Source organism: Pseudomonas sp. GW821-FHT09C10 (genome assembly GCF_059418085.1).
This window is the reverse complement of sequence record NZ_JBWKPE010000008.1, coordinates 1-228,109: the sequence shown is the minus strand read 5'-3', so window position 1 is coordinate 228,109 and position 228,109 is coordinate 1. Positions and strand designations below refer to the sequence as shown.

The following is a 228,109-nucleotide window of genomic DNA, read 5'->3' as shown; positions in this document are numbered from 1 at the left end:
GAGGTGTACAAAGCCACGCCGCACAAGAACATCCGCATGCACGGCGATTGCCACCCCGGCAACATGATGTGCCGCGATGAGATGTTCCACATCGTCGACCTCGACGATTGCCGCATGGGCCCGGCGGTGCAGGACTTATGGATGATGCTCGCCGGTGATCGCCAGGAATGCCTGGGCCAGCTGTCGGAACTGATGGACGGCTACCAGGAATTCCACGACTTCGACCCGCGTGAACTGGCGCTGATCGAGCCGCTGCGCGCGTTGCGCCTGATGCACTACAGCGCGTGGCTGGCACGGCGCTGGGATGATCCGGCTTTCCCCCACAGCTTCCCGTGGTTCGGCAGCGAGCGGTATTGGGGCGACCAGGTGCTGGCGCTGCGCGAGCAACTCTCAGCCCTCAACGAAGAGCCGCTGAAACTCTTCTGATTGCTTCTAATGTGGGAGGGAGTTCCCTCCCACACAAAGCAGACCTCACTACCAAGCCAGTCCCATTGGTAGACAAATATCCTTACAATCGCCCTTTGTTAGCTGCCTAAGCAAGGATTCCGCATGCAAGCCGCCAACCCCCGCAAGGGGTACATCCTGGGCCTGAGCGCCTATGTCATCTGGGGTCTGTTCCCGCTCTACTTCAAAGCCATCGCCAGTGTGCCCGCCGCCGAAATCATCGTGCACCGGGTGCTGTGGTCCGCGCTGTTCGGTGGTTTGCTGCTGATGGTGTGGAAGCACCCGGGCTGGTTCCGCGAACTGCGCGACAACCCCAGGCGCCTGGCAATCCTGGCACTCAGCGGTTCGTTGATTGCCGGTAACTGGCTGACCTATGTGTGGTCGGTAAACAGCGGGCGCATGCTCGAAGCCAGCCTGGGTTACTACATCAACCCACTGGTGAATGTGCTGCTGGGCATGCTGTTGCTCGGCGAGCGCCTGCGTCGCCTGCAATGGGTGGCCGTGGGGCTGGCCGCAGTGGGTGTGGCACAACAGGTCTGGCAGGTGGGCAGCTTGCCGTGGGTATCGTTGGTACTGGCGCTGACTTTCGGTTTCTACGGCCTGATCCGCAAGCAGGCGCCGGTCAAGGCGCTGCCGGGGCTGGTGGTGGAGACCTGGATGCTGGTGCCGATTGCGGTGGCCTGGTTGCTGTTCAACCCGTCGGCCCACAGTGCACAACTGGCGTTCTGGAGCACATCCGAAGCCTGGTGGCTGGTGGCGGCCGGCCCGGTGACGTTGATCCCGCTGGTGTGCTTCAACGCCGCCGCACGGCATTTGCCCTACACCGCCTTGGGCTTTTTGCAGTATGTGGCACCGACCCTGGTGTTACTGGAAGCGGTGCTGCTGTTCGGTGAGCACCTGGCGTCAAGCACGCTGATCGCGTTTGCCTTTATCTGGGCCGGACTGGTGGTCTACAGCGTCGATGCCTGGTTGAGCGTGCGCAAACGCTGATCAAATAACGTACAAACCTCTGCAAGCCCCAGCCAGCCTGGCTTGCAGAGATCCACCCCAAGGTTATCCACAACCTGATCCCCGCCATTTGTGCACAAGCCCTTGAAACTGCTCGTTTTTTGCTCAGCTGGCGCAGAAGCCCGGTGGACGTGGCCTGGCGCCGGGTCTCTACAGGTTATCCACAGGCCCATGCAAGATTTCCATGCATAACCTTGTGGGTGGTTATTCCTCACTGTGCAGTTCCACCATCAGATCATCCGCCAGGGTTTCCAGGGATTCCTGCAACGCCTCCAAGGACAAGCTCGACGGCACCTGCAACAGCGCCTCGGCGCTGAACAGCGGATCACCGCTCATCGGTGCAGGGCGTACATCGGTGCTCAAGCGCTCCAGGTTGACGCCCTGCTTGCTCAACAGCGCCGTGATCTCGCGCACGATGCCCGAGCGGTCGTTGCCCAGCAGCGTCATCACGATCGACTTGGACGCCGATGCCTGGCCACTGCTGCCCTCTCCCACCAGCACGCGAATACCGTGTGTGGATAAATCCTCCAAAGCCCCCACCAAGGTCTGACGACTCTCGGCAGGCACGCTGACCCGCAGGATCCCGGCAAACTGCCCGGCCATATGCGCCATTCGGCTTTCCAGCCAATTGCCGCCGTGGGCCGCGATGTTCTGCGCGATGCGTTCCACCAGGCCGGGTTTGTCGGCGGCAATAATAGTGAGTACAAGATGGTCCATGGCGAAGCCCTCTGAATTCAATCTACAAGGTGGACCCGGAGGCCCGCGAAAACAAATCGTGTACCATTTTTATATTTATCTGGAACAATCCAATAGTTTTTTGAGAACATCCGGTTCTCCGCTGTGACCGTACGACCAAAGTGGGTCGCTAAACGACGTATTTAGTCTAATTTTCACAACCGCAAGTCATCATGTAGTATGCCCTCCCGTGCACTACATAATGAAAATCCGAAACAGCGCATTAGCTCCGCAGAGTGAGGCAAGCAATGACTGAACACGTTCAAGTCGGTGGCCTGCAGGTCGCCAAAGTCCTGTTCGACTTCGTGAACAACGAAGCCATTCCCGGTACCGGCATCACTGCCGACCAGTTCTGGGCCGGTGCCGACAAGGTCATCCATGACCTGGCACCGAAGAACAAAGCCCTGCTCGCCAAACGCGACGATTTCCAGGCGCGGATCGATACCTGGCATCAGACTCACGCCGGCCAGGCCCACGACCCGGTGGCCTACAAAGCCTTCCTGCAAGACATCGGATACCTGCTGCCAGAAGCCGCAGACTTCCAGGCCTCGACCCAAAACGTCGATGACGAAATCGCCCGCATGGCCGGCCCGCAACTGGTGGTGCCGGTGATGAACGCCCGCTTCGCCCTCAACGCGTCCAATGCGCGTTGGGGCTCGCTGTACGACGCGCTGTATGGCACCGACGCCATCAGCGAAGCCGACGGCGCCGAAAAGGGCAAGGGCTACAACAAAGTGCGTGGCGACAAGGTGATCGCCTTCGCCCGTGCCTTCCTCGACGAAGCCGCGCCGCTGAGCGCCGGCAGCCATGTCGACTCCACCGGCTACAAGATCGTCGACGGCAAGCTGATCGTCAGCCTCAAGGGCGGCAGCAACAGCGGCCTGCGTGACGACGCCCAGTTGATCGGTTTCCAGGGCCCAGCGGCCGAGCCGATCGCAATCCTGCTGAAACACAACGGCCTGCACTTCGAAATCCAGATCGACGCCAGCACCCCGGTTGGCCAGACCGATGCCGCCGGCGTCAAAGACGTGCTGATGGAAGCCGCACTCACCACCATCATGGACTGTGAAGACTCCGTCGCCGCCGTCGATGCCGATGACAAAGTGGTGATCTACCGCAACTGGCTCGGCCTGATGAAGGGCGACCTGGCCGAAGAAGTGGCCAAGGGCGGCAAGACCTTCACCCGCACCATGAACGCCGACCGCGTCTACACCGGCGTCGACGGCCAGGACGTGACGCTGCACGGCCGTTCGCTGCTGTTTGTGCGTAACGTTGGCCACTTGATGACCATCGACGCGATCCTCGACAAAGACGGCAACGAAGTACCGGAAGGCATCCTCGACGGCCTGCTCACCAGCCTGGCCGCGATCCACAGCCTCAACGGCAACAACACACGCAAGAACAGCCGCACCGGCTCGGTGTACATCGTCAAGCCGAAGATGCACGGTCCGGAAGAAGCCGCGTTCACCAACGAGCTGTTCGGCCGCATCGAAGACGTGCTGAACCTGCCGCGCAACACCCTCAAGGTCGGGATCATGGACGAGGAGCGCCGCACCACGGTCAACCTCAAGGCCTGCATCAAGGCGGCCAGCGAGCGCGTGGTGTTTATCAACACCGGCTTCCTCGACCGCACCGGCGACGAGATCCACACCTCCATGGAAGCCGGCGCGATGGTGCGCAAGGCGGCGATGAAGGCGGAAAAATGGATCGGCGCCTACGAGAACTGGAACGTCGATATTGGCTTGAGCACCGGCCTGCAAGGCCGTGCGCAGATCGGTAAAGGCATGTGGGCGATGCCCGACCTGATGGCGGCGATGCTCGAACAAAAAATCGCCCACCCACTGGCCGGCGCCAACACCGCCTGGGTGCCATCGCCGACAGCCGCCGCACTGCACGCGCTGCACTACCACAAGGTCGACGTATTCGCACGCCAGGCCGAACTGGCCAAGCGCGAACGCGCGTCGGTAGACGACATCCTGACCATTCCCCTGGCCAGCAACACCGACTGGTCCGAGGAAGAAATCCGCAACGAACTGGACAACAACGCCCAGGGCATCCTCGGCTATGTGGTGCGCTGGATCGACCAGGGTGTGGGCTGCTCGAAAGTGCCGGACATCAACGACGTCGGCCTGATGGAAGACCGCGCCACCCTGCGCATCTCCAGCCAGCACATTGCCAACTGGCTGCGCCACGGCATCGTCAACGAAGCCCAGGTGATGGAAAGCCTCAAGCGCATGGCGCCGGTGGTGGACCGTCAGAATGCCGGGGATGCGCTGTACCGTCCGCTGGCGCCGGATTTCGACAGCAACATTGCGTTCCAGGCAGCGGTGGAGTTGGTGATTGAAGGGACTAAACAGCCGAATGGCTATACCGAGCCGGTGTTGCACCGTCGGCGCAGGGAGTTCAAGGCCAGGAATGGCCTTTGAGTAAAAGCTAGCAACGCCGAAGCCCTGATCATTCGATCAGGGCCTCGGTCTTGATATCCACCATTATTTAATCGCGGCACTCAATCAGAATTGTCTATTATCAAGACCAGCTTGAATCAGAGACCGCAGGTCAATTAGAAACTTTGCAACCCCAGCAACTGACTTGCTTAATCCAAAACCTCATAAATAACTGCTGAATATAAAGAGCCCTGAAGATAAGGACTCTTTATTTACATTGAAAAAACTAATAACTAGACCGTCATATCATATTTACCATAGAACGTCGCAGTTCCACCCGACCCGGTAACGGTCACATTTTTCAGCTCACCGTTAAAGGTTCCACCTGAAACAGTCACGCTGATTGTTCCACCGGTTACATTGTCAAAATCTTCGCCTGCCGGACTCTTGTACTCGAGACCAAAAGACCCCGCTGGCAGTTCATTCAGTCCATCCGACAAGCGCTTGCCGTACTGAATGCGCAGCTCCACTCTATTCACTTCCATATGAATATAAAATCGGTCTCCGAAAAAGTGATTCGCGTGAAAGCCTTCAGAGTGCCCACCCGTTACGACGGTGATGGTTGATGACCCGGAGCCACGATGGGACTTCTCAATCTTGCTAACCGTTTGTTTTTCAGTACTCATGATAAACTCCTGTTTAACTCATCAAGTAGGGGCATCGATTCCAACCAGCCCCTCGCAACGATTAAACAGGCCACGCTTAAAACGCCGATACTGTGAAATCTGACAGTCCCGACCAACGGTATCAGCCGTCTACTGTGCCATCCCCAACTCCCGCTTGACCAGCTTCGCCAACTTCACGCTGTCGATCGGCTTGAGCAAAAAATCCACCACACTCAAATGCATCGCATCAATCACATCCGGCGCTTCGGCATCCCCCGACATGATGATGATCGGCAGCGCCGCGCGGGTGGATTCGCGCACTTGCTTGATCAACTCCAGACCATTGCTGGGTTTCATGCGCAGATCGGTGATCAGCAAACCGATGGAACTGCTGGACTTCAATAAATCCCACGCGGCCTCGCCACTGTCGGCCGTCATGCAGCGAATACCGTCCAAGCCCAGGATCTCCGCCAGCAGTTCACGCGCGTCCTTGTCGTCATCAACAATCAACACGCGTTGTGGCGGTAGATCAGGCTCCAGCATCACGGCGCTGAGCGCCTCGCGCTCGGCATCACTTAAAATATCGTGGTCGGACATACGTTTCTCAGCGGTTTTCGACAATCTTCCAGCACACTCGTCAGACATCTGCGGAAGGGCGTTCAATGTGCACTTCGTCGGAAAGTTTGCCTAGTGGGTGTTCTACGGGGTTTGGACGATAGTCGTGTAAGGTTTTTCCCTAGTTCTGCGGCGTTTTCATCGACCTAGACTTACGTCCAATGGGCACCCGCCGCTCAGGAGTCGACCATGCAGGACGATAACGACAAAAAAATTGCGGTCATGGTTATGAGTAAAGCTGATGCCTTCGCCCAGGCGGGAAAAACTGCTGTATTGCAGAACATCCACGGCACCCTGCAGTTCCTGCAACGCTTCCCACCGTTCAACCAGATGGAAAACGCGCACCTGGCGTTTCTGGTGGAACAGTGCCAACTGCGCTTCTTCGGTCCCGGCGAGAGCATCCTCAAGCCATCGGGCGGGCCGGTGGAACACTTTTACATCGTCAAGCAGGGCCGCGTCGTGGGTGAACGGCCGGACGCCACGCAAGCCACCTTCGAAATCACCACCGGCGAGTGTTTCCCCCTCGCTGCATTGTTAGGTGAACGCGCCACCCGCACCGAACACAAGGCCGCTGAAGACACCTTCTGCCTGCAACTGAACAAGCCGGCCTTTATCAAGCTGTTCGCGCTGTCCAGCCCGTTCCGCGACTTCGCCCTGCGCGGTGTCAGCAGCCTGCTCGACCAGGTCAACCAGCAAGTGCAGCAAAAAGCCGTGGAAACCCTCGGTACCCAATATTCCCTGAATACCCGCCTGGGCGAATTGGCCATGCGCCATCCGGTCACCTGCAGCCCGCAGACACCGTTGCGCGAAGCGGTAACGCTGATGCATGAGCAGCAGGTGGGCAGCATTGTGATTGTCGATGAACACAAGGCGCCCCTGGGCATTTTCACCCTGCGCGACCTGCGCCAGGTGGTGGCCGACGGCACCGGCGACTTCAGCCAGGGCATTGAAGGCCATATGACCCAGGCGCCGTTCTTTTTAACGCCGGACCACAGCGCCTTCGACGCCGCCATCGCCATGACCGAGCGACATATCGCCCACGTCTGCCTGGTCAAGGACCAGCGCCTGTGCGGCGTGGTGTCCGAGCGCGATCTGTTTTCCCTGCAACGGGTCGACCTGGTGCACCTGGCCCGTACCATCCGCAACGCGCCCCGGGTGGAGAACCTGGTGGCGCTGCGCGGCGAGATCGGCCAACTGGTGGAACGCATGCTCGCCCATGGCGCGTCGTCTACCCAGATCACCCACATCATTACCCTGCTCAACGATCACACGGTGTGCCGGGTGATCGAGCTGACCCTGGCCGAAAAAGGCGACCCTGGCGTGCCGTTCAGTTGGCTGTGTTTCGGCAGCGAAGGCCGGCGCGAGCAGACGCTGTACACCGACCAGGACAACGGCATCCTGTTCGAAGCCAGGGACGCGGTGGAGGCCGCCGAGATTCGCGAGCGGTTGCTGCCCCTGGCACAGCAGATCAACCAGAGCCTGGCGCTGTGCGGGTTCAGCCTGTGCAAGGGCAACATCATGGCCGGCAACCCCGAGTTGTGCCTGTCGCGGGCGGAATGGGCGCGGCGGTTTGCGGCGTTTATTCGCGAGGCGACGCCGGAGAACCTGCTGGGCTCGAGTATCTATTTCGACCTGCGCGTGGTGTGGGGCGATGAACGCGGCTGCGAGCAACTGCGCCAGGGCATTCTCGACCAAGTCGGGGATAACCGGCTGTTCCAACGCATGCTGGCCGAGAATGCCTTGCGCCAGCGCCCGCCCGTAGGGCGTTTCCGCGATTTTGTGCTGACCCGCAAAGGCGCGGAAAAGGCCACCCTCGACCTCAAGGTGCAGGGCCTGACCCCCTTTGTCGACGGCGCACGCCTGCTGGCCCTGGCCAACGGCATCCACGCCAATAACACCCTGGAGCGCCTGCGCCAGCTGGTGGTCAAGGAGGTGATCGAGCCCCTGGACGGCGCCGCCTATGAAGAGGCCTATCACTTTATCCAGCAAACCCGCATGCAGCAGCATCAGTTGCAGACCCGCGAGAACCAGCCGTATTCCAACCGCGTCGACCCCGACAGCCTCAACCACCTGGACCGCCGCATCCTGCGTGAATCCCTGCGCCAGGCCCAGCGCCTGCAAAGCAGCCTGACCTTGCGGTATCAACTGTGAGCTTGTTTGACTGGCTGCGCACGGCCAAGCCCAGACTCGATACCGCGCAACAACGGCGCCTGGAACAACTCCCCAAGCCCGCGGTGTTGGGCGACAACACGTTGCGCAGTCAGCGCTGGGTAGTGGTGGACCTGGAAACCAGCGGCCTGAATCTCAACCGCGACCAGGTGCTGTCCATCGGCGCGGTGGTGATCGAGGACGGCGCGGTGGATTTTTCCCAACTGTTCGAGCGCACCCTGCACCGCGCCGACACCAAACTCAGCCCCAGTGTGCTGATCCACGGCCTCGGCCCCAGCGCCATCGCGGCGGGCAGCGACCCGGCCGAGGCCCTGCTGGACTTCATGGAGTTCGTCGGCGACAGCCCGCTGCTCGCCTTCCACGCGCCATTCGATCAACACATGCTGGGCCGCGCCCTCAAGGACAGCCTGGGGTATCGACTGGCCCATACGTTTCTCGATGTAGCCGACATCGCCTCACTGTTGTGCCCCGAGGCGCATATCCGCGAGGCCGGCCTGGACGACTGGATCAACCACTTCAACCTGCACGTGGGCGAACGCCATCACGCCAGCGCCGATGCCCTGGCCACGGCGGAGCTGATGCTGATCCTGTTCAGCCGCGCGCGTCAGCAGCAGATCGACACGCCTCAGGTGCTGCAAGAGCGTTTGAGCCAATGGAAACGGCGCAGACACGCGCCATCATTTTAATGTCATCTCCCGACGGACGCCAATTGCACCCGCCCCACACCTCTGACACAATCGCGAATAATTCTCGTTAGTTTAAACCTTTTATTTATTCGGTGATGCCTTGTCGTCGGTCCAGAACCCACACAGTGAGCTTGTTGGTGCGTTGTATCGCGACCATCGTGGCTGGCTGTTGGCCTGGCTGCGGCGCAATGTGGCCTGCCCGAGCCGTGCCGAAGACCTGAGCCAGGACACCTTCATGCGCCTGCTCGGCCGTGACGAGTTGCGCGAGCCCCGCGAACCACGGGCGTTTCTGGTGGCCATCGCCAAGGGCTTGCTGTTCGACTACTTCCGCCGCGCGGCCCTCGAACAGGCCTACCTCAGCGAACTGATGCTGATCCCGGAAAGCGAACACCCATCGCCGGAAGAACAGCAACTGATCCTCGAAGACCTCAAGGCCATCGACCGCCTGCTCGGCAAGCTGTCTAGCAAGGCCCGCGCCGCCTTCCTGTATAACCGCCTCGACGGCCTGGGCCACGCTGAAATCGCCCAGCGCCTGGGGGTGTCGGTGCCGCGTGTGCGCCAGTACCTGGCCCAGGGCATTCGCCAGTGCTACATCGCCCTGTATGGCGAGCCGCTGTGAACGTGATCAGCTCCAAGCCCGTGTCGGCCCGTGTCCTGGATGCGGCGATTGCCTGGCAGTTGTCCCTCGATTCGGGTGATGACAGCGCGGTGGAGCGCGAAGAATTCAGCAAATGGCTGGCCAGCGATGAAGAGCACGCCCGTGCCTGGCGCCAACTGGGCATGCTCGACCAGCGTTTCAGCGTGGCGTCGGGCCCGGCGCGGGCGGCGTTGTTACAGTCGCGCAAGGGCATTCGCCAGCGCGTGCGCAAGCTCGGCAGCGGCCTGGCGAGCATTGCCCTGGTGTGCGGCCTGGCGTTGTTTGCCGGCGAACGCTACGTGCCGATCCACTATTGGCTGGCCGACCAGCGCACCGCCACCGGGGAGCAGCGCACGCTGAAACTGGCGGACGGTACGTTGATCAACCTCAACACCCACAGCGCCATCGACGTGCGCTTCGATGAGAAGCGCCGGCTGATCGTGTTGCAGGAAGGCGAAATCCTCGTCGAAACCGGCCACAACGATGCGCGCCCGTTTTATGTGCAAACCCGCGAGGGCAGCCTGCGCGCGCTGGGCACGCGGTTTATCGTCAAGCGCGAAGACGACGCGACGCGCCTGAGCGTGCTGCAATCGGCGGTGGGCGCCCAGCCCGAAGCGCTGCAGCACGAACAGGTGTTCAAGGCAGGCCAGCAGGTGCTGATGCGCAGCGACGGCCTTGGCCCCGCACTGGCCGTCACCCCCGCCAGCGATGCCTGGACCCGCGGCATGCTGGTGGTCGACAACGCCCGCCTGGGCGATGTGGTGCAGGAACTCAGCCGCTACCGCACCGGCCATCTGGGTGTGGATAAAGACGTGGCTGACCTGCGCATCACCGGCAGCTTCCCGCTGCACGACACCACTCTGGCGCTCAACGCGCTGCTGCCCACCCTGCCGGTGCAGATCGAACAGCACACGCCGTGGTGGGTGACAGTGGTCGCCAAGACACCTGAGGCCAAATAAAAAATATTTTCCACCGGCCCTATCACTTTTGAAATCTCGCTCGGCACATAGGCAATTGCGAATTACTTCCATTCAGGAGCCGCCCTATGTCCCGCACGCTAGACACCTTGTTGCGCCCCAGCCTGTTAGCCGTGGCCATTGCCCTCAGCGCCCCGCTGGCCAGCACTGCGCTGATTGCCGCCGAACAAGCCTCCAGCGTGCGCGCCTATAACCTGCCGGCCGCTTCATTGGCCAGCACCCTGAACCAGATCGCCAGCCAGGCCGGCCTGGCACTGACCCTCAACCCAGCGTTGGCCTCGGGCAAGACCTCGGCACCGGTCCAGGGCCAGTTCGATGCACCGGGCGCACTGCGTGAAGCCTTGCGTGGCACCGGCTTGCAGCTGGAGCAGAGCAGCGCGGGGACGTATACGCTGGTGGCGGTTCCGGATGGGGTGATGGCGCTGCCGGTGACCAATATCACAGGGCAAGGCGGCTATGAAAGTGCATGGGGTCCGGTGGACGGTTATGTCGCAACACGCACCGCAGCCGGCACCAAAACCGATACACCGATTGCCGAGCTGCCGCGCTCAGTCACAGTAATCACTCGCCAGCAGATGGAAGACCGCTCGGTTCTCAACCTCAACGACGCATTGCGCTACACCGCAGGTGTGCAAAGCAGCGGCTATGGCTCCGACTCGCGCAGTGACTGGCTGCTGGTACGCAGTTTTGTCCCGACCCAATTCCTTGACGGCCTGCCGTTACCCAAAGGCAACTACGCCACACCGAAGATCGACACGTGGAACCTGGAACGCATTGCCGTCCTGCGCGGACCTGCATCCTCGGTTTACGGCCAAACCCCACCCGGCGGTCTGCTGGACATGGTCAGCCGCCGCCCCCAGGCCGAAAGCTCGAATGAAATCGAAGTGCAGGCCGGCAGCAACAACCACAAACAGATCAACTTCGACAGCACCGGCAAGATCGACGACGAGGGTCAGTTCCTCTATCGCGTCAGCGGCGTGGTGCGCGACAGCAACACTGCCGTGGATCACATCCCGGACAAACGCTACAACATCGCCCCGAGCCTGACCTGGAATATCAACGACGACACCAAGCTGACGTTGCTCACCCAGTTCACCCGCGACGATACCGGTATCACCGGGCAGTTCCTGCCGCTGCAAGGCACCAAGCTGAGTTCGCCGGCCGGCAAGATCTCCCATCACAAGAACCTGGGTGATCCGGACTGGGAATTCTACGACCGCACCTACTACGCCCTCGGCTACGCCTTCGAAACGCGCCTGAACGATACCTGGCAGTTCCATCAGAACCTGCGCTATACCAAGAACGATCTGTCGTTCCAGGGCATCACTGCCGGTGGCGCATTCTTTCCGAATGGTCCTGAAGTGGCGGTCGACGCCGACGGCAACGTGAGTCGCTCCGCCGGCAAGGTCGATGAAAATATCGGTCAGTTCGCCGTCGACAACAACTTCCAGGCCGACTTCCAAACCGGTGCGCTCAACCACACGCTGTTGCTGGGCCTCGACCATCAGCGCTCCACCAGCGATGCCCGCTGGCTGTGGGGCTCTGCAGGAGTGCCGACGATCAATTTCAACCGTCCGGTGTACGGGCAGGACTTCTCCAAGGTCCAGTACTTCACCATGTACGACTACACCCAGAAGACCCAGCAGACCGGCCTGTACGTCCAGGACCAGATGGCACTCGACAACTGGCGCCTGACCCTCGGCGGCCGTGAAGACTGGGTGCATACCGGCACCACTTTCCACAACCTGAATGACGCAACCAACACTCAGCGTGACAAGCACTTCAGCGGCAACGCAGCACTGAGCTACGTCTTCGACAACGGCATCACCCCGTACCTGTCCTACGCCGAATCATTCCAGGCCGGCTCAGGCACCCAAGTGGGCAGCACCGGGGCATTCAAACCCACCGAAGGTAAACAGTACGAAGCCGGTATCAAGTACCAGCCTCCAGGCACCAAGGCACTGTTTACCGCTGCCGTGTTCGACCTGACCCAGCAAAACACCTCAGTCACCGAGGGCAGCATCACTCGCCAGGTGGGTGAAGTGCAGGTGCGCGGCCTGGAATTGGAAGCCAGTGCCGACGTCACCGAAAGCCTTAAGCTGGTGGGTTCCTACACCTATAACGACAGCGAAATCACTCAAGGCGTAGCCGCTGAAAAAGGCAACCGTCTCAACCAATTGCCTCGTAACCAGGCCACAGGCTGGGCTGACTACACATGGCGCAGCGGGCCACTCGACGGTTTTGGTGTGGGTGCGGGCGTACGTTACGTCGGCGACACCTACGGCAACGCTGCCAACACCGACTTGGGCCATGTAGGCTCCTACACCGTTTATGACGCCTCGGTGCATTACGATCTCGGCCGCTTGAACAGCACCATGAAGGGTGTGACCGTGGCCGTTGATGCCAAGAACATCTTCAACAAGGACTACCTGTCCACCTGTGATGGTTTCTACTGCTACTACGGCGACCAACGTAACGTGGTCGCCAGCGTGAACTACAAATTCTAAGACGGTGATAAACCGCTGATGAAGGGCCGCCTGAACTGCGGCCCTTTTGCCTTTGGAGCCGTGATGAAAAGCAAAACCATCCGCCGCTGGTCCTTCATCCACACCTGGACCAGCCTGATCTGCACGGTGTTCCTGCTGCTGCTCGCCCTCACCGGCCTGCCGCTGGTGTTTCACCACGAGATCGACCACCTGCTGGGCAACGAGCCCGAGCTGGCGCAGATGCCTGCCGATACGCCACAACTCAACCTCGAGCAACTGGTGAGCAAGGCCCAGGCCCATCGCCCGGGCGAGGCCATGCAATACCTGGCGTGGGATGAAGACGACAAGAACGGTGTGATCGCGATCATGGCCGCCACAGCGGGGACCGAGCCCAACTCATCCCACACCTTCATGCTTGACGCACGAACCGGTGAGGCGGTCGAGATGCCGTCGGCCAATGGCGGGTTCACCCTGTTCCTGCTGCGCCTGCATGTGGATATGTTCGCCGGCCTGCCGGGCAAGCTGCTGCTGGCGTTCATGGGCATTCTGTTTGTGCTCGCGATCGTCTCGGGCACGGTGCTGTACCTGCCGTTCATGCGCCGCTTGAAGTTCGCCACCGTGCGCCAGGACAAGTCCACGCGCCTGCGCTGGCTCGACCTGCATAACCTGATCGGCGTGGTCACCCTGACCTGGGCGCTGGTGGTGGGCGTGACCGGCGTGATCAGCGCCTGTGCCGATTTGATCATCGCCGCCTGGCGCACCGACAGCCTCAGCGCGATGATCGAACCCTACAAAAACGCCCCGCCCCTGACCCAACGCGCCCCCGCGAGCGAGCTGCTGAGCATCGCCGCCAAGGCCGCGCCCGGCATGCAGCCGGACTTTATCGCCTTCCCCGGCACACGCTTTTCCAGCGAGCACCATTACGCGGTGTTCATGAAGGGCAGCACACACCTGACCTCGCATCTGCTCACGCCGGTCCTGATCGACGCCAGCACCCTGGCCGTCACCGCCATCGCCGAACGGCCGTGGTACATGGACGCCATGGGCATGTCGCAGCCACTGCACTTCGGCGACTACGGCGGCATGCCGATGAAGATCCTCTGGGCGGCGCTGGATGTGCTGACCATCATCGTGCTGGTGAGTGGGATTTACTTGTGGATCGTGCGGCGCAAGGCGGGCAAGGCATGAAGCCAAGGCAATCGAGTTTCTGGAAGGTATTTGGCATTCCCCTGGGGATTGGCCTGCTCAGCGCCGCCGGGTTGTTTGCGGCGTTGCTGGGGGATGGGCTGTGGGATTCGTTGAGTTGGGTGGGGTTGGGCATACCGGCCGCCATTGGCATTTGGGCGTTGTTCAAGCGGCGTGGCTGAGGGCGCTATCGGGGGCAAGCTCCCTCCCACAGTTGACCGCGTGGTTATGACGAACGCGGGACACATGTGGGAGGGGGCTTGCCCCCGATGAGGCCCTCAAAAACACCCGCACTCCCCCTCGCCAGCCACCGCGCAACCCTCTAGGCTAGCCACAGTCCATTGTGAGGTTCGCCCATGTCCGCTCCCAGCATGACCTTGTTCCACAACCCCGCGTCACCGTTCGTGCGTAAAGTCCGCGTGCTGCTGGCCGAGACCGGCCAGCAGGACCGCGTCGCCCTGCACGGTTGCATGCCGACCCCGGTCAACCCGGATGCGCAGCTGGTGCAAGGCAACCCCGTGGGCAAGATCCCGGCCCTGCGCCTGGCCGACGGCAGCGTGCTGCACGACAGCCGGGTGATCCTCGATTACTTCGACCACCAGCACGTCGGCAACCCGCTGATCCCCCGCGATGGCTCGGCCCGCTGGCGGCGCCTGACCCTGGCCTCGATGGCCGACGGCATCATGGATGCCGCCGTGCTGGTGCGTTACGAGACCGCCCTGCGCCCGGTGGAAAAACACTGGGCGCCGTGGCTCGACGAACAGCGCAACAAGATCCACCGCGCCCTCGCCGAGCTGGAACAGGACGCCATCGCCGAGCTGGCCAGCCACTTCGATATCGCCTCGATCAGCGTAGCCTGCGCCCTGGGTTACCTCGACTTCCGCCATCCGGACATGCATTGGCGCTCGGACAACCCCAAGCTGGCCGCCTGGTACGCCGAGGTCAGCCAGCGGCCTTCGATGCTGGAGACCCAGCCGCCCGTGTGACGTTCACACCGACCCAATGTGGGAGCGGGCTTGCCCGCGATCGCGGTATGTCATTCAGCACAGCTGTTTCTGAACCACCGCTATCGCGGGCGAGCCCACTCCCACATTGGACAGTGGTGGTATTGAGGAATGTAACGATCCTTGCGGCTAACTGCGCCCCCACTTGCTGATCCTCACGCAACCCGATCATTGCACCGCCTCCAGGTCGAACTGCAGCGGCTCGGCCGCCTTGCGCTTGCCCACGCCGTACCAATCCAGCTTACGCGTCAGCACCATCACCGTCCCCAGCAGCCCGAACAGCAGCAGCGAGCCCATCAGCAGTGCGTAGTCCTCGGCACTCAACAGCCCGTACAGCAAGCCATACAGCGCCGCCAACCCCGCCGAAAACCCCAGGCCATGGGCAACGCTGCGCAGCACGTGGCACACGTAGAACCCGATCAACAGCACGCAGGCACTCGCCGAAATCAGGTAAGCCAAGGCAAAGCCCAAGTGCTCGGACAACGACAACAACAGCAGGTAGAAGAACGCCAAGGCAACACCCACCAATGCGTACTGGACGGGGTGCACCGCCAGGCTCTTGAGCACTTCGAACAGGAAGAAACCGGCAAAGGTCAGGGCGATGAACAGCAGCGCGTATTTGATCGCGCGGTCGCTCTTGAGGTACTGGTCCACCGGGTCGATGAAGTTCACGCCGAAGCTGCGGTTGTTGAAGTCGTTGCAGCCCTGGCCGTCCAGGCAGGTTTGCAGGGCCTGTTCGAGGTTGGTGGAAAAGAATGAGGTCTGCCAGTTGGCCGTGAAGCCGTTGTCAGTCACTTCGCGCTGGGCCGGCAGGAAGTTGCCGATAAAACTCGGGTGCGGCCAGTTGGAGGCCAGGGACACCTGACTGGTCTTGCCCACCGGCACCACTTGCAGTTGCTCGGTGCCTTGCAGGCGCAGATCAAAGGCGAAGTCCACTACAGCCGGTTTTTTGCTGTCCTGCTCTGGCAATGCCACATGCACGCCCTCCCCCAGCCAGTCCACTTGGGAGCCCGGTTCGAACTCCAGGCGCTGGCTGCCCAGCTCCAGCTTCAACGCATTTTCGATGCCGCGAATATCGCTGATCCCCACCGCCAGAAACGCCGGTTCGAAGCGGTAATCGGCAAAGTCTTCGGTGATGCCCAACTGCGCAGGCAGCTCGAAACGCCCACTGATTCGGTTATCGGCATGGAACAGCCGCGCCTGGTAAATCCCCCGTGCGCGCAGTTCGGTCTGCACCTTGCCGTCCAGCTCAAAACGGTCCGGCAGGAAATACAGGCGACCCCGCTCTTCACGGGTGACCTCGTAGCGCTTGTTGAGCTTTTCATTGAGCTTCCACTCGCGCACGGTCTTGCGATACGGCACCACCATCACCGGCCCGGTGAGGCGCTGGGCGTAGCTGGAACTGCGCGCGATGTCCATCAGGACGCCGTCGCGCAGTTGCTGGCGGTCACTGATGATGCCGTTGATCATCAGCAATGGAATCAGCAACAGCAGGATCAGCAGCGCAATCGCGCCAAGTTTGAAAAGCAGGCTGCGGTTCATGGGTCTCTCCCTGTTTTGATGGGGAGAGTCTGGGCAGCCTGTGTGGGGGATTTATGTGGGCAATGTGGAGACTGTGTGGAGATGCAGCACCACGTGCACACCGCCCGGCACATTACCGATCTGCAAGGTGCCGCCGTGCAGCTTCATGACTTCCTCGACAAAGTTGAGGCCCAGGCCGGTGCTCTTGCGCCCGCTGCCGGGACGCGGCAAGGAATAGAAACGCTCGCTGAGGCGCGGCAGGGCGTAGTCGGGGATCGGTGCGGCCTGGTTGAACAGGCTCACCTGCACGTCGTTGTGCAGCGTCTGTGCGCTGAATCTCAACACGCCACCGGGCGGTGTGAAGTCCAGCGCGTTGTCGAGCAAGTTGCCCAGTGCCTGACGCAACAGGAAGGGCTCGCCAAACACCCTCACATCCGCCGCAATCCCTTGCTCGACGTGCAGCCCGGCGCTTTCGATTCGCGCACACTGGGCGTTGAGTACATCGTCGACCAAGGCCGCCAGCGGGATACTCACCTGCGCCTCCAACCCCTGGCGCTGCTCCACCTGCGCCAGGTTCAGCAGACGTTCGATCAACTGCTGCAGGCGCGCGCTTTCGCTGTCGATATTGCCGACGAAGCGCTGCTGCTGTTCGCGGCTCATATCGCCCTGCAACAGCTCGGCCGCGCCGCGAATCGCTGCCAGCGGGCTTTTCAATTCATGGGTCAGGGTGTGCACGTAATGTTCGACGTAGGCCTTGCCCTCCAGTTGCGTGCGCATGTGCTCAACGGCGGTGGACAACTGCTTCAGCTCGCCGCCGCGATAATGCGGCAGCTCCGCCCTTCGGCCTTCACTGACGGCTTCGGCGTAGGCGGTCAGGCGACGCAGTGCAACGCTCAGCCACCACGACAACAGCGCGCCGAGCAACAGGCCGAGGATAACCAGGCCCGCGCCGTACCACAGCAGGCGGCGCTCAGTGCGGTCGACATACGGCTGCAACGAGCTGTTGGGCTTGGCCACGGTGACCACGCCGATGATCTGCCCGTTATCGCGGATCGGCGCGCCGACGTGCATCACCGATGAGGTGGGGTCATCCGATGCACTGCGAGTGGAGCGCGCGCCGTATTCGCCGCGCAGGGTCAGGTAGACGTCGTTCCACTTCGAGTAGTCCTGGCCCACGGCTTCGCCCGTGGAGTCGAGCAGCACGGTGCCTTTGGCGTCGGTCACGTAGATACGGTGGTTAACCTGGTTTTTCGCCAGGCCCCAGATGGTCGCGCCGGGCTGGCGGTTGCCGTAGGCCTTGAGCAATTCGGGCCAGTGGCTCTGGCCGAGGGTGCCGTGCTTCACGTCTTCGCGCAGGATTTCGGCCAGCAGGTTGGCGGTGTCCACCAGGGTTTCTTCGGTGGACTGGCGCACGCCGGGACGGATTTCCTTCATCACCGTGCTGAGCACGAAATAGCCGGTGAGGCCGATAAACAGCGCATACACCAGGAAAATCCGCAGCCCCAGGCGCATCAGCTGTTGCCCGGGCTGTAGCTGTAGCCGAGGCCGCGATGGGTCTGGATCGGCTCGGCATCGGCGGCCACGCTGCGTAACTTGCTGCGCAGGCTCTTGATGTGGCTGTCGATATTGCGCTCGTAACCGGCGTCGGCCGCCACGCCCACCGCGTCCAGCAACTGCTCGCGGCTGAACACCCGCTCGGGTTGCTCCAGCAGGCTTTGCAGCAGGCGGAATTCATGCCGGGTCAGGCTCAGGGGTTGGCCGCGATAGCTGATTTGCATGCGCTCCAGATCCACCTGGAACAGCGCCGGCGCCACAGCGGGGCCGACGCGCTTGAGGATCGCCCGCACCCGCGCCGCCACTTCCCGTGGGCTGAACGGCTTGACCACGTAATCGTCGGCGCCGATCTCCAGCCCGACCACGCGGTCGATCTCACCATCCCGGGCGCTGAGGAACATCACCGGCACTTCGCTGAAACGGCGCAATTGCTTGCAGGTTTCAAAACCGCTGATGTCCGGCAGGCCGATGTCGAGGATGATCAGGTCGGCGGGGGTCTGGCGCTGATGGGCCAACGCCTCCTGGCCGAGGCTCAGCCAGGTGGTGGTAAAGCCCTCGCCTTGCAGGGCGAATATCAGCGTGTCGGCTATCGCCGCTTCGTCTTCGACAATCAGGATGTGGGGCATGGGTTCAAATCAGCAGTCCGGTTTGTCGGCAGTGTAGCGACGGGCCGGGTTTACTGCTGCGCCAAATTCACGCAAGGCCTTGGCGCCGATCAGCAACGGGTAATTGAAGCTGCTGCGGTCGGTGAGGTTGACCTCGACGGTACGCTTGACGTTGCCCAGGCACATTTCCAGGTCGATCACCGGGCGTTTGGCCACGGTGGCTTCGTCCTTGTCGTCGTCTTCATCGGCGCGGCTCTTGATCTTGCTGATGCGCGAGACCTTGTGCTCGTAGACCTTGTTGGTGGCGTCCTTGCCGCCGAGGCGGAAGCGCACCCAGTCGTCACCGTCACGGGTGAAGGTTTCGATGTCACGGGCCGACAGCGAGGCGGTCAGCGCGCCGGTATCCATCTTGGCCTTGAAGGTTTCACCGATCTCCGGCAACTGGATGTATTCGTAGCGACCGTAAAGGGTCGGCTCGGCGGCCATGACAGGCAGGGCAACCAACGCGAGGGAGGCAAGAAGCAGTTTCACGAAGTGATTTCCTCGGAAAGAAGTAGGCGGATTCTAGACCGCAAAGACGGCACTTAGTTAGTCACGCCCACCATAACCGGCACATTGTGAAACATTCGTACGGCCATTTGCGATTTGGCCTCTAGACTCAGCTTGCTTATGATGGCCCGCCCACACGATTCCAAGAGTTACTTATGCGCCGCCTGCTCACCGGCTGTTTGGTTTCACTGCTGCTGTTGCTCAACACCCTGGTCCTGATCGGGCCGCTGCTGGTGTTTGCCCTGCTCAAACTGGTGGTGCCCGGTCGCTATCGGGACTACGCCTCATGGGCGGTAATGTGGATCGCCGAGACCTGGGCCGAGATCGACAAGCTTATTTTCGCCTTGTGCATCCCCACCCAATGGGACATTCGCGGCGGTGATGAGCTGCGCGGCGACACCAGCTACCTGGTGATCAGCAACCACCAATCCTGGGTGGACATCCCGGCGCTGATCCAGGCCCTCAACCGCCGCACACCGTTCTTCAAATTCTTCCTGAAAAAAGAACTGATCTGGGTGCCCTTCCTGGGCCTGGCCTGGTGGGCCCTGGATTACCCGTTCATGAAGCGCTACACCAAGGCGTTCCTGGCCAAACACCCGGAGCTGGCAGGGCAGGATTTAAAGATCACCAAGGAGGCGTGCGAGCTGTTCAAGCGCCAGCCGGTGACCGTGGTCAATTACCTCGAAGGCACGCGGTTCAGCGAGGCCAAGCGCAAGCAGCAGGCTTCGCCGTTCACACGTCTGCTCAAGCCCAAGGCGGGCGGCGTGGCGTTTGTGCTGGCGGCAATGGGCGAACAGCTGGACGCCGTGCTCGATGTGACCGTGGTGTATCCGCAGCAAAAGATTCCGGGGTTCTGGGAGTTGATCAGCGGCGCGGTGCCCAAGGTGATCATCGACATCCAGACCCGTGAGCTGGACCCGGCGTTGTGGCAGGGGGATTACGAGAATGATCCGGCGTTTCGCCAGACCGTCCAGAACTGGGTCAACCAGCTCTGGACGCAGAAGGATGCGCGCATCGAACAACTGCGCGCGGAGCGTATTTAGCTACCGGTGCCCCAGGCCTGGGCCAGCTTACCCAGCAGCGAGCTGTTGGCACCCTGCCCGCCCAGGTATTGCAGGATCACCGGGGCAAACTGGCTGACCATCCCACTGTCCATGCCCAGTGCGCTGAACGCGGTGTTCAGGTCATTGGTGTTCTTCACATTACCCAGCAAGCCATCCAGGCCGCTGGTCTTGCTGCCGCCGGCCTGGCCGAGCATCCCGCTCAAGGCCCCGAGGCTGCCCAATGCATTGTTACCCGAGAGTTGGTCGAGGCCGGGCACGCTGTTGCCCAGTTGCGAATAGTCGTTGCCGCTCAGTTTGTTCTTGGCCAGGCCCAGCATGGCACCGGTACCGCCAACGGCCTGCTCGGGGGTGATGTTCAGTTGTGAGGTCAGGGCGCTGAGGAGGCCAGCGGTTTCAGACGACGGTGCGGCAGCTGCGGCCTTGTTGTTGCCCCCTTGCATGCCCGCGATGGCATTGGCCGCATCGCCAAGGCTGAACCCTGCGGCAAACACCGGGGTGGCGGCCAGGCTCATCAGGCAGGAAAGGGCGAAACCGCGTGAAATCTTCATTGGAGCAACCTCTGGATGTCGGGGTGAACGCAGGCGTTGGACTGGGTATCCCGTCGGTTGTTCCAGGCACCTCTGCAACCCCATCGGAATAAGCCGGCCTGAATCCGCGTCAGCAGCAATCGATCAGCAACCCCGGGGAACTGATAGTGAGCTCGGAAAGCAAAGGAGGATCAGTGAGTAAGCGGCCAACGGGCCCGACCGCATACCAAGTGCGTTGGCCAATCGTAGATATCCCAAACACGAAAACCCAAATGTGGGAGGGAGCAAGCCCCTTCCCACATTTGGGTTTCGTGTACCCGGGATTTATGCCGCGCTGAACAACTTATGCGGATCAATCACAAACTTCTTCGGTACGCCCGCATCGAACTCGCCATACCCACGTGGCGCGTCATCCAGGCTGATCACCTGCACGCCGACGATCTCGGCGATGTTGATGCGGTCCCACATGATCGCCTGCATCAGTTGGCGGTTGTACTTCATCACAGGCGTTTGCCCAGTGTGGAAGCTGTGGGATTTGGCCCAGCCCAGGCCGAAGCGAATGCTCAGGCTGCCCATTTTTGCGGCGGCATCCACGGCACCCGGATCTTCGGTGACGTACAGGCCAGGGATACCGATCTTGCCGGCCACGCGCACCACGCCCATCAGTGAGTTGAGCACCGTGGCCGGGGCTTCGGCCTTGACGCCGTCGTGGCCATGACCGCGTGCTTCAAAGCCCACGCAGTCGACGGCGCAATCCACTTCCGGCTCGCCGAGCAGCGCGGCGATCTGTTCATGCAGCGGCGTATCGGTGGACAGGTCGACGGTTTCAAAACCCTGGGCCTTGGCGTGGGCCAGGCGGATGGAGTTGACGTCGCCGATGATCACCACCGCCGCGCCGAGCAGGCGTGCAGACGCCGCCGCTGCCAGGCCGACAGGACCGGCACCGGCGATGTAGACGGTGCTGCCAGGGCCAACGCCGGCAGTGACGGCGCCGTGGTAGCCGGTGGGGAGAATGTCGGAGAGGCAGGTCAGGTCACGGATTTTCTCCATGGCCTTGTCACGGTCCGGCAGTTTCAGCAGGTTGAAGTCGGCGTACGGCACCAGCACGTACTCGGCCTGGCCGCCGGTCCAATCGCCCATGTCGACGTAGCCGTAGGCACCACCGGCACGCGCCGGGTTGACGGTCAGGCACACGCCGGTGTGTTGCTCTTTGCACGAGCGGCAGCGCCCGCAGGCGACGTTGAAGGGTACGGAAACCAGGTCGCCGATCTTCAGGTTTTCGACGTCGCTGCCCTTCTCGATCACTTCACCGGTGATCTCGTGACCGAGCACCAGGCCGGTCTGGGCAGTGGTGCGGCCGCGCACCATGTGTTGGTCGGAGCCGCAGATGTTGGTGGAGACCACGCGCAGGATGACGCCGTGCTCAATCTTCCTGCCACGGGGGTCCTGCATTTTGGGATAGTCGATTTTCTGTACTTCGACCTTGCCGTTGCCGAGATACACGACGCCACGATTACCAGACATGCTTTCACCTCGCTGTTGTTTTTATGGAACTGCGTTGCCCTTTTGGGTGGGCAGCGCGTTGAGTGCTCGGGTACAGATGCTGTTGCTTGTGTTGTTTGTCAGGGCCTCATCAGGGGCAGTCAGAGCACCACAGTTCTATTGGCGTTCAAGAACACCCGCCGCTCAATGTGATACCCCACCGCCCGAGCCAATGTCAGCCCTTCGATGTCCCGCCCCTTGGCAATCAAATCTTCGGGATAGTGACTGTGATCCACCACCTCCACGCCCTGGGCGATGATCGGGCCTTCGTCCAGGTCGTTGTTGATGTAATGCGCCGTGGCACCGACCAGTTTCACCCCCTTGTTGTAGGCCTGGTGATACGGCTTGGCGCCCTTGAACCCCGGCAGCAACGAGTGGTGGATATTGATGGCCTTGCCGTCCAGCTTGCGGCACAGCTCCGGCGACAGCACTTGCATGTAGCGCGCAAGGATCACCAGTTCGGCGCCGGTCTCTTCCACCACTTGCCACACCTGACGCTCCTGGGACGGTTTGTCGTTAGGGTCGAGGGGGAAATGGTAGTAGGGAATTTGATGCCAGTCGGCCAAAGGTTTGAGATCGGGATGGTTGGACACCACCGCGACCACGTCCATCGACAGTTGCCCGATACGCTGGCGGTAGAGCAAGTCGTTGAGGCAGTGATCGGCCTTGGAGACCATGATCACCACTTTTGGCCGGTAGTTCGGCGCCGTCAGCTCGAAGATCATGCCAAAGGCTTCACCCCGCGAGGCCAGGCCATCGCGGAACGCCTGCTCATCGAAGCCATCCGGCTGACGGAATTCCACGCGAATAAAAAACCGGCCCGAGAGGCGGTCATCGAACGAATGGTGCTCGGTGACGTAGCAGCCCTGCTCGAACAGATAGCGGGTAACCGCGTCCACCGTGCCGAGCACGCTGGGGCAGTCGGCGGTCAAAATCCATGTATCGGGTGCGCGGCTCATGGGTCATTCCTCAGGCTTGAACGCTCAGGCCAAATTCGGCCGAGGCATCCTGCAACCACAACCACCAGTAATCCGAGAAGCTGCGACGAATCACCAGCTCCCAGGTGTCTTCAGCGGTATGGCGAATCACCAGCTGCGACTTGGCGAACACCGTGCCCACCGCCTTGCCCACCGGAAAGTTGTTGGGGTGCACGTCGTAGCTGGTGGATTTCATCAGCACATCGCGCACATTCGGGCCGCTGAGTTCGAGGATCTGCTGGCCGCCGCTGACGTTGACGACCTGGATATGCAGGTCACCCAGGGCGGCGCGCAGGTTTTGTTCGGCGGCGAATTCCTCACCGCCTGGCACGATCAGCAACCACTCATCCGGGCCGAGCCATTGCAGGCTGGTTTCGCCTTTGACGATGACCTGCAGGGCGCCGGGCAGTTCGATGTCCAGGGCCTTGTGCACACCGGCGGCGAAGGTCGCGTCATGGCCGTCGCCACGGATCGTGAGATGACCAAGCAATTTCTTTTCGCGCACGGTCACGCCGGCGTTCTTGCGGCTCTTGCCGACCAGGCTGGCGAGGTCGGCATGGTGCAGCGACGACTCGGCCTTGGCACCGGAGGTGGGGCGTTGCTGGTAAACATTGGCTGCTGTCATAAAGCACCTGTCTTGAATTCTGTGGTGACTGTTCTGGCCTCATCGGGGGCAAGCCCCCTCCCACATTTGGAATGCATTCCCCTGTGGGAGGGGGCTTGCCCCCGATGCAGGCGACTGGGTCTATCAGATGTTCTGCCGATCACCCTTAGGGTCGAAGAACACCGAAGACACAATCTCCGCCTCGATCACGCTGCCATCCGCCTGGGGCGAGAACACCCGTTCGCCGATGCGCTTCAAGCCGCCCTTGACCACGCCCATGGCAAACGAATAACCCAGGGAGTTGTGCGCGTAGCTGGAGGTGACGTGACCGACCATCTTCATCGGGATCGTCTGCTTCGGATCGAACACCAGTTGCGCGCCTTCCGGCAGCCACACGTTCGGGTCGATCGGCTTCAAGCCCACCAGTTGCTTGCGCTCTTCACGCACACAGTCTTCCCGGTTCATGCCGCGCCAGCCGATCCACGAGAACGGCTTGGTGCGACCGACACACCAGCCCATATTCAAGTCGTCCGGGGTCATCGAGCCGTCAGTGTCCTGGCCGACGATGATGAAGCCCTTCTCGGCCCGCAGTACGTGCATGGTTTCGGTGCCGTACGGGGTCAGGTTGTACTTCTTGCCGGCCGCGACGATCTGTTCCAGCACGCCCATGGCGTAGTCGGCCTGCACGTTGACTTCGTACGACAGCTCACCGGTAAACGAGATACGGAACACCCGCGCCGGAACACCGCCCACCAAACCTTCTTTCCAGGTCATGAACGGGAAGCCGTCCTTGTCCAGGTCGATGTCGGTGACTTCCGCCAGCAGCTTGCGGCTGTTGGGGCCGGACAGGGTCATGGTCGCCCAATGGTCGGTGACCGAGGTGAAGTACACCTTGAGGTCCGGCCATTCGGTCTGTTGGTAGATTTCCAGCCACTGCAGCACACGGGCGGCGCCGCCGGTGGTGGTGGTCATCAGGAAGTGGTTGTCGGCGAGACAGGCGGTGACGCCGTCGTCGAAGACCATGCCGTCTTCCTTACACATCAGGCCGTAGCGCGCCTTGCCCACGTCGAGTTTGGTCCAGGCGTTGGTGTAGATGCGGTTGAGGAACTCACGGGCATCCGGGCCCTGGATATCGATCTTGCCGAGGGTGGACGCATCCAGCAGGCCGACGCTGTCGCGCACGGCCAGGCATTCGCGTTTCACCGCAGCGTGCAGGTCTTCACCGTTGCGCGGGAAGTACCACGGGCGTTTCCATTGGCCGACGTCTTCGAACTCGGCGCCGTTTTTCACGTGCCAGGCTTGCAGGGCGGTGTAGCGCACCGGCTCGAAGATGTGCCCACAGTGCCGGCCCGCTACCGCGCCGAAGGTCACCGGCGTGTAGTTGGGGCGGAACATGGTGGTGCCCATCTGCGGGATGGTCACGTTCAGCGAGCGCGCGGCAATCGCCAGGCCGTTGACGTTACCGAGCTTGCCCTGGTCGGTGCCGAAGCCCAGCGCGGTGTAGCGCTTGACGTGTTCCACCGACTCGAAACCTTCGCGGGTGGCCAGTTCGATGGCAGCGGCGGTGACGTCGTTTTGCAGGTCGACAAATTGCTTCGGCGCCCGTGCGGTCGCTTTCTCGTGAGGCACCTGGAACAGCGCCAGGGTCGGCTCTTCCAGACGGCTCAAGGCTTTTGGCAGCGTACCTTCCACCGGGGCAAAACCGGCGTCGCTGGCGGCGCGCACGCCGCCTTCAAAGCCATCGGCCAGGGAATCGCCAAGGCCGTAGACGCCGTTGATGCCACCGACGCACACACGTTTCTGCGGGGCTTCGCCCGGTACAAAACCGAGGATGTCTTCGCGCCAGGTCGGCTTGCCGCCCAGGTGCGAGGCCAGGTGAACCACCGGGCTGTAGCCGCCGGAGCTGGCCACCAGGTCGCAGTCCAGCCATTCGCCGGGGCTGGTGACTTTATGCGCCTTGACGTCGATCGCGGCGATACGCGCAGCGGTCACGCGCTTGGTGCCACGGGCCTCGATCACGGCGCTGCCGGTGAGGATCCGAATACCTTTGGCGCGGGCTTCTTCAACCAGTGCACCGCGTGGGTTGTGGCGCACATCGGCCACTGCCACCACTTGCAGGCCCGCGTCCAGCCAGTCCAATGCAACGCGGTAGGCGTGGTCGTTGTTGGTCGACAGCACCAGTTTCTTGCCCGGCGCCACACCGTAGCGGCGCACGTAGGTGGACACTGCACCGGCAAGCATATTGCCCGGCACATCGTTGTTGCCGTACACCAGCGGACGCTCGCAAGCACCGGTCGCCAGGACCACACGCTTGGCACGCACACGGTGGATACGCTGACGCACCACGCCAATCGGCGCACGGTCACCGAGGTGGTCGGTCAGGCGCTCGTGGATGGTCAGGAAGTTATGGTCGTGGTAGCCGTTGACGGTGGCGCGGGGCAGCAGCACCACGTCCGGCAGGGCTTTCAATTCGGCGATAACGCTGGCAACCCATTCAGTGGCCGGCTTGCCGTCGAGGCTTTCGCGGGAGTCGAGCAGCGAACCGCCGAACTCCTCCTGCTCATCGGCGATGATCACGCGCGCGCCGCTGCGGGCGGCGGCCAATGCGGCAGCCAGGCCGGCAGGGCCGGCGCCGACCACCAGCACGTCGCAGTGACGGTTGAAGTTGTCGTAGGTGTCCGGATCGTTCTCGGTCGGCGAGCGACCCAGGCCGGCGGCCTTGCGGATGTACTTTTCGTAGGTCATCCAGAACGATTGCGGGTACATGAAGGTTTTGTAGTAGAAGCCCGGTGGCATCAGCTTGCCGCCGACCTTGCCGAGGATGCCCATCATGTCGTTGTTGACGCTCGGCCAGCCGTTGGTGCTGGTGGCGACCAGGCCCTGGTACAGCGCCTGTTGCGTGGCGCGTACGTTAGGGATTTGCGTGGCTTCGGTAGCGCCGATCTGCAGCACGGCGTTCGGCTCTTCGGCACCGGCGGCAAAGATGCCCCGTGGGCGCGAGTACTTGAAGCTGCGGCCGATAATGTCGACGCCGTTGGCCAGCAAAGCAGCGGCCAGGGTGTCGCCCTCGAAGCCTTTGTAGCTCTGGCCGTTGAAGCTGAAGGTCAGGACTTTGTTACGGTCGATCCGGCCACCGTTGGACAGGCGATTGATCTGGCTCATACCTTCTCTCCAGAGGCCTTGGCGGTGAACTGAGGCTTCTCACCGATCTTGTAGGTTTCAAGAATTTCGTAGGTCACGGTGTCGCGGGTCGCGTTGAAGTACTGGCGGCAACCGGCAGCGTGAATCCACAGTTCGTGGTGCAGGCCACGGGGGTTGTCGCGGAAGAACATGTAGTCGCCCCACTCTTCATCGGTGCAGGCATTCGGGTCCAGCGGGCGCGGGATGTGCGCTTGGCCGGACGCGTGGAATTCCTCTTCGGAGCGCAGTTCGCCACAGTGAGGACAGAAGATATGCAACATAGGGAATTTCTCCTGTTAGTGGGCGACGGCCGCAGCGCCGTGTTCGTCGATCAACGCACCGTTGTGGAAACGGTCGATGGAAAAAGGCGCCGCCAATGGGTGCATTTCACCCTTCGCGAGGCTGGCGGCAAATACGTTGCCTGAGCCCGGCGTGGCCTTGAAGCCACCGGTGCCCCAACCGCAGTTGAAGAACATGTTCGGCACCGGGGTCTTGGAGATGATCGGGCACGCATCCGGCGTGGTGTCGACGATGCCGCCCCACTGGCGGTTCATGCGCACCCGCGACAGCACCGGGAACATCTCGACGATGGCCTGGATAGTGTGTTCGATCACCGGGTACGAGCCGCGCTGGCCGTAGCCGTTGTAGCCGTCGATACCGGCGCCGATCACCAGGTCGCCCTTGTCGGACTGGCTGATGTAACCGTGCACGGCGTTGGACATGATCACGCTGTCGATAATCGGCTTGATCGGCTCCGACACCAACGCTTGCAGCGGGTGGGATTCGATCGGCAGGCGGAAGCCCGCCAGCGAGGCCATGTGCCCGGAGTTACCGGCGGTCACCACGCCGACGCGCTTGGCGCCGATAAAGCCCTTGTTGGTTTCCACACCGATGCACACGCCGTTTTCCTTGCGGAAGCCGATCACTTCGGTCTGCTGGATCAGGTCCACGCCGAGTGCGTCGGCGGCGCGGGCGAAGCCCCAGGCCACGGCATCGTGACGGGCCACGCCGCCGCGACGTTGCACGGTGGCACCGAGTACCGGGTAGCGGGTGTTTTTCGAGCAATCCAGGTACGGAATCTCGTCGGCTACTTGCTTGGCATTCAGCAGCTCGCCATCCACGCCATTCAGGCGGTTGGCGCTGACACGACGCTCGGAATCACGGATGTCCTGCAGGGTGTGGCACAGGTTGTAGACGCCACGCTGGGAGAACATCACGTTGTAGTTCAGGTCCTGGGACAGGCCTTCCCATAGTTTCATCGCGTGTTCGTACAGGTGCGCCGACTCGTCCCACAGGTAGTTGGAACGCACGATAGTGGTGTTGCGCGCGGTGTTACCGCCGCCCAGCCAGCCTTTCTCGACCACGGCCACGTTGGTGATGCCGTGCTCTTTCGCCAGGTAGTAGGCCGTCGCCAGACCATGCCCGCCGCCGCCGACGATGACCACGTCGTAGACCTTCTTGGGGGTCGGCGTGCGCCACATCTTCTGCCAGTTTTCGTGGTGGCTGAGGGAGTGCTTGAAGAGGCCGAAGCCCGAATAGCGTTGCATAGTCATTACTCCAAAACCGCGCTCAGCGATAAACCGGGAAATCAGCGCACAGGGCAGACACGTGCTTGGCCACGTTGGCCTCGACGTCGGCGTCGCCGAGGTTGTCGAGGATGTCGCAGATCCAACCGGCCAGCTCGATGCACTGCGGCACCTTGAAACCACGCGTGGTCACCGCCGGGGTGCCGATGCGCAGGCCCGAGGTCACGAACGGCGACTGCGGGTCGTTCGGCACGGCGTTCTTGTTGACGGTGATGTGGGCGCGACCGAGGGCGGCATCCGCCTCTTTGCCGGTGAGGCCCTGACGGATCAGGCTGACCAGAAACAGGTGGTTATCGGTGCCGCCGGACACTACATCGTAGCCGCGTTTGATAAACACGCTGGCCATGGCCTGGGCGTTATCGATCACTTGCTGCTGGTACGCCTTAAAGCCAGGCTCCAGCGCTTCCTTGAAGCACACCGCCTTGCCGGCGATCACATGCATCAGCGGGCCGCCCTGGGCGCCGGGGAAGACGGCGGCGTTGAGTTTCTTTTCAATTTCTTCGTTGGCCTTGGCCAGGATCAGACCGCCACGGGGACCGCGCAGGGTCTTGTGGGTGGTGGTGGTGACCACATCGGCGTACGGCAGCGGGTTCGGGTACAGACCGGCGGCGACCAGGCCGGCGACGTGGGCCATGTCGACGAACAGCAGCGCGCCTACTTTGTCAGCGATAGCGCGGAAGCGTGGGAAATCCAGGGTCTTGGAGTAGGCGGAGAAACCGGCCACGACCATTTTCGGCTTGTGCTCCACCGCCAGGCGCTCGACTTCGTCGTAGTCGATCAGGCCGGTGTCGGTGTTGATGCCGTACTGCACCGCGTTGTACAGCTTGCCCGAGGACGACACCTTGGCGCCGTGGGTCAAGTGACCGCCGTGGGCCAGGCTCATGCCCAGGATGGTGTCGCCCGCATTGATCAGCGCCAGGTACACGGCGCTGTTGGCGGACGAACCGGAGTGTGGCTGCACGTTGGCGTAATCGGCGCCGAACAGCTGCTTGGCGCGTTCGATGGCCAGGGCTTCGACCTTGTCCACGTGCTCGCAGCCACCGTAGTAGCGCTTGCCCGGGTAGCCTTCGGCGTATTTGTTGGTGAGGCCGCTGCCCTGGGCTTCCATCACACGCTTGCTGGTGTAGTTCTCCGACGCGATCAGCTCGATATGATCTTCCTGGCGCTGCTCCTCGGCGTTCATGGCCGCCAGCAGTGCGTCGTCATATCCCTGGATCTGGTCTTGTTTGCTGAACATCGCGTCTCTCCCAGCCTTTCGTATTGTTGAGGCCCGTGCAGGGCCCTTTGATGCGATGGTAGGGCTGGCGCAGACAGGCCAAATGCCTGCGCACGCCACGCAAAGGTGCGTTTACGACATTGCCGGAACAACACGAAACAAATGTGGGAGAGGGCTTGCTCCCGACAGTGGTGGGTCAGGCGATGATGTGGCGCAGAAGCAGCAGCAGGAGGAAGTGCAGCGGATAAAGGGCGTAGGCCCAGCGGCGCATTGCTGGCGGTGAGGTGCGATGGGCATGTCGCAATAAGACCAGGCCCGCCAATGGCGCAATCAGGCAGGTCGCCAACCCCAACAGCGCCACCGGCGTACCGCTATTGAGCAGGATCTGCCATTGGTTAGCGGCCACGCAGACACATCCTGGCAACACACTGAAATACCAAGGCCGGCGAAACACCAGCAACATCGCCAGTGGCAGCAACACACCAAAGAAACCGAACATTAAGTGCGACGAAAATACCGCCGCTATCGTGACGGCGATCAACGCCAATCCTCGATCAAAAAACGCCTTCTGCTGCCATCCTCGGGCAACCAGCAGCCCCAACGCCAGGGTGGGCAGCACGTTCAACGTATCGGCGTCCTCGATAAACAGCCGATACGGCACTTCGCTGATCACGCTGAACAGCAGCAGCCAGCCCAGATAGCGCCACTGGCCGGTCACCGGTGCGTTGCGGGCCCGGTGCAGGTTCGCCGCAATCGCCAGGCAAAACCACGGAAACGCCAGGCGCCCCGGCACATACAGGCCATCGAGGCTCAGACCGACATAACGTAGGTGGTCCAGCACCATGCTCAGCAGCGCCAGCCACTTGAGCAAATCCAAAGCGCCATCACGGACGCGTCCGACAGGCATCGTTTCAGAACCGTGCATAATTCCCCAGTGACTTTGCATTTACAGTGCGTGCGCAGCGTCAACAATCTTGGTTACAGTGCGCACCAACATCGACCACAGGAATGGGCCATGACCGACAAGAGCCAACAATTCGCCAGTGACAACTATTCGGGCATTTGCCCCGAAGCCTGGGCCGCCATGGAACAAGCCAACCAGGGTCATCAACGTGCCTACGGTGATGATGAATGGACCCACCGCGCCGCCGACGGTTTCCGCAACCTGTTCGAAACCGACTGCGAAGTGTTCTTCGCCTTCAACGGTACGGCCGCCAACTCCCTGGCGCTGTCCTCCTTGTGCCAGAGCTACCATAGCGTGATTTGCTCGGAAACCGCCCACGTCGAAACCGACGAATGCGGCGCGCCGGAGTTTTTCTCCAACGGCTCCAAGCTGCTCACCGCCCGCACCGAAAACGGCAAGCTGACCCCGGAATCGATCCGCGAGATCGCCCTCAAGCGCCAGGACATCCACTACCCCAAACCCCGCGTAGTGACCCTGACCCAAGCCACCGAAGTCGGCAGCGTCTACACCCCGGAAGAAATCCGCGCCATCAGTGCTACCTGCAAGGAACTGGGGCTGAACCTGCACATGGACGGCGCACGCTTTTCCAACGCCTGTGCGTTCCTCGGCTGCTCACCCGCCGACCTGACCTGGAAAGCCGGAGTGGACGTGTTGTGCTTTGGCGGCACCAAGAACGGCATGGCCGTGGGTGAAGCCATCCTGTTCTTCAACCACAAACTGGCGGAAGACTTCGACTACCGCTGCAAACAGGCCGGCCAACTGGCCTCGAAAATGCGCTTCCTGTCCGCCCCTTGGGTGGGACTGCTGGAAAACGACGCCTGGCTCAAACATGCGCGCCACGCCAACCACTGCGCGCAATTGCTCAGTAGCCTGGTAGCGGATATTCCCGGTGTGGAGCTGATGTTCCCGGTGCAGGCCAACGGCGTGTTCCTGCAACTCTCGGAACCAGCGATTGCCGCGCTGACGGCCAAGGGCTGGCGCTTTTATACCTTCATCGGCAAAGGCGGGGCGCGGTTCATGTGCGCGTGGGATACCGACGAAGAGCGCGTACGAGAATTGGCGGCGGATATTCGGACAGTGATGGGCGCCTGACCGCAGCAGATGCTGGCGCAATGCCGAGTCTGTCAATTGATATTTCTGACAGCTGCGCACTGGCTTTTCATTGGCTAGCCTCTTGGAACCCGAAAGGAAAACGTCGCTGCAGAGACGCCCTTTCGGGCTAACTGCCTGCCGACCATTCGGCTGGAAACGGAAATCCAGAAGAGAGCCAAACCCATGGAATATCAAAGCAACGGCAACACCCTGCAAGGCGACGGCACCGTCAACACCACCGTGATTGATTGGGATGAGTTCAGGAAGTACGCAAAAGTCGGCGACACTATCCGAGAGTCATCGCGGACGCTGCGGATCTACGACAAAGTCTATGAACTGACAGCATCAGGCCAGCACTTTGTGGTCCACATCTACGCCCAGTAACCGTTAACCCCCACGTCGGAGATTCATGACCTCCGACGTCCCCTTGATCGTTCCCACGCTCGCGTGGGAACGAGCTGAGTGGATCAGAACTCGATGCGCACATCCCCCTTCGGCACGCTGCAGCACGACAGGATGTAACCCTCAGCTTCGTCTTCCTCGGTGATCCCGCCGTTGTGGTCCATCTCCACCTCACCGCCCAGCTTCATCACCTTGCACGTCCCGCAAATCCCCATGCCGCAGGCCTTTGGAATCAACAGCCCAAGCTTGGCCGCCGCCGCGTGGACGGTCTCGCCAGGGGCGACGCGAATGCTCTTGCCCGAGGCGATGAACTCCACTTGATGCAGATCCGCCAGATCGATTTCCGGGGCATCCGCCGCTTGCTCGGCCTGCTCCACCGCGTCGGCGCGGGCTTCCGGCGGCGTGGCGCCGAAGGATTCCTCGTGGTAGCGCACCATGTCGAAACCGGCGACTTCCAACAGGCGTTTCACCGCATTCATGTAGGGCGTCGGGCCGCAGCAGAACACTTCGCGCTCAAGGAAGTCGGGCACCATCAGTTCGAGCATCTTGTGGTTCAGGTAACCGCGATAACCGGCCCAGGGCTCGCCCAGGCCGTGTTTTTCGCAGATCAGGTGCAGGCTGAAGTTGTCGATCCGCGACGCCATATGCTCCAGCTCGCGGTGGTAGATGATGTCTTTGGGCGAACGGGCACTGTGGATAAACGTCATGTCGACGTTGGCGTTGGTGTCGTAGAACCAGCGGGCCATGGACATCACCGGCGTGATCCCCACGCCGCCACTGAGGTACAGCACTTTCGGGCTGGGGAAGTCGATGGCATTGAACAGCCCGACCGGCCCGTGCACCGCCAATTCCTGGCCTTCATGCAGGGTGTCGTGCAGCCAGTTGGACACCTTGCCGCCCGGCACGCGCTTGATGGTCACCGAGAAGCTGTAGGGCACCGACGGCGAACTGGAAATAGTGTACGAGCGCATGATCGGCTGGCCCTCGATTTCCAGCTCCAGGGTGACGAACTGCCCCGGCTTGAAAAAGAACAGGATCGGCTGGTCAGCCATAAAGCAGAAGGTGCGCACATCCCAGGTTTCCTGGATGACTTTGACGCAACGGACGATGTGCCGACCATTGGCCCAGGTCTGGGTGGTTACCGGATTCAGGAAATTATTGGACATGTTGTTCTCCACCGCCGACGTCGGCCTTATGGTGGCGATTCTGCGTAACGCGGGAACCGCCCATTTACCTATCTGCGACATTCACATACTTATCGCGACCAGCCCCCATACCACGGGGGTTGCGCGTCGGGAACAGAGTGGGCCATGTCGCTCATGGATAAGGTTCGGCGCATCAGCAGCCCCACACTCGCTCCCAACAACGACGCTTTCTTTACGCCTTGCTGCAAACCTGATCAGCCACTATTCGTCGGCCACACAGAATGGCCTTGAGGACACACACGATGGACGTCACCGCAACCTTAAGCTTGGGCGATCCGCTGGAACCCGCACGCAAGGCCACCGCGCAAATGCTGCAAGAGCGCGAGCGCACCTTTTCGCTGCCGCAGCCGTTCTACTCTGATGAGCGGTTGTTTGATATCGACATGCAGGAGATCTTCCAGAAAGAGTGGTTGATCGCCGGCATGACCTGCGAGATCCCCACCAAGGGCAACTACCTGACCCTGCAAGTGGGCAAGAACCCGATCATCGTGATCCGTGGCGCCGAAGGCGTGGTGCATGCGTTCCATAACGTGTGCCGCCACCGTGGCTCGCGCCTGTGCACCAGCGACAAGGGCAAGGTTGCCAAGCTGGTGTGCCACTACCACCAATGGACCTACGAGCTGGACGGGCGCCTGCTGTTCGCCGGCACCGAGATGGGCGCCGATTTCGACATGAAGCAATATGGCCTCAAGCCGGTGAATGTGAAGACCGCCGGCGGCTACATCTTCATCAGCCTGGCCGAGAACCCGCCGGCCATCGATGACTTCCTGTCGACGCTGAACCACTACATGGAACCCTACGACATGGAAAACACCAAGGTGGCGGTGCAAACCACCTTGATGGAAAAGGCCAACTGGAAGCTGGTGCTGGAAAACAACCGCGAGTGCTACCACTGCAACGCGTCGCACCCCGAGCTGTTGAAAACCCTGCTGGAATGGGACGACGTCACCGACCCGCGCGCCGATCAGGCCTTTAAAGACCACGTGGCAGCCTCCGCCGCCGCTTGGGATGCCGAGAAGATCCCTTACGCCCACGCCAGCTTCGGCCTGCGCAACCGTATCGTGCGCATGCCGCTGCTCAAGGGCACCGTGTCGATGACCCTGGACGGCAAGCAGGGCTGTGCCAAGCTGATGGGCCGTATCAAGAACCCCGACCTCGGCTCGATGCGCATCCTGCACCTGCCGCACTCCTGGAACCACTGCATGGGCGACCACATCATCGTGTTCACGGTGTGGCCGATCAGCGCCCAGGAAACCATGGTGACCACCAAGTGGCTGGTGCACAAGGACGCTGTGGAAGGCGTGGACTACGACGTGGAGCGCATGCGCCAGGTGTGGGACGCCACCAACGACCAGGACCGTCGCCTGGCCGAAGAGAACCAGCGCGGGATCAACTCCACCGCCTACCAGCCCGGCCCGTACTCCAAGACCTATGAGTTCGGCGTGGTGAACTTCGTGGACTGGTACAGCGAGCGCATGTTGAACAACCTCGGCGCAGCGCCGGCGCCTTACCTGAAAGGCGTGGCTGCACACGAATAACCGATACCCACAGCTCAAAACTGTGGGAGGGGGCTTACCCCCTCCCACACTTGAATCTCACACTGCTTAATATTTGATCAACTCTCTCGCAGACCACTGCCAGCCTGCCCTCCAGCCTTTACCCAACAACTTATCCACAAAGCCACCCACAGCAATTGTGGGCAACTGCGCTATCCCATCAAAATTAATTGAAGAAAATCCGTGACTTATTCAACTTGACGGCTCCAGCGGCACATTGATCATTTATTGATCAAAACCCTAAAAGCCACGTAGAACGTGACCTGTAGCGGTACGCAAACACCTTATCCACAGAACCGCCAACAGACTTTGGGGGCAACTTCGGCAGCGCTGTGGAAAACCGCGTCAAACCTTCATATACCAAGGGTTTCAGCTATATTCCTGGGGTTTAACGGCAATTTGATCAATAAACAACCAGACGACGGAAAGCCTCTATTCATAAGGCCTGTAGCGGATAGCAAACATCTTATCCACAGAAGCGCCAACAGACTTTGGGGGCAAGTCCGAACACCACTTCAACCTTATCCACACAAAAAAGCACCTAAAAACCGTGACTTAGCTTGGTTGTTTTTCGTACAACGGCTTGCAGGCGTTGATTTACGGGGGTTGTGGAGACCCACGAACATCTTATCCACAGCTACGCTCACAGCGTTTGTGGGTAAACCCATAACCTGTACAAAAAACACCCAGCATCTACACTCACTCTTGCAGTCAATTCCATGGCCTGGGTTAACGCGGAAGTCCTTGGCAGCCTGATCGGGAGGGAGAACGGTGATGTGGCAGGGCAAGCCCAGCCATCACTGCGCCAAAGGTTTTACGCTGATTGAATTACTACTGACGCTGGCCCTGCTGGCCACGCTTGCGACAGTGGCTTATCCGCTGACAGCATTGATGGGTAAACGTGATCGAGAACTGGACCTGCAACGCTCGCTGCGGGAAATCCGGCGTGCGATCGATGCCTACAAAGACGCCAGTGACGATGGCCGCATTGAAAAGAGCATCACCGACAGCGGTTATCCACCTTCCCTGCAGGTATTGGTCGAAGGCGTAACGGACAAAACCCATCTGCAAGGCAACAAACTCTATTTCCTGCGACGTATTCCCCGGGACCCATTCTGCGAATGTCCCGAGCTGGCGGCTGACAAAACCTGGCAATTGCGCAGTTACAAGAGCAGCGCCGACAACCCACAAGAGGGAGAAGATGTATTCGACGTTTCATCCCGAAGCACCCGGGAGAGCTTGAATGGAACGTCATACAGCCAATGGTGATCGAGGGTTTACCCTGATTGAGTTGCTGGTGGTCATGGCAATCATCGCCACCCTCATGACCCTGGTCACCCCGCAGTACTTCCGCCAGCACACCAAGGCCCAGGAAACCGTGCTGCGCCACAACCTGTCTTCCATTCGCCAGGCCCTTGACCAATACCGCGAGGACCACGGCGCCAATCCCGAGTCACTGCAAGCCCTGGTGGACCGTCGCTACCTGCGCGAGATCCCCATGGACCCGCTGACCGGCAGGCGTGACACCTGGCAACTGCAACCTTCGGACGAACAAGGCCTGGGCGATGTACGCAGCGGTGCCTCCGGAACCGACACGAACGGGAACGCCTATGCCGACTGGTAAGCACAGCCAGCAGGGCTCGGTGTTCATGGGCATGTTGGTGACAGTGGCGGTGGTGGCCGTGATGCTGATGGAAGTCGGCACCCTGTGGTCCAGCGTGCTGCAGCGCGAACGCGAGCTGGAACTGCTGGCGCGGGGCAATGAGATTCGCCGGGCAATCGGCCTGTACTACGCCGCCGGCAATACCTTTCCCAAGTCACTCGAAGATTTGGTCCTCGACCGTCGCCAACCCACCATCAAGCGTTACCTGCGCCGGATCTACAGCGACCCGCTGACCGGCACCACCGATTGGGGCGTCGTGCCAGGACCGGGCGAAACCGTCATGGGCGTGTTCAGCCAGGCCAAGGGTACGCCGTTCAAGCAAGGCAACTTTGCGGTTATCAATCAGAGTTTTACAGGGCAAGGCAGTTATCAAGGGTGGGTGTTTCTGTATGGCTCTGTACAGAGTAACCCTGCAACCCGCGTCACTCCTCTGGGAGATCAGCTGACTCAATGATTTCAACGATATGAACACACTGATCGTTCCAGCAGTTCGGAACTTGTTTATCTGGATTGAAGGTGGACTTGAGCATGAATCACTTAAAGAGATATATGAGCGTTTTATTCAAGTGCGTGCTAGCAGGGGTGTTATTGGCACCCGCCGCGGGATGGGGGCATGGAGCTGTCGAAACACCCCCATCCCGCGCGATGAACTGTTACGCAACAGGAGGGCAGTGGGGCTCTGCCAATGGCTCTTCTATTAGAGATGAAGGCTGTCGGGAGGCTTTTACAAAAACCTTCAGTTCACCTAGTGAATGGGCTACTGCCGCCGATCAATGGCATGAGGTTGCGAAGATTCCTCACATCAATCATCCGACCATGGATCAGATCAAGGCCACTATCCCGGACGGCCACATATGCGCAGCAAATGATCCTAAAAAGGCCAGTCTGGATTACCCCACTCCGTTATGGACCAAGACAGATATCGTCCCAGGTCAATCACTGACGATTCGCCTTGTTGGCACGATTCTTCATGTGCCCAGCACGTTTTATGCGTTTGTAACCAGGCCGGGTTTTAACAGTGCAACTGACGTATTGAAGTGGAGCGATTTGATCGCCTTGGGGGCATCCGAAAGACTCGAAAAAGCCTACACCAATTGGAACCCTCTCCCCTTGCTCAAGGGGCTTTCAGGCTTTTACCTCATAAATCGCCCCATCCCCAGCAACGCATCAGGTAATGGGTTAGTGGTAGGGGTATGGGTCAGGGATGATCCGAACGGCGAGTTCTTCATTTCTTGTTCAGATGTGAGGTTCCAAGCGGGCGGTGTTCCAGACCCTCTGACGAACATTGGCCCGTACATTGGTCCTGATATGCAATCGCTCAACGTCGGCGACGACGTACACTTCCGGATCTTTGGGGCCGATGTCAAAGGAACAGAATTGGTCGATATTACCCATAAAATCCGAACCGATAATTTGGCTCCAGGCAAATGGGGACAAGAGATAGCCAACCAAGTCCCACCGGCCATTGCCAGAATCGGCGTGAAGACCAATGGTACGGTTACGTTCGACTCGGCGAACCCATTGGCCAACTCAACCTATTCCACCCACCCGGATTACAAACAAGTGATGTCGATCATCGCCGGCGGCGGTGAAACCCCTATCGATCAACGCCCACCGGTAGCGGTCATCAAACCCCATGCAAACGTTAAATCAGGTGAGCGTTTCACCATGGATGGCACCGGCTCTACGGTATACAACCCAGGTGCTGCCGGATGGATGTGGACCAACAACTTCCAGGGCGGCAGCTTCCACGAGTCGACAGCCACGTTCACTGCTCCCTCGGTAAATCAGGACACGGAACTCAAGATTGCACTACGGGTGTATGACAATAAGAACAAAAAAAGTACAGCAGCGCCCCCCGTCATCGTTATCGTTAAACCAGCAGGTGGTGGCGAAGAGTACCCGGCCTACAAAGAAGGCACTGCGTACAAGGCCGGCGACATCGTGACCAACAACGGCAAAAACTATAAATGCAAACCTCTGCCCTTCACCCCATGGTGTGCAGGCGCCGCCTGGGCGTATGCCCCCGGCACGGGCACAGCGTGGGACCAGGCCTGGGACGAAGTTCGATGACCCGCTCGAACGCATATTCAGTTACTGGATAAGCATAAGAGCCAAACGTTATAGGGCGCCTCACGGCGCCTTATATCGAGCAACGCTACAGTTGAAGATGTACTTGAATTGAAAAGGTTCTAACGCAGTCCTACCGGCGGTGCCCGCTTCACAGCGGGCCGGGAGAGTTATACACAACCGCCGTACCTTGGCACTCCCAACAGGGTATTTCCATGCGTATTCACTCATTTATCCACAGCCCCCAGCGTGCCTTCACCTTGCTGGAACTGCTGGTCGTCCTGCTGATCATCGCCCTGCTCGCCGGCTACGTCGGCCCGAAGATGTTCGACCGCCTGGAACTGGCCAAGGTACAAACCGCCCAGGGCCAGATGAAAGCCCTTGCCGATGCCTTGAACCAGTACCGCCTGGACAACGGCAACTACCCCGACGAAACCCTCGGCCTCGACGCCCTCACCACCCGGCCCGCCACCGCCAGCCATTGGCAGGGCCCCTATGTGAAGACGTTGCCGCCAGACCCTTGGGGTAACCCGTATCTCTACAAGAACCCCGGCACACCACCCAACGATGCGGAGATCATCTGCCTGGGCCGCGACGGCAAGGCCGGCGGGGTGAATACCTACGCCGACATTGTGTACGGCCTGTGACATGCACACGCTGCGGCGGGTCCTGATACTGCTGTGCCTCACGGGTACCGCACAGGCCAACTGCTGGCAACTGGCAGCCAGCCGCTACCACGTCGACCCGCTGTTGCTGTACGCCATCGCCAAGGTCGAATCCGGCCTCAACCCCAGCGCACGCAACCTCAACAGCGATGGCAGCCAGGATATCGGCCTGATGCAAATCAACAGCCGCCACTTGCCCGCACTGGCCCGGTTCGGCATCACCGAGCAGCACTTGATCACCCAGCCCTGCACCAGCGTCATGGTGGGTGCGTGGATTCTTGCCGGGTTTATTCGCGAGCAGGGTTATGACTGGCAGGCCGTGGGCGCCTATAACGCCGGGGCCAAGCCGGACCGGGAAGCACGGCGTTCACGCTACGCCCTGGCAGTGTGGCGTTACTACGCAGTGTTGTTGCAACAGCGCCAACAACGGGCGGGGCAAATGCCATGATCGACGTTGACGTGCGCATCATCCGTGACGGCCATTTGCAGACCCTGCGCCTGCAAGCCGTTGACGTCGCCCAGGCGCGCCAGCAACTGCAGGCCGACGGCGCCCAGGTCATCTCGCTGAAAGCCCGCCGCCCACTCAAATTGCCCAGCCGTCGCAGTACGTTCGCCCTGGGCCTGTTTATCCAGGAGCTGGTAGTCCTGCTCGATGCCGGCCTGGTGCTGGTGGAAGCCGTGGAGACCCTGCGCGACAAGGCGCCCGCCGGCATCAACCGGCAGGTCATGAGCGAGCTGCTCGCCTCGATGTATGAGGGCAACTCGCTGTCCAGGGCAATGCAGCTCAAGCCGCAGACCTTCCCGCCGCTGTTGATTGCCACGGTGGCGTCCTCGGAACACAGCGGCCAATTGGCCGTGGCCCTGCGCCGTTACCATCATTTTGAAGCCCACCTGGCAACCGTGAAGAAGCGTGTCAGCGGCGCCCTGATGTACCCCTTGGTGGTACTCAGCGTGGGCGCATTGATCCTGCTGTTCCTGCTGTTCTTCGTGATCCCGCGCTTTGCCTCGGTGTTCGACGCCGTGGCCGACCTGCCGGCCACCGCACGCTTTATGGTGTGGTGGGGGGCACTGGTGGACGCGCGTGGAATGGAGTTGCTGCTTGGCCTGGTGCTGGCGATTGCCGCGCTGGTGCTGTTGTTGCGCAGCGCCGGGTTCAAGCGCCGCGTCGCCCAGCTGTTCTGGAAGATCCCCAGCCTGGGCGCCCAACGCACGCTGTTTATCCTCGCGCGCTTTTATCGCACCGCCGGCATGTTGCTGATGGGCGGCATGCCGGTGGTCACTGCGGTGGAGCTGTCCGGTGCGTTGCTGCCCGTGGAAAGCCAGGCGGACCTGCGCCAGGCCATGACCGACATCCAGGCCGGCCAGCCACTGTCCACTGCCCTCGCCCGCCATCGATTGACCACCGCCGTCGCCGAACGCCTGCTACGCGTGGGCGAACAAAGCGGCGAGCTGGCGGCGATGTGCGAGCGCATCGCGCAGTTCCACGATGAAGCGCTGGAGCGTGCCATCGAGCTGTTCAGCAAGGTCTTCGAGCCCTTGTTGATGCTGGTAGTGGGCGGGCTGATCGGCCTGATCGTATTCATGTTGTACATGCCGATTTTCGAACTGGCAGGCGCCATCCAGGGGTAGTGCGATGAGCGAACAGACACGGCAATGGCAGGCCCTTGCAGAGCAACGCGGGCTGAGCTTGTCCAATTACCTGCTGGAGGTGCTGGAGAAGGCGCCCGACCAATTAAGCACGATCGCCCAGCCCCTGGGCCTGCTTGCCATCGCCCCGGAAAACCTCAGTGAACACTGGCGCTTCGACCTGCTGGCACTGCCCCAGGCGCTGATCCATAACGTGCTGCCGGTGGATAACCACGGCCAGCCGTGCCTGGTACTGGGAGACCCTTTCACCCTGGCCAGCCGGCACTGGCTGCAATCCTCGAAAACCTTGCGTCAACTGCCCCTGGCCATGAGCCTGCCCGGCGCGGTCAAGGCCCAGTTGAGCCTGGCCGAAGCCAGCCAACGGGTGATGCAACCTTTCGGCGAGGACGACGAGAATGCCCGCGTCGGCCAGGCCGCCCAGGAAATTTCCCTGAGCAGCATCGCCCGCGACGACAACCCGGTGGTGCGCCTGGTCAACTCCATGCTGTTCGACGCCCTGCAAAGCCGTGCCAGCGACGTCCATGTGGAAACCACCCCCCAGGGCCTGGTGATCAAGTACCGCATCGACGGCGTGTTGCAGCAGATGGGCCAGGCCAGCGGCATGGACATGGCTGAGCAGGCACTGTCGCGGATCAAGGTGTTGTCGGAGCTGGATATCGGCGAGCGGCGGGTGCCCCAGGACGGGCGTTTCAAGATGAAGATCCAGGGTCGCGAAGTGGACTTTCGCGTGTCGATCATGCCCAGCATCCACGGTGAAGATGCGGTGCTGCGGATTCTCGACAAGTCCCAGCGCGGTGAGTCCCTGAACCTGGAAACTCTGGGGTTGAACGCCGAGACCATCGCGCGCATCCGTGTATTGGCCGGCGAACCCTATGGAATGTTGCTGGTGACCGGCCCCACCGGCAGCGGCAAATCCACCACGCTGTATGCCGCCCTGTCGGAGACCAATACCGGCGAGAAAAAGATCATCACCATCGAAGACCCGGTGGAATACGAACTGCCCGGGGTCCTGCAAATCCCGGTGAACGACAAGAAGGGCCTGACCTTCGCCCGTGGCCTGCGCTCGATCCTGCGCCACGACCCGGACACCATCCTGGTGGGGGAAATACGCGACGGTGAAACGGCCGGCATTGCGGTGCAAGCGGCGTTGACCGGGCACCTGGTGCTGTCGTCGGTACACGCCAACAGCGCGTTCAGTGTGCTGGAGCGCTTTACCTACATGGACGTGGACCCGGCCAGCTTTGTCGAAGCCCTTAACGGCGTGGTCGCCCAGCGCCTGGTGCGGCGCATCTGCCCGGATTGCGGTACGGATGCCGACCCCGACCCTGACATCACCCACCTCGCCCAACTCGCCGAGGCTCAACTCCAACAGGGTCACTACCGCGTGGGCAAAGGCTGCGAGGCCTGCCGTCACACCGGCTATCGCGGCCGACTCGCCCTGGCCGAAGTGCTGACACTGACCGACAGCATCAAGGAGGGCCTGCTCAACCGCAGTTCGGCCGCCACCCTGCGCGAACTGGCCCGTGAAGCCGGCCACGTGTTTATCCGCGACATCGCCCTGGCCCACGCCGCCCAGGGCGACACCACGCTCAAGGAGATCCACCGTGTCATTTCCCTTTATTGAGCATGTGGTGTGGCTGCACAGCGACGGCGCCGAATGGGCCGCACGACCGCGCTGGCGCGGTTCGGCAGTATGGCGTGCGCAACAGGCTGGCGAGCCATTGGCCGCCTGTGCCGAACTGCTGGAACAGGCGCCGCGCGGCCGCGTCGGGTTTCTGGACCGGGCCACGGTGCTGCTGGGCTTCCCCCATGTGCACTACCTGATGCTGGCGTGGCAAACCGGCGTGTACAGCCAGGCCGACTGGCAAGGCTTGGCCGAAGTGACCTTCAACCAACAGGCCGGCATCGACCCCGGACAGTGGCAAGTGCAAGTCGCCAACAGCACCTTTGGAGATGAACGCCTGGCGGTCGCAACGCCACGGAATTTGCTGCAAGACCTGCGGGAGTTGTTCAAGCAACAGCACCTGCCGCTGGTGACATGCGCGCCATTGTTGACGGCCGTGGCCCAACGGTACTGGCAGCAATTGCCTGACGATTGCGTGCTGGCGGTACCTGAGGCGCGAGGTCTCAGTTGCCTTTACCGGCAACAGGGTGTGGCTCAACAAGTCTGCGTGCTGCAAACCCCACCCGGCAGCCCCTTGAGCGACAACCTGTTCACCGCCGACCTGCTGGCGCAACGGCACGCGGCGGCCACATGGGTCGTCGCCAATCACCCCACTGAACATTGGCTGGGGCCACTGCATCCCTGGCTGGGGGAGCCGCTGGCATGATCGCTCAGCTGAAATCACAACTCGCCGGTGCCTGGCGACAGCGGCAGGCGCCGGACGTCGACTTCCTGCACCCCAACGCCGTCTATCGGCCGCTGGTGAGTGTGTTGTGGCTGGTAGCCGCCGGGCTTGTCTTCGTGACCTGGCAACACTGGCAGCGCATGGAGCATCAGCAACGACAGACCGACGCACTGGAGCAGCGCTTTATCGAATTGACACGCCGCCAGGAGCAACTGATCCAGGCCGCCATTCGCTTGTCACCCCAGCAGAAACAACAACTGGCCGCCTTTTCCCGACAGCAGGACACGCCCTTCGCGCTGATGGACGCCGTGGCCCGGGCCTGGTCCGCGGAAGTCGCGCTGACGCGCGTGGAGGTCGACACCCAGGCCCGGCTGATTCACTTGGAGTTGGAAGCCAAGGTGCTGGGCGATGCCTTTCGCTTTGTCGAACGGCTCAAGGCCCAGCCAGGGGTGCACGTGAACCTGCAACAAAGCGCACGCAAGGCCAATGACCCGCAACACCCGGTGCAGGTCAAACTTGCGGTTGGTGCAGGGTAGTCGCCCATGGACGCACTGACTCGCCACCTCCCGCGCGTGCGCTGGCACTTGATGCAATGGCAGCAGCGCCTGGGCTTTTGGGGGCTGCTGGCGCTGGGGCTGATGGCTGCAACGTTGCTGATCGAAGTCACAGTGATTCATCCGGCAGGCATTGCCGACAGCCTGCGGCGCCAGGAACTGGAGGCCGGTATCGCCGAGCAGCCCCAGGATGTGCAGGTGACCGAACCGGCCGTGGTCGAACGCCTGCCCAGTGCACAGGACTTCGCCCCACGCCTGGAAAAGCTGCTGGACGTTCTCACCCGGCGCGGCTTTATCATCGAACAGACCACCCTGGCCTACTCCGCGCCCGGCGACACCGGGCTGCAACGGCTGGACGTGGACATTCCCCTCGTCGGCCCCTACGCCTTGCTGCGCGATGCCCTGGTCGACGTCGCCAATGAGCCGGCCGTGCGCATCGAACGCCTGGCCCTGGAGCGCAAGGAAATCACCAGCGGCATGTTGAACATCAGCCTCAAGGTGAGTGTGCTGGGGGTGGTGGAATGACGCTGCCGCTGTATCTGCGCGTGCTGTTGCTGCTGACCTTGATCGGCTGCGGCTGGCTGTTCTGGCAGGACACTGCGGACACTCCCACGCCCTCGCCGGTGCCAGTGATCGCCCGCCCTGTACAGGTGCCCTCGGCACCGGTTGCCGCACCTGCACCGGCGGTGGCCGAAGCCATCGACCTGTTCCCCGCCCAGACCTGGACACCTGCACCGCCGCCCATACCGGTCGACACCTCAGCGCCCAAGCCACCGCCCCTGCCTTTCACCGTGAGCGCGCAATGGCGCTACGAGAACCAAGCGAAAATCGTCGTGCTCAGCGGCAATGGCAGCCAGTACACCCTGTGCAACCGTTGCTCGGTACCCGGGCGCATCGTGCCCGGCAGGATGCTCGACGCGCACTACCGGCTGGACAAACTCACCGACACCGCCGTGGTGCTGACCTACATGCCCCTCAAGCATGTCAGCACCTTGCGGCTGGACACTCACTGACCGGCGCAGGACACGATCATGGCCATACGCACGTGGATACCCTTGAGCCTCGCCGTGGCCCTGCTCAGCGCCTGTCAGACCCAGCGGGCGATCAAGGAGAGCGACGAGTTGCGCCAGAAGGGCGACATCATCCGTTCGGTCGAAGTGCTGCAAGCCGAAGCCAGACAGGCCCCCGACGATGTGCAACTGCGCACCGCCAACTTCAGCAAGCTGGAACTGCTGGTGGCCCAATACAGCCGCGAAGCCAGCACCGCGCTCATGCGTGGCGACGATGCCGCTGCCATCCGCGCCCTGGAAACCATCCTCAAATACGACCCCAGCAACCTCGGCGCGCGCCAGGAAATCCAGAGCATCCAGGCGATGAAACAACTGCGCCCGCAACTGGCCCAGGCCTACGAAATGAAGCGTTCCAACCCGGTGGAAGCCCTCAACCTGGTGCGCCGGATCATCGCGCAAAAGCCCAACTACCGAGAGGCCCTGGACTTTCGCAATGCCCTGACCCGTGAACTGGTGAGCGCCGATTACCTCAGTGCCGACCTCTCCGAGGCCATGCGCAAACCCCTGAGCCTGGAGTTCAGCGCCCAAAGCCTGACCACGATTTTCGAGACCATTGCGCGCCTGTCGGGGGTCAACTTCGTCATCGACAAGGACGTCAATCCCAGTGCCTCGGCGAGCATGACCGCGAGCCGAACCACCGCCGAAGATGCGCTGAACCTGCTGCTGACCACCCAGGGACTGGACAAGAAGGTCCTCAACGCCAACACCCTCCTGGTTTATCCCCGCCGCCCGGACAAGGAACGGGAATACCGCGAGTTGGCCGTGCGCACCTTCTACCTCAGCCATGGCGACCCCAAGGTCATCGCCGCCGAGATCAAACAGGTGCTCAAGCCCAAGGAGGTGCTGGTGGACGAACGCCTGAACGCGGTGATCGTGCGCGATGGCCTGGACACCCTGAGCGCCGTGGAAAAACTGGTGGAAGCCATTGATATCGCACAATCGGAAGTGACCATCGACATCCAGGTGCTGGAGGTCAGCCTGACCGACGAGTTGAACCTGGGCATCCAGTACCCGGAGAGCATCGGCCTGTCCGTGGGCAACCTGGCCAACGTGCCTGCCGGGCTGGCAGGCATCCCGCTCAGCGCATTGCGCGGGATCAATGGCGACAACATCCTGCTCGACGCGGGCAGTACCTCGGCGCGGATCAATATGCTGCAACGCAGCGGCAACACCGTGACCCTGGCCAATCCCAGGGTGCGGGTGCGCAACCGCGAAGAAGCCCAGGTGAACATCGGCGATAAGATCCCGGTGGTGACCACCACCACCGCCAACCAGATCACCACCTCGTCGGTGTCCTACCAGGACGTGGGGCTGCAGATCACGGTCAAGCCGAACATCAGCCTGAGCGATGAGGTGAACCTGGAGCTGAACGTGGAAATGAGCCATATCACCAAGCGTATTCCCGGCTCGGAAAACGTACCGGCCACCTTCGAACTCGGCTCACGGGCCACCAAGACCCTGCTGACCGCGCGCAACAATGAAACCCAGATCGTCTCGGGGCTGATCCGCACGGCGGACGTCGACGAGGGCTCGGGTTTGCCGTGGTTGAGCCAGATCCCGTGGATCGGCAAAAAGCTGTTCGGCACCAACCAGAATACCCAGCAGAAAACCGAGATCATCCTGCTGCTGACCCCGAGGATCGAGCGCAACCTGGACCTGCCGATTGCCCAGATCAGCACCTTCCACAGCGGCACCGAGGCGCGCAGTTCGACCCAGGGCATGATCCTGCGCGACACCACCGATAAAATGATCCTCAAGCCGATTGGCGGCGACCCCACGCCGGCGCTGCCACCGCCGATGCAACAGCCGGATGCCACCTGGCAACCCCTGCCGCCACCGCTGCCGGACCTGGTGCCCAAGCCTGCGCCCCAATGAAGATCCAATGTGGGAGGGGGCTTGCCCCCGATTGCAGTGTGTCAGTCTCAGTATCCTTGACTGGTCCACCGCTATCGGGGGCAAGCCCCCTCCCACAATTTGTTTTGCAGTGTTGGTGGGTTAGCGCACGACGCCTTCTTCGATCAGCAACTTGAGGATTGCCTGGGCACCTTCCTCGGCGCTCACACCCTTGAGCACCTGCCCACCGCCGCCACTGGCCTTGGCCGTAGCCGCCTTCATACGGTCGGCGCCGCTCTTGGCCTTGATTACCTTGAGACGCTTGGGCCGGGGCTTGGCCGGTTGCAACAACGCGCTGGCGAATAACTCATCGTCTTCAACCTCGACCTCATGGGCCGCCAGCTCACCGCGCTGTGCCGGGCCGTAGGCACTCTGCCGAGGCTTGGGCGCGGCGTTGTCCACCGTCGCCAGGAATGGCAGGCGCACCTTCAAGCGCCTGCGCTGCCCACGGGGCAAGGCTTGCAGCACATGGGCTACGCCGCCGTCGATAGACTCCACCTCGGCCAGCCCGACAATCAGCGGCCAGCCCAATTGCTCGGCCAACAGGAACGGCAACATGCCCGAGCCTTCACCGGTTTCGGCCTGGCTGCCGGCAAGCACCACCTGGGCACCGGCGTCCCGCAGGTACTCGCCGAGCACCGGCAACGCATCGCTGCCCTCCGATTGTTCCAGCACGTGCAACTGTGACAGGCCCATGCCCAGGTAGCTGCGCAAGGTCGGTTCGGCGATGTTGCCGGCGTGCAGCACCTGCAACTTATCCCCAGCCATCTGCAGACCCAGTTCGACGGCGCGCGCATCCTGTTCGGCGCGGCGTGGCCGGCCGGAGGTGGGGTGGGCGCCGATGGACACCAGGCTGATTACATTCGTGGTCATGGTCATGTCCTCAAGCCGCATCGCGCTTGGCGCCGTTGCGGTAGGCCTCGACCGCAGCGATCAAGGCTTGCAGAATCGCGGCACTTTCGCCGATCACCGACAGGTCGGCACGCTTGATCATGTCGCAGCCCGGGTCGAGGTTGATCGCCACCACCTTGTCGCAGGCGCCAATGCCTTGCAGGTGCTGGATCGCCCCGGAAATCCCCACGGCCACATACACCCGCGCCGTCACCCAGGTACCGCTGGCGCCGACCTGGCGATCACGGGCCATGAACCCATCGTCCACCGCCACCCGCGAGGCGCCTTCGGTGGCCCCCAATGCCGCGGCGGTCTGGTGGAACAGCGCCCAGTCCTTCACGCCGTTGCCGCCAGAGAAAATAAACTCGGCCTCGGCCATGGGAATCGCCGCCGGGTCCACCGCCACCGCGCCGAGGTCTTCGATACGCGGCAGGCTGCGCGCCAGGGTTGTGGATAACTCCACGGGCAGCACTTCATGGCGTGTGTCGCTGACCGGATCGGCGCATTCGGCGGCGGCCAGAATCAGGCGTGGCAGCGGCCGCGCCAAGTCTTCCCGGCCCGCACCGGCGCGGCCGATGCACTCATCGCCCTTGATCTGCCAGACGCGAGTGGCCGGGCGTTCCTTGAGGCTGGCGGCAAAGCGCCGACCCAACTCGCCGCCACCACTGCGGCTGTCGGGCAGCAACCAGTGGCGCGGGTTGAACTGGTTATCCACAGCGCGCAAACCCTGCACGCGTTGCTCCGGTGAATAACCGTCGAATTCGTGGCCGTCGAGCACCAGCAGGCGATCGACACCGGCCGTGGCAAACGCGCTTTCCTTGTGTTCGCCAAACACCACCGCCAGCACCGCGCCGTCGTTGCCGGCGAGTTGCCGCGCCAGGCCGAGCAGGTCGCGGTCGTGGCTGCTCAAGCGGCCGCCGACCATGTCCGGCACTACGTTGATGTAGAACGCAGGCGCAGGCACCTGATGCAGCGGCAACTGCACTTCAATCGCCGCCGTACGCTTGGCCGCACCGCCCTGCTGGGCACCGCTGCGGTCGATGCGCTTGATGCCGTTGGGGCCGATAAAACCGACACCATGCACGTTCTTGCGGATGACGCCGTTAGGCCCCATCCAACTGTGTTGCAGCGGCTGCATCGCCGCATGCAGCGGGTGCAGGCGGTTGCGGGCGATCCATTCGGCCCGTGGGTCGCGGCGGATAATGTCGCTCATCAGTGCACCTCCGCAGGTTCACGCTTGTTGGGAGCTTTGGCCGGTGCGACGTCTTCCAGCAAAGCATCGGCCACCAGCTCGGCGATGTCCTTGATCAACGGGCGCGGTTCAACCACACCTTCGAGCATCGCCGTGCATTGCGGGCAACCCACCGCCACCAGCTCGGCACCGGTCTCGCGGATGTCTTCCATGCGCATATCGGGGATACGTTGCTTGCCGGGAATGTCGGTAATCGGCGCGCCGCCACCGCCGCCGCAGCAGCGGGAACGGAAGCCCGAGCGCTGCATCTCCTTGACCTCGATGCCCAGCGCCCGCAGCACTTGGCGCGGCGCCTCGTATTCGCCGTTGTAGCGGCCCAGGTAGCACGGGTCGTGGTAGGTCACGCTGTTGCCTTTGTGCTGGCCCAGGTTCAGCGCGCCCTCGCCGATCAGCTCGGCCATGAAGGTGCTGTGGTGCTGCACGCGGTAGTTGCCGTTGAAGGCGCCGTACTCGTTTTTCAGCACATGGAAGCTGTGGGGGTCGCAGGTGACGATGCGCTTGAAGCTGTACTTGGCCAGCGTCTGGATATTGCGCGTAGCGAGCATCTGGAAGGTCGCTTCATCGCCCAGGCGCCGTGCGACGTCGCCGCTGTCGCGCTCTTCCAGGCCCAGTACGGCGAAGTCGACCTTGGCCGCCTTGAGCACTTTGACGAACGCCCGCAGGGTGCGCTGGTTGCGCATGTCAAAGGCGCCGTCGCCGACCCAGAACACCACGTCGACGCTGCCTTTGTCGCTGAGCAACGGCAGGTTCAAGTCCGCCGCCCAGTTCAGGCGACCGCCCGGGGCAAAGCCGCCGGGGTTGTCGGTGGCGATCAGGTTTTCCAGGACTTCAGCGCCCTTGTTCGGGGTCGCGCCTTTTTCCAGGGTGAGGTAGCGGCGCATGTCGACGATGGCGTCGACGTGCTCGATCATCATCGGGCACTCTTCCACGCAGGCGCGGCAGGTGGTGCACGACCACAGGGTCTCAGCGTCCACCAGGCCGTTGACGATCGGCTGGTGCGGGTTGCCGCTGTGCTCGCCAATCGGTTTACCTGGATAAGGGCTGCCGGCGAACTTGGCATCGGTGCCGCCGGCCAGGCCGACCACCATGTCCTGAATCAGCTTTTTCGGGTTCAGCGGCTGGCCGGCGGCGAAGGCCGGGCACGCCGCTTCGCATTTGCCGCACTGTACGCAGGCGTCAAAACCGAGCAGTTGGTTCCAGGTGAAATCCTTGGGTTTTTCCACGCCCAGGGGCGCGCTCTTGTCGCTCAGGTCCAGGGGTTTCAAACCCGTGGAACGACCACCGCCAAAGCGTTCGGCGCGACGGTGCCAGGCCAGGTGCAGGGCACCGGCGAAGGCGTGCTTCATCGGGCCGCCCCAGGTCATGCCGAAGAACATCTCGGACACACCCCACAGCACACCCACGCTCAGCAGCGCAGCCAGCAGCCAGCCGCCGAAGCCGGCGGGCAGGATCCCCGCCACCGGCAGCGTCACCAGGAAGAAACTCACCGAGAACGCCATCAGGCTTTTCGGCAGGCGCATCCACGGGCCTTTCGACAGGCGCGACGGCGGATTGCGCCGCCGCAGGTAAACGAACGTGGCGCCGACAAACATCAACACCGAGGCCAGCAGCAAGGCGTAGCCGAGGATACGGTTATGCAGGCCGAAGCCGTGCACCAGGATTGCCAGCAGCGCCGACAGCACAAAGCCCAGGGCCGTGGCGACGTGGGTGTTGGCGATGTATTTGTCGCGGGCGACCACGTGGTGCAGGTCGACCATGTAGCGCTTGGGCATGGCCAGCAGACCGCCCAGCAGGTCGACCTTGGAGGCACGGCCACGGCGCCACATGTTCACCCGGCGCAGGGCGCCGAGGACGGCGAGGCCCAGGGCGGTAAATAAGAGAATAGGCAGCAAGGTGTTCAACATGGTGAAGCTCCCACAGACCGCACAGGTCTACTGTGAAACTGGCCCGAATGTGGGAGGGGGCTTGCTCCCGATGGCGGACTGTCAGTTGGTACAGTTGTCGCTGAACCACCGCTATCGGGGGCAAGCCCCCTCCCACATTTGACCGAGTTCACCTCATCAAAAGTCTTTGCACAGGCGCAGGGCGTCATAGATGGCAGCGTGGGTATTACGCTGCGCCACACAGTCACCGATACGGAACAGCAAGTACCCCTCGCCCGCCTCGCTCAAGCATGGCTGCGGCTTGATCGCGAACAGGGCTTCGACGTCGATCTGGCCCTTGTTGCGTGAACCCTCCTTGAGCCCGTAGTAGATCGCTTCGTCCGGACGCACGCCGTTTTCCACCACCACCTGGTCCACCACCCGCTCCTCTTTGGCGCCGGTGTATTCGTTCTCCAGCACCGCCACCAGCTTGTCGCCCTCGCGGTAGACCTTTTCCAGCATCATGTCGCCGGTCATGATCACTTCCTTGGGGTACATGCTGCGGTAGTAGGTCGGGAACGACGTACCGCCGATGGCTACGCCCGGCTTGATGTCATCGGTGACGATTTCCACCTGGCAGCCTTTGTCGGCCAGGAAGTCCGCCACCGACATGCCGGTGAATTCGCAAATGGTGTCGTACACCAGCACGTTCTTGCCCGGTGCGACCTTGCCGTCGAGCACGTCCCAGCTGCTCACCACCAGGCCTTCGGCGGCGCCCCAGTGTTCGTTCTGTTCGATAAACGGATGCCCGCCGACCGCCAGCACTACCACGTCCGGACGCAGGTCCAGGATGGTCTCGGCATCGGCGGCCACGCCCAGGCGCAGGTCGACTTTCAAGCGCGCCAGCTCCAGCTGGAACCAGCGGGTGATACCGGCGATCTGATCGCGTTGCGGCGCTTTGGAGGCGGTGGTGATTTGCCCGCCGATAAATTCTTTCTTCTCGAACAGGGTCACGTCGTGGCCTCGTTCGGCGGCCACCCGCGCGGCTTCCATCCCGGCAGGGCCGGCGCCTACCACGACCACCTTGCGTTTCGGCCCGGTGGACTTCTCGATGATATGCGGCACGCCCATGTATTCACGGGAGGTCGCGGCATTCTGGATGCACAGCACGTCCAGGCCCTGGTACTGGCGGTCGATGCAATAGTTGGCGCCGACGCACTGTTTGATCTGGTCGATCTGGCCCATCTTGATCTTGGCGATCAGGTGCGGGTCGGCGATGTGCGCACGGGTCATGCCGACCATGTCCACATAGCCGCCTTCCAGGATGCGCGTGGCCTGGTTCGGGTCCTTGATGTTCTGTGCGTGCAGCACCGGAACCTTGACCACTTCCTTGATACCGGCCGCCAGGTGCAGGAACGGCTCCGGCGGATAGCTCATGTTGGGGATCACGTTGGCCAGGGTGTTGTGGGTGTCGCAACCCGAGCCCACCACGCCGATGAAATCGAGCATGCCGGTGTCGTCGTAGTACTTGGCGATCTGTTTCATGTCCTCGTGGGACAGGCCGTCCGGGTGGAACTCGTCACCGCACAGGCGCATGCCCACGCAGAAGTCTTCACCGACTTCGGCACGCACGGCTTTCAACACTTCCAGGCCGAACTTCATGCGGCCTTCGAAGGTGCCGCCCCACTCGTCGGTACGCTTGTTGACCCGTGGGCTCCAGAACTGGTCGATCATGTGCTGGTGCACGGCGGACAGTTCCACACCGTCCAGGCCACCGGCCTTGGCACGCCGCGCGGCCTGGGCATAGTTGCCGATCACGCGCCAGATTTCTTCCGGCTCGATGGTCTTGCAGGTGGCACGGTGCACCGGCTCACGCACGCCGGACGGCGACATCAGGGTCGGCCAGTTAAAGCCATCCCAACGGGAGCGACGGCCCATGTGGGTAATCTGGATCATGATCTTGGCGCCATGCTTGTGCATGGCATCCGCCAGGTTCTGGAAGTGCGGGATGATGCGGTCGGTGGACAGGTTCACCGAGCTCCACCATTCCTGGGGGCTGTCGATGGCGACCACCGAGGAACCGCCGCAGATCGCCAGGCCGATACCGCCCTTGGCTTTCTCTTCGTAGTACTTCACATAGCGGTCGGTGGTCATGCCGCCGTCGGTGGCATACACCTCGGCGTGGGCGGTACTGAGCACGCGGTTGCGGATGGTCAGTTTGCCGATCTGGATCGGCTGGAACATTGCTTCGAAAGCCATGGCACGGTCCTCGGCTTACAACGGCTTGACGGTGAACAAGCCGTCATCGTGGCCCTCTTCGGAGCCTCCGTAGACTTGTTCGGCCACGGTGCGGATCTGGCTGCCACGGGCTTGCAGAATCTGGTCCATGGCGCCGGCAAACCAGCCGGTGAACATGTAGTCGACTTTGCGCCCGACCTTGCCGTACACATAGACGAAGGCCGAGTGTTCGAGCTTGACGCTGGCGGTGCCTTTATCCAGGTCGATGTCCTGGATCTTGAACAGGCCCCAGCCGCGTTGCGACAGGCGCTTCATGTAGTGCTCGAACACCGCGACGCCTTCCAGGCCATGGCATTCAGCTTCTTTCTCGCACCAGTGCCAGGCGGATTTGTAGCCGGCCTTGTAGAGGATCTCGGCGTAGGCCTCGGCGCCCAGCACTTCTTCGATGCCTATGTGGTTGTTGACGAAGAAATGGCGCGGCACGTACAGCATCGGCAGGGCGTCGGACGTCCAGACACCGGTTTCGCTGTCGACTTCAATAGGCAATTGCGGGGCGATCTTGGCCATGGAAACTTAACTCCAGAAAAATTCGTTGTGGTGTAGCCCGTGGATAGTTGGCTTATTCGCCCCAAACGTCCTTCAAGACGTTGACCCAGTTCTCGCCCATGATCTTGCGCACTACACGCTCGGGGTGGCCGCGCTTGAGCAGGGTCTCTGTCAGGTTGGGGAACTCGCCGACGGTGCGGATGCCCAGCGGGTTGATGATCTTGCCGAAGCTGGTCAGGCGGCGGGCGTAGCCCTTGTCATGGGTCAGCATTTCAAAGAAATCCTGGCCATGGCCCTGTGTGAAGTCGGTGCCGATACCGATGGCGTCTTCGCCGACGATATTCATGGTGTATTCGATGGCTTCGGCGTAGTCGTCGATGGTCGAATCGATGCCCTTGGCCAGGAACGGCGCGAACATGGTCACGCCGACAAAGCCGCCGTGGTCGGCGATGAACTTCAGCTCTTCATCGGACTTGTTGCGCGGGTGTTCTTTAAGGCCGGACGGCAGGCAGTGGGAGTAGCACACCGGTTTTTTCGATTCGAGGATGACTTCTTCGCTGGTCTTGGAGCCGACGTGGGACAGGTCGCACATGATGCCGACGCGGTTCATCTCGGCGACGATCTCGCGCCCGAAGCCCGACAGGCCGCCATCGCGCTCGTAGCAACCGGTGCCGACCAGGTTCTGGGTGTTGTAGCACATCTGCACCACACCGACGCCGAGCTGCTTGAAGATCTCCACATAGCCGAGCTGGTCTTCAAATGCATGGGCGTTCTGGAAGCCGAAGATGATGCCGGTCTTGCCCTGTTCCTTGGCCTTGCGGATGTCGGCGGTGGTTTTCACCGGGATCACCAGGTCGCTGTTCTCGCGGATCAGGGTCTGGCTGGCGACGATGTTGTTGATCGTGGCCTGGAACCCTTCCCATACCGACACAGTGCAGTTCGCGGCGGTGAGGCCACCTTTGCGCATGTCCTCGAACAGGTCGCGGTTCCACTTGGCAATGATCAGCCCGTCGATAACGATGCTGTCGGCGTGCAATTCGGCTGGGCTCATCAGGCGTCCCCTTATTTTGGCGATTCATGCGCCGAATCGTCTGCCGGCGCTTTGGGGCCAGCATATGCCCAGGGGCCGACCGAGCCGGGTGCAAAAACGACAGGGGAATTGCCGAAAGCGTCAATCCACGACAAAGGCTGTTATGAGCGGTCTGACTGGCGGCTGTTATTTGTCTTACGCTTGAGCCAGAATTCCCGCATCACCTGATATGAGACGGCGCAATGAAATCGATTTTCCTGGCTTTGGCACTCATCGCAACCGGCGTCCACGCGGCCGAAGACACCGACAGCACGCCGTGCGATGGCATCGAAAACGACAAGCAAACCCTGGAATGCGCCACCTACAACAAAACCACTGCCGAGCAATTGCTCAAGGATAATTATCAGGGCCTGCTGGAACGCATGCATTCCACCTATGGCAGCGACAAGACCAAACTCGCCGACATTACCGCTCGTCTGAAGGATGCCCAGCAGAAATGGGAAAAACTGCGTGACGCCGATTGTGCGGTGGACACCTTTCCAGCGGTGACGGGCACCAAGGCCTATGCGATTGCGCAAAATGACTGCCTGGCGCGGATGAGTGATGAGCGGTCGGAGTTTTTGGAGTCGATTGGGCAGGAATAAGCGACAATCGCCGCCACTTTCTCTTTGAACCAAGGCCATTCATGACTATCTGCGGCATCGAAATCAAAGGCAGCGAAGCCATCATCGCCGTCGCCTCCCTGGACAACCAGGCGCTGGGCCACGTCGCCCTGGCCACCAAGAAAATCGCCCTTGATGACGACGATGAAGCTGGCAACGTCAAAGCCTTCGCCGCCCAGGTGAGGGCGTTCGTGCAGGAAAACGCCATCCAGCGCATCGCCATCAAGAAACGCAGCAAGAAAGGTGAATTCGCCGGTGGCCCGACCACGTTCAAGATTGAAGGGGTGTTTCAACTGCTGGAGGGGGTTGAGGTGACGCTGCTGTCGCCGCAGACCATCAATGCGCAGAACAAGAAGCACAACTTTGATCTGCCGGCGACGCTGAACAAGTATCAGCATGAGGCCTTCAAGGCGGCGTGTTCGGCACTGCTGAAGAAGTAAGCTACACCACAATCCAATGTGGGAGGGGGCTTGCCCCCGATAGCGGTGAGTCAGCCAAAGCTGTATCAACTGACAGTCCGTCATCGGGAGCAAGCCCCCTCCCACATTAGATGTGTGGTGTTTTCAGTGGGATGTATGGCGCTTGTGCCGCAGCCAGTCGCCGAACGTTTTGTCTTCCAGGGCATACCCACCCCGACTCGACTTCCACACCAGCTCCTTGTCACGCAACGCATCGATGCAGGCCTGGACGGTCTGGGTGCCCGGCACCACGTCGCTGCCCATGGCTTCCAGCGCCTTGCTGACAGCCGTGAGGGTGCTGTCGGTGAAGGGCGCGAAGGGTTCGTTGTTCTGGGAGCGCTCCACCATCACCTCCAACACCGCACGTTGCGGGATAGTCAGGGCGTTCCAGGCGCTTTCGAACTCGGTCCATACACCCGCGCGCAGCAGTTCGGCGCGACTGTGCAGCAATTGGCCCAGATTGCTCGCCTCGCCCAGTTCCAACGCGACTTCACCGATGATCGTGCGCAACATCTCGGGACGCCGGCCTACCAGCTCAAACGCCTCATCAATATCAGCCGCGCTGAACTGGTTGGTCTCGGCCAGGTGCGCGTTGAGGTGCACGGTGTAGGCTTGGGTGAACTCTTTACCCAGCAGCGGAAACGGCGTGATGCTGGAACCGAAGAACGGCTGGCTTTTACCCAATACCAAATGGGCGAGTTTGTCGCGATTGGAACCGGTAAACACCAGGCGCAAGCCGCTGCCCTCTTCGTCACGGCCCTGGTTGAGCTGATCCCGGGCAGCCTTCAACGCGAACATCGCATTGATACCCGACTCGGTGGTCAAGGCGTGCTGCGCTTCGTCAATCACCAGCACAACGGGTTTTTCTGCTGCACTGTGGAGCAATTCCAGGGCTTGGGTCAGCGTCGCACCGACAGGCAATTGTGGCTGGGTAAAGTCCCAGGAGAGCGTTCGCAGAAAGCTCAGTTTCTCGATGCCAATATTCTTGGCCAGTTTGCGGATGCCCTTTTCATAGGGAACCAGGGCAGCCGCAATAGCACTGGCAATCAACTCCGCAGGATCTTTCTCCTTGTCAGCCCAGAGATCCACATACACCGCCAGCCAGCCCCGGAGCTGACATTCCGGAATCAGGTCTTCGCGCAGGAAAGTGCTTTTGCCGGTGCGACGGGGCGCCGCGAGGAACAGGCCGGAGGTGAAATCCTGAATACCGGCGCCCACCAGGCCATCGGCAATACTGCTTGCCAGGGCGGGGCGGCGGAACACGAAGCCGCTGTGCTTGGACATGGATTTATACTCAATTATGAAAACAACTATAAATTATAGTGATGAGTATAATTCACTATAATTGCCCGTCAAACCACCTCCCGTCGCCGATCCTCCCTCGGACACTTGGCAAACCTCGCCCGATAACTCCGGGTGAAATACGACGGCGACTCGAACCCGCAGGCAATGCTCACCTCCAGCACGCTCATATCGCTCTGGCGCAGCAGCTGCCGGGCTTTTTCCAGGCGCAGGCCAAGGTAGAAGTTGCTCGGGGTATCGTTCAAATGCAGGCGAAACAGACGCTCCAACTGGCGCCGGGTAACTTTGATCGCGTCGGCCAACGCCAAGGTGCTCAGGGGCGGTTCGGTGTGCTGCTCCATCTCTCCGATCACTTGCACCAGCTTCTTGTTGTTGATGCCGTAGCGCGTGGCGATCTGCATGCGCTGGTGGTCCTTGCGCGGGCGGATGCGGCCGAGTACGAACTGTTCGGAGACCTGGATCGCCAGGTCGGCGCCGTGGGCCTGGGCGATCAGGTCGAGCATCAGGTCGATGGAGGCGGTGCCGCCGGCGCAGGTGATGCGGCGGCGGTCGATTTCGAACAGTTCCTGGGTCACGCTCAGGTGCGGGTACGACTCCTTGAAGGCATCGATGGCTTCCCAGTGCAGGGTCAGGCGATGACCGTCGAGCAGGCCGGCTTCGGCGAGCACGCAGGCGCCGGTGTCGATGGCGCCGAGGGTCACGCCGTCATGGTCCAGGCGGCGCAGCCAGTGCTCCAGCGACGGCGTGGCGAACTGCAGCGGTTCGAAGCCGGCCACCACCAACAGCGTCGCACCCTTTTTCAGCGGTTCCAGCGCGGCGTCGGCATTGACCGACATGCCATTGCTCGCCAGCACCGCGCCGCCATCGGCGCTCAGCACATGCCAGCGGTACAACTCGCCACGAAAGCGGTTGGCCACGCGTAAAGGTTCCAGTGCAGAAATAAAGCCAATGGCCGAGAACCCCGGCATCAGCAGAAAGTAGAAATCCTGGGACATGGTGGCGCTCTCGTAGGACGGGCAGCGTGGCACTGTGATACTCCCGTTCTCGGGTGGATTCAAGGGGGCAGGTCGCTGCAGTGCAAGAGCTGGTCGCCGCCGTGCGTTTTGTCGCCTCCAAAGCTACGTAACTTGGCCTCACGGCGCACAAAGACGCCGGCCCCCACAATAACGACCTGCCGAGGGATCCACCATGAACCGACTGATTCGCCGCTGCGTGCTTGCACTCAGCGCCAGCGCCATCTTGAGCACGAACGTATGGGCTGCCGACGCGGCATCCTGCCAGAACGTGCGCATGGGCGTGGTGAACTGGACCGACGTCATCGCCACCAGCGCCATGACCCAAGTGCTGCTCGACGGCCTCGGCTACAAGACCAAACAAACCAGCGCCTCCCAGCAAATCATCTTCGCCGGTATCCGTGACCAGCGCCTGGACCTGTTCCTCGGCTACTGGAACCCGCTGATGACCCAGACCATCACGCCGTTCGTCGACGCCAAGCAAATCAAAGTCCTCGACAAACCCAGCCTGGAAGACGCCCGCGCGACCCTCGCGGTGCCGACTTACCTGGCGGACAAAGGCCTGAAGACCTTTGCCGACATCGCCAAATTCGAGAAGGAGCTGGGCGGCAAGATCTACGGCATCGAGCCGGGCTCGGGGGCCAACACCCAGATCAAGGCGATGATCGCCAAGAACCAGTTCGGCCTGGGCAAGTTCCAACTGGTGGAATCCAGCGAGGCCGGCATGCTTGCCGCCGTGGACCGTGCGGTACGCCGCAAGGAAGCCGTAGTGTTCTTCGGCTGGGCGCCGCACCCGATGAACGTCAATATCGCGATGACCTACCTCACCGGCAGCGACGACGCCCTGGGCCCGAACGAAGGCATGGCCACCGTCTGGACCGTGACCGCGCCGACCTACGCCGAACAGTGCCCCAACGTACACAAGCTGCTGACCAACCTGACCTTCACCGCCGCCGACGAGAGCCGGATGATGCAGCCGTTGCTGGATCACAAGGATGCCCTCGAGTCCGCCAGGCAGTGGCTCAAGGATCACCCCCAGGACCAGGCGCGCTGGCTCGAAGGCGTGACCACCTTCGACGGCAAACCGGCTGCAGCCAACCTGCAACTCACCAGCAAATAACCTGATTTGAACCACCGTGTCGCAGCCGCTCCTGGCTGCGAACGGCACCACTACGCCCGTAAGGAACCGCCCCATGAACCACGACGTCATCATCACCTGCGCACTCACCGGTGCTGGCGACACGACCGCCAGAAGCCCACACGTGCCGGTCACCCCCAAGCAAATCGCCGCCGCCGCGGTGGAAGCCGCCAAGGCGGGCGCCACCGTGGTGCACTGCCATGTGCGCGACCCCGAGACCGGCAAGTTCAGCCGCGACGTCGCCCTGTACCGCGAGGTGATGGAGCGCATCCGTGAGGCCGACATCGACATCATCGTCAACCTCACCGCCGGCATGGGCGGCGATCTCGAGATCGGCGGCGGCGAGCACCCGATGGAGTTCGGTCCCAATACCGACCTGGTCGGCCCGCTGACCCGCCTGGCCCATGTGGAAGAGCTGCTGCCGGAAATCTGCACCCTGGACTGCGGCACCCTGAACTTCGGTGACGGCGACACGATTTACGTCTCCACGCCGGCGCAGTTGCGTGCGGGCGCCAAGCGCATCCAGGAACTGGGCGTGAAGGCCGAACTGGAGATCTTTGATACCGGCCACCTGTGGTTCGCCAAGCAGATGATCAAGGAAGGCCTGCTCGACAACCCGCTGTTCCAACTGTGCCTGGGCATTCCATGGGGCGCGCCGGCCGACACCACCACCATGAAGGCCATGGTCGACAACCTGCCCGCCGACGCGGTGTGGGCCGGGTTCGGGATCGGCCGCATGCAAATGCCCATGGCCGCGCAAGCGGTGCTGCTGGGCGGCAACGTACGGGTCGGCCTGGAGGACAACCTGTGGCTGGACAAAGGCGTACTTGCCACCAACGGCCAACTGGTGGAACGCGCCGGCGAAATCCTCAGCCGCCTGGGCGCGCGGGTCATGACCCCGGCGGAGGGTCGCATCAAGATGGGCCTTACCAAACGCGGCTAACCGAATCAAAAAATGTGGGAGGGACTTGCCCCCTCCCACAGGGAATCACCGAACGCTCTAGGAATTTGCCATGCGCTTTATCACTGAGATCAAAACCTTCGCCGCCCTGGGCAGCGGTGTCATCGGCAGCGGCTGGGTGTCCCGCGCGCTGGCCCACGGCCTGGATGTGGTGGCCTGGGACCCGGCGCCGGGTGCCGAAGCGGCGCTGCGCAAGCGCGTCGCCAATGCCTGGGGCGCCCTGGAAAAACAGGGCCTGGCACCCGGCGCAGCGCAAGACCGCCTGCGCTTTGTGGCCACCATCGAAGAATGCGTGAAAGAGGCCGACTTCATCCAGGAAAGCGCCCCGGAACGCCTGGAACTGAAACTGGAATTGCACAGCAGGATCAGCGCCGCGGCCAAGCCCGATGCATTGATCGGTTCAAGTACCTCGGGGCTGTTGCCGAGTGAGTTCTACGAGGGCTCGACCCACCCGGAACGCTGTATGGTCGGCCATCCGTTCAACCCGGTCTATCTGTTGCCGCTGGTGGAAGTGGTCGGCGGCAAGAATACCGCGCCGGAAGCGATCCAGGCCGCGATCAAGGTGTATGAATCCCTTGGTATGCGCCCGCTGCATGTGCGCAAGGAAGTCCCCGGGTTTATCGCCGACCGCTTGCTCGAAGCGCTGTGGCGCGAGGCATTGCACCTGGTGAATGACGGCGTGGCCACCACCGGCGAGATCGACGATGCCATCCGCTTTGGCGCCGGCTTGCGCTGGTCGTTCATGGGCACCTTCCTCACCTACACCCTGGCGGGCGGCGATGCGGGCATGCGCCACTTCATGGCGCAGTTCGGCCCGGCGTTGCAGTTGCCGTGGACCTACCTGCCGGCTCCGGAGCTGACCGACAAGTTGATCGACGATGTGGTCGATGGCACCAGCGACCAGTTGGGCAAACACAGCATTTCTGCGCTGGAACGCTATCGTGATGATTGCCTGCTGGCGGTGCTGGAAGCGGTGAAAACCACCAAAGCCAAGCACGGCATGACCTTCGCCGAATAACGGAACCCTCACCATGCCTGCACTGACCACCTACACCACCCCAGTCCTTGCCGACTGGGTGGACTACAACGGCCACCTGCGCGACGCGTTCTACCTGCTGATCTTCAGCTACGCCACCGACGCGCTGATGGACACCCTCGGCCTGGACAGCGAAAACCGCGAAGCCAGCGGCCATTCGCTGTTCACCCTGGAACTGCACCTGAACTACCTGCACGAGGTGAAACTAGGCGCCGAAGTGGAGGTGCGCACGCAACTGATCGCCCACGACGCCAAGCGCCTGCACCTTTATCACAGCCTGCATTTAGTGGGCGATGAGAAAGAACTGGCCGGCAACGAACAGATGCTGCTGCACGTCGACCTGGCGGGTCCGCATTCGGCCCCGTTTGCCGAGGCGACGTTGGAAAAACTCATTGCAATCAGCGCTGAGCAAGCCGACCTGCCAAGGCCCGCGCTCCTCGGCCGAGTGATTGGACTGCCCACGAAAAAATAAGGAGCCATCATGCAAACCGCCGCCGCTGTTGCCGACTTCCGTACTTACCCGAAACTCTGCGACCTCGCCGATGCACAGGTGCTGGACGATCAGGTTCGCGTGACATGGGCCGATGGCCGGGTGAGCCCGTTTCACCATCAGTGGCTGCGGGACAACTGCCCGTGCACGCAATGCGTGTACAGCGTGACCCGCGAGCAAGTGCTGGAAATTGTCGATGTGGATGAAAACCTCGGCGCCATCAGCGTGCGTATCGACCAGGGATTCCTCAGCGTGGAATGGCACGGCGGTCATCGCAGCCAGTACGATCCCGGCTGGCTGCGGGCCCATGCCTACGACGATGAATCCCGCGCCGAACGCCGGGCGGCGAAAGCAAAATCGCGGCTCTGGGACAACACCTTCGAACTGCCTATATTCGACTACGCGGCGGTCATGCAAGACCCTGCGGCGCTGCTGCAATGGCTGCTGGCCTTGCGTGACGCGGGCCTGACGCAAATGCGCGGCGTACCCACCGAACCCGGCTCCCTGGCGCGTGTTGCCCAGCGTATTTCATTTATCCGCGAGAGCAATTTCGGCGTGCTGTTCAACGTGCAATCCAAGGCCGATGCCGACAGCAATGCCTACACCGCTTTCAACCTGCCCTTGCACAGTGATTTGCCGACCCGGGAGCTGCAACCGGGGCTGCAATTCCTGCATTGCCTGGTCAACGATGCCGACGGGGGCGAAAGTATTTTTGTCGATGGGTTTGCCATCGCCAATGCCCTGCGCGAGGAGGATCCCGAAGCATTTCGGGCGTTGTGTGAAATACCCGTGGAGTTTCGCAACAAAGACCGTCACAGCGACTATCGTCGCCTCGCGCCGATCATCGCATTGGACGCCTTGGGGGATGTGGCAGAGATCCGCATGGCCAACTTTTTGCGTGGGCCGTTCGAGACGTCGGTGGCGCAGATGCCGTTGCTGTATCGGGCTTATCGACGCTTTATCGCGATGACGCGCGAGGCGCGCTTTCGGCTGGTCAAGCGCCTGAACCCGGGCGAGCTGTGGTGCTTCGATAACCGCCGCACGTTGCATGCGCGCAATGCGTTTGATCCCACCTCCGGGGCGCGGCACTTTCAGGGTTGCTATATCGACCGGGATGAACTGCTTTCACGAATCCTGGTGCTGCAGCGCTAAAAAAGCCCCGGTCCAGCCGTGACTGGATCGGGGCAGAGTGCCTTGTGTGAGCCGTGCATCCCGAGGGTGACCAAACCTTCAAGCTGCTTGCTGATGAACAGTGTGCCTATTACTTCAGTGGGTAAATGGCCCGAAAACGACACGCTCATAGCCATCTGAGCCATTCGTGCATTCTGCCCTTGCCGACCGGCCGGGGGCCTACCAGAATCCAAGTCGATCCCCGCTCCCTTCACCAGGATAAACGTCATGATGCATGCGGATTTGATTGACCAGGATGACCTGCTGAGCCAACTGCGCTCCCTGGGTTTCGAGGTGTCCAGCGGCGCCAGCGCCGAACAGGCTTGCGAGTGCGCGGTACGCGGTTTGAGCGAAGCGCGGGCCAAGGCGCTCAAGGGTATGGTTGAGCAGATGTACACCGGCAGTGCGACGATTTTGCCGGCGGTGCGCCAGGCGATCGACAAGCAGTTGTTGCCAGCGCTGATGCAGTTCAAGCAGAACTCCGGCGCCTGACAGACCGCTATCGGGGGCAAGCCCCCTCCCACATCTGGCCAGGTTCGTCATGACAACTCGGTCACGTGTGGGAGGGGGCTTGCCCCCGATGCAGTCAACTCGGTTTAAAGCCGTACACTCGCGAAAGTCGACTCATTGCGCGCCTGGCTCAACGCCGACATCGGCCCCGACAACGGTGACAATACCAGCGCCTGCGGAATCGGCATCATCGCCACCTGCTGGGTGGTGTTGGAGCCTACGCGCTCATCCCGTGGCGGAATGCCGAAGTATTCGCGGTAGCACTTGGAGAAGTGTGGCGTGGAGACAAACCCGCACACCGAGGCCACTTCGATGATCGACATCGGCGTTTGCTTGAGCAACTGCCGCGCGCGAATCAGGCGCAGCTTGAGGTAGTAGCGCGACGGCGAGCAGTGCAGGTATTTCTGGAACAGCCGCTCCAGCTGGCGACGCGACACGGCGACGTACACCGCCAGTTCGTCGAGGTCGATCGGCTCTTCGAGGTTGGCTTCCATCAGCGCGACGATTTCCTGCAGCTTCGGCTGGTTGGTGCCCAGCATGTGCTTGAGCGGCACACGCTGGTGATCCTGTTCGTTGCGGATGCGCTCGTACACGAACATCTCGGAGATCGCCGCCGACAGTTCGCGGCCGTGGTCGCGGCTGATCAGGTGCAGCATCATGTCCAGTGGCGCGGTGCCGCCCGAACTGGTGAAGCGGTTGCGGTCGAGGGTGAACAAACGGGTGCTCATCGACACGCGCGGGAAGGCTTCCTGCATCGACGCCAGGCATTCCCAGTGCACGCTGCAATCGAAGCCGTCGAGCAGACCGGCACAGGCCAGGGCCCAGCTGCCGGTGCACACCGCGCCAAGGCGACGGGACTGGCGCGCCTGGCTTTGCAGCCACGACACATGCTCACGGGTCACGGTGCGCTGGATACCCACGCCGCCGCACACAATCACAGTGTCCAAGGCCGGGGCTTTGTGCATGGAGGCATCTGGGGTGATTTGCAGACCGTCGCTGGCCCATACCTGATTGCCGTCGACACTCAGGGTTGTCCAGCGATACAGCTCGCGGCCGGACAGCTGGTTGGCCATGCGCAGCGGTTCCACGGCCGACGCCAGGGAAATCAGCGTGAAATTGTCCAGCAGCAAAAAGCCGATGGATTGAGGCGCACGGTTCTGGGGTTGGGCCCCGGAGTTGAACGACGTCATCGCGGTATCTCCTCACACAAAGCAGGTGATGGCCTCAGGCGAGGCTCTTGTTATTGCGCTCTTCATCCGGCAAGGCGAGAGGCTTTGAATTGGTAGAGCAAATGCCATGCCTAAATTTGAATGGCCATTCAACAAATCCTGAAAACGACCTGATGACGCGTCTAAATAAGCCCACGCGGTAAGTGCGGGATATGGCCGAAAATGGAGTGACAGCCGCCCTGCTCAAGGGGTGTGAGCAGTTCGGTATCACTTGTGGGAAGGCGCTTTCAGCGCGTAGGAAAAGTCTGTCACCGCACGCACAGGTGACGGGTGGTCGAGGGGAAAATCGTTTGGAAGCTACTTATCTGTTTGCGACGCGCTAAAAGGTGGCGATTTTGGTTGGAGTGTTCACTTGTAGTGAGCGGGCTCGCCCCGCGCTGGGTGGCGAAGCCGCCCCAAAATCACGCGACCGGGTTTTATCTGAAACTATGTGGTGCCTTTACCCAGCGCGGGGCAAGCCCGCTCACCACAAAGGCCCTGTTCATCACAACAAGCTAATCAGCACTCCACCGCACTGACCGCCAACCCGCCCCGGGACGTCTCTTTGTACTTGTCATGCATATCCGCCCCGGTATCGCGCATGGTGCGGATCACGCGGTCCAGGGAGATAAAGTGCTGGCCATCACCGCGCAGGGCCATCTGCGCCGCGTTGATCGCCTTCACCGCGGCAATCGCATTGCGCTCGATGCACGGCACTTGCACCAGCCCGCCCACCGGGTCGCAGGTCAGGCCGAGGTTGTGCTCCAGGCCGATTTCGGCGGCGTTGCACAGTTGCTCCGGGGTTGCGCCGAGGATCTCCGCCAGCCCGGCAGCGGCCATGGCGCAGGCCGAACCCACTTCACCCTGGCAACCGACTTCAGCCCCGGAGATCGAGGCGTTCTTCTTGCACAGGATCCCCACCGCCGCCGCACTGAGCAGGTAGTCGACCACGTTGGCTTCGGTGACTTCGTCGCTGAACTTCATGAAGTAGTGCAGCACCGCCGGAATGATCCCCGCCGCACCGTTGGTGGGCGCCGTGACCATGCGTCCACCGGCGGCATTTTCTTCGTTCACCGCCAGGGCGAACAGGTTGACCCACTCCATCGCACTCAAGGTCGAGCCGATCACATTGGGCTTGTTCAACTCCTGCAGGCTGCGGTGCAACTTGGCGGCACGACGGCGCACATTGAGGCCGCCGGGCAAGATGCCTTCGTGCTTGAGGCCCTCCTCCACGCACGCCTGCATGGCGCGCCAGAGTTTCATCAGGCCACTGCGGATTTCGTCTTCGGAGCGCCAGACTTTTTCATTGGCCAGCATCAACTCGGCAACGTGCAGGTTGTGGGTCTTGCACAGCTGCAACAACTCCACCGCGCTGGAGAAATCATAGGGCAACTCGGTGCGGTCCATGTCCGCCACGCCGCTCTGCGCCTGGGTTTCATCCACCACGAAACCACCGCCCACTGAGTAGTAGGTGTCGCGGTGCAGCTCGCCGTCATCACCAAACACCACCAGGGTCATGGCGTTGGGGTGGAACGGCAGGTTTTCGTCGAGCAGGCGCATGTCCCGGGCCCACACGAACGGCACGGGCAAACGCCCGTCGAGCAGCAATGTGTCGGTTTCGCGCAGGGTGTGGATGCGCAGGCCGATCTGCGACGGATCGATCGCGTCCGGCCACTCGCCCATCAAGCCCATGATGGTGGCGGTGTCGCTGCCGTGGCCGACGCCGGTGGCGGACAGCGAACCGTACAGCTGAACTTCGACACGCCTGACTTGTTCCAACAGTTCACGTTCACGTAACCCCTGGACGAACAACGCCGCGGCGCGCATGGGGCCGACGGTGTGAGAACTGGAAGGCCCGATGCCGATCTTGAACAGGTCGAAAACACTGATAGCCATTGCGGTAGAACTCCTCGATAAGCACGGCCAGGCTTGAACGAGGTGCTACGCTCAGATCGCCCAGATGGCGGCATCATCAAGCTTTTGCTGTCGCTCACGGCGTCTCACACCGACGCACCCATGCTCACCAGCGTCGCTCCCGTGCGATCGCCTGTTTCAGCCGTTTTTAGCGGTGCAGATGGGCAAAAACAGCGGTTTTACCTTGGGAAAAACCTGTAAGCGACGTCACCGACACTGGATACGACCCTCCCTGTACTGGATACGACGCCCCCTGTAGGCGTCAGATTTTCACTGGTACATGATCAGTCTCGACTCGTTTGCAAGGCACCGTGGCAGAGCTGTTGCCGCACGCTCCAACCGCAACACTTATAAAGCGCGGCGAATGCCGCCAGAAAAAACACAGGAGTCTACCCAGATGAAAGGTTCACCCTCGTTGTTGTTGGCCGCCATGCTGAGTCTGCCAGTCATGGCGCACGCCGCAGAACCGGAACAGTGCAAGACCGTCAACTTCTCCGATGTCGGCTGGACCGACATCACCGTCACCACCGCGACCACCAGCGAAATCCTCAAGGGCCTGGGCTACAAGACCAAGACCACGATGATTTCCGTTCCTGTGACCTACAAGTCCCTGGCCGACGGCAAGAACATGGACGTGTTCCTCGGCAACTGGATGCCGACCATGGAAAACGACATCAAGCAGTACCGTGATGCCGGCACCGTGGAAACCGTGCGCGCCAACCTGGAAAACGCCAAGTACACTCTGGCGGTACCCGAGGCGCTGTACAACAAGGGCCTGAAAGACTTCGCCGATATCGCCAAATTCAAGGATGAGCTGGGCGGCAAGATCTACGGCATCGAGCCGGGCAACGACGGCAACCGCACCATCCAGACGCTGATCGACAAAGACGCCTTCGGCCTCAAGACCGCCGGTTTCAAAGTGGTCGAATCCAGCGAAGCCGGGATGCTTTCCCAGGTGGAGCGCGCCACCAAGCGTGACCAGGCCATCGTGTTCCTCGGCTGGGAACCGCACCCGATGAACACCCGCTTCAAGATGAAGTACCTGACCGGGGGTGACGATTCGTTCGGCCCCAACTACGGCCAGGCCACCATCTACACCAACACCCGCAAGGGCTACACCGAGGAATGCAGCAACGTCGGTCAGTTGCTGAAGAACCTGGTGTTCACCTTGAACATGGAAAGCACCCTGATGGGCAACGTCCTGGACGACAAGATGAAGCCCGATGCCGCCGCCAAGGCCTGGCTGAAAAATAACCCGCAAGTCCTCGACACCTGGCTCGCCGGAGTCAATACCGTCGATGGCAAACCAGGCCTGGAGGCCGTCAAAGCGTATCTCGCCAAGTAATCCCGCTGACCCCGGGGCGGTGCGCTGCCCCGGGATGTTTTCCCTCTTCGCATGTGGACATTCACTACCATGCTGACTGAACAGAAAATCCCACTAGGCCAGTACATCGCTGCCTTCGTCGAATGGTTGACCCAACACGGCGCCAACTACTTCGACGCAATCGCATCGACACTGGAAACGATGATCCACGGCGTGACGTTCGCGCTGACCTGGTTCAATCCGCTGGCATTGATCGGTCTGATTGCGCTGCTGGCTCACTTTATTCAACGTAAATGGGGACTGACTGTTTTTGTCATCGCCTCCTTCCTGCTGATCCTCAACCTGGGGTACTGGCAGGAAACCATGGAGACCCTCGCGCAGGTGCTGTTCGCCACCCTGGTCTGCGTGGTCATCGGTGTGCCGCTGGGCATTGTTGCCGCGCACAAACCGCTGTTCTACACCATGATGCGGCCGGTGCTCGATCTGATGCAGACCGTACCGACCTTCGTCTACCTCATCCCTACCCTGACCCTCTTCGGGCTGGGTGTGGTGCCTGGGTTGATTTCCACGGTGGTGTTCGCGATTGCCGCGCCGATCCGCCTGACCTACCTGGGTATCCGTGATGTACCGCAAGAGTTGATGGACGCCGGCAAGGCCTTTGGCTGCTCGCGCCGTCAGTTGCTCTCGCGCATTGAACTGCCCCACGCCATGCCGAGCATCGCTGCCGGTATTACCCAATGCATCATGCTGTCGTTGTCGATGGTAGTGATCGCCGCCCTGGTGGGCGCCGACGGCCTCGGCAAGCCAGTGGTCAACGCGCTGAACACCGCCGATATCGCCCTGGGCTTCGAAGCCGGCCTGGCGATTGTGCTGCTGGCCATCATGCTCGACCGCATCTGCAAACAACCCGACGCCAAAGTAGGGGGTGATGCATGAGCATTATCCGATTCGACAATGTCGACGTGATCTTCTCCAAAGACCCACGCGAAGCGCTCAAGCTGCTGGACCAGGGCATGAGCCGTAACGAAATCCTGAAAAAGACCGGGCAGATTGTCGGCGTTGAAAAGGCCAGCCTGGATGTGGAAAAAGGCGAGATCTGCGTGCTGATGGGCCTGTCCGGCTCCGGCAAGTCGAGCCTGCTGCGCTGCATCAATGGCCTCAACACCGTCAGCCGTGGCCAGCTGTTCGTCGAGCATGAAGGTCGCCAGATCGACATCGCCTCCTGCAGCCCCGCCGAGCTGAAAATGATGCGCACCAAGCGCATCGCCATGGTGTTCCAGAAGTTCGCCCTGATGCCTTGGCTGACGGTGCGCGAGAACATCAGCTTTGGTCTGGAAATGCAGGGCCGCCCGGAAAAAGAACGGCGCAAGCTGGTGGACGACAAACTCGAGCTGGTGGGCCTGACCCAATGGCGTAACAAGAAGCCCGATGAGCTGTCCGGCGGCATGCAACAACGCGTCGGCCTGGCTCGCGCGTTGGCGATGGACGCCGACATCCTGCTGATGGACGAGCCCTTCTCCGCCCTCGACCCGCTGATCCGCCAGGGCCTGCAGGACGAGTTGCTGGAACTGCAAAGCAAGCTGAGCAAGACCATCGTGTTCGTCAGCCACGACCTCGACGAGGCGCTCAAGCTGGGCAGCCGCATCGCGATCATGAAAGACGGCAAGATCATCCAGTACAGCGTGCCGGAAGAGATCGTGCTGAACCCGGCGGACGACTATGTGCGCACCTTCGTCGCCCACACCAACCCGCTGAACGTGCTGTGCGGCCGCAGCCTGATGCGCACGCTGGACAATTGCAAACGCGTCAACGGCTCGGTGTGTCTCGACCCGGGCGGCGACTCATGGCTGGACCTGGCCGAAGGCAACACCATCCAGGGCGCACGGCAGAATGGCGTGGTGATGAACCTGCAGAACTGGGCGCCGGGGCAACCGGTGGAAGGCCTGGGTCGAGTCCCGACACTGGTGGATTCGAATATCGGCATGCGTGATGCGCTGCAGATTCGCTACCAGACGGGGAACAAGCTGGTGTTGCATGACAACAATCAGGTGGTGGGGATCCTCGGCGACAGTGAGCTCTACCACGCCCTGCTGGGCAAAAACCTGGGCTGACCACACTGCATAACAACTGTGGGAGGGGGCTTGCCCCCGATAGCGGTGGATCAGTAACAGATGGACTGACTGACACACTGCAATCGGGGGCAAGCCCCCTCCCACATTTAAAGCACCACCAGGCTCAACTATCAGCTATAGACACGGCCAAGGAGCTGCCGATGGCTTTCAAACTGATCGAGCACGTCCCGGGTGATCTGTTCCTGGGCGAAGCCCATCAGGTCGTATTCCTGAGGCCCGTTGTGCAGGTACACCTCGGCCCGGTAATAGCGGGTGCGTTCTTCTTCGGGCAGGTCGCTCGGTGCCGACGAGTAAGCATCCAGGCTCACTTCATAAACGAAGGGGTTGCCCTCTTCCATCTCGATGCGCACACCGATGCAGCGCTTGGATTTACCCAGCAGCGTCTGCACTTCCAAACCTTGTTCACGCAACGCCGTCGCCGCTTCTTCCAGCGCCGGCGTGACGTGCTTGTCCATAAAGCGCTGCACAGTGCCCTGGCTCGGCTGCAGGTCGAGTGCCGTCAAACGCTCGCTGAAGCCACGACGCCCGCGTTCAGCCAGTTGCGCCTGCTCCTGTTCGATCGCCACGTCCTGGCGCATCGCCTTGTGCAAACCGAACATAAAGAAAATCAGCACCACCGAGAACGGCAGCCCCGCCAGCACCACCATGGTTTGCATGGCTTCGAAGTTGCCGGCAAACAGCAGGCCGATGGTCACCAAGGTGATCACCGCCGACCAGAAGATGCGCAGCCAGTGCGGTGCGTCTTCATCCACATTGCCGCCTTTGCAGGAAAGGTTGGCCATCATCACCGCGCCGGAGTCCGCCGGGGTCAGGAACAGTACAAAGCCCACGAAGATCGACACGCCGATGACGATTTTCGACGCCGGGTAATGCTCCAGCAACTGGTAGATGGCCATGGACGGTTGTTCCAGCGCCGTCTTGCCCAACTCCACCGCACCATGGTTGAGCACCAGGTCCAGCGCCGAGTTACCGAAGATCGACAGCCACGCCAGGGTAAAGCCCAAGGGAATCAGCAACACGCCGGCCACCAGTTCACGCACCGTACGGCCACGGGAAATCCGCGCGATGAACATGCCTACGAATGGCGCCCAGGAAATCCACCAGGCCCAGTAGAACAGGGTCCACAGGCCCATCCAGCGTTCGGTCTTGTCACCGTCGCCTTCGTACACATAGAGGTCGAAGGTTTTCAGCACGATGCCGTTGAGGTAGTCGCCGGTGTTCTGCACCAGGCCGTTGAGCAGGTGCAGGGTCGGGCCGAACAGCAACACGAAAATCAGCAAGCCGCTGAACAGCACGATGTTGAGGTTGGACAGGCGGCGGATGCCGTTCTCCACGCCCGACACGGCGGCGATGGTCGCCACGGTACTCATCACAATGATCACGATCAGCAGGTTGGTGTTGCTGTGCGCCATGCCGAACAGGTTTTCCAGGCCGGACGACACCTGCATCGAACCGATGCCCAGGTTCGTTACCAGGCCCAGCAGGGTCACGAACATGCCGAAACCGTCCACCGCGTGACCGGCCGCGCCCTTCACCCAACGCTCACCCACCAGCGGGTACAACGCCGAACGCAAGGCCAGCGGCTGGTTATGCCGGTAGGCGAAGTACGCCACCGCCAGGCCGACCAGCGCATAGATCGCCCAGCCATGCAGGCCCCAGTGCAAAAAGGTCAACTGCAACGCCTGGCGTGCCGCGCCGTTGCTGGCGGCGGCGCCTTCGGGCGGGTTGAAGTAGTGATCCAGCGGCTCGGAGGCACCGAAGTACAGCAGCGAGATGCCGATACCCGACGAGAACAGCATGCCGGCCCAGGCGCCGTAGCTGAAGTCCGGGGTGTCGTCCTTGCTGCCCAGTTTCAACTTGCCATAGGACGAAAACGCCAGGCCGACCACAAACACCAGGTAAGCGGCGATGACCACCATGTAGTACCAGCCGAAGCTTTTGGAAAGCCAGGCCTGGGCTACGCCGAGCATGCGCCCGGCCTCCTGCGGGGCGATGATCAGAATGGCGGTCAACAACAGAATCAGTGCGGTGGAGGTGTAGAACACCCAACCGTTGACCCGTACCTTTTCCGGCGGGGTCTTTATAAGAGAGGCAGAACTCATGGCGCAGATGCTCCGGGCAGTGCGAGAGAGAAACACAAGGCAGCGGTTATCCCGACCTATCGATTTTTCGGCAGTCGACGGACGGGTGTTATAAAGACACCCCGAAAATCCTTGAGCCCCACCAGACAGTGGGCAGGCCTTGATACCGCCTGTTTCAAAGGTTTTTGCAGGTGCCGGATGTCGCCGCCCTCACGTAGGAAATACCCGTAGGCAGCGACCATTTGTCGCAGAGCTTATTCTTTGTTGATTGAACGTTCAATCAAAACAAAATAGACTGGCCTTCAAGTCGACGAACGTTCATCGCCCGTCGGCAGGCCTAAGGAGAGGTGCTACATGCCCAAGGTCGGTATGCAACCCATACGCCGCCAACAGTTGATCGAAGCCACGTTGACGGCCATCGACCAGGTCGGAATGGGAGATGCCAGCATTGCGCTGATCGCCCGTTTGGCCGGGGTCTCGAACGGCATCATCAGTCACTACTTTCAGGACAAGAACGGCCTGATCGCCGCGACGATGCGCTACCTGATGAACGTGCTGATCGAGAACGTCCACGAACGCAGGCTGGCGCTGAAGGACGACAGCCCACGGGCGCACCTTCGGGTGATCATCGAGGGCAACTTCGACGCCAGCCAGGTCAATGGCCCGGCAATGAAAACCTGGCTGGCCTTCTGGGCCACCAGCATGCATCACCCGTCATTGCACAGGTTGCAGCGGATCAACGATCAACGTCTGTATTCCAACCTGTGCTGCCAGTTCCGCCGAGTGCTGCCGCTGCCGCACGCACGCAAAGCAGCCAGAGGCCTGGCGGCCCTGATCGACGGTTTGTGGTTGCGCGGGGCCCTGTCGGGAGACGCTTTCGACACGGCGCAGGCGCAACGGATCGCTTACGAATACATGGATTTCCAATTGGCCAAGCAGGTGAGTTAGAGCCCTTATAAACGCTCAACCCCTGAACGTCCGCCGCCCAGTGTTGCCACACCCTCATGGCCCACTTTGCGGCGGGTAACGCCAACCACTTATGCACTTGCGAGGACTTTATGGCCCGTTTCGACCTGCAAAAACTCTACATTGACGGCGGCTACAGCGACGCTGGCAGCGATGCCACCTTCGACGCCATCAACCCGGCTAACGGTGAAGTTCTCGCCCAAGTGCAACGCGCCACGTTCGACGACGTTGAACGTGCCGTGGTCAGCGCGGAAAAAGGCCAGAAAATCTGGGCCGCCATGACCGCCATGGAGCGTTCGCGCATCCTGCGTCGTGCCGTCGACATCCTGCGCGAGCGCAACGACGAACTGGCCGCGCTGGAAACCCTGGACACCGGTAAAGCCTTTTCCGAAACCCAGTACGTCGACATCGTCACCGGCGCCGACGTGCTGGAATACTACGCAGGCCTGGTACCGGCCATCGAGGGCGAGCAGATCCCACTGCGCGACACCTCGTTCGTCTACACCCGCCGCGAGCCCCTGGGCGTGGTCGCCGGTATCGGCGCGTGGAACTACCCGATCCAGATCGCCCTGTGGAAATCCGCACCGGCCCTGGCCGCCGGTAACGCGATGATCTTCAAGCCAAGCGAAGTCACCTCGCTGACCACCCTGAAACTGGCCGAGATCTACACCGAAGCCGGCGTTCCAGCCGGCGTGTTCAACGTCTTGACCGGCAGCGGCCGTGAAGTCGGCACCTGGCTGACCGAGCACCCGCGCATCGAGAAAGTCTCGTTCACCGGCGGCACCGACACCGGCAAGAAAGTCATGGCCAGCGCTTCGAGCTCGTCGCTCAAGGAAGTGACCATGGAACTGGGCGGCAAGTCGCCGTTGATCGTGTTCGAAGACGCCGACCTGGATCGTGCGGCCGACATCGCGATGATGGCCAACTTCTACAGCTCCGGCCAGGTCTGCACCAACGGCACCCGCGTGTTCGTGCCCAAGCACCTGCAAGCGGCATTCGAAGCCAAGATCGTTGAGCGTGTTGCGCGCATCCGCGTTGGCGACCCGCAGGACGCCAACACCAACTTCGGTCCGCTGGTCAGCTTCGCCCACATGGAAAGCGTGCTGGGCTACATCGCCAAAGGCAAGGAAGAAGGCGCTCGCGTGCTGTGCGGCGGCGACCGCCTGACCGACGGCGACCTGGCCAAAGGCGCCTACGTGGCCCCGACCGTGTTCACCGACTGCACCGACGAGATGACCATCGTCCGTGAAGAAATCTTCGGCCCGGTGATGAGCATCCTCACCTATGAAACCGAAGAAGAAGTGATCCGCCGCGCCAACAACACCGACTTCGGCCTGGCTGCGGGCCTTGTGACCAAGGACCTGAACCGCGCCCACCGCGTGATTCACCAGCTGGAAGCGGGCATCTGCTGGATCAACGCCTGGGGCGAATCCGACGCGAAGATGCCGGTGGGTGGCTACAAGCAATCCGGTGTGGGCCGTGAAAACGGCATCAGCTCGCTGAACAACTTCACCCGCATCAAATCGGTACAGGTTGAGCTGGGCGACTACGCCTCGGTGTTCTAAGACCCGGGTTCTGTAGTGCCTTTGAGGCCGCCATCGGGGGCGAGCCCCCTCCCACCTTTGACTGTGTAAACCCGGTCAAGTGTGGGAGGGGGCGCGCCCCCGATGAGGCCCGACCTGACCACACATCAAAGAGGGTGCATTTATGTCCCAAGAATACGACTACATCATTGTGGGTGCCGGCTCCGCCGGTAACACCCTGGCGACCCGTCTGACCGAAGACGAAGGCGTCACCGTCCTGCTGCTGGAAGCCGGCGGCCCCGACTACCGCCTCGACTTCCGTACCCAGATGCCGGCCGCCCTGGCCTTCCCACTGCAAGGCCGGCGCTACAACTGGGCCTACGAAACCGATCCGGAGCCACACATGGACGGCCGCCGGATGGAATGCGGACGCGGCAAGGGCCTGGGTGGCTCTTCGCTGATCAACGGCATGTGCTACATCCGTGGCAACGCCATGGACTACGACAACTGGTCGAAACTGCCGGGCCTGGAAGACTGGAGCTACCTCGACTGCCTGCCGTATTTCCGCAAGGCCGAAACCCGCGACATCGGCCCGAACGACTGGCACGGCGGCGATGGCCCGGTCAGCGTGACCACGCCTAAAGCCGGCAACAACCCGCTGTTCCACGCCATGGTTGAAGCGGGCGTGCAGGCCGGTTACCCGCGTACCGAAGACTTGAACGGCTACCAGCAGGAAGGCTTCGGCCCGATGGACCGCACCGTCACGCCTAACGGTCGTCGCGCCAGCACCGCGCGCGGTTACCTGGACACGGCCAAGAAGCGCTCCACACTGACCATCGTCACCCACGCCCTCACCGACAAAGTGTTGTTCGAAGGCAAGCGTGCCGTTGGCGTGCGTTACCTGATCGGTGCCGCCGAAGAGCGCGTTGAAGCCCGTGCGCGTAAAGAAGTGCTGGTGTGCAGCGGTGCAATCGCTTCGCCGCAACTGCTGCAACGCTCCGGCGTCGGCCCGGCCAAACTGCTGGAAAGCCTCGACATCCCGGTGGTCCACGACCTGCCTGGCGTCGGCGAAAACCTGCAGGATCACCTTGAGCTGTACCTGCAATATGCATGCACCCAGCCGGTGTCGCTGTACCCATCGCTGCTCTGGTACAACCAGCCGGCCATCGGTGCCGAGTGGCTGTTCAACGGCACCGGCATCGGCGCCAGCAACCAGTTCGAAGCCGGCGGTTTCATCCGTACCCGTGAAGAATTCGAATGGCCGAACATCCAGTACCACTTCCTGCCGGTCGCGATTAACTACAACGGCAGCAACGGTGTGAAAGAGCACGGTTTCCAGGCGCACATGGGCTCCATGCGCTCGCCGAGCCGTGGCCGCGTGCAACTGAAGTCGAAGAACCCACGGGACTACCCGAGCATCCTCTTCAACTACATGGCCACCGAGCAGGACTGGCAGGAATTCCGCGACGGCATCCGCCTGACCCGTGAAATCATGCAGCAGCCGGCACTGGACCCGTACCGTGGCCGCGAAATCAGCCCGGGCATCGAGGTGCAAACCGATGAGCAGTTGGACAAGTTCATCCGCGAGCACGCCGAGACCGCGTTCCACCCGTCCTGCTCATGCAAGATGGGCGACGACGAGATGGCCGTGGTCGATGGCGAAGGCCGCGTGCATGGCATGCAGGGCCTGCGCGTAGTCGATGCGTCGATCATGCCGATCATCACCACCGGCAACCTGAATGCGCCGACGATCATGATCGCCGAGAAAATCGCCGACAAGATCCGTGGCCGCCAGCCGCTGCCGCGCAGCACTGCCGACTACTACGTGGCCGGCGACGCGCCAGTACGTGGCAAGCCGTTGCGTGAAGTGGGGCCATTGGCGCAATAACGCCAAACCCTGTGGTGAGCGGGCTTGCCCCGCGCTGGAGTGCGCAGCGCTCCCAAGATTTTGGGGGCCGCTGCGCAGCCCAACGCGGGGCAAGCCCGCTCGCCACAGGGGCACTCGCTACAAAGAATCACCTCTCCTTGATCGCTCCCCAGCCCAGGCCTACTCTGTGTGCCTGCCCGCGCTGAGCCGCCCACAAGGAAGGCCCCATGTTCGACCACCACGCCACACTCAAGCAGCACTTCAGTGCCCTGCGCACCACCGCCGAATTTTTCTCCCTGCGTTACGTGCGCGAGTCCGGCCAGTACCTGTCGGTGCGCAAGAACGTCGCCGAACCGCCGCACCTGAACCACGACGAAGGCGCCATGCTCACCGTGCGTTTGAACGGTGTGGAAACCTACGCCGCGACCCACGATATCTCCCTGCCTGGCCTGCAAGCCGCCCTCGAGCGCGCCGAACAGCAAGCCCGACTGATAAAACCGCACGCCCTGCTCGACCTGCGCAACCAACCGGTGTCCAGCGACGTCGCCGACTACCTGTCGCCAAACCTGGAGCACGCCTTCCCGTCCTTGAGCGACTGCTACCAACTGCTCGGCGATGAATCCTCTGCAGTGCCCCAGGACGAGCGCCTGGTGAACTGGGAAGTCAGCCTCGGCCTGACCCACGTCGAGCAGATCTACCTCAACAGTGCCGGCGCCGAACTGCGCCAGGCCCAGCGGTTTGTGTTCCCCGGCGTCAACGTCACGGCCTACGACGGCAACGACAGCCAGTCGCGCACCCTCGGCGGCAGTAACTTCGGCCAGCAAGGCGGGTTTGACGTGATCAGCCGTTTCGGCCTGGTCGGCGCCGCGCCGCGCATTGCCGACGAAGCCCTGCAACTGCTGCTGGCGCCCAACACGCCCCAGGGCCCGCGCGACCTGCTGCTGATGCCCGACCAGATGATCCTGCAGATCCACGAGTCCATCGGCCACCCCCTGGAACTCGACCGTATCCTCGGCGACGAGCGCAATTACGCCGGCACCAGTTTTGTGAAGGCCAGCGACTTCGGCCACCTGCAATACGGCTCCAAGCTGTTGAACGTGACGTTCGACCCGGACATTCCCGAGCAACTGGCCAGCTACGGCCATGACGACGACGGCACCGCCGCCAGCAAGCAATTCCTGATCCGCGAAGGGCTGCTGCTCAAGCCCCTGGGTGGGGCGTTGTCGCAGTTCCGCGCCGGCATGGGCGGCGTGGCCAACAGCCGCGCCAGCAGCTGGAACCGCGCGCCTATCGACCGCATGGCCAACCTGAATATCGAAGCCGGCGACAAGAGCCTGGCGCAACTGATTGGCGGCATCGAAAGCGGCATCCTGATGTCGACTAACCGTTCGTGGTCCATCGACGATGCGCGCAACAAGTTCCAGTTCGGCTGCGAGTGGGGCCAGTTGATTGAAAACGGCGAACTCAAGGGCGTGGTGAAAAACCCCAACTATCGCGCGATTTCCGCGCAGTTCTGGCGCAACCTCAGCGCCGTGGGCGACGCCAGTACCTTCAAGGTGCTGGGCACGCCGAACTGCGGCAAGGGCGAGCCTAACCAGGTCATCCGCGTCGGCCATGCGTCGCCGGCCTGTGTGTTCAGCAACGTTGACGTATTTGGAGGAGATGCCTGATGAACACCTTCAAGGCATTGGTGCAGTGGCTCAAGCAGGCCATCACCAACAAGGAACAATTTCACCTGGGCTACGCGGCAGAATCGTCCGAGTTCGTGCGCTTCAACCACGCCAAGGTGCGTCAGGCCGGGCACGTGCAGCAGGCCAGCCTCAACCTCAAGCTGATCAGCGATGGCCGCCATGCCGACCTCGGCATCACCCTGGCCGGCGAGCCCGAGCTGGATCGCCAGCGCCTCGCCGACGGCCTGCGCCAATTGCGCGAAACCCTGCCGCTGCTGCCCCATGACCCGTACCTGCTGCTCAACCACAACGCCTGGCAAAGCCACCACGAACAAGCCCGCCCCCTGCCCGATCTGGCCCAGGTGCTGGAAGAAATCAGCCAGGCGGCCGATGGCGTCGACCTGGTCGGCTTCTATGCCGCCGGCCCGATCAGCCGGGGCTTCGCCAGTTCGGACGGCGCGTTTGGCTGGCATCAGGCCAATAGCTTCAACTTCGATTTCAGCCTGTTCCACGCCAATGGCGAGGCGGTAAAAGCCAGCTACGCCGGCGACGCCTGGGACAGCGCCGAGTTCGCCCGGCGCTTCCAGCTCGCCCGCGAACAGCTGGAGTTCCTCGGCCGCCCGCTGCACCCGTTGGCGCCCGGGCAATACCGCGCCTACCTCGCCCCGGCGGCGCTGGAAGAAATCATCAGCATCATCACCTGGGGTGGTTTTTCCGCCCAGGCCATCGCCAGCAAAGGCAGCTCGTTGCAACGGCTGTATGCCGGCGAGCAGTCCTTGAGCCCGCTGGTGACGGTGAAAGAACACATCACGGACTCCCTGAGCCAGGCGTTCTCCAGCGAAGGCTACCCGCGCAGTGACGTCACCCTGATCAACGCCGGCCAGGCCGACGGCCAACTGGTGAACTCCCGCAGCGCCGCCGAATATGGCCTCAGCGCCAACGGCGCCAGCGGCGATGAGTCACCGAGCGCCTTGCAGATTGCGGCGGGCACCCTGGCCCAGGCCGATATCCTCAAGCAACTGGGCACCGGGCTCTACATCAGCAACCTGTGGTACCTGAATTACTCCGACCTGCCCGCCGCACGCCTGACCGGCATGACGCGCTTCGCCACGTTCTGGGTGGAAGACGGCAAGATCAAGGCGCCGGTCAGCACCATGCGTTTTGATGACAGTGTCTACCAGTTGCTCGGTTCGCAACTGGAAGCGCTGACCGCCGAGCGGGAACTGCTGCTGTCGGCCAGCACCTACGGCCAGCGCAATACCGCGTCCAACCTGTTACCGGGTGCCTTGGTTAAACGCCTGACCCTGACCCTGTAGATACCCCCCTGTGGGAGCGGGCTTGCCCTCTCCCACCTTGTCCTGTGCTGATTTCAGACATCCCGGTTTCAGCCATTCCTACCGTAAATTCTCTTCCTCCCAGTCTGCACGGGCAGCCTGTTGTCGCCTGCGAAAAACCTCGTTATAACGGTTAGTGGCACCCCGCCACCTCACCCACGAGAGCACGACCTTGCCCGGGAAGGGCAAGCTGGAGCGTTGACATGAACCATGGAAGTTTTGTCATAGAAAACCTGTTCAAGCACTACAACGTTCATGTTGAGCAGTTGGGAAACGATTCGGAAAAGAAGACCATCCTGATGGTCAATGGCGCACTGTCCACCACACGCTCATTCGCCCGTACCAGCAAATGCCTGGCCGAGCATTTCAATGTGTTGTTGTTCGACCTGCCCTTCTCGGGCTATTCCCGCGAACACAACACCGACCTGGACCTGGTGACCAAGGATGACGAGGTGCAAATCCTGCGCGCCCTGGTCGAGCGCTTCCAGGTCAACCACCTGGTCTCGGCCTCCTGGGGCGGTATTTCCACGCTGCTGACCCTGGCGCACAACCCGCCGTCGATCGAAAGCTCGGTGGTGATGGCCCTGGCGCCCAACCTCAACCAGGCCATGCTCGACTATGTGGAGCGCGTGCGGGTGCTGATCGAGGCCGATGACAAATCCGCCGTCGGCCACCTGCTGAACGAGACCGTCGGCAAATACCTGTCGCCGCGCCTCAAGCGCAACAACCATCGGCACCTGTCGAACATGGCCACCACCGAGTACCGTCAGGCGCGCTTTCATATCCACCAGGTGCTGGCCCTAGGCGATGGCAACTACTTGCCGGCACTGCGCCAGATCGAAACCCCGGTGCACTTTCTCAACGGCACGCTGGACGAATACACCCCCGCCGCTGATGCCCAACTGTTCAAGCACTACGTCGGCCGCAGCAGCTTTGCCGTGGCCGAACACACCGGGCATTTACTGGACCTGGAGTCCCGCGAGGCGGCTTTGGCGGTGCACCGCGCGTTGTTGGATTTCCTGGTGGGAGAGCACGCGAACTTGTCGGACTTAGACGAACCGCCAGTGGGAAAAGGAGCGACGAATGGCGCATAATCGCCGACACATAGCCGGCTAACAAACAGGTACCCCATGCCAGATCGTGCCCCTCTCGACGCCAAGACCGCCCGCTGGCTCCCCTGGGTGGTCGCGATTGCCTTCTTCATGCAATCGCTGGATGGGACGATTCTCAACACGGCACTGCCGGCCATGGCGCGGGACCTGGCGGAAAACCCGCTGCGCATGCAAGGGGTGGTGATCGCCTACATGCTCACCGTCGCCCTGCTGATCCCGGCCTCGGGCTGGATCGCCGACCGCTTCGGTACCAAGAAAATCTTCTTTGGCGCGATCATGCTGTTCAGCATCGGCTCCTTGCTGTGCGCCCTGTCCAGCAGCCTGACCATGCTGGTGGGCGCGCGGGTCATCCAGGGCCTCGGCGGTGCGCTGATGCTGCCGGTCGGGCGGCTCGTGGTGCTACGTGCCTACCCCCGCTCCGAACTGGTGCGGATCATGGGCTTCATCACCATCCCCGGTCTGCTCGGGCCCTTGCTCGGCCCGACCATGGGCGGCTGGATGGTGCAATACCTGACCTGGCACTGGATCTTCCTGATCAACCTGCCGGTGGGCATGATCGGTTGCTACGCCGTGTGGAAATTCATCCCCGACCTGCGCGGCAGCGAGCGCACACGCTTCGATGGCCTCGGCTTTCTATTGTTCGGCGCGGCGATGGTGCTGATCACCATTGCCATGGAAGGCCTGGGCGAGCTGCACCTGCCGCACCTGCGGGTGATGCTGCTGCTGTTCGGCGGGTTGGCGTGCCTGGCGGCATACTGGCTGCGCGCCGGGCATATCGATAACCCGCTGTTTTCACCGGCGCTGTTCAAGACCCGCACGTTTGCGGTGGGCATCCTCGGCAACCTGTTCGCGCGCCTGGGCAGCGGTGCCTTGCCGTTCCTGGTGCCGTTGCTGCTGCAAGTGGCCCTGGGGTACTCGCCGTCCCAGGCCGGCATGAGCATGCTGCCCCTGGCGGCGGCGGCGATGTTCGCCAAGTCGGTGGCGCGTCCGTTGATCGAGCGTCTGGGTTATCGCGTGGTGCTGACCGGCAACACCCTGGCCCTGGGCATCATGCTAGCGAGCATGGGCCTGGTCAGCGAGCAGACGCCCTACCCGCTGCTGCTGGCCATGCTGGCGGTGCTGGGGGCGATCAACTCGCTGCAATTTACCGCGATGAACACCGTCACCCTGATCGACCTCGATGACGCCCAGGCCAGCAGCGGCAACAGTCTGCTGTCGGTGGTGGCGCAACTGTCCCTGAGCCTGGGGGTGGCCTGTGCCGGTGCGTTGCTTGGCGGGTTTACCGCCGAATCGGGCAACGATGGCGTGAGCACGGTGCTCGGCGCGTTCCAGCTGACCTTCCTCACGGTGGGCATCATGGCGATGCTGGCGGCGGCGATCTTCCTGCAACTGTCGCCCCAAGACGGCAAACGGGCGGCCAGCCCGGAACAGCATATCGAGCATTAACCGGCGTCTCGTCTAGAACTTGCGGGGAAATCCTACGAGACTGGTACACTGCGCGACATTTTGTTTTGCAGAGCCAGTCCCGTGACTACCATCGCCACCGCTTTTAATACTTTGCCCCTGTCCGCCGCCATGCTGGCTAACCTCGACTCGCTGGGTTATGTCGAGATGACGCAGATCCAGGCGCAAAGCTTGCCGGTGATCCTCAAGGGGCTGGACCTGATCGCCCAGGCCAAGACCGGCAGCGGCAAGACCGCGGCGTTCGGCATTGGCCTGCTGAACCCGATCAACCCGCGCTACTTCGGCTGCCAGGCCCTGGTGATGTGCCCGACCCGTGAGCTGGCCGACCAGGTCGCCAAGGAAATCCGCCGCCTGGCCCGCGCCGAAGACAACATCAAGGTCCTGACCCTGTGCGGCGGCGTATCCCTCGGCCCGCAGATCGCCTCCCTGGAGCACGGCGCCCACGTGATCGTCGGCACCCCAGGCCGTATCCAGCAACACCTGCGCAAGGGTTCGCTGGTGCTGGACGGTTTGAACACCCTGATCCTCGACGAAGCCGACCGCATGCTCGACATGGGCTTCTACGACGCCATCGAAGACATCATCAGCAAGACCCCGCCGCGCCGCCAGACCCTGTTGTTCTCGGCCACCTACCCGGTGAGCATCAAGCAACTGGCCTCGAAATTCATGCGCGCGCCGCAGCAAGTGAAAGCCGAAGCGTTCCACTCCGACGACCAGATCGAGCAGCGTTTCTACGAGATCTCCCCGGAAGAACGCATGGACGCCGTGACCAAGGTGCTGGCGCATTTCCGCCCGGCCTCCTGCGTGGCGTTCTGCTTCACCAAGCAGCAAGTGCAGGAAACCGTCGACCACCTGACGGCCAAGGGCATTTCCGCCGTCGGCCTGCATGGCGACCTGGAACAGCGCGACCGTGACCAGGTATTGGCGATGTTCGCCAACCGCAGTACCTCGGTGCTGGTGGCCACCGACGTCGCCGCCCGCGGCCTGGACATCGACGCGCTGGACATGGTCATCAACGTCGAACTGGCCCGCGACTCGGAAATCCACATCCACCGCGTGGGCCGTACCGGTCGTGCCGGTGAGACCGGCATCGCCATCAGCCTGGTGGCGCCGTCCGAAGCGCACCGCGCCCAGGCCATCGAGCAACTGCAGAAGTCGCCGCTGAACTGGGACCAACTGGACAACCTCAAGCCGCAAAGCGGTGGTCCGCTGCTGCCGGTGATGAGCACCCTGTGCATCGCCGCCGGACGCAAAGACAAGGTGCGCCCGGGCGACATCCTCGGCGCATTGACCGGTGAAGCCGGCATCCCCGGTGCCCAGGTCGGCAAGATCGCGATCTTCGACTTCCAGGCCTTCGTGGCCGTAGAACGCGGCATCGCCAAGCAGGCGTTGCAGCGCTTGAACGACGGCAAGATCAAAGGCCGTTCGTTGCGCGTTCGGATCCTGTAACACGATCTCCGCACCAATGGAGATCCAATGTGGGAGGGGGCTTGCTGTGGTGAACGGGCTTGTTGTGGTGAGCGGGCTTGCCCCGCGCTGGGCTGCGAAGCAGCCCCATTGAATCGGTGGTGATCTCGTCGGGGAGCAAGCCCCCTCACCACAGCAAGCCCCCCTCCCACAATTTTGATTGCATTTCAGACCCGTATTTTTATGAGGACATTGCTGTGCGCTCGACCGAAGTTGTGATCATTGGCGCCGGCGCCGCAGGCTTGATGTGCGCACTGACCGCCGCCGGGCGTGGGCGCAAGGTGATGCTGCTCGACCATGCGAACAAGGCCGGCAAGAAGATCCTGATGTCCGGCGGTGGCCGCTGCAATTTCACCAATATGTACACCGAGCCGGCCAACTTCCTCTCGCACAACGCGCACTTCTGCAAGTCGGCCCTGGCCCGTTACACCCAGTGGGATTTCATCGGCCTGGTGGCCAAGCACGGCGTGCCGTACCACGAGAAGAAACTCGGCCAGCTGTTCTGCGATAACAAATCCAGCGACATCCTCGGCATGCTGTTGGACGAATGCATCCAGACCGGCGTGAGCCTGCACCTGGACACTTCGATTGAAGAAATCGTCAAGCTCGACAGCGGCTACCAGTTGCAGACCACCCTGGGTGAACTGCGCTGCGAATCCCTGGTGATCGCCACCGGCGGCCTGTCGATCCCGACCCTGGGCGCCAGCGGCTTTGGCTATCAAGTCGCCAGGCAGTTCGGCCATGAGCTGTTGCCGACCCGCGCCGGGCTGGTGCCGTTCACCATCACCGACCAGCTCAAGGACTTGTGCGGCGAGCTGTCCGGGACCTCGGTGGATTGCCTGGTCAGTTGCAACGGCCAGAGCTTTCGCGAGAACCTCCTGTTTACCCATCGCGGCCTCAGCGGCCCGGCGATTCTGCAGATCTCCTCCTACTGGGAGTCCGGCGACACGCTGGAGATCAACCTGCTGCCCGACCACGACGCCCACACCTGGCTGCAACAGCAGCAGGTGGAGCGCCCCAACAGCGAGCTGAAAACCCTGCTGGGTGAAATCTTCACCAAGAAGATGGCCAACCTGCTGGCGGACACCTGGTTCGCGTCCAAGCCGATGAAGCAGTACACCCACGCTGAAGTGGCCGATATCGCGCAAAAACTCTCGAGCTGGCAACTGGTGCCGGCGGGCACCGAGGGCTACCGCACCGCCGAGGTGACCCTGGGTGGCGTGGATACGCGGGAAGTCTCGTCCAAGACCATGGAATCGCTGAAAAGCCCGGGCTTGTACTTTATTGGGGAAGTGCTGGATGTGACCGGGCATCTGGGCGGATTTAACTTCCAGTGGGCCTGGGCCTCGGGTTACGCCGCAGCGCAGTACGCCTGATGAATGTGGGAGGGGGCTGGCTCCCTCCCACATTTGATTTGCGGTATGCCTGGGAATAATTTGCTGCCAGATGTGATCACCACCCTTGCCGTGGCGTCACTGATGGCTCAATTTAGCGGCATCGTCCCGGAAGACTCCAGACTTCATGTCATCGACCTCGTTCAAGCAGTCCATGCGGCGCCTGTGGGCGCTGGATAAATTCAGCTACAGCATCCGGGTGTTTATCGCCCTCACCGGCAGCATGGCGCTGTGCTGGTATCAGGATGAAATGACCCTGCTGATCCCGCTGTTCCTGGGGATTATCGCCAGCGCCCTGGCCGAGACCGACGACAGCTGGCAAGGCCGCCTCAACGCCCTGGCAGTGACGCTGGTGTGTTTCAGCATTGCCGCGCTGTCGGTGGAGCTGCTGTTCCCCTACCCCTGGATTTTCGCCATCTCCCTGGCCCTGGCCACATTCTGCCTGACCATGCTCGGCGCCTTGGGCGAACGCTATGGCGCGATTGCTTCGGCCACCTTGATCCTGTCGGTCTACACCATGATCGGTGTGGACCAGCGCGGCGGCGCCGTCAGTGATTTCTGGCATGAGCCGCTGCTGCTGGTGGCCGGTGCCGCCTGGTACGGCGCGTTATCGGTGCTGTGGCAGGCGCTGTTCTCCAACCAGCCGGTGCAGCAGAGCCTGGCGCGGTTGTTCCGCGAATTGGGGCGCTACCTCAAGCTCAAATCATCGTTGTTCGAACCGATTCGCCAACTGGACGTGGAAGCCCGCCGCCTGGAACTGGCCCAGCAAAACGGGCGGGTGGTGGCGGCGCTGAATGCGGCGAAGGAAATCATCCTGCACCGCGTCGGCAATGGCCGACCCGGCTCGAAGGTCAGTCGTTACCTCAAGCTGTACTTCCTGGCCCAGGACATCCACGAACGCGCCAGCTCCTCCCACTATCCTTACAACGCCCTGGCCGATGCGTTTTTCCACAGCGATGTGCTGTTCCGCTGCCAACGCCTGCTGCGCCAGCAAGGCAAGGCCTGCCAGTCCCTGGCCGAGTCGATCCAGTTGCGTCAGCCGTTCATCTATGACGACAGCTTCGCCGAAGCCCTCGGCGACCTGAACGCCTCCCTGGAACACCTGCGCATCCAGAGCAACCCGGCCTGGCGCGGCCTGCTGCGCTCCTTGCGCGCCCTGGCGGCCAACCTGTCCACCCTCGACCGCCTGCTCGGCGACGCCAGCAACCCCGACGCCCTGGCCGACGCCACCGACAGCAACCTGCTGGACCGCGCCCCACGCAACCTGAAGGAAATGTGGACGCGCCTGCGTACGCAACTGACGCCGACGTCGCTGCTGTTCCGCCACGCGCTGCGCCTGTCCCTGGCGCTGACCGTCGGCTACGGCATGCTGCATGCGATCCACGCCTCCCAGGGTTACTGGATCATCCTCACCACGCTGTTCGTTTGCCAACCGAACTACGGTGCCACGCGGCGCAAGCTCGGCCAGCGGATCATCGGCACCGCCATCGGCCTCACCGTGGCGTGGGCGCTGTTCGACCTGTTCCCGAGCCCGCTGGTGCAATCGATGTTCGCCATCGCCGCCGGCCTGGTGTTCTTTATCAACCGCACCACCCGCTACACCCTGGCCACGGCGGCGATCACCCTGATGGTGCTGTTCTGCTTCAACCAGGTGGGCGATGGCTACGGACTGTTCCTGCCACGCCTGTTCGATACCCTGCTCGGCAGCCTGATCGCGGGCCTGGCGGTGTTCCTCTTTCTCCCGGACTGGCAGGGCCGGCGCCTGAACAAAGTGCTGGCCAACACCCTGACCTGCAACAGCATTTACCTGCGCCAGATCATGCAGCAATACGCTGCTGGCAAGAGCGACGACCTGGCCTACCGCCTGGCCCGGCGCAATGCCCACAACGCCGATGCGGCGCTGTCCACCACCTTGGCCAATATGCTGATGGAACCTGGGCATTTCCGTAAGGAAGCGGACGTGGGCTTCCGCTTCCTGGTGCTGTCGCACACCTTGCTCAGCTACCTGTCGGGGCTCGGAGCACACCGCGAAACCCAACTGCCGGCCGAGGTGCGCGCGCACTTGATCGATGGCGCCGGCAATAGCCTGGCGGCGAGCATTGACGAAATCGCCACCGGGTTGGCGAACAAGCAGCCGATTGCGATTCAGAGCGATGCCGAGGAGGCCCTGGCGGCGGACCTGGAGCAGATGCCGGATGAGATTGATGAAGGGCAGCGGCTGGTGCAGACGCAGTTGGCGTTGATATGCCGGCAATTGGGGCCGCTGCGCACCTTGGCGGCGCATTTGATCAAAGATACCAGCGCGGCTTAGGTCGCTATCGGGGGCAAGCCCCCTCCCACATGTTGACTGTGTTCACAAATCAAAACTGTGGGAGGGGGCTTGCCCCCGATGAGGCCCGCACAGGCCCTACATGCCATGGGCCTTCATCAGCCGCTCATAACTGCCATCCGCCTTCATCCTGGCAATCTCGCGGTCAAAACCGGCAACGATCTGCGCATGCTCAGGGTTCTTCAGGCTGACCAGGATATGCAGGCTGTTTTCGCTCAGCGGCGTGGGCAGAAACTCCACCGCATTGCGCACCCGCACCGACTCGCGCGACAGGTAATAGCGTGCCACATACTCATCCTCCACGGTCAACCGCACCCGCTGCGCCGCCAGCATGCGCACCGCCATGGCGAAGTTATGCACCGGCACTTTCTGCAACTGCCCATCCCCATCGAACGCCGCCGAGTAGGCATAACCGCGCACCACGGCAATGGGATAGTCGTGCAACTGCTCCAGGTTCTGGAACTCGATGGGATCGTCACGGCGCTTGATGAAACGTACGCGATTGAGCAGGTATTCGCCGGAAAACTGCCCCAATTGTGTACGGGCCTCGTCGTACCAGGCGTTGACCAGCACGTCATAGCGCCCGTCGCCCACCCCCATCAGCGCCCGCGCCCAGGGCACTTGTTCGAAGTCACTGGCATAGCCCGCACGGGCCAAGGCCGTGGTGACTATATCGGTGGCCAGGCCACCGTTGATCAAGGTGGCATCGGTAAACGGTGGCCAGGCATCCGCGACCAGGCGCAGACGCTGTGCGAACACAGGTGTCGCCAGCAACAACACTCCAATCAAAGCAACGGCACGAGACAATCGCGGCATGCTCAAAATCCTTGGCGGCAGGCGGTGGCCTTGGCTCAGGCAGGGCCTGAGGTTCTAACATTAGCTCAGATTACACAAAGAAACGGACGTCGAGAGCACTCAATGATGGCAAATTGATTTCATTCACAAAAATAGTCGATTTAGACAGAGTCGCCCGCCGCGCTTACTATCCAGAACAGACATTCAAGTGAGAACACACCATGACAGTCGATTGGGTCTGTAAACATCACACCGACCTGGGCAAGGAGCAGCTGTACGCCATTTTGCGTTTGCGCGGCGAGGTCTTCGTTGTCGAGCAGAAGTGCGTCTACCAGGATATCGACGGGCAAGACCTGGCGGGCGATACCCATCACCTGATGGCCTGGAAAGACGACGAGCTGGTGGCCTACCTGCGCCTGCTGGACCCCGAGTCCCAGGGCGGCGACGTAGTGATCGGCCGCGTGATCGTGGCGCCGGTTGCACGGGGCACCGGGCTGGGGCACCAGATGATGGAAGAAACCCTCAGGCAGATTGACGAGATCTGGCCTGAGACGCCGATCTTCCTGTCAGCCCAGGCCCATCTGCAGGGGTATTACGGGCGGTATGGGTTTGTGGTGGCGGGTGAGGAATACCTGGAGGATGACATTCCACATATCGGGATGCGGCGTACTTGAGGCCGCCACCGCTGAACTCAGGGATAATCCAGAACCCGCTTGATCTGGCTGAGATTCACCTCGATCCACCTACGATCAATCGCGCCCCAATCGCGAATCCGATAATGCCCGGCATGGTTGCGGGCCCCATCCTCCTGCTCGAACTCACACACAATATCCAGGTCCGCCAGCGCCGCAATCGTGTCCTGCGCGGTACGCCGGGGCATGCCGGTGACGTCGGTCAGCGCCGGGACGCTGCTGGCCAGCCCACTGTCGATCAGGTACGCCACGTACAGCCGGCGGTAGAAGCTGCTTTTGGTCTTGCTCACATCCATGGTTGGTCGCCTTGTGCGGTCAGGGCTTGCCCTGCAGGTCGCGATACGTGAGGTACACCCGCAGGTCGAATTCCACCTGGTGGTAGCCGGGCATCATGTAGTCGCAGAGTTTGTAGAACGCTTTGTTGTGGTCCGATTCCTTGAAGTGCGCCAGCTCGTGAACCACGATCATGCGCAGGAACTGCGGCGCGGCATCTTTGAACAGCGAGGCAATGCGGATCTCTTTCTTGGATTTGAGGTTGCCGCCCTGCACCCGTGAAATCGTGGTGTGCAGGCCCAGGGCGCGGTGGGTCAGGTCCAGGCGGTTATCGAACAGCACTTTGTCGATGGCCGGCGCGTTGCGCAGGTGTTCCTGCTTCAAGGCCTGGGCATAGGCGTACAGGGCTTTGTCGCTCTGCACCCCATGGCGATCGGGGTAACGCTGCTCCAGGTAGGCGCCCAACTGGTCCTTGGCGATCAGTTGACGTACTTGCTCCTGGAGGGCAGCGGGGTAGGCCTGGAGGTATTTCAGCGCGGTCATTGGGGTCTGCAACAGAATTCGGATGGGCGCCAGTGTAGCGAATTCAGCGCACGCGGGCGCGTGACCAGTCGACCACTTCTTCAGCCATCAGGGGCTGCGCCGCCCACGGCCCCTGGATAAACGGGCAACCCTGGGCCTTGAGCCACTGGGCCTGCTCCTGGGTTTCCACGCCCTCGGCCACCACGACCACCTCAAAATGCCTGCACAGCTCGATAATGCTGCGCGCCATCGCCGCGTCCCGCACCGAGCCCGGCAGCCGCGCAACCAATTGCGGATCAAGCTTGAGCGTATCGAAGGCCAGGTCGCGCAAATGCGCCAGGGAACACTGTCCCGAACCGAAGTCATCCAGGGCGATACGCACGCCGATACGGCGCAGCAACTTGAGCTGCTTGGCGGCCTCTTCCAGGTTACTCATCAGGCAGTCCTCGCCGATTTCCACCTCCAACTGGTACCCCTCCAGCCCATAGCGCTCCAGCATCTGCTGCAGTTGATTGACCAGGTTGGGCATATTGAACTGGCTGCTGCTCAGGCTCACACTCAGCACCAACTCATCGTCGAACGCGGCCTGCCACGCCTGGCGCTGGGCGGCGATCTGCTGGTAAATCCATGCGCTCAGTTGGCTGATCAGCCGTGCTTCTTCCAGCAACGGTAAAAACAGCCCCGGCGGCACATCGCCGACGCTGGGGTGCTGCCAGCGCAACAACACCTCAACGCCGCGCAAGCGCCCATCCACCAGCGAAACCTGGGGCTGATAGACCAAGGTGAAATCCTTGTTTTGAATCGCCGTACGCACGCTGTCTTCGAGCATCAGCCGCGAGCGGGCGCGGCCGTTCATTTCCTGGTCGTAATAGCGATATTGCTGACGGCCGGCGCGCTTGGCTTCGTACATGGCGATGTCGGCCGCACGTAGCAAACCACTCAAATCCGCGCCGCAATCCGGGAAGGTGGCAATGCCGATGCTGACGCCGAGCATGACATCCAAACCGTCGACCTGCTGGCACACCGACACTCGTTCGATCAGTTTTTCCGAAACCTTTGCCGCCTGCTCCGGAAAGTCCAGCTCCAGCAACGCCGTGAATTCATCGCCGCCCATGCGGCCGATAATGTCGTAGGAACGCAGGCAGCCCTGCAATTGCTCCGAGACCCAGCGCAATACACGGTCGCCGGCATCATGGCCCAGGGAATCGTTGACCCGCTTGAAACCGTCGAGGTCCAGGTACAGCAACACCAGGGACTGCTCTGTCCGCTCACTGCGCGATAAGGTGTTTTCCACCGCCTGGTAAAAACCGCGCCGGTTCAGCAGACCGGTCAGCGGGTCGGTCACGGCCTGGAACTCCAGCTGCTGGTGCAAGTGACGCACTTCGGACATATCCAGCACCGTCACCACCATAGCCTTCTGTTCAGCGGGCAGCGGCGCAGAGGACAAGGCCACCGGCACCTGCTGGCCGCGGCCGGTGCGCAGGAGCGCATCATGCAGGCGCCAGGTTTCACCGCGGCGGTAGCCGGCGTACATCTGCGATTCCAGCCAGACGGGCACATGGGGCTTTTGCAGGAAACGCAGGAAATCCTGGCCTTGCAGCTCCTGGATCGTAGCATTGAGCAGGCGCGAAATCGCCGGGTTGGCGTATTCGACCACGCCCTCTTCACTCACCACCAGGATGCCCTCGGCGGCGTTATCCAACACCGACGCATTGAACGCCCGGGCGGACTCCAAGTCATGGCTCAGGCGCTGCAAGGCCCGGCGGTTGCGCTGGTGCTCCAGCAACGCCTGGACCTTAGGCTTGAGGACGTGCGGGTCGAAGGGCTTGAACAGGTAGTCGATGGCGCCGCTGGCGTAGCCTTCCAGCACGGCGGCGGGGGATTGAGCGTTGGCGCTCAGAAATATGATCGGGGTCATGCGCGTGCGCTGGCTGCCGCGCATCAAGCGGGCGACTTCGAAACCGTCCATGCCGGGCATCATCACATCCAGCAGCACCAGGTCGACCTCATGCTGCAGCAGCAACTCCAGGGCTTCCACCCCGGACGCGGCCGTTACCACCACCCAATCATCACGTTGCAGAAGTGCACGCATGCTGATCAGATTTTCCGGGTAGTCATCGACCACCAGAAGAACCGAACTGCCATCGCCATGAGGTGGAACGCATTCCATGCTAGGTCTCTTCCTTGGGTCTACTCCGGTCACTTCTGAGAGAAAACCCGGACAAACATTGAGGCCTCACTCTAGCCCCGGATCCTGAAAATCAGAAGTGACGTGGATGCCATCATTGCGCCAAAGTTCAGTCAGCCGACTAACGGTCAACCTCTACAGCCCACGATTCATGGGAAACATGGCTTTTTGGCATTCCCTTGGCGCCAATAAATTGCCAGCAAGTGTTTAACAACTGGCCGACCACCGCCTATAAAGAACCTGTCAGGCCCCCGGGCCAAAGCCTTCACCCCCTGTAAAAGGCCAACGCCATGATCGACCTCTCCACTTGGAACCTGAGCATTCCGGTCGGCTCTCCCCCCGCGACCATCGACACACCCAGGCTGCTCAGCGGCTTCAACGACCAATACTTCCAGGCCGAAGGCAGCAACGTGCAATTCTGGACACCCGTCACCGGCACCCGCACCGAAAACGCCGTGTACCCGCGCAGCGAACTGCGCGAAACCTACGCCGACGGCCGCCTGCGCAACTGGACCTACCCCGAAGCCGACAACTTCCTGCGCGCCACCCTGGCGGTCAACCAGGTGCCCTCCAGCGGCAAGATCGTCATCGGCCAGATCCACGCCTACGACAGCCAGAAGCCGCTGATCAAGCTCGAATATCAGTTCAAGGAAAAGACCCAGACCGGCAACATCGTCGCCAAGGTGCGCATGCGCCCGGATGAAGATGAAAGCCGCGTGATCATCGTCGCGTCCAATGTGCCGCTGGAGAAAAGCTTCACCTACGTGATCAACCTCAACAAGGCCGGGCTGCTCAGCGTGTACGCCGCCGACAGCGAGTGGAACGAGCGCATTGGTGCGGCGTGGGCCGCCAAGCCCTTGTACTTCAAGGCGGGCGCATATGTGCAGGACAACAGCGGGGACAGCAAGGAAGGCGCCAAGGTGACGTTTGCGAAGTTGGATATTGATCACGAGTGAACGGATCGGCCTCGATTCGAGCAGGCATTGTCCGATGGCGTCAGAGACTATTCCCACCTCTTGAACACCGACGAACCCTGTAGGAGCCGGGCTTGCCCGCGATGGCGGAGTGTAGCCAGTACTTCCCGCGACTGACACTCCGCCATCCCGCTAAACGACGAGCGCTGTTGCGCCCAGCGTTTATTTTATGATGGCTGTGTATGGGAGACCTTCGGGCCTGCCGGGTTCCTCGTATCCTCGGTCTGCGAACCCGCACACAACTGCCACCCCGTCATTTCACCCCCTGCACCGAAACTGCCACCGATTACCCGGTGCTGTTAATCGACAGCGACCTCCACGCCTGCCTGCGTGAACGCCTCAACGCCGCCCTTGAATACCTCAATCTGATCGCCTGCTCCAGCCTGCCGGACTTCGCCGAGCGTGATCTTAATAACGTTGCCAATACCGCAAGCATTCTGGTACAGGACGTGAGCGATGTCTTTCATGTGATTGAGCGGCGAGGCTTTGCTACCCACCCGCGGGGTAATCAAATCCTAACAACAAGCCTGCAGTAACGCGCAATGCTGTTCACTTAAGGATTGTTGACTAATCCTCAAGCAGCCGGAAAATCCGGAGTCTGATAAGAACTCCGGATTTTTTATGCCTGTTGCTCAGGATTTAAGCGCTGTACTAGATTTTGCTGAGAGCTGGTACAGCCCTCCCTGAAAAATCGGCTGGATCTTCGAGGAGTTACCCCCAGTACGGCGTTCACGGCAACTAGGGTAAACCCCAGATAAAGGCCAATATCAACGTAGACATTACATACGCCGCACTTGGTGCCCCCGACTGAACGCTCTAAATTGAGCACCCGCGAATAAAAACATGTGAACCACAACGACAACCGAATCTTCGGCATATGTGCAACTGGATGTTACCACCTTGTGTATTAATCAGTATTTTTAGATATCCGCGATGGAGCGAGATGTAGGAAATACTAATCAGAACTATCCGACAACTCCCTACAAAAACACACAAAGACTCAGCTGAAAAACAATACAATTCAAAAAACAGAAATTGACATTCATAATAAGTCCTCATACGGTTTAAGTGCATCGCAAAACTGCGAAGGCACCAACACAGAGGAACTATATATGAAACGTGTAATTATAGAACCGACGCTCAACAACCAGTCAAACGACGCGTACCAGACCCCTCACTTCTCAATTAAGACGGTGACTATACCTCACTACAAATTTATTCCCAACGATGGGGGTAACGTTATCGAAGCTTCTAATAGCAGAAAGCTAGCGATTAAATAATGATGTACCGCCTGGGCTTCGGCCCAGGCAGCCACTAAAAATGAACCTCACTCATGGGTGGTCAGGCGGCTATGTGTACTGCGAAAAAAAAATGGCTCTCGAACGACATATTTTTAGTGCTTAAAGATGGCGCAGCTTATTTGTGGGACTATAGAAATCACGTCCAATACCAAATAAGCACAAGAGAATTTGAGCGGTTAGTGAGTTTTTCCGCAGGCGATTTCGTATCGGATACAGCTGATGACATATCCATAGACTCCTCCGGGGTACTGTATGAAGTGAAACCAGCCGATGAATGGGGCTGGGACGTGCTATCAAAAATATTCCATATTGGGACATCTCACCCGAATTCGCCAACCCCAGACAAGCCTGAAATGTACATTGAATATGCCAAAAGCTACTTAAACTTTTGCAAGTCAATTCATAAAAACGAACCAAATATTTCTTTAATAAAAGGAGGAGAAAAGACATTACTACCACCTCCAAACCTTTCGGCTATTAAAGAAGCGAGTCTTTGGGAGACGCTTTTGGCGCGTCATACCTGCCGAGATTTTTTTGACACATCAGTATCAATATTATCACTGGCAACCATACTGTATGGAACTTTAGCGGATAAGGAAGAGACCGATTACGACGCTCCGATTGGCGCTCAAAAATTCGGTTTCAGAAGAACATCACCTTCGGCCGGAGGCTTACAAGCGACGGAGGGTTATGTATGGGTGCGAAATGTCGAGGATCTTGCCCCCGGCATTTATCATTATATAAGTGAACAGCATACTCTGGAGAAGGTACGCGACCTTCCGCCTGAAGTAATATCTACTTATTTATGCGGCCAGCACTGGGCAAACAACTTAGCATTCGCAATTTTTTTTACTTCTCGCTTTGACAAGCTTTGGTGGAAATACCCCCACTCCCGCGCCTATCGCCCAATGCTGCTGGACGTTGGACATTTATCACAAACAGCAAATTTATTAATTACGGCGCTTGGCTTACATCCTTGGCTGACCGGTTACTTTCATGACAAAGAAATAAATGAACTTTTAGAGGTCAACCTTCCTTCAGAGCAAGTCATTTTTTTGGTGGGTGCGGGGAATGGAACGGGTAGTTCGTACACCACAGAAGTTAGAGAACTACTCGACGGAATCTAATGAGGGGACTGAGCATGGTCAATGTAGAAAATAATGACATTGCAATACTTGGCCTTAAAGATGGACATGACGGGGCGGTAGCCCTAATTGTTGGGAACCACTTAGAGTTTTCTGTAGAAGCAGAAAAAGATAACGGCCTTCGATTTTCAAGCGTGACACCTGACGCACTACTGAAAGTTTCTCACATGATTAACAAACCCGTAGATATAGTAGCTCAGAGCGGTTGGAGTAGAGGGGTGAACTCAGAAAGTGACATCATTGGTGCAGGCTATTCAGGACTAAAGAAGATTATTCATCAAGAACGTTCAATATTTGGTCATAATGTTACTTATTTTTCATCCTCACATGAGCGCTCACACCTTTTATGCGGATACGGGCTTTCACCCTTTCCACAAGGACAGCCTTGCTATGCATTGCTCTGGGAGGGCTATTTCGGTGCATTCTATCGAATTGATGAAAACGTAAACATTACCAAATTAGGTAGTGCACTTGAAAACCCTGGGGACAGATTTGCTTTTTTATACGCGCTCGCAGATCCTACTTTTAATCTTGGAGCGGGACAAATTCGTTTAAGTGATGCAGGCAAACTCATGGCACTTGCCGCTTATGGAGAAAATGGCAATCTTGACGAGGACGCCAGACACATAATAACCACCCTAGTCGACAAGAACATAGACTTTAGAAAGCTTCACAAGCACCATTTCCGTAAAAGTGCATATTACAATATTGGACTCAACAACCCTCGATTTGCATCACTTGCATATCATCTTTCAAACGCAATTTTCAATCTGTTTCGTGATTTTGCACAGCTACTGGTATTTGATGACGCACCTTTATTAATTGTTGGCGGATGCGGATTAAATTGTGACTGGAACTCAAAATGGAAAGAGACACAACTATTCTCTGATGTATTTATTCCTCCGTGCACAAACGACAGCGGGTCTGCAATTGGAACTGCGATTGATGCATTACTGCATACCAAAGGACTTGCCAAAGTAACTTGGTCACCCTATGCAGGGGAGCTATCACATTCTGACACAGATAACACAGGCACCTTCATTAGTGAACCCTATGATACGAGACGTGTAGCGCGATTACTTCATGAAGGCTGCATATTAGGTTGGGTGCAGGGCAGATATGAAATGGGTCCTAGAGCACTAGGAAATCGCTCAATATTAGCGGCGCCCTATCCTAGAGAGAATCTCATTAAGTTGAACAAAATCAAGAGGCGCGAAGGATTCCGCCCTATAGCACCGATATGTTTAGAAGAATGTATGGCTGAATACTTCTGCCCGTCTAACCCCTCACCCTACATGCTGGAGTTTCGTAAAGTTATTTCAGCCAGCATTCCGGCGGTGACGCACGTTGATAACTCAGCGCGTCCTCAATCAGTCAATGAATTGCAAAATTTTCGTATACATCAACTGCTAAGCGCCTATCGTGCTATATCAGGAGTCGGCGTACTTTGTAACACATCCTTAAATTTTAACGGGCGCGGCTTTATAAATAGACTTAGCGACTTGTATCGATTCGCCAGTGAACATGAACTCGACGGCTTCGTATTTGAAGACACACTTTTCCTGCATTCAGATCGACCTGATGAAAACGTCAAGTAAGCTTATTTGCGTGCAAGCGCTATCCAGCTTCTCACTATGGCTTGATATTTTTTTAATCTTCACGGTTCCCGTTTATCTATGGCATGCCTCTCCTTCATCAATAGCGTTCTTGGCTTTTTGCCTGGGCGCCCCTATGTTGTTTCTAGGTCCTATCGTAGGAACGCTGATAGATCGACATGACGTAAGGAAAACACTAGTATCCGGCGTCTTACTCCGCACACTGTCTACCGTAGGGCTAGCAGTGTCTCCAGATCTTCAGAGCTTTTTGCTTTTCGTCATTTTCAAAGGTGTGTCAAATTTATTTTACTTTCCTTCGATAACCATTATAGTTCGGCAACTGATACATGCCGAGGAGCGCAAATCTTTTTTCAGCCACGTAAGTGTATTTGATCAATCTTCCAAAATTTTTGCGCCGTTACTTGCAGGCTTGTTAACGGCAGTATTAGCACCTAAGAATTTATTCTTTTTTTCGGCAGTCACCGTTTTATTAACCTTCCCACTCCTAAGGCCTATTTGCCTAGCATTCCGAACGCAAATGAATGGTACCGCTACCAACGCCCTGCCACTTTATCGCGACATTACAAGAGGACTCTCTATATTCAATGCCTTGCCCTTTCAACTACGCATAGGCTTTTTGTACTCCCTGCTTACATCGCTGGCTTTAGGAATTTACGACCCGCATTTGGCGTCCTTTCTAGCCTATGAAGGTTTACCTCCAGTTAATTTTTCAATAATCGTCTCAGCAACAGCCGGAGGTGCAATATGTGCCGCATTGCTGATGAAATTCAAATTGAGCAATTTCGATGAGATTCTTCTTCGGTCCAGCGCATTAGTTGTTTTCTCTACCGCATTAATCCTGACCGCAGTTTTAGTATTTTTCCAATTACCTGGAAGAGCCTATCTCTATCCATTGGTTTGGTTTTTGAATGGCTTCGGTTATGAAACGCTAATAATATCTTCAAATATAATCCTTCAGCAATTATGCCCTACTGACAATATCGGAAGAGTATCCATGTCTTTCAGAAGCATCCAAATACTATGCGTCATAACGGGACCTTCTTTAGGAACAATGCTAATAATCGCAGGTGGTCGCCCAGCACCTTTTGTTGTGGCTGCGGGCATGGCATTTTTAACTGCATTGCTGTCCATTGCGGTCTATTTATATTTGTACAGAAAACAATCGCATGCACCTGTCAGCTAATGCAGAATTAAACGATTATCCCGCGAATCTTCTGCCTCTTAAACTTACCTAATCAAAAACAAAAAAAGCCCGCATCGCTGCGGGCTTCTTTTTTAACGCCTAAGGCTCAATTCACCTTAGCGTTCAACTCACCTTTCAGGTAACGCTGGTACATCGCTTCCAACGAGATCGGCTTGATCTTCGAAGCGTTGCCCGCAGTGCCGAAGGCTTCGTAACGAGCGATACACACATCACGCATCGCGGTCACGGTCGCGCCGAAGAACTTGCGCGGGTCGAACTCACTCGGGTTGGTGGCCATCAGGCGACGCATTGCGCCGGTGGACGCCAGGCGCAGGTCGGTGTCGATATTGACCTTGCGCACGCCGTACTTGATGCCTTCGACGATTTCTTCAACCGGCACGCCGTAGGTTTCTTTGATGTCGCCGCCGTACTGGTTGATGATCGCCAGCCATTCCTGCGGGACCGAGGAAGAACCGTGCATCACCAGGTGGGTGTTAGGGATGCGCTTGTGGATTTCCTTGATGCGGTCGATGGCCAGCACGTCGCCGGTCGGCGGCTTGGTGAACTTGTAGGCGCCGTGGCTGGTGCCGATGGCAATGGCCAGGGCGTCGACCTGGGTCTTCTTGACGAAGTCGGCGGCTTCTTCCGGGTCGGTCAGCATCTGGCTGTGATCCAGCACGCCTTCGGCGCCGATGCCGTCTTCTTCACCGGCCATGCCGGTTTCCAGGGAGCCCAGGCAACCCAGTTCACCTTCAACCGAAACGCCGCAGGCGTGGGCCATGGCCACGGTTTGTTGGGTGACGCGTACGTTGTACTCGTAGTCGGTCGGGGTCTTGCCGTCTTCGCCGAGGGAGCCGTCCATCATCACCGAGCTGAAGCCCAGTTGGATGGAGCGCTGGCACACGTCAGGGCTGGTGCCGTGGTCCTGGTGCATGCACACCGGGATGTGCGGGAATTCTTCGATCGCGGCGAGGATCAGGTGACGCAGGAACGGGGCACCGGCATATTTGCGCGCACCGGCCGAAGCCTGGACGATCACTGGGGAGTCGGTCTTGTCAGCGGCTTCCATGATGGCGCGCATCTGCTCAAGGTTGTTGACGTTAAAGGCTGGGACGCCGTAGCCGAACTCGGCTGCGTGGTCCAGCATTTGACGCATGCTGATAAGTGCCATTGTGTTGTCTCTCCCGGTCGAGGGTCGTTAATCGTGCAAGCCTGCCGTAGCGGCGGCTGCTATTCAAGTTATTGCAGGTCAGGCTTTGCATGCCTGGCGTGCTGAATCGTTATTGCTGATGTGGGAGGGAGTTTGCCCCCGATGACAGTGGCTCAGTCAGCACATGGGGGTGCTGACAAACCGCTATCGGGGGCAAGCCCCCTCCCACATTTGGATCTCATCAAATTTGAAATCTTATTGGGCCTTGCAGCCGCGCCCGATCAAATCGTCGGTGGCGACCCAGTAAACCAGGCCTTCCTCACCTTTTGTGTGAAACGCCAACTGGTCGTTGCTGTACAGCACGCCCGAGGCGGCAACGTCCTGTTTCAGGCGATAAACCTGGTCGGAACCGCCGAGGCGTACATCCACCTCACTGCGGGCCTGGTTGGCGAAGCGCCAGTTGACCTCGGCCTTGCTGTCGCAGGTCCAGGTGGTCCACTTATCGGCAGGCTCTGCCTTGTTGAACATGTTCATGCTGCTGCAGCCGGCCAGTAGAGCCAGGGCTGCCAGGGCGAAAACGCCTTTCATTGCCAATCCTCGCAGCAGGGCCAAAGGCCGCCGATGCCGTCGGTTAGTTGATCAGACCCGTCAAGGGCAACCCTGTTCCTGACCGTTGGGCGCGGAGTCGTATTTCTCCAGCCGTTCGTTGCCGATGCGCTTGTTGATCACCGGCATGGTCTCGGCTTGCCAGTCAGCCTGGTAGCAGCTTTTTTTCTGCTCCGTGGCAGGTTTGCCTGCCGCCGGCGCTGCGCTTGGCGTGCTGCCGCAGCCGGCCAACAGGCCCGCTGCGATCACCATTGCCAACGACTTGATCATGGGAATACTCCTTTTCCGGATCACGAGCCTTAGCCTTTGGCCCGGGTTTCCAGCACTTCAACGGCGGGCAGGACTTTGCCTTCGACGAATTCGAGGAATGCACCGCCACCGGTAGAAATGTAGGAGATCTGGTCGGCAACGCCATATTTATCGATGGCCGCCAGGGTGTCGCCGCCGCCGGCGATGGAGAATGCCGAGCTGTCTGCGATGGCCTTGGCCAGCACTTTGGTGCCATTGCCGAACTGATCGAACTCGAACACGCCGACCGGACCGTTCCACAGGATGGTCTGGGAGGCTTTCAGCAGCTCTGCGAAGTTGGCTGCCGTTTGCGGGCCGATGTCCAGAATCATGTCGTCGGCAGCCACGTCGGCGATGAGCTTGACGGTGGCTTCGGCGGTTTCAGCGAACTCCTTGGCAACCACCACGTCCACCGGCAACGGCACGCTGACCTTGGCGGCGATGGCACGGGCGGTGTCGAGCAGGTCCGGCTCATACAGGGACTTGCCCACCGGGTGGCCTGCTGCCGCCAGGAAGGTATTGGCAATGCCGCCGCCAACGATCAACTGGTTGCAGATCTGGCTCAGGCTGTTGAGCACGTCCAACTTGGTGGACACCTTGGAGCCGGCAACGATGGCCGCCATCGGCTGGGCCGGAGCGCCCAGGGCCTTGCCCAGTGCCTCCAGTTCAGCCGCCAGCAGTGGGCCGGCAGCCGCCACCTTGGCGAACTTGGCCACGCCGTGGGTCGAACCCTCGGCACGGTGGGCGGTGCCGAACGCGTCCATCACGAACACGTCGCACAGGGCGGCGTATTGCTGGGCCAGTTCGTCGCTGTTCTTTTTCTCGCCTTTGTTGAAGCGCACGTTTTCGAACAGCACGATGTCGCCAGGCTTAACGTCGACACCGCCCAGGTAGTCAGCCACCAGCGGCACCTCACGGCCCAGGGCCTTGCTCAAATAGTCGGCTACCGGCTTGAGGCTGTTTTCGGCGGAGAACTCACCTTCGGTCGGGCGACCCAGGTGGGAGCAGACCATCACGGCCGCGCCTTTTTCCAGGGCCAGCTTGATGGTCGGCAGCGAGGCCAGGATTCGCGCATCGCTGGTGACAACACCGTCCTTGACGGGGACGTTGAGGTCTTCGCGAATCAGTACGCGCTTACCTTGCAGATCGAGGTCGGTCATCTTCAACACGGTCATGGGTGGCAGTTCCTGAATTACTGTTGAGGTTGTTTAGAGGCGATATGCAGATAATGTTCCGCAACATCCAGCATTCGGTTGGCAAAGCCCCATTCGTTGTCGAACCAGGCCAGGATGTTCACCAGCCTCGGGCCGGAAACGCGGGTCTGGCTGGCATCGACAATCGCCGAATGCGGGTCATGGTTGAAATCACAACTGGCGTGAGGCAACTCGGTGTAGGCCAGCAAGCCTTTGAGCGGGCCGCTGGTGGCGGCGTCGCGCAGGATCCGGTTGACCTCCGTCGCATCCGTGTCGCTGACGGTTTGCATGGTGATGTCCAGGCAGGACACGTTCACCGTCGGCACCCGTACGGCTTTGGCCTGGATTCGCCCGGCAAGTTCCGGCAGCAGGCGTTCGATGCCGCGCGCCAGACCGGTGGATACCGGAATCACCGACTGGAACGCCGAGCGCGTGCGGCGCAGGTCTTCATGATGATAGGCGTCGATCACCGGCTGGTCGTTCATCGCCGAGTGGATGGTGGTGATCGACACGTAATCCAGGCCGATCGCCTGATCCAGCAGGCGCAACAGCGGCACGCTGCAGTTGGTGGTGCAGGAGGCATTGGACACCAGCAGCTCACTGCCGGTCAGGCAATCCTGGTTGATGCCGTAGACGATGGTGGCGTCGACATCCGCCTCGCTGGCCATCGGCTGGGAAAACAGCACACGCGGTGCGCCAGCGTCGAGAAAACGCTGGCCATCTGCGCGGGTGTTGTAGGCACCGGAGCATTCCAACACCAGGTCGACGCCCAGCGCCGCCCAGTCGATGCCCTCGGGGGTGGCGCTGCGCAACACTTTCACGCAGTCGCCGTTGATATGCAGACAATCGCCTTCGACCCGCACTTCGCCGGGGAAACGGCCATGGGTGGAGTCAAAGCGTGTCAGGTATTCGATGCTGGCCATGTCGGCCAGGTCGTTGATCGCGACAATTTCAAACCCGGCTGCCGCCCCTCGCTCGAACAGAGCACGCAAGACGCAACGACCAATGCGGCCGTAGCCGTTGAGTGCAACTTTGTAAGGACGCGGTTGGGGCATGGGGTTCTCGATCAAGGTTAGTTCGGTGTTGAATGTTCTGACGCTATCGCGGGCAAGCCCGCTCCCACATCAGACCGCGATCCAAATGTGGGAGCGGGCTTGCCCGCGATAGCGCCAGTACAGACAACGCAGACTGACTTAGTCTTCCAGCAGCTCTTCAGCCTGACCCAGGATGTTTTCCAAGGTGAAACCGAACTCTTCGAACAACGCTGGCGCCGGCGCCGACTCACCGTAGGTGGTCATGCCGATCACGCGGCCTTCCAGGCCCACGTACTTGTACCAGTAGTCGGCGTGCGCCGCTTCGATGGCGATACGCGCGCTGACCTGCAACGGCAATACCGATTGCTTGTAGCCGGCGTCCTGGGCTTCGAACACGCTGGTGCACGGCATGGACACAACGCGCACGTTGCGGCCTTGGGCAGTCAGCTTGTCGTACGCCTGAACGGTCAGGCCCACTTCGGAACCGGTGGAGATCAGGATCAGCTCCGGCTCGCCGATGCAGTCCTTGAGCACGTAGCCGCCACGGCTGATGTCGGCGATCTGCGCGTCGGTGCGCACCTGGTGTTGCAGGTTCTGACGGGAGAAGATCAGCGCCGAAGGGCCGTCCTTGCGCTCGATCGCGTGCTTCCAGGCCACCGCGGATTCCACCGCGTCGGCTGGGCGCCAGCAATCCAGGTTCGGCGTGGTACGCAGGCTGGTCAGTTGTTCGACCGGCTGGTGCGTCGGGCCGTCTTCGCCGAGGCCGATGGAGTCGTGAGTGTAGACATGGATCACGCGCTTCTTCATCAGCGCGGCCATACGTACGGCATTGCGCGCGTACTCCATGAACATCAGGAAGGTCGCGCCGTAAGGCACCAGGCCGCCGTGCAGGGACACGCCGTTCATGATGGCGCTCATGCCGAACTCGCGCACGCCGTAGTACATGTAGTTGCCGCTGGCGTCTTCGGCCGAGACACCTTTGCAGCCTTTCCACAGGGTCAGGTTGGAACCGGCCAGGTCGGCCGAACCGCCGAGGAACTCAGGCAGCAGCGGGCCAAAGGCATTCAGGGTGTTCTGGCTGGCTTTACGGCTGGCGATGGTTTCGCCCTTGGCCGCGACTTCGGCGATGTAGGCCGAGGCTTTTTCCGAGAAATCGGCAGGCAGGTCACCGGCCAGGCGGCGTACCAGCTCATTGGCCAGCTCAGGGAATTCGGCGGAGTAGGCAGCGAAACGCTGGTCCCACTCGGCTTCGGTGGCCAGGCCTTTTTCCTTGGCATCCCATTCGGCGTAGATGTCGGCCGGGATTTCGAACGGGCCGTGGTTCCACTTCAGCGCTTCGCGGGTCAGGGCGATCTCCGCGTCACCCAGTGGGGCGCCGTGGCAGTCTTCCTTGCCTTGCTTGTTCGGCGAACCGAAGCCGATGGTGGTCTTGCAGCAGATCAGGGTCGGCTGCGCGCTCTTGCGGGCGGTGTCGATGGCAGTCTTGATCTCTTCCGGATCGTGGCCGTCGACATTGCGGATTACCTGCCAGTTGTAGGCTTCGAAACGCTTGGGGGTGTCATCGGTGAACCAGCCTTCGACTTCGCCGTCGATGGAGATGCCGTTGTCATCGTAGAAGGCGATCAGCTTGCCCAGGCCCAGGGTACCGGCCAGGGACGCGACTTCGTGGGAAATGCCTTCCATCATGCAGCCATCACCCAGGAACACATAGGTGTGGTGATCGACGATGTCGTGGCCAGGACGGTTGAACTGCGCGCCCAGGACTTTTTCAGCCAGCGCGAAGCCCACGGCATTGGCCAGGCCTTGGCCCAGGGGACCGGTGGTGGTCTCGACGCCTGGGGTGTAGCCGAATTCCGGGTGACCCGGGGTGCGGCTGTGCAGCTGGCGGAAGCTCTTGAGGTCATCGATGGTGACGTCGTAGCCGGTCAGGTGCAGCAGCGAGTAGATCAGCATCGAGCCGTGGCCGTTGGACAGTACGAAGCGGTCACGGTCGGCGAACGACGGGTTGCTCGGGTTGTGCTTCAGGTAATCACGCCAAAGTACCTCGGCGATATCCGCCATGCCCATCGGGGCACCGGGATGGCCGCTGTTGGCTTTTTGCACGGCATCCATGCTGAGGGCACGAATGGCGTTGGCACGCTCACGACGGCTGGGCATCGCTGTTCTCCTGAGGATTTTGAAGAGTGAATGATTAAAAGAAACGGAAAAAAGGATCGGCATTTTCCCTCAGCCACCGCCTGCGGGCAATGACAGATAGTCACTTGCAGGTGTTTTTCCTGTGCTTTGGGCGGCAATCGCTTGCAGAAACCTTTAACCGCTTCGTCTAAAGGTTATAGCGGCCGCTTATAACCGCCACTTATCGATCAATATCAAAACTTTTTGATATTGACCTTGCGGGGATACTCACCCGTCACTAGACTGCTGGCCTTATGAACCTACCCGTGCCCACCCTGCGTCCTGACGACGGCGAAGAGCTGGCAGCCTTGTGCAAGGCCGCTGGCGACCCATTGCGTCTGAACGTATTGCGCGCACTGACCAACGACTCATTCGGCGTACTGGAACTGGCACAGATCTTCGCCATCGGCCAGTCGGGCATGAGCCACCATCTGAAGGTGCTGGCCCAGGCCGACCTGGTCGCCACCCGCCGCGAAGGCAATGCGATTTTCTACCGCCGCGCCCTGCCCCATACCGACCTGCTCGGCGGCAAGTTGCACGCTGCCTTGCTTGAAGAAGTGGACAGCCTGAGCCTGCCCCATGACGTGCAGTCACGCATCGGCCAGGTCCACGGGCAACGTGCCGCCGCGAGCCAGGACTTTTTCGCACGGGTTGCCGAGAAATTTCGCGCCCAGCAGGACTTGATTGCAGGCCTGGCCCAATACCGCGACAGCGTACTGGCGCTACTGGACAAGCTGAGCTTCAGTGAAGAAGCGACGGCGCTGGAAGTCGGGCCTGGAGATGGCGGCTTCCTGCCGGAACTCGCCCGCCGCTTTCGGCAGGTCACGGCGCTGGACAACAGCCCGGCGATGCTCGAACTGGCCCGCCAACTCTGTGAGCGCGAGGCATTGGGCAATGTCAGCCTGCAGTTGGCTGACGCCCTGAGCAGCACAACGATCAAGGCCGATTGCGTGGTGCTGAACATGGTCTTGCACCATTTCGCCGCCCCCGCCGACGCTTTAAAGCAAATGGCCGGGTTGCTGCACCCCGGCGGTAGCCTGTTGGTTACGGATTTATGCAGCCACAACCAGAATTGGGCCAGGGAGGCCTGCGGTGATCTCTGGTTGGGTTTTGAACAGGACGATCTGGCCCGTTGGGCCACCGCTGCGGGACTCGTTCCCGGGGAAAGCCTCTATGTAGGTTTACGTAATGGTTTCCAGATCCAGGTCCGCCACTTTCAGCGACCGACTGGCGACACTCACCATCGGTAAATATCAGGAAAACATCGAGATGAGCGAATACTCCCTTTTCACCTCCGAGTCCGTGTCTGAAGGGCATCCGGACAAAATCGCCGACCAGATTTCTGATGCGGTGCTGGACGCCATCATCGCTGAAGACAAGTTCGCCCGTGTGGCGTGCGAGACCCTGGTGAAAACCGGTGTAGCGATCATCGCCGGCGAAGTGACCACTACCGCCTGGGTTGACCTGGAGCAGATCGTTCGTGACGTGATCACCGACATCGGCTACAACAGCTCCGACGTCGGTTTCGACGGCGCGACCTGTGGCGTGATGAACATCATCGGCAAGCAGTCGCCCGACATCAACCAGGGCGTCGACCGTGCCAAGCCGGAAGACCAGGGCGCCGGCGACCAGGGCCTGATGTTCGGCTACGCCAGCAACGAAACCGATGTGCTGATGCCGGCACCGATCACCTTCTCGCACCAGCTCGTGCAGCGTCAGGCTGAAGCGCGTAAATCCGGCGTGCTGCCTTGGCTGCGCCCGGACGCCAAGTCCCAGGTGACCTGCCGCTACGAAGGCGGCAAGGTGGTTGGCATCGACGCCGTCGTACTGTCGACCCAGCACAACCCGGACGTTTCCTACGCCGACCTGCGCGAAGGCGTGATGGAGCTGATCGTCAAGCACGTGCTGCCGGCCGAACTGCTGAGCAAGGACACCCAGTTCCACATCAACCCGACCGGCCAGTTCATCATTGGTGGCCCGGTAGGTGACTGCGGCCTGACCGGTCGCAAGATCATCGTCGACAGCTACGGCGGCATGGCCCGTCACGGCGGTGGCGCGTTCTCCGGCAAGGATCCATCCAAGGTTGACCGCTCCGCTGCCTACGCCGGTCGCTACGTGGCCAAGAACATCGTCGCTGCCGGCCTCGCCGAGCGTTGCGAGATTCAGGTGTCCTACGCCATCGGCGTGGCCCAGCCGACGTCGATCTCGCTGAATACCTTCGGCACCGGCAAGATCAGCGATGACAAAATCATCAAGCTGGTGCGCGAGATCTTCGACCTGCGCCCTTACGCGATCACCACCATGCTCGACCTGCTGCACCCGATGTACCAGGAAACCGCAGCCTACGGCCACTTCGGTCGTACCCCTGCGCAGAAGACCGTCGGCGACGACACCTTCACCACCTTCACCTGGGAAAAAACCGACCGCGCCAACGACCTGCGCACTGCCGCCGGCCTGTAATCGCCCACGGTACATAAAGCCTCGCCGGGTTTGCCCGGCGGGGCTTTTTATTGCCTGCGGGACCGCCTTCACATTTTTTGGATCCAAAGCTTGCAGGCACAATAATGGCCCTCTAGAATCCGCGCCCTCTCGGGCCTTCACCTTATTTGGATATTGCCCTGCACCAGCCCGGGATTCATAAGTGCGCAGGCAATCGAACATTGAGGTTTTTCATGCGCATCTCCACGCTCGCCCCTGCCGCTCTTCTGATCAGCCTGTTCGCCCTGCCGGCCCACGCCGCCGACCTGAGCGCATTGAGTGGCGCCCTGGGCTCCCAGCTGGGTGTCGGCAATTCCGGCGACTGCCAAAAGCAATCCGCAGACCTGCAAACCAAGATCGACGCGGCCGAAGCCAGCAAAGACAGCTTGAAAGTGAAGGCTTTCAAAGCGGCGCAAGACCAGATCAACAAAGGTTGTGACAAACTCGCCCAAGCCCAGGCCAAAGCCGACGCCAAGCAGGAAGCCAAGGCTGATAAGCCTGATGCCGTGAAAGCACTGGGCGGCCTGTTCAAGTAAGCCGAAACACCCGGTAAAAAGCCCCGCAGCGTCGGGGCTTTTTTGTGGGTGAAGGGATCATTTAGGCTGGGCGCCCCTTTCGAGCAAGGATGCTCATGATGCGTTTACTGATTGCTCTGCTACTCAGCGCTCTACCCTTTTCGGCCTGGGCTGAAAGCTGCCCCGATGAGGCCAGGGCCCAGGTCGGCACCCTGGCCGAACAAATCCGCCTGTGGGACGACAGTTACCACCGCCTCGGCCAATCCCCCGTCAGTGATGAACTCTACGACCAGGCCCGCCAGCGTCTGGCCCACTGGCGCCAGTGCGTGCCCAACCCCACGGCGCCTGATGATCCGCTGGCCAGTTCACGGGGCACCTTGCCGCACCCGGTCGCCCATACCGGCCTCGAAAAACGCCTGGATGAGCAAGCCGTGGGAGCCTGGCTAGGCACGCGCCAGGATGTATGGATCCAACCCAAGGTGGACGGCGTTGCAGTGACCCTGGTGTACCGCCAGGGTCGCTTGAAACAGCTGATCAGCCGTGGCGATGGCAAGCTGGGCCAGGACTGGTCGACCTCCGCGCGCAAGATCCCCGGCATTGTCCAGCAACTGCCGGAACCCATTGACCTGGTGCTGCAAGGCGAACTTTATTGGCGCCTCGACGAGCATGTGCAATCGGCACACGGCGGGCTCAACGCGCGCAGCAAGGTGGCCGGGCTAATGAACCGTCGGCAGTTGAGCGACACCGACGCTGCCGGTATCGGCCTGTTTATCTGGGCCTGGCCCGAAGGCCCTGCGGCGTTTCCCGAGCGCCTGGCCACCCTGGCACGCTGGGGCTTCACCGACAGCCAGCGCTATAGCCAGCCGATCCAGGACATCATCGAAGCAGCACATTGGCGCACCTATTGGTACAACCACCCCCTGCCCTTTGCCAGTGACGGCGTGGTGCTGCACCAGGCGCAGCGCGCACCCGCTGAACGCTGGCAGGCCAGTGCGCCTTACTGGTCTGTCGCCTGGAAGTACCCCGCCTCCCAGGCCCTGGCGCTGGTACGGGAGGTGCAGTTCAAGATCGGCCGCACCGGACGCATCACCCCGATTCTGGAACTGGAGCCGGTGCGCCTGGACGACCGCCGGATCAGCCGGGTCAGCGCCGGCTCCTTGAAGCGCTGGCAGACCCTGGATATTCGCCCGGGCGACCAGGTGTCCGTCAGCCTGGCGGGCCAAGTGATCCCTCGGCTGGACCAGGTGATCCTGCGCAATACCACGAGGGTCGAGCTGCCAGTGCCCGACCCTCGGGACTTTCACGCCTTGAGTTGCTGGCAGCTGGAGCCCGGCTGCGAAGAACAACTGCTCGCACGCCTTACCTGGCTGAGCGGCAACCAGGGCCTGGCACTGCCGCACATAGGCCGCGAGACGTGGAACATATTGATCCAGGCCGGTCTAATCGCAGGCTTTCTCGATTGGTTAACCCTGGATGCGGCAGAGCTTGCTAACATTGATGGCTTCGGTGAGCGCAGCCGCACGCGGCTGCTCGACAGCCTTCACAGCGCTCGGCAACGCCCCTTCGCACAATGGCTCAAGGCCTTGGGTGTACCGCCTGCGGCACGTAACAACCTGGAAGGCGACTGGCAGACGCTGGTCGCCAGGGACACCCAGGCCTGGCTGGCCATCGATGGCATCGGCCCGGGCCGCGCGGCGCAACTGAGCGCTTTTTTTCGCGACCCACATGTACAGACCCTGGCTGAAACATTACGCATGGCCGGAATAGACGGGTTTTGAACCCGACCCAGCCACCTTTGAATCACAGCAGAATTCACCCTGCTATTTGCGCACCTGGAGCTCCCCATGAAATTCCTCGCCCCTTTCGCCCTGTTGACCGTCGCCAGTTTCATGGCCACGCCACTGCTCGCCGCCGAAGAAGCCACCCCACTCACCGGCTGTGCCGCCAAACGCCAGGCCATCAGCACCCAGCTCGAACAGGCCAAGGCCCACGGCAACAGCGACCAGCAAGCCGGCCTGGAAAAAGCCCTGAGCGAAGTCACCGCCAACTGCACGGATGCCGCCTTGAGGAAGGAGCGCGAAAACAAGGTACTCGACGCCAAGCACGAGGTCAGCCGCCGTCAGGCCGACCTCGACAAGGCGATGAAAAAAGGCGACGCGGACAAGATCAACAAGCGTAAGGACAAACTCGCCGAGTCACGCAAGGAACTGCAGGACGCCGTGGAAGAACTCGACCAGTAAAACCGGTCAGTGGTCGCGAAATTGTTTATGGCAGGCACTGCAGGCATCTTCGACTTTCTGTACGGCAGGCGTAAGGCTGCTGGCCTTGTAGGGCTGCACCTGGCTGGCGATCACCAACTCACCGGTGGCCGCTTCCAGGTCGCGTGCCAGTTGCTGGAACTGCGCCTGTTTTTGCCACACGTCGTCCTTGGCGCTGGTGTGATCCTCTTCGCGTACGCTCGGAAAATGTTTCCACGGTTCATGGGACAGCGCATCGAGCTTGACCGCGCCTTCGGCGAATTTCGCGCCATCGAAGGCAATGCGCCCGCGCAGCATGCCGCCCAGGTCTTCAGCGGTCTTGAGCATCTGCTTGAAGATCGCCTTGCGCTGGCCCAGGGGCGAATTCGGATCGACGCCGCCGCAGGCGGACAGTGTCAGGCAGGCCAACAGCACAAGCGTCATTTTTTTAAAAGTCATAGCGGCTCAGGGTCACGGGAAACGGCGGCCAGTATCCTCGCCCTGCTCGTAAAGACCAATAGCCCTATTAATAATAAGGGTTGCCCAAAGGCGCTGCGGCGCGGGCAATCGCTTCAGGAACTGTTTGTATGAATCTCACACTGAAACACTGGAGCCGCCGGCTGGCATGGGCTCTGCCGATGTTTGCGCTGCTGGCAGGCTGCGACGCGGGCAAAGACGCCGGCAAAGATGAAACAATTAAACCCCACGCCGTGGCCACCTACGTGAATGCCCCTTGGGAGGCCTTGCCGAGCGTGTCCGACGCCGACCTACTGGCCGGTTTTGAATCCTGGCGCAGCGCCTGCCAGCGCCTCAAGGCAGACCCGGTATGGGGCGCGACCTGTGCCGCAGCAGCCAGCGTGCCCGGCAATGCCGTGGCGGTGCGCGGTTTTCTCAAGGAGCGCCTGGATGTGTTCGGCCTGCGTTCGGCTGACAACACCCCCAACGGCTTGATCACCGGCTACTACGAACCGGTCTACCCCGGCAGCCTGACCAAGACCGCCGCCGCCCATGTTCCCGTGTATGGCGTGCCGGATGACCTGATCATCGTCAATCTGGAAAGCATCTACCCGGAACTCAAGGGCAAGCGCCTGCGCGGCCGCCTCGAAGGCCGCGTGCTCAAGCCCTATGACGATGCCAGCGCCATCAACGGCCAGGGCTCCACCGCCAAGCCGATTGCCTGGCTGACCAATCCAATGGACCTGCAATTCCTGCAGATCCAGGGATCGGGGCGCATTCAACTCAAGGACGGACGCCAACTGCGCGTCGGTTACGGCGACCAGAACGGCTACCCCTATCGCCCTATCGGCCGTTGGCTGGTGGAGCAAGGCGAGCTGAAAAAAGAAGACGTGACCATGGGTGCCATCAGCGCTTGGGCCAAGGCGCACCCGGAGCGCATCCCGGAACTGCTGGCCAGCAACCCCAGCTACGTATTCTTCAGCGCTCGCCCCGACAGTAATGAAGGCCCGCGCGGTTCGCTGAATGTGCCGTTGACCGCTGGCTACAGCGTAGCAGTGGATCGCAAGGTGATTCCGTTGGGCAGCCTGTTGTGGCTGTCGACTACCAAGCCCGACGGCTCGCCATTGGCACGCCCGGTCGCCGCGCAGGACACCGGCGGTGCAATCACCGGAGAAGTGCGCGCGGATTTGTTCTGGGGCACGGGTGATGCTGCCGGAGAGCTGGCGGGAAATATGAAGCAGCAAGGACAGATCTGGATGCTGTGGCCCAAGGGCGCGGCGTTGCCGCAGGTGCCGGATGCACCCACCGGAACCTGACACTCGCCGAAAACACACTGCAGGAGCGAGCAAGCTCGCTCCTGCAGAAACCGGTTCAGATCGAGACGAAGAAGAAGCTCGCAATCAACGCCATGCCCACCGCCCACACCAGCGAGCGCAGTATCGCCCAGTCGGCGAGGTAGCAAATGATGTACAGCAGGCGGCTGGTGATAAACAGCACAGCCAGCACGTTGATGGTCACCAGTTCGGCCGTGCCGGCCAGGTGGGCGATAATCACCGCGGCGGCAAACGCGGGTGTCACTTCAAAGCTGTTGAGCTGCGCACTGTGGGCGCGCTTGGCAAACCCTTCAAGAGTATCCAGGAAAGCACGCGGGTCGTGGTTCTGCCGCGGCCCGAACTTGCCGCCACTGAACTTGGCCACGCCCGTGCACAGGTAAGGCAGGAAAATCGCGATCAATACACACCAGAAAGCAGCCGTCATCACTCAGTCCTTTTGTCGTTTTATGCAGCGATTAGAGTTCTAGCACTAAAAACCCAATATCGCACCTAACCGCTATGAGCCGCGCGACACCGAAAGGTTCTACCGCACTTTCACCCAAGACCTTGCAACCTCACGCCGCCACTGCGGTCCATCCCCCATTAACAACCCACCCCCACCTTCCAAGGACCCCGGATGCTTGAACTTGTCGCCGCCTTTATTTGCCTCACAACCCTGCTCACCTATGTGAACTTCCGCTTTATCGGCCTGCCGCCCACCATCGGCGTGATGGTCACGGCCCTGCTGTTCTCCCTGATCCTGCAAGGCCTGAGCGTGCTCGGCTACCCAGGCCTGGAGGAACGCATCCAGCAACTGATCGGCCAGATCGACTTCGGCGACCTGCTCATGAACTGGATGTTGTCGTTCCTGCTATTCGCCGGCGCCTTGCACGTCAACTTGAACGACCTGCGCAGCTACCGCTGGCCCATCGGCCTGCTGGCCACCTTCGGCGTGTTGATCGCCACTGTGGTGATCGGCAGCCTGGCGTATTACATCTTCGCCCTGTTTGGCTGGCACGTGAGCTTCCTTTACTGCCTGTTGTTCGGCGCACTGATCTCGCCCACCGACCCCATTGCGGTGCTGGGCGTGCTGCGAACCGCCAATGCGTCGAAACCGCTGAAGACCACGATTGTGGGTGAGAGCCTGTTCAACGACGGCACGGCGGTGGTGGTGTTTACCGTATTGCTGGGTATCGCGCAGCTGGGCAAGACGCCAACCGTGGGCGCCACGGCCATGCTGTTCGCCCATGAGGCAGTGGGTGGCGTGGTCTTCGGCGGGCTGATCGGCTACCTGGTGTACCTGATGATCAAGAGCATCGAACAGCACCAGATCGAAGTGATGCTGACCCTCGCCCTGGTCATCGGCGGCTCGGCGATGGCCACCGAACTGCACGTCTCCGCACCGATCGCGATGGTGGTGGCCGGGCTGATCATCGGCAACCTGGGACGCAAGCTGGCGATGAACGACATGACCCGGCGCTACCTGGACGGCTTCTGGGAATTGCTGGACGACATGCTCAACGCGCTGCTGTTTGCGCTGATCGGCATGGAGCTGCTGCTGTTGCCGTTCAACTGGCTGCACGTGTTCGCAGCCAGTTTGCTGGCGGTGGCGATCCTGCTGTCGCGCCTGCTGACCGTGGCCCCGGCGATCCTGTTGCTGCGGCGCTGGCGCACGGTGCCGCGCGGCACCATCCGTATCCTGACCTGGGGCGGCCTGCGCGGCGGGGTTTCGGTGGCACTGGCGCTGGCCCTGCCACTGGGCCCGGAGCGCGATCTGCTGCTGAGCATCACCTACATCGTGGTGCTGTCGTCGATCCTGTTGCAGGGGCTGAGCATCGGCAAGCTGGTCAAGCGCGTGACCCAGGGCGAACCCCAGGCCACACCTGACGTTCACTGATCCTTGTTGATCCGCTGCGGATGCCTCGGGTCCGCAGCGTGCTTGCCCGGCAAGCTACTCTCGCTGCGAATCTGCGCATGGCTGATCAACGCAAAGATAAAGCTGCCACCGATGATATTGCCGGCCAGGGTTGGGCCGGCAAACACCAGCCAGAAATCCTTCCAGGGCAACTCACCGGCAAACACCAGGTATGAGACTTCCGCCGACCCCACCACGATATGGGTGAAATCCCCCAGGGCCATCAGGTAGGTGATCAGAATGATGATCCACATCTTGGCGCTTTCCATCGAAGGGATCATCCACACCATGGTGGCGATCATCCAGCCGGAGACGATGCCCTTGGCGAACATCTGGCCGGCGTCGTTTTCCATGATCTTGCGCCCGATTTCCAGGAAGGCCATGTCGGTCTTGGTGTCGAAGATCGGCAGGTGCAGCATCACATAGGCCACCAACAGCGTGCCGCACAGGTTGCCCACCAGTACCACGCTCCAGAGCCTGATCAGCCGCCCGGCATTGGCCAGTGTAGGTTTGCTCATCACCGGCAACACGGCGGTCAGGGTGTTTTCGGTGAACAGTTGCTGGCGCGCCAGGATCACCGCGAGGAAGCCTGCGCAGTAGCCGAAGCTGGCGATCACCTTGAACGCTTCGCCGTCCGGCAGACGTGAATTGAGCAGCCCCATGGCCATCAGCGACAGGCCCATGGTCAAGCCTGCGGCCAGGGCCGACCACCACAAGGCGGCGACACTGCGCTCCAACTCCTGGTCGCCCTGGGTACGGATGATTTCGTGGAGCACCGCAGCACGGGGTGGCTGGTTCTTGTCCACGTCCTGTTGCTCTTCCTGCGACAGGTTGGGGGTCTTGCCGTCTTCGTTGGTGGCCATGATGTTCCAGAGTCCGAGGGGTGCCTGTAGCTACGACAGGCTGGCGCGGTAGCTGTTCAGTGGCCAGACAACTAAACCGGCATGCGCCAAGCCTTGGCCATCTCCACAGTGGTGGAACTGGAAGGCGTGCCCCAGGGCTTGTTGCGCGCCTGGTAATTTTCGCTGAGATCATCAAGCACCCGGTTGAACGCGAGTGGCGTAGCGGCCTTGGCCAAGTCTCGGGCTGCGCGCTGTAACAGTTCAACATTGGACGCCGGCTGGCCTGGTCGGAACAACGAGGGGTAGATGACCTCCCGCGTAAAGCTCTCGGCACGTACCGCAATATCGCGCCGTTTCATTTCGGCAACGGCGCAGGTCATGACTTTGGAAGAGGTGTCGCCCTGCTTGGCAGCCATTTGCAGCAACGCCTGGAAATTGTGTTGGCCAGTATCATTCAAGCGCCGTCCCAACCATTCGGTTTTCTCGGGACTGCGGGCAAGTGCATCCAGATTACGAACTGCCGACGACAACTTCGGTGTGAACAGCAAGCTATCATGGGAGTTATCGACCTCAGTAATCGCACGGTCCAGGGCGTGCAATACCTGCTTCGCTTCTTCTCGAAACATCAGCGCGCTGGCTGCGGCGGTGTCTTTCTGCAACGTCGGCTGCACACTGGCCAGTGTTTTATCATCCATCGCCAGCACCGCTTCATCCAGCGTACCGAACGAGTGAGACTCACGCGTCGCGGCACGACGCTGCAGATGCCCTTCCACCGCCTCACGCGCCTTTTCCTGCAGATGCTGCTTGTACTCATCCTTCATGGTGAAGTTGACCGTACCGTTGAGCAGGCCGCGAAAATCGCCTTTTTCGGTATTCAGTGGCAACGCCAGCGTCTGCTCGGCAAATGCTTCGAGCCTTTTATCCTGGTAAGCCTCGGCGGCCGAGTGGGATGTTCCCGTGATGCAGTCGGCCAGGCTGCTGATAAAACCGCCACTTTGGGCCGACGCCCCGACGGCGTCTGACTCGAACTTGATGATCAGCGACTCAGATTTGCTCAGGGGGCTCTCGGGAAACAATCGGTCCACCACGCCTGGCGCTGGTGTATTGAGCAACAGGCCACCGTCCTGAAAGGCAGTGGTTTCAGATGCCATCTGGAAGGCATGTCCTTGTTCCACAGGGCTTTTGAACAGGACGGGCAACGAACCCGAAATACGCGCGGCGCGGGCGATATCCATGTCCGGAGTCAAACTGCTGTTGAACACTACCAACTGTGGGCGCCCACCAAACATGCCAGTACCCGTGATATTGAGTTGCTTGACCGCTGGAATAGTGCGGCTTAACACCTCAAGGTCGGCAAACGTGGGCGCGCCACCGGCACTGAGCTTGTCAGCAATGCGCATGACTTCGGCGGGCCGGGTTTCTCTGGGAGAGTCGGCAATATGACCAAGAAGCGCCTTGCGCGACTCGTCGCGGATCATGTTCTCCAGCGGAACGGCAGCGGTTTTCAGACGCGGCAGCAGGGTCACCAGCAACTGGGAAATGTTGCCGACCAGGCCCGGCAAGCGCCCCACATGCTTGCCAAGCGTTGAACTGGCTTCCTGCAACCAGGCCGTCACAGGGTCTTTGCTGTTCAGCAGACTGGGCAGATTGATGGTGTCCGACAGCCGATCGAATGCTGCCGCCCCCATGCCACTGGCAATCAAGGCTGCGGAAATCGCGCCGGCAGAGGAACCGGAGATCTCTCGAATGCCTTCCAATTGCCGTGCGTCTTCCAGTGCCTGCACACCTCCCGAGAAGGCGACGCCCTTGGCGCCACCACCACTGAGCACCAAATGCGTGATGGGCGGCGGCGATAACACCACCTCCACCCGCCCTTGAGGATCGCGAAGGAGGGTCAGATTGCGATCGCCGCCACTGTCCACCAACAACGTCTTCGCCGTGTGATCGGCGCTGGCGCTGTCATTTCCATGCAAAGGCGTCTGAACAGGGGTGACCGGATTGAGCACTTTCATGAGCCGACTCTCTCTGCAGGGGTGTAATCCTGAGTGATGAGAGAGCCTGGGAAAGATCCAGCCGGAACAACCCGGCAACAGAAATCAAACCGGTGACATGTAGTTACTCGCGGATGCCATCGTCCTGGAACTGGTCCTTGACGTACTTGATCTCGGTGCGTCCATGAGGGGCGGGCAAACCGTCCTCGCCCAGGTTGACGAAGACCATTTTCTCCACGGTGAGGATGCTTTTGCGGGTGATCTTGTTGCGCACTTCACAGGTGAGGGTGATGGAGGTGCGGCCAAACTCGGTGGCAGTGATCCCGAGTTCAATGATGTCGCCCTGGCGCGAGGCGCTGACAAAGTTGATTTCGGAGATGTACTTGGTCACCACGCGCTGGTTACCCAGTTGGACGATGGCGTAGATGGCCGCTTCTTCGTCTATCCAGCGCAGCAGGCTGCCGCCGAACAGGGTGCCGTTGGGGTTGAGGTCTTCGGGTTTTACCCATTTGCGGGTGTGGAAGTTCATGGTCACTCCAAAGCGTCTTGCCGAATGATGGGCAACATCATGGCAGAGCCTGCCCCCAAGCTCTATGCGCCATTGCCTATCAACCCCATGTGCGATCTTCATATGACCGACAGAAAGGCTTGGGAAGTGCCGCGTACGCGGCTATAATCGCACCGCTTCAAAACGGTCATCTTCAGTTGATACCGTTTCTCCCGCCACCTGTCCGAGGGGCGCTGCAGCAGGTTCAACCTGTCAGGCTCGGATGGGGCGTTGTCCGGCCTGGTTGCCCTGGCCTGATACTAAACGCACAACGGCGCCCATTCGCACACTACGAATGGAGGCTCTTCATGAGCGCTGTAATTACGCCTGCAGATTTCAACGACTACAAAGTCGCCGACATGTCCCTCGCCGCCTGGGGCCGTCGCGAAACCTTTATCGCCGAATCCGAAATGCCAGCCCTGATGGGCCTGCGTCGCAAGTATGCCGCCGAGCAACCGCTCAAGGGCGCGAAGATCCTCGGCTGCATCCACATGACCATCCAGACCGCCGTGCTGATCGAAACCCTGGTTGCCCTGGGTGCCGAAGTGCGTTGGTCGTCCTGCAACATCTTCTCGACGCAAGACCAGGCCGCTGCCGCCATCGCCGCCGCCGGTATCCCGGTATTCGCCTGGAAAGGCGAGACCGAAGAAGAGTACGAGTGGTGCCTGGAGCAAACCATCCTGAAGGATGGCGCGCCTTGGGATGCCAACATGATCCTCGACGACGGCGGCGACCTGACCGAGCTGCTGCACAAGAAGTACCCGCAGATCCTCGACCGCGTCCACGGCGTGACCGAAGAAACCACCACCGGCGTGCACCGCCTGCTGGACATGCTGGCCAAGGGCGAGCTGAAAATCCCGGCCATCAACGTCAACGACTCGGTGACCAAGAGCAAGAACGACAACAAGTACGGCTGCCGTCACAGCCTGAACGATGCCATCAAGCGCGGCACCGACCACCTGCTGTCGGGCAAGCAAGCCCTGGTGATCGGCTACGGCGACGTGGGCAAGGGTTCGTCCCAGTCCCTGCGCCAGGAAGGCATGATCGTTAAAGTCTCCGAAGTCGACCCGATCTGCGCCATGCAAGCCTGCATGGACGGTTTCGAAGTGGTGTCGCCGTTCCTCGACGGTGTCAATGACGGCACCGAAGCCAGCATCGACAAGGCCCTGCTGGGCAAGATCGACCTGATCGTGACCACCACCGGTAACGTCAACGTCTGCGATGCCAACATGCTCAAGGCCCTGAAGAAGCGCGCCGTGGTGTGCAACATCGGTCACTTCGACAACGAGATCGACACCGCTTTCATGCGCAAGAACTGGGCATGGGAAGAAGTGAAGCCGCAGGTACACAAGGTTCACCGTACCGGCGCTGGCGATTTCGACCCACAGAACGACGACTACCTGATCCTGCTGGCTGAAGGCCGCCTGGTTAACCTGGGCAACGCCACCGGCCACCCAAGCCGCATCATGGACGGCTCGTTCGCCAACCAGGTACTGGCCCAGATCTTCCTGTTCGGCCAGAAATACGCCGACCTGTCGCCAGCCCAGAAAGCCGAGCGCCTGACCGTGGAAGTACTGCCGAAGAAACTCGACGAAGAAGTGGCCTTGGAAATGGTCCGCGGCTTCGGCGGCGTGGTGACTCAGCTGACCAAGACCCAGGCCGACTACATCGGCGTGACCGTCGAAGGTCCGTTCAAGCCGCACGCTTACCGCTACTGATCGGCTTGGCTGCCCGCCCCTTCAGGGGCGGGTTCGCCTTACAGGCTTTCGAGTTCCCAAGGGTATGACCATGTCCCAAGACCGTCGCTACAGCTTCGAGTTCTTCCCCACCAAGACCGATGCTGGGCATGAAAAACTAATGGCAACTGCCAAGCAGTTGGCCACTTACCACCCCGACTTCTTCTCCTGCACCTACGGCGCCGGCGGCTCGACCCGCGATCGTACGATCAACACCGTGTTGCAGCTTGAAAGCGAAGTCAAAATTCCCGCCGCTCCGCATTTGTCCTGCGTAGGCGACAGCAAGGCCGACCTGCGCGGCCTGCTCACTCAATACAAGGCCGCCGGCATCAAGCGCATCGTTGCCCTGCGTGGCGACTTGCCGTCCGGCATGGGCATGGCCAGCGGTGAGCTGCGCTACGCCAATGACCTGGTGAGCTTCATTCGCGAAGAAAGCGGCGATCACTTCCATATCGAAGTGGCTGCTTACCCGGAGATGCACCCCCAGGCGCGCAATTTCGAAGACGATCTGCAGAATTTCGTACGCAAGGCCAACGCCGGCGCCGACAGCGCGATCACTCAGTACTTCTTCAACGCCGACAGCTACTTCTACTTCGTCGAGCGTGTACGCGCCATGGGCGTGAACATCCCGATCGTGCCGGGCATCATGCCAATCACCAACTACAGCAAGCTGGCGCGCTTCTCCGACGCCTGCGGTGCTGAGATCCCACGTTGGGTGCGCAAGCAACTGGAAGCCTATGGCGACGACGTCAAGAGCATCCAGGCGTTCGGCGAACAGGTGATCAGCAATATGTGTGAAGAATTGTTGCAAGGTGGCGCACCAGGCCTGCACTTCTATACCCTGAACCAGGCTGAACCAAGCCTCGCGATCTGGAACAACCTTAAACTGCCACGTTAGGCCGGTTTAATCGCTGTACCCGGCCCTCGTTATTACGGGGGTTTTTTTCGTCTATATATTCCCGGAAAGGAAGCCTGCAGTACATGAATACAGCGTCCCCGACTCCCCGCCCGCAGCTGGTGTACCTGGTATTCGGCGCCGAGACCTATCATCAGGAAGCCGTATTCAGCATCGCCAGCGCCCTGGCCCACCTGGGCGGTCCCCAGGACATGCCATTGGACATCCAGGTGTTCAGCGACAATCCGGCCCCCTATCGCGGCTTGCCGGTACAGGTTCACACGCTGGACGACGCCACGCGCAGACGCTGGAGCGAGCCCCACGGCTACCATTTCCGCACCAAGCACGTGCTGTTGCGCCAGGTGCTGGAAACAGCGGAACGGGCGCTGTTGATCGACACCGACACCTTTTTCCACGACTCACCCATGGCGCTGTTCGAACGCGTCGCGCCCGGTACCGTGCTGTGCAATGCCTTCCACGCCAAGTACGGCGACAACCGCGAAAGCGTGCTGTATGAAGCCCTGGCCAGGCACCTTGAAGACAAAGGCCTGGCCGACGATGACATGTGGCTGCTCAACTCCGGCGTCATGGGCCTGACCCGGCAAGACGCGCACATCCTTGATCGCTCCATAGAGTTGATGGACGAGCTGTTCCCGATGGCCCACGGTGCCTACACCCTGGAAGAGTTCTGCCTGTCGGTGGCCGCGTACCGTACGCTCAACGTGCGCCAGTGCCCCGACCTGATCCATCACTACTGGAGCCGCAAGCAGTTGTTCCGGGCCAAGGTCAAGGCGTGGGTCACCAAGCACGCCGCGAACCCCATCTGCACCCAGGCCCTGGCCGACACCCGCAATGTGTCTGCCCACCTGCCCCGCCCGCCGCGGTTGCAGCGCTTGATGTACAAGCTGATCACCCTGGCCTTGCCCAAACGCAAGCAGCAGTTCATCCGCGAAATTCTCTACGGCTGCTACGAGCACGAGAATGAATTCGACCAGGCCTGTGGCCCGGTTTGGTGGGACAAGGCCCTGCAGAATCAGGAAGAGCGGCAAAAAGGCCCGGTCGATGCGCATCAGCTCGAACATTGGTTCGCCAACCCAGTGGTGCGCCTGATTCTGGGCGAGCGACGTGCAGCCATCTATGAACACCTGATGACCTCACCCCCAAAATAGCGTCGCCCGCAGATGCGTGTGCCAGCGCTTCTCTTTAGCGCACGGGCGTCGTAACCTCGGGGCATGCCCGTCATTCTGAAGCTGTTGACCGTTACGCTTTTTACTTGCTTGAGCCTCGCCGCTTATGGCGAGAAATTGCGCATTGTCACCGAGCCCTGGGCGCCTTATGTGTACGAAGAGCACGACGCCATGCACGGACTGGACTACGAAACCACGGTGATCGTGTTCCAGCGCCTGGGGGTCGAGGTGCAATGGCAGTTCCTGCCCTGGAAGCGCTGTCTGGCCATGCTCGATCAGGGTCATGCCGATGGCGCACTGGATATTTTCCACAGCCACGAACGCGACGCCCTGCTGCTGTACCCCAGCGAACCGTTGTCGGAAGTGGAATTCGTGATGTTCTACGCCAACGAACGCCCTCACCCGGTCCAAGGCCTCGACGAGCTGGACGGCCTCACTGTCGGCACGTCGCCAGGCTATCTGTATGGCGCGCCATTCAGCGACTCCACCCGGTTCAGCCGCGAGCCGGCCCCCAGCCACGAGGCCAACTTCGGTAAATTGCTGCTGGGACGCATCGACCTGCTGATCACCGACCGCCGGGTCGGCCAGCATGTGATCAAGGCCCTGGGCCTGGAAGGCAAGGTCAGCCAGGCGCCCATCGTGGTCAGCCGCCAGCAGCAATACCTCGCGGTACGCCGTGGCGCGGGGATGGACCTGCTGGTGCAACGCTTTGCCGCCGAGCTCAAGCGCTTCAAACAGGAACCGGCCTACGCCGCTTTAAGCGCCAAATATGGTGGAATCCACGCCATAACCGCGTCCGGACACACCGTTGAGCAGCAGGAAAGCGGCGCACAGTGATTGCTCTGTTATACTCCGGCCTTTCCGCCAGGCTTACGCCCGGCCGCTGAGGTCCTGAAAAAGGCACCCAACCCCGCTACTGCGCAGCTTTCAGCCCGCGCGAGCCGGTGGAGTGCCCGCCAGACGCAGCAGGACCGGACGGGATTGCGCTCCCCTAAGCGCCATTCACGCCCGGCAAGATTATCCCTCTGGGCCAAGCCCTAACTAAAACAGGATTACTCATGTCCTTTGCTTCCCTCGGTCTCTCCGAGGCTTTAGTCCGCGCCATCGAGGCAGCGGGCTATACCGAGCCTACTCCGGTGCAACAGCGGGCTATTCCCGCCGTGTTGCAAGGTCGCGACCTGATGGTTGCGGCTCAGACAGGTACGGGTAAAACCGGCGGCTTCGCCCTCCCGATTCTGGAGCGGTTGTTCCCCAACGGTCATCCGGACAAATCCCAGCGTCACGGCCCGCGCCAACCGCGCGTACTGGTCCTGACCCCTACCCGCGAACTCGCCGCGCAGGTGCACGACAGCTTCAAGCTGTATGCCCGCGACCTGAAGTTCGTCAGCGCCTGCATCTTCGGCGGCGTCGGCATGAACCCGCAGGTTCAGGCCATGTCCCGTGGTGTTGACGTGCTGGTGGCGTGCCCCGGTCGTTTGCTCGACCTGTGCGGCCAAGGCAGCGTCGATTTGTCCCACGTGGAAATCCTCGTGCTGGACGAAGCCGACCGCATGCTCGACATGGGCTTTGTCCATGACGTGAAGAAGGTCCTCGCCCGCCTGCCGGCCAAACGTCAGAACCTGCTGTTCTCGGCAACGTTCTCCAACGACATCACCGCCCTGGCCGGCAAGCTGCTGCACAACCCGGAGCGCATCGAAGTCACGCCGCCGAACACCACGGTCGAGCGTATCGAGCAACGCGTATTCCGCCTGGCCGCCAGCCACAAGCGTTCATTGCTGGCGCACCTGATCACCGCCGGCGCCTGGGAACAGGTGCTGGTGTTCACCCGTACCAAGCACGGCGCCAACCGCCTGGCCGAGTACCTGGACAAGCACGGCCTCACCGCCGTCGCCATCCACGGCAACAAGAGCCAGAACGCCCGCACCAAGGCCCTGGCCGACTTCAAGGCCGGTGAAGTGCGCATCCTGGTCGCCACCGATATCGCCGCCCGCGGCCTGGACATCGACCAGTTGCCACACGTGGTCAACTTCGAGCTGCCAAACGTCGACGAAGACTATGTGCACCGTATCGGCCGTACCGGCCGTGCCGGGCGTTCGGGTGAAGCCATTTCCCTGGTTGCCCCGGACGAAGAGAAACTGCTGAAAAGCATCGAACGCATGACCAAGCAGAAAATCGCCGATGGCGACCTGATGGGCTTCGATGCCAGCGCCGTTGAGGCCGAGAAGCCTGAAGTGCGCGAGCGTCCGGACGTGCGTAACCCACGTAACCCACGCGGTCCGAAGGGCGATGGCCCGAACGGCGGCGGTGGTGGCGGTGGTCGTCGCGACAAGGGCAAGGACAAAGGCGGCAAGGACAAGGCGCCAACCAACGGCCGTGGCGAACGCCCGGCCCGTGAGCAGAAGCCCCGTGAAGGCACCCCGGCCCGCGAACAGCGCCAGCCGAGCCAGCCCCCACGTGCCGCAGCCGACCGCGCCCCGGACGAATTCCTCGACGACGACGTGGACAACTTCGGTAACCGCGTGGACTACGTGCCCCAGGCCAAACCGGCCCAGGGCCGCGGCCGTCGTCCAGGTGCTCCGGCACAGGGCGCTGCCGCCGGCGCTCCACGTGGCGGCCAGCCTCAGGGCGGTCGTCAGAACGGCCCGCGCAACAGCAGCGGCGGCACGACCGGCACTCCACCGGCCAAGCGCAGCGGCCCGCGTAACGGTGCACCGCGTGACGGCCAGGCGCGTCGCGAAGATTCGCGCAGCAACAACCGCCGCCCGGCCCGTGACGACCAGCCGCGTTTGTCCGAGCCAGCCGTGCAGAACCCGCGCGGTGGCCCGGCGCCGAAGATCATCCACAAGGAGTCGAAAGCCGACCGCTTCCCGACACCCGAGCAGTTGGATCAACTGCCAGGCCGTCCTCGTGGTGAAAAACCGGCATTGCTGACCCGCAACCGCTGAGTTTCAAAGCGCCTTAAAAAATGCCCCGCATCGAAAGATGCGGGGCATTTTTTATCTCCTCCCGACACGTTCCCTGGGATAAGCGAGCTGGTTGTGGTGAACGAGCTTGCTGTGGTGAGCGAGCTTGCTCGCGCTGGGTTGCGCAGCAGCCCCAACACCTGTCACCGTGTTCCGCCAGAAGAATCATGGTGTTTCTGATTAGGGCCGCTTCGCGCCCCAGCGCGAGCAAGCTCGCTCACTACAGGAAATACAGGCCAAAAAAACCGGATCCTGAGATCCGGTTTTTTGTGTGCGGACAGAAATTACTTCTGCTTGACGCCTTCCAGCGAGATGTCCAGATCGACGGTCTGGGAAGTCGGGCCTGGGCCCTTGATGCCGAAGTCGTTCAGGTTCAGCGTGGTCTTGGCGTTGAAGCCGGCACGTTCGCCGCCCCATGGATCCTTGCCTTCACCGTTGAACGTGGCCTTGAAGGTCACAGGCTTGGTCACGCCGTGGAAGGTCAGGTCGCCGGTCACATCAGCGGTTTTCTCGCCGGTGGATTTAACCGCAGTGGAGACGAACTTGGCATCGGCGAACTTGCCGACATCCAGGAAGTCCTTGCTGGCGATGTGCTTGTCACGTTCGGCGTGGTTGGACCACAGGCTGGCGGTTTTCACGTCGACCGCGATTTTGCTGGCTTCAGGCTTGGCGGCATCCCAGCTGAACGTACCATCCCAGTCCTTGAAGGTACCGTGGATGTAGCTGTAGCCCAGGTGGCTGATTTTCCAGTCGATGAAGGCGTGCTGGCCTTCCTTGTCGATCTTGTAGTCGGCAGCCATCACCTGACCTGCAGACAGCAGCGCTGTACCGATTGCCAGAGCGGCGAGGGTCTTTTTCAACATGCTTTCTATTCCTTGTGAGTCGAGGTTGAACATCAGGCTTTGCGCCCCAGCATTCGCGTGAGGGTCGCATCACGGTCGATAAAGTGGTGTTTCAACGCAGCCACGCCGTGCAGGCCGGCGAAGACCACCAACACCCAGGCGAGGTACAGGTGCACCACGCCGGCAGTGTCTGCCTGGTCCGGTAGACCGGAAACCACGGCAGGAATTTCGAACAGGCCAAACACCGGGATACCGACACCGTCTGCGGTGGAAATCAGGTAACCGGCGATCATCACGGCAAACAACCCGAGATAAAGGAACGCGTGGCCGAACGCGGCACCGATACGGGTCAAGCGGCTGTAACTGGCCAGCGGCGGAGGCGGCGGGCTGATCAGGCGCCAGACAATACGCACCAGCATGATGGCGAACAGCGTGATGCCGATGCTCTTGTGCAGGTCCGGTGCGTCCTTGCGCCAGGCGCTGTAATAGTCCAGACCCACCATCCACAAGCCCAGGGCGAACAGGCCGAACACCACCAGGGCCACGCCCCAGTGCAAAACCATACTGACCCAGCCGTAACGGGCCGGTGAGTTACGTAGCTGCATGTACTTAATCCCGTAAGAGCTGCGCTCAAGACTAGCGATTTACCTATCGAATTAAAGCGGAAAATTTCGCTTTGAAATATCGAGAAATACGATCTGGAGCCTATGCACAATAAGTTAACCAAGGATTAAGGACTATTCCTAAGAAACGTGACAGTCCGTCCTACGTTTACTCCGAATTCCCCACAATGGCTTGTGACCCGGGCCACCATTGCATAGGCTTGCGCGATTGTTTCACCTGCGCCGTTCGCAGGACCGCTTCGAGGAGATCACCGATGGGCTTGAACAACCAGTGGATGCAACGCGACCTCGCGGTGCTGTGGCATCCCTGCACCCAGATGAAAGACCACCAGCAACTGCCGCTGATCCCGATCAAACGCGGTGAAGGCGTCTGGCTGGAAGACTTCGAAGGCAAGCGCTACCTCGACGCCGTCAGCTCCTGGTGGGTCAACGTCTTCGGCCACGCCAACCCGCGCATCAACCAGCGCATCAAGGACCAGGTCGACCAGCTGGAACACGTGATCCTCGCCGGTTTCAGCCACCAGCCGGTGATCGAGCTGTCCGAGCGCCTGGTCAAGATGACCCCCGAGGGCCTGACCCGCTGCTTCTATGCCGATAACGGTTCGTCGTGCATCGAAGTCGCGCTGAAGATGAGTTTTCACTATTGGCTCAACCGTGGCCTGCCGAATAAAAAGCGCTTCGTGACCCTGACCAACAGCTACCACGGCGAAACCATCGCCGCGATGTCGGTGGGCGACGTGCCGCTGTTTACCGAGACCTACAAGGCGCTGCTGCTGGACACCCTCAAGGTGCCGAGCCCGGATTGCTACCTGCGCCCCGAGGGCATGAGCTGGGAAGAACACTCGCGCACGATGTTCCTGGCCATGGAACAGACCCTGGCCGAGCACCACGACAGCGTCGCCGCCGTGATCGTCGAACCGCTGATCCAGGGCGCCGGCGGCATGCGCATGTACCACCCGGTGTACCTCAAGCTGCTGCGCGAGGCCTGCGACCGCTATGGCGTGCACCTGATCCACGATGAAATCGCCGTGGGCTTCGGACGCACCGGGACCATGTTTGCCTGTGAACAGGCCGGCATCCGCCCGGACTTCCTGTGCTTGTCCAAGGCCCTGACCGGCGGCTACCTGCCGTTGGCCGCCGTGGTCACCACCGATGACGTCTATGACGCGTTCTACGACGACTACCCGACCCTGCGCGCCTTCCTGCACTCCCACAGCTACACCGGCAACCCGCTGGCGTGCGCAGCGGCCCTGGCAACCCTGGATATTTTCGAAGAAGACAACGTCATCGAAAACAACAAGGCCCTGGCCCGGCGCATGGCCACGGCAACGGAACACCTGGTCGACCATCCGCATGTCTCGGAAGTACGCCAGACCGGCATGGTGCTGGCCATCGAGATGGTCCAGGACAAGGCCACCAAGACCGCTTACCCGTGGCAGGAGCGCCGTGGTCTCAAGGTGTTCGAACACGCCCTGGAACGCGGCGCGCTGTTGCGGCCGTTGGGCAGCGTGGTGTATTTCCTGCCGCCCTATGTGATTACACCGGAGCAGATCGACTTCCTCGCCGAAGTCGCCAGCGAAGGCATCGACATCGCCACCAACAGCAAAGTCAGCGTGGCGGTGCCGAAGGATTTCCACCCTGGTTTCCGCGATCCGGGTTGATTGCCGGCACACCTACACCTTTTTCCAGAGAACCGACATGAGACTGTCCCGCTTTTTCACCGACACCCCGCTGAGCCTCGGCGATCACGAACTGCCCGAAGCCCAGGCGCACTACATCAGCCGCGTGCTGCGCATGGGCGAAGGTGACGCCGTGCAATTGTTCGACGGCTCCGGCCAGGAATTCCTGGGCAGCCTGCTGGAAGTCGGGAAGAAACGCGTCACAGTGCAACTGACGGAAAGCTTCGCCGGCCAGGCCGAATCGCCGCTGCACATCCACCTCGGCCAGGGCCTGTCCCGGGGCGAACGCATGGACTGGGCGATCCAGAAAGCCACCGAGCTGGGTGTCAACGCCATCACGCCGATCTTCAGCGACCGCTGCGAAGTGCGCCTCAAGGACGAACGCGCCGACAAACGCCTGCTGCACTGGCGCCAGGTGGCGATCAGCGCGTGCGAGCAGTGCGGGCGTTCGACGGTACCGGTGATTCACCCGCCGTTGCTACTGGCGGACTGGTTGAAGCAGGTCGAGGCGGACCTGAAGCTGGTGCTGCACCCGGTGGCCGAGCCGCTGGTCAGCCATGCCAAGCCTGCGAGCCTGGCGTTTCTGATCGGCCCGGAGGGCGGGCTGACCGACAACGAAGTCGACACCGCCCAAGGCGCCGGCTTCCACGCTGCCCGCCTCGGCCCGCGTGTGTTGCGCACCGAGACTGCGCCCGTCGTCGCGTTGGCGGTTGCCCAACAACTCTGGGGCGACTTCTAAATGTGGGAGGGGTGATCAGTCCACCGGATCGCTGACCGGCTTGGCAATGATCGCCTTCAACTCACTGGTCATCGGGAATTCCAGGTTCAAGCCCTTGGGCGGAATCGGCTGTTCAAACCAGCGCTGGTAAATCCCGTTGATCTCCCCCGAGCGGTACAGGTCGCCGAGGGTCTCGTTGACCACCGCAAGAAACTGCGGATCATCCTTGCGCACCATGCAGCTGTAGATCTCCCGCGACTGCTCCTCGCCCACCACCACCCAGTTGTGTGGGTCCTTGGCCTTGGCACGTTCGCCGTAGAGCAATGCATCGTCCATATAGAACGCGGCCGCGCGGCCCGTCTCGAGCATCTTGAACGCCTCGCCGTGGTCCTTGGCGCTGATCACGAACATATTGCTCTTATGCTCGGCGTTGTAGCTCTTTAGAAAACGCTCGTTGGTGGTGCCGGCGGTAGTCACCACGTTCTTGCCCGCCAGGTCGGCGAAGCCCTTGATGCCGCTGTCCTTAGCCGTCAGCAACTGGCCTTTCACGTAAATAAACCCGTAGGAAAATGCCACCTGTTTCTGCCGCTCGGCCGTGACTCCGGTGGAGCCGCACTCCAGGTCGACGGTGCCGTTCTGCACCAGCGGAATCCGCGTTTGAGAGGTCACCAGGTTGTACTTCACCTTCAGGTCAGCCACCCCGGTTTTCTGCTGGATACGCTCGACGATCTTGCTGGCCAGGTCGACCGAATAGCCCATCGGCTTACCGGTGTGATCCCCCACGTAGGAAAACGGCACCGACGCATCGCGATAGCCCAGGGTGATGGACTGGGTGCTGGCGATCTTGCCCAGCGTACCGTCCAGCGGCGCCTGGTTGGCATGGGCGTGTACTCCCAGCAAAAGGCCGATGCAGCCGGTCAACAGGATTTTTTTCATTGTTATTCTCCGTTGGTTTTTGACGTTATTTTCGTACCGCAATCACGCTGATTTCCACCAGCACGCTCGGCCTAGCCAGCTCCGCCTGCAGGGTGGTGCGCGTCGGCGCCATCCCGGGCGATAGCCAGGCAGCCCATACCTCATTCATCGGCGCGAAACCGCTGCCGATGTCTTTCAAGTAAATGGTCGCATTGAGCAAATGATCCTTGTCACTGCCGGCCTGGGCCAGCAGCGCATCGATCCTGGCCAGCACTTCGCGGGTCTGCGTCGCCACATCCTGGCCTTCGCCGGGCACCTGGCCCGAAAGGAATACCAGATCCTTGAACGTGACGGCGCCGGACAGCCGGTCGTTGCTGCTGATTCGGTTGATGGTCATGGGTCAATCCTCACGCGGCGCGGGGCGCCAGGCCCTGCATGTCAATGGAAGGTAGGTGGTGGCCGATCAGCTCGGCCAGCAATTGGCCGCTGCCGCACGCCAGGGTAAAGCCGAGGGCGCCGTGGCCCAGGTTCAGCCACAGGTTGCGATACACGCTGGGGCCAATCAGCGGCACACCGGTCGGGGTGGCGGGACGCATACCGGCCCATTCCACAGCATTGGCATAGTCGCCAGCCGTAGGAAATGTCTCGACCGCCTGGCGTTTCATCAGCGCCAGGCGCTTGGGCTCAAGGCTGGCGTCAAAGCCGACGATATCCACCATGGCCGCCACCCGCAGCTGTTCGCCGATACGCGCGTAGACCATCTTGCGGTCGTAGTCGGTGATGCTCACATTCGGCGCCTGGTGCTGTGCGCCAATCGGTACGCTGAGGCTATAGCCCTTGAGTGGATACAGTGGCAGTGACACGCCGGGCAATGCCAACTCGGCGCTGCGATGGCCCGCCGCGAGCACCAGTTGCTCCACCGGCATCACCTCGCCCCCCAATTCGATGGCCTGTACCACACCGTCGGCGTGGCGAATCCCGGTGACCTTGCGCCCCAGCAGAAAGGTGCAGCGCCCCGACGCTTCGAGCCTTTGCGCCAGACGTTGGCAAAAGGCATGGCAGTCCGCCACTTCCTCGTTGGGCGTGTAGATACCGCCCACAAACTGATCAGCCACCTGTGCCAGCGCCGGTTCCAGGCGCGCACAATCCAGGGCCGACAGCACCTGTTGTTGCAGGATGTCGGTGACCTTGCTGCGCGCACGCTCAAAGGTCTCGGCATTGCGAAAGGTCACCAGCTTGCCGTTACGCCGCCAATTGAACGTGTCCAGGCGATCGTCGACGCGCCATTGCTGCAAGGTGTTTTGGCTCAGGCTCGCCAGGCGCAGCAAGTGCGCGGCGTTGCGCTTATTCACCGAGCCACGGCAGGCGCCGATGAAGGCGGCCATCCAGCGCCATTGCTGAGGGTCCAGACGTGGGCGCAGCTTCAGCGGCGAGTCACCGCGCAGCAACCAGCCAATCGCCTGTAGCGGCACTCCCGCATCCGCCAGCGGTGCGACGTAGCGGTAGGACAATTGCCCGCCATTGGCGAAGCTGGTTTCGCTGCCCACGGTGTCACGCGCGTCGATCACCGTCACTTCATGACCTGCACGTACCAACGCGTAGGCACTCGCCAGGCCGATAACGCCACCACCAATGATGCAAACCTGCCCGGCCATTCAACACCCCCAGCCCTTGATCCAAGAAAGCCCCAGCGTAGGTGCAGGTGACAGGCCGCCGACAATGAATAAAGATGGGGCACCTATAAACAAAGGTTATGGACTTGCCATGCGCTTGCGTCATATCGAAATCTTCCAGGCCATCCGCCAGACCGGCTCCATCAGCGCCGCCGCGCAGTTGCTGCATGTCTCCCAACCGGCGGTGACCAAGGTGTTGCAACATGCCGAGTTACAATTGGGTTTCCCGCTGTTTTTGCGGGTACGCGGCAAATTGCAGCCCACGCCCGAAGCCCTGGCGCTGGAAAGTGAAGTCGAAAAAGTCACCGCGAGCCTGCAAGGCGTGCGGCGCCTGGCCAAGAGCCTGCGCCGCGCCCCGGGGCAAAGTGTGCGGATTGGTGCAATCCCGGCATTGGCGCTGTCGCTGCTGCCCCCGGCGATCCTGGAATGGAAGCGCGACTACCCGGACATCGCCTGCGAACTGTCCAGCGACCATAGCCGCGAGCTGGTGCAAAAACTGTTGATGCGCGAGATCGACCTGGCACTGACCCTCAGCTTCTCCGGCCATCCCGGGTTGACCACACAAGTGCTGGCCAACGGTGTGTTGGTGGCCCTGGCGTCGAAAAACTACTGGCCGGACGCTGAGCTGCATCACGCCCTGCCCCTGGCAGACCTGGCGGGTGCGCCGTTGATTGGCCTGTCCAGCGCCGACCCGCTGGCGGCGAAGCTCGACAACTACCTGGAGAGCGTCGACCCGCCGCCTCGGGTGACGATCTCGGTGCAAACCTATTCCTTGGCACGGGCGATGGTGGAGTCCGGCGCCGGCTTGACGGTCATCGACCCCTTTACCGCCCTCGGCGCATCGACGGCGACCACCTGCATCCGTACGCTTACACCGCCGCTGCCGATCACCCTCTACGCCTTGACCCGTGCCAATGAACCACCGCCGCATATGCTGGCCAACCTGCTACAGATCCTCGGCAACCGGGCTCGGGAGCTGCTGGAGCGCCTATAACACGTAATGCATGATCGCCACGAAATGCAGCAGGCTGCCGCCGATCACAAACAAATGCCAGATCCCGTGGGAATGCCGCAGGCGATCCTCCAGGGCAAAGAAGATGATGCCGACGGTGTACAGCACCCCGCCCGCCGCCAGCCAGATAAACCCGGCGGTGCCCAGCGCGGCGATCAGTGGCTTGACCGCCACCAGCACGATCCAGCCCATCACCGCGTAGATCACGATGGACAGGATGCGCGCCTCGGAGCGCGGCTTGATCTCTTGCAGGATGCCGATCACCGCCAGCCCCCACACGATGCCGAACAGCGTCCAGCCCCAAGGGCCTCTCAACGTCACCAGGCAAAACGGCGTGTAGCTGCCGGCGATCAGCAAGTAGATCGAAAAGTGATCGACCTTCTGCATGATCTCTTTTCGCCGCCCCTGTACGCTGTGGTACACGGTCGACGCGCTGTACAGCACCATCAGCGTAAAGCCATAAATCGCCACGCTGACGATTTTCCAGGGGCTGCCGTCCAGGCTCGCCACCACCAACATCCACACGGCGCCAATACACGCCGCGACTGCACCGAGCAAATGGCTCCAGGCGTTGAATCGTTCCCCGTGATACATCTGTCACTGACCTCCTGTAGCCGCTGGAACTGGCTGGCAAGCGTCCAGCCTTGCGCATAAGAGTGCAAGCGACTTGTGACGTTCCGAGGACGCCGCCGGGTTTTGCGGGCACAATCGGACGCATTCGAACAAGAGCCCGCGGCCATGCTGATCGACGAAGAATTCACCCTCAAGAAGCTGGAAATCTTCCTGGCATTCATGCGCACCGGCAACCTGGCCCGCGCCGCCGCCGAGCTGCAAACCAGCAATGTCAGCGTGCACCGCGCCATCCACTCGCTGGAAAATGCCTTGCGCTGCCCGCTGTTCAAACACGAGGGCCGCAACCTCACGCCGCTGGAAAGCGCCTACGTGCTGGAAGAACGCGCACAGAAACTGATCGCCGATGTGGTCGACAGCGTACGCCTGACCCGCGAAGCCGCCGGTTTCTCCGCCGAACGCTTCAAGCTCGGCTCGCTGTATTCGCTGACGGTCAAGACCGTGCCGCAACTGATCATGGGCCTGAAGATCAGGCGCAGCGAACTCAATATCGACCTGATCCTCGGCTCCAATTTCGACCTGCTGTACAAGCTCAAGAACATGGAAGTCGACGCAATCCTCATCTCCCTCGACGAACACGCCAACGACCCCGACTGCGAACAGATCGAGCTGTTCTGCGACGACATCTTCCTCGCCACCCCGGCCGACTCGCCCTTCGACCGCGCCCAGGAAATCGACCTGGCCGACGTGCGCGACGCCACCTTCATCACCCTCACCCAAGGCTTCGCCACCCACCAGGATGGCAACCGGGTGTTCAAGCAGGCGGGGTTCGAGCCCAAGGTGGCGATGCAGGTCAATGACATCTTCACACTGCTGAGCATGGTCAGTTCGGGGGTGGGTTATGCGTTGCTGCCAGGAAGGATTGCGGCGGTGTACGAGAACCGCGTGAAGCTGATACCGCTGCAACCCAGGTATCGGTTGCAGCAGCATATCGGCGTGGTGTTCCTGAAGGCCAAGGAGCGTGATCCGAATTTACTGGCGTTGCTGGCGGAGTGTCGGATGTATGCCAATCGGCAGGGAACAGCCTGACACTCCGCAACCCCCAAGGTCAGCCAACCAACCCACGCACAATGAAGTACAGCAACGAAGGCCCCAGCAAACACCCAAGCCCGGTATGGAACGTCGCCGTCAACGCGCCATACGGCACCAAGCGCCGATCCGTCGCCGCCAGCCCTGCCGTCACGCCGCTCACGGTGCCGGCCAGGCCACCAAACACCATCGCCGAACGCGGGTTGTCCAAGCCCATCCAACGCGCCGCCACCGGGGTGCCGACCATCACCAGGATCGCCTTGATCAACCCGGTCGCAATGGACAGCGCCATCACATCCGAAGTCGCGCCAATCGCCGCACCGGTCACCGGGCCGACGATGTAGGTCACGGCACCCGCGCCGATGGTGGTCATGCTGATAGCGTCGCGATAGCCAAACACCCAGGCCATGCTGGCGCCGACGATAAACGGCAGGATCGTGCCCAGCAGCAGCGCAATCACACCGATCATCCCGGCCTTGCGTGCCTCGGTGGCCTGCACCTCGAACGCCGTGGCAACGATGGCGAAGTCGCGCAGCATCGCGCCGCCCATCAGGCCGATGCCGGAGAACAGTGCCAGGTCGGCCAGGCCTTTTTGCCCGCCGGTAAGGGTGCCGCCGACCCAGGCCAGGACCAGGCCGATGACGATGGCAATCGCCGAGCCGTGGATGCGCCCGAACGTCAGGCGCTTGGACAGCACCACGGAAATCCACATCACCACGCCAACAAACGCAAACGCAGTGATCAGGCCGTTATGTTCCAGGCCTTTTTCGATGAGATCCCACATATCAGCGACCTCCCGCAGGCACGATCAGCGGCTCTTCGGCGGGCAGAGGCTCGCCCTTGTGCGTACGACTGATCAAGGCGATGGTGCAACCACAGACCACCACCGAACCAATCGCCGCCAGCACCGCGACCGGGCCGCCGTGCAGGGCGGTCACGACGTTCTGTTGCGCGGCCATCGCCACCACCACGGGAATGTACATGGCGCCCCAAAAGCCCACGCCCATCTCGCACTCCTTGGTCATGCCGCCGCGTTTTTGCATCCACAGGCGGGCGCAGATCAGCAGGATCATGGCGATCCCCACCCCGCCCACGTTGGATTTGACGCCCAGCAACACGCCGAGCATGTCACCCATGATCACGCCTGCCAGCGTGCAGATCGCCAGCAATGCCACACCGTAAATAATCATTGTTGTTGTCCTCGAAGTGCTCGATCGAAATTGTTGTTTTTGTGCTTCGACAGCCTTGGGTGGTGCTTTATCGGTGGCGGCGCTCCTCCTCTTCCAGCAGGGCCTGCAAGGTATCCAGGCGTGCACCTTCGCAGGCGATCACGGTGCCTTGTTCGAACACGCGGCGTGACAGGCCGGTGAGCACGGCGCCCGGGGGCAGTTCGATTTGCAGGCGCACACCGCGCTCGTAGGCGCCTTGCACGGTACCCCGCCAGTCAACGACGCGGCACATGTTGAAGGCCAGGTCGTCGCGCAGGTGTTCGGGATGGTGGATCGGCCGCGCGCGGGTGCTGCTCAGGTAGGTAATGCGCGGCGCCTTGAGCGGGACAACTGCCTGGGCCAGGACCTCGGCCGGTTGCGCCAGCAGCGCGCAATGGGACGGCACACTGACGGCCAGGCGCTTGGCGATGCCGTTGCCCTTGATGCGCGCGGCAACACGCTTCATGGCCTCGTCGCTGCCGGCGATCACAGTCTGGTTATCGGCGTTGATATTGGCCAGGTACACCGGGGTTTCGGGGCTGTGGATGTCGGCGAGGAGTGTTTCGACGGTGGATAACTCCACGCCGATGATCGCGGTCATGCCGTAGCCGTGTGGATAAGCGTTTTGCATCAGTTGGCCGCGCAGGCTGACCAGCTTTACCGCATCGGCAAAATCCAGGGCACCGGCGATGACAGCGGCCGGGTAGGCGCCGATGGACAGGCCCGCCACGTAATCCGGGATGCGCTCCAACAGGCGGGCGTGGGCGACGCCGGCGATCAACAGGCACAGTTGCACGGCGCGGGTCGACTCAAGGGCCTGGGCTGAGTCGAGCCGGCGCACGTCTTCGCCCAGGGCATCGCTGGCTTCTTCCAGCACAGGTTCGGGCAGCGACTGGAGCATGCCTGGTCGCTGGGCACCCTGCCCCGGAAACACCAGGAGGCTGCTCATGCCACGGCCTGCCAGGGATCGTCGACCAGGTGCGCGCCGCTGATGGTTTTCAATAGCACGCGACGTGATCCGCCAGCCCATTCGCGCAAGGCCACGGCGCCAAACGGGGTTTGCAGTTGCAGGTCCACAGGGCACACCGCCGTGTCCAGGCTCGCCAGCAGGTCCTCGGCATCGCTGCGTTCAAGGCGCTTGGGCGTACGCAGGATCAAATCCAGATCACTCTGGGCATGCAGTGCTTCGAGGCCGGTGGCCAATTCAAAGCCTGCGCTACCGCTGACGCCCCATGCCTCGTGCACCAGCACCGAACGCAATTGAGCAAGCGCTTGCAGCGCGGGTAAATCCCGTGACGAAACCACGTCGCGCAGGGCTTCCGGTGCAACACGCCGCTGCACCGCCGCCAGCGGCATCTCGGCGGCGAACCGCTGCTCACGCAAACGCCCGCGCACGCCGACCGCCACATGCCCCGGCGCGGCAATGGCGCGGCGCACCACCACGGGATGGCCGGCGCCGAGCGCTTCGAGCACCCAGGCCGGTACATCGGCGGGCGCATGCGCCGGGGTCATGCCCCAGAGCAAGTCGTGGGCGTTCACCATTGTTCCCGCAGCAGTTGGCGAACCTGGCTGGAGGCTGCGCGATTAGTCGCGCCGAGGCGTCCGCGCAGATCGGTGCTGCCGACGTCCTTGATCGCATTCACCAGGCAATCGCTGACCCGCGCTACATCGTCCGCCGTGGGCTGTTCAATCTGGCTGACCGACAAGGTCTCCCACAGCAAACCGAGGCTGGCATAACTGTCGATGTCATAGGCCATGGGCGGCACGCTGGCGGCCAGGGCTTCCAGCTCTTCAACGCTGCGCAAGGTCACCCGCGCGGCCGAGGCCTTGCCCATGGCGTGCACCATCACGCCGGGGTCGCGCAGGGCAATCAGGCGGTTGGCCTGGTAGCCATGGGCGAGGAACGCACCGGACATGGCCTTGCCCACCAGCAGCGCAATCACCGGGTGCCCGGCCAGGCGCGCGCGGGCATAACTGTCGGCGGCGGCAGCCAGGGCCTGGTGGATGCCGAGGGCTTCTTCGCGGCGGCCATAGGCTTGGCTGGGCACATCGACGATGGCGATGATGGGGCACTTGTTGCCGCGGGCGATGGCCTCATCGACGGCCCTGGCCACGCCCCAGCCTTCGAGCAGGCCGACTTCGCCATTGCGTGCCCGAGGGAAGCGGTTTTGCGCGTCGGTCACCACGGCGACAAAGCGCACCTGTTGCTCACCCAATACACCGTCGGCCACCCTCAGCGACGCCGGTAAATCGTCTACAACTGGAGCGCCGGCGCTCAATGCGTTGAACCACTGCAAGCCTCTCATGAGCGTTCTCCCTGATACAGCTCGCGCACCGTCGCCGGGTCGATTTGCGCTACGGCGTCCAACTCAGCCAAACGTGCGAGGTAATCATCGGCCTGGCGACTGCGCTGTTGTGCGGGCAGGCCCTGCTGCAACAACGCGCTGACCGTCTGCTGGATCTGCGCCACATCGTCGGCCACGTAACGGTCCGCCAGGCCACTGTTAAAACGCTGTTCGCCGCCCGTGAGGCTCCAGATAAAGGGACGGTCGCGGGAGTCGTACTCTTCCAGCCCGGCCTCCTGCTCGATCACCTGCGGACCGTTCAGCCCCAGGCGCGCTTCGCGGGTGACGACGAGGTAACTGCACAGCCCGGCCGCGATGGACATGCCGCCGAAACAGCCAACGCTGCCCGCCACTACGCCGATCACCGGCTGGTACTGGCGCAGGTCGACAATCGCCGCGTGTATATCGGCAATCGCGGCCAGGCCGAGGTTGGCTTCCTGCAAGCGCACGCCGCCGGTTTCCAGCAGCAGCACGGCGCGGGTCGGGATGCCCTTGCGGTTGTCTTCGGCGGCCAGCTCCAGGGCGCCGGCGATTTTCGCGCCGCCCACTTCACCGAGGCTGCCGCCCTGGAAGTTGCCTTCAATGGCTGCAATCACCACAGGCAAGTCGCCGATGCTGCCCTTGGCGATCACCACGCCGTCATCGGCCTGGGGCACCACCCCTTGGCGGCTGAGCCAGGGCGACATGACGCGCTGGAACGGGTCGATCAGTTCGCGAAAGGTGCCGGCATCCAACAAGGCCTTGGCCCGCTGCCGCGCTCCCAGTTCCACGAAGCTGTGTTTAGCCAGCAAGTCAGTCATGGCCGATCTCCTCGAAACCCTGTTCCAGGCGCAAACGCACCACGCCGGGGGTGGCACCGAAATCGTGGATATCAATGTTCAGGGCCGGAGGCGTCTGCTCCTGGAAGATGCGTTCGAACAGGTGCTGCCAGCGTTGTTCGGCGCCATTCACCGAGGTCTGTACCTGGATGGTCAGCGTGCCGGCCGTGCCCGGTTCCAGCAGCACTTCCAGGTCGCCCGAGCCGACGCAGCCCACCAGCGCACGGCCTGTTGGCGGCTGCCCGGCGGGGAATTCAAAGGATAAGGTTTCCATCACAACGCTCCGTCGAGGCGGTCGATAAACAGGCAGGCGGCCAACAGGTCGGCGGCGCCACCGGGGGAGGCATTCAGGGCCAAGAGCTGGTTGTCCAGTTCGTGCAGGCTGCGGCGCCCGGCCAGGGTGGCGCTGCCGCCAGCGTCGAGCACTGCTTGGGCGCCGTGTTGCATTGCCTGCAGGCCTGCGGTGCCGGCGCGGTAGAGCACGCAGGTGTCGGCAAGCTCGGTCATGATCGCGAGCAAGGCGTCAAGACGCGCGTTCTGTTCACCGACGTTCTGGCGGCGGCTCTGGCGCAGTTGCGGCAGACCGCGTTGGGTCACGGCGGGGAAGCCCAGTTGCGCTTCTTCACGGGCACCGCGTGCGCCGTAGCGTTGCGCGACCTGGGCGCCGTGGCTCATCGATTGGGGCGCGTAACGGTCGTTGAGCAGGGCCAGTCTGGCGGCGTTCAGCGTTATGGTACGCGGTTCCAGGGCAGCCGCTGCGGTCAGTAGGCCAAGGGCCCAGATCGCACCGCGATGGGTGTTCACGCCGTGGGTGGTGGCAAGCATCGCCTGCTCGCCTTCGCGCCCGATACGGCCGAGGGCTTCGCGCAGCGGCAAGCCGACCTCGCCGAATTCAAGCGCCGCCTCGGCCATTGCCTTGAACATCGGCCACAGCGCCAGCGCCGAGGCGTGCATCAGCCCCAGGTGCAAATCGCTGTGGGCGCCGTTGCCGCGGCGGTCCACCAGGGCGGGCTTGGGTGACAGGTCGGCTTCATCGATCAGCGCATCGACGGCCATATCCGCCAGGCGATCCGCGAGGCTGAGTTCGTGCAGTTTAAGGGCGCGCATTTACCAGCTCCTGAATTTGGCGGGCGGGTTGTACAGGCCACCGGACCACTCCACCAGGTCGGCCACGCTCTTGGCGGCCAACAACTCGCGGGTGGCGTCGGTGCGGCGGATGCCCAAATCTTCGGGCAAGGCGATCAGACCTTCGCGGCGCATGCGTGCGGTGTCCTTGGGGTTGTGGCGCATGCCGATGGCGGTCACCCCGGCGACGGCGGCGATCATCGCCTGGCGCTCTTCCAGGGACCGCGCCTTGTACAGGTAGGCGATGCCTTCTTCGGTAAGCAGGTGGGTGACGTCGTCACCGTAGATCATGATCGGCGCCAGGGGCATGCCGCTTTTACGCGCCACTTCCACGGCGTCGAGGGTGTCGACGAAGGTGGGCTTACCGCCTTCCTGGAAGGTCTCGACCATCTGCACCACGAGCTTTTTGCCGCGTTCCAGCAGCGCTTCCGGCGCGTCGCCGTGGCGCATGTCCAGCCATGCCGGCGTGCCGTGACGACGGCCGCGCGGGTCGTGGCCCATGTTCGGCGCCCCACCAAAGCCGGCGAGGCGGCCACGGGTCACGGTGCTGGAATGGCCGTCGCCGTCGACTTGCAGGGTAGCGCCGATAAACAGGTCCACCGCGTATTGGCCGGCCAGCTGGCAGAACATTCGGTTGGAACGCATCGAACCGTCGCGGCCGGTGAAGAACACATCCGGGCGCGCGGCGATGTAGTTCTCCATGCCCAGTTCGGTGCCGAAGCAGTGCACGCTTTCCACCCAGCCGCTTTCGATGGCGGGGATCAGCGTGGGGTGCGGGTTGAGGGTCCAGTTACGGCAGATCTTGCCCTTCAGGCCCAGGGATTCACCGTAGGTGGGCAGGATCAATTCAATGGCGGCGGTGTTGAAGCCGATGCCATGGTTAAGGGACTGCACATTGTGTTTTTCGTAGATGCCGCGGATCGCCATCATCGCCATCAGCACATGCACCGGCTTGATATGGCGCGGGTCGCGGGTGAACAGCGGCTCGATGTAGAACGGCTTGTCGGCCACCACCACGAAATCCACCCAACTGGCGGGGATGTCGACGCGGGGCAAGTCGCTGACGTCATCCACCAACTGGTTGACCTGCACGATCACGATGCCATCGCTGAACGCGGCGGGTTCGATCAGCGCCGGAGTATCTTCGGTGCTGGCGCCGGTGTAGATATTGCCGGCACGGTCAGCCATGAAACCGGCGGACAGTACGACGTTGGGGATCAGGTCCACCACCAGCCGTGCATAGAGTTCGATGTAAGTGTGGATCGCACCGATTTCCAGCAGGCCGTCTTCGAGCAGTTGGCTGATGCGCAGGGATTGGGTGCCGGCGAAGGAAAAGTCCAGCTTGCGCGCGATGCCCTTTTCAAACAGGTCCAGGTGCTCGGACCGCCCGACGCTGGGCATGATCATGTGCAAATCATGGAGTTTGGCCGGGTCAGCCTTGACCAGGGAGCGCGAGAGGAAGTCGGCCTGCTTCTGGTTGTTGCCTTCCAGTACCACGCGGTCGCCGGGGAGGATCAGCGCCTCAAGCGCCTCGACGATCCTGTCGCCGGGCAAAACCGCCCCGTCTGCGATTTTTTTGACCAGCCCGAGCCGCCGCTGTTTCTCGTCGCGCCGCCGCGTCCAGCGCGAGTCGGGGTTTATTGTTGTTGTCATGGTCGCTCCACGGGTTTGCTGTCGTGGGCTGTACCTTAGGAGTGATTCAAGGGGCCATCAATCAAGCTGGGCGGCGGATCATTACGGCTGGAGTAATGGAGCATCAGTAAACGCTGAGCCGAGCCAAAAGATGATCTAAATGTGGGAGGGGGCTTGCCCCGATGGCGGTGGGTCAGCTAAGTGATGTATCAACTGACACTCAGCCATCGGGGGCAAGTCGAATCGTCGCACCGCCCCTCCCACATTTGTTCAGTGATGCCTGTTAGATAGCGGTCCCAAACAGGGGCTGATCAGTCCCTGTTTGGGACCTTTTCCAGCGAAGGGCTGACCTGCTCCAGTGCCTGATCCACCAACAACTGCCCCAACTCGGCCATTTGCTGGATCCCAAGCATGATGGCGCGCTGGGAAGTGTCCAGGTCGAAGGCCAGGTTGCAGGTGAGTGCATTGAGGGAGGACAGGGTTTCGCTGGCGTTGACCAGCAGGGTTTCGGTGTTTTGGTGGAGGTTTACGGTGAAGAGGCTTGCGGGCGGATTGGGGGTAGGTTTAACCATGATTTACAACTCCGATATGTGATGGAGACTGCCCTTTTCCGCTTGCACGCGAATTAAGGTGGCAGCTGTGCGCAGGTGTGCAAGACCGGGCATATCGGACCCCGGCAGACCCCGAAGGATCTCCCACGCACAGCCGCCATAACAAATACAGCAGGCATAAAAAACGCCCGTTGAATGGCTATGGGCGTTGGTGCGCCGACATGTAACCGGACTTGCACGTCCGTGTCACCGTTTTTTGCGATGACGGGACGAAGACTAGGCGCGCTGACTGCACGCGACAAGTTCATGCACAACCCAAAATCTTGCAGGAAAAATCCGAAGCCAGCAGGCGCAGACCTACAGCCTCATGTCGATGCTCACGCCCCCCAAAGCTTCAAGCGGGTAGCTGCGGTACTCATAAACCTCCCCACGAACAATGAGATGGATGACTCCATCCACCTGGGTCACCTGGACATCAGGCTCCTTGGTTTTTAGAAATGGATGTGCCGACACCAATGACGTGAGTATTTCGTGATCATTGCCCAGATCCTTATGGACGTAGTACCTATAGGAAAAACCTACCGTCGCACCACCCTGACTATCCCGCACGCCATAAATAGAGTTGCCGTTACTCAAGGAATGCTTGAGTACTACCTCATCCAACTCTGGTGTACCGGGACTCATCAACCAACCAACGCCCAAGTACCCGAGACACACCACCAGCAGCCCGTTGAGCAAGACCTGGATCGGCCACTTAATACCCTTGAGCTCTGGCATACTCGATACCCTCCTTGATCCAGTACTGGTCGCTATGGTCATCGCCATAGGGCGCATCACCCCACCAGTCCCCAAACTCCGGCCGAGATGTCCCCGCCGCTTTTTGCGCAGCACCCGCCGCTCTAAGCAACACACCTTCGGAGATACCCAACACCGTTCCGGTAACCCCATAGTTAAAGTTGCCGAACGCCTCGTACTCGCGACTTTTCTGTTTGTAATCCCAAGGACCACGCCCCCTGACCTGTGAGTAAAACCATGAATAGGTGAACGCCGAACCAGGCTTCAAATGCATCCTACGGTTGTTGGCCAGGGCGATATTGTCTTGCAGCGAAACGCCTGGGGGCATTGGAGGGACAGCCATATGCGAATCCTTGCTGATGGAGTTGAGTATCAAAAGCTAGCACTCAAAAATCAGCAAAAGCACCGAATCAGCACTTACAGAAATTTCATACAGCCATTCGATCAAAGCCTGATGTACGGACACAGCTTGTAGCATCCACGAGTTACCGACAGGCACGACAGAATGTTCCGACAGGTCTTTCAGGTTGTTGCTCGGAACCTGCCTCTCTAGCCTTTTTCGTCCAAATCCACCACGGGCGACCATCGTGAATCCGAACTCTAAACCCAATCTGCGTATGCACAACCCACCTCACCCAGGCGAAATTCTGCTTGAGGATGTAGTCCCGGCCCTCGGTATTACCATCACCGAAATGGCCAGACGCCTTGGCTTCGCCCGCGAGACTTTTTCAAGGATCTTGCATGGCCACGCCCCCGTCAGCCCAGACCTTGCCGTCCGGTTGGAGCGAGCCGGCGTAAGTACTGCGCAGTTATGGTTGTCGATGCAAAGTGCCCACGACTTGTGGCAGGCCGAGCATCGGGAGCAGCCGGTGATTGAGCGGTTTGCGCGGATTGACTAAGGAAAAAGCCAACCGGACGCTCAACGCGCCATGACGTTAACCACTACATGCAAAATGAACGCAGGCCCGTAACAAGGTTTCCCCTGCTCATCCTCGATTCTCCAGACTGAAGCCACCGTGCAGGTCTCCTTGGGTGCTGCAAACTCCACACTGATATGCACCGGCTGGCCCGGCAGCGTATCGGCAATAGGGAGTTCGCTGTGCAGGCTACGCAGATGAATATCCATCACAACCTCCAACTGACCCTGTGGATCGGTGCGGCGGGCAATCACATATTCCCTATCAACACGCACCAGTCGTCGCCCGCGCCAGGGTCGTGTGCCCAGGTTCTGAATCTCCCAGGTTTTCTGAAAAACTTCCCCCGGCAACACGACGGCTTGATCAGGCGTCGTGACATCGGCATTGAACACAGCAACGTCCTCCGGATCATCAATACCTGCAGCCCGATTGGTGGTAGCCATTGAGCTCCCATTAGCGGGCGCGCCAGTCAGGTCAGCGAAGTAGCGAAACAGTAGCAAGGGAGAAACCTGCAATGCCTTTGCCAGCTTGATCAGCGTACGCACCGACGGGTCCCTGGAGGCCCCAGCCGCTAGACCGTACAGGTAGGTTCTGGAAATTCCCGCCTCCTTGGCCAGCGCAGTCAGGGGCTTGCCCAGCTCGCGGCTGCGCCGTGCAACCAGTGACCTGAGGGTATCTCGCGTTCTTATATTCATACGAAGTTTGCGGTTCCCATTTTTAGGTGAACGTCATTTCTTTGTCCGCCAAAAAAGACAATTTGTCCGCCGCCACGTGTCTTGAACCATGCACACTCGCCACCTGCTGGCGATGTTGTGAAGGACACGGATGGCACCCTTTTAGCCGGTCATATCCAGTGTCGTAGTTTCTCGCATGCTTGCGAACTTAGTGTTTGTTGCATTCCTTTACATCTGAACTGATACCCAAGCGGTCGAGCACTTCATGACTCCAGACCTCAACGCCTTTTATCTCGAAGGTCTTCTACTGGGCATCGGACTGTTCGCCGCTCCTGGACCGAAGGACACCCTGGTTATTCGCCAGGGTGTCAGTCGCAGCCCTGTCTGGGGTGTGGTGGCGGTATGCGTGTTCGCCGATATCATCCTCATCGCTCTTGGGGTCATGGGCTTGGGCTCGTTGCTCGGCAGCAAGCCGGGTCTGGTGGCGTTCCTGCTGCTGTCGGGAGCGGCTTATCTGTTGTGGTTTGGCGGGCAGCGGTTATTGGCTTGTGTGCGTAACCAGTCGATGCCAGACACTCGAAGCAACCTCACCTCACAACGGGGATTGCTGCGCACGGCGGTGATACTTGGATTTGCCAATCCCTATGCTTGGCTGGATACCGTGGTGCTAATTGGCTCTATTGGTGCGGCAAAACCCGTCAGCCAACAAGCGCTCTTTGCCGGCGGAGCAATGACCGCGTCGCTGGTGTGGTTTGTGGTTTTAGCGTTGGGATGCCAAAGGTTGACGGGGCTATTTCGTTCGGCAAAGGTCTGGCGTTTGTTGGACGCGGGCGTGGTGGTTTTGATGGTGTACCTGGCGGGTATGCTGATTGCTGATTTTCATCTGCTGCAGCGTCTCTGAACGGGAAAGCGCCCTCACCACAGGGACCTTTCACTTCTATGGAGAAGGCGCAGCTCAGGCCAACCCGGACTCCACCAGCAGCGCCTCCAACCCCATCAAATCCGGCACCTTAGCCACATGTTCCCCCACCTGCACCGCCGCCAGTTCCAGCGGGCACAGCGGCACGTCCACGTAGCTCAATTCGCTATCGAGCTTGTACGACCGTGGAATCCCCTGGATCACCAGCGCAATGAACTTCAACGTCGGTCGCCCGCCCAGTGCATTCAACACCACGATCCGCGAGCGTTCGCCGGTCACGCTGGCCTCGCCGCACGCTGCTTCAAAGCTGATCAACGGGATTTGCCGATCGCGCCAGGTCACTTGCCGCAAATACCACGGCGGTGCATCGCTGGCCGGTTCGCCGCGTTGGAAGTCGATCAACTCGGCGATGGCGACGTTGGGCAGTATCAGGTGGCGGTCGGCCAGGGGCAGGAGCAGGCCGGTGAGTTGGCTGGTACGGTGGTCAAGCACGGGATTTGCTCCAGTAGGCGATGCTTTCGAGCAGCACCGATTCCTGGTACGGCTTGCCCAGGTAGTCGTTGACGCCGATGGCCATGGCGCGGTCGCGGTGTTTCTGGCCGGTGCGGGAGGTGATCATGATGATCGGCAGGCGCATCAGCCGGGGGTCGTTGCGCACCTGGATGGCCACTTCGAAGCCGTCCATGCGCGGCATTTCGATGTCGAGCAGCATCAGGTCGGGGGTATGTTCCTCGAGCACGGCAAGGGCGTCGATGCCGTCCTTGGCGGTGAGTACGTTCATGCCGTTGCGCTCCAACAGGCGGCTCGTGACTTTGCGCACGGTGACCGAGTCGTCCACCACCAGCACCAGCAGCGGGCGTTTTTTCAGCGGGTCGTTGAGGATCAGCGGAGCATCCACCGCCTGGGCCGGCAAGGCCGGTTGCCGGGCGCGGATGTGCGCGAGCAGGTCGATGATCAACACCACGCGCCCATCCCCCAGGATGGTCGCGCCGGATAACCCCTGCACCCCGGAAAACTGCGGGCCCAGGCCCTTGACTACAATCTCCCGGGTGCCGGCCATGGCGTCTACATGCACTGCCACACGGCGCTCGTTGCACTGCACCAGCAACACCGGCACGGGTTGATACTGGCCCAGTAATTTCGGGCGACCGACGGTGTGCAGCAGGTCACCCAGGTAAAACAGCTCGTAGCGTTGGCCGGCATATTCATAACACGGCGGATCCTGCTGGTAGTGCCCCGCCAGCTCATGGGGCAGCACCCGCACCAGACCTTCGATGGTGTTGAGCGGAATCGCGTATTGATCGTCCGCGCAGTGCACCATCAACGCTCGGTTGACCGACACGGTAAACGGTAGGCGGATGCGAAAGTGCACGCCCTCCCCCGGTGTCGAGTCAATGAACATCGAGCCGCCGAGCTGGCGCACTTCTTCGTGTACCACGTCCATGCCCACGCCACGCCCGGAAATCTGCGTGATCTTTTCCGCCGTGGAGAACCCCGGCTGCAGGATGAACTGCAACACATCACGGTCGCTCATCTCTTGATGAGGGGCGAGCAAACCGCGCTTGATCGCCTTGCGCCGCACCGCATCCAGAGGCACGCCGGCGCCGTCGTCGCGCATATCGAAAACGATATCGCCGCCTTCGTGGGTCAGGTCCAGGGTGATGCGGCCCTTCTCCGGCTTGCCGGCCAGCAGCCGCGCATCGCGGGACTCCAGGCCATGGTCGACGGCGTTACGCAGCATGTGTTCCAGCGGTGCCGCCATGCGCTCCAGCACATTGCGGTCCATCTCGCCCTCGGCATTGCCGACGATGAATTCCACGTCCTTGCCCAACTCGCCCGCGACCTGGCGCACGATGCGCTTGAGGCGCGGCAGCATGCGCTCGAAGGGCACCATGCGCGTGCGCATCAGGCCTTCCTGCAACTCGGTATTGATGCGCGCCTGTTGTTGCAACAGGTCATGGGCGTCCTCGTTGCGGCGGTCGAGGGTGTCCTTGAGGTCGAGCAGGTCGGACGCCGACTCCGACAGTGCCCGGGACAGCTGCTGCAACTGCGAATGACGGTCCATTTCCAGCGGGTCGAATTCTTCATAGCCCAGGCGCTCGGCCTCGGCCTGTTGACGACTGAGGATGCGCCCCTGGGTTTCGGTGTCGAGGCGGCGCAGTTGGTCGCGCATTCGTTCGATAGTGGTTTCCACCTCATGCAGGGCAATGCGCGCATCGTTGACTTGCTGCTCGATACGACCACGGAAGATCGAGGTCTCGCCGGCCAGGTTGACCAGGTCGTCCAGCAGTTCAGCGGAAATCTTCACCATGTCGGCGCCGGGATCAACCACCGCTTCGGCCTTGCCTGCGGGCAGCGCCACGGGCGTCACGGGCTCATCGCTGGGGTGCACCAGGCTCTTGATACGTTCGATGAGCTTGTCCACCGAACCCACCGGCAGCCCATCCGCCACGGCGTCGATCATCTGCGCCAGGCGGTCGTGGCAGCCCTGCAGCAACGCGAACAGTTCGGCGGACGGCGCGAGCAAACCGGCGGACAGCCCTTCGTAGAGAAATTCCAGCTCATGGGCCAGGTCGCCGATCGGTCCGATCTCGACCATGCGCGCGCCGCCCTTGAGGGTGTGCAGGTCGCGCAGCAGGGTTTCGACTTCCTGGCGATTGTTAGGCTCGGCCTGCCAGCGCAGCAAGGCGCTGCCGGAGCTGTCGAGAATGTCGGCGGCTTCTTCGAGGAAGATGTCCAGCAACTCGGGGTCGGTGCCCGGCGTTTCCGCAGGTGGAGCGGCCTGTGCAGCCGGCATGCCGCCCTGGCGTAGCGCGCGCAACCGGGCGACCAGTTCGGCGCTGTCGCTCAAGGGTTGATGGTGCTGCAGTTCCTCCAGTTGCAGGGCCAGTCGCTCATGGCTGGCCATCAGCACCTGCGACAGCTCGCTGGAGTAGCTGTAGCGCCGATCCACCAGGCCTTCGTACACGCACTCCAATTCATGGGCCAGGTCGGCCACCGGTCCGATGTCGGCCATGCGCGCGCCGCCCTTGAGGGTGTGCAGGTCGCGCTGCAGGGACGACAACGGCGCGGCACTGTCCGGCTCCAGCAGCCAGCGTTTCAGGGACTGCCCCGCACTGTCGAGGATATCCACGGCTTCTTCGAGGAAGATCTCCACGAGTTCATCGTCGATCCACGTTTCATCCTGCAGTTGCGCGGTGGCGGCGCCCAGTTCGGAGATGCTCAGGGCGCGGCTGCCGTCGCTTTTGATCAGGCCGGTGGCAGAAGGGTCCAGTGCATCGTCCAGCAGTTCGCGCAGGGCGTGTACACGTGCCGGAGCCGGGATGATTTCCTGGCCGGCGGCCAATTGATCGAGCATGCTGATCAGCGCCTCATGGGCCTGTTCGGCCTCATGGAAAAACCGCTCGCTGACCGCCAGGCTGCTTTCTTCCACGGCGCCGTAGAGGTCGAGCAAGGCTTCGCAGAGTTCATCGATGGCGTGCAGGTCAGCAACATGCGCGCCCTCCCCCAACGTAGTCAATTCATCCAGCAGCGCGGTGAGTTCCTGGCGTTCGCCGGGGTGCTGCTGCCAGCGGCGCAGCAGGCTTTCGGCGTCGAGCAGAATGTCCATGCCCTGGGCCAGGAAGTTGGCGATCAGTTGCGGGTCGCGCTTGATCCGCAACCCCGTGTTGGGGGCGTCGAGCAGCGCGGCCAGTTGATGGTCGAGCAGGGCCTGGGTACGGCGGATCAAGTCATCCGCGCCCTTGATCGGCACCAGGGGATCGCGGTCCAGTTGACGCAACCCACGCTGGAACAGGCCTTCGGCTTCCAGCAGCAACTCGACTTCGTCCAGATCCAGCGGCAGGCGATGGGCCTTGTATTCGCGGGTCAGGTGATCCAGTGGGCGCACCAGCTCGGCGATCGGCAACACGCCGGCCATGTAGGCGCTGCCCTTGAGGGTGTGCAGGGCGCGTTGCAGTTCATCGCTGACTTGCAGCGGCACATGCTCGGCGGCCTGTTGCAGGAAGTGGTTGAGGCTGTCCAGATGGCTCTGGGCTTCGTTGCGGAAGATCTCCAGCAACATCGGATCGTGGGGTTCGCCGACCGACGCTGGGGCGCCGTTGGCCCAGGCGTGGGCGCGAGCGGCCAGGGCGTCGACCTCATCGCGCTGGTGTTGCTCGCCCGTCGCGAAGTCGGCGATCAATGCCGGCAGCAGGGCCACGGCGTCATCCAGCACCTGTTGGATCTCGGGGCCTAGGGCCACGCTGCGCTCGAGCACACGGTTCAGCAGGTTTTCCACGGCCCAGGCCAATTCTGCCAGCACCAGGGCGCGTACCATGCGGCCGCTGCCTTTCAGGGTGTGGAAGGCGCGGCGCATTTCGCCCTGGGCGGTTTTGTCCGCACTGTTGGGCAGGTGGCGGTGCAGCACCTCAAGGACTTCCTCGGTTTCTTCGAGGAAGACATCGCGCAGTTCATCGTCGATGGGCGCTTCATCGGCCGGCGGCGGCAGCAGGCTACCGGGGCGTTGCAAGGCTGGCGGATTGAGGCGCGACGTGGGGTTGGCCAGTGCGTCGAACTGCGACTGGCTGGGCGCAACCTCGCTCGACAGCGCGCCATCGGGTGCTGCCAGCGCCTGGCGCCAGGGTTTTTCGGCGGGCAGGTAGCCCAGCGCAGCCAGGCTTTGGGTGGCCATTTCCAACACCCGTTCACCGGCGGCGTCCGGGTCCTGGAGCATGCGTTCGAGGTAATACTCCAGGCTGCTGATCACGTCAGCGAAATGCCCCAGTTGCAGCTCCGACGGCGGGCTGTCGCTGACCATCAACTGTTCGTCGACGTAATCGGTGCAACCGCGCATCAGGCTTGCCGCGCGGGGCAAGGGGATCATCGCCAGCGCGCCGCGCACCTGGCTCAGCAGTTCCGGCAGGGATTCCAGGCGCTGGCGGTCCCAATCGGCTTCGATACAGTCGATCACCAGCTCCTTGGCTTGCTGCAGGCACTGGCAGGATTCGCGGATGACCAACTGGTGGATCTGGGTCAGGTCGGTGGTGGGCAGGCGGCTCTCTTCATGGCCTTCCGGCTCGACGGTGCCGACCATTCCCGCCAGCGTGGCTTCCACATAGAGCAGCGCGCCGGCGACGTCCATCAACACCGCATCGTTGGGCTCGCGATGCCCCTGGGCCAGGCTCAATACCACCGCCAGCTGGTCGATGATGACTTTGCGCGGCTGGCCAAACCCCAGCACCGCGAGGGTATCGGCAATCTGTCGCAGGGGCGCCAGCAGCGCGTCGAGGTCGCTCGTGTGCTGGCGGTCGCTGCGCACGAACAGGTCGAGGCGCTCTTTGACCCGCACCAACTCTTCACACAACGCACCGAGCACCGAGCCCATGGCGTTGCGATCCGGCCCGGCAAGGCGCGCGCGTTCGGCGTCCACCACCGTGCTATCGGGCAAGGCCTCATCCAGGCTGTAGCGCTCTTTCAGACTCTGCATGCGTGGGGTCGGCCGGGTGACTTTGGCGACGTAAAACAACAGGCTCTTGAGCAGTTCATCCGGTGCGGGCTGGTTGATCCCGCCGATGCCCTGCGCCAGCAGGCGCTTGAGCTGCTTGTCGCTGGCCTTGAGCAGGCTGCGCAGCGCAGGGCTGTTGGCGACCACGCCGGTGAGCATGCCCTCGACCAGCGCCGACGCCACTTGCCACAGCGGCAACAGCGGCGCGCCCTGGCACAGCGCCTCGAGGCGCGCGAACACCCGCGCCATGTCTTCCAGGTTGCTCGGCCCGTGGTCTTCACGCAGCAGCCCGGCGAGGGCTTGCTGCAACAGTTGATGCCACTGGCGCAGTTGCGCCTGAAGGTCGGCCGGCGCGCGTTGGGCCAGGATGTCATCGGCAAGCGGCGCAATCGACAGCAGGGGCGGGCTGAACAAGCTGGTTTCCGACAGCAGGCTTTCGCCGTGGGCGCTGCGCAGGTCGTTGAGCAGCGGCAGCACCACCAGCGGTAAATCACGGCGGGCGCTGTGCACCCGGTCAAGGTACAACGGCAGTTGGCCCAGGGCCTGTTGCAGCAGGCGGATACTTTCCTCGCGCTGGCCGACATGCCCGGCCTGGAGCGCCAGGGCCAGCTCCTCGATCTCTTCGGCCAGCAGCGCCGCGCCGTAGAACTCGACCATTTGCAGCGCACCATGCACCTGGTGGATAGCGTCCAGGCACTGGCTGATCACGCCATCGTCGTGGGTCTCGACAAATGCATCCAGCGCCGAACGGGCCTGTTTCAGGGTTTCGGCAATGTCGCCCTTGACCCATTCGAGGGCCACGTAGTCGTGCCGATCAACCATAACTGCTCCGCTTAGAATTCGTGGGTTGCCTGGATCTCAAAGCCAATAGAGATCTAGTGTGGGAGGGGGCAAGCCCCTCCCACATTTGGATCGCATTTCAATCATCAACCTGTTTGGCCGCTGGCAGGGTGAAACCCGACACCGACCTGCGCAACTGGCTGGCCATCTTCGCCAAGTTGCCGATGCTTTCGGCGGTAGCGGTGGAGCCCGATGACGTCTGCGTGGTGATCTGTTGGATCACGTTCATGGTCAGGGAGATCTGCCCCGCCGATGAGGTCTGTTGCTGCGCCGCGTTGGAGATGCTCTGGATCAGCGCGGCCAGGGTTTTCGATACGCCTTCGATCTCTTCCAGCGCCACCCCGGCGTCCTGGGCCAGCCGTGCACCGCGCACCACTTCGGTGGTGGTCTGCTCCATGGAAATGACGGCTTCGTTGGTGTCGGCCTGGATCGCGCGCACCAGGGTTTCAATCTGCCGGGTGGCCGCCGACGAACGCTCGGCCAGCCGTTGCACTTCATCGGCCACCACCGCAAAGCCGCGCCCGGCATCCCCGGCCATGCTCGCCTGGATCGCGGCGTTGAGGGCGAGGATGTTGGTCTGGTCGGCAATGTCGTCGATCAGGCTGACGATGTCGCCAATCTCCTGGGACGACTCGCCCAGGCGCTTGATGCGCTTAGCGGTGTCCTGGATCTGTTCGCGAATATTGTCCATGCCGTGGATGGTGTTGTGCACCACCTCGTTGCCTTTGTTGGCGATTTCTACCGAACGTTCCGCCACCGCCGAGGATTCGGCCGCGTTGGCCGACACCTGGTCGATGGACTGGGCCATCTGGTTGATCGCGGTGGAAGCTTCGGCGATCTGCTGGGCCTGATGCTCGGAGGCCTGGGCCAGGTGCATGGCGGTGGCCTGGGTCTCTTGCACGGCACCCGCCACCTGCCCGGCGGTGAGGTTGATGGTGGCCACCAGGTCGCGCAGTTGGTCCACGGAATAGTTGATGGAGTCGGCGATGGTGCCGGTGAAGTCTTCAGTCACCGAGGCGGTCACGGTGAGGTCGCCGTCGGCCAGGTCTTCGATTTCATCGAGCAGGCGCATGATCGCGTTCTGGTTGCGCTCGTTCTTCTCGGCGGTCTCGTGCAGTTGGCGGTTGGTTTCGCGCACCATCACCAGGCCGATCAGGATGATCGAGGCCAGCGCCAACAGGCCCAGCACATAGCCGCCGATGGTGTCGAAGCTGCGTCCGCTGGCGAGGTTTTCAAAACCGGTGGCCAGGTGCGAGGCTTCATCGAGCAGGGTTTGCGACAGGTTGAAAATATTGCTCGCCGAGGCGCGGACCTGGAACAGCTGTGGCGAGGTTTCGAGAATTTCATCCACGGAGCCGGAGACAAACTCGAACAACTCGGCGATTTCCGCCAGCCGCGCGCGGGCATCGCGGTCTTCGACCTGGGTGATGCGCAGCCCGGGGTTGCCGTTGAGCATGCCATTGAGCACCTGCCCGAAGCGATTGGCGTCGCGGCCAAAGGTGTCGGCGGCCTGGACGGCGGTTTCGTCACCGGCCAGCACCGTGTTGACCGCGCCCAAGATACGCTCGGCCAGCAGCGACTGGCGCTGGGCCAAGGCCACCTGGCTGGCCGGCGCGCCGCGTTGCAGCAGGATGTCGACGACCTTTTCCGATTCCATCTGCAATTGCGGTACGGTTTCGGCGAGGGTCGCGGCCACTTGGTGCAGTGACAACACGGTCTGTTCGCTGGCGAGGATCGCGTCGGTGTTTTTCAGCAGTGCCTCCCAGTCGGTCTGCACCGCGCGCATTTCGGCACGGACCGCACTGGGCGCAGCGGGCAGGCCGGTTTCCGGGTCGCCTTTTTTCAGGTAGCCCCAGCGTCGGGCAAAGTCGTTGCGCGCATCGCCCAACAGCTTGAATGCGGCGGCCTTGCCGGCGGCGGCCTCGGTAGCATTCTTGGCAATGCGTTGGGACAGCACGCGCAGTTCACCGGCGTGGCCGATGTACTGCTTGTCGTAGGTGGACTGGGTGTTGAGGTAAGCAAAGTTGGCGAACAGCAGCATGATGAACACGATCAGCGCGATAAACAGCACGATGATCTGTGAACGGCTACGTGAGCCGGCCTGGGGTTTGGGCGTAGTAGCGGTGGTCATGCGGCGACATCCATGAAGCCAGGGGCCTGGGCCAGGGCGAAGGGGCTGAAGACCTGCCACAGCGGCTCACCATCGAAGTGACCCTGGATAAACGGCGCGCTGGGGCTGGTGTTCGCCAGCAAGGCGTCTTGTGCAAAATGCTGCATCCCCACCACCTCATCTACCAGCAGCCCGACAAACAGATCGTTGTATTCCACCACCAGCACTCGCCGTTGCTTGCGCGCCTTGGACAGCTCAAGGCCAAGGAAGCCGCCGAGGTCCATCACCGGCAACAAACGCCCGCGCAGGTTAGCAACACCCTTGACCCAGGCCTTGACCCCGGGCATTAAAGTGCAACGCGGCTCATGCAGGACTTCGGCGACTTCGCCCATGGGCGCGACATACCAATGCTGCCCCAGGCGAAAGCCAATCCCGCTCCAGCGTTGCAGGCGGGTTTCCTGGGATGGCAGGTCGGCGGCCAGCAGGCGGCAGCGGCGGTCGATGTCCAGCAGCAACTCGAAGGCGGTTTGCGACTCGGTCATGATGGCGTGCCGTCAGCCGGCCAGCACCTTGTTCAGGGTGGCGATCAGGGTTTCCTCGTCCACAGGCTTGGTCAGGTAATCCTTGGCACCCTGGCGTGCGCCCCAGATCTTGTCGGTCTCCTGATCCTTGGTGGTGATGATGATGATCGGGATGCCGTTGGTTTCCGGCTCCTTGGACAGCTGTCGAGTGGCCTGGAAGCCATTGAGGCCCGGCATCACGATGTCCATCAGCACGGCGTCGGGCTTTTCCTGGCGGGCCAGGGCCACGCCGTCGGCGCCGTTCTCGGCCTTGAGGACCTGATGGCCGTGCTTTTCCAGCATGCCGGTCAGTTTGTACATTTCGGTCGGCGAATCGTCGACGATCAGAACACGTGCCATGGTTTTCCCCACTACATTGGTCGGCACCGGCCCTTGTGAGGCGGCGTCAGTGTGCTTGTTCCACTGCGGCGAACCCGGGCACATAGGCCTTGATCGCACTCAGCAGCTCTTCCTTGCTGAAAGGCTTGGTCAAAAACTGATCGACACCCACGATGCGCCCCTTGGCCTTGTCGAACAGGCCGTCCTTGGAGGACAGCATGATCACCGGGATCGACTTGAACACCGGGTTGTTCTTCACCAGGGCGCAGGTCTGATAGCCATCCAGGCGCGGCATCATGATGTCGACAAAGATAATGTGCGGGTGATGATCCACAATCCGGGCCAGGGCATCGAAACCGTCGATGGCCGTGATGACATCGCAGCCCACGTTCTTCAACAGCGTCTCGGCGGTGCGGCGGATCGTCTTCGAGTCGTCGATCACCATCACTCTCAAGGCGTTGGAATGCTGTTCCATATCTGCTCTACCATCGCCACAGCGAATCGGTTTTCGGTGTGTACTGCCTGATGTTGCACAGGATGAGCGCCGCAGGCCTTGGAATTCAAGGGCTGCTGCGCCGTGGCAGTCTTTTTAGCACAGTCTCGGGGAGCAATCTATCGAGGCACCCGCCCGGTGGTTTTTCCTTGACCCACAACAGCCGCAGCGCCACTCTGACGCCACTTTTATGCGCCCCAATTTTGCTAGAGGAAATCCCCCATGAGCGTTCGCGTCGGCATTGTCATGGACCCTATCGCCAGCATTTCCTATAAAAAGGACAGCTCGCTGGCCATGCTCCTGGCCGCCCAGGCCCGCGGCTGGAGCCTGTTCTATATGGAACAGCGCGACCTTTACCAGGGCGACGGCGAGGCCCGTGCACGCATGCGCCCGCTGCAGGTGTTTGCCAACCCCGAGAAGTGGTTCGAACTGCAGGACGAAATCGACAGCCCCCTGAGCGACCTCGACGTGATCCTGATGCGCAAGGACCCGCCGTTCGACATGGAGTTCGTCTACTCCACCTACCTGCTGGAGCAGGCCGAGCGTGCCGGCGTGCTGATCGTCAACAAGCCGCAAAGCCTGCGCGACTGCAATGAAAAGCTGTTCGCCACGTTGTTCCCGCAGTGCACACCGCCCACCGTGGTCAGCCGTCGCGCCGACGTGCTGCGTGAATTTGCCGCCAAACACGGTGATGTGATCCTCAAGCCGCTGGACGGCATGGGTGGCACCTCGATCTTCCGTCACCGCGCCGGCGACCCGAACCTGTCGGTGATCCTCGAAACCCTGACCGCCCTGGGCACCCAGCAGATCATGGGCCAGGCCTACCTGCCGGCCATCAAGGACGGCGACAAACGCATCCTGATGATCGACGGCGAGCCGGTGGATTACTGCCTGGCGCGTATTCCGGCGGCGGGCGAGACCCGTGGCAACCTGGCAGCCGGTGGTCGTGGCGAAGCGCGGCCGTTGTCCGACAAGGACCGCTGGATCGCCAGCCAGGTTGGCCCGACCCTGCGGGAAAAGGGTTTGCTGTTTGTCGGCCTTGACGTGATTGGTGAAAACCTCACCGAAATCAACGTCACCAGCCCGACCTGCATTCGCGAGATCGACAACGCATTTGGCACGAACATCGGCGAAATGTTGATGGCCGCCATCGAACGCAAGCTGCAGGCCAAGTGATATAGAACAGCCGGACACACACCAACATTGCGCTATCATGCCCGACCTGTGAAACGCGCGATGTTGGTTTTTTTGTCATGACACTCCCGTCCGATCTGCCCTCCGAACTCTCCCACAGCGGCGTGCGCCCGGCTGATCGGCTCGGATTTACCCTGTTTCTCGCGGCATTGATTCACCTGGCCTTGATCCTCGGCGTGGGTTTCACCATGGTCGAGCCCAAGCAGATCACCAAGACCCTGGAAATCACCCTCGCCACGTTCAAGAGTGAAAAGAAGCCCGAGAAGGCGGACTTTCTCGCCCAGGACAACCAGCAGGGCAGTGGCACCCTGGACAAGAAGGCGATCCCCAAGACCACCGAAGTGGCGCCCTTCCAGGACAACAAGGTCAATAAGGTCACACCGCCGCCGGCGCCCAAGCCTGAAGTCAAACAGGCCACGCCCAAGCCCACGGTGACCACCGTCGCACCCAAGCCGCAAAAAGCCCCAGTCCAGCGCGAGAAAACCAAGACCGAGCCGCAACCCGAGCCCGTGAAGCCGGCGCCGACGTTCGACAGTTCGACACTGTCCGACGAAATTTCCAGCCTGGAGGCCGAACTGGCCCATGAACAACAGCTGTACGCCAAGCGACCACGCATTTACCGCTTGAACGCCGCTTCGACCATGCGCGACAAGGGTGCCTGGTATAAGGACGAGTGGCGTAAGAAGGTCGAGCGCATCGGTAACCTCAACTACCCGGAAGAGGCTCGGCGCCAGCAGATCTACGGCAATTTGCGTCTTTTGGTGTCGATCAACCGCGACGGCACCTTATATGAAGTGCAGGTGCTGGAATCGTCCGGTCAGCCGCTGCTGGACCAGGCCGCCCAACGCATCGTGCGCCTGGCCGCGCCCTTTGCCCCGTTTACCGGGGACTTGAACGATGTGGACCGCCTGGAAATCATCCGCACCTGGAAGTTTGCCAAGGGTGATCGCCTTTCCAGCAACTGAACGCGCCGTCCTACAGAAAAGCCGACAGCACTGTATTCGGGTCACGTCCAGCTTGTCAGTTCGCCCCTCCAACGCCACACTAGCGGACATGAAAAATGTCAGCCCGACCTACCTCAAGCACCAATTCCTGATCGCCATGCCCCATATGGCCGACCCGAACTTTGCGCAGACCTTGACCTACATCGTCGAGCACACGGCCAATGGTGCCATGGGGCTGGTGGTGAACCGCCCGCAGGCGCTGAACCTGGCCGATATCCTTGAACAACTGCGCCCGGAGGTCGACCCACCGGCCCGTTGCCAGGGCGTGCCGATCTACATCGGCGGGCCGGTGCAGACCGATCGCGGCTTTGTGCTGCACCCCACCGGGCCGAAGTTCCAGGCCACGGTGGACCTGGACGGAGTCTCGCTGTCCACCTCCCAGGACGTGTTGTTCGCCATCGCCGACGGCGTGGGCCCTGAGCAAAGTGTGATCACCCTGGGTTACGCCGGCTGGGAAGCCGGGCAACTGGAAGCCGAACTGGCCAGCAATGCCTGGCTGACCTGCCCGTTCGATGCCGACATCCTGTTCAACACCGCAAGCGAACTGCGCCTGGAAGCCGCCGCGGCCAAGCTGCGGGTCAACCTCAGCCTGCTGACCAGCCAGGCGGGGCACGCCTGATGGCCTTGCGTCTGATCCTCGGTTTTGACTACGGCACCAAGCAGATCGGCGTAGCGGTCGGCCAGGTCATCACCGGCCAGGCCCGCGAGCTGTGCACCCTCAAGGCCCAGAACGGCATACCGGACTGGAACCAGGTCGAAGCTCTGATCAAAGAGTGGAAGCCCGATGCCGTAGTGGTCGGCCTGCCCCTGAACATGGACGGCACCCCCAGCGACATGTGCCTGCGCGCCGAAAAGTTCGCCCGCCGTCTTAATGGCCGCTACAACCTGCCCTTCTATACCCACGATGAACGCCTGACCACCTTTGAAGCCAAGGGCGAGCGCCGTGACCGTGGCGGCCAGAAAGGCAGCTACCGCGACAACCCGGTGGACGCCATCGCCGCCGCCTTGCTGTTGCAGGGCTGGCTGGACGAAAACACTGCTTTATTTGAATCCTGACTGACGCGGCTTGCCGCGTCTTCTTACGTTTGAGCCCGGACCTTGTCGTCGCCTCGGCCGCGCAAGGCCTTGAAGGAGCCACCATGAGCCTGCCCAATCCCACCGAACTGATCCGCCAGATGGCGTTACGCCTCAAGGCGCACCTGGAACACCGTGGCATCAGCGAACCGCGCTTTATCGGCATTCGCACCGGCGGTGTGTGGGTCGCCCAAGCGTTGCTGGACGAACTGGGCAGCGACTCACCCTTGGGTACCCTGGACGTGTCCTTCTACCGCGACGACTTCAGCCAGAACGGCCTGCACCCGCAAGTGCGCCCGTCCGCCCTGCCGTTCGAGATTGAAGGCCAGCACCTGGTGCTGATCGACGACGTGCTGATGAGCGGCCGTACCATCCGCGCCGCCATGAATGAATTGTTCGATTACGGGCGCCCGGCCAGCATCACCCTGGTCTGCCTGCTGGACCTGGACGCAGGCGAACTGCCCATCAGCCCGGACGTGGTTGGCGCCACGCTGTCCCTTGAGGCCAGCCAGCGAGTAAAATTGTCCGGTCCCACGCCGCTCGAACTCGAACTGCAAGACCTTGCCCTTTAAACCGCCTTGTAAAGAGTCCCCGCGATGACGCCTCTAGATGCCAAGCGCCCGCTGCAGCTCAATGCTCAGGGCCAGTTGCAACACTTCTTGTCCCTCGACGGTTTGCCCCGCGAACTGCTCACCGAAATCCTCGACACCGCCGACTCGTTCCTCGAGGTTGGCGGCCGGGCGGTGAAGAAAGTCCCGTTGCTGCGCGGCAAGACCATCTGCAACGTGTTCTTCGAGAACTCCACCCGTACACGCACCACCTTTGAACTGGCGGCCCAACGGCTGTCGGCCGACGTGATCACGCTGAACGTGTCCACCTCGTCGGCGAGCAAGGGCGAGACCCTGCTCGACACCCTGCGCAACCTGGAAGCGATGGCCGCCGACATGTTCGTGGTGCGCCACGGCGACTCCGGTGCCGCCCACTTCATTGCCGAGCACGTGTGCCCGCAGGTGGCGATCATCAACGGCGGCGACGGCCGTCACGCCCACCCGACCCAGGGCATGCTCGACATGCTCACCATACGTCGGCACAAGGGCAGCTTTGAAAACCTCTCGGTGGCCATCGTCGGCGACATCCTGCACTCGCGGGTGGCACGCTCGAACATGCTGGCCCTGAAAACCCTGGGTTGCCCGGACATCCGCGTGATCGCACCGAAAACCCTCTTGCCCATCGGCATCGAGCAATACGGCGTGAAGGTCTACACCGACATGACCGAAGGCCTCAAGGATGTGGACGTGGTGATCATGCTGCGCCTGCAACGCGAACGCATGTCGGGTGGCCTGCTGCCGAGCGAAGGCGAGTTCTACCGCCTGTTCGGCCTGACCACCGCACGCCTGGCCGGCGCCAAGCCCGACGCCATCGTAATGCACCCGGGGCCGATCAACCGAGGCGTGGAGATTGAGTCGGCGGTGGCCGACGGCAGCCAGTCGGTGATTCTCAACCAGGTCACGTATGGCATCGCCGTGCGCATGGCGGTGTTGTCCATGGCCATGAGCGGGCAAACCGCGCAACGTCAATTCGAGCAGGAGAAGGCCCAGTGAAGCTCAGCATTCTCGGCGCCCGAGTCATCGATCCGGCCAGCGGCCTGGATCAGGTTACCGATCTGCACCTGGAGGCCGGCCGGATCATCGCCATCGGCGCCGCGCCCGGTGCTTTCAGCCCCAGCGAGACCATCGACGCCAAAGGCCTGGTGGCCGCGCCCGGCCTGGTGGACCTGAACGTCGCCCTGCGCGAGCCGGGCTACAGCCGCAAAGGCACTATCAACAGCGAAACCCGCGCGGCCGCAGCCGGTGGCGTCACCAGCCTGTGCTGCCCACCGCACACCAAGCCGGTGCTCGACACGTCGGCCGTGACCGAACTGATCCTCGACCGCGCCCGTGAAGCCGGCAATTGCAAAGTGTTCCCCATCGGCGCCCTGAGCAAAGGCCTGGAAGGCGAACAACTCGCCGAACTGATCGCCCTGCGCGACGCCGGTTGCGTGGCGTTCGGCAACGGCCTGGAGAGTTTCCGCAGCACCCGTACCCTGTGCCGCGCCCTGGAATACGCGGCCACCTTCGACTTGACGGTGATCTTCCACTCCCAGGACCGCGACCTGGCCGAAGGCGGCCTGGCCCATGAAGGTGCGGTCGCCAGCTTCCTCGGCTTGCCGGGCATTCCGGAAACCGCTGAAACCGTAGCCCTGGCCCGTGACCTGCTGCTGGTGGAACAAAGCGGCGTGCGTGCGCACTTCAGCCAACTGACCAGCGCCCGGGGCGTGGCCCTGATCGCCCAGGCCCAGGCCCGTGGCCTGCCGGTGACGGCAGACGTGGCGTTGTATCAGTTGCTGCTGACGGATGAGGCGCTGATCGACTTCTCCAGCCTTTACCACGTGCAACCGCCGCTGCGCACATTGGCCGATCGTGACGGTTTGCGTGCGGCAGTCAAATCCGGTGTGGTCTCGGCGATTTCCAGCCACCACCAGCCCCATGAGCGCGATGCCAAGCTGGCGCCGTTCGGCGCGACAGAGCCGGGCATCAGCAGCGTGGAGCTGTTGCTGCCGCTGGCGATGACGTTGGTGGAAGACGGTTTGCTGGACCTGCCGACACTGCTGGCGCGCCTGAGCGCAGGCCCGGCCGAGGCCTTGCGCCTGCCGGCGGGCAAGCTGGCGGTGGGGTCGGCGGCGGATCTGGTGCTGTTTGACCCGGCCGGCTCCACGGTTGCGGGCGAGCACTGGCTGTCCAAGGGTGAGAACTGCCCGTTCATCGGCCATAGCCTGCCGGCGAGCGTGCGCTACACCTTGGTGGATGGGCGCATCAGCTATCAGGCTTGAGCCATTAAAACCTGTAGGAGCGAGCAAGCTCGCTCCTACAGGTTATTTATGATCTACCGGCCGCCGTTGCGCTCGGCATTGCGGATCGAAACCTGGGTATTCAACGTCCAGAAGTCATACAGCACCCCCACCAGGAACAACCCGCCGGTCAGCAGGTAGATCAGGCCAGTGATCCATTTGCCCTGGTACATGCGGTGCACGCCGAACACCCCCAGAAACGCCAACAGAATCCACGCCACGTTGTATTCAATAGGCCCAGCGGTAAAACGCAGGTCCGCTTCACGGTCCATGGCCGGAATCAGGAACAGGTCGATCAGCCAGCCGATCCCCAGCAAGCCGAGGGTGAAAAACCAGATCGTTCCAGTGACCGGTTTGCCGTAATAGAAACGATGGGCACCGGTAAACCCGAAAATCCAGAGCAGGTAACCGATCACCTTGCTGTGGGTGTCTTGCTGCGGACCAACCTGTTGATAGGTGTTCATGGCGTACCTCTTTTGCTTCGATAGATAAATTTTTTCAGTTTCTTTGTGACTTTTTTACAGGCGCCCGACGTACGGCAAATGGTATCTTCCCTCCCCTGAAAGCCTTATGCCACCTGACTTGTGTAGGACAATCGCGGCGAATCGTCGCGTTTTTCCTCAGTTTGACCCCAAGGTTCAGTCGACAAACGGCCTGAGAACGACACAAAAAGCTGTTATAAAGTTGCGCGCAAACCCATAAGAGCCACGCCTAATGCGACCATTTTTAAAGACATGGCTAACCATTTGCCTGTTAATGCCACTGGCCGCCCACGCCACCAATCGTGAGCAACGACTTCCGAACGTCAACGGTTTCACCCCTAAAGTCCACAGCGCGCCCAGCACTGCCAAATCGGCAAAGCCGACCGTCAGCCGCCCGACTCAACTGAGCAAGGCCCACGGTAAAGCAGTTCCAGGCCTGATGGCAGTCAACACCAGGCAAAGCAGCACCGTCCTCAGCCGCGCCGTAAACGTGCTCGGCACTCCTTATCGTTGGGGCGGCAGCAGCCCAAGTAAAGGGTTCGACTGCAGCGGCCTGGTGAAATATGCGTTTAACGACGTAGCGGCCGTGGATCTGCCGCGCACCTCCAACGCCATGGCCGCCGGTCACGGGCAGAAGGTTGAGCGCAAGGACCTGAAACCGGGTGACCTGTTGTTCTTCAAACTGAAGAGCCGCCAGGTGAACCACGTAGCCATCTACCTGGGCAACGACCGCTTCATCCACGCACCGCGTCGTGGCAAGTCGGTCAGCATCGACACGCTGAAAAAGCCGTTCTGGGACAAGAACTACGTGATTGCCAAGCGGGTTCTGCCGAAAGAGCAGAATACCTTGCGGGTAGTACAACGCTGATCTGAAGCTGGAATGCAGTAGTACATATGGGAGGGGGCAAGCCCCCTCCCACATTTAGACCTGCTTATATCTCCCAATCTTATATATCCCCAGGCACCCTCGCCTTCTCCCGCGCCTCTTCCCGGCTGATCACGCCTTCCGTGACCAACGCCTTCAAGCTCATATCCAACGTTTTCATGCCCAACGCGCCGCCGGTCTGAATCGCCGAGACCATCTGCGCCACCTTGTCCTCACGGATCAAATTTCGAATGGCTGGCGTACCCAGCATGATTTCATGGGCCGCCACCCGCCCGCCGCCAACCTTCTTGACCAGCACCTGGGACACTACCGCCTGCAACGACTCCGACAGCATCGAGCGGACCATGGCCTTTTCCCCCGCCGGGAACACGTCCACCAGCCTGTCCACGGTCTTCGCCGCCGAGGTGGTGTGCAGGGTGCCAAATACCAGATGCCCGGTCTCAGCCGCCGTCAGGGCCAGGCGGATGGTTTCCAGGTCGCGCAGTTCGCCCACCAGGATCACGTCGGGGTCTTCGCGCAGCGCCGAACGCAAGGCCAGCGAGAAACTGTGGGTGTCGCGATGCACCTGGCGCTGGTTGATCAGGGCGATTTTCGGCGTGTGGATAAACTCGATGGGGTCTTCCAGCGTGAGGATATGCTGGCGCCGATGCTGATTGAGGTAATCGATCATCGCCGCCAGGGTAGTGGACTTGCCGGAGCCGGTGGGGCCCGTCACCAGCACCAGGCCACGCGGCAACTGGGCAATACGCCGGAATACCTCCCCCAGGCCGAGGTTTTCCAGGCTCTGGACCTTGCCCGGGATGGTGCGAAACACCGCGCCCATGCCGCGATCCTGCTGGAATACGTTCGCCCGGAACCGCGCCACGCCCGGCAACTCGAAGGCAAAATCCGTTTCAAGAGATGTTTCGAAATCCTTTTGTTGGTAGCGGTTGAGCAAAGGGCTCAATAAATCCGCCACTTGCGGGGGTGAAAGCACTGGCCAATCCAATGGCCAGACTTCGCCATCAATGCGCAGCATGGGCGCCACACCGGCCGACAAATGCAGGTCGGAAGCGCCGCGACGCACGCCGGCCTCCAGTAATTCAGTGATATCCATAGGGCTTTCCATTTCCAGTAGAATGCCGCGGACTCCATATCCACGGGCGCATCTTGAATGTCGACGATAGCAGACAACATCGGCCAGGTTAGCCAGCGCATCCGCGCCGCAGCCGACGCCGTGCAACGTGACGCAAGCAGCATCCATCTGCTGGCCGTGAGCAAGACCAAACCCGCCCAAGCCGTGCGTGAAGCCTATGCCGCCGGGGTGCGTGATTTTGGCGAAAACTACCTGCAGGAAGCCCTGGGCAAGCAGGCCGAATTAACCGACCTGCCCTTGAGTTGGCACTTCATCGGCCCCATTCAATCGAACAAGACTCGCGCCATCGCCGAGAATTTCGCTTGGGTGCATTCCGTGGACCGTCTCAAAATTGCACAACGCCTGTCCGAGCAACGCCCGGCCGAGCTGCCACCGCTGAATATCTGCATCCAGGTCAATGTCAGTGGCGAGGCCAGCAAGTCCGGCTGCACCCCCGCCGACCTGCCGGCCCTGGCCAACGCCATCAGCGCCCTGCCGCGCTTGAAGCTGCGGGGCCTGATGGCGATTCCCGAGCCGACGGACGATCGGGCCGAACAAGACGCAGCGTTCGCCAGCGTGCGCGACCTGCAAAACAGCCTGAACCTGCCGCTCGACACACTTTCCATGGGCATGAGTCACGACCTTGAGTCAGCCATCGCCCAAGGCGCCACCTGGGTGCGGATCGGTACCGCCCTGTTTGGCGCCCGCGACTACGGCCAGCCATGAAATGGCTGACATCCATCTAAGTAAGGACCTGTCATGAGCAACACGCGTATTGCCTTTATCGGCGCCGGCAACATGGCGGCCAGCCTGATCGGCGGCCTGCGAGCCAAGGGCCTGGACGCCGCGCAAATCCGCGCCAGCGACCCGGGCGCCGAGACCCGTGCCCGCGTCAGCGCCGAGCACGGTATCGAAACCTTCGTCGATAACGCCGAAGCCATCCAAGGTGTCGATGTGATCGTGCTGGCGGTCAAGCCACAGGCGATGAAGGCCGTGTGCGAAAGCCTGCGCCCAAGCCTGCAGCCGCACCAACTGGTGGTGTCCATAGCTGCCGGCATCACCTGCGCCAGCATGAACAACTGGCTCGGTGCCCAGCCGATCGTACGTTGCATGCCCAACACCCCGGCGCTGCTGCGCCAGGGCGTGAGCGGTTTGTACGCCACCCACGAGGTGACCGCCGAGCAACGTGACCAGGCCCAGGAACTGCTGTCTGCCGTGGGCATCGCCCTGTGGCTGGAACAGGAGCAGCAACTGGACGCGGTCACCGCCGTCTCGGGCAGCGGCCCGGCTTACTTCTTCCTGCTGATCGAGGCCATGACCGCCGCCGGCGTGAAACTGGGCCTGCCGCAGCAAGTCGCCGAGCAACTGGCCGAGCAAACCGCCCTGGGCGCCGCGAAAATGGCTGTCTCCAGTGAAGTGGACGCTGCCGAGTTGCGCCGCCGCGTCACTTCCCCCGGCGGCACCACGCAGGCTGCCATCGAATCGTTCCAGGCCGGGGGCTTTGAAGCCCTGGTGGAAAAAGCACTGGGTGCCGCAGCACATCGTTCGGCTGAAATGGCCGAGCAGCTGGGCAAATAGTCGTCCCCCTACGAAGGAATAAATGATGCTTGGACTCAATGACGCCGTCATCTTCATCATCCAGACCTTGGGCAGCCTGTACCTGCTGATCGTGCTGATGCGTTTTATCCTGCAACTGGTGCGGGCGAACTTCTACAACCCGCTGTGCCAATTCGTGGTGAAGGCCACGCAACCGCTGCTCAAGCCCCTGCGCCGGGTGGTCCCGAGCATGTTCGGCCTGGACATGTCGTCGCTGGTGCTGGCATTGCTGCTGCAGATCCTGCTGTTCGCGCTGGTCCTGATGCTCAAGGGCTACCTGCCTTACACCGTGCTGCTGTTGCCATGGGCACTGATCGGGATCTTCTCGTTGTTTTTGAAGATCATCTTCTGGTCGATGATCATCAGCGTGATCCTGTCCTGGGTCGCACCGGGTAGCCGCAGCCCAGGTGCCGAGCTGGTGTCTCAGATCACCGAGCCGGTGCTCGCGCCGTTCCGTCGCTGGGTCCCCAACCTCGGCGGCCTGGATATTTCGCCGATCTTCGCGTTTATCGCGATCCAGCTGATACAAGGCTGGGGCATCCCGTACCTGGCTGACTTCGCGAACATGCCCAAGTTACTGTTCGGGCTGATCTGACAGGCGAAGCAAATGCAGGAGGGGCGGTGCGACGATTCGACCGGCCCCCTCCCACATTTGGCCTTTGCTTGCCGCTGGGTGCATCGGTCTTTAGACTTACGCCTCATTTAAACGAGAGCAGGGTCGATGCCAGTTGCCTTCCCCCCCGATTCTGTTGGACTGGTCGTGCCCCAAGTGGCGCACTTCAGCGAACCGCTGGCCTTGGCCTGCGGCCGTTCGTTGCCCGCCTACGACCTGATCTATGAAACCTACGGCCAACTGAACGCCACGGCGAGCAACGCCGTGCTGATCTGCCACGCCCTCTCCGGCCATCATCACGCCGCTGGCTTCCACAGCGTTGACGAGCGCAAGCCTGGCTGGTGGGACAGTTGCATCGGCCCCGGCAAGCCCATCGACACCAACAAGTTCTTTGTCGTCAGCCTGAACAACCTCGGCGGCTGCAATGGCTCCACCGGCCCCAGCAGCCTCAACCCGGAAACCGGCAAACCATTCGGCGCCGACTTCCCCGTACTCACCGTGGAAGACTGGGTGCACAGCCAGGCGCGCCTTGCCGACCTGCTGGGCATCCGGCAATGGGCCGCGGTGATCGGCGGCAGCCTGGGCGGCATGCAGGCCCTGCAATGGACCATCACGTATCCGGATCGCGTGCGCCATTGCCTGGCCATCGCCTCGGCGCCCAAATTGTCGGCGCAGAACATCGCCTTCAACGAAGTGGCGCGCCAGGCCATCCTCACCGATCCCGAGTTCCACGGCGGTTCGTTCCAGGAAGCCGGTGTGATCCCCAAGCGCGGCTTGATGCTGGCGCGAATGGTCGGGCACATCACCTACCTGTCCGATGACTCCATGGGCGAGAAATTCGGCCGTGGCCTCAAGAGCGAGAAGCTCAACTACGACTTTCACAGCGTAGAGTTCCAGGTGGAAAGCTACCTGCGTTATCAGGGCGAGGAGTTCTCCGGGCGTTTCGACGCCAACACCTACCTGCTGATGACCAAGGCCCTGGACTACTTCGACCCGGCAGCCAACCACGACGACGACCTGGCGAAAACCTTCGAGGGCGCCACGGCCAAGTTCTGCGTCATGTCGTTTACCACCGACTGGCGCTTCTCGCCGGCCCGCTCCCGAGAGCTGGTGGATGCGCTGATGGCGGCCAAGAAAGACGTCTGCTACCTGGAGATCGATGCACCGCAAGGCCATGACGCCTTCCTGATTCCGATCCCGCGCTACCTCCAGGCTTTCAGCAACTACATGAACCGCATTACATTGTGAGAACGCCATGAGAGCCGACCTGGACATCATCCAAGACTGGATCCCCGCCGGCAGCCGCGTGCTCGACCTGGGCTGCGGCGATGGCGAACTGCTGAGCTGGCTGCGCGACAACAAGCAAGTCACCGGCTACGGCCTGGAAAACGACCCGGACAACATCGCCCAGTGCGTGGCCAAGGGCATCAACGTGATCGAGCAGGACCTGGACAAGGGCCTGGGCAACTTCGCCAGCAACAGCTTCGATATCGTGGTGATGACCCAGGCCCTGCAAGCGGTGCACTACCCGGACCGCATCCTCGACGAAATGCTGCGCGTGGGTCGCCAGTGCATCATCACCTTCCCCAACTTCGGGCACTGGCGCTGCCGCTGGTACCTGGCGACCAAGGGCCGCATGCCGGTCTCGGACTTCCTGCCGTACACCTGGTACAACACGCCGAACATTCACTTCTGCACTTTCGAAGACTTCGAAGCCCTGTGTGGCGAGCGTGAAGCCAAGGTGATCAACCGCCTGGCCGTCGATCAACAGCATCGTCACGGCTGGGCAAGCAAGCTATGGCCCAATCTGTTGGGCGAAATTGGTATCTACCGGGTCAGCAGCCCTGGCCTGACGGATCACAAGATTGCCGTCTAATCATTTTCAAGAGGGACGATCATGAGTCGCTTGGCTATTTTTCTACTGACTGCATGCCTGGGCGCCAGCGCCATGGCGGCGGACACTATCGACGCTAATCGCAAGAAAGACTTCGGTGATATCACCGTTCATTACAACACCTTCACCTCCAGCTTCCTGCAGCCGGAAACCGCCCAGAAAGTCGGCGTGGTGCGCAGCAAGGAGAAGGGCTTGATCAATGTGACCGTGATCAAGGGCGTAACCCCGGTGGCAGCGCAGGTGACAGGCACCATCAAGGACCTGGGCGGCAAGAGCGAGATCCTGACGTTCAAGCAAATCGACGAGAAAGGCGGGATCAATTACCTCGCGCCGTACTCCGTGACGCAGCGGGAATACAAGACGTTTACCATCAATGTGGAAACCGGCGGCAAAGCCCATAGCTTCCAATTCAACCAGGAACTGTTTCCGGCGGAATGATGAACCTTACTCAACTCGTACTGGCCAGCCATAACGCCGGCAAGCTCAAAGAACTCCAGGCCATGCTCGGCGAATCCGTGCAGTTGCGCTCGATCGGCGAGTTCAGCCAGGTGGAGCCGGAAGAGACCGGCCTGTCGTTCGTCGAGAACGCCATCCTCAAGGCGCGCAATGCCGCACGCATCTCGGGCCTTCCGGCGCTGGCGGATGACTCGGGGCTGGCAGTGGACTTTCTTGGCGGCGCCCCTGGCATCTATTCGGCGCGTTATGCCGACGGCAAGGGCGACGCGGCCAACAACGCCAAGCTGCTGGACGCGCTCAAGGACGTGCCGGACGCGATGCGCGGCGCGCAGTTCGTCTGTGTGCTGGCCTTGGTGCGGCATGCCGATGACCCGCTGCCGATCCTCTGCGAAGGCCTGTGGCACGGGCGCATCCTGCACGCTGCCAGCGGTGAGCACGGTTTTGGCTATGACCCGCTGTTCTGGGTGCCGGAGCGCAATGTCTCCAGTGCCGAATTGAGTCCGGCCGACAAGAACCAGATCAGCCACCGCGCCCGCGCAATGGATTTGCTGCGCCAGCGCCTGGGCTTGAAATGACCCGGAACACCTCCGCGCAGCCGCTGATCCACGGTGGCGCGCAAACACCTCGGGCGGCCATGCCGGTGCTGCCGCCCCTGGCGCTGTACATCCACATTCCGTGGTGCGTGCGCAAATGCCCTTATTGCGACTTCAACTCCCACACCGCCAGCAAGGTGCTGCCGGAAGAAGAGTATGTGGACGCCTTGCTGGCCGACCTCGATCAGGACCTGCACGCGGTGTATGGGCGCGAACTGAGTTCGATCTTCTTCGGCGGCGGCACGCCAAGCCTGTTCAGCGCTGCGGCGCTGGGCCGATTGCTCAAAGGCGTGGAAGCACGCGTCCCGTTTGCCGCCGACATCGAGATCACCCTGGAAGCCAACCCCGGCACGTTCGAGCAAGAGAAGTTCGTCGCCTACCGCACGCTGGGGATCAACCGGCTGTCCATCGGCATCCAGAGCTTCCAGCAGGAAAAGCTCCAGGCCCTGGGCCGTATCCACAACGGCGACGAGGCCGTACGCGCCGCCGGAATGGCGCGCCAGGCCGGGTTCGACAACTTCAACCTGGATCTGATGCACGGCTTGCCCGATCAGTCCCTGGACGATGCGTTAAGCGACCTGCGCCAGGCTATCGCGCTCAAACCCACACACCTGTCCTGGTACCAGTTGACCCTGGAACCCAACACCGTGTTCTGGAACCAGCCACCCGCGCTGCCGGAAGACGATACCCTGTGGGACATCCAGGAAGCGGGCCAGGCGCTGCTGGCCGAACACGGTTACGCACAATACGAAGTGTCGGCCTACGCCCAGCCCGGGCGCCCGGCGCGACATAACCTCAACTACTGGAGCTTCGGCGACTTTATCGGCATCGGCGCCGGGGCCCACGGCAAGCTCAGCCATCCGGACGGGCGCATTGTGCGCACCTGGAAGACCCGCGCGCCGAAGGACTACCTCAACCCGGCCAAAAGCTTCCAGGCCGGGGCGAAGGAGCTGACCAACGAAGAGTTGCCGTTCGAGTTCCTGATGAACGCTCTGCGCCTCACCGAGGGCGTCGACGCCACGCTCTATGCCGAGCGCACCGGCCTCGACCTGGCGAGTCTCGACGAGGCGCGGCGCGAGGCAGAACAAAGTGGCTTAATGCAGGTCGAACCGTCACGCCTGGCGGCCACCGACCGCGGGCAACTCTTTCTCAATGACCTGTTGCAGAAGTTTTTGAGCTGATCGCTCTAAGGAAATCGAATGGATCTGGTACTCGACCTGCTCGCCACCGTATCCCGCTGGAGCCGCAGCAACCTGTCGGAAATATCCCTGGCCCTTGTGGGCTGTTTGCTGGTGCTGTTTGGCGCCGACATCAAGGGCTGGGTCGAAGCACGCCTGGGCAGCGTTGCCGGCGCGTTGCGCGTACCGTTAATGGCCCTGCTGTGCATGATCGGCAGCGGTGCGGCGCTGATCTATGCGACGCCGTGGATTGTGCGGGGGTTGAGCCAGTTCAATAACTACAGCCTGGCGCCGGTGTTGGTGGTGGTGCTGGTGCTGATTGGCGTCGTCGCCGATCGCCGCTGACCTCAAATCCAACACAAAACAACTGTGGGAGGGGGCTTGCCCCCGATAGCTGAGGGTCAGTCGACATCAAAGTGACTGATCCACCGCTATCGGGGGCAAGCCCCCTCCCACATTGAATTGCATTTCAAGTCAGTGGCGAGTTACGCCAGCTTCTCGAACTTCAAATCCCACACCCCATGCCCCAAGCGCTCGCCACGCCGCTCGAACTTGGTGATCGGGCGTTCGGCCGGGCGTGGTACGCATTTGCCGTCTTGCGCCAGGTTGCGGTAGCCAGGGGCAACGTCCATCACTTCCAGCATGTATTCGGCATAGGGTTCCCAGTCGGTAGCCATATGCAGGATACCGCCGACTTTCAGCTTGCTGCGCACCAGCTCCGCGAAGGAAGCCTGGACGATGCGGCGCTTGTGGTGACGGCTCTTGTGCCATGGGTCGGGGAAGAACAGCATCAGGCGGTCGAGGCTGTTGTCGGCAATGCAGCGGTTAAGCACTTCGATCGCGTCGCAGTCATAGACCCGCAGGTTGGTCAGGCCTTGAGTCAGCACGCCATTAAGCAGCGCACCGACACCTGGGCGGTGGACTTCCACGCCGATGAAATCCTGTTCCGGCGAGGCTGCGGCCATTTCCAGCAGGGAGTGACCCATGCCGAAACCGATTTCCAGGGAACGCGGGGCCGAACGGCCGAACACCTGGTCATAGTCCACCGGCGCATCGGCCAGGGGCAGGACGAACAGCGGCGTACCTTGCTCCAGGCCCTTTTGCTGGCCCTCGGTCATGCGGCCGGCGCGCATCACAAAACTCTTGATGCGGCGGTGCTTGGACTCGTCGCCTTCTTCCACGGTGTTCGGCGTTTCGTTTGATTCAGTCATCAATGGCTCTTACTTGATCAGACCATCCAGCGGCGAAGAGGCGCTGGCGTAGAGTTTTTTTGGCATGCGCCCGGCGAGGTAGGCCAGGCGGCCGGCGACGATGGCGTGTTTCATGGCTTCAGCCATCAGCACCGGTTGCTGGGCATGGGCGATGGCCGAGTTCATCAGCACCGCTTCACAGCCCAGTTCCATGGCGATGGTGGCGTCGGAGGCGGTACCGACACCGGCGTCCACCAAGACCGGGATCTTGGCTTCTTCGAGGATGATCTGCAGGTTGTACGGATTGCAGATACCCAGCCCGGAACCGATCAGGCCGGCCAGCGGCATCACGGCGATACAGCCGATTTCGGCCAGTTGGCGGGCGATGATCGGGTCATCGCTGGTGTAGACCATCACGTCAAAACCTTCCTTGACCAGGGTTTCTGCGGCCTTGAGGGTTTCGATCACGTTGGGGAACAGGGTTTTCTGGTCGGCCAGCACTTCCAGCTTGACCAGGTTGTGGCCGTCGAGCAGTTCACGGGCCAGGCGGCAGGTGCGCACGGCCTCGATGGCGTCGTAGCACCCGGCGGTGTTCGGCAGGAAGGTGTAGCGATCCGGCGACAGCACGTCGAGCAGGTTCGGTTCGCCTTCGATCTGGCCGAGGTTGGTGCGGCGCACGGCGAAGGTCACGATCTCGGCGCCCGAGGCTTCGATGGCCTGGCGGGTTTCTTCCATGTCGCGGTACTTGCCGGTGCCGACCAGCAGACGGGACTGGTAGGTACGACCGGCCAGAACGAAGGGCTTGTCGCTACGAACGATGCTCATGGGAAATCCTCGAAATGGGGTGAGGTTCTGCAGAATCCGGGGCTACATACACGCGTGGGACTAGCCACCGCCGATGGCGTGGACCACCTCGACCTGGTCACCCTCGGTGAGCGTGGTCTCGGCGTGCTGGCTACGCGGGACGATATCCAGGTTGAGCTCCACTGCGACGCGACGCCCGGTCAGGTCCAGGCGGGTCAGCAGGGCCGCAACGGTTTCACCGTCGGGCAGTTCAAGGGATTCGCCGTTCAACTGAATGCGCATGCCACGGGCCGCCATCGTTTTTAGGGGCCAGCATTCTAGCTCGATTGGCACCTGAAGGTCAGCTCCAAGCGTCAAGCGGTCAGTTGCATGCGCCAGGCAGCCAGGCCCAGGAAGAACCAACCCAGCAGGAACGCCAACCCGCCGAAGGGCGTGATGATGCCGAGTTTGCTGATCCCCGTGGTGGTCAGCACGTACAGGCTGCCGGAGAACAGCAGGATACCGACGACAAAGGACACGCCCGCCCACGTCACCAGGCGCCCCGGAATATGCGCCAGCAGCAGCGCCACGCCGAACAGCGCCAGGGTGTGCACCAACTGATAAGTCACGCCGGTGTGAAAGATCGCCAGGTACTCGGCGCTCAGGCGACTTTTCAGGCCGTGGGCGGCGAACGCACCGAGGGCGACACCGGTGAAGCCGAAAAAGGCAGCCAGCATCAGAAAGCTACGCAGCATGAGGAACTCCAGTCAGACTCATTGGGCAGGGTCTGTATAATGGCCCGCTCAACGGGTTCGGCCAAGCCATCTCTATGCTGCGTGTCCTCTTCAAACGCCTTCTCACCGTCGTGAAATGGTTTGCCATCGGCAGTGTTCTGCTGGTGCTGCTGTTCCGTGTCGTCCCGCCGCCCTTCACCGCGCTGATGGTGGAGCGCAAGGTCGAATCCTGGTTCGACGGCGAGCCCATTGACCTGCAACGCACCTGGGTGCCGTGGGACGAGATCTCCGACGAGCTGAAAGTGGCGGTGATGGCCGGTGAAGACCAACGTTTCCCGCAGCACTGGGGCTTTGATTTCGGCGCGATCCAGGCGGCGCTCCTGCACAACGAGCGCGGCGGTTCGATCCGGGGCGCGAGCACGCTGAGCCAGCAGGTGTCGAAAAACCTATTCCTGTGGGCGGGTCGCAGTTATTTGCGCAAAGGCCTGGAAGCCTGGTTTACCGGGCTGATCGAGGTGTTGTGGCCCAAGCAGCGGATTCTTGAGGTGTACCTCAACAGCGTGGAATGGGATGAAGGCGTGTTTGGCGCAGAAGCGGCGGCGCGACATCACTTTGGCGTGAGTGCCAAGGGGTTGTCCCGGCAGCAGGCCAGCTACCTGGCGGCGGTGTTGCCTAATCCACGGGTGTGGAGTGCCAGCCATCCGATCGCGTATGTGGCGCGACGGGCAGCCTGGATTCGCCAGCAGATGAGCCAGCTGGGCGGAGAGGGTTACCTGGTGGAACTGAACAATTCCCGCAAAGCGCCTTGGTCCGACTGATACAACACAAAACAAATGTGGGAGGGGCTTACCCCCTCCCACATGTTCAGGCGGCGATCGACAACTTCAGCTTGTTCATCGCGCTTTTCTCAAGCTGGCGAATACGCTCGGCCGACACGTTGTACTTCTGCGCCAGGTCGTGCAGCGTGGCTTTTTCTTCCGCCAGCCAGCGCTGGTAGAGGATGTCACGGCTGCGGTCGTCCAGCACTTCCAGCGCTTCGTGCAGGTTGTGGTTGGAGTTGTCGCTCCAGTCGGCGTCTTCCAGTTGACGCGCCGGGTCGTACCGGTGGTCTTCCAGGTAGTTGGCCGGCGATTGGAAAGCACTGTCGTCGTCCGCTTCGGCGGCCGGATCGAAGGCCATGTCATGGCCGGTCAGGCGGCTTTCCATCTCGCGCACTTCACGGGGCTCCACGCCGAGGCTTTCGGCCACACGGTGGACTTCCTCGTTGTTCAGCCACGCCAGGCGTTTTTTCTGGCTGCGCAGGTTGAAGAACAGCTTGCGCTGGGCCTTGGTGGTCGCGACTTTCACGATGCGCCAGTTGCGCAGGATGAACTCGTGGATTTCCGCCTTGATCCAGTGCACGGCAAACGACACCAGGCGCACGCCCATCTCAGGGTTGAAGCGCTTTACAGCCTTCATCAGGCCGACGTTGCCTTCCTGGATCAGGTCAGCCTGGGCCAGGCCGTAGCCGCTATAGCTACGGGCGATATGTACGACAAAACGCAGGTGGGCGAGCACCATCTGCCGAGCCGCCCCCAAATCCTGCTCATAGTAGAGACTCTCGGCCAGTTCACGCTCCTGCTCGGGTGTCAGCAATGGAATGCTGTTGACCGTGTGCACATAGGCTTCCAGGTTCGCACCCGGGACCAAGGCATAAGCAGGTTGCAAAGAAGTGGTCATACGAAAAAACCTCCGACTCACATAACTCGTGCAGTTCAGCACTGCGAAAATTGACCGGGAACCGTAGGACAAGTTCCCTAAACCACTGATACGGTCAATACAAACGAAACCACATTACCCTGACATTAACTACTTCGGTGCAAGCTCGCGTAAATGCCGTGCGACCGCAATCCAGGCACCGATATAACCCAACAATACCGCGCCAAGCAAGAGCGACAGACCATCGGCAACCGGCACCCCGGCCAGGGCAAAATCGCTGCCGTACAAGCCGGCAAGCCCGACGACCGCGTCGTTCAGCCAGTTCAGGCCGAACGCCAGCACGCCCCAGGACAAAATCCCCGCACCCAGGCCATAAAGCGCGCCCATGTACAGAAAAGGCCGACGCACATAGCTGTCCGTGCCGCCGACCAGTTTAATCACTTCTATCTCGGTGCGACGGTTTTCAATATGAAGACGAATGGTATTACCTATCACCAAAAGTAATGCAGACACCAACAGCACCGTCAGGCCGAACACAAACCGGTCGCCCAGCTTGAGGATCGCCGCCAGGCGCTCCACCCAGACTAGATCAAGTTGCGCCTGTTGCACCTTCGGCATCTCTGCGAGTTTTTGTCGCAGGGCTTCAAGGCCCGCCTTGTCGACTTCATTCGGCGTCACCAGCACCACGCCCGGCAACGGGTTCTGCGGCAGCTCTTTCAACGCCTCGCCCAGGCCGGACTGCTGCTGGAACTCCTCGAGTGCCTGGTCGCGGCTGACGTACTCGGCGTCCGCGACGCCCGGCATGTTCTTGATATCGTCCCGTAGTGCTTCGCCCTCCTTGGTGCTGGCATCCAGGTTCAGGTACAGGGAAATCTGTGCCGCACGCTGCCAGGAACCGCCCAGGCGCTCGACATTATTAAGCAGCAACGACAAGCCCATCGGCAGGCTCAGGGCCACGGCCATCACCAGGCAGGTAAAAAAGCTGCCGATCGGCTGCTTGCCCAGGCGACGCAGGCTGTCCAGCAGGCTGGCGCGATGGCTTTCGATCCAGGCGCGCAGCAGGGTGCTGAAGTCCGGGCCATCGTCATCGTCGTGTTTTTTCTTTTTCGGTTGCGGGTCGGCCGGTTTTGGCGCCACGCGCTCGGAAACCTTGGGGCTACGTGTTGCACTCATACGCCAGCCTCCCCGTCACCGATCAGGCGACCGCGTTGCAGGGTCAGCATGCGATGGCGCATGCGGGCGATCAGCGCCAGGTCATGACTGGCGATCAGTACGCTGGTGCCCAGACGGTTGATGTCTTCGAATACGCCCATGATCTCGGCCGCCAGGCGCGGGTCGAGGTTACCGGTGGGTTCGTCCGCCAGCAGCAAGGCCGGGCGGTGAACGATGGCGCGGGCAATGCCGACGCGCTGTTGCTGGCCGGTGGACAGGTCGCCGGGGTAGAGGTCGGTCTTGTCCGACAGCGCCACGCGCTCCAAGGCCGAATCCACACGCTTGACGATTTCGGCCTTGGACAGCCCAAGAATCTGCAACGGCAGGGCAATGTTGTTGAACACCGTGCGATCGAACAGCAACTGGTGGTTCTGGAACACCACGCCGATCTGGCGGCGCAGGAACGGGATCTGCGCATTGCTGATGGTGGCCAGGTCCTGGCCCGCCAGCAGCAACTTGCCCGTGGTCGGGCGTTCCATGGCCAGCAGCAGGCGCAACAGCGTACTTTTGCCAGCCCCCGAGTGACCGGTGACAAACAAGAACTCGCCGCGACGCACTCGAAAGCTCAGCTCATGCAAGCCCACATGCCCGTTGGCATAGCGTTTACCGACCTGTTCGAATCGAATCATGAACGCTCCCGCTCGGCAAACAGTGCCTGGACAAAGGGTTCGGCTTCAAAGGTGCGCAGGTCGTCGATGCCTTCACCGACGCCGATATAACGAATCGGCAACCCGAACTGCTTGGCCAGGGCGAAGATCACGCCACCTTTGGCCGTGCCGTCGAGCTTAGTCAAGGCCAGGCCGGTCAGCTGGACCGTCTGGTTGAATTGCTTGGCCTGGCTTATGGCGTTCTGCCCGGTACCGGCGTCGAGCACCAGCAGCACTTCGTGCGGGGCGTCTGCGTCGAGCTTGCCGATCACGCGGCGGACTTTCTTCAGCTCTTCCATCAGGTTGTCTTTGGTGTGCAGGCGACCGGCGGTATCCGCGATCAGCACGTCGATGTTACGAGCCTTGGCGGCTTGTACAGCGTCAAAGATCACCGAAGCGGAATCGGCACCGGTGTGCTGGGCGATGACCGGGATCTTGTTGCGCTCCCCCCAGACCTGCAATTGCTCGACGGCAGCGGCGCGGAAGGTGTCGCCAGCGGCGAGCATGACTTTCTTGCCTTCCGACTGCAGCTTCTTGGCCAGTTTGCCGATGGTGGTGGTCTTGCCGGCGCCGTTGACACCCACGACCAGGATCACGAACGGCTTGTTCGGGGTGATCACCAGCGGCGCCTCAACGGGCTTGAGCATCGCAGCCAGCTCGGCCTGCAAGGATTTGTAGAGGGCGTCGGCATCGGTCAACTGCTTGCGCGCGACCTTCTGGGTCAGGCTCTGGATGATCACGGCGGTGGCTTCGACGCCCACGTCGGCAGTCAGCAGGCGGGTTTCGATGTCTTCCAGCAGCTCATCGTCGATGACTTTCTTGCCGAGGAACAGGCTGGCCATGCCTTCGCCGATGCTGGCGCTGGTCTTGCTCAGGCCTTGCTTGAGGCGGGCGAAGAAACCGGTCTTGCTGGTTTCGGTGGGGGCGACGGGCGCTTCGATGACGGCGGGAGCGGCAACCACCGGCTCCACTAGCGCAGGCACGGGGGCGGGCGCTTCGACAACGACCGGCTGTGGCTCAACGGTCACCGGAATCGGCGGCACCACATGCTCGGCCTGCACATCTTCAACCAGCGCCACAGGCTCTTCGGGCACCGGCAGCTCAGGCCACGGCTTGTGTTCGGGCTCAGGCTCCACCTCGGCCACCGGCTGCAACACCGGCTCCGCCATCGGCAACACCACCGGCGCCGGTGCTTCGGCAATGGGCTCGGCTTCTACTATAGGCTCGGGGATCGGCTCAGCTTGAACCTGTGGCTGTTCAGCGACGGTTTCCTGCGGCTTTTTGCGCAGCCATCCGAACAGGCCTTTCTTCTCGCCAGCCGCAGCTGGGGTCTTCTTGTCGTCGTTGGAACCAAACATGGAGACGGCTATCTCAAGGTAGCGACGCGCCAAGGGGCACATCGGTAAATAAAATTCGATGCGTAACAGACTGTTTTTTAGCCAGCTCGTTCATGCGCAACATTTTGTAAGGCCTAAATAGGGCCTTAACAAGACAGCCATAGTGGCCGTCCCTAGGTCGGATCAGTATCCTAGCACCTCCTCGCCCGCCGACGCTAAGACCAAGCGGGCAGCCCAACAGGTTTAAAAACGAATGAATGCTCTAGCCCGCCACGCCGCAGGCCTGCTGTTCAGCACAGTTTGTCTGCCCCTTTCAGCCTTGGCTGCCGACCCACAACCCACCCATGAATTCACCCTGGATAACGGCCTCAAGGTGGTCGTGCGCGAAGACCATCGCGCGCCGGTGGTGGTTTCCCAGGTCTGGTACAAGGTCGGTTCGAGCTACGAAACCCCGGGCCAGACCGGTTTGTCCCACGCCCTGGAGCACATGATGTTCAAGGGCAGCGCCAAGGTCGGCCCCGGCGAAGCCTCGCTGATCCTGCGTGACCTGGGCGCCGAAGAAAACGCCTTCACCAGCGATGACTACACCGCCTACTACCAGGTGCTGGCCCGTGACCGCCTGGGCGTTGCCTTTGAGCTGGAAGCCGACCGCATGGCCAGCCTGCGCCTGCCGGCCGACGAGTTCAGCCGCGAAATCGAGGTGATCAAGGAAGAACGCCGCCTGCGCACCGACGACAACCCGATGTCCAAGGCCTTCGAGCGTTTCAAGGCGATGGCCTTCCCGGCCAGCGGCTATCACACCCCGACCATCGGCTGGATGGCCGACCTCGACCGCATGAAGGTCGAGGAACTGCGCCACTGGTACCAGTCCTGGTATGTACCGAACAACGCCACGTTGGTGGTGGTCGGTGACGTCACCCCGGACGAGGTAAAAAACCTGGCCCAGCGCTACTTCGGCCCGATCCCCAAGCGTGACGTACCGCCCGCCAAGGTTCCGATGGAGCTGGCCGAGCCCGGCGAGCGCCTGCTGACCATGCATGTGCAGACCCAATTGCCGAGCGTGATCCTGGGCTTCAACGTACCTGGCCTGGCCACCGCCGAAGACAAGCGTTCGGTCCAGGCCCTGCGCCTGATCTCGGCCCTGCTGGACGGCGGCTACAGTGCACGGATCTCCGAGCAACTGGAGCGTGGCGAAGAGCTGGTATCCGCCGCGTCCACCAACTACGACGCCTACACCCGGGGCGACAGCCTGTTCACCCTCTCGGCCACCCCGAACCAGCAGAAGAAAAAGACCGTTGCCCAAGCCGAATCCGGCCTGTGGCGCCTGCTGGAAGAGCTGAAGGCCAAGCCACCGACCGCCGAAGAACTGGAACGCATCCGTGCCCAGGTCATCGCCGGCCTGGTGTACCAACGCGATTCCATCACCAGCCAGGCCACGGCCATTGGCTCCCTGGAAACCGTGGGCCTGTCCTGGAAACTCATGGACACCGAACTGGCCGACCTGCAAAGCGTGACCCCGGAAGATATCCAGAAGGCCGCGCGCACCTATTTCACCCGCGAACGTCTGAGCGTCGCCCATGTTTTGCCTGAGGAGACCGCTCATGAGTGATCGCAAAAGCAGCCGCCTGATCCTGCCGGGCCTGATCGTCGTCACCCTGATCGCGGCGAGCGCCGTGTACTTCCTGCGCCCGAGTGACTCCGTCGCCAGCCAGGCATTGGACAAGGCTCAATCGACCAACAAACTGCAATCCCTGGCGGAGCTGGACGGCAAGGCGCCGACCAACCGCAAGCTCGACGTGCAAACCTGGACCACCGCCGAAGGCGCCAAGGTGCTGTTCGTCGAAGCCCATGAGTTGCCGATGTTCGACATGCGCATCCTGTTCGCCGCCGGCAGCAGCCAGGACGGCAACGTGCCGGGCCTGGCGCTGATGACCAACGCCATGCTCAACGAAGGCGTGCCGGGCAAGGATGTGAGCCAGATTGCCAGTGGTTTTGAAGGCCTGGGCGCCGACTTTGGCAATGGCGCTTATCGCGATATGGCGCTGGTGTCCCTGCGCAGCCTGAGCGACAGCGCTAAACGCGACGCCGCCCTGGCGCTGTTTGACGAGGTGATCGGCAAACCGACCTTCCCCGCCGACTCCCTGGCGCGGATCAAGAACCAGATCCTCGCCGGCTTTGAATACCAGAAGCAGAACCCCGGTAAGCTGGCGAGCCTGGAGCTGTTCAAGCGCCTGTACGGCGATCACCCTTACGCTCACCCGAGTGAAGGCACGCCGCAAAGCGTTCCGAAGATTACCCTCGCGCAGTTGCAGGCGTTCCACGCCAAGGCTTATGCGGCGGGTAATGCAGTGATTGCCGTGGTCGGCGACTTGACCCGCGCCGAAGCCGAAGCGATGACCGCCAAGGTGTCGGCCGCGCTGCCCAAGGGCCCGGCCATGGCGAAGATCGCCCAGCCGACCGAGCCCAAGGCCGGCCTGAGCCATATCGAGTTCCCGTCCAAACAGACTCACCTGCTGTTCGCCCAATTGGGCATCGACCGCGCCGACCCGGACTACGCCGCCCTGTCCCTGGGCAACCAGATCCTCGGCGGCGGTGGCTTCGGCACCCGCTTGATGAGCGAAGTGCGCGAGAAACGCGGCCTGACCTACGGTGTTTACTCGGGCTTCTCGCCGATGCAAGTGCGTGGCCCGTTCATGATCAACCTGCAGACCCGCGCCGAAATGAGCGGCGGCACCCTGCGCCTGGTCGAAGACGTGCTGGCCGACTACCTCAAGACCGGCCCGACGCAAAAGGAACTGGATGACGCCAAGCGCGAGCTGGCCGGCAGCTTCCCGCTGTCCACCGCGAGCAACGCCGATATCGTCGGACAACTGGGCGCCATGGGTTTCTACAACCTGCCGCTGAGCTATCTGGAAGATTTCATGAAACAATCCCAGGCCCTGACCGTAGAGCAGGTCAAGGCGGCCTTGAACAAACACTTGAGCGCCGACAAGATGGTCATCGTGACCGCCGGCCCAACGACTGCGCAAAAGCCACTACCGCCCCCCACTGATAAACCTGCCGAGCAGCCGCTCGGGGTTCCGGAGCATTAATGGCCAGTTCATCTCGCCCGAAAAAACCTGTCCACAACGTGCATAACGGTGTGGGCCAACTGCGCATCATTGGCGGCGAATGGGGCAGCCGCAAGCTGAGCTTCCCCGACGTCGTGGGCCTGCGCCCGACGCCGGACCGCGTACGTGAAACCCTGTTCAACTGGCTGGCACCGTACATTGCCGGCGCCAAGGTGCTGGACCCGTTCGCCGGCAGTGGCGCGCTGTTCCTGGAGGCGCTGTCCCGTGGCGCAGCCCAGGCCCAGGCGCTGGATGCCAGCAATGTCGCGGTGTCCAGCCTCAAGGAACACCTGGGCACCCTGCGCTGCACCAATGGCCAGGTGCAGACCGCCGACGCCCTGCGCTACCTGGAAACCCAGGCGCCCAGCGCCTACGACGTGGTGTTCCTCGACCCACCGTTCAACCAGAACCTGTTGCCGACCGTGTGCGCCTTGCTCGAAGAGCGCCAATGGCTGGCACCGGACGCGTGGATCTACACTGAAAGCGAGACCGCGCCGTCTACCCTGGGCTTGCCGGGCGCGTGGCGCCTGCACCGGGAGCAGAAATCCGGTCGTGTGTATTACGCGTTGTGGCATCGATTGGTCGAAAGCGTCGCTTAAAATCTGTGGTGAGCAAGCCCGCTCACCACAGACAGTGAGTCAGCTCAAAACTGGGAGTGTCATGACACCGTCCTCCGACCTGTTCACCCCCGCCTTCGGCCTCGGCAACCCTCACCTGCAAACCCTGTGGGGGCCGCTGTGGCGGCCGACTACCCATATCGAACGCCAACGCGAACGCCTGTGGCTGGAAGACGGCGACTTTCTCGACCTCGACTGGCATGGCCCCCATGACGCGCAGACGCCGTTGGTGCTGGTGCTGCATGGGCTGACCGGCTCATCCAATTCCCCCTATGTGGCCGGCCTGCAAAAAGTCCTCGGCGCCCAAGGCTGGGCCAGTGCGGCCTTGAACTGGCGCGGCTGTTCGGGCGAGCCCAACCTGTTGGCACGCAGCTATCACTCAGGCGCCAGCGAAGACCTCGCCGCCGCGATTGCGCACCTGCGCGCCAAGCGGCCGTTGGCGCCGCTGTATGCGGTGGGTTATTCGCTGGGGGGCAATGTGCTGCTCAAGCACCTGGGGGAAACCGGCGAGGCGTCCGGGCTGCAAGGCGCAGCGGCGGTGTCGGTGCCGTTTCGCCTGGACCAGTGTGCAGACCGCATCGGGCTGGGCTTCTCGCGGGTTTATCAAAAGCACTTCATGCGTGAAATGCTCGCGTATATCCGCGTCAAACAAAGCCGTTTTTTACAGGATGGCCACGCGGATGGGCTGAAAACCCTGGAAGCGCTTGGCTCGCTGGAGAAGATGCGCACCTTCTGGGACTTCGATGGCCGGGTCACCGCGCCGCTGCATGGGTTCTTGAGTGCCGAGGACTATTACCGTCGCGCGTCGAGTCGCTACTACCTGGGTGCGATCCGCACACCGACGCTGATTATCCAGGCGGCCGACGACCCGTTCGTGTTTGCCCACAGCTTGCCCGAGGCCAGCGAGCTGACGGCGTGCACCGAGTTTGAGCTGACGGCCAAGGGCGGGCACGTGGGCTTCGTCGATGGCTCGCTGAAACGCCCAGGCTACTACCTGGAGCGGCGCATCCCACAATGGTTATTGGCACGACACGGTTAAACATGTGGGAGGGATAAGCCCCTCCCATATTAGGATTGGGTTTACACGGCCGGGAACTCAGTCACCCGTAGCGATTTTCCGCGTCGGATCGGTAATCCACTCGCTCCACGACCCCGCATACAACTTGCCCAACGGGTAACCCGCCAGGCTCAGGGCGAACAGGTTGTGACAGGCCGTCACGCCCGAGCCGCAATACGCCACCAGTTCCTCCGGCGAGCGCCCCTGCAACTGCGCGGCGAAGCGCTGCTTGAGTTGCTCGGCCGGCAGGAAACGCCCGTCACTGCCCAGGTTTTCGTTGAACGCCGCACATTGCGCACCGGGGATATGCCCGGCAATCGGATCAATGGGCTCAACTTCACCGCGAAAACGCGCCTGGGCGCGGGCATCGATCAGGGTCAGGCCGGGTTGGCCCAGGCGTTTTTGCAGATGTTCGGCATCCAGCAGCAGGTGATTGTCCGGCGCGCCATCGAAAGTCCCACGCTCGGTTACCGGCGCGTCCAGGCTCAACGGGAAACCCGCGGCATGCCAGGCCTTGAGGCCGCCGTCCAGGATAAACACACCGTCACGCTTGCCCAGCCAGGCCAGCAGCCACCAGGCACGAGCTGCATAGGCGCCAGGGCCGTCGTCATACAGCACGATATCGGTGTCAGCATGGATGCCCCAGGCCCGCAGTTGCTCAGCGAAGGTGCCCGCCGCCGGCAACGGGTGACGCCCGGTCACACCTTTGATCACTGGCCCGCTGAGATGGCGCTCCAGGTCGGCATATTGCGCACCCTCGATATGCCCTTCGGCGTAGCTGCAACGCCCGTAATCCGGGTCTTCCAGGGCAAAACGGCAATCCAGGATCACCAGCCCCGCCGACGTCTGGCGCTCGGCCAATTGCTGGGGGCTGATCAGTTGGGCAAGCGGCATGACGGACTCCTGTGATCAGATTAGGGAAAGGTCCTACTTCACTTCTTCCAGTGCCTGGTTCAACGGCACGTAAAACTCTTTGAACAGTGCATCCACCGCTTCTTTTGCCTGAGGCGTGACAAAGCCCGCCTCCAACACCAGCACCTGATACACCCCGCGTTTGATGGCTTCGGCGCTCAGGTGGGCGGAGTTTTCATTGGTGGTGCACAGGAAACGCACCCAGGAGGTGAGGATGATCCAGGCATTGAGGGTCAGGGCTTCGGTTTGCACCGGGTCCATGTTCAGGATGCCCGCATCGACAAACCCCTGGTAGATGGCGCCGCCCTGGATCAGGCAACGCTGGGAAAAACGCCGATAGCCGGTGGCCAGCTCCGGGTCGCTCTCCAGCAGATGTTCAAGGTCGCGGTGCAGAAAACGGTAGCGCCACATACCGGCCAGTACGGCCTGGAGATAAAAGCGCTTGTCTTCCACCAACATGGCCCGCCCCTGGGGCGGACGCAGGAAACTGTCCACCAACGCTTCATATTCGCGAAACAGCACGGAGATGATCGCTTGCTTGTTGGGGAAGTGGTAGTACAGGTTGCCCGGCGAAATTTCCATATGGGCGGCGATATGGTTGGTGCTGATACTGCGCTCGCCCTGCTGGTTAAAAAGCTCCAGGCTGGTTTGCACAATACGCTCGCTGGTCTTTACTCGTGGTGCCATAGGGGAATCAGCTTCTGTACACGTGATAGGGCATCTTACGGCCTATCCTTGCCAGGATAAATCTGCATGTTGCTGCAATGTTATTTGACAATTTAGAGTAATGACTCTAAAAATCCACGCAGACCAATAACAATCGGTGCTGCGCCATGTCTGCCAACGTTGCCTACCTGCAAGATGCCCAGGCGCTGGATCAACTCCAGGACCTGTTCGACGCCCAACGCCGCGCCTACGCAGCCAACCCGATGCCGCCAGCTGCACAGCGCCAACAGTGGCTGAAGGCCTTGCGGGATGTGCTCAGTGACGAGCGCCAGGCACTGATCCATGCCATCAGCCAGGATTTCAGCCAGCGCAGCGCCGACGAAACCCTGTTCGCCGAACTGATGCCCAGCCTGCATGGCATTCACTACGCCAGTAAACACCTCAAGGGCTGGATGAAACCTTCCCGCCGCGCTGTAGGCCTGGCCTTCCAACCCGCGTCAGCCAAAGTCATTTACCAACCCCTGGGCGTGGTCGGCGTGATCGTGCCGTGGAACTACCCGCTGTACCTGGCCATCGGCCCACTGGTCGGTGCGTTGGCGGCAGGCAACCGGGTGATGCTCAAGCTCAGCGAGTCCACGCCCGCTACCGGCGAACTGCTCAAGGCGTTGCTGGCGAAGATTTTCCCCGAGGACCTGGTGTGCGTGGTGCTCGGCGAGGCCGAGGTGGGCATGGCGTTTTCCAAGCTGCGCTTCGATCACCTGCTGTTTACCGGCGCGACCAGTATCGGCAAACACGTGATGCGCGCCGCCGCCGAACACCTCACGCCGGTCACCCTGGAACTGGGCGGCAAGTCGCCGGCCATTGTCTCCGCCGACGTACCGCTCAAGGACGCCGCCGAACGCATCGCCTTCGGTAAAGCCTTGAACGCCGGGCAAACCTGCGTGGCCCCGGACTACGTGCTGGTGCCGGAGGACCGCGTGGAGGGTTTCGTCGAGGCCTACAGCAAGGCGGTTCGCGGGTTTTATCCGACGCTGGCCGACAACCCGGACTACACCGCCATCATCAATGAGCGTCAATTGGCCAGGCTCAATGCCTACGTCAAGGACGCCACCGACAAGGGCGCCACCCTGATCCCGCTGTACGACCAGGGCCAGGCACGGCGCATGGCCCATAGCCTGCTGCTGAATGTCAGCGATGACATGACCGTGATGCAGGACGAAATCTTCGGCCCGGTGCTGCCGATCGTGCCTTATCGCGGCATCGACCAAGCCTTTACCTACATCAACCAGCGCCCTCGCCCGCTGGCCCTGTATTACTTCGGCTACAACAAGCGCGAGCAGGACCGGGTCCTCCACGAGACCCATTCCGGCGGTGTCTGCCTGAACGACACCCTCCTGCACGTGGCCCAGGACGACATGCCCTTTGGCGGCATCGGCCCGTCGGGCATGGGCCACTACCACGGCCATGAAGGGTTCCTGACGTTCAGCAAGGCCAAGGGTGTGCTGGTGAAACAGCGCCTGAACGCGGCGAAATTGATCTACCCGCCCTACGGCAAATCGATCCAAAAACTGATCCAGAAGCTGTTTGTCCGCTGACACCGCCACCCACGGGATAACAATAACAATGAACCCTAGCCTCACGGATTCACCCGCGCTGTCGCGGCGCGGCGTCTTGAAAATCGGCCTGTGTGCCAGCGCTTTCCTGGCCACGGCCGGGCTGGGCGCCAGCCTCAGCGGCTGTTCCAGCAGCACCCCGGCAAGCGGCTTTGCCATGTTGCGCAGCAGTGACCTGCCGTTTCTGCGCGCGGTGATCCCGGTGCTGCTCGAAGGCGTGGCCAGCGCCCAGGATGTGGTCGCCGGGATTGAAGACACGTTGAAAAAACTCGACTACAGCCTGCAACACCTGTCGCCGGAGATGTTCAAGCTCACCCAACAGTTGTTCGATGTGCTCGGCATGGGTATTACACGCGGCCCGTTGACCGGCATCTGGGGCAGTTGGGAAAACGCCAGCGCGGAGCAGATCCGCAACTTCCTGCACCGCTGGGAAAACAGCTACCTGAACCTGCTGCGCATGGGCCAGGGCTCGCTGCTCAAGCTGGTGATCATGGCCTGGTACTTCCGGCCCTCCGCCTGGGCGCATTGCGGCTACCCCGGCCCGCCGAAGATCTGATTCGCATCCCTCACAATAAAAACAAGAGACGACCCTGATGCCCGTACCCGATCTGTTCCGCGACGGCCTGGCCCGCGGCTGGAAAACCCACAATGGCGCCGCTCTCGACAGCGACCTGACCCTGGAAGCCGACGTGGCCATCATCGGCAGCGGCGCCGGTGGCGGCACCACTGCCGAGATCCTCAGCGCCGCCGGCTACAAAGTGCTGTTGATCGAAGAAGGCCCGCTCAAGACCAGCAGCGACTTCAAGCTGCTGGAGGATGAGGCCTACGCCAGCCTGTATCAGGAAGGTATCGGCCGCATGAGCAAGGACGGCGCCATCACCATCCTGCAAGGCCGCGCGGTGGGCGGTACCACGCTGATCAACTGGACCTCCAGCTTCCGCACCCCGGACGCCACCCTCAGCCATTGGGCCAGCGAGTACGCGGTAAAAGGCCACAGCAGTGCAGAGATGGCACCGTGGTTCGAAAAGATGGAGCAGCGCCTGGGCATCGCACCGTGGGCCATCCCCCCGAATGCCAACAATGATGTAATCCGCAAAGGCTGCGAAAAGCTCGGCTACAGCTGGCATGTGATCCCGCGCAACGTCCGTGGCTGCTTCAACCTGGGTTATTGCGGCATGGGCTGCCCGGTCAACGCCAAGCAGTCGATGCTGGTGACCACCATCCCGTCCACCCTGGAAAAAGGCGGCGAGCTGCTGTACCTGGCCCGCGCCGAGCAGCTCAAATACAGCGGCGACACCATCAGCAGCCTGGAATGCGTAGCGATGGACGCGCGCTGCGTGGCGCCCACCGGGCGCAAGATCACAGTGAAGGCCAAGCATTACGTGCTGTCGGGCGGCGGCATCAATAGCCCGGCGTTGCTGATGCGCTCGGATGCGCCCGACCCGCATTCGCGGCTGGGCAAGCGGACCTTTTTGCACTTGGTGAACTTCTCCGCCGCATTGTTCGACGAGGTGATCAACCCGTTCTACGGCGCGCCGCAGTCGATCTACTCCGACCATTTCCAATGGCAGGACGGCACCACCGGCAAAATGTCCTACAAGCTTGAGGCGCCGCCCTTGCATCCAGCATTGGCCAGCACCTTGTTCGGCGGCTATGGCACGCAGAACGCCCTGGACATGGGCCAATTGCCGCATACCCACGCCATGCTCGCGCTGTTGCGTGACGGCTTTCACCCCGACAGCCAGGGCGGCAACGTGGATTTACGCGGTGACGGTACGCCGGTGCTCGACTATCAGGTTTCGCCCTACGCCTGGGATGGCCTGCGCCGGGCCTTCCACAGCATGGCCGAAATCCAGTTCGCGGCGGGCGCCAAGTCGGTCAAGCCCATGCACCATGACGCACGGTTCGTGAACACCTTGGCCGAGGCACGCAGCGTCATTGAGGGTTTGAATCTGGAATTGCACCGGACAACCCTGGGCAGCGCCCATGTGATGGGCGGCTGTGCCATGGGCGAAGATCCCAAAAATGCGGTGGCTGACAGCCTTGGCCGGCATCACCAATTGCGCAACCTGTCGATCCACGATGGTTCTTTATTCCCCACCAGTATTGGGGCCAACCCGCAATTATCGGTGTACGGATTAACCGCTCAACTGGCGACAGCCTTGGCCGAACGTCTGAAAACAGCGTGAAAAAACACGCTATTCACGGTGTCTATACGGCTTTCTTATGCATAAGTTGACTTGGCCGACCGGGATGGCTGCGATACCATCCGGTTCCCCAACGGACTCCGCCAGGACGACGCGATGAACCGAGTGTTGTACCCAGGTACCTTCGACCCGATTACCAAAGGCCATGGCGATCTGGTCGAACGCGCCTCTCGTTTGTTCGACCATGTGATCATCGCAGTCGCGGCCAGCCCCAAGAAAAACCCGCTGTTTCCCCTGGAACAGCGCGTGGAGCTGGCGCGTGAGGTCACCAAGCACCTGCCTAACGTGGAAGTGGTGGGCTTTTCCACGTTGCTCGCGCATTTCGCCAAAGAGCAGAACGCCAATGTATTCCTGCGTGGCCTGCGCGCGGTGTCGGACTTCGAATACGAATTCCAGCTGGCCAACATGAACCGCCAACTGGCGCCGGACGTGGAAAGCCTGTTCCTCACGCCGTCGGAACGTTACTCGTTCATTTCCTCGACGTTGGTCCGTGAAATTGCCGCTTTGGGCGGGGATATCACCAAGTTCGTGCATCCGGCCGTGGCTGATGCGCTGACGCTGCGCTTCAAGAAGTAATGTGGTGAGCGGGCTTGCCCCGCGTTGGGCTGCGTAGCAGCCCTAATAAAGACTCGCGTCGCCTCAGGTGAATAACCGGTCGTCTGGTTTGGGGCCGCTTCGCTGCCCAACGCGGGGCAAGCCCGCTCACCACAGCTCGCACTGCGGGCGCCAATGCGGCACAATTGCGCGCATTAGTTTTCAGATGCCTTGGCTGACAGCCCTGGCAGGAGTTTCCATGTCCCTGATCATCACCGACGATTGCATCAACTGCGACGTCTGCGAACCCGAGTGCCCGAACGCCGCCATCTCCCAGGGCGAAGAGATCTACGTGATCGACCCCAACCTGTGCACCCAGTGCGTCGGTCATTACGACGAGCCGCAGTGCCAGCAGGTGTGTCCGGTGGATTGCATTCCGCTGGATGAAGCGCATCCGGAGACGGAAGAGCAGTTGATGGAGAAGTACCGGAAAATTACCGGTAAGGCTTGAGCTTCTTTAGTGCCTGGAAAGACCTCATCGGGGGCAAGCCCCCTCCCACATTTTGAACGTATTCACAAATCAAAGTGTGGGAGGGGGCTTGCCCCCGATAGCGATATTAGCCACTACACAGCAATCAGCTCTGGCACCTGGGGCAAAACACGCTCGCCCGCTGCCCCAGCACCACATTGCGCAGCTCAGTCCCGCAGACCTTGCACGCCTCGCCACCGCGGCCGTAGACGAACAATTCCTGCTGGAAATACCCCGGCTGCCCATCGCCACCGATAAAGTCCCGCAACGTGGTGCCGCCACGCTCGATTGCCGCCGCCAGAATGCGCTTGATCTCGATCGCCAGCTTCAAATAACGCCCGCGTGAAATGCCGCCGGCCGCGCGACGCGGATCAATCCCCGCCGCAAACAACGCCTCAGTCGCATAGATGTTGCCTACGCCCACCACCACCGCGTTGTCCATGATGAACGGTTTCACCGCCATCGACTTGCCGCGGGACAGCTGGAACAACCGCTCACCGTCAAACAGCTCGGTCAACGGCTCCGGCCCCAGGCGAATCAGCAGTTCATGGTTGTGCGGGTCCTGGCTCCAGAGCATCGCGCCGAAACGCCGAGGGTCGGTGTAGCGCAGGGCCAGGCCGGATTCCAACTCGATATCCACATGTTCATGCTTGGCCGCCGGCACGCCGACTTCGACCAGGCGCAAGTTGCCCGACATGCCCAGGTGGCTGATCAAGGTGCCCACTTCGGCATTGATCAACAGGTACTTGGCCCGCCGCTCCACCAACACGATGCGCTGGCCGGACAGGCGCACATCCAGATCTTCCGGGATCGGCCAGCGCAGGCGCCGCTCACGCACCACCACGCGGCTGACCCGCTGGCCTTCCAAGTGCGGCGCAATCCCACGCCGGGTGGTTTCGACTTCTGGTAACTCGGGCATGTGTACCTCGTGAAGGGGGGATCAGTGCGCGCCCAGTTCGCGGATCGACAACTTCATGCTTTCGAAGTCGTAGTCCGACAGGCCCACGTAGTCCAGCACCAAGTGGCCGATGGCATTCCACTCATGGTCCACCGACTGGTTGCCCAGCACGCGATAGGACGAGCAGATGTGCTCGGCCATCTTCAGGATCGCCAGCAGGTTTTTCAGCTGCGGATTGCGCGACGTCTCATCGCTGAAGATCGCCAGGGCATTGTGGTGGTTGGCGATGGCGTCGGTCACATGCTCCGGCAGGCGCCAGGACTTGGCGGTGTAGTAGCCGACCACGGCATGGTTGGTGTTGAACGCATTGTTTTCGGTGTCGACCACGCGGCAGTCGGGGCCGGCGTTGGCGTAGGCCTCTTCGAGCACCGTCATGTAGTTGGGGAAACGCTTGAGCATCAGCGGCACGCCGCAGTCGTGGAACAGCCCCAGGGCATAGGCCTCGTCCACCGCCTGGGCGCCGGTGCGCTTGGCCAGGGTGAGGCAGGTCATGGCCACGTCCTGGGCGGTGTCCCAGAAGCGGTTGAGGGTGACGATGGTGTCGTCGCTCATCTCGCCCCTGATCGACAGGGCGTTGATCAGGTTGATGATCGAGCGGCTGCCCAGCAGGTTCACCGCGCGCTGGATCGAGGCGATCTTGTTGCTCAGGCCGTAATAGGACGAGTTGACGATCTTCAGCAGCGCGCCGGACAGGCCCGGGTCCTGCGAGATCAACCGCGCGATCACTTCCAGGTCCGGGTCGGGCATGTACTGCTCCATCTGCAAATCCACCATGATTTGCGGCTGAGGCGGCACGCTGATGCCTTGGAGGGCCTGCTGGATCTGTTCGGCGGAAAGCTCTTGGGACATAAGTACACACTCTGGGCTAGGTGGGGATTCTAACCCTTATCAACCCTCGGCTGACACCTCCCCGCACATCCGGCAGCCCGGCCATTTCCTACATAACAAGGTATACTCCCGCTCTTTTTTCCGGAGCGACGTCATGTCCCTGCCAAGCCTGCGTCTCAAAGCCAACGCCGATCGTCGTTTGCGCAACGGCCACCTGTGGGTCTACAGCAACGAAATCGACGTGGCCGCCACCCCTCTGCACGGCTTCCAGGCGGGCGACCAGGCCATCCTGGAAGCGGCCGGCGGCAAGACCCTCGGCATCGTGGCCATGAGCCCGAACAACCTGATCTGCGCACGCCTGATGTCGCGCGATATCAAGTTGCCGCTGGACAAGTCGCTGCTGGTGCACCGCCTGAACGTCGCCCTGTCCCTGCGTGATCGCCTGTTCGACAAGCCGTTCTACCGCCTGGTCTACGGCGATTCCGACCTGTTGCCAGGCCTGGTGGTCGACCGTTTCGGCGATATCCTGGTAGTTCAGATCGCCTCGGCGACCATGGAAGCCCATAAAGACGACGTGATCGCCGCCCTGACCCAAGTGCTCAAGCCGAGCGGCATCCTGTTCAAGAACGACTCCGCCGCGCGCGACGCCGAAGGCCTCAACCGCTACGTCGAAACCGTGTTCGGCCTGGTGCCGGAGTGGGTCGCGCTGGAAGAAAACGGCGTGAAATTCGAAGCCCCGGTGATCCAGGGCCAGAAAACCGGTTGGTTCTACGACCACCGCATGAACCGCGCGCGCCTGGCCCCGTATGCCAAAGGCAAACGCGTACTCGACCTGTACAGCTACATCGGCGGCTGGGGCGTGCAAGCCGCGGCCTTCGGCGCCAGTGAAGTGTTCTGCGTCGACGCCTCGGCCTTCGCCCTCGATGGCGTGGAGCGCAACGCCGCGCTGAATGGCGTTGCCGAGAAGATGACCTGCATCGAAGGCGACGTCTTCGAAGCCCTCAAGGAATTGAAAGCCAGCGAAGAACGCTTCGACGTGATCGTCGCCGACCCACCGGCCTTCATCAAACGCAAGAAAGACATGAAAAACGGCGAAGGCGCCTACCGACGCCTGAACGAGCAAGCCATGCGTTTGCTCAGCAAGGACGGCATCCTGGTCAGCGCCTCGTGCTCCATGCACCTGCCGGAAGATGACCTGCAGAACATCCTGCTGACCAGCGCCCGCCACCTGGACCGCAATATCCAGATGCTGGAACGTGGCGGCCAGGGCCCGGATCATCCGGTGCATCCGGCGATTGTCGAGACGCGGTATATCAAGAGCATTACGTGCCGGTTGTTGCCAAACAGCTAAAGCCAAGCACAGATAAAAATGTGGGAGTGGGCTTGCCCCCTCCCACATTTGTTTTGCGGTTGCCGTGAAAACTTTTCCTACCCAGGCAAGCCACGTCCATTCAGGAAGTTTCTCTCAACACTTTTGATTGAATTCCATTTTTCGCAGACTAGTATCGGTTTCTGGTTTTACTCCGGAAAACAAAAACAATGTCTGGGCCCACCCTCTCCCGCTTCATCCTCATCACCTGCATTTCACTGATCAGCTTTTTCCCGATCAATATCCTGCTCCCGTCGTTCCCCGCCCTGTCCGCCCGGTTCGACACGCCCAGCGCAGACATCGCACTGTCCATCAGCCTGTTCACCCTGGTCTTTTCCATTTCCCAACTGCTCGCCGGTCCGCTTTCGGATAAATGGGGGCGCAAGGAAGTCCTGCTCGGCTGTATCACGCTGTCGATCCTCGGGGCGATAGGTTGCGCCATGGCGCCGGATTACCTGACCTTCCTGCTATTCCGCACGGTCCAGGCCATGGGCTGCGGCTTCTTCGTACTGGGCCATGCGCTGGTGGAAGACCTGTTCGACGAACAGGACCGAGCCCGGGTGCGCCTCTATTACATGACCCTGAGCGGTTCGTTTGTCGCGCTGTCGCCGCTGATCGGCTCCTGGCTGCAAACCACCTTCGACTGGCAAGGGAGCTTCTATGGGTTTGCGCTGATGGCATCGGGCATGTTGATCCATGCGCTCTGTATCCTGCCGTCGAAGTCCTCCAGCCCACACCGCGAACCGGTATCCATCATCGGCACACTCAAGGCCGTGGCGCACAATCGGGACTTTCTGCGCTATTGGTGGATCGCCGCCCTGGTATTTGCCTGCTACTTCGCCTTGATCAGCGTGACGCCGCTGATTTTCATGGATGCGCTGAAGCTGTCCGAATACCAATATGCGCTGGTGCTGATGGTGTACGGCCTGGCCTACCTGCTCGGCGGCGTTGCTGCCTCGTACCTGCAAAAACGCATGGCGCTGTCCCGGCAAATCAATATCGGTCTTGGCTTGCTGCTCGTCGCAGGCGCGCTGTTAACGCTGATCGTCAGCATTGAAGCCATGACCACCGTGACCTTGTTGATACCAATGCTGATCAGCGCCCTGGCCGTCACCCTGGTCAGGCCCGCCGCGATTTCCGCAGCAATGCTGTTGTTCTCCAGCAGCGCGGGCACGGCGGCGTCGGCGGGCAATAGCATCATGTTTCTCACTGCCGCTGTCGTCAGCGCGGCACTGGCCCAGGCCGGCGATCATCTATTGATGAGCATCGCCCTCAGTTTTATCGGATTCAGCCTCTGGGGGCTGGTGACCAATCGGCGGACTACGGCTCACGAACCACCGGCGTGAGCAACATGTCACTGGACTGCAACTGCCGGTAACGAGGCTTGACCAACGAGATCTTGCCCTCACGGATATCGTGGATCAGGGTCTCGGTGTCCACATAGCCGTCGGGCAGTTGCGTCCATACGAGAGGGCCGCGATCGTCCCATTCGCCCTTATCGTCCAGGACAAAAATGCGCGGCGGCTTGAAGTCATGGCGATAACTGGTGCGCGGTATCGCAAGCACTTCGGGCTGCCCATCCTGATCGAAGTCCACCGCCCACAACACACAGCCGGGCTCGCACCCAGAGTCAGTGTTCAGGCTGAGCTCGGCAAACTGCTCGCTGCCCTTGGGCTCAGGGCCGATCCATTCCAGCTCGGGCTTGGGCCGGCGGGCACGCTCTTTTTCATACTGTTCACTGAAACTCAGCGAGGTGTCTTCCATCCGCTCACGCAAGGCACGGCGCGATTCCGGGTCCAGAATGCGCTCCTGATCCAGGTCGACCTGCAACTTGGCATACGCCGCCTCCCCAGCCTTCTCCAGGCCAAAACGCAGGTAGTGCGCGTCAAACGCTTCAGCCTTGGTACGCCCGTCGAGCAAACGCCGGACCTGATCGTCGACGCTCAGGCGCACCGGATCGAGGATCGGCGTGTTGACCAACACCACCAGCCCACAAAACAGCAGCGCCAAGGCCGGGTTGGTAACACGCAGGTTGGCCAGCCAGACCGGCGAACGCAACACCACCGCCCACACGGCCGCCAGGCCATACAAACCACAGAGTAACGCCGCCGCCAATGCAATGAAGCGCTGTGGCGATAAGGCATATTGCTCGACCCGCAACCAGCTCGAATAAAACGCCAGGACGGCGAGAACCGGCAGGCACAGCAGGCTCAATTCGATAAACCGCGTTAACCATTTGGGGTACGGTGGAGGTTGAACGCCCTCCTGAAAAACACCATTGAGCAAGAACAGCTGGGCCCCCGCCAGCACCAGCAGAATCGGCGTGGAATAACCCGTCGCCCAAATCCGCCCGAGCCCGGTGAACGGCAAGGTCAGGGTAAACAGCAGGCTGATCAGGGCGATCAACGGCAACAACAAGCCACAGGCGCTGAACAGCATGCCGCGCATCTGGCCGATGACTTTCTCGCTGCGCGCCGCCAGGTACATGCCCAAGGCGAACACCAACGGCAAGCTGATGCACAGGAATAGCTGGCTCCAGAAGTGGCGTTCAAAAAATTCTATGCCCAGCATCAGGAACAGTCGGCCCCATAGCTTGAGCAGCAACATGAACACCCCCACCAGGATCAGGGCATACAGCACGATGAATACGCTGTTCCAGGCCTGCTGGAACAGGTCTTCATAACGCCAGCGTTGCCCTTTTTCGGCGGGCCAGGCGAACAGAAACGTGGCACAGACATAGCTCAACACCACCACGCTGATAAACCAGGAATTGATCGCCCAGCGGTTATTGCCGACATGGTCGAGGCCGTAGCAGACCCACAGCGTCATGCCACCCATCAACAGGGTGAATGCCAGCGTAGGCAGCAACGACCGCCACTGTCGGGCTTTTTCCCCCAGCAGTTGCAAGGTGGTACCGCCCACCAACACCACGGTGTAGGTGACAAAAAACACGGTTTCGCTCAAGCGATAGAGCTGATCGGAGTAATAGAAGACGATTCCCTGGATCAGACCGATCAGCAGGTAGAACCCAAGAAAACGATGGATACCGGGCATTCCAATTCCTTTGGAGAGGGTCGGGGCAAAGGGCCGCCAGTCTAAACAAAGCCAGCGGCCCTGAGTATCCCGTTCCCTCCAGCCGCCAGCGGTGTAGAATCGGCCTATTCATCGCCAGTCATCCCCCGGCGGGTTTATGAGCTCAAGGCCACTGCGCGCGGCGATCCCGCAGCGTTTGAGGCAACCTCCGGACACACGGCTATTTCTGAGTGCTCCAGACGTCAATAGAAGCTCACTCCCCTGTTTAGTACCTGATTAGCCGCCCGGAGTGCTCCATGCCAGATTACCGCTCGAAAACATCCACCCACGGCCGCAACATGGCCGGCGCCCGCGCACTGTGGCGTGCCACGGGGATGAAAGATGACGACTTCAAGAAGCCGATCATCGCCATTGCCAACTCCTTTACCCAGTTCGTACCGGGCCACGTGCACCTCAAGGACCTGGGCCAACTGGTCGCCCGCGAGATCGAACGCGCTGGCGGCGTGGCAAAAGAATTCAACACCATCGCCGTGGACGACGGCATCGCCATGGGCCATGACGGCATGCTGTATTCCCTGCCGAGCCGCGAGATCATCGCCGACTCCGTGGAGTACATGGTCAACGCCCACTGCGCCGACGCCATCGTGTGCATCTCGAACTGCGACAAGATCACCCCCGGCATGCTGATGGCCGCCCTGCGCCTGAACATCCCGGTGATCTTCGTCTCCGGCGGCCCGATGGAAGCCGGCAAGACCAAACTCGCCTCCCATGGCCTGGACCTGGTCGACGCCATGGTCATCGCCGCCGATTCCAGCGCTTCTGACGAGAAGGTCGCGGAATACGAGCGCAGCGCCTGCCCGACCTGCGGGTCGTGCTCCGGCATGTTCACCGCCAACTCGATGAACTGCCTGGTCGAAGCCCTCGGCCTGGCATTACCGGGCAACGGTTCGACCCTGGCCACCCACAGCGACCGCGAGCAACTGTTCCTGCAGGCCGGCCGCACCATCGTCGAGCTGTGCAAGCGCTACTACGGCGAGAACGATGAGTCGGTGTTGCCGCGCAATATCGCCAACTTCAAGGCGTTCGAAAACGCCATGACCCTGGACATCGCCATGGGCGGCTCCACCAACACCATCCTGCACTTGCTGGCTGCGGCCCAGGAAGCCGAGATCGATTTCGACCTGCGCGACATCGACCGCCTGTCCCGCCATGTGCCGCAACTGTGCAAGGTCGCGCCGAACATCCAGAAGTACCACATGGAAGACGTGCACCGCGCCGGCGGGATCTTCTCGATCCTCGGCTCCCTGGCCCGTGGCGGCCTGCTGCACACCGACCTGCCGACCGTGCACAGCAAATCCCTGGCCGAAGGCATCGCCAAGTGGGACATCACCCTGACCGACGACGAAGCCGTGCACACCTTCTTCAAGGCTGGCCCGGCCGGTATCCCGACCCAGACCGCGTTCAGCCAGTCGACCCGCTGGGACACCCTGGACGCCGACCGTGAAAACGGCTGCATCCGCAGTGTCGAGCACGCCTACTCCAAGGAAGGCGGCCTGGCCGTGCTGTACGGCAACATCGCCCTCGACGGTTGCGTGGTGAAAACCGCCGGCGTGGATGAATCCATCCACGTCTTCGAAGGCCGCGCCAAGATCTACGAAAGCCAGGACAGCTCGGTACGCGGCATCCTCGCCGACGAAGTCAAAGAAGGCGACATCGTGATCATCCGCTACGAAGGCCCGAAAGGCGGCCCGGGTATGCAAGAGATGCTCTACCCGACGTCGTACCTGAAGTCCAAGGGCCTGGGCAAAGCCTGCGCCCTGCTGACCGACGGCCGTTTCTCCGGCGGCACCTCGGGCCTGTCCATCGGCCACGCGTCACCTGAAGCCGCTGCCGGCGGTGCGATTGGCCTGGTGCAGGATGGCGACAAGGTCCTGATCGACATTCCGAACCGCTCGATCAACCTGTTGATCAGCGATGAAGAGCTGGCAGCGCGCCGGGTCGAGCAGGACAAGAAAGGTTGGAAGCCGGTGGAGAAGCGTCCGCGCAAAGTCACTACTGCACTGAAAGCCTATGCCCTGTTGGCCACCAGCGCCGACAAAGGTGCTGTGCGTAACAAGGCGATGCTCGACGGCCTGTAAGCCTCGCGCATAAAAAAGCCCCGCCTGGTGCGGGGCATTTTTTTGCCTGTCCGTTCAACCGGTTTTTGCCTTTTACCCTGGGCGCGATAAAGTGCGCGCCAGAATTCTCATGGATGGTTCCCGCATGGACGCACGTTTGACCTTTCTATACCCGACCGCAGGGTGTGCTTCGTTACTGACCCTCATCCTGACCGGTTGCAGTACCCCTCCGACCTCTCAAGCACCTCAAGTGCATCCGGCCTTGGCACTGTTTAATGAGGCACTGACGCTACCGGCGATGGACCACTCCATCGTGCGCGAAGGTGATCGGATCACCTACATGGTCGAGTTGAAACAAAGCCCGGCAATTGTTCGGTTCGACGCATCGTGCACCCAAGGTCCAGGAAGAATGTCCTACCCGACTCGGACCAGTTTCAGACCATTTGCCAACTTGGATGGGACGGGCACCGATTTACCTGCCCCGCAAGCTCAGCAGTTGCAGCACAGTGCGCAACTGCAGAACGTCTGCAAAGCACGGCCCGCACCCGATTGGCGGGCGTTGACGGCAGCGGTTGATCAGGATTGGTTGCTTCTGGACCGCAATAGCCTGGAGCAAAACGGAGGGCTCTTGTACGTATGGGCCGCGCACCGTTATCAGCACTACCAGATCATCAAGAACTCGTTGTTGGTGGCGCAAAACCAAGAGCGACTGGCCCTTGATTGCACAAAGCAAACGATCACACGCCTGAGCCAATTCAATCTCGACGACGTTCGGCAGGTCGCCAACGGCAGTGTCCAGGTCCAGCTCGATCCAACGCCGCTGAAGCAGGCTTCTGCCGACCACCAAGAGGTATTCAAGGCTGCTTGCCAATCGCCCGCAGCGCTGGGCCGGCTGCCTGAGGCCAAGCCGCGCCAGCCACTGGCGCCGGTCATCAGCACACCGGTTGCCAACCCGGCAGTGTTAGCGGCCATCCGAGCCCTGGAACTGCCGGTGCCTCCAAGCAGCCTGGGCCGATTGGACTACGACTATGAGGCCGTGCTCTTCAACGGCGCGCGCATCGGTGATCAGACAAAACAGACGCTCATCAGTACTGATGCCGCGTCCGCTCAGACCCTCGTGCAAACCGAGGACTCCGCACTTGGGTTTTCTCTAGACTTGACGTTCAGAGGCCTGTTTGAGTTGGCAAGCCACAAGATCGACCGCAAAACCGCTGAGAAAAAGACAGAATCACGTGCCTTGGTGGCGTTGAGCTTTCAAGGCGACTGGCGCAACTTGCCCCTCGACAGCCACGTCAGTTACACACGAACCTGGTCAAAATCCGTCAACCCGGACGGCAGCCCTTCGCTCGAAACCAGCGAGCCAAGGACGGTGACCTGCCGCGTTGTCCGTGAGCAACCCGCAAGCAGCTTGAATCCAGCCTTACACGGTTCGGCCAGAATGCTGGAGTGCATCACAATGAAAATGCCCAAGCAGGATTGGACCTTCAAATCATGGTACCTGGCCGACTATGGGCTGTTCGCCCAGGTGCAGGAGAACACAATGCTTGGCGTGTGGAACTGGGATCTGAAATCGGCGCAATGATTGCGAGGGGTTAAATACCCACAATCCTGGAAGCACTGAGTATCCAATGTGGGGGCAGGTTTGCCCGCTCCCACAGGGACCGGTGCAGCGCTTTAGAACTGCGGCGTGTAGATCATCGTAAACATCACATTACGCGGATCACCGTAGTAGTTGCTGCCCCAGTTCGCGTTGTAGGCAGGGATGTAATACTTCTTGTCGAACATGTTGTACAGGTTCGCTGCGACGGTGAACTCCGGGTTGATCTTGTAGGCCACCCGCGAGTCCCACAGTGCATTGCCCGGCACACTGAAGGTGCGGTCGTAGGCCACGGTACTGCTTTGCGCGGTCACCCCGGCGCCGACGCTGACTTTATTCCAGTCCCCCGGCAATTGGTAATCGCCCCAGACCTTGAGCAGGTGCTTGGGCGTCCAGGTACTGAAGACCTTGCCTTCGTAGGTGTCGTCCTTGAGGAATTTGGTCGTGTTGTAGGTGTAACTGGAGACCAGTTGCAAACCCGGCAGCACTTCGCCGCTCAATGTGGCTTCCAAGCCTTGGCTTCGGACCTTGCCCGAGGCGACCGAGCAGTACCAGCCATCGCAGTTCATCGGCCCTTGAAGGTCTTGGACGCCGCGATTTTCCTGATCATAACGGAAGATCGCGAACGAGGTATTGAGACGACCATCCGCCAACTCACCCTTGAGACCCAGCTCGTAGTTCTTGCCCTCGATAGGCTTGAGCAAGGAGCCGGAAGTTGTCCGGTTGGTTTGTGGTTCGAACGCATCGGCGTAACTGGCATAGGCAGACCATTGGTCATTGAGGGCATATACCAGGCCCGCATACGGCGTGACCTTGCCATTCGTCTGAGTGGCGCTTCCGGACGGACTGCCGTACACACCCCTGGAACCACTCTGGTCGATGTAGGAATAGTCATACCAACTGGTACGTGCACCAACGATCAAGGTCAGCGGATCGAGCACTTTCACGCGCCAGGTGCCGTAGATGCCTTTCTGACGAATGTCGTACCAGCTCCTCGACGCATTTCCTGCCTGAAACAGCTGGTACTTATCGCGCTGCGGACGGTTGTGGTCGATGTTGAAAATATCGGCGCCAGCCGTCGCCGCACGGGCCCATTGGTCGTCTGTGGTGAGCTTGGAATAGTTGGCACCCAACACCATCTCGTGCTGGAAACCCAGGCCTTCAAACTCGCCGTTGACATACACATCCGCACCGCGACTTTTGGTATTGAAGTCGGTAACCCAATCCACATAGCGCACGTTACCGGTGTCGCCGGGGTTGGGGATGGCGTCCCACGTCGCTTGGTATGTCGCGTCGTTATGTTCGTCCATCGCCACAAGGGCGGCTTTCACTTTCCAGTCGTCGTTGAAGCGATGCTCGATGTCGGCGAACACCTGGGTCTGGTTGTTGACGGCGCGGTTCCAGCTGGCACCGACGAAGGTGGAGCGTGACAGGCCAATATCGTTGCCGTTGGCGTAACGGGGCAGCGACATGAAGTTGGGGCGTGAATGGCCTTTCTGGTTGCTGATACCAACACCCACGGTGGTGTCAGGCGTGAAGTCGTAGTCCACCGCCCCGTAGACCGTCTGATTCCAGCCGCCGGCATAGTCGACAAAGGAATCGGTGGTGTCGTAATCCGCCACAAAGCGGCCGCGCAACGTGCCTTCGGCGTTCAGCGGCCCCCCCGCATCCACCTGGGTGCCATAGTGATCCCACGAACCGGCCTTGGCGGTGACGGTCACCGTGGGCGCCTGCTGGCCGCGCTTGCGCACCAGGTTCAGGGTGCCACCGGGGCTGTTGGCGCCTTGCAGCAAGGCGGCCGGGCCACGCAGGGTTTCGACGCGGTCGTAGATCGCCATGTTTTCGGTAAGGTAGCTGCCCAGCGTGTAGGTGTTACGCGGGATGCCGACGCCGTCGTATTGCAGGGTGCCGATCTCGAAGCCACGGGAGAAGATGAACATGCCGGGGCCCGGGGATTTGGTCGCGGTCAGGCCGGGCGTGCGCTTGACCACTTCGGAGAGCTTGGTGGTGTTCTGGTCGTCCATCTGCTTGCGGGTCATGACGCTGACCGATTGCGGGATGTCCTTGAGTTTCTGTTCGCCCTTGCCCAGGGTCACTGCGCCGGTGGTGTAGGAGCCGCTGCCTTCGGTGGTGGCGCCTAGGTGTTCGGCGCTGATGGTGGTGGCGCCGACTTCGATGGCGGAGCCTGTGTCCATGCGCTTTTCCAGGGTCACGGTGTCCGCGTTGATAAACGCCGCACTCAGCCCGGTACCGCCGAGCAGTTGCCCCAAGGCTTCGCGCTGGCCGAGGTTGCCTTTGACACCCGGCGACAGCACGCCCTAGGTCAACTCACCCGACACCAGCACCTGAACTCGCGTCACCGCCGAAAACGCCGCCAGCGCACCGTCCAGGCTTTGCCCTGCAATATCGAAACGGTAGGTCTGGGCCTGGGTGGTTTCGGCGGCCTGCAAATACAGCGGCGCAGTGCCACAGGCCATGGAAATGGCCAGTGCCAACAAGGACCGTGCGGCGAATCGATGTGCCATGGATGGTGCTCCCCGGTGCAAAAAGTCTGTGATCGGCGCCGCACTACTTGAGAGTGCTTACTATTTACGCCTCAGTGATCAAGGACGAGTGCCTGGGGAGAAACCCTGAAAGTTTTTTCAAAAAGTTGCGATTACGATGCCTTGCCTTCGCGCAACACCAGTAAATATGGGGTGTAGTGCTCGGCACGCAGGTTGAGGGTGTACTCCAGCGCTTTGATCACGGCTTCGGGTTTGTCGATTTCAAACACACCCGACACCACGCGGTTGCGCAGCGCATCACCGAGCACCAGAGTCTTGCCGGGCCAATAGCGATTCAACTCGCTCACCACTTCCGACAGCGGCTGCTGGCGGAACACCAGTTGCCGTTGGCGCCAGGCAAAGCCGCTGGCCGGGTCGAAAGCATGCACCTCGGCCAGGCGCTGGCCTTGATATTCCACGGCCCGCCCTGGCTCCAGGTACACCGGTTCACCGCTGCCGGCACTGACCTGCACCTTGCCCTGCGCCACCTGCACCCGCGTCTGCGCATCGCGCCGCGCAACGCTGAACTGCGTCCCGACCACCTTCACCCAGCCGTCGCCGGACTGCACCACGAACGGCCGTGTCGGATCCTTGGTGACGTCGAAAAAGCCTTCGCCACGCAGCAAACGGATTTGCCGTTCGCCCCCGCTCAAGCGGATCTGCACCGCGCTGTCGGTGTTGAGTTGCAGGTGCGAGCCGTCGGCCAGTTCGATGCTGCGCGACTCGCCGGTGCCGGTGGTGTAGTCCGCGCGCAGGCGATCGAGCCATGGCGTGTTCTGCACTGTAAGCCCCACGGCCAGCAACACCGCCGCAGCACACGCCCAACGCTGCCAGGCTCGCGCCGGTTTGCGCCAGGCGGCCTGTTCGGCGCGGCGAATCACCCGCGCCGGTTCGCGCAGGCCGCCGAGCATCGCCTGCACTTCCCGCCAGGCGTCATCCTGGGCCGGGCCTTGCCCCAGCCAGGCGGCAAAGGCGTCCATGTCGGCCGGCGTCACGTCCTCGGCCTGCAGGCGGAAATACCAGCCGGACGCTTCTTCGAACAACACGTCGGCAGTGGGGGTGGCGGTCATGAGCGACGTCCTTGTTCATCGCAGGCAAGCCGCGTCTTGATGTACGTGCGGCATTCAATCAAGGCGCGACGCAGTTGGTATTCCACACTGCGTGCCGTGATCGACAGACGTTCGCCAATCTCGCGGTAGGAAAGTTCGTCGACATGATAAAGCAGGAAGATCTGCCGAGTCGCTGGGGGCAACGCCAGGATCGCATCCTGCATCAGTTGTTCCTGTTGGTAGGCGGCTAATTGCTCGTCGGCACCCGGATTGCTGCACGGCAGCTCTTCGCTGGGCTCGCCGGCGTCCAGGCGCTCACGGCGGATGGCCTGGCGCTGGTGATCGCGCACCAGGTTGCTGGCGATGGTGAAGAGGAAGGCTGGGAGGTTGTCGATCTTTTCGCCGCAGTCCATGCGAGCCAGGCGCAGGAACGACTCCTGAGTCAGGTCGGCGGCCACCTGGGCGCTGCCGGTGCGGCGAGTGACGAAGGCTTCGAGGGCTTTCTTCTGCTCCGCGAACAGGCGCGCGATCTGCGAATTCCAGGAGGGCACAGCACTACCTTGAGAAGAACGGAGGGTTCAGGAAATGCGCACGCTAGCAGAGGATGAGATTGGTTCGCAATTGATATCTATTTTAGGCTGGGTTTTGCAGTGCTATTCAGACAGCCATCGGGGGCAAGCCCCCTCCCACCTTTTGATGTGTGAACACCTTAAAAATGTGGGAGCTGGCTTGCCTGGGATGCAGGCGACCCTGTGTTACTGAATCTCGTCAGGCTTGACGATCACCCAGTTCTTGTCCGCCGTCACCGGCAAGCCTTCCTTGGCTTGCGCCGCTGCATGCTTGGCGATCATGCCGTTGAGTTGGGTCATGTATTTGTCCTTGCGGTTGATCCACAGGTGGATACCGCCCTTGGCCACGTCCACATCGTGGAACAGCATGTAGCCATCGCTGGTCGGCGTATCGCCGCCGACGATCACCGGTTTTTTCCATTCATCGATGTAGGTCAGGATCGCCGCGTGCTTGCCGGCCATCCAAGTTGCGGGAGTCCACAGGTAGGGGGTCAGTTCCAGGCCGAGGTTGGCTTTTTCGTCGTATTTGCCGGCGGCGATCTGTTTACGTGCGGTGGTCAGTTCGCCCGTGTTGCGGTCCTTGAGCAAGGTCGTTACGCCGATGACATTCTCGGGTTTGACGTTGTAGCCGTACTTCGGATCGGCGGCGACCATGCGCACCAGTTCTTCCGACGCGGCGGTCATCACGTACACCTCGATGCCGTTTTCCATCAGCTTGTTGTAGAGCTCGGCCTGGCCGGTGAAGACCTTCGGCGGCTGTACCTCGGACTGCTTGACCACGTCGCCTTCGAAATAGCTGACCGGCACGGGCTTGCCGGAGGCCATCAGTTCATCCACCTGGACCTTGAGTTCCTTGAGGGTAAAGCCGGAAAACACCTGCGCAACCCACGGGTAGCACACCATGTCGTCGACTTCGCAAAGGCGGTAGTAGTAGCTGAACAGACTTTCCTTATGGTCGGCGGTGTCTTTGAACGGCATAAGCTTGAGCGACGGGTCGAGGCTGTCGCGGGTGATCAGGCCCTTGTTTTCCATGTAGGGCAGCAGGGATTCTTCGAGGTCGTAGCGGTAGCTGGTGTTGTCCATGTCGAACACCGCGAAGTTACCCTTGTTGGCGTTGGCGGCGATCATCTCGTTCAGTTGTTTGGCGGCGGGTGCCGGCCAGTGTTTCAACTCGGTGGCGGCGAACGCCTGGCTGGCGAGTCCGAGGCAGAATGCGGCGGCTAGTAATTTCGGCGCGAGCTTCATAGGCGTTGTCTCCCTGAGTGAAAGACATGGACGCTAACAAATCCCTGTGACAGTTCCCAACGCGAGCACGACGGTGTGCGTCCTGATTCCGTCACGGGCATACGCCGGAGCGTCAGCAGCTTATTCCAAAAACGACAGTCGCCATTCCATATCGGTATTAAATCAATATATTTCAAGCTGTTAGGATTTCCGGTTCGCAATCGCAGGCTCACGCGATTGGCTGCCTTCTCAACGGAGCTTCAATGAATCTTCCCCTGATTCTCAACTTGCTGGTGTTCGTGGCCCTGTTGCTGGGCCTGGCACAAACCCGTCGCACCCACTGGAGCCTCGCCAAGAAGGTTCTGTTCGCCCTGGTCCTCGGCGTAGCGTTCGGTACGGCCTTGCACGCCATTTACGGCGACGGCAACCCCGTGCTCAAAGCCTCCATTGGCTGGTTCGACCTGGTCGGCAACGGTTATGTGCAACTACTGCAAATGATCGTGATCCCGCTGGTATTCGCCTCGATCCTCAGTGCCGTGGCGCGCCTGCATAACGCCTCGTCCCTGGGCAAGATCAGCTTCCTGACCATTGGTACGCTGCTGTTCACCACCGCGATTGCAGCGCTGATCGGTATCGGCCTGACCAACCTGTTCGGCCTCACCGCCGAAGGCCTGGTGGCCGGCACCCAGGAAATGGCACGCCTGCAAGTGATCCAGAGCGATTACGCCGGCAAGGTTGCCGACCTGAATATCCCGCAGTTGCTGCTCTCGTTCGTGCCGGCCAACCCGTTCGCCGACCTGGCCCGGGCCAAGCCGACGTCGATCATCAGCGTGGTGATTTTCGCCGCCTTCCTCGGGGTTGCCGCGCTGCAACTGCTCAAGGATGACGTGGAAAAAGGCCAGAAAGTCATCAACGCCATTGACACCCTGCAAGCCTGGGTGATGCGCCTGGTGCGCCTGGTGATGAAGCTGACCCCGTACGGTGTGCTGGCGCTGATGACCAAGGTGGTCGCCGGTTCCAACCTGCAGGACATCATCAAGCTCGGCAGTTTTGTGGTGGTGTCGTACCTGGCCCTGGGCCTGATGTTCGTGGTGCACGGCCTGCTGCTGTCGTTGGCCGGGATCAACCCGCTGCGCTTCTTCCGCAAGGTCTGGCCAGTGCTGACCTTTGCCTTCACCAGCCGTTCCAGCGCGGCGGCCATCCCGCTGAGCATTGAGGCGCAGACCCGCCGCCTGGGTATCCCGCACTCCATCGCCGGCTTCGCCGCCTCATTTGGCGCGACCATCGGCCAGAACGGCTGCGCCGGCCTCTACCCTGCCATGTTGGCGGTGATGGTGGCGCCGACCGTGGGCATCAACCCGCTGGACCCGCTGTGGATCGCGACCCTGGTAGCGATTGTGACCCTGAGTTCGGCCGGTGTGGCGGGCGTGGGCGGCGGCGCGACCTTTGCCGCACTCATCGTGCTCCCGGCCATGGGCTTGCCGGTGTCACTGGTGGCGCTGCTGATTTCCGTGGAGCCGCTGATCGACATGGGCCGTACGGCGCTGAACGTGAATGGTTCGATGACGGCGGGGGCAATTACCAGCCAGATCATGGGGCAGACGGATAAAGCGTTGTTGGATGCGGATGAGCATGGGGAGTTGGCGCAGGCCTGACAGACCGCCATCAGGGGCAAGCCCCTCCCACAGTTGATCGAGTTCCAACATGAGAATGCGGTCGAATGTGGGAGGGGGCTTGCCCCCGATGCTTTTAGGCTTTTCGATATTTGTGTAGAACGATGAGCCCAAAGCATAGGGCGATCAAATAGCTGACTTGCTAGTAGCCTAATTCTGTCTCGGATGACGGCTCAAGACCCTCCAGCACCCGCTCGGCCAGCAACTGAGCCACTTCAATCAACTGCGCAATACCCAACGCGCCTTCCCGCCGCGAGCTTTCCAGCTCAAATGCAAAGTTGCAGGTCAGGGCGTGTGCTGACGCCAGTGTCTCGGAGAGGTTGACCAGCAGGTCTTCGGTGGGGATACCGTCTTTCACGCGCAATAGCACGACGGGGACGTCATAGGATGGAGAATCGAGTGGGGGGTTTGGGACGGGTTTGAACATTGTGAAGCTCCTTTGGTAAGTGGAGCTGCTACTGATCGCCGCGACGCGATGGAGGGTGGCAGCTGTACGCAGGTTCGCGGACCGGTTACCAAAGAACCCGGCATACCCGAAGGTATCCCGCGCACAGCCACCATACAGCCGCACAGTAGACGATAAAAGATCACCAACTGAAAGCGGACAATGGCGCTTCTGCGCATTGGTAGACTGGGCCGCGACGCCCGACTGCTGCGTTTGCAGCGGTGTACGGAGACTAGGGAGCCGGCTTCCTAAGGGCAACCCCGATAACTTGTGAGAAATTTCTGTTTCTACGAATACCTAGCCGAACGGTCAGTTGTTTGGTTTTCCAGCGTCCAGCAGCATCTTCTGGCGCCACTGCGCCCCCCCCTTAGCACGACTCGACACCACGACGGTATTTGAGCCCCGTTGCGCGTCCAAAAAAGGAACGGACATGAAAGACACTGATACTGAAATTCAGCAATCAACTCGCCCAGTCAAAGCCATCTATGACTACGCGACACTCGGCTCCAAAACGCACATGGGCGGCGAAATCGTTACAGCAAGCACCAGCCTCGAGATTGATAACCTGCGCATCGCGCGTGTAGGCGACCGAGTGCGCTACCCCGATGGCAAAGAGAGTGAAATTGTCTCGGGAGCAGGTTTCGCAGCAACCTACAAAGGCCTGCCAATCGCAATTGTCGGCAGTGCTACAGACAACGGCGACATTGTGACGAGCAGCTTGCAAGAACTGGCTCAGGTGGTGGAGTACGCGGACGACGATGGCATCCCAGGCCTTCTACAGCCCGGATATCGTGTGGAAAGCCAGATGTGAAGCGCTACAACATCACCACTGGCGCGAAGACCACGGCAGGCGGTGAAGTGATCAGCGGTTTGGCGCGCACCAGCTTCAACGGACAAATGATCGCCAGAGAAGGTGACCGCGTCGCTTGTCCGGCATGCGGCACCGAAGGCTTCATAGCGCTCGTCGGCCCTCATCTGCACGAAGAGTGGGGCGGCAAACAAGCGGCGCTTGAGGGGGATCTTTGTATATGTAAATGCGATCCACCCCCTGAGCTGATCGCCTGCCAGCGCTTCAAGTCTCAGGTGTTCGAAACACAACCCCAGCGTGACACCTTCACTTGGACAGGGCCAAACACACCTAACCCGCCTGTTGCCAACTTCTCCGTCCCCGGCGCGGTGAATCGTGCCGCTGACGCGTGCGTGTTCGCCAAATCATGCGTCTCGGTGCCGGCCGGTTCTACGGCTGCGGGAGCCGGCCCGGAAAACGCCAGGAACTTCGGCACCACGGCCGTCATGGCCTCAACCGGTACGACGGGCGCTGTCGGCAGGGTAGCAGGCACACTCGGCAGCGACCTCGGTGCATGGGCTGTACGAGCGTTGGCCGGAGCCAGTTCCGCCCTCAACCTCGTGCTGCTGGCATTCTGGCCTCGGGATATCGGTGATTCAACGCTGTACACCCCGAAGCAGTTGGAGGGGATGCGTTCAGCCAGTACACGGGTGCGTTTCCAGTTTCGCCAGGATGAGTCCGGTGAACTGCGCGTTTACGGCATACATACCAGGCCTGGAAGTGGCGCAGATCGTGTGCCTGTCGCACAAGCCAGATGGAATGCTGACAAAAGCGCGATGGTGGCGGTGCTCGATGGCATCAGCATCACTTGGACGCCAAATCATGGGCCGGTGGTGAGTGTGCCGAGCCCGTATCCCGGCACACCGGAACGCCTGGATAATTTGTTCGTTCATCCGGTTGCAGTGGGGCAAGATTCGGCATTAAGTCACTATCCGGGCCAGGAAGCTGAGGATGTTACCTGGCAGGATACGATCATTTCGTTTCCCGCTGATTCGGGTGTACCGCCGCTGTATTTGGTGTTTGCCAAGCCTGCGGTCAAGCCCTTAGAGGTTGATATTTATGGCGCGTTCAATGGACGACTGCGCAACGGGTTACATGTGGATCACATGCCCTCGCAGGCGTCGATAAGACGTCATCTCGAAAGCTATGCAATAAGCTTCACAGAGAGGCAGCTTAAGGATGCATTAAACAACGCTGCAAGCATTGCGATTCCGTCTTACATCCATCAGAAGTTTAGTGAGACCTACGGCTGGCGAAATACGGAGGAAAAACAGGCGTTAGATGCTGACGATCTTCGTCACGCAGTAGACAGCAATTTCAATGCTATCAAGCCATATCTTCTAGGTCACGGCTTCGCCGAGTCTGATCTTGAGACGGCGCGTACCCAAATGCATAAGATCAACGAGAATCAAGGGTGGTACTAGTATGGATGCCGTGAAAATTAATCACTTGGTAAGAGGTTTGGGTCGCACTTACGACGAGTTTCTTGTCGAGGGTTTACTTTGTGCAGGATCGATAAAACCACTATTTTCAAATAGCCAGAACACCCATTTCATCGATAAGCCAGAGCCAGGCATTGAGCTTTGGTTTTGGGCTGAAACCATGCGATTAGAGCGAATCGTTTTTTGCCTGATAGCACTGGCGGATGGAGAGCCAAAGTACGTGGGTGAGCTACCTGCACCATTCGCCCTCTCGATGAATCAAGAGAGTATTCAAAACACACTTGGAAAGCCAAACGAGTCCAAAGGGCCAGTGAAGTTACCGTTGCCGATTGGGGCTACAGGAGGATGGGATTCCTTTCGTCTCAGTTTGGAGTTTCACTCGAACGCGAGGGTCGCTGCCCAGTATTTACCAGATAAATCAGTATGTGGTTTAGCGTTCACGTTGGTTGAGATGGGCCGCGATTAACCACGCCTGACTCCACACCAAGCGCGTTTTTTATCGCTCCCCCGCTCCACATGCAGATGATCTTAACCGTGCTCCCACACATCGAAGTTGTACGTGGGCTTACCCCTTGCGCCGTACTCTCGGCATTCGACACCAACATCCACTGGTTCATATCAAACGCCGGAAACCACGGATTACCATGGAGCCGCTGATCGACATGGGCCACACGAAGTTGAACCTGAATGGTTCGATGATGGCTGGGGCGATTCAGCCAGATCATGGGGCAGACGTATAAAACCTTGCTGGATGCTGATGAGTATGCGGAGTTAGTGCAGGCCTAGTTACACCGATAGGTGTAGTGAGCCGGTTCGCCACGCGCGCGACAAGCTCGCTCAACACAACAAGAAGCTCATGCCTACAAATCATCCAGTGAAACTTTAACCCGCAGAGGATCAGCCAAGCGCTTTTTTACTTCGTCTGTCTCCCATGCTTGGCAGGCCTTTTCCCAAACCTCAAAGCTGTACGCCGGCTTGTCCCCTTCCGCCGGATTCTCGATGTTCGACACCAACTTCCACTGGTTCGCATCAAACGCCGGAAACCACGCATCCCCTTCCGGGCTCAGCGCCACGCGTGTCAGGTACAGGCGATCCGCCTGTTCCAGCCCCTGCGCATACAGCTGCGCGCCACCGATCAGCATCAGCTCATCCACGCCCTGCTCCAGCGCCCAGGCTTCGGCCCGCGCCACGGCGGCATCGAGTGACGGAAAAACTTCCGCACCTTCCAGCGCCAGGTCGGTCTGACGGCTGACCACAATGTTCAAGCGCCCCGGCAGCGGTCGGCCCAGGGAGTCCCAGGTCTTGCGCCCCATGATGATCGGCTTGCCGAGCGTGGTGGCCTTGAAATATTTGAAATCCCCCGGCAAATGCCAGGGCATGCTGTTGTCGACGCCGATCACGCGGTTTTCACCGAGGGCTGCGATCAGGCTTAAAGGGAGAGTTTTTTTCATGGCGACGAGAATACCAGAGCCACGAACCAGCGGTTATGCTCCAAGCTCACTTGCACGACAGGAAGACGCGTGACCGCACTGAACCCCCTGCAAAAACTCTGGCTGACGGAAACCGTGCGCCTGCGTGAAGAACACGCCGGCCCCCTGGAAGACCAGGAAGCCAATCGCCTCGCCCGCACGGCGGGCGGCGACCTGCCAACGCGCATCCAGCAGCGCGCCCTGCATCTGGCCGAGCGCGATGGCCTGACCGCCGCCCTCACGCGCTGGCTGCAAGGCGCACGCCTGGCCCTGGTGCTGCTGGCGGTAGTGGCCGTCATCAGCGGCGCGGGCCTGGCCTTTGCTGCGCTGGGCAACGGCTTGACCCCGGTGAATGTGTTCTGGGCCCTGGGCAGCCTGCTCGGCCTGAACCTGATCCTGCTGTTGAGCTGGGCGTTGGGGCTATTGTTTGCTGGCGAGCACAGCGCCAGCCTCGGGCGCTTGTGGTTGTGGCTCAGTGAAAAACTGGCGCGCGACGCCAAGGCCGCCCAACTGGCCCCGGCGTTGCTGCTGTTGCTGCAACGGCAGAAACTCAATCGCTGGGCGGTCGGTGTGCTGGTCAACAGCCTGTGGTTGCTGGCGCTGCTCAGCGCGCTGGTGATTCTGCTGACGCTGCTCGCCACCCGCCGTTACGGCTTTGTGTGGGAAACCACCATCCTCGGCGCCGACACCTTCGTCGCCGTGACCCAGGCCCTCGGCACCCTGCCCGCCCTGCTGGGCTTCAACGTACCGACCGTCGAGATGATCCGCGCCAGCGGCGACTCCGCACTGAATATCGAAAGCGCCCGCCAGGCGTGGGCCGCCTGGCTGGTCGGGGTATTGCTGGTCTACGGCCTGCTGCCCCGCTTGATCCTCGCCCTGCTGTGCCTGTGGCGCTGGAAACGCGGGCGCGCCGCCCTGCACCTAGACCTCAACCTGCCCGGCTACAGCCCACTGCGCGAACGCCTGATGCCCAGCAGCGAGCGCCTTGGCGTCAACGACGCCGCGCCGGAACAACTGCACCCCGTCACCGGCGGCGTCAGTGCGCTGGAAAGCGACGGCGCCTTGCTCGTCGCCATCGAACTGGACGATCAACATCCCTGGCCGCCCAAGTTGCCGGCGAAGGTTAAGAACGCCGGCATCCTCGACAGCCGCGAATCGCGCAACAAGCTCCTGGAGCAACTCAGCCGCTTCCCGCCCGCGCGCCTGGCCATCGCCTGCGACCCGCGCCGCTCGCCGGACCGCGGCAGCCTGGCGCTGATCGCCGAACTCGCACGCAGCGCCGCCGCCACTCGCGTATGGCTGTTGCAAGCCCCGCCCGGCCAGGCGCTTGATGCCGAGCGCCTGGGCGACTGGCACAGCGCGCTGCAACAACTGGAGCTGCCGTTCGCCGATTGCGCGCCGTTGAACTGGCTGGAGACCGGTCATGACTAAGCCACTGAAACTCGCCGTGGTCGGCCACACCAACGTCGGCAAGACCTCGTTGCTGCGTACCCTCACCCGTGACGTCGGGTTCGGCGAAGTCTCCCATCGCCCCAGCACCACGCGGCATGTCGAAGGTGCGCGCTTGTCGGTCGACGGCGAAGCCTTGCTGGAGCTGTACGACACGCCCGGCCTGGAAGATGCTATCGCCCTGCTCGACTACCTGGAACGCCTGGATCGCCCCGGCGAACGCTTGGACGGCCCAGCCCGCCTGGCACGGTTCCTGGAAGGCAGCGAAGCCCGCCAGCGTTTCGAACAGGAAGCCAAGGTGCTGCGCCAACTGTTGGCCTCGGACGCCGGCCTGTATGTGATCGACGCTCGCGAACCGGTGCTGGCCAAGTACCGTGATGAGCTGCAAGTGCTGGCCAGTTGCGGTAAACCGTTGCTGCCGGTGCTTAACTTCGTCAGCAGCAGCGACCACCGCGAGCCGGACTGGCGTGAAGCCCTGGCACGCCTGGGCCTGCATGCGCTGGTGCGTTTCGACAGCGTCGCGCCGCCGGAAGACGGCGAACGCCGCCTGTATGAAAGCCTCGCCCTGCTGCTGGAAAACGCCCGGCCGCAGTTGCAGCGCCTGATCCTCGACCAGGAAGCCCAACGCCAGGCCAGGCAACAGAGTGCCGCGCGGTTGATTGCCGAATTGCTGATCGACTGCGCCGCGTGCCGACGCAGCGTGGTGACTGAAGATGAGCAACAAGCCATCAGCGATGTGCGCAAGGCGGTGCGTCAGCGCGAACAAAAATGCGTGGAGGCCTTGCTCAAGCTGTTCGGCTTCCGCCCCCAGGACGCCGCCGCCAGCGATTTGCCGTTGCTCGACGGCCGCTGGGGTGATGACCTGTTCAACCCGGAAACCCTCAAGCAACTCGGCGTGCGCGTCGGTGGTGGCATCGCTGCAGGCGCAGCGGCCGGAGCCGGTGTGGACCTACTGGTCGGCGGGCTGACCCTCGGCGCCGCCGCCCTGGCGGGCGCCATCGCCGGTGGCGCGTTGCAGACTGCACGCAGCTACGGCAGCCGCTTGCTGGGCAAGATCAAGGGCCAACGCGAGCTGACCGTGGACGACAGCGTGCTGCGCCTGCTTGCCCTGCGCCAGCGCCAGTTGCTCAAGGCCCTGAACCTGCGCGGCCATGCGGCGATGCACAGCATCAAGGTCGATACGCCCCAGGACAAGACCTGGCGCGAAGGCAAATTGCCGGACGCGTTGCACAAGGCCCGGGCCCACCCGCAATGGTCGTCCCTCAACCCCCAGGCCAGACTGAGCCAGGCCGAACGCCAGGAACAGGTCGAATCCCTGGCCCAGCGCCTCGACGAGACTTAAGCCGCCAGCAGCTGCCGGGCCTTGGTCTTGAGCACTTCCAGGTCGAGCACCGGCACGTGCATTTGCTTGGCCTGTTCGTCCCAGTGGCGCAGGCGCAAGCTGACCTGGTACAGCGGGTCTTGCTCAAAGGCGCGGGCCTCCTCGGCCGTCATCACGCCGCCCTGGTAACCCAGGGTGCGGCGGCTGGCTTCGCTCAAACGTGAGTAGTAGTCCGGCCGGCTGAACGTCAGATAGCGCTTGGCCTGGACGTGGTACTCCACCAGCCTGGCCAGGCGCTCACTGAAGCCTGCACGGCGCAAATAATCCGCGCCCAACCGTTCATGGCTGGCCACGCCATAACCGCCCATGTTCTCGCCACCCTGGCCGCACAGATGGCCGATATCGTGGAAAAACGCCGCCAGCACCACTTCATCATCAAAGCCTTCGGCCATGGCCAACTGCGCGGCCTGGGACATGTGCTCGATCTGCGACACCGGCTCGCCGATGTAATCCGCCGTGCCGTGCTGCTCGTACAAACCGAAGACTGTGGCAATCGCCTGTTCCGGGTTCATCACGCTTGCCCCCACAGTGTTGTGATATTGCGCTCGGCCATCGCCGGCCCCACGCTCATGCCCACGCCGGTGTGCATCAAGGCGGCGCTCACGCCAGGTGCGGCCTGCACAAATGAAAACGGCGCCGGGCCCCTGGCGCCGTAGACGCCCTGCCAACGTTCCATTACCTGGATCTTGCAACCCAAGGTCTGTTCGGCCAACTCGATCATCCAGTCATCCACCTGCTCGGCATTGAACGGCGAGGCATCGCTGCCGTAGTCGTGGGAGTCGCCGATGATCAATTCGCCATGGGGCGTCGGGCTGATCAGCAGGTGAATCCCGTGTGCATGCAGGTGCGGCGCCTCGCGCAAGATTTGTGCCTGTACCGGCGCGGCTTCAGGCAGGTCGGCAAAGGCGCCGTAGTGCACGCAACTGAGGCCGGTGAGCAAGGCGTGTTGCAGGTTGAGGTTGAGTGCAGGCCGGGCGCGCAGCATTTGCAGGCGGCAGATCTGCGGGTTGAGTTCGGCGATGGCCTCGGCCAACAGGGTTTGATAATCGTGGCCTGAACAGACGATGACCTGCTCGCCACGAAAACTGCCTGCCGTGCTGTGGACCTGGCCCGGTTCGACATCGCGCACCAGGGTGGAGAAGTGAAACTCCACACCCAGTTGCAGGCTCAGGTAGTGGATCAGTGCCGGTATCGCCTCACGCGAATACAGTTGCTGGTCGTCCCGGCCATGCAGCGCGGCGCGGTGATGGCGGAACTGGCCGCCATACAGATCCTTCAACGCCGCGCCTTGCAACAGGTCGACGTCATAGCCGTGTTCACGCGCGCGGCCGGCGCAGAAGGCTTCCAGCAGATGCTCTTCGGCTTCGGTACGGGCGAACAGGTACGAGCCGTTGCGCTTGAGCTGCAGGCCGGCAACCCGAGCCCATTGCCCCCAGATATCACGGCTTTGCCGTGCCAGCTCAAGCATCGGCCCCGGCGGCTGACCGGTGACCAGGGCCTGGCCGAAGTTGCGTACCGAGGCGCCCAGGGGTGTGGCGCTGCGCTCGAACACCTTGACCTTGAGCCCGCGCCTGGCGGCGGCGTAGGCGTGGGACAGGCCGAGGATGCCGGCGCCGATGATCAGTAAATCTGTCATGGAATATGCAACCCTCTGTAGGAGCGAGCTTGCTCGCGAAGAACGTCAACGATAAGGCAGCGCTTCAGGTTATCCGCGCCGTCTATTCGTTCTTCGCGAGCAAGCTCGCTCCTACAGGTAGAGGTGAAAATTATTGTTTCTCCGACTTGCCGTCATAGCGCTTGCGCCACTCAGCCAGGATGCTGTCGCGGTTTTTCGAGGCCCAGCCGAAGTCGTTCTTGATCAAACGCTGCTCATAGTCAGCCGGCAATTCGGTCTGCGGCTTGGCGATCCCCGGCTGGGCGAGCACGGCGAAGTTGTCCTTGTACAGGTCCATTGCCGCTGTACTGGCGGAGAAGTCGGCGAGCTTTCTGGCGGCGTCCGCATGGGCGGTGCCCTTGATCACGGCAGTGGCTTCGATGTCCCAGCCCAGGCCTTCCTTCGGCAGGATGATGTCCAGCGGTGCACCCTGGCGCTTCAGCTGCACGGCCGGATACTCAAAGGAAATACCAATCGGGAACTCACCGGAAGCCGCCAGCTTGCAGGGCTTGGAGCCCGAATGTACGTACTGGCCGATGTTCTGGTGCAAGTCGTCCATGTACTGCCAGCCCTGCTTCTCGCCGAAGGTTTGCAGCCAGGCGCTCACATCCAGGAAGCCGGTGCCGGACGAGGCCGGGTTGGGCATCACGATCTTGCCCTTGTACTCGGGCTTGGTCAGGTCTTGCCAGCTCACCGGCTTGGTCAGGCCCTGCTTTTCGGCTTCGACCGTGTTGAAGCAAATGGTTGCCGCCCACACATCCATGCCGACCCAGGCCGGTGGGTTGGCGGCGTCACGGTAGTTCTTGCCGATCTTGTCCAGGTCCTTCGGCGCGTAGTTATCGAGCATGCCCTGCTGATCGAGGATCGCCAGGCTCGATGCGGCCAGGCCCCAGACCACATCGGCCTGCGGGCGGTCTTTTTCGGCCAGCAACTTGGCGGTAATGATGCCGGTGGAGTCGCGAACCCATTTGATCTCGACGTCAGGGTTGGCCTGCTCGAAGGCTTTTTTGTAGGTCTTCAACTGCTCGGCTTCAAGGGCCGTGTACACGGTCAACTCGGTCTTGGCGAAGGCATTCAGGCTGAATGCAGTGAGTACGGCAGCGACCAGCGCCAGGGGCTTGAACATGGAGCACCTCCTTCAGGGATGGTTATTGGCCGGGCGCGGTCTGGCGCCAGGCTTGGGAGCGGCGCAAGGCGCCACGTGAAGCCCACGCCAGCAGCAGCGAAACGCTGCCTGAGGTGAACAGGATCAGGGTCGACATGGCCGCCGCGCCGCCCACATTGCCGGCGTCGTCCATGTTCAACACGGCGACGGCGGCGAGGATGGTGTCGGGGCTGTAGAGGAAGATCGCGGCGGACACGGTGGTCATCGCCGACACAAACAGGTAGCGCACGATGTCCAGCAGCGCCGGCAGGCAGATCGGCACCGTGACTTTCAAGTAATGGCGATACAGCGGCGCCTTGAGCGACAGCGCCGCCGCTTCGAACTCGGCGTCCAGCTGGCGCAGCGCGGTGGTGGCGGTCATCTGTGCGGTGGTCAAATAGTGAGCAATGGTGCACACCACCAGCAGGGTCATGGTGCCGTAGAACACATGCAGCGGGTTGCCGCTCAGGTTGAAAAAGAACACGTAGCCCAGGCCCAGCACCAACCCCGGCACGGCCATCGGCACAAAGCTAAGCATGCGCAGCGCCAGGTTCAGGCCCTTCTGGCCCTTGGTCTTTTCCATCAGGTAGGCGCCGGTGAAGATCAATACGCTGCCGATCAATGCCGTGCACAGCGCCAGGGTCAAGCTATTGCGATAGGCCAGCCAACCGCCGCCGGCCGTGTCTTCGAACTGGTAGTGGCTGAGCGACAGCGACAGGTTGTACGGCCAGAACTTCACCAGCGAGGAGTACACCGCCATGCCGAACACCAGCAGCAACGCGGCACTGATGAGCAGCACGATAAGCAGATAGGCGCTATCCCTCAGGCGCGACGGCGCCGGCTGGAAGACCTGGGCGCGGCCACTCATGGCCTCGCCGTGGCGACGGCGCAACCAGGCGTCGACGCCAAAGCTGAACAGCGCCGGCAGCAGCAACACCATGCCGATCAACGCACCGCGACCGAACTGTTGCTGGCCGACCACCGCCTTGTAGGCTTCCAGCGCCAGCACCTGGTAATCCCCGCCCACCACCACGGGCACGCCGAAATCCGTGATGGTCAAGGTGAACACCAGGCAGAACGCGGCAAACACCGCCTGGCGCGTGGCCGGCCAGGTGATGCTGCGAAACGCCCGGGCAGGACTGGCGCCCATGCTTGAGGCCGCATCGAACAAACGCGCATCGGCCAGGGACAGCGCCGACAGCAAAATCATCAGGGCATGTGGGAAGGTGTAGATCACTTCACCGAGGACAATGCCCCAGAAGCCGTAGATGTTGTCCGAGAACAGCCCGCGCAACAGGCCCTGGTTACCGAACAGGTAGACCAGTGCAATCCCCGGCAGCATCGACGGCGCCATCAACGGCAGCAGCGACATACCGCGCCAGAGGGCCTTGCCGGGTATCAACGTGCGTTGCAGGGCGTAGGCAAACAGGTAGGCCAGCGGTACGACGATGGCCGCCACGCTGAGGGAGACTTTCAGGCTATTGCCCAGCAGCCAGTGGAAGTTGGCGCTGGTGAGCAACGCCCGTGCGGCCACCAGGCCACCGCCCTGCCCGGCCTCGCTGCTGAAACCGCGCCAGAAGATCGCCAGCAGTGGCAGCAATACGGCGATGCCCAGCAGCACCAGCCAGAGCAGTTTGCCGCCGACCACGAAAATACGGTCGCCGGTTTCGGCGCGTGACGCTTGACGCGCCAGAGTCATGACCGCGGCCATCTCAGGCAAACACCTGCAGGCTGCGCGGCGGCAAGGCCACCCAGATATCCTGGGCGCCCAGGCGCGGCATGGCTTCCGGTGCCAGCTCGGCAAGCAGCGGATGGCCGGGCAGCTGCTCCAGCTCAAAGCTCATGCGGCAGCGGTTGCCGAGGAAGGTGATCTCGCGGACCTTGGCCGGGAACAGGTTCTCCTCATGCACCGCCGGGTTGACGCTGATCGCTTCCGGGCGGCAGAACAGCCGGCCGGACCTGGCCACGCCGGCATCCTCGGCCAGGCGCATGTTCATCCCGCCGACCTGGGCATGGCTGGCACTGTTGCGACTGAACGGCAGCCAGTTGCCCTGGCCGACAAACTCCGCCACAAACGGCGTGGCCGGGCGGTCGTAGATTTCCTGGGGCGTGGCGTATTGCTCGACCTTGCCGTTGTTCATCACGGCAATGCGGTCGGCCATCAACATGGCTTCGTCCTGGTTGTGGGTGACCATCAGGGTGGTGATACCCAGGCGCCGTTGCAGCTGGCGCAGCTCAGTGCACAGATGCTCGCGCACGCGGGCGTCGAGGGCCGACATCGGCTCATCCAGCAACAGCAATGACGGCGCCGGTGCCAGGGCACGGGCCAGGGCAACCCGCTGCTGTTGGCCGCCGGAGAGTTGGCCGGGGTACTTCTTTTCACTGCCAAGCAGCCCCACCAGTTCAAGCATCTGTCCGACGCGCTGGCGCACTTCATCGCGACCGCTGCCGGTGAGGCCGTAGCCGATGTTCGCTTCGACGGTGAGATTGGGAAACAGCGCGTAGGACTGGAACAGAATGCCGTAGTCCCGCGCCTGGGGCGGCAGCAGGGAAACATCGCGGTCACCCAGGTAAAGTTCGCCGCTGTCCTGGCGTTCCAGGCCGGCGATGCAGCGCAGCAACGTGGTCTTGCCGCAGCCGGAAGGGCCGAGCAGGCACACCAGCTCGCCGGCAGCCACGTCCAGGGACACATTGTCCAACGCCGTAAAGGCGCCGAAGCGTTTCTGGATACCGCGCACGTTCATCGGCGCGCCGGGTTGGGTCAGGGCTGTGTTCATGGTGGCACCTCATCAAACTGATGAAGGCCATGCTAGGCAGGCAATGCGTCCCTCTTGTGGCAGAAAGGCAAAAGGCGGCGATAGTGGTATTCGCAGATTTGTGTAGGACGCTTAGCGGTGAGCTGCCTGGTCTACCGCAATCGGGAGCAAGCCCCCTCCCACACTTGACCGAGTTCCAACATGGAAATGCGGTCACCTGTGGGAGGGGGCTTGCTCCCGATTGGTCCCCAAAGCCACTACAAGGCTTTAGATCGGCGACATTTCCTGCGCCAACCCCAGAAACGCCGCCGGCAGACGAGCGCCTTTTCTTTCCTTGAGGCAGTACAGGTACTCGGGAATCTGCGGCGCGTTCTCGATGGTCAACACCCGCAACTGTGGGTCATGGGGCACTTCCTGGCGGGCGATGATGCTGATGCCGATATTGCGCAACACCGCTTCGCGGATCGATTCACGGCTGCCGATTTCCAGCAGCGGCCCGTAGCTCACGCCGGCGCCTTGCAGCATCTCTTCCGTGAGCCGCCGCGTGGTGGAGCCGGCTTCACGCATCAACAACGTATGCCCGGCCAAGGCACTGAGGGGCACATGGTCGAGCTTGGCCAGTGGGTGGTTGCGGTGTACCGCCAGCACCAACGGGTCGGTGCCCAGTACACGACGGATCAGGCGCGGGTCTTCGAGCAACTGTGAGGACGCTGCGACATCGACGCGGTAGTCATCCAAGGCTTCAAGCACCTGCTGGGAGTTGCCGATTTCCACCGATACCTCCACCTGCGGCAGGCGTTCGCGAAAGGCTTTGACCAGGTCGAGGATGTAATACGGCGCCGTGGCGGCAATCCTCAGTGCGCCCTGGACCTGGCCGCTGTTACGCAGGAAAAACTCGATGTCCGCTTCCTGCTGCAGCAGCGTCTTGACCATCGGCAGCAGGCGCGCGCCCTCGTCGCTGACGGTGAGGCGGCGCCCGCCACGGTAGAACAACTCAACGCCGTACTGGCTTTCCAGGTTGCGAATCTGGGTGGTAACGGTGGGCTGGCTCAGGCCGAGTTTTTTCGCCGCCTGGGTAATACTGCCCAGGCGGGCGACCATAAAAAACGCCTTCAACTCGGCACTCAGCACACCACCCTCTCATCCTCTATTTGCGCAACAGGCGCAGGCCATTGAACACCACCAGCAGGGCCACGCCCATGTCGGCGAACACCGCCATCCACATGGTCGCCATGCCCAGGAACGTGACCACCAGGAAGATCGCCTTGATCACCAGGGCCAGGGTGATGTTCTGCTTGAGGATACTCGACGTTTGCCGCGACAAACGAATGAATGCCGGAATCTTGCGCAAATCATCGTCCATCAAGGCCACGTCGGCCGTCTCGATAGCGGTGTCGGTGCCTGCCGCGGCCATGGCAAAGCCAATCTCGGCGCGCGCCAGGGCCGGGGCGTCGTTGATGCCGTCGCCGACCATGCCCACCCGGTGGCCTTGGCCGTAGAGGGTTTCGATGGCGTGCAGCTTGTCGGTGGGCAACAGGTCGCCCTGGGCCTGGTCGATGCCGACCTGGGCCGCAATCGCCTGGGCGGTGTGGGTGTTGTCGCCGGTGAGCATCAGGGTCTTGATGCCCAGCTCATGCAGTTGCTGGATGGCTTCGCGGCTGCTGTCCTTGACCGTGTCGGCCACGGCGAACAGCGCCAGCGGGCCGGACTTGTCGAGCAACAGCACCACGGACTTGCCCTGTTTTTCCAGGGCGAACAGCTTTTCCTCCAGCTCTGGCGAGCATAAGCCCAAGTCTTCCACCAGGCGGTGGTTGCCCAAGTGGTAGGTCTGGCCATTGATATCGCCGCGCACGCCGCGCCCGGCCAGGGCTTCGAAGTTATCCACAACGTGTACCGGCAGGTTTTTATCCACAGCCGCATTGGCAATCGCCAGGGACACCGGGTGGTCGGAACGCCCGGCCAAACTGGCGGCCAGGGCCGGGGCGCTGTCTTCGACAGTGGTGAACAGTGCCAGGTAATCGGTTTGCACCGGCTTGCCATGGGTGATGGTGCCGGTCTTGTCGAGGGCCAGGTAGTCAAGCTTGTAGCCGCCCTCCAGGTACACACCGCCCTTGATCAGGATGCCTTTGCGCGCCGCAGCCGCCAGGCCGCTGACAATGGTCACCGGGGTGGAGATCACCAGCGCGCACGGGCACGCCACCACCAACAGCACCAGCGCGCGGTAGATCCAGTCGAACCAGGCGCCGGCCATGAACAGCGGCGGGATTACGGCCACGCCCAAGGCGAACAGGAACACGGCCGGGGTGTAGATTTTCGAGAAGCTGTCGACGAACCGCTGGGTCGGTGCCCGCGCGCCCTGGGCCTGCTCCACCGCGTGGATGATGCGGGCCAGGGTGGAGTTGTTGGCAGCCGCCGTGACCTTGTACTCCAGGGAACCGGCCTGGTTGATGGTGCCGGCGAAGACTTTATCGCCCACGGTCTTTTCAATCGGCAGGCTTTCACCGGTGATCGGCGCCTGGTCGATGGTGGACTGGCCGGCGGTGACTTCACCGTCAAGGCCGATACGCTCGCCGGGTTTTACCCGCACGATTGCGTCCAGCTCAATGCTCTTGACCTCCATTTCAACCCAGCTTCCATCAGCCTGCCGAACCGTGGCCTGTTCCGGTGTCATCTGCATCAAGCCACTGATGGCATTGCGCGCACGGTCCAGGGACTTGGCTTCGATCAGCTCGGCCACGGTAAACAGGAACATCACCATGGCCGCTTCCGGCCACTGGCCGATCAGGACCGCGCCAGTGACCGCGATGCTCATCAAGGCGTTGATGTTCAGGTTGAGGTTTTTCAGGGCGATCCAGCCCTTCTTGTAGGTGGTGAGGCCGCCGCTGAGGATCGACACCAGCGCTACCAGCGCAATCACCCAAGTGGGCGCGGCATTGGTGAAGTGCAGTACTTCAGCGCCCAACGCGCCCACACCGGACAACGCCAGCGGCCACCAATGCTTCTTGGCGGGCGGCTCGGCGGCCGGGGTGCCCTCCACGATCGGATCGGCCTGCATACCCAGGGATTTGATCGCTTCGATGATCGGCGCGGTACTCGGCAGGTCATGGGTAACGCCGAGGATGCGGTTGATCAGGTTGAATTCCAGCTGCTGCACACCGGCCAGCTTGCCCAGTTTGTTCTGGATCAGCGTCTGCTCGGTGGGGCAGTCCATGGCTTCGATGCGGAAGGTACTCAGGCGCGAGCCGGCGGTGGGCGCCTCGCTCAACTGCACCAGCGCAGGCGCGGGCGTGCCGGAACAGCAGGAACCGCCATGGCCGTGATCGTGCACGGGGGTGAGTTTCTTCGGCCCATGATCGTGGTCATGATCGTGTTTGTGCGGGGTGTGAATGGAGTCGCTCATCAGGTCGCGTCCGTAAGGTGCCTGTTGCCAAGTAAAGACCCTGTAGCCACTATAGGGTCAAGCACCCATTTGGAGATTGCTGTAATGAAGATCGGCGAACTGGCCAAACTGACCGACTGTCCGGTGGAAACCATCCGTTATTACGAGAAGGAAGGCCTGCTGCCACCCCCGGCACGCACCGAAGCCAACTACCGCGTGTACACCCAGGCGCACACCGAGCGGCTGATCTTCATCCGCAACTGCCGCAGCCTCGACATGACCCTGGAAGAAATCCGCAGCCTGCTCGGGCTACGGGACAGCCCCCAGGACCAGTGTGAAAACGTGAATGCGTTGATCGACGAGCATATCCACCATGTGAAAACGCGGATTGACGGGCTGCTGGCGTTGCAGGAGCAGTTGCTGGACCTGCGCCAACGCTGTGGCGGTGGGGACCACTGCGGAATTTTGCAGCGACTGGAGGTCAACGGCGGTGTGGCCGCCAGCGAGGCCGAGCCCTCACATGTAGGGAGAAGCCACGGGCATTAACCGGACCAAATGTGGGAGGGGGCTTGCCCCCGATGGCGGTGTGTCAGTCATTCTTCACTTAACTGATCCATCGCTATCGGGGGCAAGCCCCCTCCCACATTTTGACTGAGACAGTCCTTAAATGGCGACGTCGGCTTTAATGCTTGGATCGGCGTCATAACCCACGATTTCAAAGTCTTCGAACTTGTAATCGTAGATCGACGCCGGCTTACGCTTGATCACCAGTTCCGGCAGCTTCTTCGGCGTACGCGCCAGCTGGGTGCGGATCTGCTCCATGTGGTTGCTGTAGGCGTGGGTGTCGCCGGTGGTGACGATGATCTCGTGGGGAATCAGGTCGCATTGCTGGGCCAGCATATGGGTCAGCAGCGCCAGGGCAGCGGTGTTGTACGGCAGGCCGAGGAATACGTCGGAGCTGCGGATGTACAACTGCATCGACAGATGGCCGTCATGCACGAACGCCTGGTACAGCAGGTGGCACGGTGGCAGGGCTTGCTTGCCGTTGCGCGCGTTTTCCTGGGGGCTTTTGGTTTCGTCCGGCAGGTATTCGACGTTCCAGCCGTGGAACAGGATGCGACGGCTATTGGGGTTGGTCTTAAGCGTGTGCACCATGTAGTCGATCTGGTTGATCGTGCCGCCATCCTTGGTCGGCCATGCAGTCCACTGCTCGCCATACACCGGGCCCAGGTCACCGTCTTCGGTGGCCCACTCGTCCCAGATTTTCACACCGTTTTCGTTCAGCCACTTGATGTTGGTGTTGCCGCTCAACATCCAGATCAGTTCGTTGGCGATGCTTTTGAAGTGAAGCTTCTTGGTGGTCAGCAGCGGGAAGCCGTCGGCCAAGTTATGCCGATACTGACGGGCGAACACGGCCTTGGTGCCGGTGCCGGTACGGTCGCCTTTGGTCAGGCCATTGGTCACGACGTCGTTCAGTAGTTCGAGATATTGCTTCATGTCATTACCCGTATCGTTGAAGCCGAGACCTCGCGGGCCTCGGCATTCGAATTTAAAGCGCGGTGTGCTTCAGCGGTTGCGGGCGATTGTACGCCCACCACAGCAGGCCCAGGCCGACCAGGATCATCGGAAGGCTGAGCACTTGTCCCATGGTCAGCCAGCCCCACGCCAGGTACCCCAGCTGGGCATCCGGCACGCGCACGAACTCGACGATGAAACGGAAGATCCCGTAGAACAGCGCGAACATGCCGGAAACGGCCATGGTCGGGCGCGGTTTGCGCGAAAAGAGGTACAGGATAAGGAACAGTGCCACGCCTTCCAACGCGAACTGGTACAGCTGCGACGGATGGCGCGGCAGTTGCGCCGGGTCGCTGAACGGCGGGAACACCATGGCCCACGGCACGTCGGTCGGCTTGCCCCACAATTCGGCGTTGATGAAGTTGCCGATGCGCCCGGCGCCCAGGCCAATTGGTACCAGCGGCGCGACAAAGTCCATCAGTTGGAAGAACGACTTGCCGTTGCGCCGGCCAAACCACCAGGCCGCAATCATCACGCCGATAAAGCCACCGTGGAATGCCATGCCGCCTTTCCACACTTCGAAGATCAGCGTCGGGTTGGCGATGTAGGCCGAGAGATCGTAAAACAGCACATACCCCAGGCGCCCGCCGACGATCACCCCCATCGACAACCAGAACACCATGTCGGAGAGCTTCTCCTTGGTCCAGGTCGGGTCGAAACGGTTCAGGCGCCGGGAGGCCAGCAGCCATGCACCGCCGATGCCGATCAGGTACATCAACCCGTACCAGTGGATTTTCAGCGGACCGATGGCCAGGGCCACCGGGTCGATCTGCGGGTAAGGCAGCATTGCGACTCCTCGTTAAATCATTCGTTATGGCGACCGGACCATGCCCGGGCGCGATTAAGCCTGCGTTACAGCAAAAAATTCAAACCGACACAAAACAGCAAGCCGGCGAACAACCGCTTGAGCAAGCGCGGCGACAACCGGTGCGCCAGGCGTGCGCCGAAACGGGCAAACACCATGCTGGTCAGGGCAATGCCCAGCAGCGCCGGCAAATACACGAACCCTAGACTATGAGCGGGCAACAGCGGGTCATGCCAGCCCAGAATCATGAAACTTAATGCACTGGCCAGGGCAATCGGCAGGCCACAGGCGGACGAGGTGGCCACCGCCTGTTGCATCGGCACGCTGCGCCAGGTCAAAAACGGCACGGTCAGCGAGCCGCCGCCGATGCCGAAAATCGCCGAAGCCCAGCCGATCACGGTACCGGCCACCGTCAGGCCGAGCTTACCCGGCACCGTGCGGCTGGCCTTGGGCTTGACCTCCAGGGCCAGTTGCACGGCGATGATCAGGGCGAATACGCCGATGATCTTCTGCAAGTGGGGGCCGGAAATCGCCTCGGCGGTCAGTGCACCAAAGCCGGCGCCGAGCAGGATGCCCACGGTCATCCAGACAAAGATCGGCCAACGCACCGCGCCACGTCGGTGGTGCTCACGCACGGCATTGACCGAGGTAAAGATGATCGTCGCCAGGGAGGTGCCCACGGCCAGGTGGGTCAGCACCTGCGGGGCGAAGCCCTGCAAGGTGAAGCTGAACACCAGCACCGGCACGATGATGATCCCGCCGCCCACGCCAAACAGCCCGGCGAGCACGCCCGCGCACGCGCCCAGCAGCAAATACAGCAGAAATTCCATGGGAGCCCCCAAACCAGGTCCGGCATGTTAACGGATGGAAGGCATGCGACCCAACTGGATACGATGGAACGCCGCTGCCGGTGTGGGTAGAGTGGCAAAAAACACAAACGGGAATCGCCTGATGTGCCTGATTGTTTTTGCCTGGCGGCCGGGCCATGCCCAGCCGCTGATCGTCGCGGCCAACCGTGATGAGTTCTACGCCCGCCCCAGCCTGCCGCTGGCCCAGTGGCCGGATGCGCCCGAAGTCTACGCCGGCCGCGATCAGGAAGCGGGCGGCACCTGGCTGGGCGTGAATGCCGATGGGCGGTTTGCGGCCCTGACCAATATCCGTGATCCCCACCAGCCGCCGGCACGCAAGTCCCGCGGGGAGCTGGTGGCACGGTTTCTCAGTGGTTCGCTGCCGATTGACCAGTATTTGGCCGACGTTAACGGCCGATCGATTGAATATGCCGGGTTTAACCTGCTGGTGGGGACGCGGGAAGAGTTGTGGCATTACAACGCCAATCACACCGAGCCGACGCAGTTGAAAGCGGGCGTGTATGGGTTATCCAATGCAGGGCTGGATACACCTTGGCCGAAACTGCTTAAGGCCAAAGCCGCGCTGAGTGAGTTGCTGAACGATCCCCAGCCCGAAGCGCTACTGGAGATTCTGAGCGATCCGCAGACGGCGCCGTTTGCTGACTTGCCCGATACCGGCGTGGGGTTAGCGACCGAGAGTTTGCTGTCGAGTGTGTTTATCGCCAGCCCCAGTTATGGGACACGGGCGAGCACGGCGTTGATTGTGAACGCCGATGGCACGCGGCGGATGGTGGAGCGCAGCTTTGGACCACATGGTGGACGGTTAGGCGAGGTGGACATCAACCTGTAGGAACTAGGCGTCCCCCTCGCTCCTACAAGGTTTTGGCGGAAGCCGGGTTGATCATCCGCGTCAGCCCCAGGTTCTTCAGCGCCAATTGCAGCGAGCTGTGGATAACCTGCGGGTTGTCGATGGTCATCAACTCCGCCAGCAGATCCTTGGCCATGCTCAGTTCAACCTGGCGCAGCATCCACTTCACCTTCGGCAGGTTGGTGGCGTTCATCGACAGGCTGTCAAAGCCCATCGCCATCAACAGCACCGCCGCCGCGGGGTCACCGGCCATTTCACCGCAGATGCTCACCGGCTTGCCCTCGGCATGGGCGTCGCGCACCACGTGTTGCAAGGCTTGCAGCACCGCCGGGTGCAGGTAGTCGTAGAGGTCGGCCACCCGTGGGTTGTTACGGTCCACGGCCAGCAGGTACTGGGTCAGGTCGTTGGAGCCCACGGACAGGAAGTCCACCTGCCGCGCCAGTTCCTTGGCCTGGTACACCGCCGCCGGGATTTCAATCATCACGCCAATCGGCGGCATCGGTACGTCGGCGCCTTCGTCGCGCACTTCGCCCCAGGCGCGGTGGATCAGGTGCAAGGCTTCTTCCAGCTCATGGGTGCCGGAGATCATCGGCAGCAGGATGCGCAGGTTGTTCAGGCCTTCGCTGGCCTTGAGCATGGCACGGGTCTGCACCAGGAAGATTTCAGGGTGGTCGAGGGTGACGCGAATACCGCGCCAGCCGAGGAAGGGGTTGTCTTCCTTGATCGGGAAATACGACAGTGACTTGTCGCCGCCAATGTCCAGGCTGCGCATGGTCACCGGTAACGGGTGGAAGGCGGACAGTTGCTCGCGATAAATCGCCAGCTGCTCCTTCTCACTCGGAAAACGCTGGTTGATCATGAACGGCACTTCGGTGCGGTACAGCCCCACGCCTTCGGCGCCGCGCTGTTGCGCGCGGGCCACATCGGCCAGCAGGCCGGTGTTGACCAGCAGCGGTACACGGTGACCGTCGAGGGTCACGCACGGCAGTTCGCGCAAGGAATCGAGCCCGAGCGCCAGTTGCTTCTCTTCTTCCACCACCTCGGCGTATTGCTTGCGCAGGACTTCGCTGGGGTTGGTAAACACCTCGCCGCGATGCCCATCGACGATCATGTCGATGCCATCGACCTTGGAGTACGGCAGGTCCACCAGGCCCATCACCGTCGGAATGCCCATGGCCCGGGCCAGGATCGCGACGTGGGAGTTACCCGAACCGAGGACCGAGACCAGGCCCACCAACTTGCCTTCAGGCACTTCGCCGAGCATGGTGGCGGTCAGTTCTTCACTGATCAGGATGGTGTTGTCGGGGTAGACCAGGTTGGTGGTGCGGTCTTCCTGCAGGTAGGCCAGCAGACGGCGACCGAGGTCACGCACATCCGAGGCCCGCTCGCGCAGGTAGGCGTCATCCATCAATTCGAAACGGTTGACGTGATCGGTGACCACCTGGCGCAGCGCGCCCTGGGCCCACTGGCCGGTCTTGATCACGGTCTTGACTTCATTACCCAGGGACGCGTCGTCGAGCATCATCTGGTACACGTCGAACAACGCGCGCTCTTCGGGGCGCAGCTGGGTGGCCAGCTTGGTCGACAGGTTGCGCATGTCGGCGCGCACGCCTTCCAGGGCCGTCTTGAACAGTTTGATTTCAGCGTCGATGTCGTCGACGTGCTTGTCCGGCACCACATCGAGGTCGGCCGGCGGCAACATGACCACGGCAGTACCGACCGCCGCCCCCGGTGAACCCGGTACGCCGACGAACTTGGCTTCCTGGATCCCCTTGCCCTGGCGCCCCAGGCCGCGAATCGAGCCGGTGGCTTCGGCGTGGGCGATAACCCCGGCGAGCTGCGCGCTCATGGTCACGAGGAAGGCTTCTTCGCCCTCATCGAACTGGCGACGTTCTTTTTGCTGGATGACCAATACGCCGACGACGCGGCGGTGGTGAATGATCGGTGCGCCGAGGAACGAGGCGTAGCGCTCTTCGCCGGTTTCGGCAAAGTAGCGATAACGCGGGTGATCGGCCGCGTTTTCAAGGTTCAGGGGTTCTTCACGCGTCCCCACCAAGCCCACCAGACCTTCATTGGGCGCCATGCTGACCTTGCCGATGGAGCGCTTGTTCAAGCCCTCGGTGGCCATCAGCACAAAACGGTTGGTCTCTGGGTCCAGCAGGTAAACCGAGCAGACCTGGCTGCCCATGGCTTCCTTGACGCGCAACACAATAATCCCCAACGCCGCCTTGAGATCCTTGGCGGAGTTAACTTCCTGGACGATCTTGCGCAGCGTATTGAGCATGGCTCGGGGTCGAACTCCGTCGTCAGTCGCGCGCTAAAAGGCGCGGGGCAAGCTCTTTGAGAGCGCGACGATAAACCTCGCGCTTGAATGTCACCACCTGGCCCAGCGGGTACCAATAACTGACCCAACGCCAGCCATCGAACTCCGGTTTACCGGTCAAATCCATCCGCACCCGCTGCTCGTTGGAGATCAGGCGCAGGAGAAACCATTTCTGCTTCTGGCCGATGCACAGCGGTTGGCTGTGGGTACGCACCAGGCGTTGCGGCAAACGATAGCGCAACCAGCCCCGGGTACAGGCCAAAATCTGCACATCTTCACGTTCAAGGCCGACTTCTTCGTTCAACTCACGGTACAAGGCGTCTTCAGGGGTTTCGTCGGGGTTGATTCCGCCTTGAGGAAACTGCCAGGCATCTTGGTTGATTCGGCGAGCCCATAGCACCTGTCCGGCATCATTCGTAAGAATAATCCCGACATTAGGACGGAAACCATCGGGGTCGATCACGGCAACAACCTCGCAAACGCATGTCGCCGCATTGTTCCACAAAGGTTGTTCCAGCGGCAACGAGGCTTCTTACCTTATGTGCACTCTTGTGAAAAGACCGTATTCTGGACGCCTTTTTACAGACTTTTCAGCGAGTAACTGCAATGCGCCTGGCTTTATTCGACTTGGACAACACCCTTCTCGGCGGTGACAGCGACCACGCCTGGGGCGATTACCTCTGCGAGCGGGGGATTCTCGACGCGGTCGCCTACAAAGCCCGCAACGACGAGTTCTACCAGGACTACCTGGCAGGCAAGCTGGACAACGCCGCCTACCTGAACTTCTGCCTGGAAATCCTCGGCCGCACCGAGATGGCCCAGTTGGACGAATGGCATAACGACTATATGCGCGACTGCATCGAGCCGATCATGCTGCCCCTGGCCGTTGAACTGCTGGCCAAGCACCGCGCCGCTGGCGACAAGCTGGTGATCATCACCGCCACCAACCGTTTCGTCACCGCGCCAATTGCCGCACGCCTGGGCGTCGAGACGCTGATCGCCACCGAGTGCGAGATGGAAAATGGCCGCTACACCGGGCGTAGCACGGATGTGCCGTGCTTCCGTGAAGGCAAGGTGACGCGCTTGAATCGGTGGTTGGAAGAGACGGGGTACAGCCTGGAAGACAGTTACTTCTACAGCGACTCGATGAATGACCTGCCGCTGTTGGAGCAGGTGACGCATCCGGTGGCGGTGGATCCGGATCCGAATCTGCGCGCTGAAGCCGAGAAGCGGGGTTGGCCGGTGATTACCCTGCGCAGCGAGTAACCGTGGTGAGCGGGCTTGCCCCGCGCTGGGCTGCGAAGCAGCCCCAAAACCTGCCAACCGGTCTCATCAGGAAAAATGCGGGCCCTTGTCGGGGCTGCTTCGCAGCCCAGCGCGGGGCAAGCCCGCTCACCACAACAGATTTGCGC

At 61.4% G+C, this 228,109-nt stretch carries 213 protein-coding genes, 2 pseudogenes and 1 riboswitch (1 of these 216 cut by a window edge); of the genes and pseudogenes, 113 read left to right on the top strand and 102 right to left on the bottom strand.

What is annotated here, in order from left to right; translation table 11 throughout:
- Nucleotides 1-426: the 3' portion of a serine/threonine protein kinase gene (locus tag AC07OT_RS17355; RefSeq protein ID WP_015886213.1), read on the top strand. 549 nt of this gene lie to the left of the window's left edge; the window shows 426 of its 975 coding nt (coding positions 550-975); the start codon falls outside the window, past its left edge; its stop codon occupies nt 424-426.
- Nucleotides 427-549: 123 nt separating this feature from the next.
- Nucleotides 550-1,434 (top strand): EamA family transporter RarD, encoded by an 885-nt coding sequence (gene rarD / locus AC07OT_RS17350; protein WP_027605956.1) that lies wholly within the window; start codon nt 550-552, stop codon nt 1,432-1,434.
- 222 nt (nt 1,435-1,656) lie between these two features.
- Here rarD and AC07OT_RS17345 read toward each other — a convergent pair whose 3' ends face one another.
- Nucleotides 1,657-2,169, bottom strand: a complete 513-nt coding sequence (locus tag AC07OT_RS17345) for a glycine cleavage system transcriptional repressor (RefSeq protein ID WP_495108595.1) — start codon at nt 2,167-2,169, stop codon at nt 1,657-1,659.
- A 266-nt stretch (nt 2,170-2,435) separates the two neighbouring features.
- Between AC07OT_RS17345 and AC07OT_RS17340 the strand changes: the two genes are divergently transcribed.
- Nucleotides 2,436-4,613 carry a malate synthase G gene (locus tag AC07OT_RS17340; protein ID WP_495108594.1) on the top strand — a complete coding sequence of 726 codons (2,178 nt, stop codon included), beginning with the start codon at nt 2,436-2,438 and terminating at the stop codon, nt 4,611-4,613.
- A 251-nt stretch (nt 4,614-4,864) separates the two neighbouring features.
- On the opposite strand, the gene AC07OT_RS17335 is transcribed toward AC07OT_RS17340, so the two are convergent.
- Nucleotides 4,865-5,257, bottom strand: coding sequence for a hypothetical protein (locus AC07OT_RS17335; protein ID WP_495108593.1), 393 nt, complete (start codon nt 5,255-5,257; stop codon nt 4,865-4,867).
- Between the two features lie 129 nt (nt 5,258-5,386).
- Complete coding sequence (locus tag AC07OT_RS17330; protein ID WP_027605960.1) at nt 5,387-5,833, bottom strand: response regulator; 447 nt, start codon at nt 5,831-5,833, stop codon at nt 5,387-5,389.
- 246 nt (nt 5,834-6,079) lie between these two features.
- On the opposite strand from AC07OT_RS17330, the gene AC07OT_RS17325 reads away from it, so the two are divergent.
- The 8 genes from AC07OT_RS17325 (at nt 6,080) to AC07OT_RS17290 (ending at nt 14,977) form a co-directional block, all read left to right on the top strand.
- Nucleotides 6,080-8,002 carry a putative nucleotidyltransferase substrate binding domain-containing protein gene (locus AC07OT_RS17325; protein WP_253492344.1) on the top strand — a complete coding sequence of 641 codons (1,923 nt, stop codon included), beginning with the start codon at nt 6,080-6,082 and terminating at the stop codon, nt 8,000-8,002.
- Nucleotides 7,999-8,706, top strand: coding sequence for a 3'-5' exonuclease (locus AC07OT_RS17320; RefSeq protein WP_495108592.1), 708 nt, complete (start codon nt 7,999-8,001; stop codon nt 8,704-8,706). Before AC07OT_RS17325 ends, AC07OT_RS17320 begins: the two co-directional genes overlap by 4 nt.
- Before the next feature lie 100 nt (nt 8,707-8,806).
- Nucleotides 8,807-9,325 (top strand): RNA polymerase sigma factor, encoded by a 519-nt coding sequence (locus AC07OT_RS17315; protein WP_027605963.1) that lies wholly within the window; start codon nt 8,807-8,809, stop codon nt 9,323-9,325.
- Nucleotides 9,322-10,302, top strand: coding sequence for a FecR domain-containing protein (locus tag AC07OT_RS17310; protein WP_495108591.1), 981 nt, complete (start codon nt 9,322-9,324; stop codon nt 10,300-10,302). The genes AC07OT_RS17315 and AC07OT_RS17310 overlap by 4 nt, the downstream gene beginning before the upstream one ends.
- Before the next feature lie 86 nt (nt 10,303-10,388).
- A complete protein-coding gene (locus AC07OT_RS17305; protein ID WP_495108590.1) occupies nt 10,389-12,827 on the top strand; it encodes a TonB-dependent siderophore receptor in 2,439 nt (812 codons plus the stop codon).
- Nucleotides 12,828-12,890: 63 nt separating this feature from the next.
- Complete coding sequence (locus AC07OT_RS17300) at nt 12,891-13,994, top strand: PepSY-associated TM helix domain-containing protein (RefSeq protein WP_141156170.1); 1,104 nt, start codon at nt 12,891-12,893, stop codon at nt 13,992-13,994.
- A complete protein-coding gene (locus AC07OT_RS17295; RefSeq protein ID WP_092355556.1) occupies nt 13,991-14,173 on the top strand; it encodes a hypothetical protein in 183 nt (60 codons plus the stop codon). The genes AC07OT_RS17300 and AC07OT_RS17295 overlap by 4 nt, the downstream gene beginning before the upstream one ends.
- Before the next feature lie 174 nt (nt 14,174-14,347).
- Complete coding sequence (locus AC07OT_RS17290; RefSeq protein ID WP_115485647.1) at nt 14,348-14,977, top strand: glutathione S-transferase family protein; 630 nt, start codon at nt 14,348-14,350, stop codon at nt 14,975-14,977.
- 186 nt (nt 14,978-15,163) lie between these two features.
- On the opposite strand, the gene creD is transcribed toward AC07OT_RS17290, so the two are convergent.
- The 4 genes from creD to rloA2 are packed head-to-tail and all read right to left on the bottom strand — an operon-like array spanning nt 15,164 to nt 19,206.
- The gene (gene creD / locus AC07OT_RS17285) at nt 15,164-16,537 is read right to left on the bottom strand and encodes a cell envelope integrity protein CreD (protein ID WP_065925432.1); all 1,374 of its coding nucleotides are present in this window, start codon (nt 16,535-16,537) and stop codon (nt 15,164-15,166) included.
- Between the two features lie 51 nt (nt 16,538-16,588).
- Nucleotides 16,589-18,028, bottom strand: coding sequence for a two-component system sensor histidine kinase CreC (creC, locus tag AC07OT_RS17280; protein ID WP_495108589.1), 1,440 nt, complete (start codon nt 18,026-18,028; stop codon nt 16,589-16,591).
- The gene (gene creB / locus AC07OT_RS17275; RefSeq protein ID WP_495101993.1) at nt 18,028-18,696 is read right to left on the bottom strand and encodes a two-component system response regulator CreB; all 669 of its coding nucleotides are present in this window, start codon (nt 18,694-18,696) and stop codon (nt 18,028-18,030) included. The genes creC and creB overlap by 1 nt, the downstream gene beginning before the upstream one ends.
- 9 nt (nt 18,697-18,705) lie before the next feature.
- Nucleotides 18,706-19,206, bottom strand: a complete 501-nt coding sequence (rloA2, locus tag AC07OT_RS17270; protein WP_027605972.1) for a retropepsin-like aspartic peptidase RloA2 — start codon at nt 19,204-19,206, stop codon at nt 18,706-18,708.
- Nucleotides 19,207-19,379: 173 nt separating this feature from the next.
- On the opposite strand from rloA2, the gene yihG reads away from it, so the two are divergent.
- Nucleotides 19,380-20,267 carry a 1-acylglycerol-3-phosphate O-acyltransferase, YihG family gene (gene yihG, locus AC07OT_RS17265; RefSeq protein WP_495108588.1) on the top strand — a complete coding sequence of 296 codons (888 nt, stop codon included), beginning with the start codon at nt 19,380-19,382 and terminating at the stop codon, nt 20,265-20,267.
- Here the strand turns inward: yihG and AC07OT_RS17260 are convergent.
- The 9 genes from AC07OT_RS17260 to AC07OT_RS17220 form a co-directional block, all read right to left on the bottom strand.
- Nucleotides 20,264-20,836, bottom strand: coding sequence for a DUF2780 domain-containing protein (locus AC07OT_RS17260; protein ID WP_115485644.1), 573 nt, complete (start codon nt 20,834-20,836; stop codon nt 20,264-20,266). The two genes, yihG and AC07OT_RS17260, sit on opposite strands and share 4 nt — an antisense overlap.
- A 303-nt stretch (nt 20,837-21,139) precedes the next feature.
- Nucleotides 21,140-22,339 (bottom strand): formaldehyde dehydrogenase, glutathione-independent, encoded by a 1,200-nt coding sequence (gene fdhA, locus AC07OT_RS17255; protein ID WP_092355571.1) that lies wholly within the window; start codon nt 22,337-22,339, stop codon nt 21,140-21,142.
- 119 nt (nt 22,340-22,458) lie between these two features.
- Nucleotides 22,459-23,316 carry a formyltetrahydrofolate deformylase gene (purU, locus tag AC07OT_RS17250; protein WP_065925438.1) on the bottom strand — a complete coding sequence of 286 codons (858 nt, stop codon included), beginning with the start codon at nt 23,314-23,316 and terminating at the stop codon, nt 22,459-22,461.
- Nucleotides 23,317-23,326: 10 nt separating this feature from the next.
- Nucleotides 23,327-23,959, bottom strand: coding sequence for a sarcosine oxidase subunit gamma (locus AC07OT_RS17245; protein WP_495108587.1), 633 nt, complete (start codon nt 23,957-23,959; stop codon nt 23,327-23,329).
- A gap of 123 nt (nt 23,960-24,082) precedes the next feature.
- Nucleotides 24,083-27,100: a sarcosine oxidase subunit alpha gene (locus AC07OT_RS17240; protein WP_027605978.1), complete on the bottom strand. Its 3,018-nt coding sequence runs from the start codon at nt 27,098-27,100 to the stop codon at nt 24,083-24,085.
- On the bottom strand, nt 27,097-27,399 hold the full coding sequence (locus AC07OT_RS17235) for a sarcosine oxidase subunit delta (RefSeq protein WP_027605979.1): 303 nt from the start codon (nt 27,397-27,399) through the stop codon (nt 27,097-27,099). The genes AC07OT_RS17240 and AC07OT_RS17235 overlap by 4 nt, the downstream gene beginning before the upstream one ends.
- 15 nt (nt 27,400-27,414) lie before the next feature.
- Nucleotides 27,415-28,665: a sarcosine oxidase subunit beta gene (locus tag AC07OT_RS17230; RefSeq protein ID WP_010207084.1), complete on the bottom strand. Its 1,251-nt coding sequence runs from the start codon at nt 28,663-28,665 to the stop codon at nt 27,415-27,417.
- Between the two features lie 22 nt (nt 28,666-28,687).
- Nucleotides 28,688-29,941, bottom strand: a complete 1,254-nt coding sequence (gene glyA, locus AC07OT_RS17225) for a serine hydroxymethyltransferase (protein ID WP_027605980.1) — start codon at nt 29,939-29,941, stop codon at nt 28,688-28,690.
- A 175-nt stretch (nt 29,942-30,116) separates the two neighbouring features.
- Nucleotides 30,117-30,845: a TraX family protein gene (locus AC07OT_RS17220; protein ID WP_253492375.1), complete on the bottom strand. Its 729-nt coding sequence runs from the start codon at nt 30,843-30,845 to the stop codon at nt 30,117-30,119.
- A 90-nt stretch (nt 30,846-30,935) separates the two neighbouring features.
- Here AC07OT_RS17220 and AC07OT_RS17215 point away from each other — a divergent pair, with 90 nt between their 5' ends.
- On the top strand, nt 30,936-31,976 hold the full coding sequence (locus AC07OT_RS17215) for a threonine aldolase family protein (RefSeq protein ID WP_065938192.1): 1,041 nt from the start codon (nt 30,936-30,938) through the stop codon (nt 31,974-31,976).
- 183 nt (nt 31,977-32,159) lie between these two features.
- Nucleotides 32,160-32,360 (top strand): hypothetical protein, encoded by a 201-nt coding sequence (locus AC07OT_RS17210; protein ID WP_065938191.1) that lies wholly within the window; start codon nt 32,160-32,162, stop codon nt 32,358-32,360.
- 83 nt (nt 32,361-32,443) lie between these two features.
- Here the strand turns inward: AC07OT_RS17210 and gbcB are convergent, their stop codons facing one another.
- The gene (gene gbcB, locus AC07OT_RS17205) at nt 32,444-33,544 is read right to left on the bottom strand and encodes a glycine betaine monooxygenase reductase subunit (RefSeq protein ID WP_495108586.1); all 1,101 of its coding nucleotides are present in this window, start codon (nt 33,542-33,544) and stop codon (nt 32,444-32,446) included.
- Nucleotides 33,545-33,825: 281 nt separating this feature from the next.
- On the opposite strand from gbcB, the gene gbca reads away from it, so the two are divergent.
- From gbca to AC07OT_RS17135, 14 genes are all read left to right on the top strand, one after another.
- Nucleotides 33,826-35,121: a glycine betaine monooxygenase oxygenase subunit gene (gbca, locus tag AC07OT_RS17200; protein ID WP_065938190.1), complete on the top strand. Its 1,296-nt coding sequence runs from the start codon at nt 33,826-33,828 to the stop codon at nt 35,119-35,121.
- A gap of 792 nt (nt 35,122-35,913) precedes the next feature.
- Nucleotides 35,914-36,408: a type II secretion system protein gene (locus tag AC07OT_RS17195; protein ID WP_115485635.1), complete on the top strand. Its 495-nt coding sequence runs from the start codon at nt 35,914-35,916 to the stop codon at nt 36,406-36,408.
- The gene (locus AC07OT_RS17190; RefSeq protein ID WP_115485634.1) at nt 36,383-36,763 is read left to right on the top strand and encodes a type II secretion system protein; all 381 of its coding nucleotides are present in this window, start codon (nt 36,383-36,385) and stop codon (nt 36,761-36,763) included. Before AC07OT_RS17195 ends, AC07OT_RS17190 begins: the two co-directional genes overlap by 26 nt.
- Entirely contained in the window at nt 36,750-37,256 is a 507-nt protein-coding gene (locus AC07OT_RS17185; RefSeq protein ID WP_495108585.1) for a type II secretion system protein, read from the top strand. Before AC07OT_RS17190 ends, AC07OT_RS17185 begins: the two co-directional genes overlap by 14 nt.
- A gap of 74 nt (nt 37,257-37,330) precedes the next feature.
- Entirely contained in the window at nt 37,331-38,875 is a 1,545-nt protein-coding gene (locus AC07OT_RS17180) for a lytic polysaccharide monooxygenase (RefSeq protein WP_495108584.1), read from the top strand.
- A gap of 212 nt (nt 38,876-39,087) precedes the next feature.
- The gene (gspG, locus tag AC07OT_RS17175; protein WP_253492384.1) at nt 39,088-39,519 is read left to right on the top strand and encodes a type II secretion system major pseudopilin GspG; all 432 of its coding nucleotides are present in this window, start codon (nt 39,088-39,090) and stop codon (nt 39,517-39,519) included.
- A 1-nt stretch (nt 39,520) separates the two neighbouring features.
- A complete protein-coding gene (locus AC07OT_RS17170; protein ID WP_495108583.1) occupies nt 39,521-39,985 on the top strand; it encodes a transglycosylase SLT domain-containing protein in 465 nt (154 codons plus the stop codon).
- Nucleotides 39,982-41,166 (top strand): type II secretion system F family protein, encoded by a 1,185-nt coding sequence (locus AC07OT_RS17165; protein ID WP_495108582.1) that lies wholly within the window; start codon nt 39,982-39,984, stop codon nt 41,164-41,166. The genes AC07OT_RS17170 and AC07OT_RS17165 overlap by 4 nt, the downstream gene beginning before the upstream one ends.
- A gap of 4 nt (nt 41,167-41,170) precedes the next feature.
- Entirely contained in the window at nt 41,171-42,808 is a 1,638-nt protein-coding gene (locus AC07OT_RS17160) for a GspE/PulE family protein (RefSeq protein ID WP_495108581.1), read from the top strand.
- Nucleotides 42,789-43,514, top strand: coding sequence for a hypothetical protein (locus AC07OT_RS17155; RefSeq protein WP_495108580.1), 726 nt, complete (start codon nt 42,789-42,791; stop codon nt 43,512-43,514). The genes AC07OT_RS17160 and AC07OT_RS17155 overlap by 20 nt, the downstream gene beginning before the upstream one ends.
- Nucleotides 43,511-44,068: a hypothetical protein gene (locus AC07OT_RS17150; RefSeq protein ID WP_253492394.1), complete on the top strand. Its 558-nt coding sequence runs from the start codon at nt 43,511-43,513 to the stop codon at nt 44,066-44,068. The genes AC07OT_RS17155 and AC07OT_RS17150 overlap by 4 nt, the downstream gene beginning before the upstream one ends.
- A 6-nt stretch (nt 44,069-44,074) precedes the next feature.
- Nucleotides 44,075-44,611 carry a hypothetical protein gene (locus AC07OT_RS17145; protein ID WP_027605995.1) on the top strand — a complete coding sequence of 179 codons (537 nt, stop codon included), beginning with the start codon at nt 44,075-44,077 and terminating at the stop codon, nt 44,609-44,611.
- Nucleotides 44,608-45,099: a hypothetical protein gene (locus AC07OT_RS17140; protein ID WP_463573422.1), complete on the top strand. Its 492-nt coding sequence runs from the start codon at nt 44,608-44,610 to the stop codon at nt 45,097-45,099. Before AC07OT_RS17145 ends, AC07OT_RS17140 begins: the two co-directional genes overlap by 4 nt.
- A gap of 18 nt (nt 45,100-45,117) precedes the next feature.
- Nucleotides 45,118-47,031: a secretin GspD/PilQ domain-containing protein gene (locus tag AC07OT_RS17135; protein WP_405126366.1), complete on the top strand. Its 1,914-nt coding sequence runs from the start codon at nt 45,118-45,120 to the stop codon at nt 47,029-47,031.
- A 120-nt stretch (nt 47,032-47,151) separates the two neighbouring features.
- Here the strand turns inward: AC07OT_RS17135 and etfB are convergent, their stop codons facing one another.
- The 6 genes from etfB to AC07OT_RS17105 form a co-directional block, all read right to left on the bottom strand.
- Nucleotides 47,152-47,922, bottom strand: a complete 771-nt coding sequence (gene etfB, locus AC07OT_RS17130) for an electron transfer flavoprotein subunit beta (RefSeq protein WP_495108579.1) — start codon at nt 47,920-47,922, stop codon at nt 47,152-47,154.
- Nucleotides 47,923-47,932: 10 nt separating this feature from the next.
- The gene (gene etfA / locus AC07OT_RS17125) at nt 47,933-49,153 is read right to left on the bottom strand and encodes an electron transfer flavoprotein subunit alpha (RefSeq protein WP_495108578.1); all 1,221 of its coding nucleotides are present in this window, start codon (nt 49,151-49,153) and stop codon (nt 47,933-47,935) included.
- Nucleotides 49,153-51,096, bottom strand: coding sequence for a dimethylglycine demethylation protein DgcB (gene dgcB / locus AC07OT_RS17120; RefSeq protein ID WP_495108577.1), 1,944 nt, complete (start codon nt 51,094-51,096; stop codon nt 49,153-49,155). Before dgcB ends, etfA begins: the two co-directional genes overlap by 1 nt.
- A 156-nt stretch (nt 51,097-51,252) precedes the next feature.
- Entirely contained in the window at nt 51,253-53,313 is a 2,061-nt protein-coding gene (gene dgcA, locus AC07OT_RS17115; protein WP_495108576.1) for a dimethylglycine demethylation protein DgcA, read from the bottom strand.
- Nucleotides 53,314-53,328: 15 nt separating this feature from the next.
- The gene (locus AC07OT_RS17110) at nt 53,329-53,859 is read right to left on the bottom strand and encodes a DUF5943 domain-containing protein (RefSeq protein WP_178920183.1); all 531 of its coding nucleotides are present in this window, start codon (nt 53,857-53,859) and stop codon (nt 53,329-53,331) included.
- Nucleotides 53,860-53,911: 52 nt separating this feature from the next.
- Complete coding sequence (locus AC07OT_RS17105; RefSeq protein WP_010207105.1) at nt 53,912-54,889, bottom strand: dipeptidase; 978 nt, start codon at nt 54,887-54,889, stop codon at nt 53,912-53,914.
- A 221-nt stretch (nt 54,890-55,110) separates the two neighbouring features.
- Between AC07OT_RS17105 and AC07OT_RS17100 the strand changes: the two genes are divergently transcribed.
- Nucleotides 55,111-55,512, top strand: a complete 402-nt coding sequence (locus AC07OT_RS17100; protein ID WP_027606004.1) for a lysozyme inhibitor LprI family protein — start codon at nt 55,111-55,113, stop codon at nt 55,510-55,512.
- Between the two features lie 41 nt (nt 55,513-55,553).
- The gene (locus AC07OT_RS17095; RefSeq protein ID WP_495108575.1) at nt 55,554-55,970 is read left to right on the top strand and encodes a DUF3010 family protein; all 417 of its coding nucleotides are present in this window, start codon (nt 55,554-55,556) and stop codon (nt 55,968-55,970) included.
- 123 nt (nt 55,971-56,093) lie between these two features.
- Here AC07OT_RS17095 and AC07OT_RS17090 read toward each other — a convergent pair whose 3' ends face one another.
- On the bottom strand, nt 56,094-57,272 hold the full coding sequence (locus tag AC07OT_RS17090) for an AAA family ATPase (RefSeq protein ID WP_495108574.1): 1,179 nt from the start codon (nt 57,270-57,272) through the stop codon (nt 56,094-56,096).
- Between the two features lie 68 nt (nt 57,273-57,340).
- On the bottom strand, nt 57,341-58,285 hold the full coding sequence (locus tag AC07OT_RS17085; protein ID WP_193603513.1) for a GlxA family transcriptional regulator: 945 nt from the start codon (nt 58,283-58,285) through the stop codon (nt 57,341-57,343).
- Nucleotides 58,286-58,478: 193 nt separating this feature from the next.
- Here AC07OT_RS17085 and AC07OT_RS17080 point away from each other — a divergent pair, with 193 nt between their 5' ends.
- From AC07OT_RS17080 to AC07OT_RS17055, 6 genes are all read left to right on the top strand, one after another.
- Nucleotides 58,479-59,423: a choline ABC transporter substrate-binding protein gene (locus AC07OT_RS17080; RefSeq protein WP_092490303.1), complete on the top strand. Its 945-nt coding sequence runs from the start codon at nt 58,479-58,481 to the stop codon at nt 59,421-59,423.
- A gap of 73 nt (nt 59,424-59,496) precedes the next feature.
- Nucleotides 59,497-60,384 (top strand): 3-dehydrocarnitine:acetyl-CoA trimethylamine transferase CdhC, encoded by an 888-nt coding sequence (gene cdhC / locus AC07OT_RS17075; RefSeq protein WP_027606009.1) that lies wholly within the window; start codon nt 59,497-59,499, stop codon nt 60,382-60,384.
- 70 nt (nt 60,385-60,454) lie between these two features.
- Nucleotides 60,455-61,420: an L-carnitine dehydrogenase gene (locus AC07OT_RS17070; RefSeq protein WP_495108573.1), complete on the top strand. Its 966-nt coding sequence runs from the start codon at nt 60,455-60,457 to the stop codon at nt 61,418-61,420.
- A gap of 13 nt (nt 61,421-61,433) precedes the next feature.
- A complete protein-coding gene (locus AC07OT_RS17065) occupies nt 61,434-61,910 on the top strand; it encodes a thioesterase family protein (protein WP_495108572.1) in 477 nt (158 codons plus the stop codon).
- A 9-nt stretch (nt 61,911-61,919) separates the two neighbouring features.
- The gene (locus tag AC07OT_RS17060; RefSeq protein ID WP_495108571.1) at nt 61,920-63,080 is read left to right on the top strand and encodes a gamma-butyrobetaine dioxygenase; all 1,161 of its coding nucleotides are present in this window, start codon (nt 61,920-61,922) and stop codon (nt 63,078-63,080) included.
- A gap of 246 nt (nt 63,081-63,326) precedes the next feature.
- Nucleotides 63,327-63,590 (top strand): hypothetical protein, encoded by a 264-nt coding sequence (locus AC07OT_RS17055; RefSeq protein ID WP_027606014.1) that lies wholly within the window; start codon nt 63,327-63,329, stop codon nt 63,588-63,590.
- A gap of 104 nt (nt 63,591-63,694) precedes the next feature.
- Here the strand turns inward: AC07OT_RS17055 and gbdR are convergent, their stop codons facing one another.
- Together gbdR and AC07OT_RS17045 are read right to left on the bottom strand one after the other, a co-directional pair.
- Nucleotides 63,695-64,798 carry a choline metabolism transcriptional regulator GbdR gene (gbdR, locus tag AC07OT_RS17050; RefSeq protein WP_065938176.1) on the bottom strand — a complete coding sequence of 368 codons (1,104 nt, stop codon included), beginning with the start codon at nt 64,796-64,798 and terminating at the stop codon, nt 63,695-63,697.
- A 537-nt stretch (nt 64,799-65,335) separates the two neighbouring features.
- A complete protein-coding gene (locus tag AC07OT_RS17045) occupies nt 65,336-66,712 on the bottom strand; it encodes an L-serine ammonia-lyase (protein WP_495108570.1) in 1,377 nt (458 codons plus the stop codon).
- 415 nt (nt 66,713-67,127) lie between these two features.
- Between AC07OT_RS17045 and AC07OT_RS17040 the strand changes: the two genes are divergently transcribed.
- The 3 genes from AC07OT_RS17040 (at nt 67,128) to choV (ending at nt 70,165) form a co-directional block, all read left to right on the top strand.
- The gene (locus AC07OT_RS17040) at nt 67,128-68,075 is read left to right on the top strand and encodes a choline ABC transporter substrate-binding protein (protein WP_495102007.1); all 948 of its coding nucleotides are present in this window, start codon (nt 67,128-67,130) and stop codon (nt 68,073-68,075) included.
- A 69-nt stretch (nt 68,076-68,144) separates the two neighbouring features.
- Nucleotides 68,145-68,990 carry a choline ABC transporter permease subunit gene (gene choW, locus AC07OT_RS17035; RefSeq protein WP_016972877.1) on the top strand — a complete coding sequence of 282 codons (846 nt, stop codon included), beginning with the start codon at nt 68,145-68,147 and terminating at the stop codon, nt 68,988-68,990.
- Complete coding sequence (choV, locus tag AC07OT_RS17030) at nt 68,987-70,165, top strand: choline ABC transporter ATP-binding protein (protein ID WP_115485618.1); 1,179 nt, start codon at nt 68,987-68,989, stop codon at nt 70,163-70,165. The genes choW and choV overlap by 4 nt, the downstream gene beginning before the upstream one ends.
- A gap of 131 nt (nt 70,166-70,296) precedes the next feature.
- On the opposite strand, the gene AC07OT_RS17025 is transcribed toward choV, so the two are convergent.
- Nucleotides 70,297-72,231 carry a BCCT family transporter gene (locus tag AC07OT_RS17025; protein WP_223841653.1) on the bottom strand — a complete coding sequence of 645 codons (1,935 nt, stop codon included), beginning with the start codon at nt 72,229-72,231 and terminating at the stop codon, nt 70,297-70,299.
- Nucleotides 72,232-72,621: 390 nt separating this feature from the next.
- On the opposite strand from AC07OT_RS17025, the gene betI reads away from it, so the two are divergent.
- The 10 genes from betI to yccS all read left to right on the top strand — a co-directional run bounded on the left by betI (nt 72,622) and on the right by yccS (nt 87,375).
- On the top strand, nt 72,622-73,215 hold the full coding sequence (gene betI, locus AC07OT_RS17020; protein ID WP_053128113.1) for a transcriptional regulator BetI: 594 nt from the start codon (nt 72,622-72,624) through the stop codon (nt 73,213-73,215).
- 110 nt (nt 73,216-73,325) lie between these two features.
- On the top strand, nt 73,326-74,798 hold the full coding sequence (gene betB, locus AC07OT_RS17015; protein ID WP_495108569.1) for a betaine-aldehyde dehydrogenase: 1,473 nt from the start codon (nt 73,326-73,328) through the stop codon (nt 74,796-74,798).
- Nucleotides 74,799-74,940: 142 nt separating this feature from the next.
- A complete protein-coding gene (gene betA, locus AC07OT_RS17010) occupies nt 74,941-76,644 on the top strand; it encodes a choline dehydrogenase (RefSeq protein WP_065925474.1) in 1,704 nt (567 codons plus the stop codon).
- Between the two features lie 206 nt (nt 76,645-76,850).
- On the top strand, nt 76,851-78,293 hold the full coding sequence (locus tag AC07OT_RS17005) for a TldD/PmbA family protein (RefSeq protein ID WP_495102009.1): 1,443 nt from the start codon (nt 76,851-76,853) through the stop codon (nt 78,291-78,293).
- Entirely contained in the window at nt 78,293-79,609 is a 1,317-nt protein-coding gene (locus tag AC07OT_RS17000) for a TldD/PmbA family protein (protein ID WP_495108568.1), read from the top strand. The genes AC07OT_RS17005 and AC07OT_RS17000 overlap by 1 nt, the downstream gene beginning before the upstream one ends.
- A 221-nt stretch (nt 79,610-79,830) precedes the next feature.
- A complete protein-coding gene (locus AC07OT_RS16995; protein WP_141156197.1) occupies nt 79,831-80,721 on the top strand; it encodes an alpha/beta fold hydrolase in 891 nt (296 codons plus the stop codon).
- Between the two features lie 36 nt (nt 80,722-80,757).
- On the top strand, nt 80,758-82,185 hold the full coding sequence (gene mdtD, locus AC07OT_RS16990; protein ID WP_027606026.1) for a multidrug transporter subunit MdtD: 1,428 nt from the start codon (nt 80,758-80,760) through the stop codon (nt 82,183-82,185).
- Between the two features lie 129 nt (nt 82,186-82,314).
- The gene (dbpA, locus tag AC07OT_RS16985; protein ID WP_235865629.1) at nt 82,315-83,652 is read left to right on the top strand and encodes an ATP-dependent RNA helicase DbpA; all 1,338 of its coding nucleotides are present in this window, start codon (nt 82,315-82,317) and stop codon (nt 83,650-83,652) included.
- Between the two features lie 215 nt (nt 83,653-83,867).
- On the top strand, nt 83,868-85,046 hold the full coding sequence (locus tag AC07OT_RS16980) for a BaiN/RdsA family NAD(P)/FAD-dependent oxidoreductase (protein WP_495108567.1): 1,179 nt from the start codon (nt 83,868-83,870) through the stop codon (nt 85,044-85,046).
- 145 nt (nt 85,047-85,191) lie between these two features.
- Nucleotides 85,192-87,375 carry a YccS family putative transporter gene (yccS, locus tag AC07OT_RS16975; protein ID WP_065938166.1) on the top strand — a complete coding sequence of 728 codons (2,184 nt, stop codon included), beginning with the start codon at nt 85,192-85,194 and terminating at the stop codon, nt 87,373-87,375.
- Nucleotides 87,376-87,471: 96 nt separating this feature from the next.
- Here yccS and AC07OT_RS16970 read toward each other — a convergent pair whose 3' ends face one another.
- Entirely contained in the window at nt 87,472-88,209 is a 738-nt protein-coding gene (locus AC07OT_RS16970) for a substrate-binding periplasmic protein (RefSeq protein WP_065938165.1), read from the bottom strand.
- Nucleotides 88,210-88,409: 200 nt separating this feature from the next.
- On the opposite strand from AC07OT_RS16970, the gene AC07OT_RS16965 reads away from it, so the two are divergent.
- Complete coding sequence (locus AC07OT_RS16965; protein WP_092489473.1) at nt 88,410-88,862, top strand: GNAT family N-acetyltransferase; 453 nt, start codon at nt 88,410-88,412, stop codon at nt 88,860-88,862.
- Nucleotides 88,863-88,879: 17 nt separating this feature from the next.
- On the opposite strand, the gene AC07OT_RS16960 is transcribed toward AC07OT_RS16965, so the two are convergent.
- Genes AC07OT_RS16960 through AC07OT_RS16950 form a run of 3 tightly spaced genes read right to left on the bottom strand, consistent with a single transcriptional unit; the run spans nt 88,880 to nt 91,845 of the window.
- On the bottom strand, nt 88,880-89,176 hold the full coding sequence (locus AC07OT_RS16960; RefSeq protein WP_495108566.1) for a winged helix-turn-helix domain-containing protein: 297 nt from the start codon (nt 89,174-89,176) through the stop codon (nt 88,880-88,882).
- Between the two features lie 19 nt (nt 89,177-89,195).
- Nucleotides 89,196-89,696 carry a M48 metallopeptidase family protein gene (locus tag AC07OT_RS16955; RefSeq protein ID WP_495108565.1) on the bottom strand — a complete coding sequence of 167 codons (501 nt, stop codon included), beginning with the start codon at nt 89,694-89,696 and terminating at the stop codon, nt 89,196-89,198.
- A 43-nt stretch (nt 89,697-89,739) separates the two neighbouring features.
- Entirely contained in the window at nt 89,740-91,845 is a 2,106-nt protein-coding gene (locus AC07OT_RS16950; protein ID WP_495108564.1) for a putative bifunctional diguanylate cyclase/phosphodiesterase, read from the bottom strand.
- 308 nt (nt 91,846-92,153) lie between these two features.
- On the opposite strand from AC07OT_RS16950, the gene AC07OT_RS16945 reads away from it, so the two are divergent.
- From AC07OT_RS16945 to AC07OT_RS16925, 5 genes are all read left to right on the top strand, one after another.
- Nucleotides 92,154-92,819, top strand: coding sequence for a polysaccharide lyase family 7 protein (locus tag AC07OT_RS16945; protein ID WP_065925486.1), 666 nt, complete (start codon nt 92,154-92,156; stop codon nt 92,817-92,819).
- A 200-nt stretch (nt 92,820-93,019) separates the two neighbouring features.
- Nucleotides 93,020-93,373, top strand: coding sequence for a fructose-bisphosphate aldolase (locus AC07OT_RS16940; RefSeq protein WP_495108563.1), 354 nt, complete (start codon nt 93,020-93,022; stop codon nt 93,371-93,373).
- 797 nt (nt 93,374-94,170) lie between these two features.
- The gene (locus tag AC07OT_RS16935; RefSeq protein ID WP_495108562.1) at nt 94,171-95,265 is read left to right on the top strand and encodes a SagB family peptide dehydrogenase; all 1,095 of its coding nucleotides are present in this window, start codon (nt 94,171-94,173) and stop codon (nt 95,263-95,265) included.
- 14 nt (nt 95,266-95,279) lie between these two features.
- Nucleotides 95,280-96,881, top strand: a complete 1,602-nt coding sequence (locus tag AC07OT_RS16930; RefSeq protein WP_495108561.1) for a carbamoyltransferase C-terminal domain-containing protein — start codon at nt 95,280-95,282, stop codon at nt 96,879-96,881.
- The gene (locus tag AC07OT_RS16925; RefSeq protein ID WP_495108560.1) at nt 96,865-98,082 is read left to right on the top strand and encodes an MFS transporter; all 1,218 of its coding nucleotides are present in this window, start codon (nt 96,865-96,867) and stop codon (nt 98,080-98,082) included. The genes AC07OT_RS16930 and AC07OT_RS16925 overlap by 17 nt, the downstream gene beginning before the upstream one ends.
- 106 nt (nt 98,083-98,188) lie before the next feature.
- Here the strand turns inward: AC07OT_RS16925 and fba are convergent, their stop codons facing one another.
- The 6 genes from fba to tkt all read right to left on the bottom strand — a co-directional run bounded on the left by fba (nt 98,189) and on the right by tkt (nt 104,510).
- Nucleotides 98,189-99,253 carry a class II fructose-bisphosphate aldolase gene (gene fba / locus AC07OT_RS16920; protein WP_003177554.1) on the bottom strand — a complete coding sequence of 355 codons (1,065 nt, stop codon included), beginning with the start codon at nt 99,251-99,253 and terminating at the stop codon, nt 98,189-98,191.
- Between the two features lie 234 nt (nt 99,254-99,487).
- A complete protein-coding gene (locus AC07OT_RS16915) occupies nt 99,488-99,820 on the bottom strand; it encodes an MliC family protein (RefSeq protein ID WP_017531025.1) in 333 nt (110 codons plus the stop codon).
- Between the two features lie 60 nt (nt 99,821-99,880).
- The gene (locus AC07OT_RS16910) at nt 99,881-100,108 is read right to left on the bottom strand and encodes a hypothetical protein (RefSeq protein WP_027606037.1); all 228 of its coding nucleotides are present in this window, start codon (nt 100,106-100,108) and stop codon (nt 99,881-99,883) included.
- Nucleotides 100,109-100,137: 29 nt separating this feature from the next.
- Nucleotides 100,138-101,301 carry a phosphoglycerate kinase gene (locus AC07OT_RS16905; RefSeq protein WP_495108559.1) on the bottom strand — a complete coding sequence of 388 codons (1,164 nt, stop codon included), beginning with the start codon at nt 101,299-101,301 and terminating at the stop codon, nt 100,138-100,140.
- A gap of 17 nt (nt 101,302-101,318) precedes the next feature.
- Nucleotides 101,319-102,374: an erythrose-4-phosphate dehydrogenase gene (gene epd, locus AC07OT_RS16900; protein WP_495108558.1), complete on the bottom strand. Its 1,056-nt coding sequence runs from the start codon at nt 102,372-102,374 to the stop codon at nt 101,319-101,321.
- A 138-nt stretch (nt 102,375-102,512) separates the two neighbouring features.
- Entirely contained in the window at nt 102,513-104,510 is a 1,998-nt protein-coding gene (tkt, locus tag AC07OT_RS16895) for a transketolase (protein ID WP_034116187.1), read from the bottom strand.
- 272 nt (nt 104,511-104,782) lie between these two features.
- Between tkt and AC07OT_RS16890 the strand changes: the two genes are divergently transcribed.
- From AC07OT_RS16890 to AC07OT_RS16870, 5 genes are all read left to right on the top strand, one after another.
- Nucleotides 104,783-105,778, top strand: a complete 996-nt coding sequence (locus tag AC07OT_RS16890) for an ArsR/SmtB family transcription factor (protein WP_065938157.1) — start codon at nt 104,783-104,785, stop codon at nt 105,776-105,778.
- Between the two features lie 19 nt (nt 105,779-105,797).
- Entirely contained in the window at nt 105,798-106,988 is a 1,191-nt protein-coding gene (gene metK / locus AC07OT_RS16885) for a methionine adenosyltransferase (RefSeq protein ID WP_495108557.1), read from the top strand.
- Between the two features lie 212 nt (nt 106,989-107,200).
- Nucleotides 107,201-107,542 (top strand): hypothetical protein, encoded by a 342-nt coding sequence (locus AC07OT_RS16880; protein WP_495108556.1) that lies wholly within the window; start codon nt 107,201-107,203, stop codon nt 107,540-107,542.
- Between the two features lie 95 nt (nt 107,543-107,637).
- Nucleotides 107,638-109,299 (top strand): NAD-dependent DNA ligase LigB, encoded by a 1,662-nt coding sequence (gene ligB, locus AC07OT_RS16875; protein ID WP_495108555.1) that lies wholly within the window; start codon nt 107,638-107,640, stop codon nt 109,297-109,299.
- 66 nt (nt 109,300-109,365) lie between these two features.
- Nucleotides 109,366-109,761, top strand: coding sequence for a DUF1090 domain-containing protein (locus AC07OT_RS16870; protein ID WP_027606045.1), 396 nt, complete (start codon nt 109,366-109,368; stop codon nt 109,759-109,761).
- Nucleotides 109,762-109,767: 6 nt separating this feature from the next.
- Here AC07OT_RS16870 and AC07OT_RS16865 read toward each other — a convergent pair whose 3' ends face one another.
- Nucleotides 109,768-110,217, bottom strand: coding sequence for a c-type cytochrome (locus tag AC07OT_RS16865; RefSeq protein ID WP_495108554.1), 450 nt, complete (start codon nt 110,215-110,217; stop codon nt 109,768-109,770).
- Nucleotides 110,218-110,345: 128 nt separating this feature from the next.
- Between AC07OT_RS16865 and mltA the strand changes: the two genes are divergently transcribed.
- On the top strand, nt 110,346-111,530 hold the full coding sequence (gene mltA / locus AC07OT_RS16860; RefSeq protein WP_065938152.1) for a murein transglycosylase A: 1,185 nt from the start codon (nt 110,346-110,348) through the stop codon (nt 111,528-111,530).
- Between the two features lie 55 nt (nt 111,531-111,585).
- Here mltA and AC07OT_RS16855 read toward each other — a convergent pair whose 3' ends face one another.
- Complete coding sequence (locus tag AC07OT_RS16855; protein ID WP_065938151.1) at nt 111,586-111,972, bottom strand: MAPEG family protein; 387 nt, start codon at nt 111,970-111,972, stop codon at nt 111,586-111,588.
- A 192-nt stretch (nt 111,973-112,164) separates the two neighbouring features.
- Between AC07OT_RS16855 and AC07OT_RS16850 the strand changes: the two genes are divergently transcribed.
- Complete coding sequence (locus tag AC07OT_RS16850) at nt 112,165-113,424, top strand: cation:proton antiporter (RefSeq protein ID WP_495108553.1); 1,260 nt, start codon at nt 112,165-112,167, stop codon at nt 113,422-113,424.
- On the opposite strand, the gene AC07OT_RS16845 is transcribed toward AC07OT_RS16850, so the two are convergent.
- The 3 genes from AC07OT_RS16845 to AC07OT_RS16835 all read right to left on the bottom strand — a co-directional run bounded on the left by AC07OT_RS16845 (nt 113,418) and on the right by AC07OT_RS16835 (nt 116,804).
- On the bottom strand, nt 113,418-114,305 hold the full coding sequence (locus AC07OT_RS16845; RefSeq protein ID WP_065938149.1) for a formate/nitrite transporter family protein: 888 nt from the start codon (nt 114,303-114,305) through the stop codon (nt 113,418-113,420). The two genes, AC07OT_RS16850 and AC07OT_RS16845, sit on opposite strands and share 7 nt — an antisense overlap.
- Before the next feature lie 71 nt (nt 114,306-114,376).
- A complete protein-coding gene (locus AC07OT_RS16840; protein ID WP_495108552.1) occupies nt 114,377-116,296 on the bottom strand; it encodes a patatin-like phospholipase family protein in 1,920 nt (639 codons plus the stop codon).
- Between the two features lie 103 nt (nt 116,297-116,399).
- Complete coding sequence (locus AC07OT_RS16835; RefSeq protein WP_065938148.1) at nt 116,400-116,804, bottom strand: acyl-CoA thioesterase; 405 nt, start codon at nt 116,802-116,804, stop codon at nt 116,400-116,402.
- 198 nt (nt 116,805-117,002) lie between these two features.
- Nucleotides 117,003-117,109: riboswitch (S-adenosyl-L-homocysteine riboswitch) on the top strand.
- Between the two features lie 21 nt (nt 117,110-117,130).
- Here AC07OT_RS16835 and ahcY point away from each other — a divergent pair.
- The 5 genes from ahcY (at nt 117,131) to rhlE2 (ending at nt 123,585) form a co-directional block, all read left to right on the top strand.
- Complete coding sequence (ahcY, locus tag AC07OT_RS16830; RefSeq protein ID WP_065938147.1) at nt 117,131-118,540, top strand: adenosylhomocysteinase; 1,410 nt, start codon at nt 117,131-117,133, stop codon at nt 118,538-118,540.
- A 70-nt stretch (nt 118,541-118,610) separates the two neighbouring features.
- Nucleotides 118,611-119,456 carry a methylenetetrahydrofolate reductase [NAD(P)H] gene (gene metF / locus AC07OT_RS16825; RefSeq protein ID WP_092489478.1) on the top strand — a complete coding sequence of 282 codons (846 nt, stop codon included), beginning with the start codon at nt 118,611-118,613 and terminating at the stop codon, nt 119,454-119,456.
- 83 nt (nt 119,457-119,539) lie between these two features.
- A complete protein-coding gene (locus tag AC07OT_RS16820) occupies nt 119,540-120,622 on the top strand; it encodes a hypothetical protein (protein ID WP_495108551.1) in 1,083 nt (360 codons plus the stop codon).
- A 63-nt stretch (nt 120,623-120,685) separates the two neighbouring features.
- The gene (locus AC07OT_RS16815; RefSeq protein WP_495108550.1) at nt 120,686-121,477 is read left to right on the top strand and encodes a substrate-binding periplasmic protein; all 792 of its coding nucleotides are present in this window, start codon (nt 120,686-120,688) and stop codon (nt 121,475-121,477) included.
- A gap of 221 nt (nt 121,478-121,698) precedes the next feature.
- Nucleotides 121,699-123,585, top strand: a complete 1,887-nt coding sequence (gene rhlE2, locus AC07OT_RS16810; RefSeq protein ID WP_065938143.1) for an RNA helicase RhlE2 — start codon at nt 121,699-121,701, stop codon at nt 123,583-123,585.
- 302 nt (nt 123,586-123,887) lie between these two features.
- Here the strand turns inward: rhlE2 and AC07OT_RS16805 are convergent, their stop codons facing one another.
- The gene (locus AC07OT_RS16805) at nt 123,888-124,466 is read right to left on the bottom strand and encodes a YceI family protein (RefSeq protein ID WP_027606057.1); all 579 of its coding nucleotides are present in this window, start codon (nt 124,464-124,466) and stop codon (nt 123,888-123,890) included.
- A gap of 32 nt (nt 124,467-124,498) precedes the next feature.
- Nucleotides 124,499-125,050: a cytochrome b gene (locus AC07OT_RS16800; RefSeq protein ID WP_027606058.1), complete on the bottom strand. Its 552-nt coding sequence runs from the start codon at nt 125,048-125,050 to the stop codon at nt 124,499-124,501.
- A gap of 272 nt (nt 125,051-125,322) precedes the next feature.
- On the opposite strand from AC07OT_RS16800, the gene AC07OT_RS16795 reads away from it, so the two are divergent.
- Together AC07OT_RS16795 and AC07OT_RS16790 are read left to right on the top strand one after the other, a co-directional pair.
- On the top strand, nt 125,323-126,729 hold the full coding sequence (locus AC07OT_RS16795; RefSeq protein WP_495108549.1) for an adenosylmethionine--8-amino-7-oxononanoate transaminase: 1,407 nt from the start codon (nt 125,323-125,325) through the stop codon (nt 126,727-126,729).
- A 37-nt stretch (nt 126,730-126,766) separates the two neighbouring features.
- Nucleotides 126,767-127,486: a 16S rRNA (uracil(1498)-N(3))-methyltransferase gene (locus tag AC07OT_RS16790; RefSeq protein ID WP_027606060.1), complete on the top strand. Its 720-nt coding sequence runs from the start codon at nt 126,767-126,769 to the stop codon at nt 127,484-127,486.
- Between the two features lie 15 nt (nt 127,487-127,501).
- On the opposite strand, the gene AC07OT_RS16785 is transcribed toward AC07OT_RS16790, so the two are convergent.
- The 3 genes from AC07OT_RS16785 to AC07OT_RS16775 are packed head-to-tail and all read right to left on the bottom strand — an operon-like array spanning nt 127,502 to nt 130,035.
- Nucleotides 127,502-128,401, bottom strand: a complete 900-nt coding sequence (locus AC07OT_RS16785; RefSeq protein ID WP_141156212.1) for a transporter substrate-binding domain-containing protein — start codon at nt 128,399-128,401, stop codon at nt 127,502-127,504.
- A 25-nt stretch (nt 128,402-128,426) separates the two neighbouring features.
- Nucleotides 128,427-128,777, bottom strand: a complete 351-nt coding sequence (locus AC07OT_RS16780) for a RidA family protein (RefSeq protein ID WP_027606062.1) — start codon at nt 128,775-128,777, stop codon at nt 128,427-128,429.
- A 10-nt stretch (nt 128,778-128,787) separates the two neighbouring features.
- Entirely contained in the window at nt 128,788-130,035 is a 1,248-nt protein-coding gene (locus AC07OT_RS16775) for a D-amino acid dehydrogenase (protein ID WP_115485597.1), read from the bottom strand.
- 109 nt (nt 130,036-130,144) lie between these two features.
- On the opposite strand from AC07OT_RS16775, the gene AC07OT_RS16770 reads away from it, so the two are divergent.
- Nucleotides 130,145-131,047: a LysR family transcriptional regulator gene (locus AC07OT_RS16770; RefSeq protein WP_115485596.1), complete on the top strand. Its 903-nt coding sequence runs from the start codon at nt 130,145-130,147 to the stop codon at nt 131,045-131,047.
- Here AC07OT_RS16770 and trhA read toward each other — a convergent pair.
- Nucleotides 131,042-131,659: a PAQR family membrane homeostasis protein TrhA gene (trhA, locus tag AC07OT_RS16765; RefSeq protein WP_027606065.1), complete on the bottom strand. Its 618-nt coding sequence runs from the start codon at nt 131,657-131,659 to the stop codon at nt 131,042-131,044. The two genes, AC07OT_RS16770 and trhA, sit on opposite strands and share 6 nt — an antisense overlap.
- A 144-nt stretch (nt 131,660-131,803) precedes the next feature.
- Here trhA and AC07OT_RS16760 point away from each other — a divergent pair, with 144 nt between their 5' ends.
- Complete coding sequence (locus tag AC07OT_RS16760; protein ID WP_065923829.1) at nt 131,804-132,724, top strand: LysR family transcriptional regulator; 921 nt, start codon at nt 131,804-131,806, stop codon at nt 132,722-132,724.
- 19 nt (nt 132,725-132,743) lie between these two features.
- On the opposite strand, the gene madM is transcribed toward AC07OT_RS16760, so the two are convergent.
- The 12 genes from madM to AC07OT_RS16700 form a co-directional block, all read right to left on the bottom strand.
- Nucleotides 132,744-133,508 (bottom strand): malonate transporter subunit MadM, encoded by a 765-nt coding sequence (gene madM / locus AC07OT_RS16755; protein ID WP_027606067.1) that lies wholly within the window; start codon nt 133,506-133,508, stop codon nt 132,744-132,746.
- A 1-nt stretch (nt 133,509) separates the two neighbouring features.
- Complete coding sequence (gene madL / locus AC07OT_RS16750) at nt 133,510-133,914, bottom strand: malonate transporter subunit MadL (RefSeq protein ID WP_027606068.1); 405 nt, start codon at nt 133,912-133,914, stop codon at nt 133,510-133,512.
- 67 nt (nt 133,915-133,981) lie between these two features.
- Entirely contained in the window at nt 133,982-134,881 is a 900-nt protein-coding gene (gene mdcH, locus AC07OT_RS16745; protein ID WP_495108548.1) for a malonate decarboxylase subunit epsilon, read from the bottom strand.
- Nucleotides 134,878-135,474 carry a malonate decarboxylase holo-ACP synthase gene (locus tag AC07OT_RS16740; RefSeq protein ID WP_495108547.1) on the bottom strand — a complete coding sequence of 199 codons (597 nt, stop codon included), beginning with the start codon at nt 135,472-135,474 and terminating at the stop codon, nt 134,878-134,880. Before AC07OT_RS16740 ends, mdcH begins: the two co-directional genes overlap by 4 nt.
- Nucleotides 135,468-136,238 carry a biotin-independent malonate decarboxylase subunit gamma gene (gene mdcE / locus AC07OT_RS16735; RefSeq protein ID WP_495108546.1) on the bottom strand — a complete coding sequence of 257 codons (771 nt, stop codon included), beginning with the start codon at nt 136,236-136,238 and terminating at the stop codon, nt 135,468-135,470. Before mdcE ends, AC07OT_RS16740 begins: the two co-directional genes overlap by 7 nt.
- On the bottom strand, nt 136,235-137,077 hold the full coding sequence (locus AC07OT_RS16730) for a biotin-independent malonate decarboxylase subunit beta (RefSeq protein ID WP_253492464.1): 843 nt from the start codon (nt 137,075-137,077) through the stop codon (nt 136,235-136,237). The genes mdcE and AC07OT_RS16730 overlap by 4 nt, the downstream gene beginning before the upstream one ends.
- Nucleotides 137,070-137,369: a malonate decarboxylase subunit delta gene (locus AC07OT_RS16725; protein WP_065923835.1), complete on the bottom strand. Its 300-nt coding sequence runs from the start codon at nt 137,367-137,369 to the stop codon at nt 137,070-137,072. The genes AC07OT_RS16730 and AC07OT_RS16725 overlap by 8 nt, the downstream gene beginning before the upstream one ends.
- Nucleotides 137,369-138,202 (bottom strand): triphosphoribosyl-dephospho-CoA synthase, encoded by an 834-nt coding sequence (locus AC07OT_RS16720; RefSeq protein WP_495108545.1) that lies wholly within the window; start codon nt 138,200-138,202, stop codon nt 137,369-137,371. Before AC07OT_RS16720 ends, AC07OT_RS16725 begins: the two co-directional genes overlap by 1 nt.
- Nucleotides 138,203-139,873, bottom strand: a complete 1,671-nt coding sequence (gene mdcA / locus AC07OT_RS16715) for a malonate decarboxylase subunit alpha (RefSeq protein ID WP_495108544.1) — start codon at nt 139,871-139,873, stop codon at nt 138,203-138,205. It lies immediately after the preceding gene.
- A gap of 290 nt (nt 139,874-140,163) precedes the next feature.
- The gene (locus AC07OT_RS16710) at nt 140,164-140,424 is read right to left on the bottom strand and encodes a DUF6124 family protein (protein ID WP_495108543.1); all 261 of its coding nucleotides are present in this window, start codon (nt 140,422-140,424) and stop codon (nt 140,164-140,166) included.
- Nucleotides 140,425-140,760: 336 nt separating this feature from the next.
- A complete protein-coding gene (locus tag AC07OT_RS16705) occupies nt 140,761-141,180 on the bottom strand; it encodes a hypothetical protein (protein WP_115485588.1) in 420 nt (139 codons plus the stop codon).
- The gene (locus AC07OT_RS16700; protein WP_193603507.1) at nt 141,158-141,541 is read right to left on the bottom strand and encodes a polymorphic toxin type 44 domain-containing protein; all 384 of its coding nucleotides are present in this window, start codon (nt 141,539-141,541) and stop codon (nt 141,158-141,160) included. The genes AC07OT_RS16705 and AC07OT_RS16700 overlap by 23 nt, the downstream gene beginning before the upstream one ends.
- A gap of 268 nt (nt 141,542-141,809) precedes the next feature.
- Here AC07OT_RS16700 and AC07OT_RS16695 point away from each other — a divergent pair, with 268 nt between their 5' ends.
- Nucleotides 141,810-142,097 (top strand): HigA family addiction module antitoxin, encoded by a 288-nt coding sequence (locus AC07OT_RS16695; protein ID WP_495102048.1) that lies wholly within the window; start codon nt 141,810-141,812, stop codon nt 142,095-142,097.
- Between the two features lie 20 nt (nt 142,098-142,117).
- Here AC07OT_RS16695 and AC07OT_RS16690 read toward each other — a convergent pair whose 3' ends face one another.
- On the bottom strand, nt 142,118-142,810 hold the full coding sequence (locus AC07OT_RS16690) for an NBR1-Ig-like domain-containing protein (RefSeq protein WP_495108542.1): 693 nt from the start codon (nt 142,808-142,810) through the stop codon (nt 142,118-142,120).
- Between the two features lie 244 nt (nt 142,811-143,054).
- On the opposite strand from AC07OT_RS16690, the gene AC07OT_RS16685 reads away from it, so the two are divergent.
- Nucleotides 143,055-143,690: a LysE/ArgO family amino acid transporter gene (locus AC07OT_RS16685; protein WP_495108541.1), complete on the top strand. Its 636-nt coding sequence runs from the start codon at nt 143,055-143,057 to the stop codon at nt 143,688-143,690.
- A 54-nt stretch (nt 143,691-143,744) separates the two neighbouring features.
- Here AC07OT_RS16685 and AC07OT_RS16680 read toward each other — a convergent pair whose 3' ends face one another.
- The 6 genes from AC07OT_RS16680 to pilG form a co-directional block, all read right to left on the bottom strand.
- Complete coding sequence (locus AC07OT_RS16680; RefSeq protein ID WP_115485585.1) at nt 143,745-144,200, bottom strand: chemotaxis protein CheW; 456 nt, start codon at nt 144,198-144,200, stop codon at nt 143,745-143,747.
- Complete coding sequence (locus tag AC07OT_RS16675) at nt 144,193-150,015, bottom strand: Hpt domain-containing protein (RefSeq protein WP_495108540.1); 5,823 nt, start codon at nt 150,013-150,015, stop codon at nt 144,193-144,195. The genes AC07OT_RS16680 and AC07OT_RS16675 overlap by 8 nt, the downstream gene beginning before the upstream one ends.
- A 97-nt stretch (nt 150,016-150,112) precedes the next feature.
- Nucleotides 150,113-152,164 (bottom strand): methyl-accepting chemotaxis protein, encoded by a 2,052-nt coding sequence (locus tag AC07OT_RS16670; RefSeq protein WP_027606079.1) that lies wholly within the window; start codon nt 152,162-152,164, stop codon nt 150,113-150,115.
- Nucleotides 152,161-152,685 (bottom strand): chemotaxis protein CheW, encoded by a 525-nt coding sequence (locus tag AC07OT_RS16665; RefSeq protein WP_141156221.1) that lies wholly within the window; start codon nt 152,683-152,685, stop codon nt 152,161-152,163. The genes AC07OT_RS16670 and AC07OT_RS16665 overlap by 4 nt, the downstream gene beginning before the upstream one ends.
- Nucleotides 152,686-152,697: 12 nt before the next feature.
- Complete coding sequence (gene pilH / locus AC07OT_RS16660; protein WP_014720320.1) at nt 152,698-153,063, bottom strand: twitching motility response regulator PilH; 366 nt, start codon at nt 153,061-153,063, stop codon at nt 152,698-152,700.
- A gap of 46 nt (nt 153,064-153,109) precedes the next feature.
- Nucleotides 153,110-153,517, bottom strand: a complete 408-nt coding sequence (gene pilG, locus AC07OT_RS16655) for a twitching motility response regulator PilG (RefSeq protein ID WP_027606081.1) — start codon at nt 153,515-153,517, stop codon at nt 153,110-153,112.
- Between the two features lie 240 nt (nt 153,518-153,757).
- Between pilG and gshB the strand changes: the two genes are divergently transcribed.
- The 7 genes from gshB to AC07OT_RS16620 all read left to right on the top strand — a co-directional run bounded on the left by gshB (nt 153,758) and on the right by AC07OT_RS16620 (nt 159,676).
- On the top strand, nt 153,758-154,711 hold the full coding sequence (gene gshB / locus AC07OT_RS16650; RefSeq protein ID WP_065923845.1) for a glutathione synthase: 954 nt from the start codon (nt 153,758-153,760) through the stop codon (nt 154,709-154,711).
- A gap of 77 nt (nt 154,712-154,788) precedes the next feature.
- Nucleotides 154,789-155,694, top strand: coding sequence for an energy transducer TonB (locus tag AC07OT_RS16645; RefSeq protein ID WP_027606083.1), 906 nt, complete (start codon nt 154,789-154,791; stop codon nt 155,692-155,694).
- 88 nt (nt 155,695-155,782) lie between these two features.
- Nucleotides 155,783-156,352: a YqgE/AlgH family protein gene (locus AC07OT_RS16640; RefSeq protein ID WP_027606084.1), complete on the top strand. Its 570-nt coding sequence runs from the start codon at nt 155,783-155,785 to the stop codon at nt 156,350-156,352.
- Nucleotides 156,352-156,789: a Holliday junction resolvase RuvX gene (ruvX, locus tag AC07OT_RS16635; RefSeq protein ID WP_005792259.1), complete on the top strand. Its 438-nt coding sequence runs from the start codon at nt 156,352-156,354 to the stop codon at nt 156,787-156,789. Before AC07OT_RS16640 ends, ruvX begins: the two co-directional genes overlap by 1 nt.
- Nucleotides 156,790-156,872: 83 nt before the next feature.
- Nucleotides 156,873-157,379 (top strand): bifunctional pyr operon transcriptional regulator/uracil phosphoribosyltransferase PyrR, encoded by a 507-nt coding sequence (gene pyrR, locus AC07OT_RS16630; protein ID WP_495108539.1) that lies wholly within the window; start codon nt 156,873-156,875, stop codon nt 157,377-157,379.
- Nucleotides 157,380-157,403: 24 nt separating this feature from the next.
- Nucleotides 157,404-158,408, top strand: coding sequence for an aspartate carbamoyltransferase catalytic subunit (locus AC07OT_RS16625; protein ID WP_027606086.1), 1,005 nt, complete (start codon nt 157,404-157,406; stop codon nt 158,406-158,408).
- Entirely contained in the window at nt 158,405-159,676 is a 1,272-nt protein-coding gene (locus AC07OT_RS16620) for a dihydroorotase (protein ID WP_115485580.1), read from the top strand. The genes AC07OT_RS16625 and AC07OT_RS16620 overlap by 4 nt, the downstream gene beginning before the upstream one ends.
- Nucleotides 159,677-159,729: 53 nt before the next feature.
- On the opposite strand, the gene AC07OT_RS16615 is transcribed toward AC07OT_RS16620, so the two are convergent.
- Nucleotides 159,730-160,158, bottom strand: a complete 429-nt coding sequence (locus AC07OT_RS16615) for an NINE protein (RefSeq protein WP_027606088.1) — start codon at nt 160,156-160,158, stop codon at nt 159,730-159,732.
- A gap of 250 nt (nt 160,159-160,408) precedes the next feature.
- Between AC07OT_RS16615 and AC07OT_RS16610 the strand changes: the two genes are divergently transcribed.
- Nucleotides 160,409-161,044: a C40 family peptidase gene (locus AC07OT_RS16610; RefSeq protein WP_027606089.1), complete on the top strand. Its 636-nt coding sequence runs from the start codon at nt 160,409-160,411 to the stop codon at nt 161,042-161,044.
- A 79-nt stretch (nt 161,045-161,123) separates the two neighbouring features.
- Here AC07OT_RS16610 and AC07OT_RS16605 read toward each other — a convergent pair whose 3' ends face one another.
- The gene (locus AC07OT_RS16605; protein WP_495108538.1) at nt 161,124-162,158 is read right to left on the bottom strand and encodes a type IV pilus twitching motility protein PilT; all 1,035 of its coding nucleotides are present in this window, start codon (nt 162,156-162,158) and stop codon (nt 161,124-161,126) included.
- Between the two features lie 57 nt (nt 162,159-162,215).
- On the opposite strand from AC07OT_RS16605, the gene AC07OT_RS16600 reads away from it, so the two are divergent.
- From AC07OT_RS16600 to AC07OT_RS16560, 9 genes are all read left to right on the top strand, one after another.
- The gene (locus tag AC07OT_RS16600; RefSeq protein ID WP_495108537.1) at nt 162,216-162,902 is read left to right on the top strand and encodes a YggS family pyridoxal phosphate-dependent enzyme; all 687 of its coding nucleotides are present in this window, start codon (nt 162,216-162,218) and stop codon (nt 162,900-162,902) included.
- Nucleotides 162,903-162,935: 33 nt separating this feature from the next.
- Nucleotides 162,936-163,754 carry a pyrroline-5-carboxylate reductase gene (gene proC, locus AC07OT_RS16595; RefSeq protein WP_495108536.1) on the top strand — a complete coding sequence of 273 codons (819 nt, stop codon included), beginning with the start codon at nt 162,936-162,938 and terminating at the stop codon, nt 163,752-163,754.
- A gap of 25 nt (nt 163,755-163,779) precedes the next feature.
- On the top strand, nt 163,780-164,367 hold the full coding sequence (locus AC07OT_RS16590) for a YggT family protein (RefSeq protein ID WP_065938117.1): 588 nt from the start codon (nt 163,780-163,782) through the stop codon (nt 164,365-164,367).
- Between the two features lie 126 nt (nt 164,368-164,493).
- A complete protein-coding gene (metX, locus tag AC07OT_RS16585; RefSeq protein ID WP_495108535.1) occupies nt 164,494-165,633 on the top strand; it encodes a homoserine O-succinyltransferase MetX in 1,140 nt (379 codons plus the stop codon).
- Nucleotides 165,634-165,640: 7 nt separating this feature from the next.
- Nucleotides 165,641-166,261 carry a methionine biosynthesis protein MetW gene (gene metW, locus AC07OT_RS16580; RefSeq protein ID WP_017735309.1) on the top strand — a complete coding sequence of 207 codons (621 nt, stop codon included), beginning with the start codon at nt 165,641-165,643 and terminating at the stop codon, nt 166,259-166,261.
- A gap of 21 nt (nt 166,262-166,282) precedes the next feature.
- Complete coding sequence (locus tag AC07OT_RS16575; protein ID WP_027606095.1) at nt 166,283-166,717, top strand: DUF4426 domain-containing protein; 435 nt, start codon at nt 166,283-166,285, stop codon at nt 166,715-166,717.
- Nucleotides 166,714-167,310 (top strand): RdgB/HAM1 family non-canonical purine NTP pyrophosphatase, encoded by a 597-nt coding sequence (gene rdgB / locus AC07OT_RS16570; protein ID WP_027606096.1) that lies wholly within the window; start codon nt 166,714-166,716, stop codon nt 167,308-167,310. Before AC07OT_RS16575 ends, rdgB begins: the two co-directional genes overlap by 4 nt.
- A gap of 59 nt (nt 167,311-167,369) precedes the next feature.
- A complete protein-coding gene (gene hemW / locus AC07OT_RS16565) occupies nt 167,370-168,509 on the top strand; it encodes a radical SAM family heme chaperone HemW (protein ID WP_218188792.1) in 1,140 nt (379 codons plus the stop codon).
- Between the two features lie 18 nt (nt 168,510-168,527).
- Nucleotides 168,528-168,851, top strand: coding sequence for a DUF3392 domain-containing protein (locus tag AC07OT_RS16560; protein ID WP_010207241.1), 324 nt, complete (start codon nt 168,528-168,530; stop codon nt 168,849-168,851).
- Between the two features lie 140 nt (nt 168,852-168,991).
- Here the strand turns inward: AC07OT_RS16560 and trmB are convergent, their stop codons facing one another.
- The 4 genes from trmB to AC07OT_RS16540 all read right to left on the bottom strand — a co-directional run bounded on the left by trmB (nt 168,992) and on the right by AC07OT_RS16540 (nt 171,234).
- Nucleotides 168,992-169,717 (bottom strand): tRNA (guanosine(46)-N7)-methyltransferase TrmB, encoded by a 726-nt coding sequence (trmB, locus tag AC07OT_RS16555; RefSeq protein WP_027606098.1) that lies wholly within the window; start codon nt 169,715-169,717, stop codon nt 168,992-168,994.
- Between the two features lie 9 nt (nt 169,718-169,726).
- Complete coding sequence (locus AC07OT_RS16550) at nt 169,727-170,521, bottom strand: thiazole synthase (RefSeq protein WP_108573383.1); 795 nt, start codon at nt 170,519-170,521, stop codon at nt 169,727-169,729.
- Between the two features lie 60 nt (nt 170,522-170,581).
- Nucleotides 170,582-170,782, bottom strand: coding sequence for a sulfur carrier protein ThiS (gene thiS, locus AC07OT_RS16545; RefSeq protein ID WP_049711100.1), 201 nt, complete (start codon nt 170,780-170,782; stop codon nt 170,582-170,584).
- 71 nt (nt 170,783-170,853) lie between these two features.
- Nucleotides 170,854-171,234, bottom strand: coding sequence for a DUF423 domain-containing protein (locus AC07OT_RS16540; protein ID WP_065938111.1), 381 nt, complete (start codon nt 171,232-171,234; stop codon nt 170,854-170,856).
- 74 nt (nt 171,235-171,308) lie between these two features.
- Between AC07OT_RS16540 and mtgA the strand changes: the two genes are divergently transcribed.
- A complete protein-coding gene (gene mtgA, locus AC07OT_RS16535) occupies nt 171,309-172,031 on the top strand; it encodes a monofunctional biosynthetic peptidoglycan transglycosylase (protein WP_495108534.1) in 723 nt (240 codons plus the stop codon).
- A gap of 46 nt (nt 172,032-172,077) precedes the next feature.
- On the opposite strand, the gene rpoH is transcribed toward mtgA, so the two are convergent.
- From rpoH to ftsY, 4 genes are all read right to left on the bottom strand, one after another.
- Nucleotides 172,078-172,932 carry an RNA polymerase sigma factor RpoH gene (gene rpoH / locus AC07OT_RS16530; RefSeq protein WP_003176698.1) on the bottom strand — a complete coding sequence of 285 codons (855 nt, stop codon included), beginning with the start codon at nt 172,930-172,932 and terminating at the stop codon, nt 172,078-172,080.
- 129 nt (nt 172,933-173,061) lie between these two features.
- Nucleotides 173,062-174,084, bottom strand: coding sequence for a permease-like cell division protein FtsX (gene ftsX / locus AC07OT_RS16525; protein WP_065923857.1), 1,023 nt, complete (start codon nt 174,082-174,084; stop codon nt 173,062-173,064).
- Complete coding sequence (ftsE, locus tag AC07OT_RS16520) at nt 174,081-174,752, bottom strand: cell division ATP-binding protein FtsE (protein ID WP_003213784.1); 672 nt, start codon at nt 174,750-174,752, stop codon at nt 174,081-174,083. Before ftsE ends, ftsX begins: the two co-directional genes overlap by 4 nt.
- The gene (gene ftsY / locus AC07OT_RS16515) at nt 174,749-176,128 is read right to left on the bottom strand and encodes a signal recognition particle-docking protein FtsY (protein ID WP_495108533.1); all 1,380 of its coding nucleotides are present in this window, start codon (nt 176,126-176,128) and stop codon (nt 174,749-174,751) included. The genes ftsE and ftsY overlap by 4 nt, the downstream gene beginning before the upstream one ends.
- Nucleotides 176,129-176,360: 232 nt before the next feature.
- On the opposite strand from ftsY, the gene AC07OT_RS16510 reads away from it, so the two are divergent.
- The 4 genes from AC07OT_RS16510 (at nt 176,361) to AC07OT_RS16495 (ending at nt 180,873) form a co-directional block, all read left to right on the top strand.
- Nucleotides 176,361-177,716 carry a M16 family metallopeptidase gene (locus AC07OT_RS16510; RefSeq protein WP_495108532.1) on the top strand — a complete coding sequence of 452 codons (1,356 nt, stop codon included), beginning with the start codon at nt 176,361-176,363 and terminating at the stop codon, nt 177,714-177,716.
- Nucleotides 177,709-179,199 (top strand): M16 family metallopeptidase, encoded by a 1,491-nt coding sequence (locus AC07OT_RS16505; protein ID WP_027606106.1) that lies wholly within the window; start codon nt 177,709-177,711, stop codon nt 179,197-179,199. Before AC07OT_RS16510 ends, AC07OT_RS16505 begins: the two co-directional genes overlap by 8 nt.
- Complete coding sequence (rsmD, locus tag AC07OT_RS16500; RefSeq protein ID WP_027606107.1) at nt 179,199-179,816, top strand: 16S rRNA (guanine(966)-N(2))-methyltransferase RsmD; 618 nt, start codon at nt 179,199-179,201, stop codon at nt 179,814-179,816. The genes AC07OT_RS16505 and rsmD overlap by 1 nt, the downstream gene beginning before the upstream one ends.
- Before the next feature lie 61 nt (nt 179,817-179,877).
- Complete coding sequence (locus tag AC07OT_RS16495) at nt 179,878-180,873, top strand: hydrolase (RefSeq protein ID WP_141156231.1); 996 nt, start codon at nt 179,878-179,880, stop codon at nt 180,871-180,873.
- 57 nt (nt 180,874-180,930) lie between these two features.
- Here the strand turns inward: AC07OT_RS16495 and AC07OT_RS16490 are convergent, their stop codons facing one another.
- Together AC07OT_RS16490 and AC07OT_RS16485 are read right to left on the bottom strand one after the other, a co-directional pair.
- Nucleotides 180,931-181,785 carry a sulfurtransferase gene (locus AC07OT_RS16490; protein ID WP_141156232.1) on the bottom strand — a complete coding sequence of 285 codons (855 nt, stop codon included), beginning with the start codon at nt 181,783-181,785 and terminating at the stop codon, nt 180,931-180,933.
- A gap of 33 nt (nt 181,786-181,818) precedes the next feature.
- The gene (locus AC07OT_RS16485; protein WP_141156233.1) at nt 181,819-182,490 is read right to left on the bottom strand and encodes a TetR/AcrR family transcriptional regulator; all 672 of its coding nucleotides are present in this window, start codon (nt 182,488-182,490) and stop codon (nt 181,819-181,821) included.
- 146 nt (nt 182,491-182,636) lie between these two features.
- On the opposite strand from AC07OT_RS16485, the gene AC07OT_RS16480 reads away from it, so the two are divergent.
- The 5 genes from AC07OT_RS16480 (at nt 182,637) to AC07OT_RS16460 (ending at nt 187,334) form a co-directional block, all read left to right on the top strand.
- The gene (locus AC07OT_RS16480; protein WP_495108531.1) at nt 182,637-184,064 is read left to right on the top strand and encodes a coniferyl aldehyde dehydrogenase; all 1,428 of its coding nucleotides are present in this window, start codon (nt 182,637-182,639) and stop codon (nt 184,062-184,064) included.
- 28 nt (nt 184,065-184,092) lie between these two features.
- Nucleotides 184,093-184,638 (top strand): twin-arginine translocation pathway signal protein, encoded by a 546-nt coding sequence (locus AC07OT_RS16475; RefSeq protein WP_115485565.1) that lies wholly within the window; start codon nt 184,093-184,095, stop codon nt 184,636-184,638.
- Between the two features lie 37 nt (nt 184,639-184,675).
- A complete protein-coding gene (locus AC07OT_RS16470; RefSeq protein WP_141156235.1) occupies nt 184,676-186,271 on the top strand; it encodes a GMC family oxidoreductase in 1,596 nt (531 codons plus the stop codon).
- Between the two features lie 114 nt (nt 186,272-186,385).
- Nucleotides 186,386-186,865, top strand: a complete 480-nt coding sequence (coaD, locus tag AC07OT_RS16465; RefSeq protein WP_003176711.1) for a pantetheine-phosphate adenylyltransferase — start codon at nt 186,386-186,388, stop codon at nt 186,863-186,865.
- Between the two features lie 217 nt (nt 186,866-187,082).
- Nucleotides 187,083-187,334 (top strand): YfhL family 4Fe-4S dicluster ferredoxin, encoded by a 252-nt coding sequence (locus AC07OT_RS16460; protein WP_003195146.1) that lies wholly within the window; start codon nt 187,083-187,085, stop codon nt 187,332-187,334.
- A 124-nt stretch (nt 187,335-187,458) separates the two neighbouring features.
- Here AC07OT_RS16460 and mutM read toward each other — a convergent pair whose 3' ends face one another.
- Nucleotides 187,459-188,271 carry a bifunctional DNA-formamidopyrimidine glycosylase/DNA-(apurinic or apyrimidinic site) lyase gene (gene mutM, locus AC07OT_RS16455; RefSeq protein WP_495108530.1) on the bottom strand — a complete coding sequence of 271 codons (813 nt, stop codon included), beginning with the start codon at nt 188,269-188,271 and terminating at the stop codon, nt 187,459-187,461.
- A 21-nt stretch (nt 188,272-188,292) separates the two neighbouring features.
- Complete coding sequence (locus AC07OT_RS16450; protein WP_177414170.1) at nt 188,293-189,105, bottom strand: HDOD domain-containing protein; 813 nt, start codon at nt 189,103-189,105, stop codon at nt 188,293-188,295.
- A 187-nt stretch (nt 189,106-189,292) separates the two neighbouring features.
- Here AC07OT_RS16450 and AC07OT_RS16445 point away from each other — a divergent pair, with 187 nt between their 5' ends.
- Nucleotides 189,293-190,489 (top strand): class I SAM-dependent rRNA methyltransferase, encoded by a 1,197-nt coding sequence (locus tag AC07OT_RS16445; protein ID WP_495108529.1) that lies wholly within the window; start codon nt 189,293-189,295, stop codon nt 190,487-190,489.
- Nucleotides 190,490-190,677: 188 nt separating this feature from the next.
- Nucleotides 190,678-191,853, top strand: a complete 1,176-nt coding sequence (locus AC07OT_RS16440) for an MFS transporter (RefSeq protein ID WP_115485563.1) — start codon at nt 190,678-190,680, stop codon at nt 191,851-191,853.
- Here AC07OT_RS16440 and AC07OT_RS16435 read toward each other — a convergent pair.
- Nucleotides 191,828-193,561 carry a DUF4153 domain-containing protein gene (locus tag AC07OT_RS16435; protein WP_141156237.1) on the bottom strand — a complete coding sequence of 578 codons (1,734 nt, stop codon included), beginning with the start codon at nt 193,559-193,561 and terminating at the stop codon, nt 191,828-191,830. The genes AC07OT_RS16440 and AC07OT_RS16435 overlap by 26 nt on opposite strands.
- A gap of 275 nt (nt 193,562-193,836) precedes the next feature.
- Here AC07OT_RS16435 and ilvD point away from each other — a divergent pair, with 275 nt between their 5' ends.
- Both ilvD and AC07OT_RS16425 read left to right on the top strand, forming a co-directional pair.
- Nucleotides 193,837-195,678 (top strand): dihydroxy-acid dehydratase, encoded by a 1,842-nt coding sequence (gene ilvD / locus AC07OT_RS16430; protein ID WP_027606118.1) that lies wholly within the window; start codon nt 193,837-193,839, stop codon nt 195,676-195,678.
- 124 nt (nt 195,679-195,802) lie between these two features.
- On the top strand, nt 195,803-197,239 hold the full coding sequence (locus AC07OT_RS16425) for a hypothetical protein (protein ID WP_495100890.1): 1,437 nt from the start codon (nt 195,803-195,805) through the stop codon (nt 197,237-197,239).
- A 92-nt stretch (nt 197,240-197,331) separates the two neighbouring features.
- Here the strand turns inward: AC07OT_RS16425 and AC07OT_RS16420 are convergent.
- The 4 genes and pseudogenes from AC07OT_RS16420 to AC07OT_RS16405 form a co-directional block, all read right to left on the bottom strand.
- Nucleotides 197,332-199,779, bottom strand: a pseudogene (locus AC07OT_RS16420) (TonB-dependent siderophore receptor).
- 131 nt (nt 199,780-199,910) lie between these two features.
- Nucleotides 199,911-200,867: a FecR family protein gene (locus AC07OT_RS16415; protein WP_495108528.1), complete on the bottom strand. Its 957-nt coding sequence runs from the start codon at nt 200,865-200,867 to the stop codon at nt 199,911-199,913.
- Nucleotides 200,864-201,397 (bottom strand): RNA polymerase sigma factor, encoded by a 534-nt coding sequence (locus tag AC07OT_RS16410; protein WP_495108527.1) that lies wholly within the window; start codon nt 201,395-201,397, stop codon nt 200,864-200,866. Before AC07OT_RS16410 ends, AC07OT_RS16415 begins: the two co-directional genes overlap by 4 nt.
- A 204-nt stretch (nt 201,398-201,601) precedes the next feature.
- On the bottom strand, nt 201,602-202,660 hold the full coding sequence (locus tag AC07OT_RS16405) for an HAD family hydrolase (RefSeq protein ID WP_027606122.1): 1,059 nt from the start codon (nt 202,658-202,660) through the stop codon (nt 201,602-201,604).
- Nucleotides 202,661-202,902: 242 nt separating this feature from the next.
- Here AC07OT_RS16405 and AC07OT_RS16400 point away from each other — a divergent pair, with 242 nt between their 5' ends.
- Nucleotides 202,903-204,294, top strand: a complete 1,392-nt coding sequence (locus AC07OT_RS16400; protein ID WP_141156239.1) for an L-cystine transporter — start codon at nt 202,903-202,905, stop codon at nt 204,292-204,294.
- 160 nt (nt 204,295-204,454) lie between these two features.
- Here AC07OT_RS16400 and AC07OT_RS16395 read toward each other — a convergent pair whose 3' ends face one another.
- The gene (locus tag AC07OT_RS16395; protein ID WP_495108526.1) at nt 204,455-204,739 is read right to left on the bottom strand and encodes a DUF6124 family protein; all 285 of its coding nucleotides are present in this window, start codon (nt 204,737-204,739) and stop codon (nt 204,455-204,457) included.
- A 448-nt stretch (nt 204,740-205,187) separates the two neighbouring features.
- On the opposite strand from AC07OT_RS16395, the gene AC07OT_RS16390 reads away from it, so the two are divergent.
- The 3 genes from AC07OT_RS16390 to AC07OT_RS16380 are packed head-to-tail and all read left to right on the top strand — an operon-like array spanning nt 205,188 to nt 207,512.
- Nucleotides 205,188-205,568, top strand: a complete 381-nt coding sequence (locus AC07OT_RS16390; protein ID WP_141156241.1) for a PAAR domain-containing protein — start codon at nt 205,188-205,190, stop codon at nt 205,566-205,568.
- The gene (locus AC07OT_RS16385) at nt 205,565-207,028 is read left to right on the top strand and encodes an S-type pyocin domain-containing protein (RefSeq protein WP_495108525.1); all 1,464 of its coding nucleotides are present in this window, start codon (nt 205,565-205,567) and stop codon (nt 207,026-207,028) included. Before AC07OT_RS16390 ends, AC07OT_RS16385 begins: the two co-directional genes overlap by 4 nt.
- 1 nt (nt 207,029) lies before the next feature.
- A complete protein-coding gene (locus AC07OT_RS16380; protein WP_495108524.1) occupies nt 207,030-207,512 on the top strand; it encodes a DUF6392 family protein in 483 nt (160 codons plus the stop codon).
- A 62-nt stretch (nt 207,513-207,574) separates the two neighbouring features.
- Here AC07OT_RS16380 and AC07OT_RS16375 read toward each other — a convergent pair.
- Nucleotides 207,575-207,690 (bottom strand): annotated as a pseudogene (locus AC07OT_RS16375) (dihydrofolate reductase); the annotation flags it as partial.
- Nucleotides 207,691-207,906: 216 nt separating this feature from the next.
- A complete protein-coding gene (locus tag AC07OT_RS16370; protein ID WP_495108523.1) occupies nt 207,907-208,497 on the bottom strand; it encodes a dihydrofolate reductase in 591 nt (196 codons plus the stop codon).
- Between the two features lie 69 nt (nt 208,498-208,566).
- On the opposite strand from AC07OT_RS16370, the gene AC07OT_RS16365 reads away from it, so the two are divergent.
- Together AC07OT_RS16365 and AC07OT_RS16360 are read left to right on the top strand one after the other, a co-directional pair.
- Nucleotides 208,567-209,946: a DUF2868 domain-containing protein gene (locus tag AC07OT_RS16365; protein ID WP_495108522.1), complete on the top strand. Its 1,380-nt coding sequence runs from the start codon at nt 208,567-208,569 to the stop codon at nt 209,944-209,946.
- Complete coding sequence (locus AC07OT_RS16360; protein WP_495108521.1) at nt 209,939-211,306, top strand: DUF3482 domain-containing protein; 1,368 nt, start codon at nt 209,939-209,941, stop codon at nt 211,304-211,306. Before AC07OT_RS16365 ends, AC07OT_RS16360 begins: the two co-directional genes overlap by 8 nt.
- Here AC07OT_RS16360 and AC07OT_RS16355 read toward each other — a convergent pair.
- From AC07OT_RS16355 to AC07OT_RS16325, 7 genes are all read right to left on the bottom strand, one after another.
- Entirely contained in the window at nt 211,303-211,857 is a 555-nt protein-coding gene (locus tag AC07OT_RS16355; RefSeq protein WP_495108520.1) for a phosphonate degradation HD-domain oxygenase, read from the bottom strand. The genes AC07OT_RS16360 and AC07OT_RS16355 overlap by 4 nt on opposite strands.
- Nucleotides 211,857-212,981 (bottom strand): TIGR03364 family FAD-dependent oxidoreductase, encoded by a 1,125-nt coding sequence (locus AC07OT_RS16350; RefSeq protein WP_495108519.1) that lies wholly within the window; start codon nt 212,979-212,981, stop codon nt 211,857-211,859. The genes AC07OT_RS16355 and AC07OT_RS16350 overlap by 1 nt, the downstream gene beginning before the upstream one ends.
- Nucleotides 212,982-213,111: 130 nt before the next feature.
- Complete coding sequence (locus AC07OT_RS16345; RefSeq protein WP_074847855.1) at nt 213,112-214,125, bottom strand: putative 2-aminoethylphosphonate ABC transporter substrate-binding protein; 1,014 nt, start codon at nt 214,123-214,125, stop codon at nt 213,112-213,114.
- Between the two features lie 22 nt (nt 214,126-214,147).
- Nucleotides 214,148-215,854 carry a putative 2-aminoethylphosphonate ABC transporter permease subunit gene (locus AC07OT_RS16340; protein WP_495108518.1) on the bottom strand — a complete coding sequence of 569 codons (1,707 nt, stop codon included), beginning with the start codon at nt 215,852-215,854 and terminating at the stop codon, nt 214,148-214,150.
- Between the two features lies 1 nt (nt 215,855).
- The gene (locus tag AC07OT_RS16335; RefSeq protein ID WP_065938088.1) at nt 215,856-216,920 is read right to left on the bottom strand and encodes a putative 2-aminoethylphosphonate ABC transporter ATP-binding protein; all 1,065 of its coding nucleotides are present in this window, start codon (nt 216,918-216,920) and stop codon (nt 215,856-215,858) included.
- A 246-nt stretch (nt 216,921-217,166) separates the two neighbouring features.
- Nucleotides 217,167-218,030, bottom strand: coding sequence for a LysR family transcriptional regulator (locus tag AC07OT_RS16330; protein ID WP_065938087.1), 864 nt, complete (start codon nt 218,028-218,030; stop codon nt 217,167-217,169).
- Nucleotides 218,031-218,046: 16 nt separating this feature from the next.
- Nucleotides 218,047-220,299, bottom strand: a complete 2,253-nt coding sequence (locus AC07OT_RS16325; RefSeq protein WP_495108517.1) for a heavy metal translocating P-type ATPase — start codon at nt 220,297-220,299, stop codon at nt 218,047-218,049.
- Nucleotides 220,300-220,383: 84 nt separating this feature from the next.
- Here AC07OT_RS16325 and cadR point away from each other — a divergent pair, with 84 nt between their 5' ends.
- Nucleotides 220,384-220,824: a Cd(II)/Pb(II)-responsive transcriptional regulator gene (gene cadR / locus AC07OT_RS16320; RefSeq protein WP_495108516.1), complete on the top strand. Its 441-nt coding sequence runs from the start codon at nt 220,384-220,386 to the stop codon at nt 220,822-220,824.
- A 117-nt stretch (nt 220,825-220,941) separates the two neighbouring features.
- On the opposite strand, the gene AC07OT_RS16315 is transcribed toward cadR, so the two are convergent.
- The 3 genes from AC07OT_RS16315 to AC07OT_RS16305 form a co-directional block, all read right to left on the bottom strand.
- A complete protein-coding gene (locus AC07OT_RS16315) occupies nt 220,942-221,775 on the bottom strand; it encodes a thymidylate synthase (protein ID WP_015886389.1) in 834 nt (277 codons plus the stop codon).
- A 52-nt stretch (nt 221,776-221,827) separates the two neighbouring features.
- The gene (gene lgt, locus AC07OT_RS16310; protein WP_027608428.1) at nt 221,828-222,640 is read right to left on the bottom strand and encodes a prolipoprotein diacylglyceryl transferase; all 813 of its coding nucleotides are present in this window, start codon (nt 222,638-222,640) and stop codon (nt 221,828-221,830) included.
- A 65-nt stretch (nt 222,641-222,705) separates the two neighbouring features.
- Nucleotides 222,706-223,488 (bottom strand): sulfite exporter TauE/SafE family protein, encoded by a 783-nt coding sequence (locus AC07OT_RS16305; protein WP_495108515.1) that lies wholly within the window; start codon nt 223,486-223,488, stop codon nt 222,706-222,708.
- A 121-nt stretch (nt 223,489-223,609) separates the two neighbouring features.
- Between AC07OT_RS16305 and AC07OT_RS16300 the strand changes: the two genes are divergently transcribed.
- On the top strand, nt 223,610-224,356 hold the full coding sequence (locus AC07OT_RS16300; RefSeq protein WP_495108514.1) for an NRDE family protein: 747 nt from the start codon (nt 223,610-223,612) through the stop codon (nt 224,354-224,356).
- A 22-nt stretch (nt 224,357-224,378) separates the two neighbouring features.
- Here the strand turns inward: AC07OT_RS16300 and ptsP are convergent, their stop codons facing one another.
- Complete coding sequence (ptsP, locus tag AC07OT_RS16295) at nt 224,379-226,658, bottom strand: phosphoenolpyruvate--protein phosphotransferase (RefSeq protein WP_065938083.1); 2,280 nt, start codon at nt 226,656-226,658, stop codon at nt 224,379-224,381.
- Between the two features lie 22 nt (nt 226,659-226,680).
- On the bottom strand, nt 226,681-227,160 hold the full coding sequence (locus AC07OT_RS16290) for an RNA pyrophosphohydrolase (protein WP_003176750.1): 480 nt from the start codon (nt 227,158-227,160) through the stop codon (nt 226,681-226,683).
- A gap of 143 nt (nt 227,161-227,303) precedes the next feature.
- On the opposite strand from AC07OT_RS16290, the gene AC07OT_RS16285 reads away from it, so the two are divergent.
- Nucleotides 227,304-227,963, top strand: coding sequence for a histidinol-phosphatase (locus AC07OT_RS16285; protein ID WP_495108513.1), 660 nt, complete (start codon nt 227,304-227,306; stop codon nt 227,961-227,963).
- Nucleotides 227,964-228,109 lie beyond the last annotated feature (146 nt).

Coding starts and splice junctions, on each gene's coding strand:
- rarD (WP_027605956.1), top strand. CDS start 550: ATGCAAGCCGCCAACCCCCGCAAGGGGTACATCCTGGGCCTGAGCGCC.
- AC07OT_RS17345 (WP_495108595.1), bottom strand. CDS start 2,169: ATGGACCATCTTGTACTCACTATTATTGCCGCCGACAAACCCGGCCTG.
- AC07OT_RS17340 (WP_495108594.1), top strand. CDS start 2,436: ATGACTGAACACGTTCAAGTCGGTGGCCTGCAGGTCGCCAAAGTCCTG.
- AC07OT_RS17335 (WP_495108593.1), bottom strand. CDS start 5,257: ATGAGTACTGAAAAACAAACGGTTAGCAAGATTGAGAAGTCCCATCGT.
- AC07OT_RS17330 (WP_027605960.1), bottom strand. CDS start 5,833: ATGTCCGACCACGATATTTTAAGTGATGCCGAGCGCGAGGCGCTCAGC.
- AC07OT_RS17325 (WP_253492344.1), top strand. CDS start 6,080: ATGAGTAAAGCTGATGCCTTCGCCCAGGCGGGAAAAACTGCTGTATTG.
- AC07OT_RS17305 (WP_495108590.1), top strand. CDS start 10,389: ATGTCCCGCACGCTAGACACCTTGTTGCGCCCCAGCCTGTTAGCCGTG.
- AC07OT_RS17300 (WP_141156170.1), top strand. CDS start 12,891: ATGAAAAGCAAAACCATCCGCCGCTGGTCCTTCATCCACACCTGGACC.
- AC07OT_RS17295 (WP_092355556.1), top strand. CDS start 13,991: ATGAAGCCAAGGCAATCGAGTTTCTGGAAGGTATTTGGCATTCCCCTG.
- AC07OT_RS17290 (WP_115485647.1), top strand. CDS start 14,348: ATGTCCGCTCCCAGCATGACCTTGTTCCACAACCCCGCGTCACCGTTC.
- creD (WP_065925432.1), bottom strand. CDS start 16,537: ATGAACCGCAGCCTGCTTTTCAAACTTGGCGCGATTGCGCTGCTGATC.
- creC (WP_495108589.1), bottom strand. CDS start 18,028: ATGCGCCTGGGGCTGCGGATTTTCCTGGTGTATGCGCTGTTTATCGGC.
- creB (WP_495101993.1), bottom strand. CDS start 18,696: ATGCCCCACATCCTGATTGTCGAAGACGAAGCGGCGATAGCCGACACG.
- yihG (WP_495108588.1), top strand. CDS start 19,380: ATGCGCCGCCTGCTCACCGGCTGTTTGGTTTCACTGCTGCTGTTGCTC.
- AC07OT_RS17260 (WP_115485644.1), bottom strand. CDS start 20,836: ATGAAGATTTCACGCGGTTTCGCCCTTTCCTGCCTGATGAGCCTGGCC.
- fdhA (WP_092355571.1), bottom strand. CDS start 22,339: ATGTCTGGTAATCGTGGCGTCGTGTATCTCGGCAACGGCAAGGTCGAA.
- purU (WP_065925438.1), bottom strand. CDS start 23,316: ATGAGCCGCGCACCCGATACATGGATTTTGACCGCCGACTGCCCCAGC.
- AC07OT_RS17245 (WP_495108587.1), bottom strand. CDS start 23,959: ATGACAGCAGCCAATGTTTACCAGCAACGCCCCACCTCCGGTGCCAAG.
- AC07OT_RS17240 (WP_027605978.1), bottom strand. CDS start 27,100: ATGAGCCAGATCAATCGCCTGTCCAACGGTGGCCGGATCGACCGTAAC.
- AC07OT_RS17235 (WP_027605979.1), bottom strand. CDS start 27,399: ATGTTGCATATCTTCTGTCCTCACTGTGGCGAACTGCGCTCCGAAGAG.
- AC07OT_RS17230 (WP_010207084.1), bottom strand. CDS start 28,665: ATGCAACGCTATTCGGGCTTCGGCCTCTTCAAGCACTCCCTCAGCCAC.
- glyA (WP_027605980.1), bottom strand. CDS start 29,941: ATGTTCAGCAAACAAGACCAGATCCAGGGATATGACGACGCACTGCTG.
- AC07OT_RS17220 (WP_253492375.1), bottom strand. CDS start 30,845: ATGCACGGTTCTGAAACGATGCCTGTCGGACGCGTCCGTGATGGCGCT.
- AC07OT_RS17215 (WP_065938192.1), top strand. CDS start 30,936: ATGACCGACAAGAGCCAACAATTCGCCAGTGACAACTATTCGGGCATT.
- AC07OT_RS17210 (WP_065938191.1), top strand. CDS start 32,160: ATGGAATATCAAAGCAACGGCAACACCCTGCAAGGCGACGGCACCGTC.
- gbcB (WP_495108586.1), bottom strand. CDS start 33,544: ATGTCCAATAATTTCCTGAATCCGGTAACCACCCAGACCTGGGCCAAT.
- gbca (WP_065938190.1), top strand. CDS start 33,826: ATGGACGTCACCGCAACCTTAAGCTTGGGCGATCCGCTGGAACCCGCA.
- AC07OT_RS17195 (WP_115485635.1), top strand. CDS start 35,914: ATGTGGCAGGGCAAGCCCAGCCATCACTGCGCCAAAGGTTTTACGCTG.
- AC07OT_RS17190 (WP_115485634.1), top strand. CDS start 36,383: ATGGAACGTCATACAGCCAATGGTGATCGAGGGTTTACCCTGATTGAG.
- AC07OT_RS17185 (WP_495108585.1), top strand. CDS start 36,750: ATGCCGACTGGTAAGCACAGCCAGCAGGGCTCGGTGTTCATGGGCATG.
- AC07OT_RS17180 (WP_495108584.1), top strand. CDS start 37,331: ATGAATCACTTAAAGAGATATATGAGCGTTTTATTCAAGTGCGTGCTA.
- gspG (WP_253492384.1), top strand. CDS start 39,088: ATGCGTATTCACTCATTTATCCACAGCCCCCAGCGTGCCTTCACCTTG.
- AC07OT_RS17170 (WP_495108583.1), top strand. CDS start 39,521: ATGCACACGCTGCGGCGGGTCCTGATACTGCTGTGCCTCACGGGTACC.
- AC07OT_RS17165 (WP_495108582.1), top strand. CDS start 39,982: ATGATCGACGTTGACGTGCGCATCATCCGTGACGGCCATTTGCAGACC.
- AC07OT_RS17160 (WP_495108581.1), top strand. CDS start 41,171: ATGAGCGAACAGACACGGCAATGGCAGGCCCTTGCAGAGCAACGCGGG.
- AC07OT_RS17150 (WP_253492394.1), top strand. CDS start 43,511: ATGATCGCTCAGCTGAAATCACAACTCGCCGGTGCCTGGCGACAGCGG.
- AC07OT_RS17145 (WP_027605995.1), top strand. CDS start 44,075: ATGGACGCACTGACTCGCCACCTCCCGCGCGTGCGCTGGCACTTGATG.
- AC07OT_RS17140 (WP_463573422.1), top strand. CDS start 44,608: ATGACGCTGCCGCTGTATCTGCGCGTGCTGTTGCTGCTGACCTTGATC.
- AC07OT_RS17135 (WP_405126366.1), top strand. CDS start 45,118: ATGGCCATACGCACGTGGATACCCTTGAGCCTCGCCGTGGCCCTGCTC.
- etfB (WP_495108579.1), bottom strand. CDS start 47,922: ATGACCACGAATGTAATCAGCCTGGTGTCCATCGGCGCCCACCCCACC.
- etfA (WP_495108578.1), bottom strand. CDS start 49,153: ATGAGCGACATTATCCGCCGCGACCCACGGGCCGAATGGATCGCCCGC.
- dgcB (WP_495108577.1), bottom strand. CDS start 51,096: ATGTTGAACACCTTGCTGCCTATTCTCTTATTTACCGCCCTGGGCCTC.
- dgcA (WP_495108576.1), bottom strand. CDS start 53,313: ATGGCTTTCGAAGCAATGTTCCAGCCGATCCAGATCGGCAAACTGACC.
- AC07OT_RS17110 (WP_178920183.1), bottom strand. CDS start 53,859: ATGGCCAAGATCGCCCCGCAATTGCCTATTGAAGTCGACAGCGAAACC.
- AC07OT_RS17105 (WP_010207105.1), bottom strand. CDS start 54,889: ATGAGCCCAGCCGAATTGCACGCCGACAGCATCGTTATCGACGGGCTG.
- AC07OT_RS17100 (WP_027606004.1), top strand. CDS start 55,111: ATGAAATCGATTTTCCTGGCTTTGGCACTCATCGCAACCGGCGTCCAC.
- AC07OT_RS17095 (WP_495108575.1), top strand. CDS start 55,554: ATGACTATCTGCGGCATCGAAATCAAAGGCAGCGAAGCCATCATCGCC.
- AC07OT_RS17090 (WP_495108574.1), bottom strand. CDS start 57,272: ATGTCCAAGCACAGCGGCTTCGTGTTCCGCCGCCCCGCCCTGGCAAGC.
- AC07OT_RS17085 (WP_193603513.1), bottom strand. CDS start 58,285: ATGTCCCAGGATTTCTACTTTCTGCTGATGCCGGGGTTCTCGGCCATT.
- AC07OT_RS17080 (WP_092490303.1), top strand. CDS start 58,479: ATGAACCGACTGATTCGCCGCTGCGTGCTTGCACTCAGCGCCAGCGCC.
- cdhC (WP_027606009.1), top strand. CDS start 59,497: ATGAACCACGACGTCATCATCACCTGCGCACTCACCGGTGCTGGCGAC.
- AC07OT_RS17070 (WP_495108573.1), top strand. CDS start 60,455: ATGCGCTTTATCACTGAGATCAAAACCTTCGCCGCCCTGGGCAGCGGT.
- AC07OT_RS17065 (WP_495108572.1), top strand. CDS start 61,434: ATGCCTGCACTGACCACCTACACCACCCCAGTCCTTGCCGACTGGGTG.
- AC07OT_RS17060 (WP_495108571.1), top strand. CDS start 61,920: ATGCAAACCGCCGCCGCTGTTGCCGACTTCCGTACTTACCCGAAACTC.
- AC07OT_RS17055 (WP_027606014.1), top strand. CDS start 63,327: ATGATGCATGCGGATTTGATTGACCAGGATGACCTGCTGAGCCAACTG.
- gbdR (WP_065938176.1), bottom strand. CDS start 64,798: ATGACGTCGTTCAACTCCGGGGCCCAACCCCAGAACCGTGCGCCTCAA.
- AC07OT_RS17045 (WP_495108570.1), bottom strand. CDS start 66,712: ATGGCTATCAGTGTTTTCGACCTGTTCAAGATCGGCATCGGGCCTTCC.
- AC07OT_RS17040 (WP_495102007.1), top strand. CDS start 67,128: ATGAAAGGTTCACCCTCGTTGTTGTTGGCCGCCATGCTGAGTCTGCCA.
- choW (WP_016972877.1), top strand. CDS start 68,145: ATGCTGACTGAACAGAAAATCCCACTAGGCCAGTACATCGCTGCCTTC.
- choV (WP_115485618.1), top strand. CDS start 68,987: ATGAGCATTATCCGATTCGACAATGTCGACGTGATCTTCTCCAAAGAC.
- betI (WP_053128113.1), top strand. CDS start 72,622: ATGCCCAAGGTCGGTATGCAACCCATACGCCGCCAACAGTTGATCGAA.
- betB (WP_495108569.1), top strand. CDS start 73,326: ATGGCCCGTTTCGACCTGCAAAAACTCTACATTGACGGCGGCTACAGC.
- betA (WP_065925474.1), top strand. CDS start 74,941: ATGTCCCAAGAATACGACTACATCATTGTGGGTGCCGGCTCCGCCGGT.
- AC07OT_RS17005 (WP_495102009.1), top strand. CDS start 76,851: ATGTTCGACCACCACGCCACACTCAAGCAGCACTTCAGTGCCCTGCGC.
- AC07OT_RS17000 (WP_495108568.1), top strand. CDS start 78,293: ATGAACACCTTCAAGGCATTGGTGCAGTGGCTCAAGCAGGCCATCACC.
- AC07OT_RS16995 (WP_141156197.1), top strand. CDS start 79,831: ATGAACCATGGAAGTTTTGTCATAGAAAACCTGTTCAAGCACTACAAC.
- mdtD (WP_027606026.1), top strand. CDS start 80,758: ATGCCAGATCGTGCCCCTCTCGACGCCAAGACCGCCCGCTGGCTCCCC.
- dbpA (WP_235865629.1), top strand. CDS start 82,315: ATGCTGGCTAACCTCGACTCGCTGGGTTATGTCGAGATGACGCAGATC.
- yccS (WP_065938166.1), top strand. CDS start 85,192: ATGTCATCGACCTCGTTCAAGCAGTCCATGCGGCGCCTGTGGGCGCTG.
- AC07OT_RS16970 (WP_065938165.1), bottom strand. CDS start 88,209: ATGCCGCGATTGTCTCGTGCCGTTGCTTTGATTGGAGTGTTGTTGCTG.
- AC07OT_RS16965 (WP_092489473.1), top strand. CDS start 88,410: ATGACAGTCGATTGGGTCTGTAAACATCACACCGACCTGGGCAAGGAG.
- AC07OT_RS16960 (WP_495108566.1), bottom strand. CDS start 89,176: ATGGATGTGAGCAAGACCAAAAGCAGCTTCTACCGCCGGCTGTACGTG.
- AC07OT_RS16955 (WP_495108565.1), bottom strand. CDS start 89,696: ATGACCGCGCTGAAATACCTCCAGGCCTACCCCGCTGCCCTCCAGGAG.
- AC07OT_RS16950 (WP_495108564.1), bottom strand. CDS start 91,845: ATGGAATGCGTTCCACCTCATGGCGATGGCAGTTCGGTTCTTCTGGTG.
- AC07OT_RS16945 (WP_065925486.1), top strand. CDS start 92,154: ATGATCGACCTCTCCACTTGGAACCTGAGCATTCCGGTCGGCTCTCCC.
- AC07OT_RS16940 (WP_495108563.1), top strand. CDS start 93,020: ATGGGAGACCTTCGGGCCTGCCGGGTTCCTCGTATCCTCGGTCTGCGA.
- AC07OT_RS16935 (WP_495108562.1), top strand. CDS start 94,171: ATGGGTGGTCAGGCGGCTATGTGTACTGCGAAAAAAAAATGGCTCTCG.
- AC07OT_RS16930 (WP_495108561.1), top strand. CDS start 95,280: ATGGTCAATGTAGAAAATAATGACATTGCAATACTTGGCCTTAAAGAT.
- AC07OT_RS16925 (WP_495108560.1), top strand. CDS start 96,865: ATGAAAACGTCAAGTAAGCTTATTTGCGTGCAAGCGCTATCCAGCTTC.
- fba (WP_003177554.1), bottom strand. CDS start 99,253: ATGGCACTTATCAGCATGCGTCAAATGCTGGACCACGCAGCCGAGTTC.
- AC07OT_RS16915 (WP_017531025.1), bottom strand. CDS start 99,820: ATGAAAGGCGTTTTCGCCCTGGCAGCCCTGGCTCTACTGGCCGGCTGC.
- AC07OT_RS16910 (WP_027606037.1), bottom strand. CDS start 100,108: ATGATCAAGTCGTTGGCAATGGTGATCGCAGCGGGCCTGTTGGCCGGC.
- AC07OT_RS16905 (WP_495108559.1), bottom strand. CDS start 101,301: ATGACCGTGTTGAAGATGACCGACCTCGATCTGCAAGGTAAGCGCGTA.
- epd (WP_495108558.1), bottom strand. CDS start 102,374: ATGCCCCAACCGCGTCCTTACAAAGTTGCACTCAACGGCTACGGCCGC.
- tkt (WP_034116187.1), bottom strand. CDS start 104,510: ATGCCCAGCCGTCGTGAGCGTGCCAACGCCATTCGTGCCCTCAGCATG.
- AC07OT_RS16890 (WP_065938157.1), top strand. CDS start 104,783: ATGAACCTACCCGTGCCCACCCTGCGTCCTGACGACGGCGAAGAGCTG.
- metK (WP_495108557.1), top strand. CDS start 105,798: ATGAGCGAATACTCCCTTTTCACCTCCGAGTCCGTGTCTGAAGGGCAT.
- AC07OT_RS16880 (WP_495108556.1), top strand. CDS start 107,201: ATGCGCATCTCCACGCTCGCCCCTGCCGCTCTTCTGATCAGCCTGTTC.
- ligB (WP_495108555.1), top strand. CDS start 107,638: ATGATGCGTTTACTGATTGCTCTGCTACTCAGCGCTCTACCCTTTTCG.
- AC07OT_RS16870 (WP_027606045.1), top strand. CDS start 109,366: ATGAAATTCCTCGCCCCTTTCGCCCTGTTGACCGTCGCCAGTTTCATG.
- AC07OT_RS16865 (WP_495108554.1), bottom strand. CDS start 110,217: ATGACTTTTAAAAAAATGACGCTTGTGCTGTTGGCCTGCCTGACACTG.
- mltA (WP_065938152.1), top strand. CDS start 110,346: ATGAATCTCACACTGAAACACTGGAGCCGCCGGCTGGCATGGGCTCTG.
- AC07OT_RS16855 (WP_065938151.1), bottom strand. CDS start 111,972: ATGACGGCTGCTTTCTGGTGTGTATTGATCGCGATTTTCCTGCCTTAC.
- AC07OT_RS16850 (WP_495108553.1), top strand. CDS start 112,165: ATGCTTGAACTTGTCGCCGCCTTTATTTGCCTCACAACCCTGCTCACC.
- AC07OT_RS16845 (WP_065938149.1), bottom strand. CDS start 114,305: ATGGCCACCAACGAAGACGGCAAGACCCCCAACCTGTCGCAGGAAGAG.
- AC07OT_RS16840 (WP_495108552.1), bottom strand. CDS start 116,296: ATGAAAGTGCTCAATCCGGTCACCCCTGTTCAGACGCCTTTGCATGGA.
- AC07OT_RS16835 (WP_065938148.1), bottom strand. CDS start 116,804: ATGAACTTCCACACCCGCAAATGGGTAAAACCCGAAGACCTCAACCCC.
- ahcY (WP_065938147.1), top strand. CDS start 117,131: ATGAGCGCTGTAATTACGCCTGCAGATTTCAACGACTACAAAGTCGCC.
- metF (WP_092489478.1), top strand. CDS start 118,611: ATGTCCCAAGACCGTCGCTACAGCTTCGAGTTCTTCCCCACCAAGACC.
- AC07OT_RS16820 (WP_495108551.1), top strand. CDS start 119,540: ATGAATACAGCGTCCCCGACTCCCCGCCCGCAGCTGGTGTACCTGGTA.
- AC07OT_RS16815 (WP_495108550.1), top strand. CDS start 120,686: ATGCCCGTCATTCTGAAGCTGTTGACCGTTACGCTTTTTACTTGCTTG.
- rhlE2 (WP_065938143.1), top strand. CDS start 121,699: ATGTCCTTTGCTTCCCTCGGTCTCTCCGAGGCTTTAGTCCGCGCCATC.
- AC07OT_RS16805 (WP_027606057.1), bottom strand. CDS start 124,466: ATGTTGAAAAAGACCCTCGCCGCTCTGGCAATCGGTACAGCGCTGCTG.
- AC07OT_RS16800 (WP_027606058.1), bottom strand. CDS start 125,050: ATGCAGCTACGTAACTCACCGGCCCGTTACGGCTGGGTCAGTATGGTT.
- AC07OT_RS16795 (WP_495108549.1), top strand. CDS start 125,323: ATGGGCTTGAACAACCAGTGGATGCAACGCGACCTCGCGGTGCTGTGG.
- AC07OT_RS16790 (WP_027606060.1), top strand. CDS start 126,767: ATGAGACTGTCCCGCTTTTTCACCGACACCCCGCTGAGCCTCGGCGAT.
- AC07OT_RS16785 (WP_141156212.1), bottom strand. CDS start 128,401: ATGAAAAAAATCCTGTTGACCGGCTGCATCGGCCTTTTGCTGGGAGTA.
- AC07OT_RS16780 (WP_027606062.1), bottom strand. CDS start 128,777: ATGACCATCAACCGAATCAGCAGCAACGACCGGCTGTCCGGCGCCGTC.
- AC07OT_RS16775 (WP_115485597.1), bottom strand. CDS start 130,035: ATGGCCGGGCAGGTTTGCATCATTGGTGGTGGCGTTATCGGCCTGGCG.
- AC07OT_RS16770 (WP_115485596.1), top strand. CDS start 130,145: ATGCGCTTGCGTCATATCGAAATCTTCCAGGCCATCCGCCAGACCGGC.
- trhA (WP_027606065.1), bottom strand. CDS start 131,659: ATGTATCACGGGGAACGATTCAACGCCTGGAGCCATTTGCTCGGTGCA.
- AC07OT_RS16760 (WP_065923829.1), top strand. CDS start 131,804: ATGCTGATCGACGAAGAATTCACCCTCAAGAAGCTGGAAATCTTCCTG.
- madM (WP_027606067.1), bottom strand. CDS start 133,508: ATGTGGGATCTCATCGAAAAAGGCCTGGAACATAACGGCCTGATCACT.
- madL (WP_027606068.1), bottom strand. CDS start 133,914: ATGATTATTTACGGTGTGGCATTGCTGGCGATCTGCACGCTGGCAGGC.
- mdcH (WP_495108548.1), bottom strand. CDS start 134,881: ATGAGCAGCCTCCTGGTGTTTCCGGGGCAGGGTGCCCAGCGACCAGGC.
- AC07OT_RS16740 (WP_495108547.1), bottom strand. CDS start 135,474: ATGGTGAACGCCCACGACTTGCTCTGGGGCATGACCCCGGCGCATGCG.
- mdcE (WP_495108546.1), bottom strand. CDS start 136,238: ATGAGAGGCTTGCAGTGGTTCAACGCATTGAGCGCCGGCGCTCCAGTT.
- AC07OT_RS16730 (WP_253492464.1), bottom strand. CDS start 137,077: ATGACTGACTTGCTGGCTAAACACAGCTTCGTGGAACTGGGAGCGCGG.
- AC07OT_RS16725 (WP_065923835.1), bottom strand. CDS start 137,369: ATGGAAACCTTATCCTTTGAATTCCCCGCCGGGCAGCCGCCAACAGGC.
- AC07OT_RS16720 (WP_495108545.1), bottom strand. CDS start 138,202: ATGCGCGCCCTTAAACTGCACGAACTCAGCCTCGCGGATCGCCTGGCG.
- mdcA (WP_495108544.1), bottom strand. CDS start 139,873: ATGACAACAACAATAAACCCCGACTCGCGCTGGACGCGGCGGCGCGAC.
- AC07OT_RS16710 (WP_495108543.1), bottom strand. CDS start 140,424: ATGGTTAAACCTACCCCCAATCCGCCCGCAAGCCTCTTCACCGTAAAC.
- AC07OT_RS16705 (WP_115485588.1), bottom strand. CDS start 141,180: ATGCCAGAGCTCAAGGGTATTAAGTGGCCGATCCAGGTCTTGCTCAAC.
- AC07OT_RS16700 (WP_193603507.1), bottom strand. CDS start 141,541: ATGGCTGTCCCTCCAATGCCCCCAGGCGTTTCGCTGCAAGACAATATC.
- AC07OT_RS16690 (WP_495108542.1), bottom strand. CDS start 142,810: ATGAATATAAGAACGCGAGATACCCTCAGGTCACTGGTTGCACGGCGC.
- AC07OT_RS16685 (WP_495108541.1), top strand. CDS start 143,055: ATGACTCCAGACCTCAACGCCTTTTATCTCGAAGGTCTTCTACTGGGC.
- AC07OT_RS16675 (WP_495108540.1), bottom strand. CDS start 150,015: ATGGTTGATCGGCACGACTACGTGGCCCTCGAATGGGTCAAGGGCGAC.
- AC07OT_RS16670 (WP_027606079.1), bottom strand. CDS start 152,164: ATGACCACCGCTACTACGCCCAAACCCCAGGCCGGCTCACGTAGCCGT.
- AC07OT_RS16665 (WP_141156221.1), bottom strand. CDS start 152,685: ATGACCGAGTCGCAAACCGCCTTCGAGTTGCTGCTGGACATCGACCGC.
- pilH (WP_014720320.1), bottom strand. CDS start 153,063: ATGGCACGTGTTCTGATCGTCGACGATTCGCCGACCGAAATGTACAAA.
- pilG (WP_027606081.1), bottom strand. CDS start 153,517: ATGGAACAGCATTCCAACGCCTTGAGAGTGATGGTGATCGACGACTCG.
- gshB (WP_065923845.1), top strand. CDS start 153,758: ATGAGCGTTCGCGTCGGCATTGTCATGGACCCTATCGCCAGCATTTCC.
- AC07OT_RS16645 (WP_027606083.1), top strand. CDS start 154,789: ATGACACTCCCGTCCGATCTGCCCTCCGAACTCTCCCACAGCGGCGTG.
- AC07OT_RS16640 (WP_027606084.1), top strand. CDS start 155,783: ATGAAAAATGTCAGCCCGACCTACCTCAAGCACCAATTCCTGATCGCC.
- ruvX (WP_005792259.1), top strand. CDS start 156,352: ATGGCCTTGCGTCTGATCCTCGGTTTTGACTACGGCACCAAGCAGATC.
- pyrR (WP_495108539.1), top strand. CDS start 156,873: ATGAGCCTGCCCAATCCCACCGAACTGATCCGCCAGATGGCGTTACGC.
- AC07OT_RS16625 (WP_027606086.1), top strand. CDS start 157,404: ATGACGCCTCTAGATGCCAAGCGCCCGCTGCAGCTCAATGCTCAGGGC.
- AC07OT_RS16615 (WP_027606088.1), bottom strand. CDS start 160,158: ATGAACACCTATCAACAGGTTGGTCCGCAGCAAGACACCCACAGCAAG.
- AC07OT_RS16610 (WP_027606089.1), top strand. CDS start 160,409: ATGCGACCATTTTTAAAGACATGGCTAACCATTTGCCTGTTAATGCCA.
- AC07OT_RS16605 (WP_495108538.1), bottom strand. CDS start 162,158: ATGGATATCACTGAATTACTGGAGGCCGGCGTGCGTCGCGGCGCTTCC.
- AC07OT_RS16600 (WP_495108537.1), top strand. CDS start 162,216: ATGTCGACGATAGCAGACAACATCGGCCAGGTTAGCCAGCGCATCCGC.
- proC (WP_495108536.1), top strand. CDS start 162,936: ATGAGCAACACGCGTATTGCCTTTATCGGCGCCGGCAACATGGCGGCC.
- AC07OT_RS16590 (WP_065938117.1), top strand. CDS start 163,780: ATGCTTGGACTCAATGACGCCGTCATCTTCATCATCCAGACCTTGGGC.
- metX (WP_495108535.1), top strand. CDS start 164,494: ATGCCAGTTGCCTTCCCCCCCGATTCTGTTGGACTGGTCGTGCCCCAA.
- metW (WP_017735309.1), top strand. CDS start 165,641: ATGAGAGCCGACCTGGACATCATCCAAGACTGGATCCCCGCCGGCAGC.
- AC07OT_RS16575 (WP_027606095.1), top strand. CDS start 166,283: ATGAGTCGCTTGGCTATTTTTCTACTGACTGCATGCCTGGGCGCCAGC.
- rdgB (WP_027606096.1), top strand. CDS start 166,714: ATGATGAACCTTACTCAACTCGTACTGGCCAGCCATAACGCCGGCAAG.
- hemW (WP_218188792.1), top strand. CDS start 167,370: ATGCCGGTGCTGCCGCCCCTGGCGCTGTACATCCACATTCCGTGGTGC.
- AC07OT_RS16560 (WP_010207241.1), top strand. CDS start 168,528: ATGGATCTGGTACTCGACCTGCTCGCCACCGTATCCCGCTGGAGCCGC.
- trmB (WP_027606098.1), bottom strand. CDS start 169,717: ATGACTGAATCAAACGAAACGCCGAACACCGTGGAAGAAGGCGACGAG.
- AC07OT_RS16550 (WP_108573383.1), bottom strand. CDS start 170,521: ATGAGCATCGTTCGTAGCGACAAGCCCTTCGTTCTGGCCGGTCGTACC.
- thiS (WP_049711100.1), bottom strand. CDS start 170,782: ATGCGCATTCAGTTGAACGGCGAATCCCTTGAACTGCCCGACGGTGAA.
- AC07OT_RS16540 (WP_065938111.1), bottom strand. CDS start 171,234: ATGCTGCGTAGCTTTCTGATGCTGGCTGCCTTTTTCGGCTTCACCGGT.
- mtgA (WP_495108534.1), top strand. CDS start 171,309: ATGCTGCGTGTCCTCTTCAAACGCCTTCTCACCGTCGTGAAATGGTTT.
- rpoH (WP_003176698.1), bottom strand. CDS start 172,932: ATGACCACTTCTTTGCAACCTGCTTATGCCTTGGTCCCGGGTGCGAAC.
- ftsX (WP_065923857.1), bottom strand. CDS start 174,084: ATGAGTGCAACACGTAGCCCCAAGGTTTCCGAGCGCGTGGCGCCAAAA.
- ftsE (WP_003213784.1), bottom strand. CDS start 174,752: ATGATTCGATTCGAACAGGTCGGTAAACGCTATGCCAACGGGCATGTG.
- ftsY (WP_495108533.1), bottom strand. CDS start 176,128: ATGTTTGGTTCCAACGACGACAAGAAGACCCCAGCTGCGGCTGGCGAG.
- AC07OT_RS16510 (WP_495108532.1), top strand. CDS start 176,361: ATGAATGCTCTAGCCCGCCACGCCGCAGGCCTGCTGTTCAGCACAGTT.
- AC07OT_RS16505 (WP_027606106.1), top strand. CDS start 177,709: ATGAGTGATCGCAAAAGCAGCCGCCTGATCCTGCCGGGCCTGATCGTC.
- rsmD (WP_027606107.1), top strand. CDS start 179,199: ATGGCCAGTTCATCTCGCCCGAAAAAACCTGTCCACAACGTGCATAAC.
- AC07OT_RS16495 (WP_141156231.1), top strand. CDS start 179,878: ATGACACCGTCCTCCGACCTGTTCACCCCCGCCTTCGGCCTCGGCAAC.
- AC07OT_RS16490 (WP_141156232.1), bottom strand. CDS start 181,785: ATGCCGCTTGCCCAACTGATCAGCCCCCAGCAATTGGCCGAGCGCCAG.
- AC07OT_RS16485 (WP_141156233.1), bottom strand. CDS start 182,490: ATGGCACCACGAGTAAAGACCAGCGAGCGTATTGTGCAAACCAGCCTG.
- AC07OT_RS16480 (WP_495108531.1), top strand. CDS start 182,637: ATGTCTGCCAACGTTGCCTACCTGCAAGATGCCCAGGCGCTGGATCAA.
- AC07OT_RS16475 (WP_115485565.1), top strand. CDS start 184,093: ATGAACCCTAGCCTCACGGATTCACCCGCGCTGTCGCGGCGCGGCGTC.
- AC07OT_RS16470 (WP_141156235.1), top strand. CDS start 184,676: ATGCCCGTACCCGATCTGTTCCGCGACGGCCTGGCCCGCGGCTGGAAA.
- coaD (WP_003176711.1), top strand. CDS start 186,386: ATGAACCGAGTGTTGTACCCAGGTACCTTCGACCCGATTACCAAAGGC.
- AC07OT_RS16460 (WP_003195146.1), top strand. CDS start 187,083: ATGTCCCTGATCATCACCGACGATTGCATCAACTGCGACGTCTGCGAA.
- mutM (WP_495108530.1), bottom strand. CDS start 188,271: ATGCCCGAGTTACCAGAAGTCGAAACCACCCGGCGTGGGATTGCGCCG.
- AC07OT_RS16445 (WP_495108529.1), top strand. CDS start 189,293: ATGTCCCTGCCAAGCCTGCGTCTCAAAGCCAACGCCGATCGTCGTTTG.
- AC07OT_RS16440 (WP_115485563.1), top strand. CDS start 190,678: ATGTCTGGGCCCACCCTCTCCCGCTTCATCCTCATCACCTGCATTTCA.
- AC07OT_RS16435 (WP_141156237.1), bottom strand. CDS start 193,561: ATGCCCGGTATCCATCGTTTTCTTGGGTTCTACCTGCTGATCGGTCTG.
- ilvD (WP_027606118.1), top strand. CDS start 193,837: ATGCCAGATTACCGCTCGAAAACATCCACCCACGGCCGCAACATGGCC.
- AC07OT_RS16425 (WP_495100890.1), top strand. CDS start 195,803: ATGGACGCACGTTTGACCTTTCTATACCCGACCGCAGGGTGTGCTTCG.
- AC07OT_RS16415 (WP_495108528.1), bottom strand. CDS start 200,867: ATGACCGCCACCCCCACTGCCGACGTGTTGTTCGAAGAAGCGTCCGGC.
- AC07OT_RS16405 (WP_027606122.1), bottom strand. CDS start 202,660: ATGAAGCTCGCGCCGAAATTACTAGCCGCCGCATTCTGCCTCGGACTC.
- AC07OT_RS16400 (WP_141156239.1), top strand. CDS start 202,903: ATGAATCTTCCCCTGATTCTCAACTTGCTGGTGTTCGTGGCCCTGTTG.
- AC07OT_RS16395 (WP_495108526.1), bottom strand. CDS start 204,739: ATGTTCAAACCCGTCCCAAACCCCCCACTCGATTCTCCATCCTATGAC.
- AC07OT_RS16390 (WP_141156241.1), top strand. CDS start 205,188: ATGAAAGACACTGATACTGAAATTCAGCAATCAACTCGCCCAGTCAAA.
- AC07OT_RS16380 (WP_495108524.1), top strand. CDS start 207,030: ATGGATGCCGTGAAAATTAATCACTTGGTAAGAGGTTTGGGTCGCACT.
- AC07OT_RS16370 (WP_495108523.1), bottom strand. CDS start 208,497: ATGAAAAAAACTCTCCCTTTAAGCCTGATCGCAGCCCTCGGTGAAAAC.
- AC07OT_RS16360 (WP_495108521.1), top strand. CDS start 209,939: ATGACTAAGCCACTGAAACTCGCCGTGGTCGGCCACACCAACGTCGGC.
- AC07OT_RS16355 (WP_495108520.1), bottom strand. CDS start 211,857: ATGAACCCGGAACAGGCGATTGCCACAGTCTTCGGTTTGTACGAGCAG.
- AC07OT_RS16350 (WP_495108519.1), bottom strand. CDS start 212,981: ATGACAGATTTACTGATCATCGGCGCCGGCATCCTCGGCCTGTCCCAC.
- AC07OT_RS16345 (WP_074847855.1), bottom strand. CDS start 214,125: ATGTTCAAGCCCCTGGCGCTGGTCGCTGCCGTACTCACTGCATTCAGC.
- AC07OT_RS16340 (WP_495108518.1), bottom strand. CDS start 215,854: ATGGCCGCGGTCATGACTCTGGCGCGTCAAGCGTCACGCGCCGAAACC.
- AC07OT_RS16335 (WP_065938088.1), bottom strand. CDS start 216,920: ATGAACACAGCCCTGACCCAACCCGGCGCGCCGATGAACGTGCGCGGT.
- AC07OT_RS16325 (WP_495108517.1), bottom strand. CDS start 220,299: ATGAGCGACTCCATTCACACCCCGCACAAACACGATCATGACCACGAT.
- cadR (WP_495108516.1), top strand. CDS start 220,384: ATGAAGATCGGCGAACTGGCCAAACTGACCGACTGTCCGGTGGAAACC.
- AC07OT_RS16315 (WP_015886389.1), bottom strand. CDS start 221,775: ATGAAGCAATATCTCGAACTACTGAACGACGTCGTGACCAATGGCCTG.
- lgt (WP_027608428.1), bottom strand. CDS start 222,640: ATGCTGCCTTACCCGCAGATCGACCCGGTGGCCCTGGCCATCGGTCCG.
- AC07OT_RS16305 (WP_495108515.1), bottom strand. CDS start 223,488: ATGGAATTTCTGCTGTATTTGCTGCTGGGCGCGTGCGCGGGCGTGCTC.
- AC07OT_RS16300 (WP_495108514.1), top strand. CDS start 223,610: ATGTGCCTGATTGTTTTTGCCTGGCGGCCGGGCCATGCCCAGCCGCTG.
- ptsP (WP_065938083.1), bottom strand. CDS start 226,658: ATGCTCAATACGCTGCGCAAGATCGTCCAGGAAGTTAACTCCGCCAAG.
- AC07OT_RS16285 (WP_495108513.1), top strand. CDS start 227,304: ATGCGCCTGGCTTTATTCGACTTGGACAACACCCTTCTCGGCGGTGAC.